This window comes from Pseudomonas lactis (assembly GCF_001439845.1).
GTDB classification, from domain to species: domain Bacteria; phylum Pseudomonadota; class Gammaproteobacteria; order Pseudomonadales; family Pseudomonadaceae; genus Aquipseudomonas; species Aquipseudomonas lactis.
In genome coordinates, this window is the sequence record NZ_JYLO01000006.1 from 114,352 (window position 1) to 345,037 (window position 230,686).

Sequence of the window (230,686 nt, forward strand, 5' to 3'; positions counted from 1 at the left end):
GTCGTCGTCGGGCTTCGGTGATGCGTTGATCAAGCATATGTAAACAGGCAGAGAAAACCGGCCGCACTGATGAATCGGGGCGGCCGGTTTGCTTTGAGTGCTTAATTTCAGTGGCTGGTCAGGCCCGTTGCTTCTCTGATTTTTCTACCTTTGTTTCTTTCACGCCTGCAGTGGCAGGCGCATCAACAATATTTACGGCATGCATGCCTTTTGGCCCTTGAATGATTTCAAAGTTGACACGCTGACCCGCTTTCAACGTTTTGTAGCCTTCCATCTGGATCGCTGAGAAATGCGCAAAAAGGTCCTCAGTCTTGCCGTCTTCAATGACGAAGCCGAAACCTTTGGCATTATTGAACCATTTGACCTTACCACTAGCCATTCCCATATCCCTCTGCACCAGACTCCATCACTGGAGTATCATCCTGTCTATCCGTCCTAACCCGAATAAATAAGGTTGACTGCGCGGACCTTTTTTACCCACTGTGGGTTCTATTGGTTGTAACACCGTTTCGCCGATAGTCAAGGCGACCAGGCGGTCAGAGTTGAAATTCTGACAGGTCGCCCCCACCACTGTAATTGAACCACTGACGAACCTTTCTTTCCCATGCATGCAAACAGCCAGATTCGACTAACATTCAATCAGGATCGCCCGGATCAGGAACATGACGACGGTTCTGCAGGCATTGCTGTTCAAGAGGCGAAGCCTGCTTTACAGGCGCCGCCGATGTACAAGGTGGTTTTGTTTAATGATGACTACACACCGATGGATTTCGTCGTCGAAGTGCTCGAGGTGTTTTTCAACCTGAACCGCGAGTTGGCGACCAAGGTAATGCTGGCCGTTCACACAGAAGGACGGGCAGTATGTGGAGTGTTTACCCGCGACATAGCCGAGACAAAGGCCATGCAGGTCAACCAGTACGCCAGGGAAAGCCAGCATCCGCTACTCTGTGAAATCGAGAAGGACGGTTAACGCCGACCACTTGGGTATGAGGTGAAGCTATGTTAAACCGCGAGCTCGAAGTCACCCTCAATCTTGCCTTCAAGGAGGCTCGTTCGAAGCGTCATGAATTCATGACCGTCGAACACCTTTTGCTGGCACTTTTGGATAACGAAGCTGCCGCCACCGTTCTACGTGCGTGCGGCGCCAACCTTGACAAGCTCAAGCATGACCTGCAGGAGTTTATCGACTCCACCACGCCACTGATCCCCGTGCATGACGAGGACCGCGAAACCCAGCCAACCCTGGGCTTCCAGCGGGTATTGCAGCGTGCTGTGTTCCACGTACAGAGCTCCGGTAAGCGTGAGGTCACAGGCGCGAATGTACTTGTGGCAATTTTCAGCGAACAGGAAAGCCAGGCCGTGTTTCTGCTCAAGCAGCAGAGCGTTGCCCGTATTGATGTGGTCAACTACATCGCCCACGGTATCTCCAAGGTGCCTGGGCACGGCGATCATTCCGAGGGTGAGCAGGACATGCAGGACGAGGAGGGCGGCGAGTCTTCTTCTTCCAGCAACCCGCTGGATGCCTATGCAAGTAACCTCAATGAAATGGCGCGCCAGGGGCGGATCGATCCGCTAGTGGGGCGTGAGCATGAGGTTGAGCGTGTGGCGCAGATCCTGGCGCGTCGTCGCAAGAACAACCCATTGCTGGTGGGCGAGGCGGGCGTGGGTAAAACCGCGATTGCCGAAGGCCTGGCCAAGCGCATTGTCGACAACCAGGTGCCAGACCTGCTGGCCAGCAGTGTCGTCTACTCCCTTGACCTGGGCGCGTTGCTCGCCGGGACCAAGTACCGTGGCGATTTCGAGAAGCGCTTCAAGGCGTTGCTCGGCGAGCTGAAAAAACGCCCGCAGGCCATCCTGTTCATCGATGAGATCCATACCATCATTGGCGCCGGTGCGGCTTCCGGTGGGGTGATGGACGCTTCCAACCTGCTCAAGCCACTGCTGTCCTCGGGTGATATCCGCTGCATTGGTTCAACCACGTTCCAGGAATTTCGCGGCATCTTCGAAAAAGACCGTGCCCTGGCGCGTCGCTTCCAGAAAGTTGACGTGTCCGAGCCTTCGGTTGAAGACACCATCGGCATCCTGCGCGGGCTCAAGGGGCGTTTTGAAGCGCACCATGGCATCGAGTACACCGATGAGGCCCTGCGTGCGGCGGCTGAGCTGGCGTCGCGCTACATCAACGACCGGCACATGCCAGACAAAGCCATCGATGTGATCGACGAGGCGGGTGCCTACCAGCGCCTGCAGCCGGTCGAGAAGCGCGTGAAGCGCATCGACGTGCCTCAGGTCGAGGACATCGTGGCCAAGATCGCGCGGATTCCGCCAAAACACGTCACCAGTTCCGACAAGGAGTTGCTGCGTAACCTGGAGCGCGACCTCAAGCTCACCGTGTTTGGTCAGGATGCGGCCATCGACTCGCTGTCCACGGCGATCAAGTTGTCCCGTGCGGGCCTCAAGTCGCCGGACAAGCCAGTCGGTTCGTTCCTGTTCGCAGGCCCGACCGGCGTCGGCAAGACCGAGGCGGCTCGCCAGTTGGCCAAGGCCATGGGCATCGAGCTGGTGCGTTTCGACATGTCCGAGTACATGGAGCGCCACACGGTGTCGCGTTTGATCGGCGCGCCTCCGGGCTATGTCGGCTTCGATCAGGGCGGCCTGTTGACCGAGGCGATCACCAAGCAGCCACACTGCGTATTGCTGCTCGACGAAATCGAAAAGGCTCACCCGGAAGTCTTCAACCTGCTGTTGCAGGTCATGGACCACGGCACCCTGACCGACAACAACGGGCGCAAGGCAGACTTCCGCAACGTGATCGTGATCATGACCACCAACGCCGGTGCTGAAACCGCGGCGCGTGCTTCGATCGGCTTTACGCATCAGGATCACTCGTCTGATGCCATGGAAGTGATCAAAAAGAGCTTCACGCCGGAGTTCCGCAACCGCCTGGACACCATTATCCAGTTTGGTCGCCTCAGCCATGAGGTCATCAAAAGCGTGGTGGACAAGTTCCTCACCGAGCTTCAAGCGCAGTTGGAAGACAAGCGCGTGCAGCTGGATGTGACGGAAGCGGCCCGCAGTTGGATCGCAGAGGGCGGCTACGATGCGGCAATGGGCGCACGCCCAATGGCGCGTCTGATTCAGGACAAGATCAAACGGCCATTGGCCGAAGAAATCCTGTTCGGCGAACTCTCCGACCATGGCGGCGTGGTGCACATCGATCTGAAGGACGGCGAGCTGACCTTCGAGTTCGAGACCACGGCGGAAATGGCCTGATCGTTAGCTGCAACATTGCAAAAGGCGCCGAAAGGCGCCTTTTTGCTGTGTGCAATACGATTTACGAAGTAATGACGTTCAACTGTGGGAGCTGGCTTGCCTGCGATGGCGGTCCTTCAATAGCGCATCTATATCTGACCCGCCGCTATCGCAGGCAAGCCAGCTCCCACAGAGTCAAGTGGTGACTGTTAAATCCTGCGCACACAAAAACGCCCGGCATAACCGGGCGTTTTGTATTGACTTGCTTAGCGAGCGCGGTAAGTGATGCGCCCTTTGCTCAAGTCATAGGGCGTCAGCTCGACGCGCACTTTGTCACCGGTAAGAATACGAATGTAGTTCTTGCGCATCTTGCCGGAGATATGCGCGGTTACGACGTGCCCATTTTCCAACTCCACACGAAACATGGTGTTGGGCAGGGTGTCGACGACAGTGCCTTCCATTTCGAAGCTGTCTTCTTTCGACATGCAGTAAAGCCCTCGGTATCCAGTGAATGGCCCGGTGCAACTGCGCCAGGCAAAAGCGGCGTGCATTGTGCCCGAAAAAGGGTGTTCAAGCCAAGGGGTTCTAGTTAAGCGTGACCCATCTTTGATTAATCAGCAGCTCAATGGGCCGATATTGAGTCTTATAGTTCATCTTTTTGCAGTTCTTGATCCAGTATCCGAGGTACACCGCTTCCAGCTCCAGGCGCAGCGCTTCGCCTATTTGCCACAGGATGGCGAAACGCCCGAGGCTGCGGCGTTCTTCGGTCGGTTCGTAGAAGGTGTACACCGCCGAGAGGCCATTGGGCAGCAGGTCGGTCACCGCCACGGCCAGCAGGCGGCCGTCGAGGCGGAACTCGTAGAAGCGCGAAAAGGGCAGGTCACGCACCAGGAACGTGGAAAATTGGTCGCGGCTGGGCGGAAACATATCGCCGTCGGCATGACGCTGCTCGATATAGCGTTGGTAGAGATCGAAATATTCTTCGCTGTATTGAGGTTTAGTGGCGTGTACGGCCAAGTCGGCGTTGCGCTTGAGAATACGTTTCTGGTTACGGTCGGGCGAAAATTGAGCCACCGGGATGCGCGCAGGCACACACGCATTGCAATTCTGGCAATGGGGGCGGTACAGGTGATCGCCGCTGCGCCGAAAGCCCATCTCGGACAGGTCGGCATACACATGCACGTCCATGGGCTGGCTGGGATCGAGGAACAGCGTGGTGGCCTGCTCGTCGGGCAGATAGCTGCATGAGTGGGCTTGAGTGGCATAGAACTTCAAGCGCGCCAGCTCGGTCATGATCAACCCTCGGGATAAGCTTTGAAATAAGTGTAAGCCACGTGTGCGAAAGTCGCCTAGGAAACCCACGGGCTAGCGTTGGGTTGGTCCAGATGTTTGTGCAGGAAGTCGGCGAAGACGCTGCGCGGTATGCCGCGGGCACCCAGGCTGTGCAGGTGATCGTTGGGCATCTGGCAGTCGATCAGCACAAACCCCCAGGCTTGCAGTTGCCGGGTCAATGTGGCGAAACCGAATTTGGAGGCGTTGTCGGCGCGGCTGAACATGGACTCGCCAAAAAACAGCTGCCCCATCGCCAGGCCATACAGGCCGCCTACCAGTTCGCCCTGGTCCCAGACCTCGACGGAATGCGCGTAGCCTCGCTGGTGCAGCTCCAGGTAGGCCTGCTGGATGCCTTCGGTGATCCAGGTGCCATCGGCGTAGGCGCGGGGCGCGGCGCAGGCTTGGATGACGGCGGCGAAATCCTGGTCGAAGGTCACGGTATAGCGCTGCTGGCGCAATAATTTGCCCAGGCTGCGGGAAACATGCAGCTCGTCGGGGAATATCACTGTGCGCGGGTCGGGTGACCACCAGAGGATAGGCTGGCCTTCGGAGAACCAGGGGAAGCAGCCATGGCGGTAGGCCTGGATCAATCGTTCGGCCGACAGGTCGCCACCGGCGGCGAGCAGGCCGTTGGGTTCGCGCATGGCCTTGGCCAGGGGAGGGAACGTCAGGGTGTCGCGTTGTAACCAGGTCAGCATGGCATCCAGGCTTACGGTAGGGGAGGGGAGTGGCAGGTCATTCACCTGCGCCGCAAGCGTTGATTATTGACGACCCGGCGCCACGGGGCCAGCCCGAATAGGCTATTGACGTGGATTAGCATGAGCGGGTGTTTCTGCAACTCTATACACAGGGTGTTGTCGTAATCGGGTCTGGCACATGCCGGCCATTTGCCAAGCTTGCCTGGATTGCTAAATACAGCTCATAAGCCTTTGTCAGCAAAGACAATGCGTGCTCAAATTGTCCGCGCAGTCAGGTGAAGGGCAAGTGTGTGGCATCACGCACGCAAACCCGTACAATGCGGCCATTGTGGCGTTATCGCCATTTCACCTATCCGTCACCTGATGTTAAAAGTAGATTCAGCAACATTCGTTCATTTTTCAGCTGCTCCGGATAGAGCAGTCGTGTGTAGTCATTCAACAGATGGACGCGCTAAAGGCGCAGGAATAGACCCGTTTTGAAGAAATCCGCCGCAGCACCTAAAGCAGCAGTCGTACCGGCCTGGCGCCAGCACCTGCATTACCGACTCAAGGAAGGCGCACTGATTGCCATCGGTGCGCTGTGCCTGTTCCTGATGATGGCCTTGCTCACCTATGGCAAGGACGATCCGGGCTGGAGCCATAACAGCAAGATCGATGACGTGCAGAATTTCGGCGGCCCGGTAGGTTCCTACAGCGCCGATATCCTCTTCATGATCCTGGGTTACTTCGCCTACATTTTCCCGCTGTTGCTGGCTATCAAGACCTGGCAGATCTTCCGCCAGCGTCACGAGCCGTGGCAGTGGAGCGGCTGGCTGTTTTCCTGGCGCCTGATCGGCCTGGTGTTCCTGGTGCTGTCGGGCGCGGCGCTGGCGCATATCCACTTCCATGCACCGACCGGCTTGCCGGCGGGCGCAGGCGGGGCTCTGGGCGAAAGCCTTGGCGACCTGGCGCGCAGAACCCTGAATATCCAGGGCAGCACCCTGATGTTCATCGCGCTGTTCCTGTTCGGTCTCACGGTATTCACCGACCTGTCATGGTTCAAAGTGATGGACGTGACCGGCAAGATCACCCTCGACTTGTTCGAATTGTTCCAGGGCGCCGCCAACCGCTGGTGGGCCGCCCGTGTCGAGCGCAAGCAAATGGTGGCGCAGCTGCGTGAGGTTGACACCCGTGTCAACGAGGTGGTGGCTCCAAGCACGCCTGATCGACGCGAGCAAGCCAAGGTCAAGGAGCGCTTGATCGAGCGCGAGCAGGCCCTGAGCAAGCACATGTCGGACCGTGAAAAGCAGGTGCCGCCCGTGATCGCCCCGGCACCGCCCAAGGCGCCGGAGCCCAGCCATCGCGTGCAAAAAGAGAAGCAGGCACCGTTGTTTATCGACAGCGCCGTCGAAGGCACCTTGCCGCCGATCTCGATTCTGGACCCGGCCGAAAAGAAACAACTCAACTATTCCCCGGAATCCCTGGCGGCCGTGGGCCACCTGCTGGAAATCAAGCTCAAGGAATTCGGCGTCGAAGTGTCGGTGGACTCGATCCATCCTGGCCCGGTGATTACCCGTTACGAAATCCAGCCGGCCGCCGGGGTAAAAGTCAGCCGCATTTCCAACCTGGCCAAAGACTTGGCGCGTTCCCTGGCCGTGACCAGCGTGCGTGTGGTGGAAGTGATCCCGGGCAAGACCACCGTGGGTATCGAGATCCCCAACGAAGACCGGCAGATCGTGCGCTTCTCCGAAGTGCTGTCGACCCCTGAATACGACAACTTCAAATCGCCGGTCACCCTGGCACTCGGCCATGACATCGGCGGCAAGCCGGTGATTACCGACCTGGCGAAAATGCCGCACCTGCTGGTAGCCGGTACTACCGGTTCCGGTAAGTCGGTGGGTGTGAACGCCATGATCCTGTCGATCCTGTTCAAGTCCGGGCCGGATGACGCCAAGCTGATCATGATCGACCCGAAGATGTTGGAACTGTCGATCTACGAAGGCATCCCGCACCTGCTATGCCCGGTGGTCACCGACATGAAGGACGCCGCCAACGCTCTGCGCTGGAGCGTTGCCGAGATGGAGCGCCGCTACAAGCTGATGGCGAAGATGGGCGTGCGTAACCTGTCGGGCTTCAACGCCAAGGTCAAGGAAGCCCAGGACGCCGGCACACCGCTGACCGACCCGCTGTACAAGCGCGAAAGCATTCACGATGAAGCACCGCTGCTGACCAAGCTGCCGACTATCGTGGTGGTGGTCGATGAATTTGCCGACATGATGATGATCGTCGGCAAGAAGGTTGAAGAGCTGATCGCCCGTATTGCCCAGAAGGCGCGGGCGGCGGGTATCCACTTGATTCTTGCGACCCAGCGGCCGTCGGTGGACGTGATCACCGGCCTGATCAAGGCCAACATTCCGACGCGCATGGCGTTCCAGGTCTCCAGCAAGATCGACTCGCGCACCATCATCGACCAGGGTGGCGCCGAGCAACTGCTGGGCCACGGTGACATGCTCTACATGCCGCCGGGCACCAGTCTGCCGATTCGCGTTCACGGTGCCTTTGTTTCCGATGACGAAGTCCACCGTGTGGTCGAAGCCTGGAAACTGCGTGGCGCGCCGGAATATAACGACGACATTCTCGCTGGCGTGGAAGAGGCCGGCAGCGGCTTCGACGGTGGCAGCAGCGGTGGCGACGATGATGCTGAAACCGACGCACTCTACGACGAAGCCGTGGCCTTCGTACTGGAAAGCCGCCGCGCCTCGATTTCGGCGGTGCAGCGCAAGCTGAAAATCGGCTACAACCGCGCCGCCCGCATGATCGAAGCCATGGAAATGGCCGGCGTCGTGACCGCAATGAACACCAATGGCTCGCGTGAAGTCATCGCCCCCGGGCAGATGCGCGACTGATTCCGCGCCGCGTGGCAACACGCGGCGTGCCCTGACTACTCAATGAGGACTCCCATGCGCTTTATCCGCATGCTGTTGTTGCCGGCCCTGGCCCTGACCGCTGTTTCGGCTCACGCTGACCCGGCTTCCGTCGCCAGCCTGAAGAACCTGTTGGACAAATCCCAGACCCTCACCGCGCGCTTCTCCCAGCTGACCCTGGATGCCGGCGGCACCCAGTTGCAGGAAACCGCCGGTGAAATGGCCGTGCAGCGCCCAGGGCTGTTCTACTGGCATACCGAAGGCAAGGCGGAGCAGACCATCGTTTCCGACGGCCAGAAAGTCACGCTGTGGGACCCGGACCTGGAACAGGCCACCATCAAGAAGCTCGATCCGCGCCTGAACCAGACCCCGGCGCTGTTGTTGTCGGGTGATGTGTCGAAAATCAACGACAGCTTCGACATCACCTCCAAGCAGACCAGCAACGTCATCGAGTTCACCCTCAAGCCAAAATCCAAGGACACGCTGTTTGACACGCTGTCCCTGTCGTTCGGCAACGGCGTGATCAACAACATGCGCCTGGTCGACAGCGTCGGCCAGCGCACCGATATCCTGTTCTCCGGGGTCAAGGCTAACCAGCCGGTGCCCGCGTCCAAGTTCAAGTTCGACATCCCCAAGGGTGCCGACGTGATCCAGGAATAAACTGCCCAGAGGTTTCAAACGCTGCCCATGGATCTGTTTCGAAGTGACCCGATTGCCCAGCCATTGGCCGCGCGCTTGCGTTCGACCAATCTGGATGAGTACGTCGGTCAGGAACACCTGCTCGCTCGGGGCAAGCCCTTGCGTGAAGCCCTGGAGCAGGGTGCGCTGCATTCGATGATTTTCTGGGGCCCGCCGGGCGTGGGCAAGACCACCCTGGCGCGGTTGCTGGCGAAAGTCTCGGATGCGCACTTTGAAACGGTCTCGGCGGTGCTCGCCGGGGTCAAGGAGATCCGCCAGGCGGTGGAAGTCGCCAAGCAGCAGGCCGGGCAGTACGGCAAGCGCACTATCCTGTTCGTCGACGAAGTGCATCGCTTCAACAAGTCACAGCAGGATGCGTTCCTGCCCTACGTCGAGGACGGTACGCTGATCTTTATCGGCGCCACCACCGAAAACCCGTCCTTTGAATTGAACAACGCCTTGTTATCACGGGCGCGGGTCTATGTGCTCAAGAGCCTGGATGAAGCGGCGATGCGAAAGCTGCTGCACCGTGCCTTGAGCGAAGACAAGGGCCTGGGCAAGCGCCAGCTGAGCCTCAGCGATGAAGGCTTCAAGATTTTACTGACCGCCGCCGATGGTGACGGGCGTCGCTTTCTCAACCTGCTGGAGAACGCCTCCGACCTGGCCGAAGACGGCGGCGAGATTGGCGTCGACCTGTTGCAAAGCCTACTCGGTGACACACGCCGGCGTTTCGACAAGGGCGGCGAAGCCTTCTACGACCAGATTTCCGCGCTGCACAAGTCTGTACGCGGCTCCAACCCTGACGGCGCGCTGTACTGGTTTGCGCGCATGATCGATGGCGGTTGCGACCCGCTGTACCTGGCGCGTCGTGTAGTGCGCATGGCCAGCGAAGACATCGGCAATGCCGACCCACGCGCCCTGAGCCTGTGCCTGGCCGCCTGGGAGGTGCAGGAGCGCCTCGGCAGCCCGGAAGGCGAGCTGGCGGTGGCCCAGGCCATCACCTACCTGGCCTGCGCGCCGAAAAGCAACGCGGTGTACATGGGCTTCAAGTCGGCCCTGCGTGCGGCCGCCGAACATGGCTCCCTCGAAGTGCCGCTGCACCTGCGCAACGCGCCGACCAAGTTGATGAAGCAACTGGGGTATGGCGACGAATACCGTTATGCCCACGATGAGCCGGACGCCTATGCGGCCGGCGAAGACTACTTCCCCGATGAGCTTGAACCGCAGCCGTTCTATCAGCCAGTGCCCCGTGGCCTGGAGCTGAAGATCGGTGAGAAGCTCAATCACCTGGCCGCCCTCGACCGTCTGAGCCCCCGGCAGCGGAGAAAATCATGATTCCTTTGGTGGTCGCCGTCTCGGCCGGAGGTATCGCCGGTACACTGCTGCGCTTTGCTACCGGCAATTGGATCAACGCCAATTGGCCGAAACACTTCTATACGGCGACGCTCGCCGTTAATATCGTGGGCTGCCTGTTGATCGGCGTGTTATACGGCCTGTTTTTGTTACGCCCGGAAGTGCCTGTCGAGGTACGTGCCGGCCTGATGGTTGGCTTTCTTGGCGGCCTGACGACTTTTTCATCCTTTTCACTGGATACCGTGCGCCTGCTGGAAAGCGGGCAAGTGCCGCTGGCGATTGGCTATGCGGCCATCAGCGTATTCGGCGGGCTGCTCGCCACCTGGGCTGGCCTGTCCTTGACCAAACTTTGATAACGAGAGACCGACATGCTCGATTCCAAACTGTTACGTAGCAACCTTCAGGACGTAGCGGACCGCCTGGCATCCCGTGGCTTTGCCTTGGATGTTGCGCGCATCGAAGCGCTGGAAGAACAGCGCAAGACCGTCCAGACCCGCACCGAAGCACTGCAGGCTGAACGTAATGCGCGCTCCAAGTCCATCGGCCAGGCCAAGCAGCGCGGCGAAGACATCGCGCCGTTGATGGCGGATGTCGAGCGCATGGGCACTGAGCTGTCCGACGGCAAAATCGAGCTGGAAGGCATTCAGACCCAATTGGATTCGATCCTGCTGGGCATTCCGAACCTGCCCCACGAATCCGTCCCGGTCGGCGAAGACGAAGACGGCAACGTCGAAGTGCGCCGCTGGGGCACGCCGAAAACCTTCGATTTCGAGATCAAGGACCACGTCGCCCTGGGCGAATTGACTGGTGGCCTGGATTTTGAAACCGCGGCAAAAATGTCCGGCGCACGCTTTGCCTTGCTGCGCGGCCCGATTGCGCGCATGCACCGTGCCCTGGCGCAGTTCATGATCAACCTGCACACCGGCGAACACGGTTACGAGGAAGCCTACACCCCGTACCTGGTTCAGGCGCCGGCGTTGATGGGCACCAGCCAACTGCCGAAATTCGAAGAAGACCTGTTCAAGATCAGCCGCGACGGCGAAGCCGACCTGTACCTGATCCCGACGGCCGAAGTGTCGCTGACCAATATCGTCGCCGGCGAAATCCTCGACGCCAAGCAACTGCCGTTGAAGCTGGTGGCCCACAGCCCGTGCTTCCGTAGCGAAGCCGGCGCGTCGGGGCGCGATACCCGTGGCATGATCCGCCAGCATCAGTTCGACAAGGTTGAGATGGTGCAGGTGGTAGAGCCGTCGACCTCCATGCAAGCCCTGGAAGGCCTGACTGCCAACGCCGAGCGCGTGTTGCAGCTGTTGGAGCTGCCTTACCGTGTACTGGCCCTGTGTACGGGCGACATGGGCTTCAGCGCCGTGAAAACCTACGACCTGGAAGTGTGGGTGCCGAGCCAGGACAAATACCGCGAGATTTCGTCGTGCTCCAACTGCGGTGACTTCCAGGCCCGTCGCATGCAGGCGCGTTTCCGCAACCCGGAAACCGGCAAGCCGGAGCTGGTGCACACCCTCAACGGTTCGGGCCTGGCCGTAGGCCGTACCCTGGTGGCCGTACTGGAAAACTACCAGCAGGCCGACGGTTCGATCCGTGTACCTGAGGTGCTCAAGCCGTACATGGCGGGCGTTGAGGTCATCCGCTAAATGGAATTTCTGCCGCTGTTTCATAACCTGCGCGGCAGTCGTGTGTTGGTCGTCGGTGGTGGGGAGATTGCCTTGCGCAAATCCCGACTGCTGGCCGACGCCGGCGCGGTGTTGCGGGTGGTTGCTCCCCAGATCGAAAGCCAGTTGCGTGAGCTGGTACTGGGCAGTGGCGGGGAATTGATGTTGCGCGGTTATCAGGAGGCCGACTTGGACGGTTGCACCCTGATTATCGCGGCCACCGACGATGAGCCACTGAATGCGCAGGTGTCCAGTGATGCCAAGCGTCGCTGCGTGCCGGTCAATGTGGTGGACGCGCCAGCGTTGTGCAGCGTGATCTTCCCGGCGATTGTCGACCGTTCACCCTTGGTGATTGCTGTCTCCAGCGGCGGTGACGCGCCGGTACTGGCACGCCTGATCCGTGCCAAGCTGGAAACCTGGATACCTTCCACCTACGGCCAACTGGCCGGTTTGGCGGCGCGTTTTCGCGCCCAGGTCAAAGGTTTGTACCCGGATGTGCAGCAGCGTCGCGCGTTCTGGGAAGAAGTGTTCCAGGGCCCGATTGCCGACCGCCAGTTGGCCGGGCAGGGCGAGGAGGCCGAGCGCCTGTTGATCGAAAAGGTCAATGGCGCGCCGCCTTATGCGCCCGGCGAGGTGTACTTGGTGGGCGCGGGCCCAGGTGACCCGGATTTGCTGACCTTCCGTGCACTGCGCCTGATGCAGCAAGCCGATGTGGTGCTGTACGACCGTTTGGTGGCGCCGGCGATTTTGGAACTGTGCCGTCGTGATGCCGAGCGCGTGTACGTCGGTAAGCGTCGCGCCGATCACGCCGTGCCCCAGGACCAGATCAACCAGCAACTGGTCGACCTGGCCAAACAAGGCAAGCGCGTGCTGCGCCTTAAAGGTGGCGATCCGTTCATCTTTGGCCGTGGTGGCGAAGAGATTGAGGAATTAGCGGCCCACGGCATCCCGTTCCAGGTGGTGCCGGGTATCACGGCAGCCAGTGGTTGCGCGGCTTATGCCGGGATTCCGCTGACGCATCGCGACTATGCCCAATCGGTGCGCTTCATCACCGGCCACCTGAAGAACAATACCTCGGATCTGCCCTGGCAGGACCTGGTCGGGCCGTCGCAGACCCTGGTGTTCTACATGGGCCTGATTGGCTTGCCGATTATTTGCGAGCAGTTGATCAAGCACGGGCGTGCAGCCGATACCCCAGCGGCGTTGATCCAGCAGGGCACCACGTCCAACCAGCGCGTGTTCACCGGCACCCTGGCCGACCTGCCGCGCATGGTGGCGGAGCATGAAGTGCACGCGCCGACATTGGTGATCGTGGGTGAGGTGGTGGTACTGCGTGAAAAGCTCAAGTGGTTCGAGGGCGCCCAGTCCCAGGTTTGAACGACTGACCCACTGTAGGAGCGAGCTTGCTCGCGAAAAACTCAAGGACGCCAAGGGCTACCTGATAGCTGCGTTATCGTTGGCGTTCTTCGCGAGCAAGCTCGCTCCTACAGGCGGTTTATGTCAGCTCCATACACCTTTGCCGTGCAATGCATGGCGATCATGCTCGGTATCAAACCCCTGCAACGGCCCCTTCGGCACAATCCCCGTCGGGTTGATCGTGCGATGGCTGGCATAGTAATGCCCCTTGATATGCTCGAAATCCACCGTCTCGGCCACCCCTGGCCACTGATACATCTCCCTTAGCCAGTTCGACAAATTCGCATAGTCGGCAATCCGCCGCAGGTTGCATTTGAAGTGGCTGTAATACACCGCATCAAAACGAATCAGCGTGGTGAACAGCCGCACATCGGCTTCGGTCAGGTACTCGCCGGCCAAATAACGATGGCTGCCCAGGTGCTGTTCCAGATGATCCAATTCGGCAAACACATCATCAAACGCGCTTTCATACGCCTGTTGTGAGGTGGCGAAGCCTGCGCGGTACACGCCGTTGTTGACGGCGGGGTAGATGCGTTCGTTGAGGGCGTCGATGGTCGGGCGTAGGGCTTGGGGGTAGAAATCCAGGGTATTGCCGGTCAGCTCATTGAACGCACTGTTAAACATGCGGATGATCTCCGCCGATTCATTGCTGACGATGCGCTTGAGCTTTTTGTCCCACAGCACCGGCACGGTGACGCGCCCGGTGTAGTCGGCGGTATCGGCGGTGTAGCGTTGGTGCATGAAGTTGAAATCGTCCAGTTTGTCGCCGCTGGAGCCGTGGGCCTGGTCGAAGGTCCAGCCGTTTTCCAGCATCAGCCAACTGACCACCGAGACGTCGATCAGGCTTTCCAGGCCCTTGAGCTTGCGCAGGATCAAGGTGCGGTGCGCCCACGGGCAGGCGAGAGACACATAGAGGTGATAGCGACCGGCCTCGGCCTTGAAGCCGCCTTCGCCGCTCGGGCCTGGCGCGCCATCGGCGGTCACCCAGTTGCGGCGTTGCGCCTGTTCCCGTTGGAAAGCGCCGTCTGCGCTACTTTCGTACCACTGGTCTTTCCATTGTCCTTCGATCAATAAACCCATGACTGGCTCCTTGGCTGATAAGCGTTGGAGCCCAGTCTAAAGAGATGAGTTCGAACTAAAAGCGCAAAGAACCGGCGTGAATGATCGATTAAATCGATTTGTCCCGCGCGTCCCAGTACTGCTGGGCCAATTCGAACGCCTGTTGCCGTGGGTGGCCAAGGCCGCGCAGGGCCAACGCCATGGTGGCGATCAACGCCAGTTGTGGGTAGCTGTCTTCAGCGTCGCCGCGCCACAGCGCTTTGAGGTGCTCGGGCTCAAGCGTTGCTGGCTTGACGTGGCGCTGGTCGGAGAGGGCGGGCCACTCTTCGTCCCAACTCTGGCCGCCAGTGGTGCCGTACAAGTGACTCAGGGTGTCGGGGTTGATCTCGATCTCACCGCCGTCGCCCTTGACCACAATCACGTTGTCACCCAGCAGGCCGCTGGCATCACGATGCACGCCCTGGTAACCGGGGTGGAAAATGCTTTGCAGGCCACAGCGGGCATTCAGTGGGTTGAGCAGGCGCGCCAAGGAATGGATAGGCGAACGCAGGCCCAGGGTGTTACGCAGGTCGATCATGCGTTGCAACTGTGGCGCCCAATCACCCAGCGGGATAAACGCCAGGTTGCCGTGGGCAAAGGCGCTCTCGACCTGTTGCCAATCGCGGCACAGCGGGATGTTCAAGCTGTCCAGCAATTGTTCGGTGTACAAGCGCCCCGCGGTGTGGGCGCCGCCGCCGTGCATCAGGATGCGCACGCCGTTCTGTGCCAGGCATTTGGCTGCCAGCAGGAACCACGGCAGGTGGCGCTTTTTACCGGCGTAGGTCGGCCAGTCGATATCGACGTTCAACGCTGGCGCGTGCAGGCGCTCACGGACCGCTTCGGTGAAACCGGCGAGTTCTTCCGGGCTTTCTTCCTTGTGGCGCAGCAGCATCAGGAAGGCGCCGAGCTGGGTGTCCTCGACCTTTTCATCGAGCAGCATGCCCATGGCTTCCCGCGCTTCCTCGCGGGTGAGGTTGCGCGCGCCACGCTTGCCTTTGCCGAGGATGCGCACGAATTGTGCAAAGGGATGCTCTTGGGGCGTTACGAGAGTCAGGGGGGCAAAGTCGGTCATAAGCAATTCGTCGGCCTGGGCAGGCCCGCCAGCTTGGCGGCGAGTTTGGCGGGAGTGCCGTTGAACAATCTGTTGAGGTGCAGGCTGTTGCCCTTTTCCGGGCCAAGCTTCAAGGCGGTGTACTTGATCAGCGGGCGCGTGGCGGGAGACAACTGGAATTCGGCGTAGAACTGGCGCAGCAGGTCGAGGATTTCCCGGTGATCCGGGGTCAGCTCGATGGCTTCGGCGGTGGCCAGGGCATGCGCCACTTCATCGGACCAGTCGTTGAGGTCGACGAGGTAGCCGTCCTTATCCAGTTCCAGGGTGCGTGCGCCTACGGTCAGGGTGTTCATAGCCAGGTGTTGACCTTGTCGTAGTCGATCGACAGCTGCACGAAGCCTGGGTAATCGACGCTGTCAGCCCAGTCGGGCAGCGGCAGGTTACGCGCCTGCATGTCTTCGGCCAGCACAAACACCTTTACGCCTCTGGTTTGCAGGGCGGGCGTGTGCAGGCCGTAGGCTCCGTCACCACACAAGAGGATTGCGTCTTCGGCGCCACAGAGGCGCAGGCAGCTGTCGAGGCGGCTGTCAGTAAACGGGGAATGAGACACCACATGTAGAGTCGACATCAGAGGGTAATCACCTGGTCGTAACGGTCAATCAACTGGGAAATAGCTTGGCTGTCGAGCGCCTGCGCATTGGCGGGCGGCGGCAGCCCGCGTGCGGACAGGCTGTGGTCGCAGGCGAACACGTCGTCAATGCCGAACAGACCCAGGGCCTGCAGATTGGCACTCAGGTCTTTCTGTTGCACGGATTTGGCAGCTTGGTTCGGCGCCAGTTGGAACACACCGTCATCCAGAAACAGCAGGCCAATGGGCAGATCGAAAGCGCCACCGGCCAGCACGATATCCAGCGCTTCCCGCGCACTCGGCCCGGACCACGGGGCCTGGCGGCTGATCACCAATAAGGATTTGGACATGTCACGGCCCTCCAAAACAGATCAGGCGGTCGGCGTCCTGGATCGCGTCATGCAATTGCCCCAGGCCCGACAACGCCCAGGGGGCTTCCAGGTTGACTGCGCTGCGTTGATAGCGCGCAGCTTCCTCGGCATTCAGCACACCCCGGCGCAGGGCGGCGGCGATGCACACCACGCCGTCGAGTTGGTGCTGGCTGACAAACTCGCGCCATTGGCGCGGAATGTCTTGCTCATCCTGGGGCGCGACGATGTTAGTGGACGCGCTGTACACGCCGTCCTGGTAGAAAAACAGCCGCACAATCTCATGCCCGCCGGCCAGCGCTGCCTGGGCGAACAACAGGGCGCGGCGCGAAGAGGGCGCGTGGGCGGCGCTATACAGTGCAATCGCGAACTTCATGGAAGACTCTGCCAACAAACGTCGGCCAATGATAAAGCCGCCGCCGCGAAAAAGCCCGCCGTGATCAAAACAGTCACTGTGGTTGATCGTTCTGACGATTGCCGGCAGGCGCCCGGCTGCCTAGTCTGTGGGTATTCGCAACCCAACTGGAGTCTCTATGTCAGGTCCCTTGGCGTCCCTCAAAGTGTTGGATTTTTCCACCTTGCTGCCCGGCCCATTTGCCTCCTTGATGCTGGCGGACATGGGCGCCGAGGTGCTGCGCATCGAATCGCCCACGCGGATGGACCTGTTGCGTGTGTTGCCGCCCCATGATCGTGGCACCTCGGCCAGCCACGCCTACCTCAACCGCAACAAACGCAGCCTGGCCCTGGACCTCAAGCAGGCCGAGGCGCTGGAGATCGTGCGTGAGTTGGTCAAGGGCTATGACATCTTGCTCGAACAGTTCCGCCCCGGCGTCATGGAGCGTCTGGGCCTGGGCTATGAGGCGCTGAAGGCGATCAACCCGCGGCTGATCTACGTGTCGATCACCGGCTACGGTCAGACCGGCCCCTATAAGGACCGCGCCGGGCACGATATCAACTACCTGGCGTTGGCCGGCGTGGCCAGCCATACCGGGCGCCAGGACACCGGCCCATTACCGCTGGGCGTACAACTGGCGGATGTGGCGGGCGGTTCGCTGCATGCCGTGGTGGGCTTGCTGGCGGCGGTGATTGCCAGGCAGCAAAGCGGGGTGGGGCAATACCTGGATGTGAGCATGACCGATTGCTCGTTCAGCCTGAACGCCATGGCTGGGGCCGGTTACCTGGCTTGCGGGGTCGAGCCTGGGTGGGAGAACCATGTGCTCAATGGCGGGAGTTTCTACGACTACTACCGCACACGCGATGGGCGTTGGATGTCGGTGGGCAGTCTGGAGCCGGGGTTTATGCAGCAGCTGTGCGAGGCATTGGGGCGGCCGGAACTGGCGGCACACAGCGTGACGCCCGAACGCCAGGCCGTGCTCAAACAGGCGTTGCAGGTGGAGTTCGAGAAGCGCAGTTTTGACCAGTTGTGTGAGTTGTTTGCCGGGGTGGATGCGTGTGTGGAGCCGGTGTTGAGTTTGAGTGAGGCGGTGGAGCATCCACAGTTGAAGGTGCGGGAGCTGGTCAGCCAGGTGCCCCGGGGGGATGGCTCGACACAAGCGCAATTGGCCTGCCCGCTGAAGTTCTCCGAGGGTTTACCAGCGCCCAGGCATATTGGGGTGGCGGTGGGGGCGCACAGTGATGAGGTGTTGGTGGCGTTGGGGTTCGGTGTTGAGCGGATAGAGCAATTGCGCCAGGCCAAGGTTGTGGGTTGACTGAAAGGGCGCTTTCGCAGGCAAGCCAGCTCCCACATTTTGGATTGCGCTCACAGATCCAAATGTGGGAGCTGGCTTGCCTGCGATGAGGCCCTCATTCCACCCGAGTTTCCCCGGTGAACACCAAGGTCTGCCGACACCGCCGACACAAATACCGCCGCCCCTGATTCACCAGCCCATGGCGCTGCGGTGAAAACGGAAAATCACTGTCCGCACACGGGCAGCGGTAAATATAGCGAGTCACCTGTCGGCGCTTGACCTCGTAGGTATGGCAACGGTCGGGCGGCAGTTCGTAAACCCCGCGCATGATCAACTGCCATTCCTCGCCATGAGGCTGGATACGCTCGCCAAACAACTGGTGGGCAATCAGGTGCGCCACTTCGTGGGCCACGGTTTGCTTGAGAAAGTGTTGGCTGTTTTCACGGTACAACTGAGGGTTGAAGCGCAGCAGGTTCTCGTGCAAATGCGCGACACCGGCTTTCTGGCCCCGCAGCTTGAGGCTGACCTGGGGGCGTTTGAAGCTTCGTTTGAAAAAGGATTCGGCTTGCAGGAAACAATCTTCGACGCGGGTATTGAGTTGCTCGGGCATGCTGTACATATCTCCAGAGACGCCCAGTATGCCGCAAAGCTGGGTGTTTCCGAATCTGTCAGGCGCCGAATGGTCATGCATAACGCACAAAGCCACCTTGCGGTGGCCTTGCCTGCGGTTTTTTTCGGTCAACTGGTGTAGATCGGCCCGACGCCCAGGCCCCAGACGATCACGGTAAAGGCCATGATCGCCACTAGCACCACCAGGCCGACGGCCAATACCGAACTGGAGAACAGGAAGCCTTCATCCGGGTCGATACTCATGAAGGTCGGCAGCCCTACATACAACAGGTACACCGTGTAGCAGATCGCCGCCGTGCCCACGACCATGCCCAGCCACATATGCGGGTAGAGCGCCGCCAGCCCGCCGATAAACAACGGTGTGGCAGTGTAAGTGGCAAACGCCACGCAGCGGGCCATGCTTGGGCTGGCGTCGTAGGTGCGGGCCATCCAGTGAATGAATGCGCCCATCACGGCCACGCCGCATAGCATGGCCGCGTAAGACATGAGGGTCATCCACAGCGCGCTTTCCTGGGTCAGCATCACCGGGGCGCGGTTGCCGATGACCCAGCCGACCTGGGTGGTACCAATAAAGGCGGAAATGGCGGGGATCGCCGCGAGAATCAGGGTATGAGTGAGGTACATGTGGCCGATGCTTTCTTCTTTATCGCCACGGATTTCCCGCCATTCCTGGTCGGGATGGGTAAACAGCCCCACGACGTGATGGATCATGCCAGTCACTCCTGTCGTTATTACCATCGCCCCCCATCGGAGCGCCCACGGGCCAAATGGCCTGAAAGGTCTGGATAGATGTGCGACCTCAAGTCGCAGTATAGGAAGGGATGACCGGAATAACCGTAGGGCCTTTAGAGCAAATTGCGCTGTAAACACGGGCGCTAATCGCGGTGCGGTCTGTCAGGGCTCATGCGATCCAGTGTGGGAGCTGGCTTGCCTGCGATGGCGGCCTGTCAGGACCGCAGGTGTTGACTGGCACACCGCTATCGCAGGCAAGCCAGCTTCCACATTGGAACTGCGCCAGTCTTACCGGTAAAATGCTGCGCTTTTCGTCACACACCTTTGCGGATCCAAGCGCCATGGGCACTCTTACAGTCAACCAGAACAAACTGCAAAAACGCCTGCGTCGCCTGGCCGGTGAAGCAGTCGCCGATTTCAACATGATCGAGGACGGCGACAAGGTCATGGTCTGCCTCTCCGGCGGCAAAGACAGCTACACCATGCTCGACGTGTTGCTGCACCTGCAAAAGGTCGCACCGATCAAGTTCGAGATCGTGGCGGTCAACATGGACCAGAAGCAACCCGGTTTCCCCGAGCATGTGCTGCCGGCCTACCTGAAAGAACTGGGCGTCGAGTACCACATCGTCGAGAAAGACACTTACTCGGTGGTCAAGGAACTGATCCCGGAAGGCAAGACCACCTGCTCACTGTGCTCGCGCCTGCGCCGTGGCACGCTCTACACCTTTGCCGATGAGATCGGCGCGACCAAGATGGCCCTGGGTCATCACCGCGATGACATCGTCGAGACCTTCTTCCTCAATATGTTCTTCAACGGCTCACTCAAGGCCATGCCGCCCAAGCTGCGTGCCGATGACGGGCGCAACGTGGTGATCCGCCCGCTGGCGTATTGCAACGAGAAGGACATCCAGGCTTACTCCGACTTCAAGCAATTCCCGATCATTCCGTGCAATCTGTGCGGCTCCCAGGAAAACCTGCAGCGCCAGGTGGTCAAGGAAATGCTGGTGGATTGGGAGCGCAAGACCCCAGGGCGGACCGAAAGTATCTTCCGCAGCCTGCAAAACGTGATCCCGTCACAATTGGCCGACCGCAACCTGTTCGACTTCACCAGCCTGAAAATCGACGAGACCGCCGCATCGCGTTTCGTCAATGTAGTGAACCTCTGAGCCTTCCCAAGGCTCTAGTACACGGCGCTTGCGAGCGCCGTTTTCAATTCGACTGACAGGAGAGGGCATGCGCGATTACAAGTGGCTGCACGAATATTGTCTGAACCGCTTCGGTTCGGCGGCCAAGCTGGAAGCCCATCTGCCGGTGCCCAAGACCCCGGCGCAATTGCGCAAGATCACCGATGACCGTTACCTGTCGACCTTGGCGTTGCGGGTGTTCCGCGCTGGCTTGAAGCACAGCGTGGTCGACGCCAAATGGCCGGCGTTCGAGCAGGTGTTCTTTGGCTTCGATCCGGAAAAAGTCGTGCTGATGGGCGCCGAGCACCTGGAACGGCTGATGCAAGACACGCGCATCATCCGTCACCTGGGCAAGCTCAAGAGTGTGCCGCGCAATGCGCAGATGATCCTGGATATCGAGCAGGAAAAAGGCAGCTTCGGCGCATTTATCGCCGATTGGCCGGTGACTGATATTGTCGGGCTGTGGAAGTACCTGAGCAAGCATGGCCACCAGCTGGGCGGGCTGTCGGCGCCGCGCTTTTTGCGCATGGTCGGCAAGGACACCTTTGTGCCAAGCGATGACGTGGTGGCGGCGCTGAATGCGCAGAAGATCGTCGACAAGGCCCCGACCAGCCTGCGCGATTTGGCGACGGTGCAGGGTGCCTTCAACCAGTGGCACGCCGAGAGTGGGCGGCCGATGTGTCAGCTGTCGATGATGTTGGCCTACACCGCCAACCATTGATACTGATCGTTCCCACGCTCCGCGTGGGAATGCATCCTGTGACGCTCCGCGTCACCCTTGCACTAGCCCCGGGACGCAGAGCGTCCTGGGCAGCATTCCCACGCGGAGCGTGGGAACGATCAGTCAATCGGCCAGTCGCCGGTTCAACTGATGCCGCCAACGCACATACAGCAACGCCGTGCAAAACACCGCCAGGCTAGCGAGCATTTCCAGCACCCCAAACCACTGGCGGTTCGGGTCATACGCGGCCAGCGCGCCCTTGATGAAATACAGGTTCACCACAAAACACATCCACGAATGCCCGCGTGCGCTGCCCATCAGCATGCCTGGGGCGAGTATCAGCAGCGGTACCAGTTCGATCAGCAGGATGACCCACGGGCGCGCCCCATGCAGGTCGGCGACAAACAGGTAATAGCCACACAGCAAGCCCACCAGGCCCAAAAACGCCAGCAGGCTCAGCGCGCGTGCCACCTTGACCCGCGGCTCCAGCCACTCCCGTGGCGGCAGGACCTTAGGCTTCCTGGCCACGGCCGTTCTCCAGCAGCGTGGCGGTCTTGGCCAGGCGCAGGCCCAGGGCCCGGCACAGGGTTATTTCATGTTGGTCGAGCATGCGCTTGCCGTCTGGCCCGGAATGGTGGCTGGCGCCATACGGCGTGCCGCCGCCCTGGGTGTCGAGCAGGGCCTGTTCGCTGTAGGGCAGGCCGGTGATCAGCATGCCGTGGTGCAGCAGCGGTAGCAGCATCGACATCAGCGTGGTTTCCTGGCCGCCATGCAGGCTGGCGGTGGAGGTGAACACGCCGGCCGGCTTGCCGACCAAAGCGCCGGTGAGCCACAGGTTGCTGGTGCCATCGAGGAAGTACTTGAGCGGCGCAGCCATGTTGCCGAACCGGGTCGGGCTGCCCAGGGCCAGGCCCGAGCAGTGCTTCAGGTCGTCCAGGCTGGCATACAGCGCACCCTCGTCGGGAATGCTCGGCGCCACCGCTTCGCACTCGGTGGAAATCGCCGGCACCGTGCGCAACCGTGCTTCCATGCCGCCTTGCTCGATACCCCGGGCAATCTGCCGAGCCATCTCGCTCACCGAGCCGTTGCGGCTGTAATACAACACCAGCACATAGGGCGTACTCACGGCAGGATCTCCAGCACGTTCTCGGGCGGGCGGCCAATGATGGCTTTGTCGGCAGTTTCCAGGATAGGACGCTCCATCAGCTTGGGATGGGCGGCGATAGCGGCGATCAGTTGCGCTTCGCTCAAGCTGGCGTCGGCCAGGTTCAGGGTTTTGTATTCGTCCTCACCGGTGCGCAGCAGTTGGCGCGCGCTAATGCCAAGTTTTTTCAGCAGGGCCTTGATTTGCGCGGCATTCAGCGGGGTTTCCAGGTAGCGCACCACGGTCGGGGTGAGGCCGCGGGCTTCAAGCAGTTCCAGCGCACCGCGCGATTTCGAGCAGCGCGGGTTGTGATAAAGCGTCAGATCGGTCATGTGCGGGTCGCATCTTGCGTAAGGTGGCGGGTATTCTACCTGCGCTGGCGCCTGTCCTTAAACCGTAAGAGGCGATAGGCCGCAGCCAACGTTCATTTTTGCGAAGGAATACCCCATGACAAGGCGACTGATCGGTGCATTGGCGACCATCACAACCCTGCTGCTCAGCGGCTGCGGTAACGATTACGGCGTTGACCAATATGGCCAGAAAGTGGCGGCCGAACGCTTGGACAAACAGTGGCTGGTGGTCAACTACTGGGCCGAATGGTGTGGCCCGTGCCGCACGGAAATCCCTGAGCTCAATGCCCTGGCAGAACAGTTGAAAGGCCAGAATGTCGGGGTGTTCGGCGTCAACTTCGACAATGTACAGGGTGAAGAACTGAAGGCCGCCAGCGACAAGCTGGGGATCAAGTTCACGGTGCTGGCCCAGAACCCGGACGGGATCTTCGAGATTCCGCGCAGCGAGGCCTTGCCGGTGACCTACATCATCGACGACAAGGGCAAGGTGCGTGAGCAGTTGATGGGTGAGCAGACGGCGGAAGGGGTGTTGGCCAAGCTCAAGGCCTTGAAAGGCTAAAACTGTGGGAGCTGGCTTGCCTGCGATGGCCATAGGTATCTACACAGTTTTGGTGCGGCGCTGAACCTGTGGTGAGGGAGCTTGCTCCCGTGACGGCCTGACAGCCGGCGCTGATCTAACTGAGGCACGGTGATCCAAATGTGGGAGCTGGCTTGCCTGCGAAGGCGGCCTGCCAGCCGACCGGGATATTGGATTTGACCGAGTACATATCCATTATTTAGGTAACGGCCACCGATGGTTCCGCTCTGACAGCGGCTCATTTTTGAAGAGCGCAAAAGTAAGCAAAACGCTCTTGCCCCACCACTCGGCACCTCGCTTGGGCTCGGTGTGCCCGTAATCCGCCAGTGATTTGGGGGGCCGCCGCCACGCGCCCTCCATGGCGCGGGGCGGCTAAACCGGCATCCCTGCCGGTTTACCCCCCAAATCCCTGTCGAATTCCGGCCAGCGTGGTTTAACGGGGCGCCTGAGATCAAAAGCAGATCAAGCGCGGCTCGCTTCGCATCGTGGTTACCGTCTGCTGTTACAACCCACAAAGTTGTGTAGATACCGATGCTGCGATGGCATCGCTGCGGTGTACCTGATACACCGCGTCGTCCGCATCGCAGGCAAGCCAGCTCCCACAGAACCAGAGGACACCGCGTTAATACAGGAGCGTGCGTCTAGGTCAGCCTTCTTCGAGCCACAAGCGGATCGGCTTGCCTTCGGCTGGCCAGAACCGCGTCTGCTCGATCGGCGAGATGTCCCAGCGCTGCACGCTTTGCAGGGCCTGGAAGAAGCGATGCTCTTGCTCCATCAGGGCTTCGGCGCACATTTTTCGGGTGCTGCCGACCGGGCCGAAGCTGAGCTTGTTGCCTTCGACGGTGTACGGTGCAAACCAGTGGTTGCAGCCGCCATTGCCATAGGCCCGGCCATCGGCGCCCAGGGTGATGGTCAGGTGCGCGTAGTCCATCAATGGCCGCTCACCAATCCATTCCACTACGTAGCTGTGGTCGCGCTCGAGCTTGGCGCCATCGGCGGCGCAGCCTGCCAGGCCTACTCCGATCGCGGCAAGCAGCAGCGGGGCTTTCATTGCGCGGCCTGCTGGCATTTCGGGCAGCGGTGCTTATCGCCTTCGCTGGCCCAACCCAGTTCTTTGATACGCGCGTTGGCAGCCGGTTGCAGCGGTGCCTTGGTCAGCTTGGTTTCTACCGCGAATTCAAACTCCAGCACGGCGTCGCAGCTGTCGCAGTTGACCTTCCAGGTGTGAATCTCCAATTCGCCGAACTTCGGCCCTTGGGCCATGGCGACCCACTGGCCTGCCGGGCGGATGGAGTAGCGTGCGTCACCTTCGACGGTCAGGCGCATCGACAGGGTTTTACTGCCGCGCAGGCTGACGATCAGGACGTCGCCATGTTTGATCGAACCACCGTTGCCGGTGACCTGGTAACGGCCCGGCACCAGGGCGCGGCATTCGATCAGGGTGTGTTGCGGGCTCAGCAAGCTGAAGCGGAAATCGTGTTCGGCCATGGATCCTCCAAATAGGCGCGGCATCCTATCACGGGTGCCGGCCTATCATGAGCCTGGTATGTGACCGCTGATCATCCCTCGACCAGGTTCTGCGCCCGGCCATCGGCCCACGCGGCAATGTTGGCCAATGTGGTGCCGGCAATCGCCGCCAGGGCTTCACGGGTGAGGAAGGCCTGGTGCGCGGTGATGATCACGTTGGGGAAGGTCAGCAGGCGGGCGAGCACGTCATCTTGCAGGGGCAGGTCCGAGCGGTCCTCGAAAAACAATTGAGCTTCTTCTTCGTAGACGTCCAGCCCCAGGTAGCCCAACTGGCCCAGCTTGAGCGCTTCGATCAGTGCCGGCGTATCGACCAGGCCACCGCGCCCGGTGTTGATCAGCATCGCACCGGGCTGCATCTGCGCCAGTGAGCGGGCATTGATCAGGTGTTTGCTGTCGGCGGTCAGCGGGCAGTGCAGGCTGATGATCTGCGCCTCGGCCAACAGTTCAGGCAGGCTTACGTAGCGGGCGCCAAGTTCATGCACCTGTGGGTTGGGGAAGGGGTCGTAGGCCAGCAGTTGGCAGCCGAAGCCGGCCATGATCTTGGCGAAGGTCGCGCCGATCTGCCCGGTGCCGACCACGCCGACCGTTTTGCCGACCAGATCGAAACCGGTGAGCCCGTGCAGGCTGAAATCACCGTCGCGGGTGCGGTTGTAGGCACGGTGCAGACGGCGGTTGAGCGCCAGAATCAGCGCGACCGCGTGTTCGGCCACCGCGTGGGGCGAATAGGCGGGCACGCGCACGATACTCAGGCCCAGGCGCTGGGCGGCGGGCAAGTCGACATGGTTGTAGCCCGCCGAGCGCAGGGCAATCAGGCGTGTGCCGCCCTTGGCCAGTTGCTCCAGCACGGGGGCGCTGAGGTCGTCGTTGATAAAGGCGCAGACCACTTCGTGGTGTTCGGCCAGGGCCACGGTATCGAGGTTCAGGCGTGCCGGTTGGAACTGCAGTTCGATACTGGCCGGCAGCGGTTCGCCGAGGAAACTCTCGCGGTCGTAGGTTTGGCTGCTGAAGAGAATGACGCGCATTGAAAAGGCTCCCTGCAATGACAGAATAGATGCGTACTTGTAGGAGCGAGCTTGCTCGCGAAAAACGTCAACGATAACGCGTTCATTCTGGTTTAACGCGGTGTTCTCTGGTTTTTCGCGAGCACGCTCGCTCCTACAGTCGGACGGTCAGGCACTTACTCTGGCTTCACTGGCCAACCGTGCAATCGCCATGTCCAGTTCATCCAGCGCAGCCATGGCCTTGGCGTCATCCTGCTTGAGCAGGGTTTCGGCGCGCTGGCAGGCCGCCCGCAATTGCGGCACGCCACAATAGCGCGTGGCGCCGTGCAGGCGGTGCACGCGTTCGATCAAGGCGTGGTTGTCATTGGCTTCGCGGGCGACGGTAATCGCCAGGCGATCAGCCTCCAGGGAGGCCAGCAGCATGGCGAGCATATCGGCGGCCAGGTCGGCCTTGTTGGCGGCCAGGCGCAGGCCTTCTTCGTGGTCGAGTACCAAGAGCTGCACGCCCTGGGCTGCACCCTCATGGGTGCGCTCCGGGCCTTGGTTACGCAGCGCCAGGCCGGTCCATTTCAAGACCACCTGGGCCAATTGCCGCTCGCTGATGGGCTTGGTCAAGTAGTCGTCCATGCCGCTTTGCAGCAGGGCTCGTTTTTCGTTGGCCATGGCATGGGCCGTGAGGGCTACCACCGGCAGCGGCGTGCCGTGGCGTTCGCTTTCCCACTGGCGGATCGCCTCGGTGCTCTGGCGGCCATCCATGCCGGGCATTTGCACGTCCATCAGCACCAAATCGAAAGTTTCTTGCTTCACGGCGTCGACCGCCGCGTAACCGCTTTCCACCGCCTGCACCTTGGCACCCATGTCTTCCAACAGGGTTTGCACCAGCAGCAGGTTGGCCGGGTTGTCGTCCACGCACAGCACCCGTGGCGCACGGCTGGACAACGGCTCACCGGGTTCGCTGCGCGAAGGGCGCGGGCTGATCAGATCGGCCAGCGAGCGGCGCAGCTTGCGCGTACAAGCGGGCTTGGCCTGCAATTGGCTGTTGGGGTTGGGCACCGATTGGTTGAACAGCATCTGCTCGGTGGTCGGGCACAGCACCAGCACCTTGCAGCCCAGGTGTTCAAGGTCCCACAGGTGTTGGTTGAGGCGCTCGGGCGGAATGTCATTGGCCGTGACACCCAGCACCGCCAGGCTGATGGCCTGTTCGGTCTGGTGCGCACTGGTGATGCCATTGGTCAGGCTTTCCAGGGTGTTGAAGGGCGTGACTTCCAGGCCGCAGTCTTCCAACTGATGTTGCAGGGCCTGGCGCGCCAGTTCGTGGTTTTCCAGTACGGCCACACGCCGCCCCAGCAGCGGCGCGGCGGGCAGGTCCTCGACGTCGTCACGGGTTTTGGGCAGGTTCAGGCTGATCCAGAATTCGGAGCCTTCACCCGGCGTGCTGTCGACGCCGATTTCGCCGCCCATCTGCTCGATCAACCGCTTGGAAATCACCAGGCCCAAACCGGTGCCGCCGGGCTGGCGCGACAGCGAGTTGTCGGCCTGGCTGAATGCCTGGAACAGGGCGCGCACATCCTGGTTGGACAGGCCGATGCCGGTGTCTTGCACGCTGATGCGCAATTGCACGCTGTCTTCTTGTTCATCTTCAATCATCGCTCGGGCCACAATGGTGCCTTCGCGGGTGAACTTGATCGCATTGCTGATCAGGTTGGTCAGAATCTGCTTGAGCCGCAGCGGGTCGCCCACCAACGCCAGCGGCGTGTCGCGGTACACCAGGCTCACCAGTTCGAGCTGCTTGGCATGGGCGGCGGGGGCGAGGATGGTCAAGGTGTCTTGCAGCAAGTCGCGCAGGTTGAAAGGCACGCTGTCGAGCACCAGTTTGCCGGCTTCAATCTTCGAGAAATCGAGGATTTCGTTGATGATGCCCAGCAGGTTATCCGCAGATTTTTCGATAGTGCCCAGGTAGTCCAACTGGCGCGGCGACAGCTCGCTTTTTTGCAATAGGTGAGTAAATCCGAGGATGCCGTTGAGCGGCGTGCGGATTTCATGGCTCATGTTGGCCAGGAACTCCGACTTGATACGGCTGGCCTCCAGGGCTTCCTTGCGCGCCAGGTCGAGCTCGATGTTCTGGATCTCGATGGTTTCCAGGTTCTGGCGCACGTCTTCGGTGGCCTGGTCGATGCTGTGTTGCAGCTCTTCCTGGGCATTTTGCAGGGTTTCGGCCATGCGGTTGATGCCCGAGGCGAGCTGGTCCAACTCCTGGCTGCCCAAGGGTGGCAAGCGTGTCTCCAGGTTGCCGTCCTTGAGTTGGGCCACCGCTTGCTTGATCTGGCCAATCGGCGAATTGATGGTGCGGCTGATACGCAGGGCGAGGGCGGCGGTGCACATCAGGCCGATGGCGATCAACAGCAGGCTGGCGAACAGGCTGCGATAGCCACGCAGCAACATGCCATTGTGAGACAGCTCCACTTCGACCCAACCCAGCAGGCGGTCGGCCTCATCCGGAATCAGCTCGCCCGCCAGGTTGCGATGGCGGCCAAACACCGGCAGTAAATAGCGGGTGGCGTCGTTGCCGGTGCGCTGCAACAGGTGCGAACTGTTGCCGGTGGGCGGCTGGTTGAGCATGGTCGGGCCGGCGTGGGCCAGGGAAGAGCGGTCTGGCGCCAGGAACGACACCGCGCGCACATCCGGCTGCTCCAGGGACTGGGTCGCGATGCGCTCCAGCAGGTCGGTGTTCTTATGACCGAGGGCAGGTGCCACCAACGGCGCCAATTGCTCGGCGATCATTTCGCCGCGTTGCAGCATCTGGGTTTGCAACTCCGAGAGCTGCATCCAGGTGAAATAGCCGCCCAACAGCAACGCCATCAGGCTGGTCGGTAATAAGGTCAGCAACAGTACGCGGCCTTTTATCCCCATTCTTCTAAGCACGCCACTCTCCTGCTACCACGTTGTTATCAATCATCCACGCCGGCATCCGGCCCGCGCCACCTGCGCAGTGTAGCCATTTGCACGGCCTGGAATCTTGCAAATTAATGACATACGGCAATCTTCGGGCCATTCGGCGCCGGGTGGCGATTGCCTGTGAACGTTTAATCTTGAATAATCAGTGATTGAGAATGACTTGCAGACGCTAATGACTCCCGCAGCAGTTGGCCTACCCAGTATCCTGACCATCGAAGACGACCCGGTGTTGGGCGCCTATGTGCACGAGCAGCTTGGCCGCAGTGGCTTCCAGGTGACCTGGTGCCGGAACGGTCAGCAGGGCCTGCAACTGGCCCGCGCCGAGGCCTTCGACCTGGTGCTGATGGACATTCTGCTGCCAGGGCTGGACGGTTTGTCGATCCTCACCCATTTGCGCCAGAGCCACGCCATGCCGGTGATCCTGATGTCGGCGCTGGGCGCTGAAGCCGATCGCATCAGCGGCTTTCGCCTGGGCGCGGACGACTATCTGCCCAAGCCGTTCAGCATGGTTGAATTGTGCGTGCGTATTGAAGCGATCCTGCGCCGCGTTGCCCTAGACCGCCGACCCGAGCCGCCGCGTGCCCCGGCACCCGAAGATGCCCGCGTGCTGCACTTTGATGATCAGCGCTGCGATGTGTCCTGCCAGGACCAGTGGGCCGCGCTCACGCGCAGCGAATACCGCCTGCTGGAAACCCTGCACCGCAATACCGAAGAAGTCCTCAGCAAAGCCTTCCTGTATCAGCAGGTGTTGCAGCGCGGTTACGCACCCCATGACCGCAGTCTCGATATGCACGTCAGCCAGATCCGCCGCAAGCTCAAGGCCATCGGTTACATCGAGCGGGAAGTGCGCACCGTGTGGGGCAAGGGCTACGTGCTGAGCGGTCACGATGAAGGGCTTTGAGCGACTGCCTGGCAAACACTCGTTGTTCTGGAAGCTGGCTTGCCTGTTGATCGCCTTCTGTTTGCTGATGATTTGGCTCAGTTGGTCGTGGGGCCGCTACATGGAGCAGCAGAGCGCGTACCTGTCCGAGAAGTCGCGGGAGATTCTCACTGGCTATGCCGCCGGCGCCGAACTGGCGTGGAGCACACAGGGCAGTGCTGGCGTGGACGTTTGGCTGCAGCGAATGGCCGAGCGTGAAAGCACCTGGGTTGGCGTGATCGGTAACGACTTGCAGTCCCTGGGCAGCACCCCCTTGAGTGACAAGGAAAGCCAGCGCCTGACGTTTTTGCGTGGATTGGACTGGCCGGTCAGCCGGCATGTCATCGGTTTGCCCTGGATGAAGGTGCCGTTTCCGGTCGACCCTGGCGCGGGGTCGCTGGTGATCGAACTGCCGCAGCGCTTTATGCCTGGGCGCTATCAGCTGTTCTGGCGAGTGGTCACCAATGGTGTGATTCCCGGTCTATTTACCCTGTTGCTGTGCATCGGCCTCTATCGGCTGCTGATCATGCCCCTCAATCAATTGCGCGAGCAGGCCAACGCCTGGCGTGCCGACCAACTCAATACGCGGATGTCCCGTGATGCCACCAGCCGTCAGGATGAACTGGGCGAGCTGGGCCGCGCCTTTGACCATATGTCCGAACGCCTGCAGGGCACCGTGCGTTTGCAGCAGCAGTTGCTGCGCGATATGTCCCATGAACTGCGCACACCCTTGAGCCGCCTGCGGGTAGCCTGCGACAGCGAGCAAGACCTGGCCAAACTGCGCGAACGCCTGGGCCGGGAAATCGACGCCATGCAGCGCCTGGTGGAAGACAGCCTGCAACTGGCCTGGCTCGACAGCGAAACGACGCCGCTGCCCCAGGAAGATATTCAGCTCCAGGCGTTATGGGACATATTGAGTGAGAACGCGTGTTTTGAAAGCGGTTGGCCCGCATCGCGCTTGCCGTGCCTGTTACCGGCGGACAGTTGGGTGCGCGGCAACCTGAATGCACTGGCCCAGGCCCTGGAAAATATCCTGCGCAACGCCATACGCCACTCGCCCAAGGGCGGCTGCGTGCAACTCGACGGCTGTCGTGAAGGAGACTATTGGCATATCTGGCTGCAGGATCAGGGCCCGGGGATTGCCGAGGGTGACCTGGAGCGCATCTTCGCGCCCTTTACCCGCCTGGACGGCTCGCGGCCCGGTGATGGTGGTTTCGGCCTGGGCCTGAGCATTGCCCGCAACGCAGTGCAGCGCCAGGGCGGTCGCTTATGGGCAGAAAACACCGGGCAGGGTCTGCGGGTGCATTTGCACTTGCTGGCCCGTTAGCGTTCAGCGCCTACGCAGTTTGCGTTTTTTCCACTGGTGCGCCACCCACCAGCGCCAGTACGCCATGGTCAGGCAATAGGCCAAGGCGCCCAATACCACCCCCAATACCACCGAACCCAGCAAGAATGGCTGCCAGAGGGTGCTCAACTGGCCGCTGATCCATTCCCACGTCAGGTTATCGGGCAAGCTGCGTGGCGGTACATTCATCAGCCAGGCGCCGGTCATATAGGTGCAGATGAACACCACCGGCATGGTGATGGGGTTGGTCAACCACACCAGGCTGATGGCGATAGGCATATTGCCGCGCACCCAGATCGCCAGGACTGCGGCGAGCAACATCTGCAACGGAATCGGGATAAACGCCGCAAATAAACCCACCGCCATGGCGCGCGCCACGGAGTGTCGGTTCAAGTGCCAGAGGTTAGGGTCATGCAGCAGCGTGCCAAGAAACTGTAATGACTTGTGTTCCCTGATACTGCTGGGATCGGGCATGTACCGTTTGAATAAGCGCCGGGGCATAAGGGGTCCAGGTCAATTCGAGGGGCAAGTATGCCCGGATTCTATAAACAGAAAATTCAGACTTTGTGACAAAACATCATAGGCGCTGTCGTTCAGCCGGCTAAGACTGAGTGGATCACTGGAAAAGGATGATCCATGAAGACAGGGATGTTGGCGTTGGCGCTGGGGTTGCTGACGTTGCGTTGGTTGCCGGTGTTGCCGCCTGGTGCCGGGTTATTGGCCATGCTGGTGCTGGCCTTGATGCTGTTGCCTTTTCGGTCCTATCCCGTGGCGTTCTTTCTGGTGGGCTTGAGTTGGGCTTGCTTCAGCGCGCAGCGGGCGCTGGATGATCGGCTGCAGCCTGCCATGGACGGGCAAACTCGCTGGGTGGAGGGGCATGTGGTCGGCTTGCCCCAGCAGACGGTTACGGGCGTGCGCTTTGAACTGGCCGACGGCCGGTCGCGCAAGGTCCGGCTGCCCAAACGTATCCGCGTGTCCTGGCACGGCGGGCCAGTGGTGAACAGTGGCGAACGCTGGCGCTTGGCGTTGACACTCAAGCGGCCTGCGGGCCTGCTCAATTTTCATGGAGTTGACCACGAAGCCTGGCTGCTGGCCCAGCGTATCGGTGCCACTGCAACGGTAAAAGACGGTGAGCGTCTCGCACCCGCCCGCAATGCCTGGCGCGATGCTGTTCGCCAGCGCCTGATGGCGGTGGATGCCCAAGGCCGCGAGGCAGGGCTGGCGGCGCTGGTATTGGGCGACAGTTCCGGCCTGGCACCTGAGGATTGGCAGGTGTTGCAGGACACGGGCACGGTGCATCTGCTGGTGATTTCCGGGCAGCACATCGGCTTGCTGGCGGGCTTGATCTACGGCTTGGTCGCGGTATTGGCGCGCTATGGTTGCTGGCCCCGAACCTGGCCGTGGCTGCCGTGGGCGTGCGGCCTGGCTTTTGGCGCAGCGTTGGGTTATGGCCTGCTGGCGGGGTTTGGCGTGCCGGTGCAGCGGGCCTGTGTGATGGTCGGCCTGGTGTTGCTGTGGCGTCTGCGTTTCCGCCATTTGGGGCTGTGGTGGCCGTTGCTGCTGGCGCTGAATGGCGTGCTGGTGCTGGAGCCCTTGGCCAGCCTGCAGGTGGGGTTCTGGCTGTCGTTTGCGGCGGTCGCGGTGTTGCTGCTGGCGTTCGGCGGGCGCTTGGGGCCGTGGAGCGTCTGGCAGGCGTGGACCCGGCCCCAGTGGTTGATTGCCATAGGCTTGTTTCCGGTGTTGCTGGTGCTGGGTCTGCCCATCAGCCTCAGCGCACCGGTGGCCAATCTGTTTGCCGTGCCGTGGATCAGTCTGGTGGTGCTGCCCTTGGCGCTGCTGGGCACGGCGTTGTTGTGGGTGCCGCTGGCGGGGGAAGGTGTGCTGTGGCTGGCTGGCGGCGCGCTGGACGGATTGTTCAAGGGCCTGGCGCTGCTGGCTGCGCAGTTGCCGGCGTGGGTGCCGCCCGAGGTGCCGCTGGGGTATTGGCTGGTCAGCCTGATGGGCGCAGTGGTGTTACTGCTGCCCAAAGGGGTGCCGTTCCGGGTGTTGGGCTGGCCCATGCTGTTGATGGCCGTTTTTCCGCCCCGGGAGTGGGTGCCCCACGGACAGGTAGAGGTGCTGCAACTGGATGTCGGCCAGGGGCAGGCACTGATCCTGCGTACCCGCCACCACACCTTGCTCTACGATGCCGGGCCGCGCTCGGGGCCTGTCGACCTCGGCGCGCGCGTCGTGTTGCCGTCGTTGAAAAAACTCGGGGTAGGGCAGTTGGACATGATGCTGCTCAGCCATGCCGACGCCGATCACGCCGGTGGTGCGGCGGCGGTGGCTCGGGGGCTGCCCGTCAAACGCGTGGTGGGCGGCGAAACCGAGGGCTTGCCATCCTTTCTCGCCACCCAGCCCTGTACCAGCGGCGAGCGCTGGGAGTGGGACGGCGTGTCGTTTGAGCTGTGGCAGTGGGCGGGTGGGCTTGAGGGCAATCCGAGGTCGTGCGTGCTGCAAGTCGAGGCCAATGGCGAACGCCTGCTGCTCACCGGCGATATTGATCGCGCCGCCGAAGAGGCGTTTCTGGCATCCCCGCTGGCGGTTCCGACCGACTGGCTACAAGCTCCGCACCATGGCAGCCGCAGTTCTTCGTCCTGGCCTTTCGTACAACGGTTGGCGCCCACCTCGGTGTTGATTTCCCGCGGGCGCAGCAATACGTTCGGCCATCCTCATCCGCAGGTCCTGGAACGCTACCAAGCGCTGGGCAGCCGGGTGTATGACAGCGCCGAACAGGGCGCCGTGCGCCTGCGCCTGGGGGCGTTTGTGCCTGCGACGGTTGCGCGCAGCCAACGTCGTTTCTGGCGCGAACCGTTACCGTAATCAGGCGTTACCAACGTCTCGAACCGCGACAGACGGACCTGTAGCCGGTGAACCCCTCTGTTGACCCTATATGGTAAAGTGGCGCACTTTTTCGAGGGGACATTCACTGTGTGGGAATTGGTCAAATCCGGCGGCTGGATGATGTTGCCGATCATTCTGAGCTCCATCGTCGCACTCGGCATCGTCGCCGAACGCCTGTGGACCCTGCGCGCCAGTCGCGTCACCCCCGAGCACTTGCTGGGGCAGGTCTGGGGCTGGATCAAGAACAAGCAGCTCGACAAGCAAAAGCTCAAGGAGCTGCGTGCCAATTCGCCACTGGGTGAAATCCTCGCCGCCGGCCTGGCCAATTCCAAGCATGGTCGCGAGATCATGAAGGAGTGCATTGAAGAAGCGGCCGCCCGGGTCATCCATGAGCTGGAGCGCTATATCAACGCCCTTGGCACTATCGCCGCCATGGCGCCGTTGCTGGGTTTGCTTGGCACGGTCCTGGGCATGATCGATATCTTCAGTGCGTTCACGGGCTCGGGTATGACCACCAACGCGTCGGTGCTGGCCGGGGGCATTTCCAAGGCCTTGATCACCACCGCCGCGGGTTTGATGGTGGGTATCCCTTCGGTGTTCTTCCACCGTTTCCTGCAGCGGCGCATTGATGAGCTGGTGGTCGGCATGGAACAGGAAGCTATCAAGCTGGTAGAGGTGGTGCAGGGCGACCGTGATGTAGACCTGGTCGAGGGCAAAGCGTGAAATTTCGCCGCAAGCAACGGGAAAATGTCGATATCAACCTCGCGTCGTTGATCGACGTGGTGTTTATCCTGCTGCTGTTTTTTGTCGTGACCACCACCTTCACCCGCGAAACCCAGCTGCGTGTCGACTTGCCTGAAGCGGTAAGCGGCTCGCCTGCCGAAGACCAGCAGGTCAAGCAACTGGACATCGCCATCAGCGCCGAAGGGGTGTTTTCGGTGAATAACCAGTTGCTCGAGAAAAACGACCTAGCCAGCCTGATGGAGGCCTTGCAGAAGGAGTCCGGCGGCGACACCCAATTGCCGCTGTCCATCAGCGCCGATGGCAAGACTCCGCATCAATCCGTGATCACCGCCATGGACGCTGCCGGCAAGCTCGGTTTCAGCCATTTGCGCATGACCACCGTCGAGGCGGCGAGCCCGCCCTGATGGCCATGTCCGAGCGCTTACTCAAGGCCTGGTACGAGGGCCACCCGGCACTGGCATTGTTGCGGCCGCTGGAATCGCTGTATCGCCGCGTGGTGCAACGTAAGCGTGCGCGCTTTGTGGCAGGCGAGGGCGAGATTTATCAAGCGCCGGTGCCAGTGGTCGTGGTGGGTAATATCACGGTAGGAGGTACCGGCAAGACGCCGTTGATCCTGTGGTTGATCGAGCACTGCCGTCGCAGCGGTTTGCGCGTGGGCGTGGTCAGTCGAGGCTACGGTGCCAAGCCGCCGCAGTTGCCGTGGCGGGTCGAGGCCGGCCACAGTGCCGAGGTGGCCGGTGATGAACCCTTGCTGATCGTGCAGCGCAGTGGCGTCCCTTTGATGATCGACCCCGATCGCAGTCGCGCGGTAAAGGCCCTGCTGTCCAGTGAGCCCCTGGACCTGATCCTCTCCGATGACGGCCTGCAGCACTACCGTCTGGCCCGCGATCTTGAACTGGTGCTGATCGATGCCGCCCGCGGCCTCGGCAACCGCCGCTGCCTGCCTGCCGGGCCGTTGCGCGAACCGGTGGAGCGCCTGCACAGTGTGGATGCGGTGCTCTATAACGGTGCCGCCTCGGACCGTGAAGAGGGTTTTGCCTTCCGCCTACAGCCCACAGCGCTGGTCAACCTGCACAGCGGCGAGCGCCAGCCGGTCACCTATTTCCCGCAGGGCCAGCAGGTGCATGCGGTGGCCGGTATCGGTAACCCGCAACGTTTCTTCAATACCCTTGAAACGCTACACTGGCAGCCGCTACCCCATGCTTTTGCCGACCACGCGCCCTACAGCGCCGAGGTCTTGAGTTTTACCCCGTCATTGCCGCTGGTCATGACCGAAAAGGACGCGGTGAAGTGCCGCGCCTTTGCCCAGCCCGACTGGTGGTACCTTGCGGTGGATGCGGTACCGTCGCCGGCGTTCGTCGCCTGGTTCGACACGCAGCTGATGCGTCTGCTGCCCAACCGTCGCTTGCCTTAAAACGCTTCTTTCCAGGAAACACTCATGGACACCAAACTGCTCGATATCCTCGCTTGCCCGATCTGCAAAGGCCCGCTCAAGCTCAGCGCCGACAAAACCGAGCTGATCAGCAAAGGTGCCGGCCTGGCTTACCCTATCCGTGATGGGATCCCGGTCATGCTCGAAAGCGAAGCCCGTACCCTGACCACCGATGAGCGCCTGGATAAATGACCACCGCCTTTACCGTTGTCATCCCCTCGCGCTATGCCTCGACGCGCCTGCCGGGCAAACCGTTGCAAATGATCGGCGATAAGCCGATGGTTCAGCTGGTGTGGGAGCAAGCCTGCAAAAGCAGCGCCGAGCGCGTGGTAGTGGCCACCGATGACCCGCGAATTATCGAGGCATGCAAAGGTTTTGGTGCCGAAGCGGTACTGACCCGCGAAGACCATAACTCCGGCACTGATCGCCTGGCCGAAGTCGCCACTCAGCTGGGTCTGGCACCCGACGCGATCGTAGTGAACGTGCAGGGTGACGAGCCATTGATACCGCCGGGTGTCATCGATCAGGTCGCTGCCAACCTCGCGGCCCATGGCGAGGCGCGTATGGCGACCCTGGCCGAACCGATCGAAGACATCGAGACGCTGTTCAACCCGAACGTGGTGAAAGTGGTCAGCGACATCAACGGCCTGGCACTGACGTTCAGTCGCTCCACCTTGCCGTGGGCGCGGGATGCCTTTGCCAAGAATCGCGACGTGTTGCCGGAGGGCGTGCCATATCGCCGCCATATCGGCATCTATGCTTACCGCGCCGGTTTCCTGCACGACTTCGTCAGTTGGGGCCCTTGCTGGCTCGAGAATACCGAGTCCCTGGAACAACTGCGTGCCCTCTGGCACGGCGTGCGTATCCACGTGGGCGATGCCTTGGAAGCACCGCCAGCCGGTGTCGACACTCAGGAAGACCTCGAGCGCGTCCGTCGCCTGCTGGGCGCCTGATGGAAGTTCTGTTTGTATGTCTGGGCAATATCTGCCGCTCGCCAACCGCTGAAGGCATCTTGCGCCATAAATTGCGCGAGGCCGGCTTGGCGGGGCAGGTTGAGGTGGCGTCTGCCGGTACCGGCGAATGGCATGTCGGTAACCCACCGGACCAGCGCAGCCAACGTGCGGCGCTGGCGCGAGGTTATGATTTGTCGAGCCAGCGTGCCCAGCAAGTTTCCCGCGCTGACTTTGCCCGCTACGACCTGATCCTGGCCATGGACCACAGTAACCTGCGCAACCTCAAAGCCATGCAGCCAGGGCAGGGCAAGGCCGAGCTGGATTTGTTCCTGCGTCGCTTTGATGGCGAAGTGGACGAGGTGCCAGACCCTTACTATGAAGGTGAGCAAGGTTTCGAACGGGTCCTGGACCTGATCGAACGCGCCTGTGATTTATTGGTGATCGAATTGAAGGGGCGGTTATGACCTTGCAAGTGCTTGCGCAGGTATCGCTCAAGCCATTCAACAGCTTTGGCATCGATGTGAACGCGCAATTGTTCGCCGAGGCCCACAGTGATGCTGACGTGCGCGAGGCCATCGCCTATGCCTCGGCAAACGCGGTGCCGTTGCTGGTGATCGGTGGCGGCAGCAATTTACTGTTGACCCAGGATATTCCGGCGCTGGTGTTGCGTATGGCGACCCAAGGCATTCGTGTGCTGAGCGACGATGGCACGCACGTGGTGGTCGAAGCCGAAGCGGGCGAAGCCTGGCATCCGTTTGTGCTGTGGACCCTTGAACACGGCTTCTGCGGCCTGGAAAACCTCAGTCTGATCCCCGGCACTGTCGGTGCGGCGCCGATGCAGAATATCGGTGCCTATGGCGTAGAGATCAAGGATGTGTTTGCCGGTCTCACCGCCCTGGATCGCCAGACGGGCGAACTGCGGGACTTCAGCCTCGACGAATGCAACTTTGCTTACCGTGACAGCCTGTTCAAGCACGAAGTCGGGCGTTGGCTGATCGTGCGGGTACGCTTTGCCCTCAGCCGCGCCACTCACCTGAAACTCGACTACGGCCCGGTGCAACAGCGCCTGGTCGCGCAGGGCATCACCCACGCCACGCCAAGCGATGTGAGCCGCGCGATTTGCAGCATTCGCCGCGAGAAACTGCCAGACCCGGCGGAGCTGGGCAATGCGGGCAGCTTCTTCAAGAATCCGCTGGTACCCCAAGCCCTGGCTGTGGAGCTGCAAAGCCAATATCCGGACCTGGTGGCCTACCCTCAGGCCGACGGCCAGATGAAACTCGCCGCCGGTTGGCTGATCGACAAGGCCGGTTGGAAGGGCTTCCGGGAGGGCGATGTGGGCGTGCACAAGCTGCAAGCGCTGGTGCTGGTCAATTACGGCACTGCCACCGGGCAGGAGATTGCCCAGCTGGCGCTACGCATCCAGCAAGATATCTTCAAGCGCTTCAAGGTCGAGTTGGAGATGGAACCCAATCAGTACTGAGCTTTATCGGGCCTGAAAATGAAAATGCCCCGTATCTTGCGATACGGGGCATTTTTTTATAGCGCTTGCTGATCAGTCATCGCGGCTCATGATGCCGAAGATCTGCAACAGGCTGATGAACAGGTTGTAGATCGACACATACAGGCTGATGGTCGCCATGATGTAGTTACGCTCACCGCCGTGGATGATGGCGCTGGTCTGGAACAGGATGCACACCGAGGAAAACAGCACAAAACCCGCGCTGATCGCCAGTTGCAGGCCGCTGATCTGGAAGAACATGCTGGCCACCACGGCCGCCAGCAACACGAAGAAACCTGCGGTGATGAAGCCACCCAGGAAGCTCATGTCCTTACGGCTGATCAGCACGTAGGCCGACAGACCACCAAACACCAGGGCCGTCATGGCAAATGCCGAGCTGACCACTTCAGCACCGCCGGCCATGCCCAGGTAGCGGTTGAGGATCGGGCCGAGGATAAAGCCCATGAAACCGGTCAAGGCAAACGCCGACACCAGGCCCCAGGCCGAGTCACGCAGCTTGTTGGTCAGGAAGAACAGACCGTAGAAGCCGATCAACACGACAAAGATATTCGGGTAACCGACGCGCATCTGCTGGGCCACGTAAGCCATCACGCCGCTGAATGCGAGGGTAAGGGCGAGCAAGCCGTAGGTGTTGCGCAACACGCGGCTGACTTCAAGCTGCTCAGCCTGCGCGTTGCCATTCACTGCGTAATTCTGTTCGCGCATGGCGACACTCCTTCAGTTTTGAAACGTTCAGTCGCAAAGATCATAACAGACGCCTTGTAACAAGCGATGCAGAGAGTTTGACAGTGTGTTTCATTCGGGTATTATGGCGCCCGCTGACACGGGATGGGCTACTATAATCCTGTGATGCACAAGGGAAATTGGCAGAGTGGTTGAATGCACCGGTCTTGAAAACCGGCGGACGTTAATAGCGTCTCCAGGGTTCGAATCCCTGGTTTCCCGCCAAGATTTACACGAAAGCCTCGCGAAAGCGGGGCTTTTGCGTTTCTGGGGTTTGAGTGTGCTGATAATTAAACAAATGCTGTTTGTCGCATTCATACCGTTCAAAGACGAACCACCATTCGTCTAACATCCGGCACTCTCCATCCGTTGCTACCTCTCAATCTTAAGCGCGGATATTCCGAGCGATACACGGAGAGCCAGTATGGAAATCAACGAGAAAGCCCCAGGCAACATTTCCCAGCAAGCGGTTACTCGTAACACTGATAACGAGACGGGGCATGACCCGAGGCGCGATGAGGACGATATCCCGCTACCCCCGGATGACGAGGCCCCGATCGAGGAGGACATGTCGGATGTAGACGCGGCGGATTCCGTAGCAAATGAGCACCCCGCTACCTGAAGACCTCCCGATCAATGAACCCGGCCCAGCGCCGGGTTTTTATTGCGGTTTTCGGCGCATTTAATTAACCGTAATCCTTAAGTAGTGGCATCGCATAATTGTGAATGGCTTCACGATGCCTCTATGATCAGCACGCACTGTATTGGATCGCTGAGCCTCAACCCTTTGAAGGACATGAGCATGGACAAGCACTTCGGTAATTCAGGCCTTTTCAAAACCACTTCGTATCAAGGCAACGACGCTCACGACGGCTGCAGCACTGCCGACTGGGAGCTGAAAAACAGTGCGCTGAATACGAAGGAGTTTTTGATATGTCCAAAGAATTACTCGGAGTTTTTGCTCTAGGGTTGATGGTGGTCGGTGAGTTTTGTGCAATCTACAGTGAGGTGGTGACCGCCAAGTTGGCCCAGGCCGGCAGTGGTTCCTGGGAGGCCTTTGTACTTCCCGTGGTCTTGATGTGTTTTGCCGGGCTTTGTCTGTTGGGTGCCTATTGGCTGGGGTATGTGGTTGTCGGTGATATCTGGATTGTCACGGTAGTCTCGGTCACTTCGTTATTGCTGCTGGAGCCTGTGGTGGTCTGGGCGCTGTTTCATGAAGCTCCAGGGCGCGGCGCGTTGATCGGGTTCTGCCTGGGTGCCTTGGGGATGCTTGCGACGGTAGTGCTCTAGCACGCCGGGGAATCAAGTGTCGGGTCAGATCAGCGTCTGTAGTCCGATGCTTATCTGGCCTGCACCGCTGCACTTTTTTCCATTTTGCTGATCTACCCCTGTCCCGGCCACCCGACTCCCGTAGGTGGCCAACAGAATCAGACCCGGTGCCGATGGATCGAACGTCAACTGTTTTTACCTCCCGATGGCCGCTGCTGCTTGCTGCGGTTTTCGCGCTCTGCGCAACAGGTTGCAGCCAACAACAGGGCCGCGATATCGCCAGGCAGTTCAGCGATGGCAAGCCTGATGAGTTCTTCCAGACCAGCGTCGACCGCATGGCCACACTCGGCATGCGCGACAACCTGCAAAGCCTCTACTTGCTGATGAGCAAGCTCTACCTGCGCAACCCCAACCAGTGGCGTCAATCGGGCTACCCGGATGCGGTGACCGCCGCCCGGCAAATCCGCCAGGCCATCGAAAATCGCCAACCCTTGCCCGCACTGGGTGACCGGCGTGACCTGGCTGCCCTGAGTTATTCCTTGAGCCCTGACTTTCGCGGCGACCGCGTCGGCGCGTTTATCTACGCGATTGGCAGTATGCTCGTGACCGCCCACGGTGGGCGCACGCAGTTTTATGTGACTGACTCGATCAACCCGCAGTTTGTCAGCAACGCCGCGCGCAATATCGAAAAGGCCACTTGGTTGCTCAGCCAGCGTCAGGATGCCAATGGTGTGTTGCTGTTGTTTTCCAATGAAATATCGGAGGAGGGCAGTAACCTCAGTTTTGCCGTTGAGTTCGGCAAGATCGTCGCGCGTTTGGACCTGCTTACCCAAATCCTCGATGAGCGCTACCGGCGCATTGGCCTCAATTACGCACAAAGCCTGTTGCTGATGAATTTCCTGCCGGTGCAATAAGGCCCATCGCATCGACCAATCAGTGCGGTGTTTCCCTTTCCGCTGTAGGAAGCGGCCTATCTTGCCTCTCGCGGCTTGAAACGCTTGCCTGCGGGCAATAGCCTCGGATTTTTCTTAAACACGAGGCCCTCCCTTGGGTAAACGAAAAACGGTTTGGCCCACGGATCGCGAAATACGCTTGCGGTTTATCCTCTATGCGGTGATTGACGCCGCGACGGCCCAGGGCGTATCTGCCGAGATATTGCTGCCGGCGCATAAGTTATTGCGTGACTCGCCCACGGAAGCCCAGTTGCGCGACACCTTGGGGGAGATTCTCGCCACTGACGAAATGTATGGCTTTCGCTTTGCGCCGGGGTCGGATGCAGATGATCTGCTGCGGGCATTGTCGGCGCCCGATGGCTGAACCTGCCACCGGGTTCGCCGCTGTTTTTAAATCGTCCTTGTCCTTCATTAAGGAGTGACCTGAGGGGCGTGCCTGCCTTCCCATCACTGTTCGCGTGGTGGGCTTGGCCTGGCACGTTCCCTGATTCCAAGGACCTGCCCCCAATGCTGCTGCGCCACCCCCCGTTTATTTTTGCCGCCTTGACCCTCAGTTCGCTGGTACAGGCCGAAGGCCTGCAATTGGCGCCGGTTGAAGTCACCACGGCCGAGGCCAGCGCCGCAGAAATCGCCCAGGCGCAGCTCAAAAGCGTGCCCGGTGGCACCAATTACATCGATATGGACAGCGTGCAACAGGGGCGGGTCAGCAGTAACGAAGACGTTTTCAAATATCAGGCCGGTGTGTACGCCAAGGCGGCCAATAACGAAGGGGTGAAGGTGTCCATTCGTGGCTCGGGCCTCAACCGCGCCCCCGGTGCCCACGCCTCCGGCCTGTATGAAATGTTCGACGGTCTGCCGCTTACCGGCCCAGGTGGTACGCCTTATGAGCTGAAGGACCCGCTGTGGCAAAGCCGGGTAGAGGTGCTGCGTGGCGCCAACGGGTTCGATCAGGGTGCATTGGCCTTGGGCGGTGCGGTCAATTACGTCACCCGCACCGGCTTGGACGCACCCAAGCTGCAAGTGCGCTATGAGGTCGGCAGTCGCGGCTATGCCCAGCGTGAAGTCAGTTCGGGGCAAGTGCTGGGGGACGCCGACTATTACATCAGCCTCACCGATTCGGAGTCCGACGGTTATCAGCACCAAAGCGCTGGTACCGGCAAGGGCATCGCTGCCAATTTCGGCTACCGCTTTAACCCGGACCTGGAAACGCGCTTCTATTTGCGTTATCGCGAAACCACCAACGATTCTCCCGGCAGGCTCACGCGTGACCAGATCAGCCATGATCCGCGTGCCGCCAACAGCCTCAATGCCGCCCGCGACTCAAAACGCCTGCAACCGGGCTCCACCTGGATCGCCAACAAGACCACCTTGCGCTTGGACGATAATTCACGGGTCGAGGTCGGGCTGGCTTACCACGATTACCCTATGGACCTGCGCGAAGGCACCAACCGCCTCAAAGTTGCCTACACCGATATCAGCGGCACCCTGAATTACATCCGCCAGGACAGCCTGTTCGGCCACGCGAGTACTACCACTCTCGGCCTGCGTACCACCCAGGCGATGCCGAACAATGGGGCGTCGGAATATGTTCGCATTCCTGCGGGCAATACCGCCATTTATGCCCCCGGCACCAAAACCCGCGACTACAGCTACCTGGGCTCCGACACCGTGCTGCATGTAGGCAACGAACTGGAACTGGTTGAGGATCTATGGCTGACCAGCGGCCTTGCCGCGATCTACACGCGCCGCGAAACCCAGGTCACTTACCCCGACGGCCAGGCGCCGCTCAGTCAGCATGACTGGGATTACGCGCCGCGCATTGGCCTGCGTTACGACTTCACCCCGCAGTTGCAGGTCTACGGCAACCTGAGCCGCTCGGTAGAGCCACCGCATGCGTGGTCGATGATCTGGGGTTCCAACAAATACTTCGGGCCGGGCAGTGGGGCGGCCACGGGGTTGCAGCGCGAAGGCGTAAAGCTGCGTAATCAGACCGCCACCACCCTGGAAATCGGCGGGCGCGGTGAAGCCTGGCTCGGCCAATGGGATCTGGCGCTCTATCGCTCGGAGGTTCGCCACGAGCTGCTATCCGTGGAGACCCAGGCGCAGACCGCCACCAGCAACGCCATCATCGCCGAATCCAACGCCAGCCCCACCGTGCACCAGGGTGTGGAACTGAGCCTGCTCAGCCCGCTGTGGGACGGCGGGCGCAGCGGTAAGCTCGATCTGCGCCAGGCCTACACTTTCAGCGACTTCCATTACCGCGACGACGACCGTTTCGGCGACAACACCTTACCCGGCATTCCCAAGCACTATTACCAGGCGCAACTGCGCTACAGCCACCCGACGGGTTTCTACACCAGCCTCAACACCGAGCATGCCTCACGGGTGGCGGTGGACTACGCCAATTCCTACTACGCGGCGGCCTACACCACCTTTGGCGCCACCTTCGGCTACGACGCGCCCAAGCAGGACTGGCAAGCCTGGGTCGACCTGCGCAACCTCACCAACCGCCGTTACGCCAATACCGTCACGCCGGGCTACGACGACAAAGGCATGGACGCCGCACGCTCCACCCCGGCTGATGGGCGTGGTATCTACACCGGCGTTTCCTGGAGCTGGCGTTAAATCAAACTTCGTGTTGGCGCAGGCGCTTGTACAGGGTGTTGCGACTCACCCCCAGCTCTCGCGCCAGGTGGGAAATATTCCCGCCCACGGCTTCCAGGCGCTGGCTCAGGTCAAGGTGTTCATCCAGGTGTTCGGGTTTGGACTGCGGCACCGTCGCCTGCAAATCCACGAAAAAATCATCGGGCAGGTGCTCTGCGCGGATCGGCTGCTCTTCGGCCATTGCCAACGCTACCTGCAACACGCTGCTCACCTGGCGTAAATTCCCCGGCCACGGGTGTTGCTCGAATAGCCTCAGCACCTCGGCGCTCAGCCCGGCCCATTGCGTCGGCTCGCGGTGTTGCTGCCACAGTTGCTGGAACAGCGCCTGCTTGTCGGTACGCTCGCGCAATGGCGGCAATTCCAGGGTCAGGCCGCCGATGCGGTAGTACAAGTCCTCGCGAAAGCGTCCGGCCTGCACCAGCTCGCGCAGTGCGCGGTTGGTCGCCGAGATGATGCGCAAGTCCACCGAGAACACCTCGCTGCTGCCCACCGGCTGCACACAGCGTTCTTGCAGCACCCGTAACAGACGGGCTTGGGTGGGCAGCGGCATATCGCCGATCTCGTCGAGAAACAACGTGCCCTTGTCCGCCTTGCGGATCAGGCCGATGCTGCCTTTTTGGTTAGCGCCGGTGAAGGCGCCTTTTTCGTAGCCGAACAGTTCCGATTCCACCAGCTCTGCGGGAATCGCCGCACAGTTCACCGCGATCAACGCCTGTCGGCTGCGGGAACTTGCCTGGTGCAGAGCTTTGACGAACACCTCTTTGCCTACGCCGGTCTCGCCGTGGATCAACAGCGGAATGTCCTTTTCCAACAGGCGCTCGGCCTGGCGCACGGCTTTTTCCACGCGCACATCGCCAAAATGCAGGGTTTGGAGGTTGATCGACGTCGGTGCTGGCGGCGGCGGTTGGCTGAACACCCGGGCCTGCACCGGCATCTGCTTGGGCCGCTTCAACAGGCACTGGAACCGATTGCGTCCCGCTGCCTGCAAGGCGAAGGGCAGCCCTTCCGGTTGGTTGAGCAACTCCAGTAGCGAGACCTTGAACAGGCTGTCGATCATCACCCGCGACAGGCTGATGCCCAGCAGGTTATCCGCACGCCGATTGGCCGACAGCACCTGGCCGCTTTCATCAAAGATCAGCAGGCCGGCCCATTGGCTGTCGAGGTTGCTCAAGCCGGTGTTGAAGGTCAGTTGGAAATGTTCGCCGCGAAACAGGTTGAGGATCAGCCGGTTTTCCACGGTCTGGCTCATCATCTTGACCATGCCCAGGGTGTGGGAGGGCGGCAGGTAACTGTCGCTGGATACGTCCAGCACCGCGATGATTTCGCGCTGGGCGTCGAAAATCGGCGCCGCGGAGCCGGTCATGAAGCGGTTGGCCTTGAGGAAGTGTTCATCGTGTTCAATATGCACGGCCTGGGCGCAGGCCAGCGCGGTGCCGATGGCATTGGTGCCGCTGGCGCGTTCCATCCAGCTGGCGCCGGGGCTGAAGCCGCGGGCCAGCGTGGGTTCGATAAACCGTTGAGTGCCCCACGAGGTCAGCACCTGGCCCTGATTGTCGGCCAGCATGATCAGGCAATTGGAATTGCTGAGGATGTTCTCGTAGTAGGGCAACACTTCCTGATGGGTGGTCTGCACCAGGGAATGCTGGCTTTCCAGCAGTTGGCGAATGCCTTCGGCGGGCAGTTGGTCAAAGCTGGGAGCACTCTGGTGGTCCAGGCCATAGGCGCGGCAACGGCGCCAGGATTCCTGGATAAGGGTGTCGTGGGTCAAGGGTTCGGCCATCGTGCGACCTTCTTTATTATTGTTGTCGGGTCTTGCGCCATCTAACGTCAGACATCGAACAATGTGGGAGCGGGCTTGCCCGCGATGGCAATGGGTCAGGCACAGCATCTACAAACTGATGCATCGCCATCGCGGGCAAGCCCGCTCCCACATTTGATCTTCGTCGCGCATAAAGTGTTGTTCACAACTGTTCATTGTCAACCCCGGCAGTGTTCAGTTGTTCAGCCGGATTGTTCACTCCTGAACATCATGGTTCACCCATTTCCTTACACATCAAGCGCTTGCGGTTTTGGCACGAAACTCGCTCTGACAACGGACCAGATTCATTCCAATAATAAAAAAGGTCGTGTCATGTCATTGACCCTGGAACATGTCTCCCGCGTTGTCGACGGCCAAACCTGGATCGACGACGCCAACCTGCGGTTCGAAGCCGGTTCTTTCAACGTCCTGCTCGGTCGCACCCTGTCGGGCAAGACCAGCCTGATGCGCCTGATGGCCGGCCTGGACAAACCCGACAGCGGTCGCATCCTGATGAACGGCGTGGACGTCACGCAAAAGCCGGTGCGCCTGCGCAATGTGTCGATGGTTTACCAGCAGTTCATCAACTACCCGACCATGACCGTGTTCGAGAACATCGCCTCGCCGTTGCGCCAGGCCGGTGTGTCCCAGGAGGTGATCCAGAGCAAGGTGTTGGAAACCGCCAAGATGCTGCGCATCGAGAAATTTCTGCAGCGCCACCCCCTGGAATTGTCCGGTGGCCAGCAGCAACGCACCGCCATGGCCCGCGCCCTGGTGAAAGACGCCGAACTGATTCTGTTCGATGAGCCGCTGGTCAACCTGGACTACAAACTGCGCGAAGAGCTGCGCCAGGAAATGCGCGAACTGTTCAAGGCGCGCCACACCATCGCCATTTATGCCACCACCGAGCCCAACGAAGCCCTGGCCTTGGGGGGCACCACCACCATTCTTCACGAAGGCCGGGTGATTCAGAGCGGCAAGGCCGCCGAGGTCTACCACCAGCCGCAAACCGTGCTCGCCGCTGAGCTGTTCTCCGAGCCGCCGATCAACCTGATGCCAGGGCGCATCAGCGGTAACGAAGTGAGCTTCGCCAATTTCGTGCATTTCCCACTCAACGTTGACCTGCGCCCCATCGGCGAAGGCGAATTCCGCTTTGGCGTGCGCCCCAGCCATATCAGCCTGGTACCCAGTAACGATGATGACCTGGAGCTGGCGGTGACCGTGGAAGTCGCCGAAATCAGCGGCTCGGAAACCTTCCTGCATGTGCGCAGTGAGCATTTCCTGCTGGTGCTGCACCTGCCGGGGGTGCATGAGTACGATGTCGATGCGCCGATCCGCGTGTATATCCCCACCCATAAACTGTTTGTGTTCGATGGTCAGGGCCGCTTGGTCCAGGCCCCTGGGCGCCGTGTCGCGAGGGTTGCCTGATGGCCGAGATCCATTTGCGCAACCTGGCCCATAGCTACAACCCTACGCCTACAGGGCCAGAAGACTACGCCATTCGGGAAATGAATCATGTGTGGGAGCAGGGCGGTGCCTACGCCTTGCTCGGGCCGTCAGGCTGCGGCAAGTCCACGCTGCTCAATATCATCTCCGGCCTGCTCAGCCCGTCCGAAGGCCAGGTACTGTTCGATACCCAAGTGGTCAACGACTTGACCCCGGAAAAGCGCAATATCGCCCAGGTGTTCCAGTTCCCGGTGGTGTACGACACCATGACGGTGTTCGACAACCTGGCGTTCCCGCTGCGCAACCAGGGCATGGCCGAAGCGAAAATTCACAGCAAGGTGCAGGAGATCGCCGAAGTCCTCGACTTGCAAAACCTGCTGAGCAAAAAAGCCCGTAACCTCACCGCCGACGAAAAACAGAAAGTCTCCATGGGCCGTGGCCTGGTGCGCGATGACGTGTCGGCCATTCTGTTCGATGAACCGCTGACGGTGATCGATCCGCACCTGAAGTGGAAACTGCGGCGCAAGCTCAAGCAGATTCACGAGCAGTTCAATATCACCATGGTCTACGTCACCCACGATCAACTGGAAGCCTCCACGTTCGCCGACAAGATCGCGGTGATGTACGGCGGGCAGATCGTGCAGTTCGGTACGCCGCGTGAATTGTTCGAGCGGCCCAGCCACACCTTTGTCGGTTATTTCATCGGTAGCCCTGGGATGAATCTGATCGAGGTGCAGGCCAAGTCTGGCGGTGTAGGGTTTGCCAATACCCTGTTGCCGCTGTCCGAAGCGTTGCAGCAACGTCTCAACACCACCGACTACAAAAAGCTCCAGGTCGGCATTCGTCCGGAATTTATCCACGTGTGGGACGAGTACAACCCCGACGCCCTGCAAGCCGACGTCGTCCATGTGGAGGACTTGGGCACCTACAAGATCATGACCCTCAACCTCGACGGTGCAACGCTCAAGGTGCGGCTGGCCGAGGACAAGCCGGTGCCGGAAGGGAAGGCTTGCATCAGCTTCCCCGCGCAATGGCTGATGCTCTACGCCGACGATTACCTGCTGGAGGTGGCACCATGAACAAGGTGCAGAATAACAAGGCCTGGTGGCTGGTGTTGCCGGTGTTCCTGCTGGTGGCGTTCAGTGCGGTGATCCCGATGATGACCGTGGTCAACTATTCGGTGCAGGACATTTTCGACCAGTCCAGCCGCTATTTTGTCGGGGCCGACTGGTACAAGCAGGTGCTGCTCGACCCGCGCCTGCACGATTCGCTGCTGCGCCAGTTCATCTACTCGGCCTGCGTGCTATTGATTGAGATCCCGTTGGGCATCGCCATCGCGCTGACCATGCCCACCAAGGGCCGCTGGTCCTCGCTGGTGCTCATCATCCTCGCCATTCCGTTGCTGATCCCGTGGAACGTGGTCGGCACCATCTGGCAGATTTTTGGCCGTGCCGACATCGGCCTGCTGGGCTCGACCCTCAACGCCCTGGGCATCAGCTACAACTACGCTGCCAACACCATGGACGCCTGGGTCACCGTGCTGGTGATGGATGTGTGGCATTGGACCTCGCTGGTAGCACTGCTGTGCTACTCAGGCTTAAGGGCCATTCCGGACGTGTACTACCAGGCCGCGCGGATTGATCGTGCATCGGCCTGGGCGGTGTTCCGACATATCCAGTTGCCGAAGATGAAAAGCGTGCTGCTGATCGCGGTGATGCTGCGTTTCATGGACAGCTTCATGATCTACACCGAACCCTTCGTGCTGACTGGCGGTGGACCGGGTAACGCCACCACCTTCCTGAGTCAGACGCTTACCCAGATGGCCGTCGGCCAATTCGACCTGGGCCCGGCGGCGGCGTTTTCCCTGGTGTATTTCCTGATCATCCTGTTGGTGTCCTGGCTGTTCTACACCGCCATGACCCATTCCGACGCCAACCGCTGAGGCCGCCAACATGAGCAAGCGCAAGCTTATTCCACTACTCGTTTACATCCTGTTCCTGCTGGTGCCGATCTACTGGCTGCTGAACATGTCCTTCAAGAGCAACACCGAAATCCTCGGCGGCCTGACCCTGTTTCCGCAGGATTTCACCCTGGCCAACTACAAGGTGATCTTCACCGACCCAAGCTGGTACACCGGCTACCTCAACTCGCTGTACTACGTGAGCCTGAATACGGTGATTTCGCTCAGCGTGGCGCTACCGGCAGCCTATGCGTTCTCGCGCTACCGCTTCCTGGGTGACAAGCACCTGTTCTTCTGGCTGCTCACCAACCGTATGGCGCCGCCGGCGGTGTTCCTGCTGCCGTTTTTCCAGCTGTATTCGTCCATTGGCCTGTTCGACACGCACATCGCCGTGGCCTTGGCCCATTGCCTGTTCAACGTGCCGTTGGCGGTATGGATCCTGGAAGGCTTCATGTCCGGTGTACCGAAGGAAATCGACGAAACCGCTTACATCGACGGCTATAGTTTTCCCAAGTTCTTCGTGAAGATTTTTATCCCGCTGATTGGCTCCGGTATCGGTGTCACGGCGTTTTTCTGTTTCATGTTTTCCTGGGTCGAACTGCTGCTGGCGCGCACGCTCACCTCGGTCAACGCCAAGCCCATCGCAGCGGTGATGACCCGCACGGTGTCGGCCTCCGGCATTGATTGGGGCGTGCTGGCAGCGGCGGGGGTGTTGACCATCCTGCCGGGCATGCTGGTGATCTGGTTTGTTCGCAACCATGTGGCCAAGGGCTTTGCCCTGGGCCGGGTCTAGAGGAGTCGATGATGGAATGGATGGCCTGGACCACCCCCACAGCGCTGTTCTTTGGCGGTATTGCCCTGATTCTGGCGGGCATGACCACTTGGGAATTGCGTTCGCCGAGTATCCCGCGGCGCGGTTTGCTGCCGATCAGCACCACCCGTGGCGATCGCTTGTTTATCGGTCTGCTCGGCAGCGCCTACCTGCATTTGCTGGTCATTGGCGTTACCGACTGGAGCATCTGGGTGGCGTCCGCGCTCTCCCTGTTATGGCTGTTGAGTGTGATGCGTTGGGGCTAGGTCTACACGACCCTGTAGGAGCGAGCTTGCTCGCGAAAATCGTCAACGATAACGCAGTGTTCCTGGTAGCCCGCGGTGTCTTTGAGTTCTTCGCGAGCAAGCTCGCTCCTACAAGGGAGGTGGTTGCCGATAGCCCTTTTGAAACTAACCTGGAGGTCTCTATGTTGAATAAAAACAATAAGCTGCGACATAGCATTTCATTGGCCGCCGTACTGGCCCTCAGTGGTTTGAGCGCTTCGGCCTGGGCCGATGCGTATGAAGATGCCGCAAAAAAATGGATCGGCAGCGAGTTCAAACCCTCGACCCTTAATGAAGCTCAACAGTTGGAGGAGTTGAAGTGGTTTATCAAGGCGTCGGAGCCGTTCCGTGGGATGAAGATCAACGTGGTGTCGGAAACCCTCACCACCCACGAGTACGAATCCAAGGTGCTGGCCAAGGCCTTCAGTGAAATCACCGGCATCAAGCTGACCCACGACCTGTTGCAGGAAGGCGACGTGGTGGAGAAGCTGCAAACCCAGATGCAATCCGACAAGAACATCTATGACGGCTGGGTCAACGATTCCGACTTGATCGGTACGCACTTTCGCTATGGCAAGACCGAATCCATCACCGACCTGATGGCCAACGAAGGCAAGGATTTCACCTCGCCCACCCTGGACCTCAAGGACTTTATCGGGCTGTCTTTCACCACCGCGCCGGACGGCAAGATCTACCAGTTGCCCGACCAGCAGTTCGCCAACCTCTACTGGTTTCGCGCCGACTGGTTCGAGCGGCCGGAGCTGAAGGCAAAGTTCAAGGAAAAATACGGCTACGACCTGGGCGTACCGGTGAACTGGTCGGCTTATGAAGACATCGCCAAGTTCTTCAGCGAAGACGTCAAGGAAATCGACGGCAAGCGCATTTATGGGCACATGGATTACGGCAAGAAAGACCCGTCCCTGGGCTGGCGCTTCACCGATGCCTGGTTCTCCATGGCCGGCGGCGGCGACAAGGGCTTGCCCAACGGCCTGCCGGTGGACGAGTGGGGCATTCGTGTGGAGGACTGCCACCCGGTGGGCTCCAGCGTCACCCGTGGCGGCGACACCAACGGCCCGGCAGCCGTATTCGCCACGCAGAAATACGTGGACTGGATGAAAGCCTACGCGCCACCGGAAGCGGCGGGCATGACCTTCTCTGAATCCGGCCCGGTGCCGTCCCAGGGCAACATCGCCCAGCAGATCTTCTGGTACACCGCGTTTACCGCCGACATGGTCAAGCCGGGCCTGCCAGTGGTGAATGCCGACGGTACGCCGAAATGGCGCATGGCGCCGTCGCCGGTCGGGCCGTATTGGGAAAAGGGCATGAAGAAGGGCTATCAGGACGTAGGCTCCTGGACCTTCCTCAAGTCCACGCCCGAGAAGCAGAAGCTCGCGGCCTGGCTCTACGCGCAGTTCGTGACCTCAAAAACCGTATCGCTGAAAAAGACCATCGTTGGCCTGACGCCGATTCGTGAGTCGGATATCAACTCCCAGGCCATGACCGACATGGCGCCCAAACTCGGTGGGCTGGTGGAGTTCTACCGCAGCCCGGCCCGCACCGAGTGGTCGCCGACCGGTACCAACGTGCCCGACTACCCACGCCTGGCGCAACTGTGGTGGAGCAACATCGCCGCCGCAGCCAGCGGCGAGAAAACCCCGCAACAGGCGCTGGACAACCTGGCCAAGGAGCAGGACGCGATCATGACGCGCCTGGAACGCTCCAAGGTGCAACCGGTGTGCGGCCCGAAAATGAACCCCGAGCGTGACGCGCAATACTGGTTCGACCAGCCGGGCGCACCGAAGCCGAAACTGGCCAACGAGAAGCCCAAGGGCGAAACCGTGAATTACAACGACCTGCTCAAGCAGTGGGAGGCTGCACGTAAGTAACAGCGCCATCTCAACCCCTGTAGGAGCGAGCTTGCTCGCGAAAAACGTCAACGATAACGCGTGCTTTCTGAATAAACGCGGCGTCTGCGGCTTCTTCGCGAGCAAGCTCGCTCCTACAGGCATTTTGGTTTTGTGAGCCCTGACAAACGACCGCTTATCCCTCCCAACCCAACCCCGTTTGAATTTTCTGCACACCCCGAGGCTCTGCATTTTAGAAGCGCGTGATGTTGAGCGCTCTTGCGGGGCCACCTTGTGGGAGGCCCGTTGTAACGGACTTTGCGGAAACTGCCATCATGACACTCCTTACAGCGCTGTCTGGCCAGCCGGCTTCTCTCACCCATTCGGCCCAGGGCCGCCATCAACAGGTGTACCAACAGCTGCATGGCGAAACCCAAGACGCCACCGAACTGGCGCGTGAATACCTGCACGATCAATTGGCCCTGGTAGAAGCCACCGACTGCGACTTGCCAGAGGCGCCCGAACAGCTGCTGGCCTGGGTCGAGCAGCGCTGCGCCGAGGTGGCCCAGGCCTATGCCGACTACCTTGAGCAGCGCCGGCAAGGCGGGCCACGGCGGTATTTCCAGAACAAGGCCCATGCGTTGTATTTCCTGCAGTGCGTGGCGCCCACCAAACAGGTCGACGGCGCCTGGCTCTACGGCTTGCTGCGCTATTGGCAAGACCAGCGCTTCGACGGCCTGCTCACCACTTACCTGGAAGAGTTGGGCGACGGTGAAGCCGCGCAGAACCATGTGGTGATCTACCGCAAGTTGCTCAGCGAGCACGATGCCGACAGCGAAGCCGGCCTTGAGGATGATCATTACCTGCAAGGCGCCCTGCAACTGGCGCTTGGCGTGTGCGCCGACGAGTTCCTTCCGGAGGTCATTGGCTTCAACCTGGGTTACGAGCAACTGCCGCTGCACCTGTTGATCACCGCCTATGAACTCAGTGAGCTGGGTATCGACCCTTATTACTTCACGCTGCATGTCACCATCGACAACGCCAGCAGTGGTCACGCGTGCAAAGCTGCACAATCGGTGCTGAACCTGCTGCCGCTGGGCGAGGGCAGGGCAGACTTCTATCGCCGGGTGGCCGCAGGCTACCGCCTGAATGATCTGGGCGCGGGTGCCACGTCTGTGATCAAACAATTCAACCTGCAGGACCAGGTGGTGGCGATGCTCGAACGCAAGCGCGCCTTCGGCCAGCATATGCATTCGGACTACTGCCGCTTCGAAGGCCAGACAGTCAACCAATGGCTGGCCCAGCCTGGGCAGATCGGCGCGTTCCTCAAGGCCCTGGAAGACAAAGGCTGGATCCAGCACAACCAGGACCCTGCCAACAGCCGCTTCTGGCAACTCATCGAGGGTGCTGGCGCCGCGATGTTCGGGGTGTTCAGCGGTTATGAAAAACAACTGATCCATGACTGGATCGCCGGGGAATGGGTGGCCAGCGAACGCGTGCCGCCCGTGCGGCCGGGACGCGGCAGCCGGTTTTCCCGCGAACAGCATCGTCCAGCGGACCCAGATACCCAGGCCCTGGCGGAGTCGTTGTGCAACTTGCCTGATGTGCAACAGCTCAATGCGCTGATCCCGTGGCTGTCGGCACGCCGTCACTGCACGCCTGCCGGGCTGTATGCCACTCGCCGCTTTATCCAACTGCGTGCGCGCTTGCGCTAAGGAATGTGCCTATGTCTGCGCAACAACTGGCTGACCGTGCCTTGTTGAATTTGGGCCGGGGGTTGAAGGAGGGCGGTTATCGCTTTATCACACCGACGCCCTTGACCCACGAGCGTGTTTACCGGCGGCTGGCGACGCCTCTGGCAATGACGCTGCGCGATGTGTTCGGGTGGTCGATGCCGTTCGATCAAGGCCTGTTGCCCGAGGCCCTGCGTGAAGAGTTGCAACAGGCGGATGTGATCGAAAAACACGGCGCGCTATGGCGCAGCGCGGTGCGTTGGTCGAGCCTCGATGAGCTGTTGTTCGCCCATTCACCTTATCCCACCGACCAGGCGGACGCGGTGTTTTTCGGCCCCGACAGCTACCGCTTTGCCCAGGTAATCGAAGCCTACCTGCAACAGCGTTTCGAGCCGCTCAAGCGCGCCGTGGACATCGGCTGTGGCGCCGGTGTCGGCGCGCTGGTGATTGCTAAAGCCAGGCATGACGCCCAGGTGCTAGCAGTGGACATCAACCCCCGCGCGCTGCGCATGACGGCGGTGAATGCCGAGCTGGCCGGGCTGAATAACGTCAGCGTTTACCACAGTGACGTGTTAGCCAGTGTGGAGGGCGAGTTCGACCTGATCGTCGCCAACCCGCCGTACATGAAAGATGACCGTCAGCGCGCCTATCGCCATGGCGGTGGCGCCCTGGGGGAGCAGTTGTCGCTGCGCATCGTCAGTGAATCCATCGGGCGCCTGGCCCTGGGCGGTAGCCTGCTGCTGTATACCGGGGTGGCGATGGTGGCCGGCAGCGATCCCTTCCTGGAGGCGGTCAAGCCGCTGCTGGGCAGCGACGCCTACGGCTGGACCTACCGCGAACTGGACCCGGACGTCTTCGGTGAAGAACTGGAAAAACCAGGCTATGAGCAGGTGGAGCGCATTGCCGTGGTCGCACTGACTGTCACCCGACTGCGCTGAATGTCGATGCTCACCTTTGGCATTGAAGAGGAATACTTCATTACCGACCTGCACAGCCGCCAGATGGTGTGCGAGCCCTCGGCAGCGGTGCTGGCGGCCTGCCGCGAAGCGATTGGCGCAGGCTTCTCCTATGAGATGTTCCAAGGGCAGATCGAGGCGGCCTCACCGGTGTTTACCTCAAGCGCCGAAGCGGCGGATTATTTCTCGACTGTGCGCGGCAACCTGGCGCAATCCCTGGCTGAGTTCGGTCTCGGCGTGGTGTGCGCCGGCAGCCACCCTCTGGCCGATTGGCGTGGGCAACGGCCAACCGAACAGGCGCATTTCCGGCAACTGTTCGACGATATTCAATATGTAGCGCGGCGCAGTGTGTTGTGCGGGCTGCATGTGCATGTGCAGGTGCCGCAGGCGTTGGACCGCATTGCGGTGATGAACCAGGTGTCGCCGTGGCTGCCGTTGTTGTTGCTGCTCAGTTGCTCGTCACCCTTCTGGGACGGCGCGCCCAGCGGCTTCATGAGCTACCGCCAGGCCGCGTGCGACGAGTGGCCCCGCATGGGCGTGCCGGAACACTTCAGCGATTGGGCCGAGTACCAGCGCTACCTGGTCATGTTGCAGCGCATCGGCGCGATCAAGGCCGATGGCAATGGCTGGTGGGGCATCCGCCCCGCGGCGCGTTACCCCACCCTGGAACTGCGCATGACCGACGCCTGCCCACGGCTGGTGGACGCCTTGGCCCTCGCCACGCTGTTTCGGGTAATGGTTACCCATGCCTGCGCGATGCAGCGCCCTGGAGCCAGGTTCAGTGCCGAGGCGCGCTGGCTGCTCAAGGAAAATCGCTGGCAGGCCAAGCGTTATGGGGTCGCTGGCACCTTCGCGTTGGACGACGCAGGCAGCGTGGGCAGCGCTGCACAATGGCTGCAATGCGCCCGACAGACGTTTGCCGCCACCGCAGAGGCCATTGGCGAGCCGCTGTTGTTCGAAACCTTGGATGCCTTGCTGCAACGCGGCAACAGCGCGACCGAGCAGTTGCGCTGGCACGCCCAGGCCCAGGCCACCGGTGCCGATGCGCTTGCCAGCTTGCGCCAGGTAGTCGACCTGCTGTTGGCCCAGACTCGCGGCGACCATTGATCGGGTCTTGATCGAGGTTGATGGAACACTGAGGGGGTTGCTCCGCCCTTAATCAGTAACCCCTCAACGGCAGGAGCGCAGAGCATGCGAGCGATGACTTACCAGGGCGCACACAAGGTGCAGGTGGATACCGTGCCCGATCCGATCATTGAACAACCCGACGACATCATTCTGCGGGTCACCGCCACCGCGATCTGTGGCTCGGACCTGCACCTGTACCGGGGCAAGATCCCGACCGTGGAGCACGGCGATATCTTCGGCCATGAGTTCATGGGCATCGTCGAAGAAACCGGCCCGGCCGTCACCGCGGTGCAACGCGGCGACCGTGTGGTGATTCCGTTCGTGATTGCCTGTGGCGATTGCTTTTTCTGCCAGCTCCAGCAATTCGCCGCCTGCGAAACCACCAATGATGGGCGCGGTGCGATCCTGAATAAAAAAGCCATCCCACCGGGTGCCGCGCTGTTTGGCTACAGCCGCCTGTACGGCGGTATTCCCGGCGGTCAGGCGGAATGGGTGCGGGTGCCCAAGGCCAATACCGGGCCGTTCAAGGTGCCCGGCACCCTGGCGGATGAGAAGGTGCTGTTCCTCTCCGATATTCTGCCCACCGCCTGGCAGGCGGTGACCAACGCTGGCATCGGCAAAGGCTCCAGCGTGGCCATCTATGGCGCCGGGCCCGTGGGTCTTCTCAGTGCGGCATGCGCGCAGATGCTGGGCGCCGAACAGATCTTCATGGTCGACGACCATCCGTATCGTTTGGCCTACGCGCAGAAAACATACGGCGTGATTCCGATCAATTTCGAAGAAGACGATGACCCGGCTGACACCATCATCCGCCAAACTGCCGGCATGCGCGGCGTCGATGGCGTGGTGGACGCGGTGGGTTTCGAGGCCAAGGGCAGCACTACAGAAACCCTGCTCACCGCCCTCAAGATCGAAGGTAGCAGCGGCAAGGCCCTGCGCCAGTGCATCGCCGCCGTGCGTCGCGGTGGCGTGGTCAGTGTCGCCGGGGTGTATGCCGGGTTTATCCATGGCTTCATGTTCGGCGATGCCTTCGACAAGGGCCTGACCTTCAAGATGGGCCAGACCCATGTGCAGCGGTTCTTACCCGAGTTGTTGGAGCATATCGAGCTGGGGCATCTGCACCCGGAGGCGATCATCACTCACCGGCTGCCCCTGGAGCAGGCGGCGCGGGGGTATGAGCTGTTTGATAAAGCCGAGGAGGAGTGCCGCAAGGTGATCCTCCTGCCGGGTGGGAGCGACCGGCCGCTGACCGAACCGCTGGACGAACTGAGCCCTGAGTTGCGCGTACAAGGCGTTCCCGGTTTCTAAATTAATACCCGGAAAAATGTGGGAGCTTCTTTGCTTCGACAGTGGTGTTTCCCACATTAGCCGGTGTCAGGCTGCGGCTTGCGGCTGGATGCGCAGTTCGCCGTCGACATCCTTGACCAGCCCACTGGCGACAAACAGCGGCGCCAGGCGTTTGTGCAGCTGCGGCTCGACGAATTCCTTCACCGTATCCAGCGCCAACACACCACTGAGCGGCAGCTCGGCCTTGGTGTACGACAACCATGCCTTCTTCAACGCCATCAACACATCACTGCCCGCCGTCGAAGCGAAGCGACGGTGCAGGGGCTTGGTGTCGAAGGTGAAGGTGTGTTGGAACTCATAACCGCTTTCATCGCCGCCGTTGGCCGTGCAGCGCACGCAGGTGCAAGGGCCGTCGCCGAAGGCGCTGCGCAGGTAGGCGTTGAAGTCCACCACGGGCTTGAGTGACAGGCGCTTATCAACCTCGAACAGGTCCCCGGTCATTTTTTCGTCAGTGTTCAACGTCCATTTCCTCGCAGTCGGTTGCTGTGTTTCAAAGCGCGGCACAATACCAGCCGAGCGTGGGTTTGGGGATTATTTGCGTCAAGGGAGGGTCAGCGGAAGAATTCACCGGGGGTGGAGTCAAACTGCTGACGAAATGCATTGATAAAGGCTGAGGTCGATTCATAGCCACACCCCAATGCCACATCCGTCACCCGCTCGCCTTGTTCCAGGGCGGGCAGGGTGCTCAACAGGCGCAGGCGCTGGCGCCACGCGCGGAATGTCAGCCCGGTGTCACTCAGGAACACCCTACTGAGGGTTTTTTCGCTGACTCCCAGCTTGCGGCTCCAATCGCCCAACGTGGTTTGCTGCTCGGGATGCAGGTTGAGGCTGCGGTAGATCTGCCGCAGCCGTGGGTCGTGAGGCAGCGGCAACATCAAATCCACCTGGGGCGCGGCAGCGAGTTGGTCGAGCAGTACCTGAGCCAGGCGTCCGTCCGGTCCGTCCTCGGTATATTCGACCGGCAATTGGCTGAAGTTGCGGATCAACTCGCGCAACAAACTGCTCACCTCCAGCACTTGGCAACGCTCGGCGGCCCAGGCGGTGACGCTGCAGTCGAGGTACAAGCTGCGCATTTCCGTATGGGGCGAACTGAACACCCGATGGGGCATGCCGGCCGGAATCCACACCGCGCGCTGCGGTGGCGCGACGAAACGGCCGACGCTGGTCTGGATCTCCAGTACCCCGGAAATCGCGTAGGACAACTGCACCCACGGATGACTGTGCCGTCGCGTCAGCGCCCGATTGGGCAAGGATTCAGTGCGCCCGTACACCGGCCTAGGCAGGCTGGAAAGCCCAGGCACACTGCGGCGAACGGCTTTTTCATGTCCTTTAGGCGGCATTTACTGGCTCATTGGCGTTAGTCGGTAACAGGTGGTTACGTTAGAGTCGTCGCGACGCTCTTGGCAACCCCTGGAAGAATTGCTTATGACCCGGCCCCGGTTTCTGCCCGACAACTTCACCCTCACCCTCATCGCCACCGTGATCCTCGCCTCACTGCTGCCCGCCAGCGGCCAGACTGCCGTGGCGTTCGGCTGGGTCACCAACCTGGCCATCGCGCTGCTGTTTTTCCTGCATGGCGCCAAGCTGTCGCGCAAGGCCATCGTCGCCGGTGCCGGCCACTGGCGCCTGCATCTGCTGGTGTTCAGCCTGACCTTCGTGCTGTTCCCGCTGCTGGGCCTGGCGCTCAAGCCGCTGCTGTCGCCGTTGATCGGCAACGAGCTGTACATGGGCATGCTCTACCTCTGCGCCTTGCCGGCCACCGTGCAATCGGCAATTGCCTTTACCTCCCTGGCCCGCGGCAACATCCCGGCGGCCATCTGCAGCGCGGCGGCGTCCAGCCTGTTCGGCATCTTCCTGACGCCGCTGCTGGTAGCGCTGCTGCTCAACGTACACGGTGATGGCGGCTCCACAGTGGATGCGATTGTCAAAATCAGCGTGCAGTTGTTGTTGCCGTTCATTGCCGGGCAAGTCGCCAGCCGCTGGATTGGGGGCTGGGTCGGGCGTAACAAAGCCTGGCTGAAATTCGTCGACCAGGGCTCGATTCTGCTCGTGGTCTACGGGGCTTTCAGCGAGGCGGTCAACGAAGGCATCTGGCACCAGATCCCGCTGTGGGAGTTGGGCGGGTTGGTGGTGGCTTGCTGCGTGCTGCTGGCCCTGGTATTGGTGGCGTCTACGCTGCTGGGCAAGGCGTTTGGCTTTAACCAGGAGGACCGCATCACCATCTTGTTCTGTGGTTCGAAGAAAAGCCTGGCGACCGGCGTGCCGATGGCACAGGTGCTGTTTGCCGGGGCAAGCATGGGCGTGTTGATCCTACCGTTGATGCTGTTTCACCAGATCCAGTTGATGGTCTGCGCGGCGTTGGCCCAACGCTATGCCCAGCGGCCGGAGAGCATTCCTGAGTTGATGGGGCAGGTGGATCCGTGACGCACCTCTCATTGGCGGGTAAATAAGCTCAAGTTAACCGGCGTGCCGACGACTTACTTCTTAACTAACCCAAGAAGGAGTGTCGGCATGAACGTTCATCGTGTAGCGGTACTGACTGGCCTCCTGGGCCTGTGGGCAAGTACCTGCGGCGCCGCACAAACCGTGGGGCAGGGCACCATCAGGTTCAGCGGCGCGATTGTCGAGTCAGGGTGTGCGACAAATGCGCGCAGCGGTTCGGTGATGGAACTGCGTGGCTGTGCCCAATCCAGTCGTGGCAGCCGCATCGAGGTGCGCAGCGTCGCGCCAGTTGCCAGCGTCGACGCACCCCATGTGCGGCTGGTGGCGGACAGCGGCAAGGGGCGCTATTACGATCAGCGCTATGTGTTGGTAGACAGCGCCGGCAAGCTTATCCAGTCAGGCAACTACATCATTACCATGACTTCGCCGTAGGCCGCCGGGCGACGATCCGCAGCAACAGCGGTGCGAGAAACCTATAGAATGCTCGGCGGCGGCGCTTGTCCTGGGTGGCCGCTTGATCACCGTCAGAGTACCGCGCCCGTCAATGAGCCTTTCAGCCGCAACCCCACAAGCCAATTGGCAACCGGTCATCGCCCTTGCGCTGGCCGCGTTTGTGTTCAATACCACCGAATTTGTCCCCGTCGGGCTGCTCAGCGCCATTGGTGCCAGCTTTGATATGCCCGTGGCCAGCGTCGGCCTGATGCTCACCATCTACGCGTGGATCGTGTCGCTGACCTCGCTGCCGGTGATGCTACTGACCCGCAACGTCGAACGGCGCAAGCTGCTGATCGTATTGTTCGGTCTGTTTATTGCCAGCCATATTCTCTCTAGCGTGGCCACCAGCTTCGGCTTGCTGATGGTCAGTCGTGTCGGCATTGCCCTGGCCCATGCGTTGTTCTGGTCGATCACGGCTTCGCTGGCTGTACGCCTGGCGCCAGAGGGCAAGCAGGTGCAGGCCCTTGGCTTGCTGGCCACCGGCACATCCCTGGCGATGGTGTTGGGCATTCCCTTGGGCCGCCTGTTGGGCGAGGCCATGGGCTGGCGCACTACCTTCCTGGTGATCGCCGCGTTCGCCGCCGCCCTGGTGTTCTGGCTGGGGCGCACCTTGCCGCTGCTGCCCAGCCAGAACTCCGGCTCCCTGCGCAGTCTGCCGCTGCTGTTCAAGCGTCCTGCGCTGGTGGCGCTCTATGTGCTGACCGCAATGACCGTTACCGCGCAATTCACCGCCTACAGCTACATCGAACCCTTCGTCGAAGGCGTCGCCGGCCTGGCCGGCAGTGCCGTGACCCTGATCCTGCTGGTGTTCGGTGGTGCTGGCATCATCGGCTCGTTGTTGTTCAGCCTGGTGCATCGCCTCAACCCCCACCTGTTCGTGATCGGCGCAGTGTCTATCCTCGCCGCGTGCCTGGCGCTGATGCTGCCGTTGAGCGGCGCCGAGTCTTACCTGGTGGGTCTGAGTATTTTCTGGGGCATGGCGATCATGGGCTTTGGCCTGGCCATGCAGTCCAAGGTGCTGGTGCTGGCACCGGACGCCACCGATGTGGCCATGGCGATGTTTTCCGGGATCTACAACATCGGCATCGGCGGTGGTGCGTTGATGGGCAGTTGGGTCGGCAGCCACTTCGGCTTCGCCTGGATCGGCGCGGCGGGCGGTTTGCTGGCGGGGTTGGCGTTGGTGGGGTATTGCCTGGCGATTCGGCGGTTTGGGCAGGGTGGTGCCCCGATGCCAAGCTGATCGCCCCGTATCCACCGGATAACTGCAGACTTAATGTGGGAGCTGGCTTGCCTGCGATGGCGGTGTGTCAGCCACTGCATCTGTTGCTGCGCGACCGCTTTCGCAGGCAAGCCAGCTCCCACATTTGATCTTCACTGCCTTGAGCAATGCGTTCGCTTAACTGACTGTCCTACGCCACCGGAATCAACGGATCCGCCGCCGCCAGTGCCACTGCTCTATCCGCCGCCGGTGGGTAGATCCACACGCTATTGATCTGCTGTTTGAGTTCCTTGGCTTCCTGGCCCACCAGCTTGAGCTGACGGTCCCAGCCTTCGGTGTACACCGTGCCCCAGGCGCCGAGGTCGAGGCAGGTCACGTATTTGGGTTGGCTGTAGGCCATGGGGGCCACGCCGATCAGATCGGCGGCGACGTTGTTGCCGGCGTAGCGGCCCAGGGCGATAGCGTGCTGGCAGGACATGGCAGCGAAGTTGCCCAGCGCGTCTGTGGCGGCGTAGGCCACGTCGCCAGCGGCGAAGATGGCAGCCTGGCCCTTGACCTTGAGGTGGGCGTCCACGTGCAGGCGGCCCTGGGGATCGCGGGTGCCCTCAACCTGTTCGGTCAGCGGGTTGGCGCGAAAGCCGATGGTCCAGATCACGGTGCTTGATTCAATCCGCTGCCCATCCGCCAGGGTCACGCCACCGGCATCCACCGAGGCGACCGAGGTGTTCAGTACCCATTCAATCCCCAGCTCGCGGCTGGCTTCGATGATAGAGGGGCGTATGCCGTCGCCCATCGACGCGGCAATCTGCGGCCCGCGGTCGACCACGATCACACGGATGTTGGCCGTCTCACCCAGTGCCGCACGCAGGCGCGCCGGCATTTCGGTGGCGGTCTCGATACCGGTAAAGCCGCCGCCGGCCACCACCACGGTATTGCGGGCCGGGCTGTCGGGCAGGTTTTTCAGGGCGTTGATATGGGCTTCAAGGTGCGCGGCGTCTTCGATCTGATCCACATCGAACACTTGCTCGATGCCGTCCATGCCGGGGCGGTTCAAGCGGCTGCCGGCGGCCATTACCAGGCGATCGTAGGCGAGGGTGGACGGGATGCCGGCCGCGTTGCGGTAGGTCACTTGCTTATTAGTGGCGTCGATGCTGTCGGCAGCGCCTTGCACAAAGGTCACGCCCACAGCGTCGAACAGCGCATCAAGCGGGGCCAGCATGGTATGCACATCGGGCTCGTAGAACCGCGGGCGGATACGCAGTTCTGCTTGGGGTGCGAGCAGGCTGATACGCACATCGTTGCGGTCGTGTTTATCCAGTAGCCGAGCCGCGCTCAAGGCGCTCCACACGCCACCGAACCCGGCGCCAATGATCAGAATGTGTTGTTTCATGGGGTTGCTCCAGAGACCAGATAAGCCGCAAGGCATTGCCGGATCACTGTAAAAGCAGTAGGGTCTGTCCGAAAGGACAGATAACCCTGGATGACTGCCAGGTCAGTCGGCCTAGCGGGAAAAACGCTCGCGGTAGTCGCGCGGTGAGATGGCCAGGTGGCGGTGGAAGGTGCAGCGCATGCGTTCTTCGTCGCCAAACCCGCACAGCCCGGCGATCTGCTCGATGCTGCGCTGGGAGTCTTCAAGCATGCGGCGCGCCGCTTCCATGCGAAACAGCTCAATGGCCTTGGCCGGGGTGCGACCGGTTTTTTGCTTATAGACCCGGGCAAAATTGCGTGGGCTCATATGGCTCTGCGCGGCCAAGCGTTCGACGCTGAGGTCACTGTCGCGCAGGTTGTCGCTGATCCAGGCATGCAGCGCATCAAAGCCGGCGCTGTCGGCGGTTTGCGCTTGCAGCACCTGGCTGAACTGCGCCTGGCCACCGGGGCGCTTGAGGAACACCACCAGTTCGCGTGCCACTTGCAGCGCCACTTCGCGCCCGCAGTCGGCCTCCACCAACGCGAGCGCCAGGTCGATCCCGGCACTGACGCCCGCCGAGGTCCACACCTGACCCTGCTGCACGAAGATCGCGTCCACGTCCACCTCGATGCTCGGGAAGCGTTGCTTGAGCAGCTCGCACATGGCCCAATGCGTCGCCGCGCGGCGACCCTCCAGCAAGCCCGCCAACGCCAGCAAAAACGTGCCGCTGCACACCGACGCGGTACGTCGCGCCTGACCGGAGGCGTTGCGCAGCCAGTCCACCAGCGCAGTGTTGTCCAGCATGGCTTGCTCAATGGCGGGCGCGCCGGGTACCACCAGGGTGTCGATGGTGGCTGGGTCCAACTGCGCCAAAGCCACAGTGTCGACGCTCAAGCCTTCGGCGGTTGACATCAGCCCGCCCGCCAGGCTGGCATTGTGCAGCACATAACCTTGCAAACCGCGTTCGGCCATGGCCTTGGTGGCGGCCCAGAACACCGTCTGCGCGCCGGTCAGGTCGAGCAAACCCATCTGCGGATACGTCAGGAACACCAAGGTGCGCGGTTGGGCCAATGGGGAGAGTAGGGTCATACGCTGGCCAGTTGCTCGATCTGGCTCAAGGTGCGCAAGTTTGCACCCATGCCCCTGGTAAATGGCTTGAGTTGTTCAAGTTTGGACGTCATGACAGTGGTCTCCGGTAAAGGGGCAGGGCGCTGTTTTACCATGCCCCCCAGACAGTTTAAGCCGTCGCGCAGCGTTTGGTCTTGGTTGAATACTGTTTTGGCCAGGCCCTTCTGCAAACGTCGGTCAGGATTCACCGTTCTGATCGCCTCTGTTTGTTACTATCGCCATCCCGTCACCCGGAGTCGCCGCTCTATGCAACACCAGTGGGATGAAATGCACCGCACCCGCAAGCCCACGTTCGTCCTGTGTGGCGAGCCCCAGGGGGATGTGCTCAATCTCTATGTTCACGGTTACTCGGCGTTCTTCAACCGCCAACAACTGGGCAATTTCAAGCAACAGTTGGCGGCTATCGAAGGCTCGACCAACCTGATGCTGTTCTGGCCGGCGGGGCATTTTCTGGAAAACCTGTTTGCACCGTTCAAGGACGTGCTCGCCTCATTGCTCGGCGGTGGCGGCCTGGGCGCGGCGACAGTGGGCGTGGGCAAGGCCATTGCCTATTTCCTTGATCATTACAAAAGCGTCGAGGCGCGGGTGGATGAAGTGGCCAAGACCTTGTTGCCCGAACTGGCCGGCTACCTGCACGACCAGTCGCTGCCGGTACGGCGCATCAACCTGATCGGCCATTCCCTGGGCGCGCGCATTCTGGTCAAGAGCCTGCTGGCCAGCCCCGAGATCGCTCGCGAACTGCCGTTGAATAACCTGTTGTTGATGGGCGGGGCGATCTGTACCTCGAGCCCCTGGGACGAGGTGTCGGCGCCGCTCAAAGGGCGACTGATCAACTGCCATTCCAGCAAGGACTGGGCGCTGGCCATGAAGCCCGATACCGAGCGTTGCATCGGCCGCTATGCGATTGACGTGACGCCCGCGCTCAAGGCCAAGGTGACCAATGTGCACCTGGCCAGCTTCGATCATGCCGCCTATTGGCCGCAGTTGAAGACGGTGGTGCAGTACACCGATTTGCTGCAGGAGCGGCGCGGCATGATCCGTGTGGACTCGCGCAGCAGTGACGTGCGGTTTGCCGAAGCGGACGGGGACCTGTACCCGGCATTGGTGCAAGCGCGGCCGGAGGAGCTGAAGTTTCTTGCCGAACTGATGGCGCAAAAGCGCAGTGCTGCGATTGATGCCAGTGTGCGCGAACCGTTGAAACTGGCCATTGAGTTGCAGCGCATGGGCGGCGACAGCTTTATGAATCTGGCTCGTGGCCATGGCGTGGGCTATCGCCAGATTGCCGAAGATGTGGCGCAACGCCTGGGTATCAAATTCGATCAACCACTTGAGCACGTGGCGCTTGCCGAGATCGAAGGGCAGGTCGCAGAAACACTGATCGAGCAGTACAAGGACAAACTCAGCCGCGCTGATCGCCAGGCGTTCGAGGCCGAGCTCAAGGCGGCGGCACAAAAAGAGCAGGGGTTGTTCAACCGCTTGGATGTGGGCCGTTCGGCTACCGCAGCCTTGAGCGGCACGGCGTTGGCCGGGCTGACCGGGTTTATCCTGCGGCGCGGTGCGGCTACGGCGATTCCGGTAGTGGGCCAGGCGCTGGCTGCGGCGATGTTGCTGGTCAGCGGGGTGCGGGCGTTTTCCGGCCCGGCGTATTCGATCACCACCTTGGCGGTACTGGTGGTCGGCGTGATCCGCCAACGCATGGAGCGCGAGGCGCTTAACCAGGAGCTGGAGCTGGTGGTGCAAGTGGTGGAAGCGTTTGACCTGCCGCGAGACACGGTGATGCGCACGGTCGCGTCAGACTGATAAGCTGCTGCCCAAGTCTTGTGTATTTGCCTGGAATACCGCGTGAAATTCAGCCTGCCGAAAATCGCTACCGCTCCGTTTTGCCCGCCGGAAGTGGCCGGCTCTGTCGCTGTTGATCCCAAGGCCTCGTTTTTTAAACGGGTGCTGATGTTCGCTGGCCCCGGCCTGTTGATCTCCATCGGCTACATGGACCCCGGCAACTGGGCAACGGCCATTGAGGCCGGTTCACGCTACGGCTATAGCCTGTTGTTTGTGGTGCTGCTGGCCAGCCTGGCGGGGATGGCGGTGCAATGCCTGTGTTCGCGGCTGGGCATCGCCACTGGCAAGGACCTGGCGCAACTGTGCCGTGAGCGCTACAGCCAGCGCTCTGCTCGTACCCAGTGGGTGTTGGCGGAAATCTCCATCATCGCCACAGACCTTGCCGAAGTGCTCGGCTGCGCCCTGGCGTTTCACCTGTTGCTGGGGGTGTCGCTGACCACCGGCATTGTCATCACGGCATTCGATACGCTGTTGATCCTGGCCCTGCAAAATCGTGGTTTTCGCCGCCTGGAAGCGATCATGCTGGCGCTGGTCGCCACCATCGGCGTGTGCTTTTTCATCGAACTGGTGCTGATCAAACCCTACTGGCCCGACGTGCTCAGCGGGTTCACCCCGTCACTGTCGGCCATCAGCGATGCGGCGCCGTTGTACCTGGCCATCGGCATCCTCGGCGCTACGGTCATGCCCCATAACCTCTACCTGCACACCTCTATCGTGCAGACCCGCCTGATCGGCAAGGACCTGGCGAGCAAGCAGGACGCGGTCAAGCTGGCGCGTATCGACACCATTGGCTCCCTGGCCTTGGCGCTGTTGGTCAACGCCGCGATTCTGGTGCTGGCGGCAGCGGCCTTCTACAAGACCGGCCATACCGATGTGGTGGAAATCCAGGACGCCTATCACCTGCTCGACCCCCTGGTCGGCGGTGCTTTCGCCAGCATCCTGTTCGGTATCGCCTTGCTTGCTTCGGGCCAGAGTTCGACCTTTACCGGCACCATTGCCGGCCAAGTGATCATGGAGGGTTACCTCAACCTACGTATACCTTGCTGGCAGCGCCGCCTGATTACCCGTGGGCTGGCGTTGATCCCGGCGTTTCTAGGCGTATGGCTGATGGGTGATGATGCCATCGGCAAGCTGCTGATTCTCAGCCAGGTGGTACTGAGCCTGCAGTTGCCCTTTGCGTTGTACCCGTTGATCCGCATGACCGGTGACAAGCAATTGATGGGGCCGTTCGTCAATCGGCTGCCCACGCGGCTGCTGGCGTGGTTTCTGTTCGCGGTGATCAGTGGGGCGAATGCGTGGTTGATTGGGCAGTGGTTGTTCTGACACTGAGGTGCATTGCCGAGGCAGTGCCTACACCAAGATGGCCAAGGATGTGTATTGGGCAACTTCTGGGTCAGCAGTCAATAGCTTCATCGGCTCAGTCATGGCTGTTGCAATGATCAGCCGATCGAAGGGATCCTTGTGATGATGTTCAAGATCCCTGACGGCAATGGCATGCTCCAGGCTGATGGGTAATTCGACGAAGCCACTTTCCAGGCAGTATTCGCGAATTTTATCTAAGTCCACAGCGAGCTTTCCCAAGCTAACCTTGATTGCCATCTCCCAAAATGTCGCCGCACTGACGTAAATTTCGGCGGCGTTTTCTATCAGCTTGCGGGCTTTACCGGACAGTTTGGAGTCATCGTTGAGTGCCCATAGCAGGATATGGGTATCCAACAATAGCCTCATGAATGACTGCCCTCAAAGGCATCCAAAAGATCGCTGGGGAGTGGGGCGTCGAAGTCTTCAGGAATGGTCAACTCGCCCTTCATTGCGCCAATTCGCCGGCCCTTGGACTTACCAAGCGGGACGAGCTGCGCCATTGCGCGACCATGTTTGGCGATAGTGATGATTTTGCCAGCGGCGGCTTCATCGACCAGTTTGGACAGGTTGTTTTTTGCCTCACCGAGGGCAACGGTAATCATGGGGGCTTCTCCGTGTTTTGGCCAAATATAGCCAAAACTACGACCGCTATCAAAGATGGCACGACCACTGGCGGCCGCTCGTTCAGCGCGGGATGGTGTGTGGTACGTAGTGACCATGAAGTCTCTCCAAGTAAATTTGGCTAAAGTCTGCCCCAGCGCACCGTCCCCAGAAATACTGGCCCTCAAAATCAGAACGGGCCTACGTTTTCTACTAGGAATATTCCTTCACTGGCGCCGTTCAGCAGCGTCAAAATCCGTCACCGATCCCAATACGGCACCGTCCCAAAACACTCCACGAAATAGTCGATCACCGTGCGCACCTTCAACGACAGTCTGCGGCTGCCCGGCCACAACGCGGCGATCTGTTGGGGCTCCAGGGTTGTCGCAACGTCGTATTCGCCGAGCACTGCCTGCAAGGTGCCGGCGCGCAGGCTTTCGCCAATCAGCCAGGACGGGAACACCACCAGGCCCAAGCCTTGTTCGGCGGCGTGGGTGAGGGTGTCGGCGTGGTTGCCGGTGATGGGGCCGCTGACGCTGTAGGGTGTCCAATCGCCTTGGCCGTGGCGGAAGAACCAGCGCTCCTGGCCGGTGATGCCTTTGTAGGCCAGGCAGTGGTGGTGGGCCAGTTCGGCGGGGTGGCGCGGCGTGCCATGTTGGGCCAGGTAAGCAGGGCTGGCGGCGATGCGAAAACGTTGCGGCGCGAAGATGCGCGCCTGCATGCCCGAGTCATTGAGCACGCCGATGCGAAACAGCAGGTCGGTGCCATCTTGCAGCGGGTCGACGAAGGTGTCGGTCTGCTGGATATCCAGTTGCAGCTTCGGGTAGCGCCGGCACAGCCCTCCCAGCCAGGGTGAAAGGTGACGCTGGCCGAACACCATGGGCGCGTTGATGCGCACCAGGCCGCTGGGTTCGTTGTCTTGCTCTTGCAGGGCCTGGTTCGCCGTCTCCAACTGCTCGAGTAGCAAGCGTGCGTGGCGGCCCAGCAGGCGGCCGGCTTCGGTGGGGCTGACGGCACGCGTATGGCGGTAGAGCAATTGCTGGCCGACGGCCTGCTCCATCAGTTGAATCTGCCGCGAGATGGAGGAGGGCGCCAGGCTTTCACGGCGGGCTACTTCGGAAAAGCTGCCCTGGTCCAGCACGGCCACAAACAGGCGTAGCGCCTTGAAACTCAGTTCATTCAAGCCCTGCATCATCTCTCCAGGCTGTGCGTTTTGCGCAAAGGTGTTGTCCGCATAATCCCATTTATCGCACAGCACGGCCACCGGATAATGCGCGCCATGTTTTTCTTTCTTGATACACGGGTGATGTATGCAGGCACGTTCTACCGAGGGGCTGGCGCAGGCCAGGCCGAGCAATAACCTTTTACGGCTGCTGCTGTTGCCGTTGGTGATTCTGGCGGGCATGGGCCTGTCGGTGGAGGCCGGGTTGCTTGGGCCATTGGGCGCGCAGGTCGGGCATTTGTGGGCGACGTTGAGCATCTTTGGCGTTGGCACGGCGATTCTGTTCTTACTGCTGCTGTTCAGCGGCCCGCAAAAGGGCCCGGCCTTCACGCAACTGCCGCGCTGGCAGTTGATCGGCGGGTTTCTGGGGCCAATGTATGTAGTGGTGTTGACCCTGGCCACACCGCACATCGGCATCGCGATGACCATGATCGCGATCCTCTCGGGCCAGGTGGGCAAGAGTGTGTTGATCGACCACTTCGGCTGGTTCGGCACGGCGCGCAAACGCGTCAATGGCGAGCGCTGGATCGCGTTGGCGTTGATTGTGGCGGCTCTGGTTCTGATTGCACGAGGCTAAGGCGATGAATCTGTTTATGTTGTTGGTGGTGGTGATTGCAGCAGGGGCGGTGCTGAGTGTGCAGGCCGCTATTAATGGGCGTCTGGGCCAGACTGTGGGGGTGTTGCGCAGCAGCCTGTTGACCTTCGCCGTGGGCGCGCTGACCACGGCGCTGTTGATATTTTTCTTCGAGCCGGCCCAGGCCGTCAGCCTGCTGGAGGTGCCCAAGTGGCAATTGACGGGTGCCCTGTTTGGCGTGGTGTACATGATGGTGATGGTCGGCGCGGTGCCGGTGGTCGGTACGGCCGTCGCCACGGTGGCCGTGATTGTCGGGCAACTGGGCATGGGCATGCTGATCGACAACTTTGGCTGGCTGGGCAACCCGGCGATCGAGCTGTCGGGCAGTCGTATCCTCGCGATGCTGTTGCTCGCCCTGGCGTTGGTGTTCATGTACCGCAGTAATAGCCGCCGAGCCGACTGACGGCGCTGAACCATGCTTGCTTGCCCAGGGTCACTGCTTAAGGTGCGGCGCTCGCCGCATCGGACGACCATGAACAAGGAGTCTGACCATGCCAGATCAAACCTGTGCTTGCCCTCACTGCAAATGTGTACTGGGCGCTGACGCAATAATCAAAGACGGCAAGGGCTATTGCTGCCAGGGCTGTGCCGAGCACCATGCTCACGGTGAACCCTGCGCCGCCGCAACGGGTTGCGAATGCGCCAAGTCGGCCCACGGTTGACAGCATTGACCTGCGGGCCCGGATACCCGGTGCCTGCAGGGTGAGTAAAAACAGTTCGCTTGCCCGCGGCCAGTCTTTACCATGGCGGCCCATCCTTGATTGATGTGTACCCGCCATGGCCCTGGCCGCGCCTCCCGACCTCACTGATCACGCCGTTCCCGTGCAACCGTTGGCGCGTACCTACCCGCGTGGATTATACGTAGAGCCGCACAGCCACGATTGGGGCCAACTGCTCTACGCCATGAGCGGGGTGATGTGGGTCGAGACGCCACGCGAAGCCCTGGTGGTGCCGCCCCAGCGCGCGGTGTGGTTGCCGCCGGGTGTGGAGCACGGGATCCGCGTGGTCTCCGATTTGCAAATGCGCAATATCTACCTGCGCCCGGCATTGGCGGCGACGCTGGACAGCCAGGTGCAGGTCATCGAAGTGGGTCGCTTGTTGCGGGAGTTGATCGTGACCTTGGTGGAGCAGGGCGATCACGGCGATGCGGCCTACTACGAGGCTGTCGTAGGCCTGGCTCTGCTGGAGTTGCAACGCGCACGTCGCTCGTCTATTCGCATTGCCATGCCGGTGGCGGCTGATCGTCGGCTGATCAATGCGTGCCAGGCGGTCATGGCGTCGCCCTCCCTGGACGTCCCGTTCGAGCAGCACGCCGAGGCGGCGGGTGCCAGCGTGCGCACCCTGGCGCGGCTGTTCCAGCAGCACCTGGGCATGGGGTTTGCCCAGTGGCGTCGTCAGGTGCAGTTGGCTACGGCGGCGGCGGAGTTGATCCAGGGCCAGTCGGTGAGCGGCATTGCGCGCACCCTGGGTTACTCGCCCAGCAGCTTCAGCGATATGTTCCGACGCGAACTGGGCGTGTCGCCGTCCCAGTACCGGGGTTGGCCGAAATCCTGAAGCACTTGGCCGATACCCACGGTAGGCGCGCCCTAGACTGAGCCTATCAATCCACCGGGCGCAGCCTTCATGAGCTATTTGATTTCCTTGGCCATCGGCCTGTTTGTCGGCGTGATCTACGGCGCGCTGGACTTCCGTTCACCGGCACCGCCCGCTATCGCACTGGTCGGCCTGATGGGCATGCTGCTCGGCGAAAAGCTCTGGCCCATGACGCGACAGTTGGTCAGTGGTTGGTTGTCCTGATCCCTTTTCCCTTCGACGGATGCCCTCGATGAACGCACTGCAATTTACCGCCACCGGCGACCTCGCCCACCTGAGCCTGGTGGAGGTGCCCGTGCCGGTGCCGTCTGCCGGCGAAGTGCTGGTGCAGATTAACGCTGCGGGCCTGAACCCCAGCGACGTGAAAAACGTGCTTGGCCGCTTCCCCTACACCACGCTGCCACGCATCCCAGGGCGTGATTTTGCCGGCGTGGTGGTGGAGGGGCCGCAAGCATTGCTCGGCCAGGCAGTCTGGGGCACCGGTCGCGACCTGGGTTTTTTCGCTGACGGTTCCCATGCCCAATACCTGCGCGTATCCGCCAAGGGCGTGGCGCACAAACCCGCGCATTTGAGCTTTGCCCAGGCGGCCAGCCTCGGCGTGCCCTATACCACTGCCTGGGATGCCTTGGAGCGCAGTGGCGTTGGCCAGGGCACGCGCTTGCTGGTGATTGGCGCCAACGGCGCGGTCGGCAGTGCGGCGCTGGCGCTGGCGAAGATACGCGGCGCGCAGGTGCTGGCGGCTGTGCGCAAGGCCGATCAGCTCGAGTTGTTGCAGGCTCAAGGGTTGGACGCGATTGCCTTGGGCAAGCCAGAGGCGCTGGGCGCGCAAGTGCAGGCCGTGTTCAAGGGCGGCGCCGACGTGATCTTTGACACCACCGGTTTCTGGCTGCCTGCCGCGGTGGCGGGGCTGGCACCGTTCGGCCGCATTGCGGTCATCGCCGCCCCGGTTGACGGCCACGTACAGTTACCGGCCCTGGCGCTGTACCGTAAGGGCGGGTCGGTGGTGGGGGTCAACTCGTTGCTGTACAGCTGCGAACAATGCGCGGTGATGCTGGAGGCGTTTGGGCGCTTCTTTGATGAAGGCCTGTTGCCGCTGCCTACGGGGTTGCGTGAAGTGGCGTTGGTGGAGGGTGTTCAGTGCTATGCAGAAGTGAACAACGGCAGCCCAGACAAAATCATTTTCCTGCCGTGATGGGATAGAAATGTGGGAGCGGGCTTGCCCGCGAATGCGGTGTATCAGTCACTTATATATCGACTGACACTCTGCATTCGCGAGCAAGCCCGCTCCCACAGTATTGATCTTCACTCGACCTCGGGAACGCCTTTTTCCCACGCCGACCAGTTCTCAACAATCGCCTGGACCAACGGGTTGCCCGTGCGGTACAGGTTTTCCAGCGCGGGTACAAAACCACCCTGGTCCGCATACTTGAGCAGGTTGTCTACCTCGCTGTAGCCCGGATAAGGCCGGTCAAAGTCGGAGCCGGCGCGCACCACGGCCAGGCGCTGAATATCCACCAAACCTTCGCGGCTGGCGCGCAGCAGCGCTTCGTAGGTGGAGTTGTCCTCTTGTTGGGTGGTGCAGTATTCGCCTTTGTTGTCGGTGAGCAACTGGGTCCAGACCTCGGCACGTTCGCTCAACCGCGTGCCGGAAAACCAAGTGTTGCCCGCCAGGGTGTCGCAGCGCGTGACTTGCGGCGGTTGGTTGGCCGGGGCGGCAGGGTAGTGTTTACGCCAAGCGGCAGACTCTTTGCTTTCTGTCAGTTCCACCTTGTGCGACAAGGCAAACGCTTTGGCTTGCAGCTTTTGGTTGAGCTCGAACACTTCGGTCTTGTAGTCCAGCGGAGGTTTTTCGTTGGGCCCCTTGGTGTTGATCCCGATATAGCCCGTCGGCCAGTCCTTGGGCGCATCCCGTGAATCCAGCTCCCACTGCGTGCCGAACTCCACCAGGTAATGAGCCCAGGCGGCGGTGCCGATGGTGCCGTGCTTGGGGTTGATGCCGGCGATTCCCGCGATCAGGAAGTAACTCTGGCGCAGGTCGAACTTGGGCGACAGTGCCAGGGCCAGCGTGGACGCGGCCGCGTTGGTCTGGCCCATGCCCGTCACCAGCAGGCACACGTCCTGGGCGTTGCAGCGAATTACCGGGTATTCGGCAGACAAGCCCGGTACGCGCACTTCTTGTTTGAGGGCCAGGCGGTCGATCCAGGTTTGCGCCTCGGGGGCGAACATGGTGATCAGCATCACCTTGGGTTTGATCGGCGCCGGGTTATCCGCCAGCACCACGTGGGGCAATAGGGCCAGGCCTGCGGCCAGCGAGATACGGGTCAATGCGTTCATCTACAGCTCCTTGATCAGAATTGATAGCCCACGCCGGCGTAGTAACCCCAGCCGTCTGAGCGTGCGCGGAAGTTGCCTTCGCCGAAATTCAACTCGCTGCCGTCCTCCCAGTTGCCGCCGTTATGAAAGTAACGGCCGACCAGGGTAAAGCGCAGGTGGGTAAACGAGTACAGCAACACGTTGGTGGCCACCAGGGAGTTGGCGGTGCGCGCCGGGTTGTCCTTGTGCAGGTCCGAGCCGAAATCGTAGTTGGTGAAACCGATGTAGGTCAGCGAGGCGCCGTTGTCGAACTTGCCGATGGGCACGATGTACTTCATCTGCGCTCGGTAGCCGTCCCAGGAATACTCATTACTGGCGCCGTAGTTTTCCCACTGGTAGCGCCCATAGAAGTTGGCCGACAGGTTGACCCGCGAGTGGGTGTCGATATCGGTGCCCAGGCCGCTGTACAGAGTGTTGGCGCGGTTTTCCTTGCGGCTGCCGTGGTCGTAGATCCAGTCAAAGGCCACATACCATTCCTTGAATGGGCCAATTGCCAGGCTGCGTCCTGCGAGGTAGTCGATGGAGATCCGCGGTTCATGCTCCATGAACACCGGCGAGCCATGGTCCCACACGCCTTTGTCATTACTGTTGCCGATGGTGAGAATCTTCGGCACATCGATATAGCCGTACAACTCAAAGGGGCCCTTGCGCCCGAAGTACTCGTATTCCAGGTAGACGTCATCCTGGGGCTTGGGGCCGAAACTGATGTCTTTGCTGCCGATCAGCGTAAGGTCCTGGTTGAACCACTCGGACAGATACACGCCTTTTTTCGTCGGCGGGTTGGCTTCAGGGCTGAGGGTTTCGCCCTGTGCTGAGTCATCCATGGGCTTTTCCTGCGCCAAAATGGGTGCACTGAGTACTCCCGTAACGGCGGCCAGTAGCAACGAAACGCCAAGACCAGCACGAGGCTTTGAGGTGGGGTGCATTGAAAGTCCTTATTCTTACGCGGTTTAAACCCGATTCGACGGGGAGGAGTGAACTTGGCGGTCAAGTTCGTTCCGCAAACGTTTGCACAGGCTGTACCAACTTGGGTCAATGGCTTGAACTGTTTAGAAAAAAGTCGAATTTGCCGACGCTTTGGTCAGGAAAACAGTGGGATTTCTGTCATCCTGACGCGCCAACCCTGTGGAGGAACCCGATGTTCGAACACTACCTGCGTGCCTGGAACCTGAGTGTCGATGGAGAGCCTATCGTCACACCGGGCAGCCACCTCTTGCCGGTGCGCTGGCAAGGCGTGCCGGCGATGCTGAAAATTGCCCATACCCCTGAAGAAAAACTCGGCGGCCGCCTGTTGAGCTGGTGGGCAGGTGACGGCGCGGCACGCGTATTCGCCCATGACCACACCGCAGTGTTGATGGAACGCGCCATGGGGCCAGGTTCCTTGATGCGCATGGCCCTCAATGGCCAGGACGACGAAGCCAGCCAGATAGCCTGCGCCACCCTGGCCCGGCTGCATTCGCCTCGTGCGTCGCCGCCCGAAGGGTTGGTGGGGCTGGACGAGTGGTTCAGTTCCTTGTGGCACGCCGCCGAGCAGGAGGGTGGCGCCTTACGCGACTGCGCGGTAATGGCCCGCACATTGCTGGCTGCGCAACAGGAGATGGTGGTACTGCATGGTGATTGCCATCACGACAATATCCTCGACTTTGGCTCTCGGGGCTGGCTGGCGATTGATCCAAAGCGGGTGATGGGCGAGCGCGGTTACGATTACGCTAATTTGATCTGCAACCCGGATTTGCCGACCAGTAGCGACCCGCTGCGTTTCAGCCGCCAGGTCGGGGTTATCGCCTTGGCGGCGGGTCTCTCGCGTCCACGCTTGTTGCAATGGGTGGTGGCTCATGCCGGGTTGTCCGCCGCCTGGTTTCTGGAAGACCAGGAGCGCGACCGTGCCATGAATGAGTTGCAGGTTGCTCGCCTGGCACAACGGGAACTGGCTCAGTTGAATAATTGAAGTGCAGCCTGCCGCCGGTATTCACTCGGCGTCTGGTGCATTTCGATACGAAAGTGGCGGTTGAAATTCGACAGGTTGGCGTAGCCCACCTCAAAGCAGATGTCCGCCACTGACATCTGGCTGTGCAACAGCAAGCGGCAGGCACGCTGCACCCGGAACTTGCGCATCAGGTCGATAAAGCCATGGCCGGTGTTGCGCTTGAAAAACCGCGAAAAGCCCGGTTCGCTCATGCCCAGTTGCCGGGCGATATCCGACAGGCGTACATCGCCGGTCAACTCCCGCATCAGGTAGTCAAACGCCTTGTTGATACGTTCGGCACTGCGCGCATCCAGGGTCGGTGCGTAGCACGGGCTGGCCAGGGTATTGGCCTGTGCAGGCGGTGCGTTCTTCAGGGTGTCGAGCAGTTGCAGGAACAGGGTCAGGCGTTGCAACCCATGGGCGCTGCCGATGGCCTCCATCAGCCCTGCCGCGCTCGTTGCGGTCTCGCCGGTGAATTCTATGCCCCGTCGCGCCCGTGCAAACAGTGACTGTAAATCACCGAGCTCAGGCAGGGTGGTGCGCAGGGCGAGCAGGGCGGCGCCGTCGAATTGCAGTACCACATCGCGTCCGTGCTGGTATTCGCCGGGGGCCAGGTCACCGATCCAGTCGTGGGGCAGGCCAGGGCCGATCAGCGCGACATGCCCGGCGCTGAACGCACCGATATAGTCGCCCGCCACCAGCTTGCCGCTGCCTTGGCGGATCAGGTGGATTTCGAATTCAGGATGATGGTTCCAGCGCGCCAATTCATAGGGATAGTCATGTTCGAACCAGCGAAAGCCGTGTTCCGGTTCGGGCAGGATCACCTCAAGCTCCGCAGGGCGGTGCTCGAACAGGGTGGCGGGGCTGATGGGCATGGTGCTGCCTCTTGTAATGGTGCAATTTTCTCAAAATACCCTCACTGGCAATCGGTGCGCTAGCCACGGTTTCGCCTGAGACTGATACTTTTTTGATCCTGTGCCTCAGGTTAAAAAAGTATCAGCCTCGCATTCGCCAGCCGTTTGTGACGCGGCAGGCCAAGCTGCTGTAATCGAGGCTCAACAACAAGGGGCGGCAAGCTGTTCTCGGCGACGCTCACCGGCTACCGGCAATAACTTTTTCAGGAGACCCCATGAAACGACTCGAAGGTAAAAGCGCGCTGATCACCGGATCGGCGCGTGGCATTGGCCGTGCGTTTGCCCAGGCCTACATCGCTGAAGGCGCCACGGTAGCCATTGCCGACATCAACCTGCAACAGGCCCAAGCCACCGCCGCTGAACTGGGGCCGCAGGCTTACGCCGTGGCGATGGACGTCACCGACCAAGCCTCCATCGACGCGGCCGTCGCCACGGTGGTGAGCCATGCGGGCAAGCTCGATATCCTGATCAACAACGCCGCCCTGTTCGACCTGGCCCCCATCGTCGACATCACCCGCGACAGCTTTGAACGGCTGTTCTCGATCAACGTCGCCGGCACCCTGTTCACCCTGCAGGCCGCAGCCCGGCAGATGATCAGCCAAGGGCATGGCGGCAAGATCATCAACATGGCCAGCCAGGCCGGGCGGCGCGGCGAGCCGTTGGTAGCGGTCTATTGCGCGACCAAGGCGGCGGTGATCAGCCTGACGCAATCGGCGGGGTTGAACCTGATCAAGCAAGGCATCAATGTGAATGCCATCGCCCCCGGTGTGGTGGACGGTGAGCATTGGGATGGGGTGGATGCGCTGTTCGCCAGGCATGAAGGGCTGGCGCCTGGCGAGAAGAAAAAGCGCGTAGGGGATGAGGTGCCGTTTGGGCGGATGGGCACGGCGCAAGACCTGACCGGCATGGCGATCTTCCTGGCGTCGAAGGACGCCGATTATGTGGTGGCCCAGACCTATAACGTTGATGGCGGCAATTGGATGAACTAGTGTTTGACGCTGACCCAACTGTGGGAGCTGGCTTGCCTGCGATAGCGCTGGTGGATTCACTCCAATCATCGCAGGCAAGCCAGCTCCCACCTTTGAACTTCAGCGTTCTTGAGAATAGGTGAGTCAGCAAAGCATCGATCCCCGCAGTAAACTGTCCCATACTTCAAGATTTCTACGCTCGCCCTCAGGCGCTCGTACGTGCAGACCACCCGAGAACGACCATGAGCCTTTCGAAAGCTGCCATCGCTTCATTCGACGTCGACGCCCAGAAGAGCTTCACGCCTTTATGCCCCGACGAGTTGCCAGTGGCCGGTGGCGACCACATTGGTGCCGAACTCAACTACATGGCCAGCCTCGCCGGCCACCGCATCGGCAGCAAGGACGCCCACACCCCCCACGCGCCCTGGGTGGTCGCGCAACACAGCGAGATGCTGCAACCCACCGGCCTGGTCCATGCCGACGTGACCTGGGTCAGCCACTGCGTGCCGGGCACCGAGGGGTTCACCTTGCTCGATGAGTTGCCCACGCCCTATGACTACGACTACTTCATCTGGAAAGGGGTCGAGCCCGACCTGCACCCCTACGGCGCCTGTTACCACGACCTGCACGACAAACTGTCCACCGGCGTCATCGAGTACCTCAAGGCCCACGGCGTGGCCCGCGTGATCGTCGGCGGCCTGGCGCTGGATTACTGCGTCAAGACCACCGCGTTGCAATTGCTCAAGGCCGGCTTGCACGTTGTTCTGCATTTGCCGGCGTGCCGAGGCATCAGCGAGGAGGGCGGTGTACAGGCTGTCGACGAATTGCTCAAGGCCGGTGCACACGTCAGTCGCACCCGCGAAGAACTGGCCCTGATTGCGCAGGGCTAAGCCTCAACGCTCAATCGACCGACTCCACCGCGCATTCCACTGCGGCCGTGCCTGGTTGACCTGGTCCCAATCAATCGAAATGGCGGTCTGCAGATAACCCTGCATGGCCTCCACCCGCGCCCGGGTTTTGTCGGTGGTGGGTGTGGTCGGGTTCGACGGGATCTGGTCACCTTCTTCCAACGCCGGCGCCTGGGCCTCGGCGGTCAGCAAAAACGCTGCGAGCTTCTGCGCCAGTTCCGGCTGGTCATTGCGCGCTATCACGCATTCGGCCACGTTGAGCACCACCGCACCTTCTTTGGGCTGCGCGTACTCCATCGGTATGCCGAGCAGCTTTTGTGTGGCGACCTGGGTCGGGGTCAGGGGGAAGATCGCGGCCTCATCGGTCTGCACCATCTCGGAGATTTTCGCGGAGCTGGCGATGTATTCCAGCACATTGGGGCCAACGGTCTTAGGCCAGGCCTTGAAGCCCGGTTCCACATTGGTTTCGTCGCCACCCTGGATGCGGTTGAACATCAGGAAGCCATGCAGGCCGAAGGTGGAGGAGGCCAGGGACTGGAACACTACTTTGTCCTTGAAGCGCGGGTCGGCCAGGTCCATCCATGAGGTGGGCGCGGCCCAGCCTTTGTCCTTGAACATCTTGGCGTTGTAGCCAAGGCCAGTGACGCCCAGGGTCACGGCCACGGCCTCGTCCTTGATTCGGGCCTTGGCCGGGATCTGTTCCAGCGGCGGGCTCGGCGCGAGCTTGTCGCACAGGCCCATGGAGATGGCGCGGTACATGATGCCGTCGTCGAGGAACATCACATGCATCTGTGGGTTGGCCTTGTTGGCCTGGACCTTGGCGAGGATGTCCGAGGAGGTGCCGGGTACGATCACGACCTTGACGTTATTGGCCTTTTCGAAGGCGGGCAGCACCTTGTCGGCGTACACCCGTTCCATGGTGCCGCCGTTCATGCCCAGGTACAGCGTGGGGGCGGCATGGGCCGTGCCGGTCAGCAAGGCGAGGGACAAGCAGGACAACGCGAGACGTGATTGCATGGAGTTTTTCCTCTCAGGCTTGGAAACGACGGATGGAAAACGCTTCGATGGGTTGGCGGCTGGTGCCGTCGCAGACGATCTCTGCCAAGGCTTCACCGACGGCGGGGCCGAGCTGGAACCCGGCGCCGGCAAAGCCGAAACCGTGGAGCAGGCCGGGTTGGGTACTGCTGGGGCCGATCACCGGTTCGTGGTCGGGCAGGTAACCTTCGGTGCCACTCCAGGTGCGAATGGCCTGGGCACCCTGGAGAAACGGGTAGAGTTCGCCGGCATTACGCAGAATCTCCAGCACCGCTGCCTGGCCCGGCCTGGCCTGCTGCGGGCCCAGGGCAAAGCCGCGCCCGCCACCGAGAATGCAATTGCCGCGGGCGACTTGCCGCGCATAGATGCCGCCACCCTCGACGCCGGTGCTGACGGTCATCACCCCCGGCAGCGGCTCGGTGACCAGCATCGCCGGGTGCGCCGAGATGATCGGCACCGGCTCGCCCAATTGCGCTGCGACCTTGCCGGCCCAGGCGCCCGCGCAGTTGAGCAGCCACGGCGCTTGCAAGTGCAGGCCGTTGGCGCAGTGCACCTGGAATAGCCGGCTGTCGTGCTCGATGCCGATTACCTCGGCTTGCTCGTACACCGCAGCGCCATGGCGCTGGGCGGCACGGGCAAAGGCCGGGGCCACCAGGCGCGGGTTGGCATGCCCGTCATCGGGGCACAACGAGGCGCCCACTGCCACGTCGCCCACCCAGGGGAAACGCCTGCGTAACTCGCTGCGGTCCAGCAGTTGCAGGCCCAGGTCGAAGCCACGGGTCTGCTCGGCGTAGGCTTGCAGTGCGGCAAAATCCCCAAGGCTGCGTGCCAGCTTCAAATGCCCGGAGCGCACGTATTCACCCTCGATACCAATCAACCCGGGCAGGTCGGCCCACAGTTGATGGGCGCGCTGCGACAGCGGCAACTGATGCAAGGGCCGCCCCTGGCGCCGCACGCCGCCGTAATTGACGCCGCTGGAATGCGAGCCACAAAAATCCCGTTCTACCAGTGCCACCCGCTGGCCTTTTTGCGCGAGAATCAAGGCCGCCGAAGCCCCGACGATGCCGCCCCCCAAGACGATTGCGTCGATCATGGCTGCACCCGCACGCCAAACGGCAGCGGCTTGATCGGCGCCTGGCCCCGCAAGCGCCCGATCTGGGGGAGGTCGCGGCCGCTGCGCTCGGCGACGATTTCCGCCGCCGCCAGCCCGCACATCCGCCCCTGGCAGCGGCCCATGCCGACGCGGCAATGGGCTTTGACCCGGTTGATTTCCCAGTGGCCTTCATCCACCACGGCGCGCACCTCGCCGACGCTGACCTCTTCGCAGCGGCACAGGATCAGTTCGTCTGGCGCTTGCGCGGCCCAGTGCTCAGGGAAGGGGAACGCGGTTTCCAGGCCCTGGCGAAAGTGCTGGATACGCGCCAACTGCCGCTCCAGTGTGGCCCGGCGGTGTTGGTCGACCACGACACCGGTATCCTCCAGCAGCGCCAGCGCGGCGCATTCGCCGGCCATGTGCGCGGCATCGGCGCCCATGATGCCGGCGCCGTCGCCCGCCAGGTACACCCCTTCGACACTGCTGCGCCCGGCGCTGTCACGTTGCGGCAGCCAGGCGCGATTGAGCGGGTTCCAGGCAAACTCACAGCCGAGCAGATCGGCCAATTGCGTTTCGCTGCGCAGGGCATGGGCGAAGGCTACCGCATCGCATGGCAGGGTCTGTTCGCCGAAGCGAATGCCACGCACCCGTTGGTCGCCGTCGATCTGCTTGAGCATTGCGCCCTGATGCACGGGAACCCCGTGGGCGGTCAGCCAGGCGCGGTAATACATACCCTTGGCCAGGGTTGCCGGTTGCCTGAGCAGCGCCGGCAAGGCCCGGCACTGGGCACTCAGCGGCGCACTGTCGAGTACAGCGAGCACCTTGGCGCCGGCCTTTGCGTATTGGTAAGCGACCAAATAGAGCAACGGCCCGGAGCCACAAAACACCACGCGTTCGCCAATCGCGCAGCCTTGGTACTTCAAGGCAATTTGCGCCGCGCCCAGGCTGTAGACACCGGGCAATGTCCAGCCCGGCACCGGCAGGATACGGTCGGTGGCGCCGGTGGCGACTATCACCTGCGCGTATTCGAGGCTGCCGGCGCGCCCGTTATTGAGCATGTCCAGGCGACCGTCCTCGGCATTCCACACCAAGGTGTCCGGCCGGTAGTCGATCAGCGCTGCCAGTTCATCCATGGTTTGGTGCACGGCTTGGGCCTTGCGCGCTTCAAACCCGTAGATCTGCCGGGCAGAGCGTTGGAACCCTGGGGGTTGGCGCCGATAAATCTGCCCGCCACCGCGCGGGCTCTCATCCACCAGGCACGGTGTGATGCCATGGTCGAGCAAGGTGCGCGCCGCGCTGATTCCCGCCGGGCCTGCTCCCACTATCACTACCGGCTTCATGGCTGGCGCCCCGGATCACGGCTGATCGCCTGGCCTTCTTCCAGCAGGGTCGAACAGGCGCGCACCCGCCGCCCATCGGCCAGGCGCACCCAACAATCCTGGCACGCGCCCATCAGGCAAAACCCGGCGCGGCGCTCGGCACTGAAATCGCTGCTGCGCAGGTGCTCGGCGCAGGTCAGTATGGCGGTCAGCAGGGTATCGCCGAGCAACCCTGTGGCGGGCTGGCCGTCAAGGGTGAAGGCCAGGGCAGGGCGTTGGGTTTCGCTCAGTCGCTTGAACAAGGCCATCAGTGTTTCCCCACCAGCACGCGGTCCAGGCCGTAGACCCGGTCGAGCACAATCATGGTCGCTGCCGTCAGTGCGATGACCAGCGCCGACACGGCCGCCATCATCGGGTCGATGGACTCGGTGGCGTACACGTACATGCGCACCGGCAGGGTTTGCGTGGCCGGTGAGCTGACGAAAATCGACAGGGTCACTTCATCGAAACTGTTGATGAACGCCAGCAACCACCCACCGGCCACACCGGGCAAAATCATCGGCAGGGTGATCTGCCGGAACAGCGTAAAGCGCCCGGCGCCGAGGGATTCGGCGGCCTGCTCGGCACTGCGATCAATGCCGATGGCCGCCGCCAATACCAGGCGCAACACATAGGGGGTGATGATCACCACGTGTGCGAGCATCAGCCAGGTAAAGCTGCCGTTCACGCCCATCAGCGCAAACAGGCGCAGCATCGCCACCCCCAGCACCAGGTGCGGAATGATGATGGGCGACAGGAACAGCGCACTGAAGAAGTTGCGCCCCGGGAACGAATAGCGACTGATCGCCAGGGCCGCCGGCACCGCGATCAGGGTCGCCAGGGTGGCGGCAGTGAAGGCCAGGATCAGGCTGTTGTAGAACGCCTGGATAAAGTCGGCGCGTTCGAACACCGCGCGAAACCAGCGCAGGGAGAAGCCCGACGTGGGCAGGCTCAAGGTGTTCTCTGGTGTGAATGCCACCAGGCACACCACCACCAGTGGCGCCATCATGAACAGCACCACCACGGCATGGAAACCGAGGGCCAAAGGACCATTTCTGGACATGCGCTTAAACTCCCAGGGACTTTTTGTAGCGGCCTTCGACCATGCGGTTCCAGCTCAGCATGATCAGCAGATTGACCAACAGCAGCGCCACCGCGAGGGTCGCGCCCATGGGCCAGTTGAGTTCCGAGAGGTATTGGTCGTACACCACGGTGGCGACCATCTTCAGGCGTCGCCCACCCAGCAGACCGGGGATCGCAAAGGAGCTGGCAGCCAAACCGAACACGATCAGGGTGCCGGACAGCACACCGGGCATCACTTGGGGCAGCACAATCTTGCGCATCACCGTGGCTTGGCTGGCGCCCAGGGACAACGCCGCCTGTTCGGCCGAGGGGTCGAGTTTTTGCAGCGAGGTCCACACCGGGATAATCATGAACGGCAGCATCACGTGCACCAACGCAATGATCACGGCGAACGGCGTATACAGAAGCTTCATCGGGCGCCCGCCGAGGGCCTGGATCACCTGGTTGACCAGGCCGTCGGCGCCGAGCAACAGGCTCCAGCCAAACGCACGCACCACCACCGAAATCAGCAGCGGCGTGAGGATCACGATCAGGAAGATCGAGCGCCACGGCGTGCCCATGCGGCTGAGAATGTAGGCCTCCGGTACGCCGATCACCACGCACAGCAGCGTTACCAGGGCACTGATCCAGAACGTGCGCCAGAAAATCTCGTAGAAGTAGGCGTCGCTCAACAGCGCCCCGTAATGGGCCAGGGTCCACTCATCGGCCTTCACGCCCACTTGGTAGTCGAACACATTGAACGACAGCACCAGGGTCAGGCCCAGCGGCATGATCAAAAGCCCGGCAAACAGCACCAGTGCAGGCAGCGAGAGCAGGTAACCACGACTCATGGGTGCACCTCATCGGTCGCCAGTACGCGCAGCAAATCGGCCTGCCATTGCAGGCCCACCGCCGCGCCGTTAGCCAAGGGCGCGCTGCCGTCGTTACTGCGCACAACGGTGATTTCGCCAAGGGCGGTGTGGACGCGGTACAGCCATTGGCTGCCGAAAAAGTAGCGGTCCAGCACTGTGCCTGGCATTCGCCCAGTGCCCGCGTCCACCAGTTGGATTTTTTCCGGGCGTAGGCTCAGGGTCAGTTCGCCTTTGCCACCGTCATGGCGCACTTGAGGGATGCCGAGCGCGTCGTAATCGCCGGCCAGCAGATTGGCCTTGCCCACGAAGTCTGAGATAAAACGCGTGCGCGGGTGCTCATAGAGCTTGTAAGGCGCGTCGATCTGGGTCACACGCCCGGCCTGCATCACCACCACACGGTCGCTGATGGACAGGGCTTCGGCCTGGTCATGGGTGACCATCAGGGTGGTAATACCTACCGCGCACTGGATACGTCGGATTTCAAATTGCATCTCTTCGCGCAGGTTGGCGTCGAGGTTGGACAGCGGCTCATCGAGCAACAACACCGGCGGTTCGATCACCAGCGCACGGGCCAGGGCCACGCGCTGACGCTGGCCACCGGACAGCTCACGAGGGTAGCGCTCGGCATGTGGGGCCAGGCGCACCAGCTCCAGCACGCTGTTGACGCGGGTGGCGATGTCGGCCGCTGGCACCTTGCGCATCTTCAGGCCGAAGGCGACGTTGTCGCGCACGCTCATATGCGGGAACAGCGCGTAGCTCTGAAACACCACGCCCAGGCCACGGCTGGCCGGTTTGGCGTGGGTAATGTCGCGACCGTCGAGCAGGATCTGGCCACCGCTGACGTCGACGAAACCGGCGATCATTTGCAGGGTGGTGGTCTTGCCACAGCCTGAAGGGCCAAGCAGGGAAACGAATTCGCCTTGTTCCACCGCCAGATCAGTGGCGACCACCGCGTCGACGGCGCCATAGCGTTTGCTCAAGGCCTTGAGTTGGAGAAATGCCATGTCTGCTTTCCACCTTTATTCAGTCGCGTCAAATACGCGCTTTCTTGTTTTGGGCAGATGCGAAAAGTGCGGTGCCGGTGCGTTGGCGCTCGATCTCAAGTCGGCTGCCGGTTGTTGTTCATTTCGCCCCTGTGGACGCAGATTAGGACGAAGACTAGGATGGGTGGAAGATAGAATTTCACTCAGCGGACTACTATTTTAATATTTATTCATTGAGCAGAATTATTAGCGAAATTAGGTGTTATGGATTCCATTGAGCGGAATAACGGCGGCAAGGATATCGGTGCGGGCAGCGTGTCCCGATTGTTTGCCGTGCTGCGAGCCTTGGGGGAGGTGCCGGAGGGGGGCGAGCGGGTTACCCAGCTCGCCCGACAGGTGGGCTTGTCCCAACCCACCACTCATCGCCTGCTGCGCAGCCTTATGGAGGAAGGCATGGTTGAGCAGGATGTGCGCAGCAAACGCTATCGCCTGAGCCTGGAGTTCTTCGCGTTGGCGGCCAACGCAGGCAAGACCGGTAACCTGCGCGACCTGGTGCGCCCCAGCCTGTTGCGCCTGAGCGCTTCGCTGGGCGACTCGCTCTTCTTGCTGGCGCGCTCAGGCTTCGACGCCATTTGCCTGGACCGCAGCGAGGGCCCGTACCCGATCCGTACCTTCACCGGTGATATCGGCGGGCGCGTGGCCCTGGGCGTGGGGCAGGGCAGCCTGGCGATCCTGGCGTTTTTGCCGGAAGAGGAGCGCGAGACGGTGATCCGCTACAACCTGCCACGGCTCAAGGATTTCCACCTGTATGACGAAGTGCTGCTGCGCTCCGAAGTGGAGAGTGTGCGCAACCTGGGTTATGCGGCACGCAACACCGGTGTGCTGGAAGGCATGGCGGGGCTGGCGGTGCCGATTCTCAACCGAGACGGGTACGCGGTCGCGGCATTGAGCGTGGCGACCATCAGCGACCGTCTGGGACCGAGCCGCTTGCCGATGGTGGTGGAGTTGCTCAAGCGCGAGGCGGCGGCCATCGGGCCGCGGCTCAATCCGTTTGATCCGACATTGCACAGGCCGTCGCAAACCTTTGGTGGTTAAGTCAAGCCCTCACAACAGCATATTGGATCCAGTTACGGTATAACCCTGAGACGCTTTCGTCATTCGAGGCCCCGTTTTTCATGCAAAACCCTTTGCAACGCCCGCTGTGGCAAATCTACCTGTTGTTCCTGGCACCGATGGTGCTGTCCAATTTCCTGCAGAGCTTTTCCGGCACCCTCAACGGCATTTACGTCGGCCAGATGCTGGGCACCCAGGCCTTGGCCGCGGTGTCGGGGATGTTTCCCATCGTGTTTTTCTTTATCGCCCTGGTGATCGGCCTGGGGGCGGGCGCCTCGGTGTTGATCGGCCAGGCATGGGGCGCCCAGGAGACCGGAATGGTCAAGGTGATTACCGGTGCCACCCTGACCTTGGGCGCGTTGGTGGGCCTGGTGGCCGCCGTGCTGGGCAGCCTGTTTGCGCGCCCGGCATTGCAGGCGTTGGGCACGCCGGTCGATGTGCTCGACGATGCGGTGGGCTACGCCCAGATGATGATGTTGATCATGCCGTTGCTGCTGGTGTTTATCCTCTATACCCAACTGCTGCGTGGCGTCAGCGACACGATTTCGCCGTTGCTGGCATTGATGGTCTCGACCCTGGTGGGCTTGCTGCTGACGCCTGCGCTGATTCGCGGCTGGATCGGCCTGCCACCCATGGGCATCCAGAGTGCGGTGTATGCCGGGCTGGTGGGTAACGCCTTGGCGATGCTGTTTCTGATCCTGCGCCTGCGCCACAAAAACCACGTGATGGCGCCAGACCGCGAGCTGCTTGCCGCCTTGCGCCTGGACCGCGTCATCCTCGGCAAAGTCCTGCGTATCGGCCTGCCGACGGGCTTGCAGATGGTGGTGTTGTCGCTGTCGGAACTGGTCATCCTGGCCTTGGTCAACGGCCACGGTTCCCAGGCCACGGCGGCCTATGGCGCGGTGACGCAGATCGTCAACTATGTGCAGTTCCCGGCGCTGTCGATTGCCATTACCGCCTCGATCCTCGGCGCCCAGGCGATTGGCGCCGGGCGCCTGGAGCGTATCGGGCCGATCCTGCGCACGGGGCTGGTGATCAACCTGTGCCTTACCGGTGGCTTGATCGTGCTCGGCTATGGGCTGTCCCACTGGTTGCTGGGCCTGTTCATCACCGACGACAGCGCACGGGTGCGGGCCGAACACCTGCTGCACATCATGCTCTGGAGCATCCTCGTATTTGGCTTCCAGGCGGTGATTGGCGGCATCATGCGCGCCAGCGGCGTGGTGCTGATGCCGGTGGCGATCTCGATCTTCTGCGTGCTCTGCGTGGAACTGCCAATGGCCTATCTGTTCAATGCCCACTTCGGATTGGAAGGGGTGTGGATGGCATTTCCGGTGACCTACCTGGCGATGCTGGTGTTGCAGATCGCCTATTACCGCTTGGTGTGGCGGCATAAGCAGATCAAGCGGTTGGTGTGAGGCTCAGGCCGCGCAAGAGCAACTCCAGGCCTTGCAAGCCTTCCTCCAGCCGTGTACTCGGGTGCTCATCCCGGGCAATCCACAACGCGGTATTAACCAGGCTGCCGTTGATCAACTGCGCCAGTGCGTGGCTGGAGGCCGTAGGCATCAGGCCCGCTTGCATCAGGGCCTCCAGCAATTGGCGCAAGGACTCCACGCAGTGTTGCTGGGAGCCGGTGTCGCCCAGTACCGCCGGGGCATCCTGCAATACAATGCGCTGGATTTCCGGGTCCTGGGCCATGCGCAGATAAGCCCGGCAGCGCTCGCAAAAACCACTCCAAGGCTCTACGGCCTGCTCCGAGATGCGTTGCAAGCGCACGTCCATCTCGCTGTCCAGTTGAGCGACCACCGCTGCCAGCAGCCCTTTTTTGTCACCAAAGTGATGATACAGCGCACCGCGCGTCAGCCCGGCGCTAGCAGTGAAGTCATCCATCGAGGTATTGGCATAGCCTTGGGTGGCGAAGGCCCGGCGCGCGCTCGCTATCAGGCGGGCGCGGGTGTCTTCGATCATTTCAGCTCGGGCTCGGCTCATGGGCGTCTCTTGGCTAAGTGATTGACATACGCTGCGTATGCGAAGCATGATCTGCCACATACGCACCGTATGTATTCTGCCCTGATGGTTTCAGATAGCAAGCCCAGGGCGTCGAGCAAGAGGTCAAGCAGGATGGCAAACCCCTACGCTGAATTATTCCAGGTCCCCGGTGCCAGGGCCTTTGTACTCGCCGGCATGCTGGCACGCATGCCGATATCCATGACCGGCATCGGCCTGATTACCATGCTGTCCCAAGTACATGGCGGCTATGGCCTGGCCGGTTCGGTGGCGGCGGTGTTTGCCCTGGCCACGGCGATTTGCGCGCCGCAAGTGTCACGTTGGGTAGACCGCTACGGCCAGGGCAGGGTGCTGCCGGTTGCGGCGCTGATCGGCGGCGGGGCGCTATTGATGTTGCTGCTGTGTACGCGGTTGCAGGCGCCGAATTGGACGCTGTTTCTGTTCGCCGCGCTGGCGGGCTGCATGCCCAATATGTCCGCTATGGTGCGGGCGCGCTGGACCGAGTTGTACCGTGGCCAGCCCAGGCTGCAAACCGCGTTTGCCCTGGAGTCGGTACTCGATGAGGTGTGCTTCATCATCGGCCCGCCCATTTCGGTGGGGTTGAGCGTGGCGGTGTTCCCAGAAGCCGGGCCCTTGGTGGCGGCGCTGTTGCTGGCGGTGGGCGTCACCACCTTTGTGCTGCAACGGCAAACCGAACCACCGATACACGCGCATCAAGGCGCGCACGGTCGCTGGCTGATTGCTTCGCCATCGGTATTGATCCTGATGATTTTGCTGCTGGCCATGGGCGTGATTGTCGGCGTGGTGGATGTGGTCAGCGTGGCCTTCGCCCAGCATCAGGGCCAGCCGGCGGCGGCGAGTATCGTGCTGTCGGTGTATGCCATTGGTTCGTGCCTGGCCGGGTTGGCCTTCGGTGCCCTCAAGCTCAAGGCACCGTTGCCACGTCAGTTCCTGTACTGCGGCGTAGCCACGGCGTTGACCACCTTGCCGTTGCTGCTGGTGAGCAATATTCCCGGCTTGGCCGCTGCCATCTTTATCTCCGGGTTGTTCTTCGCGCCCACCTTGATTGTGTCGATGGCCATGGTGGAGCAGATCGTCCCGGCCAGCCGCCTGACCGAAGGCATGACCTGGCTGATCACCGGCCTGAGCATCGGCGTGGCCATTGGCGCTGCCAGTTCGGGGTGGATGATCGACCATTTTGGTGCCACCAGCGGGTTCTGGGTGGCGCTGGCGGCGGGGGCGGTGGTAGCGGGCTCGGCGGTATTGGGTTACCGGCGATTAGGATAGTCAGCCAATCGTCGGGCATGGCTCTGGGTAGTGATGCTGCAGAAATTCGTTCAGCGCTTGACGCGTGAGATCATTCAACGTCACTTTCTTACGGGTTGCCGCCAGGGCTGCGGCCAGATGCAAGTCATGCCCGACGCGTACGTTGAATGAACCTTTGCACGGTTTCTCGGGCGTTTGGCCCAGGCTCTGGCAAGTGGCTAGATAATCATCCACGGCTTCACGGAAAGCCGTGTCCAGTTCAGCGACGGTCTTGCCTTCGTAGCTCACCAGCGCCTTGATGAAGAGGATCTTGCCGAACAGGCAGTTGTCTTCGAGGCTGGCTTCGATGGAGCCGATGTAGCCTTTGTGTTTCAGTTGGTTATTCATGGAATCAGTTCTCCTGATTTCAATTGTTCGATGATCTGGCGCCGAATGTAGTGTTTCAGTTCGTTGCCGGGGTGAGGCTTGTGCAGGGTGATCATTGCACTGGGGTCGCCCATGTCGAACTTGACCCGGCTTCCGGCCCCTTCAATCTGTGTGTATCCCAATCGGCGTAATAACGTGACGAGCTCAGACCAGGTAAATGCCATGTGCTCATTGAGCAGTTTGGCGAGCAGCTTTTCATTTTTGGACACGGCGTTCCCTGCGTGTAACTAAATGTAGTTGCAAAAAGTGGTGTTCGTCAATGCTAGCCCAGGTTCGCGTCGCTTCCCGGGGATTGATGTAACCCCCGATGACAGCTCACTCGACGCCCCCATCCCTCCGCTAATTTTTCCCCGCCCGGTTCGTTTTATAGGGACGACGTGCCTTTGTGCTTCCCGCCTATTGCCCCGGATTCCAAGAAATGAATGCTGAAGACTCCTTGAAACTTGCTCGCCGGTTTATCGGGCTGCCCCTGGAAAAACGCCAATTGTTCCTGCAAGCCTTGCAGAAAGAAGGCGTGGATTTTTCAAGGTTTCCGATTCCGGCAGGGGTGGAGGTGGAGGACCGCCAGGCGCTGTCCTACGCACAGCAGCGCATGTGGTTTCTATGGCAGTTGGACCCGGCCAGTGGCGCCTACAATTTGCCCGGCGCGGTGCGTTTAAGTGGCGTGTTGAGCCTGCCAGCGCTGGAGCAAGCGTTCGCCAGCCTGGTGGCGCGTCACGAAACCCTGCGCACAGTGTTCCAGCGTCAGGCCGATGAGCGGCTGGCGCAGGTGGCGGTGGAGCCGTCGGTGGCCGTCGAGCACCTGGACCTCACCGCCTTGGCCTTTGATGCGCGGGAGCAGGCCGTCAACGCCGCCGCCACCCGTCAATCGCTGTTGCCGTTCGACCTGGAACATGGGCCACTGCTGCGCGTGCAACTGCTCAAGCTTGCCGAGCAGGAACACGTGCTGCTGCTGACCCTGCACCACATCGTCTCCGACGGTTGGTCGATGAATGTGCTGATCGACGAATTCATCCGTTGCTATGACGCCCACGAGCGCGACGAAGCGCCCCAACTGCCGGCGCTGCCCATCCAATACAGCGACTACGCCCTGTGGCAGCGCCGCTGGCTGGAAGCGGGCGAGCAGGCGCGCCAATTGGAATATTGGCAGGCCCGCCTGGGTGATGAGCATCCGGTGCTGGAACTGCCCACTGATCACCCACGCCCCGCGATGCCCAGCTACCAGGGCACACGGCATAACTTCGCGATTGATCCGGCACTGGCCGCGCAACTGCGCAGTTGCGCGCAAAAACACAACGTCACCCTGTTCATGCTGCTGCTCGGTGCCTTCAATGTGCTGTTGCACCGCTATACCGGCCAAAGCGACATTCGCGTCGGTGTGCCGATTGCCAATCGCAATCGCACCGAAGTCGAGGGCCTGATCGGTTTCTTCGTCAACACCCAGGTGTTGCGCACCGAACTGACTGGGCAAACGCGGGTTGCCGAGTTGCTGCAAGGTATCAAGGAGCATGCCCTGGGCGCCCAGGCTCATCAGGAATTGCCCTTTGAACGTCTGGTGGAAGCGCTGAAAATCGAGCGCAGCCTGAGTCACACGCCGCTGTTTCAGGTGATGTATAACCATCAGCCGGTAGTCGCCGACATCGCCTCGGTCAGTACCGCATCGGGTCTGGAATTGGCCCTGGTGGAATGGCAAGGCCGTACCACCCAGTTCGACCTGACCCTGGACACCTATGAAAAGTCCGGCACCCTGCATGCCGCGCTGACCTACGCCAATGACTTGTTCGATACGCCCACCATCGAGCGCATGGCCCGGCACTGGACCCGCCTGCTGCAAGCTATGGTGCTCGATGGCGAACAGCGCATTGGCGAATTGCCCATGCTTGACGCGGCTGAACAGCAACGGTTGCTCCACACCTGGAACCAGACCGCCGAGGCGTACCCGACTGAGCGCGGCATTCATCACCTGATCGAAGACCAGGCACGGCGCAGCCCCGATGCTCCGGCACTGGTGTTCGGTACCACCACCTTGACCTACGCCCAACTGGATGCGCGCGCCAACCAATTGGCCCATGCCCTGGGCGAGCAGGGCGTAGGGCCCGACGTATTGGTGGGTATCTGCATCGAGCGCTCCATCGAAATGGTGGTTGGCCTGCTGGCGATTCTCAAGGCCGGTGGCGCCTACGTGCCCCTCGACCCTGAGTACCCCCAGGAACGCCTGGCCTACATGATCGAAGACAGTGGCATTCAGTTGTTACTCAGCCAGCAGAGCCTGCTGGCGTCGCTGCCCGTCGCCGGTATCCAGGTGATTGCCCTGGACCAGCCGGCGCTATGGCTCGACGGATACAGCAGCGAATCGCCGAACGTGGCCCTGCATGCCCTGAACCTGGCCTACGTGATCTACACCTCGGGCTCCACCGGCAAGCCCAAAGGCGCTGGCAACAGCCATCGTGCGTTGGTCAACCGCTTGAGCTGGATGCAACAGGCGTATGGCCTGGGTGCCAATGACGCGGTCTTGCAGAAAACCCCGTTCAGCTTTGATGTGTCGGTGTGGGAGTTCTTCTGGCCGCTGATGAGCGGCGCACGCCTGGTGGTCGCGGCGCCTGGCGAGCACCGTGAACCGGCGCGCCTGATTGACACCATTGGCCGGCACGCCATCACCACCTTGCACTTCGTGCCGTCGATGTTGCAGGCGTTTATCCATGAGCCGGGCGTACAGGCGTGCGCGAGCCTCACGCGTATCGTCTGCAGCGGCGAAGCCTTGCCCCTGGATGCGCAACAGCAAGTGTTCGCCAAGTTGCCCGCTGCGGCGCTGTACAACCTCTATGGCCCGACCGAGGCGGCCATCGACGTCACGCACTGGACCTGCATTGACGAAGGCGTCGACAGCGTGCCCATCGGCCGCCCCATCGCCAACCTCGGCACCTACGTGCTGGACGCACAACTCAACCCGGTGCCGGCTGGCGTCAGCGGCGAACTCTATCTCGGCGGCGTTGGCCTGGCGCGCAGTTACCACCGACGCCCGGCGCTGACCGCCGAACGTTTTGTGCCCAGCCCGTTCGTGATGGGCGAGCGCCTGTATCGCACCGGTGACCGCGTGCGCCAACGTGCCGATGGGGTGATCGAATACCTCGGCCGTCTCGATCATCAGGTCAAGTTGCGCGGCTTGCGTATCGAGCTGGGCGAAATCGAAGCACGCCTGATGCAGCATCCACACGTGCGCGAAGCCGTGGTACTGGTACATGGCGGCAAGCAGTTGGTCGCCTATCTGGTGCACCCAGGCGAGGCGCCAACGGACCTCAAGGCCTGGTTGCTCAGCAGCTTGCCGGAATACATGGTGCCGACGCATTTCATTGCGCTGCCCAAGCTGCCGGTGACCGCCAATGGCAAGCTCGATCGCAAGGCGTTGCCAGTGCCAGACGCGGCACTGCAACAGGCGTTTGTCGCCCCCCAAGGCGACCTGCAAACAGCCCTGGCTGCCATCTGGAGCGACGTACTGGGCGTTGAGGAGGTCGGCCAGGACGATAACTTCTTCGAGCTGGGCGGCGATTCGATCATCTCCATCCAAGTAGTCAGCCGCGCCCGTCAGGCCGGCATTCGCCTGAGCCCGCGTGACCTGTTCCAGTACCAGAGCATCCGCAGCCTGGCCCTGGTGGCGCGCTTTGAGCAGGTCAGCCTGATCGACCAGGGCCCGGTCAGCGGCGAGGTCATGCTGACGCCCGTGCAACACAGCTTTTTCGACCAGCCGATCCCGGCGCGGCATCACTGGAATCAATCCTTGTTGCTGGTGCCCGGCGAGGTGCTTGAGCCTGCACGGTTGGAGGCAGCGCTGGCGCGGTTGATCCAGCATCACGACGCCTTGCGCCTGCGTTTTGTGCAGCAGGCTGACGGCTGGCAGCAGAGCCATGCCGCCTACGTCAGCGAACCGCTGTTGTGGCAATGCCAGGCCAGCACCGACGCCGAACTGGCGGCGCTGTGTGATGAAGCCCAGCGCAGCCTTGACCTTGCCCAAGGCCCGCTGCTGCGCGCCGCGTTGGTGAATTTGGCCGATGGCAGCCAACGTGTGCTGCTGGTGATCCACCACCTGGTGGTGGATGGCGTGTCCTGGCGCATCCTGCTTGAAGACCTGCAACAGGCCTACCGCGACCAGGCGCTGCCGGCGAAAACCAGTGCCTACCAGCGCTGGGCGCAACAGTTGCACCGCCACGCGCAGTCCCTCGACCAGCAACTGCCGTACTGGCAAGCCCAATCCATCGACGCCGAGCTGCCGTGTGATCACCCCGAAGGCGGCCTGCAAAACCGCCTGGGTGCCAAGCTGGAAACACGCCTCGACGTCGAGCACACCCGCCGACTGCTGCAAGACGCGCCAGCGGCCTATCGCACCCAAGTCAACGACCTGCTGTTGACCGCCCTGGCGCGGGTGATCAGCCGTTGGAGCGAGCAACCTGCTGCGCTCATTCAATTGGAAGGTCATGGTCGGGAAGACCTGTTTGACGACATCGACCTGAGCCGCACCGTCGGCTGGTTCACCAGCCTGTACCCGGTGCGCCTGCACGCCGAAGGGGAACTGTCGGCGGCGATCAAGTCGGTGAAGGAGCAACTGCGCGCCGTGCCGAACAAAGGCATTGGCTACGGCCTGTTGCGTTACCTCGGCACGCCTGAAACCCGCGAAGCGTTGTCGACCCTGGCCGCGCCGCGCATCACGTTCAACTACCTGGGCCAGTTCGACCGCCAGTTCAATGACTCGGCACTGTTCGTGCCGGCCCGCCAGGGTAGTGGGCAGGCTCAGGATGCAGAGGCACCGCTGGCCAACTGGTTGACGGTGGAAGGGCAGGTGTATGGCGGTGAGCTGTCGCTTCAATGGGGCTTCAGTCGAGAGATGTTCGAGGCGGCAACTGTGCAGCGTCTGGCGGATGAGTACGCAGCCGAACTCAATGCGCTGATCGAGCATTGCTGTGCCACGCCGGCAGGCCAGGTGAGCCCGTCGGATTTCCCGCTGGCACGCCTCACCCAGCAGCAACTGGATGCGTTGCCCGTGGCCGGGCCGGCGATTGCCGACCTTTATCCGCTGTCGCCGATGCAGCAAGGCATGCTGTTCCACACCCTGTTGGAACCCGAGGCCCAGGCCTACATCAACCAGTTGCGCCTCGACATCGAGGGCCTCGATGTGCTCGCTTTCGGGCGTGCCTGGCAGGCTGCACTGGATCGTCATGACATCCTGCGCAGCAGCTTCTATTGGCTGGGCCTGGACAGTGCTCATCAGCTGATCCAGCGCCAGGTCGACCTGCAACTGCAAGTGATCGAAGACCCAAACGCCGACTTCGACACCCTGGCCCACGCCGAACGCGAACGTGGTTTTGCCCTGAATGCCGCGCCGCTGTTTCGCCTGACGCTGGTGCGTGGTGCCGGTGCGGCCTGGCACTTTATCTTTACCAGCCACCACATCCTCATGGACGGCTGGAGTAACGCGCAGTTGCTCGCCGAGGTCATCGCGCATTATGCGGGGCAGGCAGTACCGGCGCCGCTCGGGCAGTTCCGCGATTACCTCGCCTGGCTGCAACAACAGTCCTCGGGCGAGGCGTTCTGGAAAACCGCCCTGGCGGCATTGCCGGCGCCGACTCTGCTGGCGCAAGCGCTGCGCACGCCGGTCGACGGGGTGGGCATGGCTGACCATCACGTGGCACTGGAGAGCAACTTTACCCGCCGCCTCGGCGAGTTCGCACGCCAGCACAAAGTCACCCTCAATACCCTGTTGCAAGGGGCTTGGAGCCTGTTGCTGCAACGCTACACCGGCCAGGACTGTGTCGCCTTCGGTGCCACGGTGGCCGGGCGTTCCGCGCCGCTGCCGGGGATCGAGCAGCAACTGGGCCTGTTCATCAACACCTTGCCGATCATCAGCGCAGCCTCGCCAGCCCAGTCGGCTGCGACTTGGCTCAGCGAACTGCAAGTGCTCAACCTCAGCCTGCGCGACCATGAACATGTGCCGCTCTACGACATCCAGGGCTGGGCCGGCCAGCAAGGCGCGCTGTTCGACACCTTGCTGGTGTTCGAGAACTTCCCGGTCGCCGAGGCGCTCAAGCAAGGCGCGCCGGCCGGCCTGACCTTCGGTCGCCTGCACAACCATGAGCGCACGCACTATCCATTAACCCTGGGCATCGAACTGGGCGCCAGCCTGCGCCTGGAGTTCAGCTATGACCGTGCCCAGTTCAGCGAGGCGCAAGTGGCGCAGTTGAGCGCCAACCTGCAACACCTGCTGGCGCAATTGCTCGCAGACGCTCACATGCCGCTGGGCAACCTGCGCCTTCTCGACGCCCCTGCGCAACAGCAGATGCTCGCGCTGAGCCGCTCAGCCGCAGCGCCACAGGCCAACGAGCGCGTGCATCAGCGTATAGCCGCCCAGGCCGAGGCGACGCCGGACGCCCTGGCTGTGCAGGCCGGTGACGCCAGCGTGAGCTACGCCCAGTTGAACCAGCGCGCCAACCGCCTGGCCCATCGCCTGTTGGCGCTGGGTGTCGGCCCCGGCCAACGGGTGGGCCTGGCTTCGCGGCGTGGCCCGCAGTTGATCGTCAGCCTGCTGGCAGTGCTCAAAAGCGGGGCGGCCTACGTACCGCTGGACCCTAAATACCCGGCGGAGCGTTTGGCCTACATGCTCGCCGACAGCCGCCTGGACCTGCTGCTCAGCGAAACCGGCTTGCTCGCCGACTTGCCTTTGCCCCGCGGCCTGACCCGCGTGGATTTCAGCGCCTGTGGCGAGGAGCTCACCGGCTACCCGACGACCAATCCGCCTAATCACGCAGCGGCGGCTGACCTGGCCTACGTGATCTACACCTCTGGCTCCACCGGCCAGCCCAAGGGTGTGGCCATCGACCATGCCGCCCTCGGCCAGTTCTGCGACAGCGCCACGCTGTACAGCCGACTGAGCGCCGAGGACCGCGTGTTGCAGTTTGCGACCTTCAGTTTCGATGGTTTTGTCGAACAGTGCTTCCCGCCCCTGTGTGCGGGCGCGGCGTTGATCATGCGTGGCGATGAACTCTGGGACGCCGGGCAACTGGCGCGAGAAATCGTTGAGCAGGGCGTGACTCTGGCCGATTTGCCCGCCGCCTACTGGTACCTGTTGGCGCAGGAATGCGCCGAGCACCGTCGCTCCCTGGGCAAGCTGCGCCAGGTGCATGTGGGTGGTGAAGCCATGTCAGTGGAAGGCGTGCGTGCGTGGTACGCCGCGGGCTTGGGCAATGTGCGCCTGGTCAACACCTACGGGCCCACCGAAGCCACGGTTGTGTCCAGTGTGCATGAGTGCCAATTGGCCGATGCCAACGACGCCTACGGCGTGCCAATCGGGCAGGCGATTGCCGGGCGCGCGCTGTATGTACTCGACAACGGTTTCGAACTGTTGGCCACCGATGGCGTGGGCGAGCTGTGCATTGGCGCCGAGGTTGGCTTGGCGCAACGCTACTTCGACCGCCCGGCGCTGACCGCCGAGCGCTTCTTGCCGGACCCGTTTTCCGCCACGCCCGGTGCGCGGCTTTATCGCAGTGGCGACCTGGCCCGGTACAACCCGGCGGGTGCGCTGGAGTACGTCGGGCGTATCGACCATCAAGTGAAGATTCGTGGCCTGCGTATCGAAATGGGCGAAATCGAAGCCAGCCTGCAAGCCTTGCCCAACGTGCGGGAAGCCGCCGTGCTTGCGCAGCCGAGCGCGACCGGCGTGCAGTTGGTGGCGTACGTGGTGCCAGCCGAAGGCCAAGCGCTGGCGACCCAGGCACTGGCAGCGCGCTTGCGCCAGACATTGCCGGACTACATGGTGCCGGGCCATTGGGTGGCCCTTGATGCCTTGCCGTTGAACCACAACGGCAAGCTCGACCGCCGTGCACTGCCCACACCCGATCTGAACCAGGCCAGCACCACCTACGTGGCGCCGCAGAGTCCATTGCAAATCCAGTTGGCGGCGATCTGGCAAGCAGTGTTGCAGGTCGAGCAGGTTGGCCTGGAAGATCACTTCTTCGAACGCGGCGGCCACTCTTTGTTGGCTACCCAAGTGATCTCCCGGGTGCGCCACGACCTCAAGCTGGAAGTGCCGTTGCGGGCGCTGTTCGAACAGCCGACGCTGGCAGCCTTTGCTGCGGCGTGCGCAGGCGTGCAGGTCGATACGGCGCCCGTGATCCAGGCAGTTGGCCGTGACCAGCCACTGGCGTTGTCATTTGCTCAGGAACGGCAGTGGTTTCTCTGGCAATTGGATCCCACCAGCGCGGCCTATCATGTGCCCACCGCTTTGCACCTGCGCGGTGAACTCGACATCGCGGCGCTGGAGCGCGCCGTCGAGGCCCTGGTGCAGCGCCATGAACCGCTGCGCACCACCTTTGTGGAGTCGGGCGAGCACACTGTGCAAGTCATCCACCCAAGCCTGGCAGTGCCGGTTGAGCAACAAAAGGTCGACGCCGGCACTATCGAGCAGGCTGTCATCGAAGAGATCCAGCGCCCGTTCGACCTGCGCAACGGCCCGCTGATGCGCGTCAAGTTGCTGATCGTCGCGCCTGATCACCATGTGCTGGTCATCACCCAGCACCACATCATCTCTGACGGCTGGTCGATGCAAGTGATGATCGACGAGTGGGTGGCGCTGTACCAAGGCGACGCTGGCTTGCCGGCCTTGCCGATCCAGTACGCCGACTATGCCCAGTGGCAGCGCGACTGGATGGCGGCAGGGGAACAACAACGCCAGCTCGATTACTGGTGCGCTCGTCTGGGTCACGAACATTCGCTGCTGGACCTGCCCCTCGACCATCCGCGCCCCGCAGTGCAGAGCCATCGTGGTGCGCGCCGTAAGATTCATCTGGAGCGTGCGCTGCTGACTGAACTCAAGGCCCTGGCCCAGCGTCAGGACGTGACCCTGTTCATGCTGTTGCTGGCCTCGTTCCAGACCTTGCTGCACCGTTATAGCGGCCAGGCGCAGGTGCGTGTCGGCGTGCCGGTCGCCAACCGTAATCGCTTCGAAACCGAACGACTGCTGGGCTTTTTCGTCAACACCCAGGTGCTGCAAGCTGACGTGCACGGACAGATGCCGTTCGACCAGTTGCTGGCCCAGGTCAAGCTGCGTGCCCTGGAGGCGCAGGCCCATCAGGACCTGCCGTTCGAGCAGCTTGTGCAAGTGTTGCAGCCCGAGCGCAGCCTGAGCCATAACCCGCTGTTCCAAGTGATGTTCAACCATCAGGACAGCCTGCGTTCAGCCCCGGTGCAATTGCCCGGCCTGGCTTTGCAGCCAGTGGATTGGGCCGGTCACAGCACGCAGTTCGACCTGAACCTGGAAACCGAGGAATCGGTGGACGGTCTCTGGGCCTCGCTGACTTACGCCACGGATCTGTTTGACGCGGCGACCGCGGAACGCCTGGCCGAGCATTGGCAAAACCTGCTGCGCGCGGTCCTGCAGGATGCCTCGGTGGCCTTGGACGACCTGGCGATGCTCAGCCCGTCGCAATCGCAGCAAATGGTGCACGACTGGAACCGCAGCGACACTGACTACCCGCGCGAACGCTGCGTACACCAGTTGTTTGAGGCCCAGGCCGCGGCGCAACCCGACGCCATTGCGCTGCACTTCAATGACGAGCGCCTGAGCTACGGCGAACTCAACCGCCGCGCCAATCGGCTGGCCCATCGTCTGATCGACATGGGCGTCGGCCCGGACGTGCTGGTGGCGGTGCACGTGGAGCGTTCCCTGGACATGGTGGTTGGCTTGCTCGCGACCCTCAAGGCCGGTGGCGCCTATGTGCCGCTCGACCCGCAATTCCCGGCAGAGCGCCTGGCCTACATGCTTGAAGACAGCGGCGCCCGGGTATTGCTGACGCAACCGCACCTGCTGGGGCACCTGGCTCAGCCGCACGGCGTGCAGGTGCTGATGGTGGAGGATGCCGGCACAGCGCAGCACGACCCCCAGGTTGCTGTGACACCGGAGCATCTGGCCTACGTGATCTACACCTCTGGCTCCACCGGCAAGCCCAAAGGGGTGATGGTGCGCCACAAGGCGCTGTGCAGCTTCACCAGCGGCATGGCTGGCACGTTGAGTATCGGCCAAGATGCGCGGCTGTTGTCGCTGACCACCTTCTCGTTCGACATCTTCGCCTTGGAGCTGTATGTGCCGCTGAGTGTCGGCGGCACCGTGTTGCTGAGCGCCCAGGCAATGGCCCTCGACCCGGAGGCGATCCTCGATCTGGCCCAGCGCCAGGCGGCGAATGTGCTGCAAGCCACGCCCTCGACCTGGCGCATGTTGCTCGACAGCCCACGGGCTCATGCACTGCGTGGCATCGCCTGCCTGTGCGGTGGCGAAGCGCTGCCCGTCGATTTGGCCCAGCGCATGCTCGATCTGCAAGGCCCGTTGTGGAACCTCTATGGTCCGACGGAAACCACCATCTGGTCGGCGGCTCATCGTTTGCACCGGGCATTGCCGTTCGTGGGGCGGCCCATCGCCAATACCCGCTTGTTCATTCTCAATGCCGGTCTCACGCCATGCCCCCAAGGTGTGTCCGGTGAGCTGCTGATCGGTGGTGTCGGCCTGGCGCGCGGTTACCACGGGCAGCCGGCGCTGACCGCCGAACGCTTCGTGCCCAACCCGTTTGGGGCTCCGGGCGAACGCCTGTACCGTACCGGCGACCTGGCACGCTATCAGGCGGACGGCGTGGTGGAATACATCGGCCGTGTCGACCATCAGGTCAAGGTCCGGGGTTTCCGTATCGAGCTGGGTGAAATCGAAGCCTGCCTGCGTGAGTTCGACGGCGTACGTGAAGCCGTGGTGCTGGCCGATAACGACCGGCTGATCGCTTACCTGGTCAGCACCGAGCCGCAGGCACCGCAGGTGTATAAAGCCGCGCTGCGCGAGCGTCTGCCGGACTACATGGTGCCAGCGCAGTGGCTGTTCCTCGACAGCCTGCCGCTGACCCCCAACGGTAAGCTCGACCGCAAGGCACTGCCCAAACCGGATGCCAGCCTGTCGCTCAAAGGCCATGTAGCGCCCGTCACCCCGCGCGAGCAGCAGGTGGCGGCGATCTGGGCCGAGGTACTGGAATTGCCCCGTGTGGGCCTCGACGATCATTTCTTCGAGTTGGGCGGGCATTCATTGCTGGCCACGCGGGTGGTGTCACGGGTGCGTCAGGCCCTGGCGCTGGAGGTCCCACTCAAGGCCTTGTTCGAACAGCCGCTACTGGGTGATTTCGTGCAGGCCTTGGGCGAGGAGGGCGTCACCGCGCCGGCGCTGATCAAGGCCGATCGCACGCAGCCTCTGCCGCTGTCTTATGCCCAGGAGCGCCAGTGGTTCCTCTGGCAACTGGACCCGGCCGGCGCCGCGTATCACATCCCCAGCGCCTTGCGTTTGCACGGGCCGTTGGACCTGACCGCGCTGCAAGAGAGCTTTGATAGCTTGCTGGCTCGCCATGAAAGCCTGCGCACGTATTTCCGTCAGGACGCCACCGGCGCGGTTCAAGTCGTTGACGCCCAGGGCCGGGTCGATATCGAGCAGGTCGACAGCGACTATGCCGGCCTCAAGGCGCGGGTTGCGCAGGTGGTCGCCCAGCCTTTCGACCTGCTGCGTGGGCCGCTGCTGCGGGTTACCTTGCTGCGCCTGGCCGAGGACGACCATGTGCTGGTGCTGGTGCAGCATCACATCGTCTCTGACGGCTGGTCGATGCAGTTGATGGTCGAGGAACTGGTGCAGGCGTATGCCGCTAACAGCCAAGGCCAGGACGTGCAATTGCCGACGCTGCCGATCCAGTACGCCGATTATGCCGTGTGGCAGCGCGATTGGATGGAGGCCGGAGAGCAGGCGCGTCAATTGGCCTACTGGCGTGAGCAATTGAGCGGCGAGCAACCAGTGCTGGAGTTGCCGTTCGACCACCCGCGCCCGGCACAGCCAAGCCATCGCGGCGCACGCTTGGGTATCGAGTTGCATCCGGAGTTGTTGGGCAGTTTGCGCGCGCTGGCGCAGCACGCTGGCGTCACGCTGCCGATGCTGCTGCTGGCGTCTTACCAGGCATTGCTGCATCGCTACAGCGGCCAGGAAGATGTGCGCGTGGGCGTGCCGATTGCCAACCGTAATCGCCTGGAAACCGAGGGGTTGATCGGCTTCTTCGTCAACACCCAAGTGCTCAAGGCCGATATCCACGGGCAAATGAGCACCGAGCAATTGCTGCACCAGGTGCGTCAGCGTTCCCTCGAGGCCCAGGCTCACCAGGACCTGCCGTTCGAACAGCTTGTGCAGGCATTGCAACCGGAGCGCAGCCTGAGCCTGAGCCCGTTGTTCCAAGTGTTGTTCAACCACCGTGTGAGCGCTGCCGACAGCCACCTGCATCGCCTGGCCGACCTGCACGTCGAAGTCCTGGATTTGGACGAGGGCGTGGCCCAGTTCGACCTGGCGCTGGATGTGGAAGAAAGCCCGACGGCCCTGCGTGCCTCCCTGAGTTATGCCACCGACCTGTTCGCCGTGGCGACCATCGAGCGCATGGCCGGGCATTGGCAGAACCTGTTGCGGGCAATGGTGGTCGACCCACAGCAGCCCATTAGCCAATTGAGCCTGCTGGGCGAGGATGAGCAACAGCAGATTCTTGAATTGTGGAACCAGACCGACGCCGGTTTTTCAGCCGAGCGCCTGGTGCACGAATTGGTCGGTGATCGCGCCCGGGAAACCCCGGACGCGGTGGCGGTGAAATTCGATGCTCAAACCCTGAGTTACGGCGAGCTGGATCGTCAGGCCAACCGCCTGGCCCATGCCTTGATCGCCCGTGGCGTCGGCAGGGAAGTGCGGGTGGCCATCGCCATGCCGCGCAGTGCCGAGAGCATGGTGGCGTTCCTGGCGGTGATGAAAGCCGGCGGTGTGTATGTGCCGCTGGATATCGAATACCCACGTGATCGCCTGCTGTACATGATGCAAGACAGCCGTGCGCAACTGCTGCTGACTCACAGCCGGGCGCTGCAGCAACTGCCAGTCCCCGAGGGCCTGGAGACCCTGGCGATTGATCGCACCGAAGAGTGGGCCGGTTACAGCGATACGGCACCGGATGTGGCGCTGGACGGCGACAACCTTGCCTACGTGATCTATACCTCCGGCTCCACCGGTTTGCCCAAGGGCGTGGCGGTGTCACACGGGCCGCTGGTGGCGCATATCATCGCTACCGGCGAGCGCTATGAAACCTCACCGGCCGATTGCGAACTGCACTTCATGTCCTTCGCCTTCGACGGTTCCCACGAAGGCTGGATGCACCCGCTGATCAACGGCGCCAGCGTGTTGATCCGTGACGACAGCCTGTGGCTGCCGGAATACACCTACGAGCAGATGCACCGCCACAACGTGACCATGGCGGTGTTCCCACCGGTGTACTTGCAACAGTTGGCCGAACATGCCGAGCGCGACGGCAACCCGCCGGCGGTGCGGGTGTATTGCTTCGGCGGTGATGCCGTTGCTCAAGCCAGCTATGACCTGGCCTGGCGCGCGCTGAAACCCAAGTACCTGTTCAACGGCTATGGCCCGACGGAAACCGTGGTTACACCGTTGTTGTGGAAGGCCCGCAAAGGCGATCCCTGCGGCGCTGTCTATGCGCCCATCGGCACCTTGCTGGGCAACCGCAGTGGCTACGTGCTGGATGCGCAACTGAATCTGCAACCCATCGGCGTGGCCGGCGAGTTGTACCTGGGCGGCGAGGGCGTGGCCCGTGGTTATCTAGAGCGTCCGGCGTTAACCGCAGAACGCTTCGTGCCGGACCCGTTCGGCAAGCCCGGCAGTCGCGTGTACCGAAGCGGCGACCTGACCCGTGGGCGTCCGGATGGCGTGGTGGATTACCTGGGGCGTGTCGACCATCAAGTGAAGATCCGCGGTTTTCGTATCGAACTGGGGGAAATCGAAGCGCGTCTGCGTGAGCAAGCCAGTGTCGGTGAAACCGTGGTGGTGGCCCAGGAGGGGCCGACCGGTAAGCAACTGGTGGCCTATGTGGTACCGGCCGACGCCAGCCTGGCCGACCCGGTTGAGTTCCGTGACGCCCTGCGTCGTGCCCTGAAAGCCGACCTGCCGGACTACATGGTGCCCAGCCACTTCGTATTCCTGGCGCAGATGCCGCTGACCCCCAACGGCAAGCTCGACCGCAAGGGCCTGCCGCTGCCGGATGCGAGCCAGATGCAGCAGCAGTACCTGGCTCCGCAAACCGAGCTTGAGCAGCAGATCGCCACGATCTGGGCCGACATCCTGCACCTGCCGCAAGTGGGCCTGAACGACAACTTCTTTGACGTCGGTGGCCACTCCTTGCTGGCGATCCAGATTACCTCGCGGGTGCAGGCCGAGCTCGGCCTGGACGTACCGTTGATGGAACTGTTCCAGACCGAATCGCTGCGCGCCTACGTGCAGGCCGCAGCCACTTTCCGCGCCGGCAGCGTGGAAGATTTTGATGACCTTCGTGACTTTTTGAGCGAACTAGAGGCGATTTGAACCATGCTTTCCAACCCTAATATCGACCTGGTGTCGCGCTTTCTTCGCTTGCCTCTGGAGCAGCGCCAGCAGTTTTACCTGCGCCTGCACAGCCGGGGCATGAGTTTCGCTCAACTGCCGATTGCTCCCACCCGCCACGACAACGACACACCGACGTTGTCTTACGCCCAGGAACGCCAGTGGTTCCTCTGGCAACTGGACAAGGACAGCACCGCCTATCACATCCCTGGCGCCCTGCGTTTGCACGGGCACTTGGACCTGGCCGCGTTGCAACGCAGTTTCGACAGCCTGTTGGCCCGGCATGAAAGCTTGCGCACGCAACTGGTCGAGGACGGTGAACGCCTGTGGCAGGCAGTGATGCCGCAGGCGCGGGTGCAGATCGAGCAGGCGCACGTCGACGAAGCACAGTTGATGGCGCGGGTGGAAGAGGAGGTGGCGCGGCCGTTCGATTTGCACCAGGCGCCGTTGTTGCGTGTGACGCTGCTGCAACTGGCCGAGGATGAGCATGTGCTGGTGATGGTGCAGCACCATATCGTCTCCGATGGCTGGTCGATGCAGGTGATGGTAGAGGAACTGGTGCAGCTCTACGCGGCCCATAGCCAGGGCCATGACCTGCAACTCCCGGAACTGCCGATCCAGTACGCCGACTACGCGCTGTGGCAACGCGGCTGGATGGAAGCCGGGGAACAGGCGCGCCAACTCGCGTATTGGCAGGCCCTGCTGGGCGGCGAGCAACCGGTGCTGGAATTGCCGCTTGACCGCCCGCGCCCGGCGCAGCAAAGCCATCGCGGTGCAAGCCTGCAGGTGCATTTGCAACCGACGCTGGTGGCGGGTCTCAAGCGCCTGGCGCAGCAAGAGGGCGTGACCGCGTTCATGCTACTGCTGGCGTCGTTCCAAGCCCTGTTGTATCGCTACAGCGGGCAGTCGGATATCCGCATTGGCGTGCCGAATGCCAACCGTAACCGCGTCGAAACCGAGCGGCTGATCGGCTTCTTCGTCAACACCCAGGTACTCAAGGCTGACCTTGACGGGCAGATGAGCTTTGCCGAGCTGCTGCAACAAACCAAACGCCGCGCCCTGGAGGCCCAGGCTCATCAGGACCTGCCGTTCGAGCAACTGGTGGTGGCGTTGCAGCCCGAGCGCAGCTTGAGCCACAACCCATTGTTCCAGGTGATGTTCAACCACCAGACCGATGCCCAGGGCGACCGGGAAGGCCAGCAGTTACCGGGCCTGCGTGTGGTGGAACTGGATTGGGACAGCCAGACCACCCATTTTGACCTGAGCCTGGACACCCATGAATCCGCCGACGGGCTTTGGGCTGCGCTGACCTACGCCACCGACCTGTTCGATGCAGCCACCATCGAGCGCTTGGCGCAACACTGGCAAAACCTGCTGCAGGCGGTGGTGAGCGCACCCCGCAGCCGCCTCTGCGAGCTGCCGATGGTGGGTGCCGCTGAGCAACACAGGATGCTTCAGGACTGGAACACCCCGGCTGGTGTCACCCCCTTTGAGGCTGTGCACCGGCTGTTTGAAGCCCAGGCTGATCAGCAGCCGGAACGTCAGGCCCTGGCCCTGAATAAGCAGGCCCTCAGCTATGGGGAACTGAACCGTCAGGCCAACCGCCTGGCGCATTACCTGCTGGCCCAGGGCGTAGGCCCTAAAGCGCTGGTGGGGATCGCCGTGGAACGCTCCTTTGCCATGGTGGTCAGCTTGCTTGCGGTGCTCAAGACGGGAGCGGCCTATGTGCCGCTGGACCCTGAGTACCCCCGCGAACGTCTGGTGCATATGCTTGAGGACAGTGGTGTGGGCCTGGTGTTGACCCAATCCCACCTGCATGGGCGCCTGCCGTTGCCGACCCAGGTGCTGGCGGTGGACATCGACCGGGTCCAGGCGCAGTTGGCGTTGTGTGCCGACGATAATTTACCGGTTGATGTCGAGTCCCAGAGCCTGGCGTATGTGATCTACACCTCCGGCTCCACAGGCAAGCCCAAGGGGGTTGCCATCAGCCATGCTGCACTGAGTGAGTTCGCTGGCATCGCGGCGGATTACTCGCAGCTGGTTGCCCAGGACCGAGTGTTGCAGTTTGCCACCTTGAACTTCGACGGTTTCGTCGAGCAGCTATACCCAGCCCTGACCCTCGGCGCCACCGTGGTACTGCGTGGCCCGCAGTTGTGGGACGGTGCCGAGCTGTACCGACAGATCATCGCCCAGGGCATTACCTTGGCCGACTTGCCCACCGCCTACTGGAAGCTGTTCCTGCAAGATTGCCTGGCAGCAGGCCCAAGGACCTATGGTGCCTTGCGGCAGATCCATATCGGCGGCGAAGCCATGCCGTTGGATGGCCCGCTGTTGTGGCAGCGCGCCGGGCTCGGCCATGTGCGCTTGCTCAACACCTACGGGCCTACCGAGGCCACGGTGGTTTCCAGCGTGCTGGACTGCACTGACCCGAGCGCTGTCAGCGCCGTCGGTGCCAGCCCCATTGGCCGGGCGCTGCCAGGGCGTGGCCTCTATGTGCTGGACCGCGACCTGAACCTGCTGCCGCTGGGCGCCGTGGGTGAACTCTATATCGCCAGCGCCAATGGCTTGGCCCGTGCGTATTTGCAGCGGCCAGGCCTGACCGCCGAGCGCTTTGTCGCTGACCCGTTCAGCCCATCCGGCGAGCGCCTGTACCGCACCGGCGACCTGGCCCGCTACCGAGCCGATGGCGTGGTGGAGTATGTCGGGCGGGTCGATCACCAGGTCAAGGTTCGTGGTTTTCGCATAGAACTGGGTGAGATTGAAACTGTGCTGCTGGCCCAGGACAGCGTGCGTGAAGCGCTGTTGCTGGCTGCCGACAACCAACTGCTGGCCTACCTGGTACCTGCGCAGACGCTGTCTGAAACCGAGTGCGCCGAGGTGGGCGAACAGTTGATGGCCACCTTGCGCGACCACCTACCCGACTACATGGTGCCGGCGCACCTGATCTTTCTCGACCGCATGCCGCTCAACCCCAACGGCAAGCTGGATCGCCAGGCCCTGCCCAAGCCAGATGCCAGCGTGGAACAACAGGATTGGCGGGCGCCGGTCACCCCGTTGCAACAACAGATGGCGGCGATCTGGGCGGCTATTCTTGGAGCCGAACGTGTGGGCTTGAACCAGCACTTCTTCGAGCTGGGAGGGCATTCCCTGTTGGCGATGCAGGTGGTGTCACGCATCCGCCAGACCCTGAGCCTGGAAGTGCCGCTCAAAGCCGTGTTTGAACACCCGCGTCTGGAGGCGTTTGTCGCGGCCTTGCAAGCCCAGGAGAGCCCATTGCCAACGGCGCCGGCCCTGCTTCCGGCCGGGCGCGTGCAGCCGTTGCCATTGTCTTACGCCCAGGAGCGACAGTGGTTTCTCTGGCAACTGGAACCCCACAGCGCGGCGTATCACATTCCCAGCGCGTTGCGCCTGAAAGGGCGGTTGGACCTGGCTGCGTTGCAACGCAGTTTCGATAGCTTGCTGGCGCGCCATGAAAGCCTGCGCACCCATATCCACCAGGATCACGACGGCGCGGTGCAAGTGATTGAGCCGTCAGTTTCCTTGCCGATCACCCAGGCGGAGATCGAAGAGACCGAGCTCAAGGCCCATGTAGAAGCGCTGATCGCCCAGCCGTTCGACCTGCAACGAGGCCCTTTGCTGCGCGTCACTTTGCTGCGCCTGGCCGCCGACGAGCATGTGTTGGTATTGGTGCAGCATCACATCGTCTCCGATGGCTGGTCGATGCAATTGGCTGTCGAAGAACTGGTGCAGCTGTATGCCGGTTATAGCCAAGGCCAGGACGTGCAGTTGCCGGCGCTGCCGATCCAGTATGCCGACTACGCCGTATGGCAGCGCAGCTGGATGGACGCCGGTGAGAAGCAACGTCAACTGGCCTACTGGCAGGAACTGTTGGGCGGTGAGCAGAGCGTGCTGGAGTTGCCGTTCGATCACCAGCGCCCGGCTGTGCAGAGCCACCGCGGCGCACGCCTGGCGTTCGAGCTGGCGCCGGAACTCGCTCAGGGGCTCAAGGCTTTGGCCCAACAGCAGGGCGTGACCCTGTTCATGTTGTTGCTGGCATCGTTCCAGACCTTGTTGCACCGCTACAGCGGCCAGGAAGAAATACGCGTCGGCGTGCCGATTGCCAACCGCAATCGCAGCGAGACCGAGCGCTTGATTGGCTTCTTCGTCAACACCCAGGTGCTCAAGGCGGATGTGCATGGGCAGATGAGTGTCGAGCAGTTGCTGCAGCACGTTCGGCAAAGCGCCCTGCAAGCCCAGGCCCACCAGGATTTGCCGTTCGAACAACTGGTCGAAGCCCTGCAACCTGAGCGTAGCCTGAGCCACAACCCGCTGTTCCAGGTCATGTTCAACCATCAGACTGACGTCGGCCAGGCTCAGGTTCAGCACCAATTGCCAGGGCTGCGGGTAGAAGGCCTGGACTGGGACAGCAAGACCGCACATTTCGACCTGGACCTGGATATTCAGGAGTCCACCGAAGGTATATGGGCCACTTTGGGTTATGCCCAGGACCTGTTCGAAGCCAGCACCGTGCAACGCATGGCGCGCCACTGGCAGAACCTGCTGCAGGGTATGGTCGCCAACCCACGACAGCAGCTCAGCCAGTTAAGCCTGCTGGACGCGACCGAACAACAACAGATCCTGCAACTGTGGAACCGCACGGAGTCTGGCTTTTCGGCCGAGCGCCTGGTGCACGAATTGGTCGGCGATCGCGCCCGCGAAACCCCGGACGCGGTGGCGGTGAAATTCGACGCGCAAACCCTGACTTACGGCGAACTGGATCGCCAGGCCAACCGCCTGGCCCATGCCTTGATCGCCCGTGGCGTCGGCCCGGAAGTGCGGGTGGCCATCGCCATGCCGCGCAGTGCCGAGATCATGGTGGCGTTCCTGGCGGTGATGAAAGCCGGCGGTGTGTATGTGCCGCTGGATATCGAATACCCACGTGATCGCCTGCTGTACATGATGCAAGACAGCCGCTCGAAATTGCTGTTGACCCATTCGGCCGTGCAACACCGGTTGCCGATCCCGGACGGCCTCGACGTCTTGGCGGTGGATCAGGTGCAAGCCTGGTCGGATTACAGCGATACGGCCCCGACTGTGGCGCTGGACGGCGACAACCTTGCCTACGTGATCTACACCTCCGGCTCCACCGGTTTGCCCAAGGGCGTGGCGGTGTCACACGGCCCGCTGGTGGCGCATATCATCGCTACCGGCGAGCGCTATGAAACCTCGCCGGCCGATTGCGAGCTGCACTTCATGTCGTTCGCTTTCGACGGCTCCCACGAAGGCTGGATGCACCCGCTGATCAACGGCGCCAGCGTGTTGATCCGTGACGACAGCCTGTGGCTGCCGGAATACACCTACGAGCAGATGCACCGCCACAACGTGACCATGGCGGTGTTCCCACCGGTGTACCTGCAGCAGTTGGCTGAACATGCCGAGCGCGACGGCAACCCACCGGCGGTGCGGGTGTACTGCTTTGGCGGTGATGCCGTTGCGCAAGCCAGCTATGACCTGGCGTGGCGCGCGCTGAAACCCAAGTACCTGTTCAACGGCTATGGCCCGACGGAAACCGTGGTTACACCGTTGTTGTGGAAGGCTCGTAAAGGCGATCCCTGCGGTGCCGTTTACGCGCCCATCGGCACCTTGTTGGGTAACCGCAGTGGCTACGTGTTGGATGCGCAACTGAATCTGCAACCCATCGGCGTGGCCGGCGAGTTGTACCTGGGCGGCGAGGGCGTGGCCCGGGGTTACCTGGAGCGTCCGGCACTGACTGCCGAGCGTTTCGTACCGGACCCGTTCGGCAAACCGGGCAGCCGCGTGTATCGCAGCGGCGACCTGACCCGTGGGCGTCCGGATGGCGTGGTGGATTACCTGGGGCGTGTGGACCATCAAGTGAAGATCCGCGGTTTTCGTATCGAACTGGGGGAAATCGAAGCGCGTCTGCGTGAGCAAGCCAGTGTCGGTGAAACCGTGGTGGTCGCCCAGGAGGGGCCGACAGGCAAACAACTGGTGGCCTATGTCGTACCACTGGACCGGACGCTCCTGGATGATGCTGTCGCTCAATCCACCGGTCGCGAAACCTTGCGCCGTGCCTTGAAAACCCGCTTGCCGGACTACATGGTGCCGACGCACTTGATGTTCCTTGAGCGTATGCCACTGACCCCTAACGGCAAGCTCGACCGCAAGGGCTTGCCGCTGCCGGATGTGAGTCAGATGCAGCAGGCTTATGTGGCACCTCAGAGCGAGTTGGAGCAGAAGATCGCCGCGATCTGGTCCGATGTGCTACGCCTGCCGCAGGTGGGCTTGCATGATAATTTCTTCGAACTGGGCGGCGATTCGATCATTTCGATTCAGCTGGTCAGCCGCGCCCGCCAGGCCGGTGTGCGTTTCACGCCCAAAGAGTTGTTCCAGCATCAGACCGTGCAGAGCCTGGCGACGGTCGCGAGGGAAGGCGACGGTGTGGTGCAGATGGACCAGTCGCCGCTGACTGGCGATTTGCTGTTGTTGCCGGTGCAACACAGTTTTTTTGCCGATGACATTCCCCAGCGTCATCACTGGAACCAATCTGCGGTGCTGCAACCGCACCAGCCGTTGCAGGTACCGCTTTTGTTGGCCGCACTGCAGGCATTGATCGTGCATCATGATGCCTTGCGCAGCACCTTTATCGAGGGCGCACAGGGCTGGAGCGCGGCCTACCGTGGGCCGGATCAGCACCAGGCTGAACAGGTGCTATGGCAAACCACATTGAACAGCGTCGAAGAACTTGAGGCCTTGGGCGAAGAGGCCCAGCGCAGTCTCGATCTGGGCGCAGGCCCGTTATTGCGTGCGGTGTTGGCGCAGTTGGCCGACGGTTCACAGCGCTTGTTGCTGGTGATCCATCACTTGGTGGTGGACGGTGTGTCGTGGCGCATTCTGCTTGAAGACTTGCAAAGCACGTATCAGCAACTGGCCCAAGGCGCACCTGTGACACTGCCAGCCAAGACCAGCGCCACCCGCGCCTGGGCTGCTCGCCTGCAGACTTACGCCCACAGCCCGGCGTTGCAACAGGAACTGGTTTGGTGGCAGACGCAATTGCAGGGCAGCCCGGTCGGTTTGCCGGGCGCCGATCCACAGGCGAGTCTGAGCAACCAACTGGCGCTGAGTGTGAGCACACACCTGGATGCCACCTATACTCGGCGCTTGCTGCACGATGCGCCGAGTGCCTATCGCACCCAAATCAATGACCTGCTGTTGACTGCTCTGGCGCGAGTTATTACGCGCTGGAGCGGCGAGGCTTCTATGTTGATCCGGCTTGAAGGTCATGGCCGCGAAGATCTGTTCGATGACATCGATCTGACTCGCACTGTCGGTTGGTTCACCAGCCTTTACCCCGTGCAACTGGCCCCGGCCGATTCCCTGGCTGCCTCCCTGAAGCGCATCAAGGAGCAGCTGCGAGCCGTGCCCGACAAGGGCCTGGGGTTCGGTGCCCTGCGTTACCTGGGTAATGCCGCAACGCAACAGGCGTTGGCGGCCTTGCCGCAGCCACGTATCACCTTCAACTATCTGGGGCAGTTCGATGCCAGCTTCGACAGCGGCGAACAGCCAGGACTGTTCACGCCGACCGCTGATGCCAGCGGTGCCGAGCAAAGCCCGCAGGCACCTTTGGGCAACTGGCTGGAAATCAATGGTCAGGTCTATGGTGGCGAGCTGAAGTTGAACTGGAGTTTCAGCCAGGCGATGTTCGGTGAAGCAACCGTCAAGTGCTTGGCCGACGACTATGCCTTGGAACTCAAGGCTCTGATTGATCATTGTTGCGAGTCGGCGCATCAGGGCGTGACGCCGTCGGACTTCCCCTTGGCGCGGTTGTCCCAGGACCAGTTGGATGGCTTGGCACTGAACGTGGCTGAGGTCGAAGACCTGTACCCATTGTCACCCATGCAGCAAGGCATGCTGTTCCAATCGCTGTACGGCGAAGGTTCGGGTGACTACATCAACCAGATGCGCATTGATGTGCAGGGCCTGGATGTGGCGCGCTTCCAGCAGGCCTGGCAGGTGGCGGTGCAACGCCACGAGATCCTGCGCAGCGGTTTTGTCTGGCAGGCGGAGCTTGAACAGCCTTTGCAGGTGGTCTACAAGCAGGTGCGCCTGCCGTTCATGGCGTTGGATTGGCAGACCCGCGAGGACTGCAACCAGGCCCTGGATGAACTGGCCGAGTCGGCACGGGCCCAGGGCTTTGTCCTGGAGCAAGCACCGTTGTTGAGCTTGACGCTGGTACGCACGGGGGCGACAAGCTATCACCTGATCTACACCAATCACCATATTTTGATGGATGGCTGGAGTGGTTCGCAGCTGTTCGGCGAGGTATTGCAACAGTATGCGGGTGAGCCGCTGCCAGCGCCGACCGGGCGGTATCGTGACTACATCGCTTGGCTGCAGGCGCAGGACAAAGCCGTCAGCCAAGCGTTCTGGAAGGCGCAACTGGTCAACTTGCAGGAGCCCACGCGCCTGGCCCGCACCATAGACGCCGAGGTGGATGCGGCCCTGGCGGTCAATGGCGAGCATCGCTTGAGCCTCGATGTCGCGCAAACCGAACACCTCAAAGCCTTCGCCCAACGTCACAAGGTGACCCTCAATACCCTGGTGCAAGGCGCATGGTTGTTGCTGTTGCATCACCACACCGGGCAAGCCACCGTAGCATTCGGCGCCACGGTGGCAGGGCGTCCAACGGAACTGCGTGGGATTGAACAGCAGGTCGGCTTGTTCATTAACACGCTGCCGGTAGTGGCGACGCCGGATGCGCAAATGTCGGTCAGCCAGTGGCTAGAGCAACTCCAGCAACAGAACGTTGGCTTGCGTGAGCATGAACACACGCCACTGTTTGAGATCCAGCGCTGGGCGGGGCTGGGTGGAGAAGCGCTGTTCGACAGTATCCTGGTGTTCGAGAACTACCCGGTGTCCGAGGCGCTGGAGCAGGGCGCACCGTCGGGGCTGCGTTTTGGCGCAGTGCACAGCCTGGAGCAGACCCACTATCCATTGACCGTGTTGTTGGCTATAGGCCAGACACTGGGCTTGGAGTTCAACTACTCCCGCCAGGCTTTCAGCGGCGCGCATATCCAGCGCTTGGCCGAGCACTTCCAGCAGTTGCTGCTGGCCCTGGCCAGCGACGGCAGTCAACGCCTTGGCGCGTTGCCCTCAGTGGCGCAGGCCGAGCGGCAGTGGGTATTGCATGATTGGAATGCCACTGCGGTGGATTACCCGCTGGATCAAGCGGTCCACACGCTGATCGAGGCTCAGGTGCTGCGTACACCGGATGCACTTGCCTTGATTTTCGCGGGGCAAGCCTTGAGTTACAGCGCGTTGAACGCCCGGGCCAATCGCCTGGCACATCGCTTGATGGCGGCCGGGGTTGGCCCGGATGTGCTGGTGGGGCTAGCGGCGGAGCGCTCGGTGGAGATGGTGGTTGGTCTGTTGGCGGTGCTTAAGGCCGGTGGCGCTTATGTGCCGCTGGACCCCGAGTATCCTCGTGATCGCCTGGCCTACATGCTGCAGGACAGTGGTGTGCAACTGCTGTTGACCCAGGCTCATCTACTGGCGCAACTGCCGGTTCCTGCCGGTGTGCAAACCCTGGTGCTGGAACATGGCGATACCTGGCTGGAAACCTTCAGCAGCCACAACCCGAATATCCCAGTGCACGGCGAAAACCTTGCCTATGTGATCTACACCTCCGGCTCCACCGGTCAGCCCAAGGGCGCTGGCAACCGCCATATAGCGCTGACCAACCGCCTGTGCTGGATGCAACAGGCATATGGGCTCAAGCCACACGACAGCGTGTTGCAGAAAACGCCGTTCAGCTTTGACGTGTCGGTGTGGGAGTTTTTCTGGCCGCTGATGACCGGCGCGCGTCTGGTCGTGGCTGCACCGGGCGATCATCGTGATCCAGCCAGGCTGGTACGGCTGATCAACGAGCAACAGGTCACCACGTTGCATTTCGTGCCTTCCATGTTGCAAGCGTTCTTGCAAGACGCGGCGGTTACTTCATGCCAGAGCCTGCAACGCATCGTTTGCAGTGGGGAGGCGTTGCCTGCCGATGCCCAGCAGCAGGTGTTCGCCAAATTGCCCCAAGCCGGGTTGTACAACCTGTATGGCCCTACTGAAGCCGCCATCGACGTGACCCACTGGACCTGCGTGGAGGAAGGCCGCGACGCCGTACCCATTGGCCGACCCATTGCCAACCTGGGTTGCTACGTGCTGGACGACAACCTGGAACCTGCGCCAGTGGGTGTGCTGGGCGAACTGTATTTGGGCGGTATTGGCTTGGCGCGGGGTTATCACCGCCGTGCGGCGCTTACCGCCGAGCGGTTTGTGACCGACCCGTTCGGCAGCGGCACGCGCCTGTATCGCACCGGTGACCTCGCGCGTTATCGCGACGATGGCGTGATTGAATATGCCGGGCGAATCGATCACCAGGTCAAACTGCGTGGCCTGCGCATAGAGTTGGGCGAAATCGAAGCGCGCTTGCTGGAACTCGACAATGTCCGCGAAGCCGCGGTGCTGGCGGTGGACGGTACCCACCTGGTGGGTTACCTGGTGCTGCAACAGCCGCTTGAAGCGTGGAAGGCAGAGGTGGTTGCACACCTGGCCGAGCAGTTGCCCGACTACATGGTCCCGGCGCAATGGGTAGTGCTGGCGCAGATGCCGTTGAGCCCGAACGGCAAACTGGACCGTAAGGCGTTGCCCAAGCCAGAGGCCCACAGTGCCGCGCAATACCAGGCACCCGTTAGCGAGATTGAGCAGCAAATAGCGGCGGTCTGGAGCGAGGTGCTGGAGGTGGAGCGCGTAGGGCTCAACGACAACTTCTTCGAACTCGGTGGCCATTCGTTGCGGGTGCTGATGCTCAAGGAGCGAATTCGCAAGGTCAGCGGCGTGAACCTATCTGTCAGCCAATTGATGCTCAACCCCACCGTGGCGGGGCAGGTCAAATGCCTGCAGGGCAATAGCCGGTCTTCGTTGATCGTCAAGCTCAACCAGCAGATGCAAGGCACGCCGTTGTTCCTGTTCCACCCAAGCTTCGGCTCGGTGCATTGCTACACCGCGATTGCCCTGGCCTTGCGCGAGCAGCGCCCAGTGTTCGGGGTAATGTGCCGTGCCTTGGCCGAAGAGGGCGCCACGGTGCCGCAATGGCAGGTAATGGTCGAGGACTACACCGCGCAATTGTTGGTGGCCCAACCCCAAGGCGCGTTCCGCCTGGGTGGCTGGTCATTGGGTGGCAACCTGGCGATGGAGGTAGCCTACGGCCTGGAGCAAGCCGGCAGAGAGGTGGAGTTTGTCGGCTGGATCGACGCTGCGCCGCCGCAGTGGGTCAAACCTTATTGGGATTCTTTGGAAGTTGAGGACGACCGCGAAGCCTCAGCCAATGAGCGCCGCGCCGCGTTGCTGGGGGTGATGTTCCCTGAGTTTGCCGAGTCCATCCAACTCGCCTGGCAGCAATGCCAACGGGATAGCGAGGATGAAGCGGGACAATGGCAGGAATTTGTGAACTGGGCTGAACAGTGTTTGGGCGAAGCCTTCACGGTGATCAAGGATGAATTACTGCGTGGCAATGAGGCGCAGATTTCCTGGGACGTTGACCGGGCACTCAGTGAGCGTTTGCTGCAAGCTGACTTCAAGCCGATCAAGGCGCCCGTCACTTGTTGGTGGGCGTCCATGAGCCGGGCAGGGCGCTTCAAGGACCTGATCGAACAGCAAATGGCAACGGTGATCAGCCAAGGGCGCATCGAGCGCTCAGTGATGATCGAGACCGATCATGACGGCATTATCGACAGCGCGGTGTTTATCAGCAGTTTGGTAGAGGCGTTGAGGTAAGCCGCCGCTCAACCACAAAAACCCGGATCCAGTGTCCGGGTTTTTTTATGCTCCAATCCCTCTTCGCCAGTATCTCTGCACGCGCAAAAAAAAGCCCGGTGAGCATGGGGTGCTCACCGGGCGTTTGATCGATTGACGCGTGGAATCAGAAGTCCCAGCGCGTGCTGACCATCACATTACGTGGCTCACCGTAGGCGGCCGAGTTATAGAAGCCCACGTTGGTGTAGTAAGACTTGTCGAAGATGTTGTTGAAGTTGACGGTAGCCGACAGGTTCTTGGTGACCTGGTAGCGGGTCATCAAGTCCACCAGCCAGTAGGACTCCTGGGTGATGTCCTGGTTTTTCTCAAGTGGCCCGTTCCAGATCTCGTTCCAACCTTTGGTCTGCCAGCGTACACCGCCACCGATGGTGAACTTGTCCAGGTCGCCCTTGAGTTTGTAGGTGGTGTTCAGGTTGACCTGATGCTCGGGTTCGAAGGTGGAGAGTTTCTTGTCGTCTTCGTCTCGTACGATCTTGTGGGTGTAGCCACCTTGAAGTTGCCAGCCTGGGCTCAACTCACCGGAAATTTCCGCTTCGTAGCCTTTGGTGACGGCCTTGGAGCTCTTGAACGCCCAGTTGTTCGGGGCAGGTGTCTGGTTGTTGTAGGCGTCATCCGAGATGGGGCGATTAGTCTCATGCACTTCGAAGTAAGCGATGCTGGTGTTGAGGCGGCCATCGAAAAACTCGCCCTTCAGGCCCAACTCGTAGTTCTGCCCTTCGTCTGGCTCCAGCAGCTTCTCGTTACGGTCCTTATAGGTGCTTTCCTGGGGTTGGAAAATATCGGTGTAGCTGGCGTATACCGAGAAGTTGTCGTTGAGGTCGTAGATCACTCCGGCGTAAGGAATGAACCGCCCGGTTTCCTTGTAGGAGGGGTTGTTGCCAGTCACGTGATAGTTGGCCACGCGCCCACCCAGGATCACGTTCAGGTCGTCAATCACGTTGAAACGCGCGGTCAGGTAATACCCGGTTTGACGGATAGTGTCGTCGATGTGCTGTTGGGCAGGACCGTAGATAGGCTTGGCGATATGGCCGTTCCAGTTATAGAAATCGACCTTGTTACCGCCAGGCCATTCCGGTGACCAGTAGCCCTTGCCTTGCCAGCGCGAGGTACCGATCGAGCCGCCCACCACCAGTTCATGCTCGCGGCCAAACAGGCTGAAAGGCCCGGTGGCGTAAAGGTCGGCCGAGGTGCTCTTGGTCTCGCCGGTGTATTTCTGCCCGTTGATCTCGGCGGTGCCATCGGCTGCCGGCTGGACGAATTGAATCGAACCCAGGTCGGCATGGTAGCCGTTGATCTTGTGGTCGAGCTGGAATTTGGTCACCCAGCCGTCGCCCAGGTCATGCTCGAGCATGGCAAAGGCGGTACGCGTGTTTTGCTCCCATGAGCTCCAGGTGGTGCCGTTGTTGTAAGAGCGCGGCATTTTGTTGATGCTGCCGTTGGAGTTGACCAGCGGGAAGGAGCCGGACCAGCTGGAACCCTGCGGAATGTTGTCCTGGTAATCGAAGCCCACCGTCAGCATGGTCTCGGGAGACAGGTCGAACTCGGTGATGCCGTAGTAGGTTTCGGTCTTGCGCGAATAGTGGTCCATAAAGGACTTCTTGTCCTGATACGCAGCCACCGCACGGCCGCGGATATTGCCGCTGTCCGTCAAGGGGCCACTGACATCCACTTCGCTGCGGTAGTTGTCCCAGGAGCCCGCGCCCAATTGCACATGGCCCTTGAATTCCGCGGTTGGCTTCTTGCGGATCAAGTTGATGGTCGCACCCAGGGAACCGGCACCGTTGAGCAGGCCGGTGGCGCCCTTGAGGACTTCAACACGGTCGTAGATCGCCATGTCGCTCAGGGTGTTGCCCGCCGAATAGCCGACGTTACGCACAGTCGACGGAATACCGTCGTACTGGAAACTATTGACCGAAAAACCACGGGAATAGTAGTTGGTGCGGTCGGAGTCGTAGGCGGAAACGGTGATGCCCGGCGTATGGCGCATCACGTCATCCATGTTGTTGAGGCCAAAATCCTCGATGTGCTGGCGAGTCACCACGGTGATCGACTGCGGAGTTTGCCGTGGGGTCAACGTCAGACGTGTAGCCGTGGCAATCGTGCCAGGCGTGTAGGAACCAGAACCTTCGGTGACGTTGCCCAGGTAGTTGGCAGTCACCTGCGTCGGGCTCAACTCAAGCCCACCACCGCTGCCAGCAGCTGTGACGGTCAAGGTATTGCCATTGAGGTTATAGGTGGTCTGGCTACCGGCCAGCAATGCAGCTATGGCCTGCTGCGGCTGCATCTTGCCCTTGACGGCGGGGCTGTTCTTGCCCTGCACATCGCCCGGGCTGTAGAGCACTTGCACATTGGTCTGGCGGCCAAATTCCTGCAGTGCGCTCCCCAGCGACTGCGCAGGAATATTCAACTCGATCTCCTGGGCTTGCACATAGCTTGCAATCGGCATCGACACAGCCAACGCCAGGGCACTCGGCAAAAGGTTGATGTTCAGGGCCCGGCGCATGGATAGCGCTTTGCTCAGGGGGCTGAGACCGAGTCGTGCTGGCATGGATGCTTTCTCTTCTATGTTTTAAGTGGGCAATTCTAAGTGTTTATTGAGTTTAGTTCTCATTACCACTAGTGAGACGTTCCTACTTCGCAAAACCGGAAAAATTTTTTTCGGTACCTTATGCAGGCTCCATCTCATGCACCACTTGGCCGGCGCGCAAGCGCACCAGATGATCGGCGATGTCGAAATAACGGTCGTCGTGGCTGATCACGATGATGGTCTTGCCCAGGCGTTTGAGGTCCGGCAGCAGCTCGGTGTAGAAGATGCGGCGAAAGGCCGGGTCCTGGTCGGCGGCCCATTCGTCGAACACCAGCACCGGGCGCTCTTCCAGCCAGGCATTGACCAGGGCCAGGCGCTTGCGTTGGCCGGTGGACAGGTCAGTGGTGCTGAACACGCCGTCCTTGACGCTGACCTTGTGTGCGATTTCCAGGCGCTCAAGGTATTGGGTGGCGCTGTCCAGGGACTGGGTGGCGCTGCCTTGTACCAGGTCATCGAATAGGTAATAGTCGGAAAACACCGTGGTGAACAACTGACGATAATCGTCGCGCTCTGGGTCGGTCACCGCTGTACCGTTGAGCAGGATCTCACCCGACTGAGGCGGATACAGGCCCAGCAGCAATTTGATCAGCGTGGTCTTGCCACTACCATTCTCGCCGACGACAAACACGATATCGCCTTGCTTGATGCTCAGGTTGATCGGCCCCAGGTGGAACGGTTGGCTGCCTTCAACCGCTGGCGGGCTGTAGCTGACGCCGCGCAGTTCAAGGCTGTTGACCAGTGGTTTCGGCGCCTCACTGTCGTCCATCAGCAAGTGGGGCTCGGGCGAAGAAAAACGCTCCGACAGTTCGCTGATGCGCCCAAAGGCAATCTTCGCCTTGCCAACGACGGGCAGGTAACCCAGCAGGTGTTCCAGCGGGCCTTTCATATACAGCAGTACCAGCACGAAGCCGGTAATCACCGTGGGGTCGGGGTTGGGGTTGTAGGCCTGCATCGCCAGGGCCAGTCCGATGACCACAAAGAACAGCATCGAGCCAAAGGTCTTGGCCAGAATATAGATGTTGACTGAACGCACCTGGATATCGCTGATGCGGTCTGCGGTTTCCTGGATGCGATGGGTGTTCATGCGAAACCGCCGCGGACGGTGCATGCGCAGTTCCTTGGCTCCCGAAGCAATCGCATTGTAGTAACGCTGCAATTCATCTTCGTGGCTGCGGGCCAGATCGAAGCCCTGGATGCCTTTGCCGCCCGCGATGAATTGCACGGCGCTGCCGATGATGATTGCGACCACCATCATCAGGAACATCGGCACGGACAGGTAAGCCAGGTAACCCAGGCATCCCAGGGTAACGGTGGCGGCGATGGCCAGGGGCGTGAAGGCAAAGGAAAAGTCGCTGATGGTGTCCACGTCGTGGGTCAGCACCGGGATCAGGCGGTGAGAGCGATATTGCTCGATCTGCCCGATGGGCGCTGACAGCACCTTTTCACCCAGGTCCTTGCGCAGGGCGGCAATGATCCGTTGTCCGACGTAGTTGGTGCCGATGTCGGAAATAATCGAGCTGACCAGCGCCACCACGCACAACGCGGCGAAGGTCAATACCACACCCTGAGTCATCCCCCCCGCCGAATGCAGGGCATTGTTAATCGTCGCCAACAGCAAGGTAATGGCCAGGCCGCCCGCCATGCCAAGGGCGACGGAGACCGTCACGATGGTGCGAAAGGGCCTGAGCAATGCGAGCAAACCTTTGAAGGCGCCGCGCTTGGGGTCGGTCATAAATACTTCCCGGAAAGTGAAAAAGAGGGGGCTGGGCACACAGACCCTTACCCATGACAAACGAAGCTGTGGCGTGACTATTTAGCGCGGCGTGCCGGGCGGTGGCAGTGAGCGATAAATTGCCCGGGGCCTGGTTCGTTCTTGTTCTGTAGGCGCACGTGTATCAATGCCGTGCGTGGCCCTTTGAGCGAGAGCGAAACACATGACGAAAAAGAACCTGGTGTATGTCTGGTCCCTGAGAAATGCCGCCGCCGACAAGGCAGGGCAGCCGGTGGCCTATAAAGACCACGAGCGCTATATGAAATCGGTGCTGGAGTTTCTGGTGGGCTCGCTCAACGACACGCCGCTGGGCGAGGCTTACAACCTGGTGGGCGTGGTGTATGACGACGATGAGCACAACCCGCGCGACCAGCAGTTGGTGGCGGACTATGGCTTTGCTTACCAGCCGGGTCGCCAGTGGTTGTACCCGGCGGATTTGCGTGTGCAAGGCACGTTGGTCAACGACCTGCTGCTCAGCGTGCCGTCGACCTATCGTCGCCTGCCACGGGGCAGCGCCGAACATATCGCCGGCAAGCAGGATTTCGAGCGTCGCCTGCATGACACTCTGGTGGAGTTGAAGGCTGACATCGTGGTGCTGGATGGTTTGCTGGTGATCCTCGATGAACTGGTGCGCCCGGGTGCGCCGTTTGCGCGGCGCATCATGAACATTCATCCGGGCATTACCCGCATCGAATCGCCTTATGAGCGCCGTGGGGCGTACGCCACCTGGAATGCGCTGTACGGCGCGCGTGGGCAGGCGATCACCGACTGGGCGACCAAGGCGACTCAGGCCTGCGAGCCGTTGTATTGGACCGGTGCGTCATTCCACTACGTGGATAACGGCATCGACTCGGGAGAGGTGTTCCACGACGTGCTCAAGACCGAGATTTCGCCCGAGGACACCATCCTTGAGCTGCGCTGGAACAACTTCAACAACAGCCTGTTCCCGGCGCTGCATGAAGGCTTGGCGCTGTTGGCCAGACAAGGCTGAACCCTGTAGGAGCGAGCTTGCTCGCGAAAAACGTCAACGATGACGCGCGCTTCCTGAATAAACGCGGCGTCTATGAGTTTTTCGCGAGCAAGAACTAGGCGTCACCCTCGCTCCTACAAGGTATTAAAGCTCGCGTACTACCCGGAACCCAATCCAATCCCCGCGCGTTTGCGGGTAGATGTTGTTGCGATTGCCCGAGCGTGAAAACACCGGTGCTTCGCCCCAGTCATTGCCGCGAATCTGGTAGGCCTCGCAGTTGGGCTCCACCCAGGCACTGCCATCCTTTGGCGCGCCGACGTAGTTGGGGTGCTCGCAATCAGCCACCCGCTCATACACGTTGCCGTGCATGTCATACATGCCAAAGGCATTCGGTGGGTAGCTGCCCACGGGCGACGAATAGCTGTAGCCGTCCGCCGGGCCGTAGGTGTTGGCGTGCTGGGCGATGCTGTAGCCCTTGCCTTCGTCGAACGGGAAGGGGAACGGGCCGGTGGTGCCGGCTCGGGCAGCGTATTCACGCTGGGCTTCGCTGACCATGTGGTAGGTGTGCCCGGTCTTCTTCGACAGCCAGCTCACGTACTGCTTGATGTCGTCCATGTCCATGCACACCGCCGGCTGACGTGGCCCCTGGGGGTAGCGCGGCTTGCTGGCGATGCATTCGCGGCCGGGGCGGTCGTCGCCATTGGCGATCTTGACTCCGGTCTGGCGCACGTAGCTGTCCCATTCGCCGGCGGTGATGTGGAAGCGGCTCATGGCGAACGGCTTGGCGAAGGTCACCTCATGCATCGGGCCTTCGTCGGGCTCGCGGCCCACTTCGTCTTCCGGGGTACCCATGGTGAAGGTGCCGGCGGGCAGCACCACCATTTCCGGGCAGTCCTTGCAGTCTTTGAAGACCTTGCCCGGTTGTGGGGCGGCGGCATGGGCCAGGCCGGGCGGCAGGGCGCCGCACAGGGCGGTGAGTGCCAGTGCGGTGAGCGGTTTGAGTCGGGATGGCGTCATGGAGGCGTCTCGTTCAAAGGGAAAAGGGGTCATAACCGCTGGCTCAGCAGGGTCATGAAGCGCTGGATCTCATCGGAGTTGTTAAGCAGGCCCGGCGAGGTGCGAATCACCGGGCCAACGTCACGCTCCACCGCGTCCACCACCACGCGGTTTTTCATCAGGTAGGCCGCGACGGCGTCGCTGTCCTGGTTCTTGACCCGGAAGAAGGTGAAACCTGCTGACAGCTCGGGGCTGCGCGGGGTGACCAATTCGATCTGCGAGTGAGCCAGCAGTTGGTCCTTGAGTTCAGTGTTGAGGGCATGGATACGTGCCTGCACCGATGCCTTGCCCAGTTGCAGGTGCAACTTGAAGGCTTCATCGGCGGCCCAGCGATGCTCGAAGGCGTGGTAGCCACCGGGCGTCATGGTCGTGGCGAAGTCCTTGTCTTCGGAGAAGGTCGGAATCATCGGTGTGACGTATTTGTTTTCGGTCTCGCGGGCGCACACCAGGCCGGTGCCGCGCGGGCCGAACATCCACTTGTGGGTGCCAGCGATGAAGAAGTCGCAGTGCATAGCGGGGAAGTCGAGGTCTTCCACGCCGAAGCCGTGCACGCCATCGACGATATAAAGCAGTCGGTCCGGCTCGTCGCGGTTGCGGTTGTGTTCGTCCACCAGCTTGCCGATCTCACCGATGGGCAGTTTTACGCCGCTGCCGGATTGCACCCAGGTCATGCCCAGTACACGGGTGTTGGGGCGAATGTTGCGCTGGATATTGCCCAGCACTTCATCGGCCGAGACCTGATTGGGGTTTTTGAACAGGCGTATCTTGCGAACCTGGGTCTGCTCCTTGCGTACCCGGAAGTCCAGGCTGAACTCGGTAGCGTAATGCTCATGCACCGTGGTGAGGATTTCCTGGTCGGCGCGCACCTTGATCCCGCCATAGATCATCGCCAGCCCTTCGGACGTGCTGCCGGTCAGGGCGATCTGCGCTGGCGTGGCGTTCAGGTAGCGGCCGGCCCACTCGCGTACCTGGCCCTCACGCTTCCAGGTTTCCTGCAGGTCCCAGTCCATGGCCAGGCCAGGGTTGCGGTCGATCTGTTGGCGGTAGCGTTCGATGGCCTCGCGCACGGGCCTGGGGTGCGAGGCCACCAGGAAGTTGGAAAAATGCAGGTAATTGGGGTCCTGGTTGAACAGTTGCTTCAATCCCGTCCATGGGTCGTTCGTGGCGGCGGCGACTGCCTGAGGAAGCAACGCGGTGCCCAGCGGCAGGCTCGCGGCAAAGACGCCGGCCTGCTTGAGAAATGTACGGCGGTCGGTCATGGACTTACTTCGTGGTGGTTAGCGGTTGGCCAAGGGTTTGGCGGCTTTTTGGACCTGGTCCCACACCCGCAGGAAGTTGCCTCCCCACAGCTTGGCGATATCGGCTTCGGAGTAGCCGCGCTGGATCAGTTCGGCGGTGACGTTGCGCACCTCGCCGACGTTCTCCCAGCCCTGGAGGCCGCCGCCGTCGTTGAAGTCCGAGGCAATACCGACATGATCGATGCCGATCTTGCGCACGGTGTAGTCGATGGCGTCGCCCAGGTCCTTGAGGGTGGCCTTGGGTTCTTCCTCGAGGATGCCGTACAGCGCGCTGGCGTACTGGCCGAAGCGTTGCTCGGGCCAGGCGGCAATGATCGCGTCGCCGGGCATCAGAGCCATGGCCAGATTGGGCAGTGGCGGCAGGTCGAAGCGTGCGCGCAGGGCGTTGAGCTTGTCCTGGGTCGGCTGGCTCAAGGGCCGCAGGTAGGCGGGGAAGCCCACCACTTGCACCACGCCGCCGCTGTTCTTGATCAGTTGCAGTTCCTTGTCACTGAGGTTGCGCGGGATGTCCACCGATGCCCGTGGCGCCGAGTGGGACGCCACCATCGGCGTACGGCTCAACTGCGCGACTTGTTCCAGGGCCTTGGTCGACATCTGCGACACGTCGATGATCACCCCCAGGTCATTGAGGCGATGCACCGCTTGCTGGCCGATAGGCGACAGGCCCTCAAGGGCATCAGTGGAGTCATTGAAGAACGGCAGCGGGCGCGACGAGTCGGACCAGGCGTTATTGCCGATGTAGCTGAAGCCGAACATGCGCATGCCACGTGCGGCCCATAAGTCCAGCTGGTTCAGGTCGTTGCCCAGGGGGTAGGCGTTGAGCATGCTGATAAAGATCGCAAACTTGCCTTCGCCGTGCAGGCGTCGCATATCGTCCGGGGTGTAGGCGATGCCCACCTGGTTGGGAAAGTCGCGCACCATGCCGGAGATGATCTTATAGCGCACCTCCTGCTCGTGGCGGGCCTCCTCGACAAAACCGTCGGTGGGCTTGTGCGGGGCGTTGGCGCCGTTCCAGATTTCCGGCCAGCCGAAGATCGTCAGCGCGGCGCCCGACAATCGCCCGCGGGCGGCCTTGGCCAGGTCGAACTGGCCGCTGCCATCCTTGTCGGCCTCGTTGCCCGCCGTGCCGAAATCCAGGGGCAGGGTGATGTGGCTGTCGAATGACAACAGGCGATCCTGCATTTCATTGGCCTGCTTGATCACCTCCAGCGGGTAGCCGGCGTTGCCCTTGAACCACTGATCCCAGACCAGAAAGCCCGCCCCGGCGCCGATAGCCAGGGCCAGCGGCAGGCCGATATACAGCGCCTTTTTCGAACGTGATTTTGTCATTGCCATCTCAGTCAGTTGAGGCCTTTGCTATCAGGGAAGAACGAGCGATGGCGGGGGAAATTTAGGTGGCGGGGGCAGGGCGGTAAATTTCGTCGGGCTGCAAACGTTCTAGCTCTGATCAAGCCGTTTCCTAAGGTAGCCAATGACAATCTCTCGACGTGGGTTCATCGCAGGCCTGGCGCTGACCGGTGCAGCCGTGCCCGCGGCCTTTTATGCCCATCGCGAGTTGACACGGGAAGAAGCGTTTCCCATCACCCCCGGCGAAGCCACGGTCGACCTCGCCGACACCCAGGGCCAGCACCTGGCGAACACACTGCGGGGTGTTTGGAGCCTGCGCCTGGAAGGCCGCGATGCGGGCCTTGCGGGCCTGCCGCAGCAAGGCCTGGAGTTGCTGCTCGACATCGCCCCCCGTGGCCGTGGCCTGCGTGGGTACCTGGACACCGCCGAGCAATTGCGCGCCGACGGCGAGCCGCGCTACCGCGTCTTGGGCGACCTACTGACGGGCGAGGGCGCCGTGCTCTATTGGCGCTTGATCGACCGTGATTCCGACGGCGGCGCGCCGGCCTATGAATTCAAGATGACCCTGGATGAAGTCTGGGCCGATTTCGGCAATGCCGGCAGCGCCACGCTCAGCGGGCACATCCTCGACCTTGAGCGGCCCCTGGCGTTGACCGAACGCGACAACCGTTTTATCGCCCACAAACAACTGTTCCCCGAAGCCCGCCAGCGCATCGGCCTCAACCCGACCTTGCTGGCCTGGCTGATTTCTCCCGAACACCGCCTGTTTCACCAACTCTGGCACGCCACCCGCGACCAGTGGCACAAGCTCTCCGAAGAAAAACGCGAAGCCCTGCGCGGCATCGGCTGGCAGCCCGGGCCCCGCGGCCAGGAGCGCGATGCCCGCGGCAAGCGCAAGGACCGCAATGGTTCGGGCATCGACTTCTTTTTCATGCACCGCCACATGCTCGGCACCGCACGTTCCATGCAGGACTTGCCGTCCTGGCCGCAATTCCCCGAGCCGCAACCGCCGTTGGAGCGCGATCGCCTGGGATTTGTGCGCTACTTCGACAACCACGACGGTTTCGCGCTGCCGCCCTGTTGGTCGGCGCCGGATGACGTCGACTACACCCAGTGGGTCAGCGATATCAAGGCGGCCGAGACCTACCACAGCAACTTTCAGGTGTGGGAATCCCAGTACCGCGATCCGCGCTACCTGGCCAAGTTGAGCCTGGGCCAACTGGGCTCGGAAATGGAACTGGGCCTGCACGATTGGCTGCATATGCGCTGGGCCTCGGTGCCCCGCGACCCGTCCAACGGCGCCCCGGTCCCCTTCGCCCGTGACCCCGCAGACTTTGCCGCACGTTGGTATGCGCCGGAGAACGACTTTCTGGGCGACCCGTTTTCATCCCATGTAAACCCGGTGTTCTGGCATTTCCATGGCTGGATAGATGACCGCATCGAAGACTGGTTTCGCGCCCACGAGCGCTTCAACCCAGGTGAGGTGAGCCGACTGGAAGTCAACGGCGTGGCCTGGTTCGCGCCAGGCCGCTGGGTCGAAGTAGGCGACCCTTGGCTGGGACCGGACACCCACGGCTGCAGCACCACACCGGGGCTGCAGCAGGGGCGCTCGATGGAGATGGACCCGGAGATCATGAAGCTGGCCCTGCGCATTACTTTCGGCGCCGATGAAGAGCTGCTCAAAGGGTTATTCAAGCGCGTGCCACAGCGGCCATGGTATGCACGGCATTTGAAGGTCAAGCGCGAGGCTTAGCGGGCGTTTTTAAACCTGCTCCTCCCCGCGCAATTGCGCACTCATTTCATCGCAACTGTGTGCCCAGTTGCTCAACCATTGCGGCAGCGGCGGCGAGGTGTCGTCCAAGCCCAGCTCGCGGATAAATTCGGCCGGGGGCAGTGTGCCCTTGGCAGAGCGAAACAGCCCGCGCATCACCACCACGCCAACCACCCGCCCATTGCTGACGAAGCGGTGCTCCATCAGGTTCCACTTGTGGTCCCAGCCGAGAATGCGGGTGTGCACGTCGAATGCCTCGAACAGCTTCAATTCCCGACGGAACTTGCCCCAGGTATCGCCGACTATCGGCATGGCCTTGTGACGCAGCGCCACGCGAAAGGCGCCGGTGCGCAGCACAAAATCCATGCGCGCCACATCGGCCAGGGTGAAATACCGGCCATTGGTGACATGCCGGTTCAGGTCCAGGTCCAGCGGCCAGACCCGCATGCGCACCACCGTGGTGGCCAGGCCGTGAACCGGTTTGCGCCAGGGGCGGCGCAACAGCATGAGCAGTAATCGAAACCAGAGATTCATAAAAACGCCAGACAGTTGATCAATGGCCGCACTTTACGGGGGCGGAATCGGCTAAGGTAGATGCGTAAATGACTTATTACATGCGAAAAGTGCAAGCTGGAGTTTTTACATGCATGTCACCTTGCTCCTGGCGGATCAGTGTTCCGCTGCCAGTGCCACCCTGGCCATGGAAATGCTCAGTGCGGCCAATCTGTTCGCTCAAAGCCCACCGTTCGAGGTGACGCTCGCGTCTCTGGACGGCCACCCGGTGACGGTATGGGGTGGGCAATGCCTGCAGGTGCACGGTTCGCTGGCGCAGATCGCGCGCACCGACCTGGTGCTGATTCCCGGTTTTCTCTTTACCCTCAAGCAAGCCCTGCCGACGTTCGCCGCCTACGGCGCCTGGTTGCGTGAGCAGCATGGGCAGGGCGCCGTGTTGGCTTCGATGTGCACGGCGGCGTTCATGCTGGCCGAGACGGGGTTATTGCACGGCTTGCGTGCGACGACTCACTGGGCATTTGCCGGGTTCTTCCGGCGTCGGTATGCCCAGGTCAGCCTGGATGAGGGGCAGATCCTCTGCGAAGACAATCGCCTGATCACCTGCGGGGGCGCTACGGCGGCGATGGACTTGATGCTGCATCTGATCCGCCGTTTCGGCTCGCCGGAGCTGGCTCATACCTGCGGCAAGTACTTGCTGATCGATGCTGGGCGCACTGAGCAGTCGGCCTACGCGATGTGGTCGCTGCCCAAGAGCCACGGTGATGCGCAGATCCTGCGTGTGCAGCATTGGTTGGAGCAGCACTTTGCGCAGTCATTGGTGATCGACGAGGTTGCCCAGCGCTTTGGCTTTGGGGTGCGTAATTTCAAGCGGCGCTTCAAGGAAGCCACGGGGTGTACGCCGATTGGTTATCTGCAGAGCCTGCGTCTGGAGCGTGCCAAGCAGATGCTTGAGTCGACACGGATGACGCTCGATAGCATTACGTATGCGGTGGGTTATGAGGACAGTAATTCGTTTAGGCGGTTGTTTCAGCAGCGGGTGGGGATGCTGCCGGCGGCGTATCGCAAGAAGTTTCTGACTGCCCCTTGATCCAAATGTGGAAGCTGGCTTGCCTGCGAAGACGGCCTGACAGCCAACACATTTGGACAGTGTATATATCCACTCCTTCGGTAACGGCCGCCTAGGGTTCCGCCCTGACGGCGGCTCACTTTCGAAAAGCCGGAATGCCGGCCCAGACAAAAGTAAGCAAAGCGCTCTTGCCCCACCACTCGGCACCTCGCTTAGGCTCGGTGTGCCCGTAATCCGCCAGTGATTTGGGGGCCGCCGCCACGCGCCATCCATGGCGCGGGGCGGCTAAACCGGCATCCCTGCCGGTTTACCCCCCAAATCCCTGTCGAATTCCGGCCAGCGTGGTTTAACGGGGCGCCTGAGATCAAAAGCAGATCAAGATCAAGAGCGGCTCGCTTCGCATCGTGGTTACGGGGGGGCAGTGTGATAGAAATTGAAGACGAAAAAAAACCGGCTGATCAGGCCGGTTTGGGGTGTCCCGCCAACAGTGCGGGGTTATACGTGGGTGCTCAGCAAGCGCTCGGCACCGCCTTCAGCCAGGCCACGTTCTTGCAGGCGATCCGCACCGCCTTCAGCCAGGCCACGTTCTTGCAAGCGATCCGCACCGCCTTCAGCCAGGCCACGTTCTTGCAAGCGATCAGCACCGCCTTCAGCCAGGCCACGTTCTTGCAGGCGATCCGCACCGCCTTCAGCCAGACCGCGTTCTTGCAGGCGATCCGCGCCACCTTCGGCAACGCGGGTTTCTATCAGGCGATCCGCGCCGCCTTCAGCGACAACCGGGTGGGCAAAAGCGTTTGCAGCGAGTACCGAGAAAGCGAGGCTAAGCAAGAGTTGGCGTTTCATGATGGTGTGCTCCGAGTGTTTTAGTTGGGTGCCGTTTGGCATGGGTTTGATGTTACGCGTTGCATTTTTTAAGAGAACTTCATTGCGCTGATGGTGACTATCGATGCCAACGATGGTCCTGCTGGCGGGACCATCACTGCGGCCGTCATGGCATTTGCGGCAGTTCGTTGGGGCGCAGGTCAAACACCAGCACTTCGGCGTCTTCGCCATGGCTCAGGCGGATCTGGCGTTCGTCCCGTACGCGTACACCGTCGCCTTCCTGTAAGCGCTGGCCGTTGAGTTCCACGCTGCCGCGCGCCACATGGACGTAGGCGTAGCGATCCGGCGCCAGTTCCAGGCGGGTACTTTCGTCAGCGTCAAACAGGCCGGCGTACACCCGTGCGTCCTGGCGCACTCTCAGCGAACCGTTGGCGCCCTCCGGCGAGATGATCAACTGCAAGCGCCCACGTTTTTGCGCTTCAGTGAAATGCTCTTGCTGATAGCGCGGTTTGGCGCCGGCTTCGTTGGGCACGATCCAGATTTGCAGGAAGTGCACGCCATGCCGCTGGCTATGGTTGAACTCGCTGTGGGCCACGCCGCTGCCGGCGCTCATCAGTTGCACATCGCCGGGGCGGATCACTGAGCCGGTGCCCAGGGTGTCCTTGTGCTCCAGCGCGCCTTCGAGCACGTAGGAGAAAATTTCCATGTCGCGGTGCGGGTGCTGGCCGAAGCCTTTGCCTGCGGCGACGCGGTCATCGTTGATCACCAGCAGGTCGGAAAAACCCTGCTCCTTGGGGTTCCAGTAGTTGGCAAAAGAGAAGGTGTGGAACGACTTCAACCAACCGTGATTGGCGGCGCCGCGTTCGGAAGCTTTGCGAAGGGTCAGCATGGTCCAGTCCTCAAGTGAGCGCGGGCTGCGAGATGCAGGGCGCTTGCGTTGAGAAGAAGGTTAATGGTTAGCGAGTGATTGATTAAGAAGATGAAAATAGAATAACTGTCGCTCTCAGGTTGACAGTTAAAGTCGTGCCATAATGCCCGCCGCACTCCTTCTCGATGGACATTCCCCGCTTATGAAAACCGTGGCCATGGCGCTGTTCCCGGACTTCCTGCTGCTCGACATGGCCGGGCCGCTGGAAGTGTTTTCGATTGCTAACCGCTACTTGCCGGCGGCCGATCACTACCAGATCCTGACCATCGGCACCGAGCCCGGCCCGTTGCGGGCGTCCAACGGCGTGAGCGTGCAGACCGATCTGCTGTTGGAACAGGCCCAGGCGGCCTATGACCTGCTGCTGGTGCCCGGCGGCCCCGGCGCCTATAACGAATGCCACCCCGCGCTGTTGCCCTGGCTGAGAGTCGCGGCGCCACGGGCTCGGCGTTTTGGCTCGATCTGCACCGGCGCTTTTGTGCTCGGCCACGCAGGCTTGCTCGACGGGCACCGCGTGACCACCCATTGGCACTACACCGAGCGGTTGATCAAGGCGTTTCCCAACGCCATTGTCGAGACCGACCGCATCTATTTGCAGGACGGGCGCCTGATCACCTCTGGCGGCGTCACTGCGGGTATCGACCTGGCCCTGTCGGTCGTCGCCCAGGACCACGGCAAGCAAGTGGCGGTGGACGTGGCCAAGGTGCTGCTGGTGGTGATGAAACGCCAGGGCGGCCAGGCCCAGTTCAGCCCGATGACTGCCGCCGTGGCGCCTCAGGAAACTCCGATCACCCGCGTGCAGAACCACGTGCTGGCGCATCTGGATCAACCCTTTACCATCGAGTCCATGGCCGAGCTGGCCGGCATGAGCGCGCGCCACTTTGCGCGGCTGTTCGCCAAGGACGTGCAGATGACGCCCATGGCGTTCCTGCAAGGCGCGCGCATCGACCGGGCCCGGCACCTGCTGGAAACCACCGACCTGCCGCTCAAGACCGTGGCCTTCCACGCCGGCTTTGGCAGCGTGCGGCATATGCGTTTTCTGTTCAGCGAAAAGCTCGGGCTGAACCCTACCCAATACCGACAACAGTTCAGTTAACGACAGCATGTCCGTCTCAGGCACCCGATTGTCCGTATCGCTCCCCGTGCCAGCATTGTCCTGTCATCGCCAACTGGCAAGATAGCGTCGAGCCCATGGAAAAAGGATGCGCAGGCACTCAAGCACGGGTGTTTCAGCGCTGTGACGGACATGCAAAATGCTACGGCGGTGAGCTTTGGCCCCTACACCTTTCATCGGCAGCAGCGCCTGGTCAGCAAGGCCGGATGGCCGGTACCGCTGGGCGGGCGAGCCTTGGATATTCTTGCGGTACTGCTCGAAGCGCCCGGGCATTTCATCAGCAAGGCGACCTTGATCGAGCGGGTGTGGCCCAACAGCGTCGTCGAAGAGAGCAACCTGCGCGTGCACATTGCCGCATTGCGTCGCGCCCTGGACGGCCAACGCTGGATCCTCAATCACCCCCAGCGCGGTTACTGCTTCGCCGCACCGGCGCAAGATGCGCTGCCGACGCTGCTGCCTCAGCACAACTTGGCTGCGCGGCTGAGCCCGGTGTGGGGGCGCGATGAACTGGTGGGCGTGCTGGCGCGGCGTTTGGCCGCGCAGCGCTTGTTGACCCTCACCGGCGTGGCCGGCATTGGCAAGAGCACACTGGCACTGGCCCTGGCCGAGCGGGCATTGCCGCGTTATCGCGACGGCGTATGGTGGCTCGACATGGCCGTTGTGCAAGCGCCGAGCGAATTGCTCGGTAGCCTGGCCAGGGGGTTGCAGCTGCATTCGACGCCCGACAGTTTCAACGAACTGGGCCGGCGTCTGGCTTCGCGTCAGTTACTGCTGATACTCGACGGCGCCGACCTGCTGCTGGGCGCGTGCCGACAGCTACTGCGTGCGCTGGGCGAGACGGCGCCTGGCGTCAGTGTGCTGATCACCAGCCGCGAAGCCTTGCTGGCCCCTGGCGAGTGGGTGGTGCGCGTGCCTCGGCTGGCGGTGCCGTCGCCGTCGGCCAATGTCGAACAGGCGATGGCCTGTCCTGCGGTGCAACTGTTCGTGGCGCGCGCGCGTGCCAATCAGCAGGGGTTTGATTTGCGGCCCCAGGATTTGGCGCCGCTGCGCGACCTGTGTCGGCGCCTGGACGGCCTGCCGTTGGCTCTGGAATTGGCGGCCGCCCAGGTGGATGCGTTGGGCATCGGCGGTGTGCAGATGCAAGTACGCACGGGTTTGCAAGTGCTGGCCCGGGGGCGGCGCACGGCGGTGGAACGTCACCGATCACTGACCGCGGCCCTGGATTGGAGCTACGAGCGCCTGAGCCTGCCGGAGTGCTGGCTGTTTCTGCAATTGAGCCTGTTCAAGATGGCGGTCACCTTACCTGGCCTGAGTGACATGGTGGCCGGTACGGAGCTTGAACATGCCGACCTGTCTTACCTGCTGGCACGCCTGGTCAACGTCTCGCTGCTGAGCGTCGAGCCCGGCCTGGGCCAGCCGCGCTATCGCCTGCTCAACTGCGTGCGCAGCTACGCCCTGGGGCAACTGCGCGACCCGCGCCAGGTCGAGCGTTTGCAGCAAGGCTACGCGCCTTGCCTGGGGGCGTTCTCAGGCCGGCCGTTTGTCCTGCAACTCGTCGAGCAGGCAGCGCACGCGCAGTAGATCCTGGGTAGCGAAGCCTTCGCTGAAGCGTGCATGGATTGAACCGAGCAAGTCCCTGGCGAGCTGAATGCGCCCCTGCTGTTGCCATAATTGCGCCAGGGATTCGCCGCAGCGCAGCTCCCAGGCCAGGGCACCTTGCTGGTGCGCCAGGCCCAGCGCCTCCAGTAGCAGTGCTTCGACGGCGTGCTCATCCTCTAGCTGCAAGGCGTACACCCGCAGAATCTCCGGGGCGCACCAGCCCGCCGCGCCACTGCGCGCGCGTTCCAGGGTTGGCACATCCACCGCATGGGTGCCGAAGGTGATCAAGGTGTCTTGGATCAGGCCCAGGCCTTGCCAATCCGGGTGGCCAAGAATACCGGCGTAATGCCCGGCCCAGGTCTGGAACAACTGCACCGAATGCTTGTGCGATTGCTCCAGCAGCAGCCGTTGCAGGGCTTGGGCGTCGTCTTCGGCGCCGTTGTAGCGGGCGATCACCACCCCAGCCAGGGCCAGGGTGTAGCAGATCGAGGTGCCGTGGTTGATCTGCAGGGCCAACTCCAGTGCCTGGCTGGCGGTGCGCCAGGCGCGCTCGGGAAAGCCCTGCAACCACAGGATCCGCGCCAGCACGGTCAAGGAGGCGACACCCTGGTCGTATTGCACGCCAACCCCGAGGGCAAAGCGGTTCACGTGACCGCTTTGGGACATGCGCTGCAACACCTGCTCGGCGTGGTGCCGGGCGAGCGGCTGGTTGCCGGTGTAATGCTGGCCCAGCGCACGCAGCCGCTGCGCGCTAAGGCCCAGCAACGGCTCGGTGTGTGGGTCGAGCCGTTCGAACTGCACGCTCAGCTCCTGCGCTGGGCCGTAGCGCCCGGCACACAGGTTCACCGCCATCAACCCGGAGACCGCACGCAACTGGCCGCCAAGGTCCTGGGTTGTCTCGGCCAGGCGTGCGGCACCCTCGAATGCCGCAATGGTCCGAGGTGCGGCGCCCATGGCGTGGTAGGAGAGGCTGCCCAGGGCCAATTGCAGCTGCAGGGTCAATTGCGTGCAGGGCGCGGTAACCTGGCCAATCAGCGCCAGCGCCTGGTCCACATAGCCGCCGTGCTCACGCAGCAACGACAACTCTTGCCACAGTGGCATCGCGCTGACCGTCAGGCGGATAGCCAGCAGCTGCGCACCGTCGTCAGCAAAGCCCCAGTCGAGGGCGGCACGCACGTCTTCGCGCAGCGGTGCATAACGGTCGATCCACGGCTGTGTGGCGATCAGGTCCCAGTCGCCCTGGGCCTGTTCCATCAGCGCCAGGCAGCGTGCAGCGTGGCGCTCTCGTGTGGCATGCAGTTCGCAGGCCTGGCTGAGCTTTTCCAGGGCATAGGTGCGGGTGATGTCCAGCAGGCGATAGACCATTTCGTCATCGCTGGCCTCCACATTCAACAACGACTTGGCCACCAGTTGCGTAATGGAGCCCAGCACTTCGGCGGGGGCCACTTGCTCCCCGGCGATCACCGCCGCTGCGCTGACCAGGCTGAAGCCGCCACGGAAGACCGCCAGGCGGCGCAGGCAGATTTGCTCGCACGCCGTGAGCAGGTCAAAGCTCCAGTCGAGCGTGGCGCGCAGGGTCTGCTGGCGGGGCAGGGCACTGCGTCGGCCGCGGGTCAGCAGGCGAAAGTTGTCTTCCATCTGCACCAGCAGGCCCGGCAAGCCAAACCGTTCAATTTGCGCGGCCACCAGTTCGATCGCCAGGGGAATGCCGTCCAGGCGCTGGCAGATATCAATCGCCAGGGGCAGTTCAGCGTCGCTGAGGGCAAAGCTCTCCTGGTGGGACATGGCGCGCTCGATCAGCAATTGCATGGCCGGGTAACCCAGGGCCTGGGCGCGGTTGCCGGTGGCGGGCGGGCAGGCCAGCGGTTCAAGGCGCTGCACATATTCACCTTCGGCGCGCAGGGCTTCGCGGCTGGTGGTGAGGATGTGCAGGTGCGGTGCATGGCGCAGCAGGGTTTCACTGATCAGGGCGATGTCGTCGAGCAGGTGCTCGCAGTTGTCGATCACCAGCAGCATCTGGCGTGCCTGCAGGCTGCGGGCGAGGCTGGCCAGGGACGCATTCTCGCCCGGTGTCAGGCCGAGCAGGGCGGCCAGGTTGGGCAGGATCATGGACGCGGCACTGAGCGGCGCCAGGTCCAGCAGGTGAATACCGTCGCGGTAATGCCCGATCAGCAATTCCGCGACGCGCAGGGCGACGGTGGTCTTGCCGATGCCACCGGCGCCGGTCAGGGTGATGAAGCGTTGCTGCGGCAGTTGTTGCACCAGAGCGTCGATCAGCGCTTGGCGACCGATCATGCGTGTGCGGCGCAAGGGCAGGTTATGGCTGGGGCGTTGGGGCGCGCCGTCGGTGGGCAGCGTCATGGGTTCAATGCTCAGTGGCGCAACAAAACTGTAGCCGCGCTGGGCGACCGTGACGATATAGCGCTGCCCGGCCTGGCCGTCCCCCAGTGCTTTGCGCAACGCAGCCATGTGCACCCGCAGGTTGCCGTCTTCCACCACACTTTTGGGCCAGACCCGTGCGATCAGCTCCTGCTTGCTCACCACATTGCCGGCGTGCTCCAACAGGATCAGCAGAATGTCCACCGCCCGCCGCCCCAGGCGCAGCGGGCGACCGGCCTCCAGCACCAGGCGCTGGCGCGGGTGGATGCGGTACGGGCCGAAATGCACGGCCTGGTCGCTCAAGTCATTCATGGCTGCCCAGGTTCTGGATGAGGAGAGCGGCCAGCATATTCCAGGTACGCGCAGACCACTAGGCAGCGATCACATCAGGTTTGCTGCGCGAGTGGTGGTTTCGCCAGGTCATCGGGTTGACGCCTTCGCTGCGGGTGAACATATGGCAGAAGTGCGCCTGGTCGCAAAAGCCACATTCGAGGCTGATCTGCGTGAGGCTCAGGGACGAGCCGGTAATCAGTTCCTTGGCCCGCTGGATGCGTTGCTGGCGAATCCATTCCTGGGGCGACAGCCCGGTGGTGCACTTGAAGGCGCGGGAAAAATGGCTGCGCGACAAGGCGCAGGCCTGGGCCAGGTCGGCGATCGCCAGGCTTTCGCCGAGGTTGGCGAGGATCAGTTGCTTGGCGATGCGCTCACGCCGGGGGCACAGGCCACCGGTGGCGGGCAACCGGGGGGCATATTGCTCGAGTCGGGCCATGACAAATATCCGCAGTCGATGGGAACGTTCCCGGTGGATGGGTGCAGTGTAGACGCCCTTAATCTTGTTGCCGGACCGCCTGGCTGACGAGTTAATCGTTGTTAATTTCGCCAGGTGCGGCGCTGGAAAAGACAGCACAGCTATGCAATCCCGGGCGTGCAGTGCATGCTTCCCTGGCCCCCTGGAAAACGTTTGGATAGCGCCCATGAACCGCAACGATCTGCGCCGCGTCGATATGAACCTGCTGGTGATTTTCGAAGCCTTGATGTTCGAGAAAAACCTGACCCGAGTCGCCGAAAAACTGTTTATCGGCCAACCGGCAGTGAGCGCCGCATTGGGCCGTTTGCGCGATTTGTTCGACGACCCGTTGCTGCTGCGTAACGGCCGTGCCATGGAACCCACCGCGCGTGCACTGGCGATACTCAAGGAGCTGCAACCGGCCATGGACACCATCTCGGGCGCCGTCAGCCGTGCCAAGGATTTCGACCCTTCCACCAGCTGCGCGGTGTTCCGCATCGGCCTGTCCGATGATGCGGAGTTCGGGCTGTTTCCGTCCTTACTCAGCCGCCTGCGCGAAGAAGCGCCGGGCATCATCGTGGTGGTGCGCCGCGCCAATTACCTGTTGATGCCTTCGCTGCTGGCCAGCGGTGAAATTTCCGTGGGGGTCAGCTACACCACCGACCTGCCGGCCAATGCCAAGCGCAAGAAGCTGCGGGATATCCCCTGCAAGGTCCTGCGCGGCGATGACGGCGAGGCGCCGCTGACCCTGGATGATTACTGCGCCAGGCCCCACGCAATGGTGTCGTTCTCCGGCGACCTAAGCGGCAATATCGACCTGGACCTGGCCCGCATCGGCCGCTCGCGTCGCGTGGTACTGGCCGTGCCGCAATTCAGCGGGTTACGCGCGTTGCTAGCGGGGACGCAGATTATCGCCACCGTGCCCGATTACGCCGCGTGCGCGTTGACCGAAGGCACACGCCTGCGCGCCGAGGACCCGCCGTTTGCGATTGATGCGGCGGAGCTGTCGATGGTGTGGAGCGGGGTGCATGACAACGACCCGGCGGAGCGATGGCTGAGGGGCAGGATTGCGGAACACATGGCCCGGGCGACGTAGCTTTGCCGGTAATTGTAGGAGCGAGCTTGCTCGCGAAAAACCTGAGGGCGCCACGTTGAACCAGTAAGCCCGCGTTATCGTTGAGGTTCTTCGCGAGCAAGAACTAGACGTCCCCCTCGCTCCTGCAACAAGCCAAACAGCACATACATCCAATTCTCCCCACCGCTCAACGGCCAGACTCTCCCCATCGCTCAATACTCCGGGGAAGCACTCAGCCATGGATTCAACCGTCAACACCAGCCCCGACGAAGTCGTCACCCTGGTCGTCAAGCACCGGGTCAAACCCGGCTTTGAAGTCGAGTACGAAGCCTGGTTGCGCCGCATCGTGCGCATCGCGGGCGAACGCCCTGGGCACCTGGGTGTTGACGTGGTGCGCAGCCAGCAAAACGGCATGGCGCTGTTCACTTGCGTGCTGCGCTATAGCTCCACCAGCGCCCTTGAGCTGTGGCTCGGCTCCCCGCAACGCCAGGCGCTGATCGACGAAGCCGCGCCGATGCTGGCGGACGGCGACCAGACGGAAATCGGCGCGGTCAATGAATTCTGGTTCGCGCCCCAGGCCGAGGGCGGTGCCAAGCCGCCGCGCTGGAAGCAGGCGGTGGTCAGCCTGTTTGTGATCCTGCCGCAAACCTTGCTGCTGCCGTTTATCTGGGGGCCGATCCTGCGGTTGCACCCGTTTTTGTCCAATTACGTGGTCTCCACCTTCCTGGTCACCCTGACCATCGTGTTGCTGGTGGTGTACCTGCTGATGCCGGCGGCCACCCGCCTGTTCGCTCCCTGGCTTGAAGCCTCTGTAAAGGAAACCCTATGAACGCCGATCTGATTCTGTTCAATGGCCAGTTCCACACCGTGGACCGCGAAAACCCACGCGCCACCGCCGTGGCCATCCACCAAGGGCGCTTTGTCTCCGTGGGGACCGACGGCGAAGCCATGGCCCTGCGCGGCAGCGGCACCCAGGTTATCGACCTCAAGGGCCGCACCGTGATTCCCGGCCTCAACGACTCGCACTTGCACCTGATTCGTGGCGGGTTGAACTACAACCTTGAACTGCGTTGGGAAGGCGTGCCGTCCCTGGCCGATGCCTTGCGCATGCTCAAGGACCAGGCCGACCGCACGCCCACGCCGCAATGGGTGCGCGTGGTGGGCGGCTGGAACGAATTCCAGTTCGCTGAAAAGCGCATGCCTACCCTGGAAGAACTCAACCAGGCCGCCCCGGACACCCCGGTGTTCGTGCTGCACCTGTATGACCGCGCCTTGCTCAACCGCGCCGCACTGCGGGTGGCGGGCTACACCAAGGATACGCCGAACCCGCCGGGCGGTGAGATCGTGCGCGACAGCAACGGCAACCCCACCGGCATGCTGGTGGCGCGGCCCAACGCGATGATTTTGTATTCGACCTTGGCCAAGGGCCCGAAACTGCCCCTGGAATACCAGGTCAACTCTACCCGCCAGTTCATGCGTGAACTCAATCGCCTGGGCCTGACCAGCGCCATCGATGCCGGCGGCGGTTTCCAGAACTACCCCGATGACTACGCGGTGATCGAGCAACTGGCCAAGGATCAACAGTTGACGGTGCGCATCGCCTACAACCTGTTCACTCAGAAGCCCAAGGAAGAACTCAGCGACTTCAAGAACTGGACCGGCAGCGTCACCCTGCACCAGGGCGATGACTACCTGCGCCATAACGGGGCCGGCGAGATGCTGGTGTTCTCGGCCGCGGATTTCGAAGACTTCCTCGAACCCCGCCCGGACCTGCCGCTGACCATGGAGCAGGAGCTGGAACCGGTGGTGCGCCACCTGGTGGAACAGCGCTGGCCGTTCCGTCTGCACGCCACTTACGACGAGTCCATCTCGCGCATGCTCGACGTGTTCGAGAAGGTCAACCGCGACATCCCGTTCAATGGCTTGCCGTGGTTCTTCGACCACGCCGAAACCATCACGCCGAAAAACATCGAACGCGTGCGTGCCCTCGGTGGCGGTATTGCGATCCAGGATCGCATGGCGTTCCAGGGCGAATACTTTGTCGAGCGCTACGGCGCCAAGGCTGCCGAAGCCACGCCGCCGATCAAGCGCATGCTGGCCGAAGGCGTGCCGGTAGGGGCGGGCACCGATGCCACCCGCGTGTCGAGCTACAACCCTTGGACCTCGCTGTACTGGATGGTCAGCGGCCGCACCGTCGGTGGCCTGGAGCTGCACGCCGAGGGCTTGCCGCGCCTTACCGCATTGGAGCTGTTCACCCACGGCAGCGCCTGGTTCTCGTCCGAGCAGGGCAAGAAAGGCCAGATCAAGGTCGGTCAACTGGCGGATGTCGCCGCGTTGTCGGCGGACTTTTTCAGTGTCGAAGAAGAAGCCATCAAGTGGATCGAGTCGGTACTGACAGTGGTCGGCGGCAAGGTCGTGTACGGCGCTGGCGACTTCGAAGATTTCGCACCGCCACGGGTACCGGTGCTGCCCGACTGGTCGCCAGTGGTCAAGGTGTCAGGGCACTGGCGCCCGACGTCGCCGATGCAGGCCCAGGTTCACCAGTGCAGCGGACCTTGCGGCGTGCATGCCCACAGCCATGAAAAAGCGCGCCTTTCCAGCGTGCCGGTCAGCGACTTCCAGGGTTTCTGGGGTGCGTTCGGCTGCTCCTGCTTTGCCTTTTGAAGAACACCCCCATCCCCAAAGGAGTTACCCATGACTTACAAGCGCTTGAACAAAGATGATGCTGTTGTGCTGTTGGTTGATCACCAGACCGGCCTGATCTCCCTGGTGCAGGATTTCTCCCCCAACGAGTTCAAGAACAACGTGCTGGCCCTGGCCGACGTGGCGAAGTTCTTCAACCTGCCGACCATCCTGACCACCAGCTTTGAAAGCGGCCCCAACGGCCCGCTGGTGCCTGAGCTCAAAGAACTGTTCCCCGACGCGCCATACATCCCGCGCCCTGGCCAGATCAACGCATGGGACAACGAAGACTTCGTCAAGGCCGTCAAGGCGACCGGCCGCAAGCAGATCATCATTGCCGGTGTAGTGACCGATGTGTGCGTGGCATTCCCGACCCTGTGTGCCCTTGACGAAGGCTTTGAGGTTTTCGTGGTCACCGACGCTTCTGGCACCTTCAACGAAACCGTGCAACAAGCCGCCTGGGCACGCATGACCGCCGCCGGTGCGCAACTGGTCAACTGGTTCTCCGTGGCCTGCGAGCTGCAAGTGGACTGGCGCAACGACATGGAAGGCCTGGCCAACCTGCTCTCGCCGCGCATTCCCAACTACCGCAACCTGATGAACAGCTACTCGGCGTTCGCTGCCAAGTAAGCTGCTCTGTAAAACACCGCAAGACCCTGTGGGAGCTGGCTTGCCTGCGATGGCGGTATACCAGTCAACAGCATTGCTGGCTGATACACCGCCATCGCAGGCAAGCCAGCTCCCACATTTGATTGGGTTCACATTTGGTTTGTGGTGTGATCACTGACAGGCTATAAAACAGCCCATCGTCCCCTGAGAAGCGACAATGAACCCTTTCGAAGACATGCGCCTGTTCTGCCAGGTCATGGAGTCCGGCAGTTTTACCGCCGCCGCCGAGCAATTGGGCTTGTCCAAGCAATTTGTCAGCCGCCGCCTGATCCAACTGGAAGACCGCCTGGGCGTGCGCCTGCTCAACCGCTCCACACGGCGCCTGGACGTCACGCCGCTGGGCCAGAGTTACTACGAGTCGGCCTTGCGCCTGCTCGGTGAGGTGGAGCAGGTGGAGCAGGGCATCGCCGGCCAGAACAGCGAGCCGCGCGGCACCATTCGCCTCAGTGCGCCCTTGTCGTTCGCCATGGCGCACCTGGGTTGCCTGCTGCCGTTGTTTTTGCGTCAGCATCCACAGGTCTGCGTTGAAGTCGACCTGAGCGACAGGCCGGTGGACTTGATCGGCGAAGGCTACGACCTGGTGCTGCGCATCGGCACCCTGGAAGACTCCACCCTGATCGCCCGGCGGATCGCCGCTATCGAGCGGGTGTATTGCGCCAGCCCCGACTATCTGGCGCTACGGGGTACGCCATTGAAACCCGAGGATTTAACCACGCACGACTGCCTGCCCTACGGCCACGGCCGCCAGGTGCAATGGCGCTTCAAAGGCAAGTTGCAAGCCTTGAGCGTCAGCGGACGCATGCGCGTCAATAACGGTGACCTGCTGCGCGATACCGCGATTGCCGGTCTGGGCGTTACCTATCTACCGACGTTCATTGTCAGCGAGGCCTTGAAGGACGGTCGCTTGGTCAAGGTATTGGAAGACTTCGCCCCAGAGGCCTTGACCCTGTCGGCGGTGTACCCGCAGCACCGCCAGAGTTCACGCCCGGTGCAAGCGCTGGTGGAGTTCCTGCGCGAACGCCTGGCTAGCGGCTGCTGAACAGTTGGCGGATCAGGTTGGGCGTGCTGCCCGTCCACCGCTTGAACGAGCGCCGAAAATTCGCCGCATCGTTGAAGTTCAGGTACGCGGCCACTTCCTCGTTACTCAGCCCCTTGGCCTGGTACAGGTGCAACGCCACGTGCTTGCGCACCCGGTCGACCTGTTGCTGAAAACCCGTGTCGTGCCGTTGCAACTTGCGCTTTAGCGTGGCCGGGCTCATGGCGAAGGTGTGCGCGGCTTGTTCCAGGCTCGGTGGCTGGCGCACGTGTTCGCGCAGGTAGCCGTAGAGGCAGTCCAGAAAGCTTGTGGCAAAGCCCAGTTGCTCGATTTGTTCAAGGGCTTGCTGGCGTGCGACCTGGCCCGCGGTGGCCGAAGCACCGGGCCAGTTGTGGGTGAGGTATTCACGGGGGAGGCACATCATGTCCAGCGGACGTTCGAAGCGTGTGTGTTCGCCCAGATGCACCCAGTATTGCTCGACGTACCGGGGTTCGGCATGGCTGAAACTGCACACCCACGGCAAGCGCTGGCCGCTGAGCCATTGGCTCATGGCAACCAGCGAGGTCATGCTGGCTTCGAGCAGAAAGCGCCAGTGTTCGCCGGCGCCGCAACTGTCCAACCAATACAGGTAAGCGTGGTGCTCATCCAGCTCCACTTGCAGCGTGGCCAGCGGGCTGAGCAGCACTTGTTGCTGGATCAGGATCTCCAGCGCCTGATGAAGGTTGTGTGCATGCCCCAGCGCATGACTGGCGGCGCCGTAGTAGCCGGGCAGCAGGCGTTGGCCAAACAGGAAACTGCTGTCATCGGCATCCAGCAGTTTGCGGCTGTTGCCGATCAAGCCCAAGAACTGCTGCGGGCTCAACCGCGCGTTGCCGGCCAGGATGTCTTCGTGGAACAGGCCGGTGCCGCGCAGCAAACGATGGCTGTCGATGTCCCGGGACAAGCCCAGGTCGATCAACGTGGCGGGTTGATAATGACCGGGGATGAAGCGGCTGTCGTTTTCATACCAACTGGTTTTCACAGCCATTTCAGGCGCTTTTCGCAAGAGGGTGTTTGGCGCGGGCCAGGCCCATATTCAGCCGCTTTAGCAACTCGTGGGGTGACTCTTGCAAGGCCATCACCACCGCCGTGGTCGCCGCCAGTTGCAGGCGTTCGCCCTGTTGCCGGGTCTTGTGGGCGAGGCTCTGCACCGCGTGTTGCAACTCCTGCGCCAGGCCCTGGGCCTGGCGCTCGCCGGTGTTGGGCAGCAGCACCACAAAACGATCGCCTGCCAGGCGGCACAACAGGTCCTGGCGGCGCAGGTTGAGCAACAGCACATGGCTGACCGCCTGTAGCACCGCATCACCCTCGGCATGCCCGTAGGCCTGGTTGATGGCGGCGAAGTTGTCCAGGTCCAGGGCCAGCAGCGACAGCGGTTGTTGCTGCTCTTGGCTGTCGCGCAGGCTGTCGGCGAGTTGGCGCTTGAGGTAGTCGGCACCGGCCAGGGGGGTGAGTTTGTCGAATAGCCGATGCTCGCGAAACAACCGCTCGCGTTTTTCCATCTGTGCGCTGATCGCCAGTTGTTCGTGGTGCCAGTGGTAGATACCGATCGTCAGCAGGATCATGCCCACCGGCATTGGCCCTGACTCCAGCCAGTGATCCCAGGAGATGCTGTCAGGCAGGCGGATGAATTCGTCGAGGCTGTCGATCCACCAGGAAAAAAAGATGCACGACAGCCCCAGCGCCAGGTATTGGGTGACCCGTCCGGCGGGGCGGCTTTTCAACACCAGGCCCAGCCAGATCAGCGCGAGCAGCGCCGAACCGCCTTCGCCGATGATATCCAGCCACACCCATTCGCTGACGCTTTTGAGCTCGCCGCAGGCCAGGTGCAGGATCAGTCCGAGGTTGGCGGCGATCAGTAGCAACGCGAGTTTCCAGCGGTGGGGTTTGAGCACGGAAAACATGGCCACGGGTCCTTGGGCAAATAAGCGATGGGCGCCAGCACAGCAGATGGATGTGACGGTTGGATGACGGGGTGGGAGGGTCGAATCAGCTCATGCCCTCGGTGCATTTTTCATGCTGAACATGGACCCCATGTGGGAGCTGGCTTGCCTGCGATGACGTCCTCACAGCCGCCCCATATCTACCTGACACCCCGCAATCAAACTGTGGGAGCTGGCTTGCCTGCGATGACGGCCTCTCAGCCGACACCTATCCACCTGACCCCCCACCATCCAACTGTGGGAGCGGGCTTGCTCGCGAAGGCGGCCTGGCAGTCAACACAGTTGTATTGTGTGCACATCCATTGCTGCGGTAACGGCTACTTAGGGTTCCGCCCTGACGGCGGGTCACTTTTGGAAGGACCCAAAAGTAACCAAAAGGTCCTCGCCCCACCACTCGGCACCTCGCTTAGGCTCGGTGTGCCCGTAATCCGCCAGTGATTTGGGGGGCCGCCGCCACGCGCCATCCATGGCGCGGGGCGGCTAAACCGGCATCCCTGCCGGTTTACCCCCCAAATCCCTGTCGAATTCCGGCCAGCGTGGTTTAACGGGGCGCCTGAGATCAAAAGCAGATCAAGATCAAGAGCGGCTCGCTTCGCATCGTAGTTACCGTCGACCGCCTTCGCAGGCAAGCCAGCTCCCACCTCTGACCGAGGTCATTTCAGCTCATTTGAGCCCTCCACAAGCTTGTAAACCCCGCTTTGACAGGCTCTGCCCGTAACCCTGTCACAGAACCGTCACGCCCCATCCCTAGCTTGCCCTCCCAGTTGCCGGGCCTCTTGCCTGGCGCCAACGGATTCTTGGGGAGGGTTTCATGTACAAGCGCACCGGGCTCGTCAGCTTTACGCTTACCGCCTTGGCCCTGGCGATAGCCTGCGAGCGGGTCAATGCCGCCGAAGCGGCCACCACCGAGCATGTCGATGTGGTCGGCCAAGCCGCTGCAATCGACAGCGCCCTCAAGGAGCAGCGCTCTTCCGATAGCATCAAGAGCGTGGTGCATGCTGACGGCGTCGCGCAGTTGCCGGATGAGAACGTTGCCGAGGCGGTGCAGCGCTTGCCGGGCATCAGTGTTGAACGTGACCAGGGCGAAGGTCGCTTTGTGAGCGTGCGCGGCCTGGGTCCGGACCTCAACAGTGTGACCATCAACGGCACCCTGGTGCCCTCGCCTGAGAGCGAGCGCCGTGCCGTGGCCCTTGATGTTCTGCCTTCGGAATTGGTGCAGTCGTTGTCGGTGATTAAGACGCTCACACCGGACATGGACGCCAACTCCCTGGGCGGCACTGTTGATGTGAAGAGCCTGTCGGCGTTCGATCACAAGGGCCTGTTCTACACCGGCAGCACTGAGGCCAGCTACGACAAGAACACACACCAGACCAGCCCGAAATTCTCCGGCGCCGCCAGTAACCGGTTCAGCCTCGGCGACGGTATCGACAACTTTGGCGTGGCCGCGGCGCTCAGTTGGCAGAAGCGTGATTTTGGCTCGGACAACGTCGAAACTGGCGGCGCCTGGGACTTTACCAACGGTGCCCGGCTCAACGAATTCGAGCAGCGCGACTACGACATCAGCCGTGAACGCGCCGGTGGTGGCCTTAACTTCGATTACACGCCCGATGACTTGAGCAGCTACTACCTGCGCACGCTCTACAGTCGCTACAAGGACACCGAAACCCGTAACGCTGCCAGCCTAGAGTTCGCTGACCCGCAAGCGCCTGGCGAATTGGGCGAAGTCGAGGGCAAGCGTAAGCTCAAGAACCGTGAGGAAACCCAGCAAATCCAGTCCTACGTATTGGGCGGTGAACGCATGCTCGGCCTGTGGACCCTGAGCGGCCAGGCCGGGTACAGCCGTTCCAGCGAAGACAGCCCGGGGCATATTGCCGGTGCGACCTTCGACGGCGGTGACTTTGCCGACAGCGGCTTTTACGACAAGACCAAGCCGCGCCCGATCATCGGCAGTGGTTTCTACGACCCCGCCAATTTCAGCCTCGATAAAGTCGACTGGGAAAAACAGCACACCCAGGACACCGAGAAGAACCTGCGCCTGGATCTGGCCCGCGACTACGACCTTAGCGGTTACGCATCCCAGTTCAAGTTCGGCGGCAAGGTCAGCCGGCGCCACAAGGACAATGACCTGGAGGCCTGGGTCTACAAGGACCTGGATGAACAGGGCTTGAGCGATGAACAACTCAACCTTACGCAGTTCCAGAAGGGCAACGTCGACTACCGTCTCGGCCGCTTTGGCCCGGGCATCAGCGCGGGCAATATTCGCCAACTGATCGGCGGCCTCAATCGCGATGACTTCTATGACCCCACCGAATCCACGGTCAACGACTTCACCATTCGCGAAGACATCAACGCCGGCTACCTGATGAACACCGTTGTTATCGACGACTGGCGCTTCATTGCCGGCATGCGTTACGAAGGTACCGAATTCGAAGCCAAGGGCACCGGCGCCACGGACGGCCAGTTCAGCGCCACCGAGACCAAGCGCCGTTATCACCACTGGCTACCGGGCCTGCATGCGCGCTACCAGATTGACAAGAACACCCAGGTACGCGCCGCCTGGACCAAATCGGTGGTGCGTCCGACCTTTGGCCAATTGGCCCCTGGTTTTGTGATCGACGATGACGAAGCCACCTTCGGCAACCCGGACCTCAAGCCGCTCGAATCAAGCAACCTGGACCTGGGCATCGAACATTTCATGGGCCGCGCCGGTACCGTGTCGGCATTCGTGTTCTACAAAGACATCCAGAACTTCGTCTACAACACCGACGTGGCCGGTACCGGTGCCTGGGCCAACTTCGCCGAGGCGCACACCTTTGCCAACGGCGACAGCGCCAAACTCTATGGCCTGGAACTGGCCTACTCACAGAAGTTCGACTGGCTGCCTGCGCCATGGAACGGCCTGATGATCGGTGCCAACAGCACCTTCAGCCGTTCCAGCGCGGACATCGAGGGCTTCGACAGCGCCAGCGGGCGCACTCGCAAGCGCAACATCAGCCTGCCCAACCAGTCAGACACGGTCGGTAACCTGATGCTGGGATGGGAAGACGACACACTCAGCTTGCGCCTCTCGGCCAATTACAAATCGGCCTATTTGTACGAGCTGGCGTCGATCAATGACAAGGCCCATGACCTGCACGTCGACGCGCAAACCTTTGTTGATTTCAGCGCGCGCTACTCCCTGACCAAAAACCTGCAGGTCAGCTTCGAGGCACAGAACCTCACCGACGAGTCGTATTTCGTCTACACCGGCCACCGTAGCTACAACGGCCAGTACGAAGAGTACGGCCCCACCTACAAGCTGGGCCTGACCTTCACCCATTTCTAACCGTTGCCCCCTGTAGGAGCGAGCTTGCTCGCGAAAAACCTCAGCGATAACGCGGGTCGCCTGAATGAGCGCGGCGCCTGTGCGTTTTTCGCGAGCAAGCTCGCTCCTACAGGGCATCAGGGCAAGCCGTCCCAAACGGGATCTCCATTGTTTTCGAAGGATTGTCTGTTCATGAGAATTTCCAAGCTGTGCCTGCTGGTTGCGTTGGTAATCAGCGGCAATGCGTTCGCCACCGAGCTACCGCTGACCCCTTGGGCACCCAGCCTGAATGCCCAAGCCGTGGCCTTCCTGCCCGGCGGCACCCAGCGCGTGGCCGCCAGTGCCCGCGACGGCCTGTTGTTGCTCGACGATAAAGGCGCCGAACTGGCCCGGTTCAAGGGCCGTTTCAGCAGCCTCGACACCCGCGCTGCGGGCACTCAATCGCTGATCGCCAGCCTCGACAACGACCGCCAGCAGGCCTTGCTGATCGGTCTGGATGGCGTCGGCAAAACCTGGGGTGCGCCGCTGTACCTGCCGACCCGCGACTTTGCGGTAAATAGCCTGTGCCTCTATCGCGATTCGGCGGCCAACCTGTTTGTGTTTCTGGTCGGTGAAGAGGGCAAGGGCGAGCAGTGGCTGGTGGGCAATGGCTCGACCCTGCTGGCCCAGGCGCAGCGTGTTCGCAGCCTGTCACTGCCGCCATCGGCGCAGTACTGCCAAGTGGATGATGCGGCCGAGCGATTGGTGGTGAACGAGCAAAACGTCGGCTGGTGGGCCTACCCGGCGCACCCGGAAGCCGAGGTGAAACGCACGCCCGTGGCGCTGTTCGACGACCCCGCGCGCGAAGCAGGCGCCATGGCGCTGGTGCCGGGCGGGGTGCTCGCGCTGGACCCGAAAACCGCGCAATTGCAGCTGTTCCAGCAAGTCGGGGAACGTTGGGTTGGGCAATCCAGCCTCGCCTTGCCGGGCCTCAAAGAACCGGAGCAACTGGTGATCCAGGGCCGGCAGGTGCTGGTGCGGGATGACGACAGCGGCCAGCTCTATCAGGGCCGTCTCGACTGGCAAGCCACGCCGGTGCCGGTTGCGCCGATACTTGCGCAAGTCGCCGCACTGCGCCAGACCGAACCCGTGGGTCGCCAAGGCGACGCGGCGGATGACCCGGCCATCTGGATTCACCCGGACACGCCGGCCAAAAGTCGTGTGCTGGGGACCAACAAGAAACAGGGCCTGCTGGCCTACGATCTCGACGGCAAGTTGCTGCAGGAACTGGCAGTGGGGCGGCTGAACAATGTAGACCTACGCCCAGGCTTCAAACTGGGTACGCACACCGTCGACCTGGCCGTGGCGAGTAACCGCGACCGCAACAGCCTGAGCCTGTTCAGCATCGACCGTCAGAGCGGCGAGTTGCGTGAAGCCGGTGAGGTCCCCACGCCACTCAAGGACATCTACGGTATCTGCCTGTACCAGCCCGCCAGCGGCGAGCTTTACGCGTTTGCCAATGACAAGGATGGCACCTTCCTGCAATACCGCCTGAGTGCACCGACTGGCCGTGTGCAGGGCGAGTTGGTGCGCCAGTTCAAGGTCGATAGCCAACCCGAGGGCTGTGTGGCCGATGACCAGCGCCAACGCTTGTTCATCGGTGAGGAAGATGTCGGCGTGTGGGCGATGGATGCCCGTGCCGAGCAACCGGCCACGCTCACTTCGGTGATCAAAGTCGGCGCGCAACTGCACGCGGACGTCGAAGGCTTGGCGTTGTATCAAAGCCCCGCGCGGGATTACCTGGTGGTCTCCAGCCAAGGCAATGACAGCTACCTGGTGCTGGACGCCGAGCCGCCATTCGCTGTGCGCGGCGCCTTGCGCGTTGGCCTCAATGCGGCCGCCGGCATTGATGGCGCCTCGGAAACCGATGGCCTGGAGGTCACTGCCGTCAACCTCGGCGGGCCCTGGAGCCAGGGCATGCTGGTGGTGCAGGACGGCCGCAAGCGCATGCCCGAGCAAGCCCAGAACTTCAAGTTCGTGCCCTGGGCCGAGGTGAGCCGCGCGTTGAAATTACCTTGAGCTGTCATCACGCAGTCATCCGTTTTTAATCGAATAGGAGCTTCACCATGCACGCGACGATGGAACATATGACGATCTGGAGCTTGATCAGCGACGCCAGCCTGTTGGTCAAGGCCGTAATGATCACTTTGCTGTTGGCATCCTTGCTCAGCTGGTACCTGATCATTCAGCGCAGCCGTGTGCTGCGTGGGTTGGATCGGCAGCTTAACGGCTTCCTGTCGCGCTTTCGCGTGGCGTCGGACCTGCAGCCCTTGTATCGCGAAACCGTGCAGGCAGGCGAGGGCGGTGTGGCGCCGATCTTTATTGCCGGCATGCAGGAATACCAGCATCTGCGCCACCACGATCCGGCCGTGCTCGAGGGTGTGGAGCGCGCCTTGCAGGTAGCGATCACCGAGCAGGAACTGGAGCTGGAAAAGGGCTTACAGTTTCTGGCGACGGTGGGGTCGGTCAGCCCCTATATCGGCCTGTTCGGGACCGTGTGGGGCATCATGAATTCGTTCCTCGGCTTGTCGCAGGTGCAACAGGCCACGCTATCGACCGTGGCACCGGGTATTGCAGAGGCCTTGATTGCCACCGCCATTGGCCTGTTTGCAGCGATTCCGGCAGTGATCGCCTATAACCGTTTCGCGGCACGCAGCCAGACCTTGCTCACGCGCTACTACGCTTTTGGCAATGAGCTGCAAGTGCACCTGCACCGCACGCTGCGCGGTACCTCGATCAACCTGGCCGTGGCCGCCTGAACAAGGAGCAAAGCGATGTTGATCAGGCCGCAACGCAAGCACGGGCCCAAGGCCGAGATGAATGTGGTGCCCTACATCGACGTGATGCTGGTGCTGCTGGTGATCTTTATGGTCACCGCGCCCATGCTCACCCAGGGTGTGAAGATCGAACTGCCCAAGGTCGCCGCCGAGGCGCTGGCCAGCGATACGCGCCAGCAGATCCTGACGTTATCGGTGAAGGCCGACGGTGGCTACTACTGGAACCTGGGTGACGAACTGGATACCCGCCAGCAGACCGACAGTGCGGTGACCCTGGAAGAAATGAGCGCCAAGGTCATGCAGGTGGTGGCGGCGCGCAGCGATACCCAGGTGTATATCCGTGCTGACGACAATGCCGGTTACGGCCGTGTGGTGGCGGCCATGGCGGTACTGCAGAAGGGCGGTGTCAGCAACCTTGGGCTCGTCACCGAGGCCCCACAATGACAGCGATGAGCATGCGTAGTCCGGCACTGGCCTTGGCGCCCAACGGCGATGGTTTCTGGCGCAAAAGCCTGGCAGCGAGTCTGGCCGTGGCGCTGCATGGTGCGGTGGCAGTGGCGTTGATGCTGGGCTGGTCAACGGAGCGACCAGGGGTGGATGCGCCACGGGTGATGCACACGCAGTTGGTGGTTTTACCTGCGCCGGCACCGGCACCGGCGCCGATACCTGAGCCCGTCGCTGCCGCGCTGCCAGAACCTGTTGTTATCCCGGTACCGACCAAACCGACAGTTGATCCGCAGGTCCAGGCGCAAAAGCTCGAGAAAGCCGCCCTGGCACGCAAGCGGGTTGAAGAAAAGAAACTCGAGCAACAACAGCGCATGGCAACCGAGCAGCGCAATCGTGAGTTGGAACAGCAGCGCCTGAGCCAGGCGCGTGCCGCTTCGGAAAAAGCCAGAGCCCCCGTGCCTGCGCCTACCCCAGCATTCGACAGCCGCCAGTACCAGCCCTTGAGCAAGGCCGCCCCGGACTACCCCGAACGCGCCCTGGACAAGAACATCGAAGGCGACTGTTCAGTGGAGTACACCGTCAACACCCAGGGGCACGTGGAAAACCCCAAGGTGCTGGACGGCTGCCACCCGTTGTTCATTCGGCCCTCATTAGCAGCGGCCAATACTTTTCGCTACCAGCCGAGAATCGTCGATGGCAAGGCTGTTGCCGTACCGGCGGTGCGCAATACCTTCCACTACCGCATCAAATGAATTTCTCCTGGCGGTGGTTCAGTTAAAGATGCAGTGACTGACACACCGCCTTCGCGAGCAAGCCCTCAAGCATTCGCTAGGTTACTTAACTCAAGACCCGCCACATACCGTTCCAGATTAGCCAGGAATGTGTCTGCAACTTCCTCCTTGCTGTTGGTCGAAATAGCTGAAGTATGCGGCGACAGCCGTACCCTCGGATGGCTGTACAGCGGGTGCCCGTCGGGCAATGGCTCTGGCTCGGTGACGTCGAGGGACGCCAGGCCGATCTGGCCGTTATCCAGCGCGTGCAACAGCGCTTGCTGATCGAGCAGGCCTCCGCGGGCAATGTTGATCAGGTGCAGCCCCGGCTTGGCGCTGGCCAGTACATCACGGTCGATGATATGCCGCGTCGCTTCGGTCAGGGGTGCCGCCACCACCAGGTGATCGGCGCGGGCAAACAGGTCGTGGATGTCATTGGCCGCTTCCACGCCATCGAGGCCGAACGGCGTTGTGCTTTGACGCAGTGCCACGACCTTGAGCCCCAGTGCCAGGGCCTTTTGCGCCAGGCTTGCGCCAATCGCGCCAAAGCCCAAAAGGCCCAACGTGGTGCCCTTGAGCGGGCGCAGCGCGGTGAACTGCCATTGGGCATCCTTTACCCAGATATCCGGCAAATGCTTGGACGCGGCAAAGATCGCCGCCAGAGCGAACTCCGCCAGGTTATCGGCAGCACTGCCTCGTGAGGTGGTCACCGGCGGGCCGTTGAACAGCCACCGCGGGTAGAAGTCGATACCCGACGATACCAGGTGCACCCACTGTGCGCCGTAGGGCCAGCCCGGTGGCGGGTTATCGGGGGCGGTGTAGCCACGCACATTGATCGGGCGCAGCAGCAGGATATTGGCGTGGGGCGGCAAGTCACTGGGCACACCGACCGGCACGCCGATTACCTGGGCTTGGGGGTGCAGTGGCGCAAGACGCTCACGGATCACCTGGTTGAAGTCCTCGTCCAGTTGGCTGGCAATAATCACCTGGCTCATGTGCGTTCCTTCTGGCGCTGGTTGAACACCGCTTTGCCGACGCCCTGCAGCACGGCGTCATTTTGCGGAGTGTGGACGCGGCTGCACAGCACATCGCGGTAATGCCGTTGCAGTGGGCTATGGCGTGACAGGCCAGGGTTGCCCGAGGCTTCGATGGCCAGCTCGACCGCACGGATTGCATTGCCGGTGACCAGGTACTTCACCTGTGCGGCATTGGCCGTTGGCGTGTGGCCTGCGGCGGCAGTGTCGAGCAGGCTGCGGTTGGCAAACAGCAGCGTGTCGATATGGCCGACGGTCTCCTGAAAACGCGGCAGGGTGGACAATGCCGCGCCGAGATTTGACGGCTTGCGTTCCTCCAGCCAGTCCACCAGCCAGTCCCGTGCCGCCTGAGCCACGGCGTCGTACACCGACGACAGCAACACCGACATCCACAGGAAGCCTTCGCCATCCAGCTCCGCTTGCGGGGCGCTCCAGGGGCTGACGCTGACCGCATGGTCCAGGGGCACCAGAACGTTGTCGAGTACCACCTCATGGCTGCAGGTGGCGCGCATGCCCAAGTGATCCCAGGTGTCGATGATGCTGACACCGGGGCTGGCCTTGGGCACCAGCCAGGCGCCTACCAGCGGGTCGGCGTCGTCGCTGCGCGCCCACACGCTGAACCAGCTCAGGCCATGGCTGCCGGTGGAGTAGAGCTTGCGTCCACTGATACGCCAGCCCTCGGCGGTGCGCACCGCGGTGGTGGCCGGCAAACCACCACGGGCCGGGGTGCCCAGGTCGGGTTCGACCCGCAGGGCGTTGATCAGTGCACCGTTTTGCACCGCGTCTTGCGCGACTTGCACGCGCAGGTGTGCGGGCCAGGTCTGGCTGTCTTGCAGGCGGCTGTGTTGCAGGTATTGCATCACCAGGATCAGGGCCGTGGACGGTTCGCCCTTGGCGATGGCGCTGATGACCTTGCGCGCCTGGGCCAGGCTGGCGCCACCGCCGCCAAGTTTCTTCGGCACGGTCAGGGCGATGAGGTGGTGTTGGTGCAGGAGCTTGAAATTAGCGTGGGGGAAGGCGCCGCTTTCGTCATAGAGGGGCGCGGTACTGGCCAGCTCGGCGCTGAGGCGTTCAAGCAGTGTATCGAATTGGGCGAGTTCCTGTGGGAGCTGGCTTGCCTGCGATCGCGGTTTATCAGGCGGTAGTGTAGTTGGCTGGCACACCGCTATCGCAGGCAAGCCAGCTCCCACATAGGTCGAGCGACTGCGCGATTGGCTCATACCAGCGCCTCCACCGGCTCTTCAATCACGCTGTAGCGGTTCGCCGGCACCTCCAGGCCGAGGTTGTCGCGCAGGGTATGGCCGCTGTACTCGGTACGGAACAACCCTCGCTGTTGAAGCACCGGCACCACCAGCTCGGTGAAATACTGCAAGCCATCCGGCAGCACCGAATTGATGATGAAACCATCGCTGGCGCCGCTCTCGAACCAGGTCTGGATCGCATCCGCGACCTGTTCCGGGGTGCCGACAAAGTCGCGCTGGGGCCGTGAGAAACGCAGGGCCACTTCGCGCAGGGTCAAGCCTTCGTCCCGGGCCAGTTGCTTGATACGTTCGGAGCCGCCTTTCTGGCTGTTGGCGCCCAGGTCGCCCAGTTCGGGGAAGGGCGCATCCAGCGGGTACTGGCTGAAATCATGGTCGTTGAACGGCCGGCCAAGGGCGACGATGGCGTCTTCTACCGTGACCAGCGCCACGGCTTGCTGGTAGCGGCTTTCCACTTCGGCCGCATCACGCCCGACAATCGGGCGAATACCCGGCAAAATCGACAGGCTGTCCGGGTCGCGGCCAAAGCGCTTGGCGCGCCTTTTCAAGTCGGCACTGTAGGCCTTGCCCTCGTCGACAGTGTCCACATGCACGAAAATCGCATCGGCGTTTTCAGCGGCAAAGTTACGCCCATCCTCCGAAGTGCCCGCCTGGAAAATCGCCGGTTGGCCCTGGCGCGAGCGCGCGATGTTCAGCGGGCCTTTGACCGAGAAGAATTCGCCCTTGTGGTTAAGCGCATGCAACTTGCCCGGGGTGAAGAATTCGCCGCTGTGCTTGTTATAGGCAAAGGCGTCGTCCTCCCAGGAATCCCACAGGCCCTTGACCACATTCAAATGCTCCTTGGCGATGCGATAACGCACGGCGTGGGGCGGGTGCTCGGCCTTACCGAAGTTATCGGCGGTGCCACTCAGCCACGAGGTGACCACGTTCCAGCCGGCGCGGCCGCCGCTGATATGGTCCAGCGAAGCGAACTGGCGTGCCACCTGGTAAGGCTCGGTGTAGCTGACGGTCACGGTGGCGACCAGGCCGATGTGAGTGGTCAGCGCGGCCAGGGCCGAGAGGATCGTCAGCGGCTCGAAGCGGTTGAGGTAATGGGGGCTGGACTTGGGGTGGATATGCAGGCTGTCGGCGATGAACACGAAGTCGAACCGGGCTGCTTCGGCCAGTGCGGTCTGCTGCTTGTAGAAGCCGAAATTGGTGCTGGCGTCGGGTTGTGCCTGCGGGTGGCGCCATTCGCCCCAACCGTGGCCGACGCCGTGCACCATGGCACCGAGTTTCAATTGACGTGGCTTGCTCATGTTCTGCTCCTTAGCGCGAGGCTTGTTCGAGGGGGATACGCTTGGCGTTGAAGCTGGAATCGAAGCCCTGGGAGACGTCGATGTGTTTGCTCAAAAGGCCTTCTTTTACATAGGTGTCGGCGGTGGCTTGCAGGCCGTGGATCACCGTATCGTCAATCGTGACGGGGGACAGATGGGTGTCCTTGGCCACTTCGATATGCACGGCCAGTGGCAGGCCAGTGATCTTGGCCTGGGCAGCGGCGTATTGCTCGGGATGGGTATTGGCCCAGGCATAGGCGCGATCAATGCGGGCGACAAAGTCGTCCAGTTGCACACGTTTGTCGGCAATGGCCTGGCCGGTGGCCGCGAAGTACAGGTGATTGCTCAGCAGGTGCTTGCCGCTGACCAACACCCGAGCATTGCTTTGTGAGGTGACCACGGTGGTGTAAGGGTCCCATGTCGCCCAGGCATCGGCGGTGCCGTTGTCCAGCACCAGTCGCGACTCGGCGGGCAGCAGGAAGATGAACTGTACATCTTGGGTGGTCAGCCCGGCATTGTTCAGGGCCTTGATCGCCAGGTAATGCCCGATGGAGCCGCGCCCGGTGACGATCTTCTTGCCCTTGAGGTCGGCCGCGGTCTTGATCGGTGAATCCTTGGGCACCAGCAGCGCGGTGGTGTTACGGCCTTCGGCATGGATGATGCTGATCACCTTGATCGAGGCACCGGCGCCGAGGGCGAACACATAAGGGGCATCGCCCAGGGCGCCGACATCCACGGCACCGGCATTCAGCGCTTCGCCCAGGGGCGAGGCCGAGGGGAATTCCGACCATTTGATCTCGTAGGGCACGTTCTGGCTTTCGCCCGAGGCTTCCAGCAGCGCCTTGATCGTGGATTTCTGGTTGGCCACGCGCAGCGGTTGCAGGTCGCCAGCCTGGACGGTAGAAAGCAGGCCGAGGGCGAGGGCAGCGCCCAGCAACAGGCGTTTGAATGCAATGGCGTACAGCATGGGAAAAACTCCAGGCGTTAGGTAAAGGAAAGTACCTCCGCCTGGAGAAGGGGTCGGTTGAGCGAAACGGTGCAGCGGTGAATCAGATCACGTAGAAACCATGGGTGCCGTCGCGGGCCAGTTGTTCCACGAGGCCGAACTCCCAATCCAGGTAAGCCTGCATGGCTTCCCGCGGGTTGTCGGTGCCTTCGTAAGGGCGGCGGTAGCGGTCGATACGTGGGGACGCCAAGTGGCTTTCACCTGACTCAAGGGGCAGCTGCGCCTGGATCCAGCCGGCCGTGCCGTCCTGCAGCAAAAAGACTGGCTTGCCGGTAAGCGCCTCGACTTCCGGCACCGCCAGGCGCGCCAGTTGGCTGCTGCCGCAGGTCAACACATAGCGCTGGGCGCTCGGTACCTTGGCCAGAGCCTCTGGCAGTTGCGCGCGCAGCACCCACCAGGCGCCGGGGATATGACGTTTCACGTAGTTGGCGCTGGCGGTGAAGTCCAGCACCAGGGTGTCGCCATGGCCGAGCCAGTCGGCAAGGGTGTGGGGGCTGATCAGTTCGGCCTGGGGCGGCGGCGGTACTGGCGCGACCCATGCGCCGCGCTCGCTGAAGTGCTCTGCTTGCAGGTCATCCAATACGTACACCTGCCAGCCCAACTGGGCCAGCCACGACGCAGACATATTGGCGCGCACGCCGTCGTCGTCCACCAGTACCAGGCGCGCACCGCGCACACTGGCCACGTGGTCGGTTTCCTGCACCAGTTGCCCGCCCGGGGTGGCGCGGGCGCCCGGCAGGTGGCCGGCTTCGAATTCTTCCACGGTGCGCACATCGAACAGGTAAGTGGTGCGTGTCGCGTCCTGTTGCCAGCGCTGCAGATCATTGAGGGTGGCACGTTTTACCGAGGCTTTGTCGGCAACACCACGGGCCTCTTGGGCGGCCAGCTGGCGATGGTTTTCCGAGGTCGGTGCAAACTGGCGCGCCTGCCCATGGGCGAGGGTCTGCCCGGCCAAGGTCCAGCCGATGGTGCCGTTGCGCAGGGCCGCCACCGGGTTGGGGATGCCGGCGTTGATCAACGACTGAGTGCCGATAATGCTGCGGGTGCGCCCGGCGCAATTGACGATAATGCGCGTGGCCGGATCGGGCGCCAGCTCACGGGCGCGTAACACCAACTCAGCCCCCGGCACGCTGATGCCCGTGGGGATGCTCATGGTCTGGTATTCATCGAAACGCCGCGCATCTAGCACCACCACATCGGCCTGGCTGTCGAGCAAGGCCTGGACTTCTTCGGCGGCCAGGGACGGCGTGTGACGCTGGTTCTCCACCAGTTCGCCAAACGCCTTGCTCGGTACATTGACGTCGATAAACAGCTCGCCACCGGCCCGGCGCCAACCGTCCAGCCCACCCTCCAGCAGGCTGACCTGGGTGTAGCCCAGTGCACCCAGGCGTACGGCGGCGCGGTGGGCCAGCCCTTCGCCGTTGTCGTACAGGGTGACCTGGGTATCGCGGCGTGGAATGCGCGCGTACACCTCCAGTTCCAGCTTGGACAAGGGAATATTCGCGGCGAACAGCGGATGGGCCTCGGCAAAGGGGGCTTCCTCACGCACGTCGATCAGCGCGACTTCTTCGCGTGCCAACAGGGCCTGGCGAATCTGCGCAAAGCTGCGGGTCGATACAGTGGTCATAGGGCAGCGCTCTTTTCTTTGGACAGGTCCCAGATGTTCGGGAGGTAGGCATTGGAATAACCGGAGATAAACAGTTTCTCGCTGCCGTCGGGCTGGTACACCGCCCGGCGCACCGCGCCGATATTGGCGCCGTATACGTGGATGCTGATGGACACTTGGTCAGCGTGTGCATTGCTGACCTGGTGGATATCACCGACCTTGGGCGACACCGTTTCGACCTGGCCGGGCAGCAATTGCAAGGGGTCGCCTTGCGCTACCAGGCTGCCGCCCGGCGCCCGGGCAAACCCCTGGGAAAACTCCGCGCCGCGCAACATGCCGATCAACCCCCACACCCTGTGGTCATGAATCGGCGTGCGTTGCCCCGGCCCCCACACAAAGCTGACCACGCTGAAGCGCTGGCGCGAATCGGCATGCAGCAAAAATTGCTGATAGCGCTCGGGGTCGGGTTGGGCGAATTCGTCGGGCAGCCAATCATCGTGGCTGACCAGTTGCGCCAGCAGCTTGCCGCCACGGTGCAGCAGGTCGCCTTCACGCGGGTTGCCGTCGATCAATTCCGCCAGGGCGCCTATGAAGGCTCTGAGTCTCTCGGGGTGTCGGGCCTGGGTCATGACCATTCCATCGGGCTGTTGGTGTGCTTTTATCTAAGCATAATGTTTATTTTTAATATGCTATTTTTTAATGATTAGCTTATAGCCGAAGGTAATTTAGAACCGGTTTGAATAGCGTTAGACGTTATTGATCACTGGGTGGGCTATCCAGACCTGTGTGCGGCCACTATGCTTCACGCACATCTTAATGACTGATCTGTATGTGCGGCCCAAATGAAAATTGACGATATCGATGCCTTTGTCGAAGTGATTCGTTGCCAGTCCATCAGCCATGCCGCCGCGTCGTTGCAGCTGACCCAGCCAGCCATCACCCGCCGCGTGCAGAACTTCGAGCAGGCACTGGGGGTGGAGCTGTTCGACCGCAACACCAAGCCGCTCAAGCCGACGCTGATCGGTACCCGCGTTTATGAGCAATGTCGGTTGATCCTGCGTGAGATGGATGCCCTGCGCGAACTGGTGGCCACCGATGCTCCGCCCACCGGCGTGCTACGCCTGGGTGTACCGCAGACCATCGGCGATGTGGTGCTGCTGGACGCGCTCAAGCACCTGCGCAGCGAATACGCCGACTTGCGCGCCCAGGTTGCCACCGGCTGGGGCAGCCAATTGGTCGGCAAGATCGAACGCGGCGAACTGGATGCGGCGGTGGCGTTGTTCCCTGCGGGCAAGATCTTCCCGGACAACCTAGTGGGTGAGTCCATCGGCAAGATGGAGTTGGTGGTGGTGTGTGCCAAGGCGCAACTGCCGAAGAAGCCGTGCAAGCTGGCTGACGTGTACCAGAGCGGTTGGATTCTTAATCCGGACGGCTGCGGGTTCCGTGCGGGGTTGCAGCGCACCTTGTCTGACCAGGGCCTGGCGCTGCGGGTGAACCTGGAAACCTTTGGCACTGAACTGCAACTGGGCTTGGTGGCCGATGGCCTCGGCCTTGGCCTGGTGCCACGTCCGTTGCTGGAACGCAGTGCTCATCGCGAGCAGCTGGCGGCGATGCCCCTCAAGGACTTCAAGCCGGTGATGGATTTGTGGCTGATCTATCCGCATTTTCTCGGCAACCTGCAAGGGCCGGTGGATGCGTTTGGTCAATGGGTGGCGGATGCTTTGCACAAGATTCGCAGTGCTGCCTGACGCCCTGTAATCCAAATGTGGGAGCTGGCTTGCCTGCGATGACGGCCCGCCAGCCGACACCTATCTCCCTGACACCCCGCAGTCAAAACTGTGGGAGCGGGCTTGCTCGCGAAGGCGGCCTGGCAGTCAACACAGTTGGATTGGGTACATATCCATTGCTGCGGTAACGGCTACTTAGGGTTCCGCCCTGACGGCGGCTCACTTTGCAAAAGCGGCAAAGTAAGCAAAACGCTCTTGCCCCACCACTCGGCACCTCGCTCAGGCTCGGTGTGCCCGTAATCCGCCAGTGATTTGGGGGGGGCCCAAATCCCTGTCGAATTCCGGCCAGCGTGGTTTGACGGGGCGCCTAAGATCAAGAGCGGCTCGCTTCGCATCGTGGTTAGCGTCTCCAGATGGCCGGCTGGCCCTTTTTGTAGGAGCGAGCAAGCTCGCTCCTACACCCTCTGCACCTGCAGCCCTAGCTGTTCATACGCCTGCACATCCGGCGCGTCCCACTCGGTAATCAGCGTATGAATACGGCTGCACGGCGCAACCACAAAGGGTTCCACTGCGCCGAGTTTGTCTGAGGTGGTCACGGCGATGACGTGGGACGCGCTGTCGAGCAAGGCTTGCTTGACGGCCACTTCACCAAAATGCAGCGAGGTGATGCCTACTTGTGGGTGTAATGCGCACACTCCGGTGAACAACAGGTCGGCCTTGACGCTCTGGATCAGGCGCACCGCTTCATGGCCGCCGGTTGAGAGGGTGGCTGGGTTGAGTTGGCCGCCGGCCAGGATGATCTTCACATGCGGATGGTCGGCCAGGGCGATGGCGATCATCGGGGATGGCGTGACCACAGTCAGGTGCAGTGCATGGGGCAAGCACTGCGCAATCTGCAAGGTGGTGGAGCCAGAATCGAACAGCACGATCTGGCCGTCTTCAACCCGCTCCGCCGCCACGCGGGCGAGGTGGCGCTTGACCTCGTTGGTCTCGCCGACACGGGTAAAGAAATCCTTGCCGGTGTCCTTGGGCCGGGGCAGGGCGCCGCCGTGTACGCGTTGCAACAGGCCGGCGGCAGCGAGTTCGCCAAGGTCGCGGCGGATGGTGTCCTGGGACACGGCGAAATGCTCGACCAACTCGGAGGCGGTGACCTTGCCGTCGCGTTCCAGCAATAACAAAATCTTCTGTTTGCGCAGGGAAGGCAGGTCGATGGCTTGATGAGTGTTGTGCATGTTTATGCGCTTTATTGCGGGTTTGTGCGAGATTAATCCCCGCTTCATCTAAACGCAACGGCTGGTTGCCCACGCTCCTGCCGGTTACTCTCTGTGTTCAGTTCAGGGAGAGGTGACCCGATGCCGTTGATCACAACCATCGAAGACTTACGCAAGCTGGCGCAAAAGCGTGTGCCCCGCATGTTCTACGACTACGCCGATTCCGGCTCCTGGACTGAGAGCACCTACCGCGCTAACGAAACGGATTTTGCACGTATCAAGTTCCGCCAACGGGTGGCGCGCAATATCGACGAGCGTTCGATCCGCGCCAGTATGATCGGCCAAAACATGGCCATGCCCGTGGCGCTGGCGCCGACTGGTCTGGCGGGCATGCAGCATGCCGATGGTGAAATCCTCACTGCCCGTGCCGCTGCCGCGTTCGGGCTGCGCTACACCTTGTCGACCATGAGTATCTGTTCGCTGGAAGACATCGCCGAGCATGTCGGCCAGCCGTTCTGGTTCCAGCTGTATGTGATGCGCGACCGCAGTTTTATCGAGCAGTTGATCGAGCGCGCCAAGGCTGCCGGGGTGGATGCATTGGTGCTGACCCTGGATTTGCAGATTCTGGGGCAGCGTCACAAGGACTTGATCAACGGCCTGTCCGCACCCCCCAAGCTGACCCTGCCGAATATCCTCAACATGATGACCAAGCCGCGTTGGGTGATGGGCATGCTGGGTACTCAGCGGCGCGGCTTTGGCAATATCGTCGGGCATGTGAAGGGCGTGGCCGACATGAGTTCGCTGTCGTCGTGGACTGCCCAGCAATTTGACCCGCGCCTGAGTTGGGACGATGTGGCGTGGATCAAAAAGTGTTGGGGCGGCAAGCTGATCATCAAGGGCATTCTTGATGTGGAGGATGCACGCTTGGCGGCCGATTGCGGTGCCGATGCGTTGGTGGTGAGCAACCACGGTGGCCGCCAGCTTGATGGCGCGCCGTCGAGCATCAGCCAATTGCCGGCGATTGTCGAAGCCGTGGGCAACCGCATTGAAGTGTGGCTCGATGGGGGGATTCGTTCCGGCCAGGACGTGCTCAAGGCCATGGCGCTGGGCGCCAAGGGCACCATGATTGGCCGCCCGCACTTGTATGGGTTGGGGGCGATGGGCGAGGCGGGGGTGACCAAGGCGCTTGATATCATCGCCCGCGAACTGGATGTGTCGATGGCGCTCTGTGGCTATAAGGATATACGCGAAGTAAATCGCGAAATCCTGTTGCCCGGTACCTTTCCTGGAAGCACGGCTTGAGCAAAAAAAACGTAAAAATATAAAAAGAGTTGTCCACGAAAACCGTGGGTATCTCTGTGGATAACTTTGCGAAGGCCCGGCAGCGTTGGCGATTTCCGCGAAGATCATTATTTGATCAACTTGCATTTCGGGCCAACATGGCCAGGGTTTGCGCTTGACAGCCAAGCGCGAACCCAGTGCCGAAAAGCGTATTTATGAGGCGTTATCGCGGCCTGTGGAGTGTGTCACCACCTGGGCGGGCATCTTTGTGCGCATCAGGTTTTCCAGCGCCTGGCCATAACTGCGCCCGGCCAGGTTCATGCTGTTGTTGTGGCTGGCGCCTGGCACCAGCAACAGGTGTTTGGGCTGCTGGGCGGCTTCGAACAACTGCTGGCTGAAGCGCGGTGGTACATAGCGGTCGTCGAGGCCGTGGACCACCAGCAGCGGCATGTGGATGTCGGCAATCTTGTCGATGGAATCGAACTTCTGCGACAGCAACCAGCGCACCGGCAATGAGGTGTTGGCAACGGCCGTGGCGACATCCGCCAGGGAGGTGAAGGTGGATTCAATTACCAGCCCACGCACCGGCAGCGGCACCTGCTTGCCCAGCTCTGCGGCGAGGTCGATGGCGACCGCGCCACCCAGGGAGTGCCCGTAGATCAGGCGCTTGCCGGGGTCTGGTTGCAGGGTCTGGAAACGCTCCCAGGCAATGCGCGCGTCCTCGTACACCGTGGCTTCCGAGGGCAGGTCGCCCTGGCTTTGGCCAAAGCCGCGATAGTCGATGGCCAGGACCGAAAAGCCCAGGGCATGCAATTGCTCGATGCGAAACAATTGGCCCGTGAGGTTCCAGCGTACCCCGTGCAGGTACAGGATGGCGGGCGCGTCTTTGTTGGCTGCCGGGTACCACCAGCCATGAATGTTCTGCCCTGCTTTGAAACTGGCGGGCTTGAGTTCGAATTCCTGCACCGCCTTGGGCAGGCCGGTGTACCAGCCGGCGGTTCCCGGCTCGATGCGAAACACCAGTTCGCGCTCCTTGTGTTGCAACACGGCGCAACCGACCGGCAGGCCGACAATCAACACGGCCATGCACAGCCAGACAAACCAGCGCAGGCCCCGGCGGGGCATAGAAGCAGAAGACATGAAGGTTCCAGAACAAAGATGAAGCACGGGTTTTACCAGATGGCCTAGGCGGGTAGGCATTAATGCGACGGCCGTGACGGATGAAAGTGTTACAGCATTGAACAATCCTCGTGCGGGTTGATAGGGTGGATGGCTTGAACCTGCCCCACCTGCAAAGGCCCACACATGAATAACAGCCCCGTGCGCATCACCGCCGAAGAAACCCTCTCGGACAACTGGTACCTGCTGAAGAAATACAGCTTCGACCTGCGCCGTCGCGACGGCAGTTGGCAAGCCCAGACCCGCGAGGTGTATGACCGGGGCAACGGGGCGACCATCCTGTTGTACAACCGCGAACAACGCACGGTGTTGCTGATTCGCCAGTTCCGCATGCCCACGTTCGTCAACGATTACCCCGGCTACCTGATTGAAGCGGCAGCCGGTTTGCTCGACAACGCCAGCGCCGAAGAGCGCATCCGCCTGGAGGCCGAGGAAGAGACCGGCTATCGCGTGGGGCATGTGGAGAAAATCTACGCGGCGTTCATGAGCCCAGGATCGGTAACCGAGCGTATTCACTTTTTTATCGGCGAATATCAGCCAGGTGACCGAGTGGGGGCGGGTGGTGGCCTGGAAGAAGAGGGCGAGGATATCGAGGTGTTGGAGCTGGGCTTCGAGCAGGCGCTGGCGATGGTGCAGAGTGGGGAGATTGTGGATGGCAAGACGATTATGTTGTTGCAGCATCTGGAGGTGCGGATGTTGAAAGAGGGGTGGTGAGGCGCCTACACAACTTTGTGGGCTGTAGCAGCAGACGGTAACCACGATGCGAAGCGAGCCGCTCTTGATCTTGATCTGCTTGTGATCTTGATCTTAGGCGCCCCGTTAAACCACGCTGGCCGGAATTCGACAGGGATTTGGGGGGTAAACCGGCAGGGATGCCGGTTTAGCCGCCCCGCGCCATGGATGGCGCGTGGCGGCGGCCCCCCAAATCACTGGCGGATTACGGGCACACCGAGCCTAAGCGAGGTGCCGAGTGGTGGGGCAAGAGCCCTTTTGGTTACTTTTGGGGCTCTTTTCCAAAAGTGACCCGCTGTCAGAGCGGAACCCTAAGTGGCCGTTACCGCAGGAATGGATATGTACACAATCCAGCTGTGTTGACTGTCAGTCCGCCATCGCAGGCAAGCCAGCTCCCACAGTTGGATCGTTGGGTGTCAGGTAGATAGGCGTCGGCTGTCAGGGCGTCATCGCAGGCAAGCCAGCTCCCACCGGTGTAACACCCAGCGCCGACTGACGGTTATTGTCAGAAATTTCCCACAGGAGTACAAATGTACTCCATGACAAACCTGACCCCCCGCCGCACCGCCATCCTGACCTTCATCCGCGAGCGCATCGCGCAACAAGGCCAGCCTCCCAGCCTCGCCGAGATCGCCGAGGCGTTCGGCTTCGCCTCGCGCAGCGTCGCCCGCAAGCATGTGGTGGCGCTGACCGAAGCCGGCTTTATCGAGGTCAACCCCAACCAGGCCCGTGGCATTCGCTTGCTAAATCAACCGGCGCGTCCCGAGTGGCTGGATGTGCCGGTGCTCGGCCGCGTGGCGGCCGGTCGGCCGATTGGCGCCGATGCCGAGGTGCACAGCCGCTTGCAACTGGACCCCGCTACCTTCGCCAAAACCCCCGACTACCTGCTGCGAGTGCAGGGCGATTCGATGATTGAAGATGGCATTCTCGATGGCGACCTGGTGGGCGTACGCCGCACTGCCGAAGCCTTGAACGGGCAGATTGTGGTGGCGCGCCTGGACGGTGACGTCACCATCAAGCGTTTCGAGCGCCACGGCGACAGGGTTCGCCTGTTGCCGCGCAACCCGGCCTATCAACCCATCGTGGTCGGGCCCGAGCAGGACCTGGCCATCGAAGGCGTGTTCTGCGGCCTGGTGAGGCAAGGCTGATGGGCGCCGTGGTTGCCCTGGACTCGCTGTTCAATGGCGGGCGAGTCTGGAAGGGCCGGCCCGCCGCGCCACCGGCCAGCGTACATCCCACGGGGCTGGCGGCGCTGGATGCGGTGCTGCCCAGTGGCGGCTGGCCGGAATCGGCCTTGAGTGAAATCCTGATGGCCCAGGACGGAGTGGGTGAGTTGCAACTGGTGCTGCCCACACTGGCGCGCCTGTCGGCCCTGGGCGAGCGCATTGTGCTGGTGGCGCCGCCCTATACCCCCTATCCCCATGCGTGGCAGAACGCCGGGGTGGATGTGCGCCAGTTGTCCATTATCCGGGCCGAGGAGCGCGACGCGCTGTGGGCGGTGGAGCAATGCCTGCGGTCGGGCAGTTGCGGGGCGGTGTTGTGCTGGCCGCGCAAGGCCGATGATCGCGCCTTGCGGCGTTTGCAGGTGGCGGCCGAAACCGGGCAGACCCTGGCGTTTGCCTGGCGCTCACTGAGCGAGGCGATCAATGCCTCGCCCGCCGCCCTGCGCCTGGCGGTCGAGGCCAGGCCCGCGCAAGTGCGGGTGCTCAAGTGCCGTGGCGGGCTGGCCCATCCGGCGCCGATTGCCCTGGCGGGGCATTGAGGTTGCCATGCGTTGGGTGTGTATTGTCTTCCCGCAATTGGCGCTGGACGGGGCACAGCGTGTGCACGCCGAACCCGAGCAGCCGCTGGCGCTGCTGGCCGGCACGCCGCAGCGGCGCGTGTTGCAAGCCGTCAACGCCGCCGCCCGCGCCTTGGGCCTGCGCCCCGGGCAATCGTTGACGGCAGCCCATGCCCTGGCCAAGCAGTTTGCCTGTGTCGAATACGACCCGTTGGAGATCGAGCGCCTGCAGCAGTTTCTGGCCGCCTGGGCCTACCGGTTCAGCTCCCAGGTCAGCCTGTATTACCCTCGGGCCTTGTTGTTCGAGATCGAATCGAGCCTGGGCCTGTTCGGGCCCTGGCCGCAACTCGAGGCGCGTTTGCGCAAAGAACTGACCGAGCTTGGCTTTCGTCATCGCATCGTCGCTGCGCCCAACCCGGCGGCGGCGCGGGTATTGGCAAACGGCTACGACGGCCTGGCCGTGGCCGATGACAGCGCCTTGATGCAGGCCCTGGCATCTCTGCCTATCGACCGCGCGGGCCTTGAACCCCTGGCCGCCACCGCCTTGTCGCGCATGGGCCTGCGCAGCCTGGCCCAGGTGCAGGCCTTGCCCCGGCATACCCTGGCGCGACGCTTTGACGCCAGCTTGCTCAAGCACCTCGACGCCCTGAGCGGGCAGCGGCCATTGGCCTTGGATTTCTATCAACCGCCCGACCAGTTCGATGCACGCATCGAGTTGAATTTCGATGTGCAATCCCACCAGGCGCTGCTGTTCCCCTTGCGGCGCTTGACCGGCGACCTGTCGGCCTTTCTGTGCGGCCGCGACAGTGGCGTGCAGCGCTTTGACCTGCACCTGGAACATGCCCAGGCACACGACAGCGTGATCAAGGTGGGCCTGCTCAGCGCCGAGCGCGAGCCTTCGATGTTGTTCGAACTGGCCCGTGGGCGCCTGGAACAGGTACAGGTCACCGCGCCGGTGCGGGGTGTGCGCCTGGTGGCCGAGGACTTGCCGGTGTTCGTGCCGCAACGCCAGGACCTGTTCGACGACCGCCCGCAACAAACCCTGCCGTGGGAACAATTGCGCGAACGCCTGCGGGCGCGCCTGGGGGATGAGGCGGTGCAGGGCCTGCGATTTCAGGCCGACCACCGCCCCGAATGCGCCTGGCAAGCCGCGACCGACAGCCAGCCGTGCCCGAGCTTGAACAAGGTCCGGCGCCCCGGTTGGTTATTACCGCAACCGACCTTGCTGGCCGAACACGGCGTACAGATCCTGATGGGCCCGGAGCGCATCGAATCCGGCTGGTGGGACGGCGCCGATGTGCGTCGCGACTATTACCTGATCCAGACCCGCGCCGGCCAGCAGGGCTGGGCTTATCGCACGGTAGGGCAAGGCGATGGGCTGTGGTTGCAAGGGTGGTTTGCATGAGCCCCCTTGAGCCGCCACCTACTGTAGGAGCGAGCTTGCTCGCGAAGGTCGTCAACGATGACGCTGGGGGCCTGAAGGAACGCGGTGTCTTCACGTTTTTCGCGAGCAAGCTCGCTCCTACAGGGGAGGAGGGAGCATGAATTATGCCGAGCTGCACTGCCTGTCCAACTTCAGCTTCCAGCGCGGCGCCTCCAGTGCGCTGGAACTTTTCGAGCGCGCTAAAGGCCAAGGCTACAGCGCCCTGGCGATCACCGATGAATGCACGCTGTCAGGCATCGTGCGCGCCTGGCAAGCTGCCAAAGCCGTGGACTTGCCGTTGATTATCGGCAGCGAAATGCACATCGAAAACGGCCCGAAACTGGTGCTGCTGGTGGAGAACCTGAGCGGTTATCAGCACCTGTGCCGGCTGATCACCCTGGCCCGGCGGCGGGCTGAAAAGGGCCGCTATCGCCTGCTACAGGAAGATTTCGAGCAACCGTTGCCCGGCCTGTTGGCGTTATGGGTGGCACAAGACAGCGACACCCAGGCCAGCCTCGACTGGTTGCGCCGTACCTTCGACCAGCGCCTGTGGCTGGCGGTGCACCTGCATTGTGGCCAGGACGATGCGCGCCATCTGCAACAGCGCTTGCAACTGGCCCACAGCCTGCAAATCCCTGCCGTGGCCTGCGGCGATGTGCATATGCATGCGCGAGGCCGCCGTGCCCTGCAAGACACCATGACCGCCATCCGCCACCACGTGCCGGTGGCCGAAGCCGGCACGCGCCTGCACCCCAATGGCGAACGCCACCTGCGTAGCCTCGATGCGCTGGCGGCGCTGTATCCCCAGGCCTTACTGGATGAAACCCTCGCCATCGCGCGGCGCTGCACCTTCGACCTCGGCCAGTTGCGCTATTACTATCCACGCGAGCTGGTACCCGCGGGGCATGACGCCCAATCCTGGCTGCGCACCCTCACCGAAGAAGGCATCGCCCAGCGCTGGCCCGAAGGCATCGACGACAAGACCTTGCAGCAAATCCATCGTGAACTGCAGCTGATCAGCGAGCTGGGTTACGAAAGCTATTTTCTTACGGTGCATGACATCGTGCGTTTCGCCCGCAGCCGTTCGATTTTGTGCCAAGGCCGTGGTTCGGCGGCTAACTCGGCGGTGTGTTTTGCCTTGGGCATCACCGAAATCAACCCGAGCCTGACCAACCTGCTGTTCGAGCGCTTCCTGTCCAAGGAGCGCAACGAGCCGCCGGACATCGACGTGGATTTTGAGCACGAACGCCGCGAAGAGGTGCTGCAATACGTGTTCCAGCGCTATGGCCGCACCCGTGCAGCCTTGACGGCGGTGGTCAGCAGTTACCACGCCACGGGCGCGGTACGTGATGTTGCCAAGGCCCTCGGGCTGCCGCCGGACCAGATCAACGCCTTGGCCGATTGCTGCGGGCGCTGGAGCGATGAGGCGCCACCGTTGGAGCGCCTGCGTGAAAGCGGCTTCGACCCGGACAGCCCACTGCTGCGCCGGGTCTTGACGCTCACCCAGCAACTGATCGGTTTTCCCCGACACCTGTCCCAGCACCCTGGCGGCTTTGTGATCAGCGAATACCCGCTGGACACCCTGGTGCCGGTGGAAAATGCGGCCATGGCCGAGCGCACCATTATCCAGTGGGACAAAGACGACCTCGACGCCGTCGGTTTGCTCAAGGTGGATATCCTCGCCCTGGGCATGCTCAGCGCGATCCGCCGCTGTTTCGATTTGCTGCGCCGGCATCGCCACCGGGACTTGAGCCTGGCCACGATTCCCAAGGAAGACCCGGCCACCTACGCCATGATCAGCAAGGCCGACACCATCGGTGTGTTCCAGATCGAGTCGCGGGCGCAGATGTCGATGTTGCCCAGGCTCAAGCCGCAGACGTTTTATGACCTGGTGATCGAGGTCGCCATTGTGCGGCCTGGGCCGATCCAGGGCGGCATGGTGCATCCGTACTTGCGTCGACGGAATAACGAAGAGCCCACGACCTATCCGTCGCCGCAATTGAAAGCGGTGCTGGAACGCACCCTGGGCATCCCGCTGTTCCAGGAACAGGTGATGCAGATTGCCATGGTCGCCGCCGACTACAGCCCCGGCGAGGCCGACCAGTTGCGCCGCTCCATGGCCGCCTGGAAACGCCACGGTGGCCTGGAGCCGCATCAGCAGCGCTTGCGCACCGGCATGCTGAAGAACGGCTACACCGAAGCCTTTGCCGCGCAGATTTTCGAGCAGATCAAGGGCTTTGGCAGCTATGGTTTCCCTGAGTCCCACGCCGCCAGTTTCGCCTTGCTGACCTATGCCAGTTGCTGGCTCAAATGCCATGAGCCAGCGGCCTTCGCCTGCGCCCTGATCAACAGCTGGCCCATGGGCTTCTACAGCCCGGACCAGATCCTGCAGGACGCCCGGCGCCATCGCTTGCAGATCCGCCCGGTGGATGTGCAGGCCAGTGACTGGGAGTGCAGCCTGGAGCCCATCGACGGCCAGCAACCGGCGATTCGCTTGGGCTTGCGCATGATCTCGGGGTTTCGCGAGGAAGACGGGCGGCGTATCGAAGCGGCGAGGCAGCAGCGGCGGTTCAACGACATCGCTGACCTGGACGCGCGCGCCGGCCTGGATACGCGTGCCCAGGCGCTGCTGGCGGATGCCGGGGCCTTGCGCGCCCTGGCCGGCAACCGCCATCAGGCGCGCTGGGACGTGGCCGGTGTGCATCAGCAACTGGGCTTGTTTGCCGGCCTGCCGAGCCCCGATGAAACGCGGGTGGCATTGCCCGAGCCCACGGTAGGCGAAGATTTGCACGCCGATTACGCCACCCTCGGTACCACCCTGGGGCCCCATCCCCTGGCGTTGTTGCGCGCCGAGTTACGCCGGCGCCGCTGCCGCAGTTCCCAGGAGTTGCTGGCGGTGGAACATGGGCGCAACGTGAGCATCGCCGGGCTGGTCACAGGGCGCCAACGCCCAGGCACGGCGAGCGGCGTAACCTTTGTCACCCTGGAAGATGAGTTCGGCAACCTCAATGTGGTGGTCTGGCGCGACCTGGCCGAGCGTCAGCGCCAGGCGCTGGTGGGCTCGCGTTTGCTCAAGGTGGACGGCCGTTGGGAGGCGGTGGGTGAGGTGCGGCATTTGATCGCGGGGCGCCTCACCGATTTGACGCCGCTGCTGGATGGAATGGTGGTGCGCAGCCGGGATTTTCATTGAGTTCCAGGGGTTTATGCATTCCTCTGTGTTCAGGATGAAACCATCCACCGCTGGCGCGCTCCAAAACTTGCGACTGTCTTGTCCCTGCACAGAGCCCAATCATGCAATTTTTATCCAACCCCCATGGCTGTGAAGGCTGGGCCGGCGAAATGGCCCAGCGGATTCGCACGTTTGACTGGTCAAGTACCGACCTTGGCCCCTTGGATCAGTGGTCCACGAGCCTGGCTTGCACCGTGCAAATGATGCTCGCCTCACCCGTGCCGATGGTGATGCTGTGGGGGCGGGCAGGGTACATGATCTACAACGACAGCTATTCGGCATTTGCCGGCGGGCGCCATCCCTACCTCTTGGGCACTCCGGTCGAACTGGGCTGGCCGGAGGTGGCCGAGTTCAATCGGCATGTGGTGGATACGTGCCTGGCGGGCGGCACCTTGTCGTTCAATAACAAGGAACTGGTGCTATCGCGTCACGGCCAACCGGAAAGCGTATGGCTGGACCTCTATTACAGCCCCGTGGCCGGGGACAACCAACAGCCGGCCGGGGTGCTGGCGATTGTGGTGGAAACCACCGAACTGGTGAAGTCCGAGCGGGTGCGCCAGGAGCTCACCCATAATCTGGAGCAACGCGTAGCCGCTGAAGTGCAGGCGCGGTCGGCCGCAGAAGACCAGTTGCGCCAGTCACAGAAGCTGGAAGCGATTGGCGGCCTGACCGGGGGCGTGGCCCATGACTTCAATAACTTGCTGCAAGTGATCGCCGGCAACCTGCATTTGCTCGCCCGGCATGAACCGGACAACCCCCAGGTGCAACGTCGCGTCACCGCGGCCATCGCCGCCGTGGAACGTGGGGCCAAGCTGTCGTCGCAACTGCTGGCCTTTGCCCGTCGCCAGCCCTTGTCGCCGGCGGTGTACAACCCGCAGCGCATCTACGCTGGCCTGGGCGAGTTGTTGCAACGGGCGTTGGGGGAAACCATTCATATCGACGTGCAACTGCCCCAGGACTCCTGGTGCATCAATGTCGACCGCAACCAGCTGGAAAACGCGCTGCTCAACCTGGCGATCAACGCCCGCGATGCCATGCAGGGCGAGGGTGTGATTCGTATCACCGGAGAAAACGTCATCCTCAACCCGGACGATTGCATCGGTAAAAGCATCAAGCCCGGCGAGTACGTGCGCCTGGCAGTGGCCGACACCGGCGTGGGCATGTCCGAGGCGACCCTCAAGCGCGCATTCGAACCCTTTTTTACCACCAAGCGCGAAGGCCACGGCACCGGCCTGGGCCTGAGCATGGTGTTCGGTTTTGTGCGCCAAAGTGGCGGGCACGTGGACATGTGGAGCGAGGAGGGCAAAGGCTCGGTGGTGCAAATGTATTTCCCCCACTGCCTGGAACCCGAATGCCTTGAGGACTACAGCGATGTGGACCTGCAAGCCAGCGGCCAGGAAACTATCCTGGTGGTCGAGGACAATGAAGGCGTACGCCTGACGGTGGTCGAGTTGCTGCAGCAGTCGGGCTATACCGTACTGACCGCTGAGGATGGCGACCGCGCGATGCAAGTGTTGCAGCGCGGCGTGTCGCCGGACCTGATCTTTACCGACGTGGTGATGCCCGGTCGGGTCAAGAGCACCGACCTGGCCACTTGGGCTCGTGCGCAGAACCCGCCAGTGCCGGTGCTGTTTACCTCCGGCCACACCCGCGACATTCTGTCTTCCAATCATCTGCTCAGCGCCGATATCCACCTGCTGAGCAAACCCTACAGCCCCGATGCCCTGACCCAACGCGTGCGCAGGGTGCTAAGCGCAAGACAAGGTTGCCCATGACATCACCGCGCAACATCCCACCGCTCACCGCCCCGCAAACGGGCTTCGTCAGGGTGCGTGGCGCCCGTGAACATAATTTGCGTAATGTCGATGTGGATATTCCCCGGGACGCCCTGGTGGTGTTTACCGGCGTGTCTGGCTCTGGCAAATCGTCCCTGGCGTTTTCCACGGTGTACGCCGAGGCCCAGCGCCGCTATTTCGAATCGGTGGCGCCCTATGCGCGGCGCCTGATCGATCAGGTTGGCGTGCCGGATGTAGACAGCATCGAAGGCTTGCCGCCTGCCGTGGCCCTGCAACAGCAACGCGGTACACCCAGTGCGCGCTCGTCGGTGGGCAGTGTCACCACCTTATCGAGCTTGATCCGCATGCTCTATTCCCGCGCCGGCCGTTATCCGAAAGGGCAGGCCATGTTGTACGCCGAGGACTTCTCGCCGAACCTGCCCCAGGGCGCGTGCCCGCAATGCCACGGCCTGGGCCGCGTGTATGAAGTGACCGAAGCGCTGATGGTGCCCGATCCGTCCTTGACCATCCGCCAGCGCGCAGTGGCGTCCTGGCCGTTGGCGTGGCAGGGCCAGAACCTGCGCGACATCCTCGTGACCCTGGGCTATGACGTGGACATCCCATGGCGCGACTTGCCGAAAAAACAGCGCGACTGGATTCTGTTCACCGAAGAAACCCCCACCGTACCGGTGTACGCCGGCTTCACCCCGCAGCAGACCCGCGAGGCGTTGAAACGCAAGCTCGAACCCAGCTACCAAGGCACCTTCAGCGGCGCTCGGCGCTATATCCTGCACACCTTCGCCCACACCCAAAGCGCGCTGATGAAAAAGCGCGTGTCGCAGTTCATGCAAGGCAATGCCTGCCCGTTGTGCGAGGGCAAGCGCCTGAACCAGGCGGCGCTGTCAGTGAAGTTTGCGGGGGTGGATATCGGCGAGTTGTCGCAACTGTCTCTGGCGCAATTGGCCGACTTGCTGCGGCCGGTGGCGGCGGGGCAGGACAGGATGAAGCTGTCGGTGGAAAAACGCCTGGCAGCCCAACGCATCGCCCAGGACCTGCTCGAACGGGTCAACACCTTGATCGAACTGGGCCTGGGCTATCTGTCCCTGGAGCGCAGCACGCCGACCTTGTCGTCGGGGGAGTTGCAGCGTCTGCGCCTGGCCACCCAATTGGGCTCGCAGTTATTCGGGGTTATTTATGTGCTCGATGAGCCGTCGGCGGGTCTGCACCCGGCGGATGGCGAAGCGTTGTTCACTGCGCTTGATCGTTTGAAAGCCGCAGGCAATTCGCTGTTTGTGGTGGAGCATGACCTGGAAACCATGCGCCGCGCCGACTGGCTGATCGACGTGGGCCCGGCTGCCGGCGAGCATGGCGGGCAAGTGCTGTACAGCGGGCCGCCCGCAGGGTTGGCGGATATCGAAGCCTCGCAGACCCGCGAATACCTGTTTGCCCAACCTCGCCCGACCAATGCGCCAAGCCGCGAACCGGCCGGGTGGCTGAAGCTGGAGGGCGTGACGCGAAACAACCTGAACAATTTGAACGTGGATTTCCCGCTGGGCTGTTTCACCGCGGTGACGGGGGTTTCCGGCTCGGGCAAATCCAGCCTGGTCAGCCAGGCGCTGCTGGAGCTGGTGGGCACGGGTCTGGGGCGTGTGCTGGAAAGCGACGAGGAGCCGAGCCTGGAAGATGCCGCACCGCAAGCCAGTGGCGGGCGTATCAGCGCCGGGCTGGAACACATCCAGCGCCTGGTGCAGGTGGACCAGAAACCCATTGGCCGCACGCCGCGTTCCAACCTGGCGACCTACACCGGGCTGTTCGACAACGTGCGCAAGCTGTTCGCCGCCACGCCAGCGGCCAAGAAGCGCAATTACGATGCCGGGCAGTTCTCCTTCAATGTCGCCAAAGGCCGTTGCCCGAACTGCGAGGGTGAAGGTTTTGTCAGCGTTGAATTGCTGTTCATGCCCAGTGTGTACGCGCCATGCCCGACCTGTCACGGCGCACGCTATAACCCCGACACCCTGGCGATCAAATGGCAGGGTTTGAACATCGCCCAGGTGCTGGGGCTGACGGTGGAGCAGGCGGTGCAGGTGTTCGCCGAGCAACCGGGCATCCTGCGCTCGTTAGTCGTGCTGCGCGATATCGGCCTGGGTTATCTGCGCCTGGGGCAGCCGGCTACCGAGCTGTCCGGCGGCGAAGCCCAACGCATCAAGCTTGCTACCGAGCTGCAACGTAACGCCCGGGGCGCCACCTTGTATGTCTTGGACGAGCCGACCACCGGCTTACACCCCAAGGACGTCGATCGTTTGCTCAGCCAGTTGAATCATTTGGTGGAGGCAGGGCATACGGTGGTTGTGGTGGAGCACGAAATGCGCGTGGTGGCCCAGAGTGATTGGGTGATTGATATCGGCCCGGGGGCAGGGGACTTGGGGGGGAAGGTGGTGGCGTGCGGTACGCCGCAAAAGGTTGCCAAGAGCAAACACAGCCGCACTGCACCTTATCTAGCCCAATCACTGTTCTAATAACCAACTGTAGGAGCGAGCTTGCTCGCGAAAAACGTCAACGATAACGCGTTCGTCCTGAATAAACGCGGCGCCTGCGAGTTCTTCGCGAGCAAGCTCGCTCCTACAAGATCTGTTGCTTGGCCAGCTTCACCACATTCTCCACGGTAAACCCGAACTTCTCCTGCAACTTGGCCAGCGGTGCCGAGGCGCCGAAGCTGTTCATCACCACTTTGGCGCCGGTCTGCCCGACGTAGCGGTCCCAACCTAAGGGCCCTGCCTGTTCCACCACTACGCGGGCTTTCACCGCCGGTGGCAGGACGCTGTCGCGGTAGGCTTGATCCTGGTCTTCAAACAACTCCCAACTGGGCATCGACACCACGCGAGTGCCAATGCCTTGGTCTTTGAGCTGCTCATACGCGGCCACCGCCAGGCTGACTTCGCTGCCGGTGGCGATCAGGATGACCTCAGGTTGATCCGCACCGGCCAACACATAGGCACCTTTGGCCGCACCGGAGGCGGGGGCATAGTGGTTGCGGTCGAGGGTCGGCAGTGCCTGGCGCGATAACACCATACAGCTGGGCCGATGGGTTTGTGCCAGCGCCACCTTCCACAGTTCCAGGGTTTCATTGGCATCGCCTGGGCGCAGGGTCAACAGCCCCGGGGTGGCGCGCAATTGGGTCAGGTGTTCGATAGGTTGGTGTGTCGGCCCATCTTCGCCGACGCCGATGGAGTCATGGGTAAACACGAAGATCACCGGCAACTCCATGATCGCCGCCAGGCGGATCGGCGGTTTCATGTAGTCGCTGAACACCAGGAAGGTCGAGGTGTACGGGCGCAGGTAGGACAGCGCCATGCCGTTGGCAATGGCGCCCATGGCGTGTTCGCGGATACCGAAGTGCAGGTTGCGCCCGCTGTAGTCATCCGCGCTGAAACGCCCGGCACCGTCGAAGGTGAGGTTGGTCTTGGTCGAGGGCGACAAATCCGCCGAACCGCCCAGCAACCATGGAATCTGTTGGGCGAAGGCATTCAATACCTCGCCGCCCGAAGCACGGCTGGCGACGCCTTTGGCATTGGCGGCAAAGTCTGGCAGGTGCGCTTGCCATTGTTCGGGCATTTCCCCGGCGCGCATGCGTTGCAGTTCATCGGCCCGTTGCGGGTCGAGGGCGGCCAGGGTCTGGTTCCACTCGGCGTACAGCGGCTCGGCGCGTTCGTAAAGGGCATCGCGCAACACTGTGCGAGCCTCTTCGGGCACGAGAAAGCTTGAATCCTGTGGCCAGCCATAGGCGGCCTTGGTCAGGCGAATTTCGTCCTCGCCCAGTGGCTCGCCATGGGCCGCAGCGGTGTTGTGTTTGTGCGGTGAGCCGTAGCCGATCACGCTGTCCACCACGATCAAGGTGGGGGCGCCGGTGTTGGCCTTGAACGTTTCCAATGCCACGCTCAAAGCCTGCAAGTCATTGGCATCGGTGACATGCACGGTGTGCCAGCCATAGGCCCGGAAGCGTTGGATCACGTCTTCACTGAACGCCAGCTCAGTGTGGCCCTCGATGCTGATGGTGTTGTTGTCGTAGATCCAGCACAGGTTATCGAGCTTCAAATGCCCGGCCAGGGACGCGGCTTCGCTGCTGATGCCTTCCATCATGTCGCCGTCACCGCACAGGGTGTAGACGTCGTAGTCAAACAGCACCTGGCCGTCGCGGTTGAAGCGTTGGCCCAGCCAGCGCTCGGCCATGGCCATGCCCACGCTGTTGGCGCAGCCCTGGCCCAACGGGCCGGTGGTGGTTTCCACGCCGGTGGTCATGCGGTACTCGGGATGGCCTGGGGTCTTGGAGCCGATCTGCCGGAACTGCTTGATATCGTCCAGGCTGACGGCCGGCTGGCCTGAGCGCTGGCCATGGGCATCGATCTCCACCACACCGGCCAGGTGCAACAGCGAATACAGCAGCATCGAGGCATGCCCCACCGACAATACAAAACGGTCACGGTTGGGCCAGTCGGGATGCTCGGGGTGATAACGCAGGAAGCGACTCCACAACGTATAACCCACCGGCGCCAGGCCCATGGGCGTGCCCGGATGGCCCGAATTGGCCTTCTGCACGGCATCCATGGCCAGGGTTCGTAGGGTGTTGATGCATTGGGTGTCGGCAGCGGTGGCAACGTGATTCATAAAACCGTTCTCCCTGGGGTGGCGATCTACAGTTGAGGGCAGGGTGGGGCAAAGGTTTGATCCCATCGCATGCGCCGCGACGAACGGGATGCTAATGATCTCAAACATGACAAGACCGGTTGGAATGGGCTAGCTTCAAGGGCGTAGACCATCGATCAATCTGTGGAGGTACGCCATGCCAGTGAAACACGACCTGTATCAGGACTTGGGGTTGAGCAAGGAAGTTGTTCACGAACGCAGGGCGCAGGACAAACGGTTGGATTCGTTGCTCACCCAATATGATGCTGCCGACGGGGAGGTGCTGGCGGCGGAAAAAGCCAGTGCCAGCGATGAGGAGGTGGAAAAGCTGAAGAAGAAACGGCTATTGGTCAAAGACGAAATTGTGAGGCGGCTGGGTTAAGCGATCCCTCGCCACATATTTGGAATGTGCATATTTGTTCAGAATTGTCTGGAGGACAAATGCCCTTTCACTCCTTATGATGCGCCCCGTCCACTCGGCTCTGGGGCTTGTTGCGGCGCAAGGATTGCGTTGTTGAGCCGGGTGGGCATCCTCAGAATTCATGCAACACGGGGCTGAATCGGTCGGCTGCAAATGCTGCCTGTGGGAGCTGGCTTGCCTGCGATGGCGGCCTTCCAGCCAACGCCTATCCACCTGACACCCCACAATCCAAATGTGGGAGCTGGCTTGCCTGCGATGACGGCCTGGCAGCCGACACTTATCTACCTGACGCGCCGCAGTCCAAATGTGGGAGCGGGCTTGCTCGCGAAGGCGGCCTGGCAGGCGACACAGTTGGATTGTGTACATATCCATTGCTGCGGTAACGGCCGCTTAGGGTTCCGCCCTGACGGCGTCTTACTTTTGAAAAGCGCAAAAGTAAGCAAAACGCTCTTGCCCCACCACTCGGCACCTCGCCTTGGCTCGGTGTGCCCGAACGCAGGCTTGAATCCGTGGGCCGCCGCCACGCGCCATCCATGGCGCGGGGCGGCTAACCCGGCGTCCTGCCGGGTTACCCACGAATTCAAGCCTGCGTTCGGCCAGCGTGGTTTAACGGGGCGCTTGAGATCAAGATCAAAAGCAGAGCAAGATCAAGAGCGACTCGCTTCGCATCGTGGTTACCATCAAGGCCGTGGCGCCGGGCGTTCAGTCATTTCAACAGCGTTTCAACGCATATATCCATAGAGCGCTGCTGCGTCTGCTCATACAACTGCAACTCATCAATCGTCCTGCGCCCCAGCGCTTGCTCAAAAGCCGCGCGGTTGGAGTTGCCCGCGTAGTGACTCTGCGCTCCATCCCCCAGGTTTGACTGGAAGATCCCCGCCGCACTGACCGGCAGAAAATCCTCGTACACCAGCGGTTCCACCTCCACATGGCCGGCGTTGACCAGCCCCTCCAATGTGCGGGGCTGGTCGGCCTGGCCGCGTGCTGCCAGGCCTTTATCGGTCGCGAAGTAGCGGAAATACGCCAAGCCTTGCTCGCGCATGTGCGGGTAGTTATCGGGGAAGGCTTGAAAGTGCTGCGCCATCAATTGCACATAGCGCTCGGCGTTGGCTTCATTGGGGAAGGTGCCGAGTTCATCGCGGGCGGCGTTCAGCAGTTGGTCGTACAGGGCGCGGCCTTTGGGCGTGAGCGCGACGCCGCGTTGTTCGATTTCGCCGAAGCGCGCGCTGTGGCTGCCGTGGGCATCGGTGAAGGCGATGGGTTCGTCCAAGGCCTTGAAGCTGGTCTGGCGTAGCAGGATCGGGCACTGGCGCCGAGGTGGGCCTTCGATCACGGCTTTGGGGGTGATGCCGTTGCCGGGCATCGCCGCCTGCACCTGGTCGATGTCCAGGGTGCGTGGCGTCAGGTGGTTGATGTGTGGGCCCTTGAACGCGACGACGTCGGCGATCAGGCGGTGCTGGTCGCTGAGTTGCTGATACTGGGCACCCGTGACCGTGGCAGTGTGGTGCCAGCGGAACGTCTCCAGGGCCTGGCGGATAAAGGCCTCTGCATCGCTGGCATTCAAGCCGCCTTGGGTTTGTGCTTGTTCGATCAAGGCCAAGGCTTCGGCGGTGAAGATCGAGCGCTTGGCCAGGGCGTTTTCGGCGAAGGCGCGCAGGTCGGGGTTTTCGATCAGTTCCAGGCGCAGCAATGAGGTGAACACGCGAAACGGGCTGGTTTGCAGCGCGTGTTCATGCACGGCGCGAAAGGCGGTGGAGTGCACGGGCACGCCGGCGGGGGTGAGGTCGTAGTAGCCCACCGGTTGCATGCCCATCACCGCGAATAAGCGGCTGATGGTTGCCAGTTCCGCAGCGGTGCCCAGGCGGATGGCGCCGTGGCGTTCCATGTCCAGGCGCTGGATTTCGCCGGTACGTTGCAGTTGATGCGCCAGGCCTGGTTCGCTGTCGAGCACGCGGGCATTGGTCTGGGCCACCAGCTCCAGCAGCGCGCCATACAAGGGCACTTCATCTCGATACATGTCGGACATGGCCTTGGAAAAGCCCTTGCGGATCTCGTCGGGGCTGACATGGGCGGTGGCGTGCATAGAAAAATTCCTGATGACTGGAGCGATGATCGTGGCCTTTGCCCGATTTTGTTGAGCGGCCGGCCGGCTTGCAAACGAAGATTCCTCTGGACTTCATTCTGCAAATGAATGAGTTGGCCCTGCGTCCAAGTCTTCATGTGCACGCGGAGGTCTTGCGCTCTACACTGCGCCTCACTGTGTAGGTGAAGGAGGACCCGATGACGGCCAAACCCGCAACCAACCTGCTGGGCACCCTCGAAGGCCAGCGCCTGGCAACGCAACACGCCGAACGTTGGCGCGAGTGGGGGCCGTACCTGAGTGAACGCCAGTGGGGCACGGTGCGCGAAGACTACAGCGCCGACGGTGACGCCTGGGCCTACTTCCCTCATGAACACGCTCGCAGCCGCGCCTATCGCTGGGGCGAGGACGGGTTGGCCGGTTTCAGTGACAAGGCCCAACGCTGGTGCCTGGGCCTGGCGCTGTGGAACGAGCGCGATGCAATCCTCAAGGAGCGTCTGTTTGGCCTCAACAACGCCGAAGGCAACCACGGTGAAGACGTCAAGGAGCTGTACTTTTTCGTCGATGGCGTACCGAGCCATGCCTACATGCGCATGCTCTACAAATACCCCCATGCGGCCTTTCCGTACGCCGACCTGATCGCCGAAAACGCCCGTCGTGGGCTGGATGATGCCGAGTATGAAATCCTTGATACCGGTGTGTTTGCAGACAACCACTACTGCGACGTCAGTGTCGAATACGTCAAGCATCAGCCCGACGATATTTTCATGCGCGTCACCGTGCAGAACCGTTCGGACCAACCCACACGCCTGCAGGTGCTGCCCCAGCTCTGGGCGCGCAATGACTGGAGCTGGACCTTCGATGCACCCAAGCCCAGCTTGAGGCTGGACGTTGATCGGGTGCTGGCCCGTCATCATGAACTTGATGACCGCTGCCTCAGTGCCTGGGGCCAGGACGGCGTGCAGTGGCTGTTCTGTGAAAACGAAACCAACCAGCCCAAACTGGACGGGCAACCGGCGCCGGGGCCGTTCAAGGATGGCATTAACGATTATGTGGTGGGCGGGGTCGAGTCGGCGATTCGCCGGGACGCGGGCACTAAAGTGGCCGCGCATTTCACCCTTGAACTGGCGGGCCAGGAAAGCAAAACCCTCTACCTGCGCTTTGCGCCTCTGGACGCGCCAGACGTCAATGCACGCAAGCTATTCGAACAGCGCCGCCAGGAGGCCGATGACTTCTACGCGGTCTTGCAACAGGGCATCGCTGATGAAGATGCGCGCAATGTGCAGCGCCAGGCCCTGGCCGGCCTGCTGTGGTCCAAGCAGTTGTACTATTTTGACGTGAACCAGTGGCTCGACGGTGACCCGGCCCAGCCTGCGCCACCGCCCGAACGCTTGCACATCCGCAATACCCATTGGCGGCATCTGTCCAACTTCGACATCCTGTCCATGCCCGACACCTGGGAATACCCCTGGTACGCCTCCTGGGACCAAGGCTTCCAGGCGGTGGCCATCGCGCTGATCGACCCTGGTTACGCCAAGCAACAGCTGTTGTTGCTGGTAAAGGATCGCTTCATGCACCCCAACGGCCAATTGCCGGCCTACGAATGGCGCTTTGACGACGCCAACCCGCCCGTGCATGCCTGGGCCAGCTGGCGCGTGTATCAGCAGGACAAGGCGCTGACCGGCGTGGGCGACATGGATTTCCTGGAGCGGATCTTTCACAAGCTGCTGTTGAATTTCTCTTGGTGGGTCAACCGCAAGGATGCCGAGGGCCGCAACCTGTTCCAGGGCGGTTTTCTGGGCCTGGACAATATCGCCTTGTTCGACCGCTCGGCCCCGTTGCCGCCGGGCTACCAGTTGGACCAGGCCGACGGCACCGCCTGGGTGGCGGCTTATGCCCTGGACCTGATGCGCATCGGCCTGGAGTTGGCCAAGCGTAATGTGGTGTACGTGGACATTGCCGTGAAGTTTTTCGAGCATTTCCTCTAGATCGCCGGCGCCATCAACCGCGTCGATGACAGCGCCGAAGGTTTGTGGGATGAGCAGGACCAGTTTTTCTACGACGTGCTGCACCGCCCTGATGGCCAGAGCGAACCGGTGCGCCTGCGCTCCATCGTCGGGTTAATGCCGCTGTTCGCGGTGCTGGTGCTGGAACAGCGCGAGCACGAAGGCCTGGAAGGCTTGCGCGAGCGCCTGCTGGGCTTTATGCATCATCGGCCGGACCTGGCCAGGCTGGTTTCGCGCTGGACCGAACCGGGGCAGGGCAACCGCCTGTTGCTGGCGCTGCTGCGCGGTGAACGCACCAAGGATTTGCTGCGGCGCATGCTGGATGATCAGGAGTTCTTGTCGGCCTTTGGCGTGCGCGCCCTGTCCAAGGCGTTCGCCGAGCAGCCCCTGGCGCTGAAGATGAATGGCGACACCTTGTGCGCGCGCTACCAGCCGGGTGAATCCGACTCACGCTTGTACGGCGGCAACTCCAATTGGCGCGGGCCGCTGTGGATGCCGGTGAATTACATGCTGATTGAATCGTTGCGCGAGTTTCATCGCTATTACGCGGAGCATTTTTCCGTGGAGTACCCGACGGGCAGTGGGTATCTGGCGTCATTGGAGGAGGTGGCTGACAGCCTCAGCGGGCGGCTGACGCGGTTGTTTCTCAGGGATGAGAACGGTGTGCGGCCGTCGATGGCGGGGTATGCGCAATTGCAGGAGGACCCGGCCAGTCGTGACCTGGTGTTGTTCCATGAATATTTTCATGGGGAGACAGGGCGAGGGTTGGGGGCTTCACACCAGACAGGCTGGAGCGCGTTGGTGGCGTTACTGTTACAACCAAAACCCTGAGCACCCAAGCGGATTCGCTTTTCTGTGGAAGCTGGCTTGCCTGCGATACAGGCGCCGCGGTGTGTCCGGAAAAGGGAGTGGATGCCATCGCAGGCAAGCCAGCTCCCACAGGGGATCTTCATTCACTGCGAGAATGCAGGCAAAAAAATCCCGCCTGGTGAGGCGGGATCAGCATTCAGGGTTGCCCTTGAATCAGGAAGGGAACAGCTCGCTCAGCTTCATCGCCAGCATCATGTCGCCTTCGGCGCGCAGCTTGCCGCCCATGAACGCCTGCATGCCGTCGGTGGAACCGTCGACGATGCCTTCCAGGGTTTCGCTGTCCATCACCAGAGTGACCTGAGCGTCAGGGTTTTCGCCTTCTTTGAGTTCGCAGGTCTTGTCCTTGACCACCAGCGAGAAATTCTTGCTGTCGTCGATACGGAAACCGAACACCAGGTCCAAGCCTTCGGCAGCGCTTGGGTTGAATTTGGCTTTCATTGCTTCTACGGCTTTAGCTACGTCAGTCATGGTTTCGATCCTTAAGGGTAGAGTCCAGTGACCTTGGGGTCACGGTTGGCCGCAGTTCATCGGAAAGTGATGAGCTGCGGCGCCTTCAACAGTTGCAAGTGGGCGTGACTGTTGAAGGAAGCCAGTGCCACCTCGCGACCACGGAACTTCAGTTGGTTGAGCGAGGTGTTAACAATTTGCCAGTTCATTTCGAAGGCCTGGGCGGCAGGCATTCGGGTAATCAGGTGGAGCAGGGCGGTGATGGTGCCGCCGGAGGTGAATACGGCGATTTTGTCGGTGTGGTTCGCGGCTTCAAGGATGCGCTGCAAGCCACCCTGGACCCGCTCGACAAACCCCAGCCAGCTTTCCAACCCCGGCGGATCATAGGTGCCGGCCAGCCAGCGTTCGATGATCAGGGCGAAAATGCGCTGGAACTCGCTGCGGTTCTGCGGGCCATTGCGCAGGATATGCACGGCATTCGGTTCACTGCTGAGCAGGTCGGGCAACAGGCCCCGAATAATCGCTTCGCCGTCGAACTCGTTGAATGCGCTGTCGGTTTCCAGCGCCGGCACCGGCAAACCCAGGGCGCTGTACTGATCGAACGTGGCGCTGGCGGTGTGCTGCTGGCGACGCAGGTCGCCGGCGATGCAGCGGTCAAACGCAATGCCCAGGTCTGCCAGGTGGCGACCGAGCACTTGCGCTTGTTCCACGCCAATGGGCGAGAGGACGTCGTAGTCGTCTGCACCGAAGGAGGCCTGGCCATGTCGAATCAGATAAATGCTGCCCACGTCCGTTTTCCCGGTACGTTGAAAGTCTGGCGAGGTTATGAGGATGCCTGCGAGCTGTCAATGAAAAAACATACGCTTGTTTTAAAAGCGCGTTGGAGCCCGCCTGCTGGCGGTTTGATCACTGGCTCCTTCGCGGTGGCGTCGGTATGCTGGGGCCATCCGCGCCTGGCGCAGTGCTTTTTTTAAGGAGACATATGGATTTTCTGGCCGAATACGCGAGCTTTCTGGCGAAGACCGTCACCCTGGTGGTCGCTATTCTGGTGGTACTGATCAGCTTTGCAGCCTTGCGCAGTAAAGGTCGTCGTAAATCCGCCGGCCAATTGCAGGTCAGCAAGCTGAATGATTTTTACAAGGCTTTGCGCGAGCGCCTGGAGTCGAGCCTGCTCGACAAAGACCAGCTCAAGGCCCTGCGCAAGTCCGAAAGCAAAGCCGAAAAGAAGAAAGACAAGAAGAAGCCCGAGGCCAAGCCACGGGTATTCGTGCTGGATTTCGACGGTGACATCAAGGCCTCGGCCACCGAAAGCCTGCGCCATGAAATCACCGCGCTGCTGAGCCTGGCCACGCCCAAGGATGAAGTGGTGCTGCGCCTGGAAAGCGGCGGCGGCATGGTGCACAGCTATGGCCTGGCCTCTTCGCAACTGGCGCGTATCCGCCAGGCCGGCGTGCCATTGACTGTGTGCATCGACAAAGTGGCGGCCAGCGGCGGCTACATGATGGCGTGCATCGGCGAGAAGATCATCAGCGCTCCCTTCGCCATTCTCGGTTCCATTGGCGTGGTGGCGCAGTTGCCCAACGTCAATCGCCTGCTGAAAAAGCACAACATCGACTTTGAAGTGCTGACTGCCGGTGAATACAAGCGCACGCTCACAGTGTTCGGCGAAAACACCGAGAAGGGCCGGGAGAAGTTCCAGGAAGACCTGGACATCACCCACCAGCTGTTCAAGAACTTCGTCTCGCGCTACCGCCCACAGTTGGCGATTGACGAGGTGGCTACCGGTGAAGTGTGGCTGGGCGTCGCCGCACTCGACAAGCAACTGGTCGATGAGCTGCAAACCAGCGACGAATACCTGGCCACCAAGGCCAAGACCGCCGAAGTGTTCCACCTGCACTATGCCGAGCGTAAGAGCCTGCAAGAGCGCGTAGGCCTGGCAGCCAGCGGTTCGGTGGACCGGGTGCTGTTGACCTGGTGGAGCCGCTTGACCCAGCAACGGTTCTGGTAACCCAGTACTGAAAACCAGGTAATCCCTTGTCGATCGTTCCCACGCTCCGCGTGGGAATGCCTCCAGTGACGCTCTGCGTCACCCTGGCGTAGGTGGGACGCGGAGCGTCCAAGGCTGCATTCCCACGCGGAGCGTGGGAACGATCATGTCAGGTCAAGCGGGGTTTAATCGAGTCCGCCAACTGCGTAAGGATCAGGCAGCACGACACGGCCCCCGCATCCAGCACCCCAAGCGAACGCTCTCCCAAACGACTGGCCCGGCCAATCTTGGCCACCAGGTCTTTGGTCGAATCCCGCCCTTGAGAAGCAGCGCTTTTCATCGCATCGAGTGCATCGTTGAACGAAGCCCCCGACGCCTGCGCCCGTTCAAAGGCTTCTACCGCCGGAATCAATGTATCCATCAAGCACTTGTCGCCCACGCCCGCTTCGGTGATGTCCTGCAACGAGGTCAAGCCGCCGCGCAGCAGGTGGGCGAAGGTGGCGGCGTCGATGTCTTCACGGCCGCGCACTTCGTCGGCCATGCCGATAAACAGGCTGCCATACAACGGGCCCATGGAGCCGCCGATGCCTTCCATCAGGCTCAAGGTCAGTTCGTCCAGGGCTTCGGCCAGGGTCAGTTGGCGGCCTTCGATCGTGCGGCCGCAATGGGCAAAGCCCTTGGCCATGTTGATGCCATGGTCGCCATCGCCTATGGCGCCGTCGACTTCGCTGAGGTACTCACGGTTGGCCACGATGACGCGGACCAGGTCGGCGACGATGGCGCTGCCATCATGGGTGGAAAAATGCTGGCTCATGGTTCACTCCGCCTGGGTCATGCCGATGGAGCGGCAGGGTTGGTCGATCAGGGTTTTCAGCTCGGCGTCGAGGCCGAGCAGGGTCAAGGTCACGCCCATCATTTCCAGGGAAGTGAAGTAGTTGCCCACGTAGCAACGGTGAATCTTCAAGCCTTTGGCTTTGAGCTGTTTTTCCACCTCGGCGTAGAAAATATACAACTCCATCACCGGGGTGGCGCCGAGGCCTGAGATCAGCACCACCACGCTGTCGTCCTGGCTGAAATCGCGGTCGGCGAGGATCGGTGCCAGCATGCGCTCGGCCATGGCGGCGGCCGGTTCAATCGGGATGACTTCGATGCCCGGTTCGCCATGATGGCCGATGCCCAGCTCCATCTGGCCGTCGGGAATCTGGAAGTTCGGCTTGCCCACCGCGGCGATGGTGCAGGGCGTAAGGCCGATACCAATCGAGCGGCAGTGGTCGACGGTTTTCTGCGCCACCCGAATCACGCCGTCCAGGTCGTAATGCTGGGCAGCGGCGGCACCGCCGATCTTCCACATGAAGATTTCCCCGGCCACGCCGCGACGCTTGGCGATGTCGGCCTTGGGCGCGGACGCCACGTCGTCATTGGCGACCACCGTGCGGATGCGCATGTCTTTGCTGGCGGCCATTTTCATCGCCAGCTTCACGTTCATGTTGTCGCCCGCGTAGTTGCCATACAGGCAGGCAACGCCTGCACCATGGTCGGCGGCGCGGAAGGCGTCGAAAAAGCTTTTGGCGGTGGGCGAGGAAAAAATCTCGCCGACGGCCACCGCATCCACCAGGCCTGGGCCAACATAGCCGAGGAACGCCGGCTCATGCCCGGAGCCGCCGCCGGTGACAATGCCGACGCGGCCTTGGGCGGATGGCCTGGCCTTGACGATGACCCGTGGGTTGCTCTCGTACTGGCGCAGTTCGGGGTGCGCGACCAGGATGCCGCGCAGCATGTCTTCGACCACTTGGTCGGGATCGTTGATGACTCGATTCATAACGCGGGTTCCTGTTGTTTTTATTAACTGTAAGGAGCGAGCTTGCTCGCGAAAAACGCCAACGATGACGCGGGCTGTCTGATTCAGCGTGGCGGCCTTGAGTTCTTCGCGAGCAAGCTCGCTCCTACAGTAAAAGCGGTTGAGTAAACTTTCAGGGTTCGAGCACAACCTTCAGCGATTTATCGCCGCGCTCCATCACTGCAAACGCTTGCTTGAAATCTGCCAGCGCAAACTTGTGGGTCACCACGTCGCGCATATCGATCTTGCGGTTGCCGATAAAGTCGATGGCCCTGGGGTACATATACGGCCCCAGGTGCGAGCCAAGGATATCCAGCTCCTTGCGGTCGCCGATGATCGACCAATCCACCGTGGCCTCGTCATTGAACACGCTGAATTCCACAAAGCGTCCCAGCTTGCGCAGCATCGCCAGGCCCTGGTTGACTGCCTTGTGATGCCCGGTAGCCTCGATATAGATGTCGCAGCCATAGCCGTCGGTGATCTCGCGGATCTTCGCCAACACATCCACCTCGGCCGGGTTCCACACTTCATCGGCGCCCAGGCGCAGGGCGAGGGCGGCGCGTTCGGGTTTCATGTCCAGCACGATGAGCTTTTTCGGGTTGCGCAGCCGCACCGCGCCGATAATACCCAGGCCCAGGGTGCCGGCGCCGGCGACTACCACGATGTCGTCATGGTCGACGTTGGCGCGTTCCGCCGCGTGCAGCGAGCAGGCCAAGGGTTCGATCAGGATCGCTTCATCGGGGGCGATGGATTCCGGCACTTTGTGGATGATGCCTTCCTTGGTGAAGATCATGTACTGGGCCATGGCGCCCTGCACATTGTTCTGAAAGCCATACAGGTCGTGCTTTTGGCACATCCAGTACTGGCCGTGGTTACAGAAGCGGCAGCCCCAGCACGGCACGATCTGCTCGGAGATCACCCGGTCACCCACGGCCACGCCACGCTTCTCGGCGCCTGGTCCAAGGGCGACCACGCGGCACACGAACTCATGCCCGGGGATCATCGGTGGTTTCACGTAGCGCGGTTGCTCGGCATCGCCCCAGAACGACGGCGCGCCGCGATAGGTCTTGATATCGCCCATGCAAATGCCGCACAGCTCGACTTTGGTCAGGATCTCGTCGGGGCCGGGGGTGGGCACGTCGACGGTTTCCAGGCGGTAGTCTTCCGGGCCGTGGCAGACCACAGCCTGCATGGTTTTCGGGATACTCGGGGCGAGTTGTTCAGGTGTGCGTTCGGTGACAGTGGACATGACAAAACCTCACGACATAACGATGAATTACTGAATGCTGTAGCCGCCGTCGATCACCATGTTGGCGCCGGTGATCATCTGCGCGGCATCGCTGAGCAGGTACAGCGCCAGCCCGGCGATTTCTTCCGGCTGGGCAAAGCGACCTGCCGGGATCTGCAATTTGGCCCGCTCACCCACCTCGCCGGCCCAGGCTTTCTTGCCCAGGGCGGTTTCGACGATGGTGGGGGAGATGGCGTTGACGTTTACCTGCGGCGCCCACTCCATGGCCAATACTTTGGTCATGCCGACGATGGCGGCTTTGCTGGCGCAGTAGGCGACGTGACGGTCCAGGCCAATCACGGCGGCCTGGGACGCCAGGTTGACGATGCGCCCGCTGCCCTGGGCGATCATGTGCCTGGCGCAGGCCTGAGCCATGAAAAAGCTGGCCTTGAGGTTGATGTCCAGGGTGGTGTCCCAGGCGCTTTCGCTGACCTCGATGGCCTTGTCCAGCAGCACCACGCCTGCGCTGTTGATCAGGTAATCCAGGCGTTGGAAGTGTGCGAACACCTTGTCGACGGTCGGTTGTATCTGGTCGATCTTTCCGAGGTCGACGGCAATGCCCAGGTGCCCGGCACCCAGGCTAGCGGCCACCTCGACCACGGCCGGGTCACGGTCCAGCAGCGCCACCCGGGCGCCGCGTTCCGCCAGCAAGGTGGCGCAGGCCAGGCCGATGCCGGCGGCGCCACCGGTGATCACCGCGCAACGGCCGCTGAGGTCGAAGGCTTGGTTCCAGAAACCAGACATGAATGACTCCTCGTTCCCACGCTCTGCGTGGGAATGCCGCGTGGAACGCTCTGCGTTCCGATGTTAAGTGACGCGGAGCGTCACGGGATGCGTTCCCACGCGGAGCGTGGGAACGATCAAAAGCCACTGACTACTTACCGCCGCTGACTTGCTTGTACAGCGCATCCGCATTGGCATTGGTCACCGGCACCCAGGGCAGGATGTAGTTCTTGGCCGTGCCGTCGGCCCATTTCAGGTCCTTGGCATAGCGCTTCCAAATCACCGATTGCGGCTTGTAGTCTTCGCCGGCCAGGGCCCGCAGTGCTACGTCCAGCGCGCCTTGGGACTGGGCCTGGGCGTCCTGCAGGAAGGTGGTGACTTCGTCCTTTTTCGCCGCCTGGATCGCATCCGGCATGCCATCGATGGAGGTGACGGGCACGTCCTTGGAGGTGAGGCCATGGGACTTCAGCGCCTGCACGGCGCCCAGGGCCATGTCGTCGTTCTGAGCGATCACACCGTTGATGCCTTTGGGGTGGGCGTTGAGCCAGTCTTCGGTGAGGGTCATGGCCTGGGCGCGGTCCCAGTTGGCGGTTTTCTTCTCAATGATCTTGATGTCCGGGTGTTTGCCCAGCACTTCCAGTTCGCCCTTTTCCCGGTCGATCTGCGCCGACTGGCCAATCGGGCCCTGGATGATCACCACGTTGCCCTTGCCATTGAGCCTGTCGACCATGGCCTGGGCCTGCAGACGGCCGCCTTCCACGTCGTCGTTACCCACATACGGCACGCTGGCATCGGCTACTTTCGTATTGGAGGCGATGACCACCACGTCGTTGCTCATGGCGGCCTTGACGGTGCCGACGCCGGCCTTGGTATCAATCGGCACGAACAGAATCGCGTCGTAGCGTTGGGTCACCATGTTTTCGATCTGGTTGTTCTGGGTCAGGGCGTCGTAGTTGCCGTCGAACACGGTCAACTGCACGGTGCCATCCTTGACCGCCGGGTGTTCTTTGAGCTCGCGGACCCAGTTCTGCATGAACTGGCCCTTGAGGCCATAGACGGCTGCGCCGATCTTGTAGGTCTTGCCATCGGCTGCCAGGGCAATGCTGCTGGCGAGCAGGGAGAGGGCCGCCGCGGCGGCCAGGGTGGTACCCAGTTTCATAAGTAGAACTCCGGTTATTGTTATGGGTCGTTCTTCAGCGTTTCTTCTTGCGCCATACGTCGATCAGGACTGCGAACACGATGATCAGGCCCTTGGCGACTTGCTGGTAATAGGAGGACACACCGAGCAGGTTGAGGCCGTTGTTGATCACGCCGATCAACAGTGCCCCGAACAAAGTGCCGACAATGCTGCCGGTGCCGCCAGACAAGCTGGTGCCGCCGATCACCACCGCGGCAATCGCGTCCAGCTCATAGGAAACCCCGGCCTGGGGCAGGGCAGAGGTGGTGCGTGCCGACAGCACCACGCCGGCCAACCCGGCGAGCAGGCCCGAGACCACGTACACCGAGAACATCACTTTGCGCACGCCAATGCCGGAGGTGCGCGCGCTTTTTTCATTGCCGCCCACCGCATACACATAACGGCCGTAGGTTGTGTAGCGCAGCACCATCCAGAAAATCAGCGCGACCACGGCGAAGATGATGATCGGCACGCCCACCGGGCCGACCTTGCCGATGCCCAGGGCCAGGTAGGTGTCGGGCAGGTCGGTGATCGGGCTGCCGTCGTTGAGAATAAAGGTCATGCCCCGGGCGATGCTGAGCATGCCGAGGGTGGCCACAAACGGCGGGATCGACAGGTTGGCGATCATAAAACCATTGACCACCCCGAGCATCGCGCCGGCAAACATCCCCGCGCTGACCGCCGCCAACAGACCGTAACCCTGGGTGGCGACCATGGCGCTGCACAAACCGGCGAACGCCAGGATCGACCCCACCGACAGGTCGATGCCCTTGGTCAGGATCACGTAGGTCATGCCCACGGCGAGAATGCCGTTGATGGAGGTCTGGCGCAGGATGTCCATCCAGTTGCGCCAGGTCATAAAGTATTCGCTGGAAAACGCCATTACCACGCACAGCAGGATAAACACCAGCGGCAGGCCAAAGCGGTCGAGGGACAGGCGCAGGCGGTTGCGCGGCGCGGCAGTAACGGGAGCAACGATGGTTTTGGCATTCATGAGGCAAGACTCAACAAGGCTTCCTGGGAAAGAGCGGTGTCGGTGCTGATAGTGACCAGCCGGCCGCCTTTGAAGACGGCAATGCGATCACTCAAATGCAGCAGCTCCGGGGCTTCCGACGACACCACAATGGCTGCACCGCCAGCGCGCACGAACTGGTCGAGCAGGTGGTAGATCTCCTGTTTCGCGCCTTCGTCGATACCGCGGGTGGGTTCATCGCAGAGCAGACACACCGGCTCGGTGGACAGGCATTTGGCGAGCACCACCTTTTGCTGGTTGCCGCCGCTCATGGACGCCACCGGCAGTTCCAGGGAGCTGGTCTTGATCTGCAGGCGCTTGACCATGTCTTCGGCCAGTTGCGCTTCCTTGCGTGCGTTGATCAGCGACCAACTCGACAGGCGCTTATAGGCCGACAGTGCAATGTTGGACAGGATGCTGCCGGTCAGTACCAGGCCGCTGTCCTTGCGGTCTTCGGTGACCAGCGACATGCCGGCGTCGATGGTTGCCTTGGGCTGGCCGATGGGCATGGGTTTGCCTTGCAAGGTAACGCTGCCGGAATCCGCCACGGTCAGGCCGTAGATGCAATTGAGGAATTCACTGCGCCCGGAACCCATCAGCCCGTAAATGCCGAGGATCTCGCCACGGCGCAGTTGCAGGCTGATGTCGTGGAATTCACCGTTGCGGCTCAGGTGGTCGACTTGCAGGCAGGTGCTGGCCGCACATTCGCGGCCGACCTTGTGGTCGATGCGCGTCAGTTCCTGGCCGACAATGCCGCGCACCAGGTGGTCGCGGTCGATATCGGCCATGCGCCCGCTTTCCACAAAGGCGCCATCACGGAAGATGCTGTAGTCATCGGCGATCTGCGCCAGTTCGCTTAGTCGATGGGACACGTACACGATGCCGGCACCGCGTGCGGTAAGGCGGCGAATGGCCTTGAACAGGGTTTCGGCCTCGCGCTCGCCGATGGCCGAGGTGGGCTCGTCCATGATCATCACCTGGCAGTCATGGCTGAACGCCTTGGCGATTTCCACCAGTTGCATCTGCGCCACGCTCAGGCGGTGCATGGGGCTGGTGGCGTCGACGTCGAACTCCAGGCTTTCGAGCAGTTCGCGGGTGCGGCGGTTGAGGGCCTTGCTGTCGACGATACAACCGGCGCGGCGCGGTTCGCGGCCCAGCCAGATGTTTTCGGCGACGGTCATGTAGGGGATGGGTTCCAGCTCCTGGGTGATCATCGCGATTCCGGCGGCCAAGGCGTCACTCGGGCGATTGAACTGCACCGGTGCGCCGTTGAGCAGGATGCTGCCAGCGTCACGCTGGGTGATGCCCATCAGGATGCTCAGGAAAGTCGACTTGCCGGCGCCATTGCCGCCGCACAGGGCGTGGACGCTGCCGGCGTGCAGAGCAAGGCGCCCGTCACGCAGGGCGGGCACCCCGGCATAAGCCTTGGCGACATGTTCAGCCTGGAGCAGTAATGGCGTGGCCATCGGCGTGTCCTCGTGCTGTGAATTCTTATTAGGTCGCACAGTCATGTTTCGCTGTGATCATATGTGTATCAAATGAAATTCTGATCAGTCAATCTCTTTCACTTAAAAGGTGTGGTTCTCATCTGCGAGCCGTTGATTGCCTCTGTATAGGGCTTTGACTGGCGGGTCAGCTAAATCTCGCTTGACAGGAAGGGGTGAATGCTTGCGAAATGCGTGAGAGATATTTCACTAAGTGATCATTTGATCAGTGGAGCCAGGCGCCATGAACACACCTTTCCCGGTGGCTATCGGATGTGATGAAGCGGGTTTTGAGCTCAAAGAGCTGTTGAAGCGCCATATCGAGGGGTTGGGGTACCCGGTGACCGACTTCGGTACTCATTCCATGGCGCCGGTGCTGTACCCGGACATCGCCCTGGCCGTGGCCACGGCCATCAATGCCGGGCAACAGCGCCTTGGTGTGCTGGTGTGCGGCACCGGGATTGGCATGGCCATCTCGGCCAACAAGGTGCTGGGCATTCGTGCGGCCCAGGCCCATGACACCTATTCGGCGGAGCGGGCGCGCAAGAGCAACGATGCGCAAATCCTCTCCATCGGTGCGCGGGTCATCGGCGCGGAGTTGGCCAAAAGTATCGTCAGTGCGTTTTTGGCCTCGGAGTTCGAAGCGGCGCGGTCCGGGGCCAAGGTCGCGCGCATCAATGCGATCGAGCGCGATGGGCATCAGTAGTGGACGGCGCGGGGCAAGAGTCGGGAGAATGCGCCTTTGACGCCGAAACGGAAGCCCGTCCCCATGAGTGACAGTACCCAGCGCATGGCCAGTGATATCGATCAGATGACCGAAGTGGCGATGCTCTATTACCTTGAGAACGTCACTCAGGAGGCCATCGCCAAGCGCTTTGACCTGTCGCGGGCCAAAGTCAGCCGCCTGCTCAAGCGTGCGCGCGATGAAGGGATTGTCGAGGTGCGCGTGTTGCAGCACCCGGCGATGAACAACGAGCTGGAGCGGGCGTTGGTAGAGCGTTTCAAGCTTGACCGCGCCTTGATCGCGGTCGATCACAGTGACCCCGACACCCAGCGCTCCGCGGTCGCCAGCCTGGTGGCCAACTACCTCAACAAGACCCTGGGCGACGGCATGATCGTTGCCGTGGGCATGGGGCGTAACGTCGGCGCGGTGGCCGACAACGTGTTTCTGCCGGTAACCCGCAACTGCACCTTCGTGTGTGCCATCGGCGGTTCGCTCAAGGCCGGTGAATACATGAACCCTGACCACATCTGCCGACGCCTGGCCCTGCGCTTTGGTGGCGAGAGTGAAAGCCTCTACGCTCCGGCGCTGGTGGCCAACCCGGAGCTGCGTGGGGTGCTGATCAACAACGATACGGTGCGTTCGACCCTTGACCGCGCCCGCCGTGCCGATATTGCCCTGATCGGCATCGGCGACATGAGCGAAAACAGCAACATGGTGCGCATGGGCTGGTTCTCGCCCCAGGAAATCGCCCAGGCGCGCCTGTCTGGCACCGTGGGCGACATGATGGGCTATGACTTTATCGACATTCACGGCCAGCCGGCGGTCAACGCCATTCAAGGGCGAGTAATCGGGTTGACGGTGCAGGAGCTGTTTCGCATCCCGGATGTGGTGGCGATTGCCAGTGAGAACACCAAGGCGGCGGCGACCTTGGGGGCGTTGCGCTCGGGAGTGATCAATACGCTGGCGACCACCGTCACCAATGCGCACACCATCCTGGCGCTGGACGATGCCACTCGTAAAACCTGATACAGATCGTTCCCACGCTCCAGCGTGGGAACGCATCCTGTGACGCTCCGCGTCACCCTTGCGCGGGTGGGACGCGGAGCGTCAAAGGCGGCATTCCCACGCGGAGCGTGGGAACGATCAACACCGAGGTGCCTGCATCGCAGGCAAGCCAGCTCCCACAAGTATTGGTGTGCTTCTGATAGGGGGCTACAGGTTTTGTAATAGTTTTGCGCTGTAGGAATTTTGTATTTCAAATGTAGGATTCAAGTCCTTTTGTCATTTCAGGACTTGCATGAACACCCTCTCGGAGCCTCCCAGTCGTCTTTCCCCAAGACCACCGCTGTCGCTGTTTCCGCTCAAACACCCCGTATTCCGTCAACTAACCTTGTCCCGGTCGTACGACCGCACTTTGCCGTGCCTGGCGTTCTTAACACTTTAAAGACAGAGAATTTATAAATGGAATGGTTAGCGGATCCCACGGCCTGGCTCGGCCTTGCGACCTTGATTGTGCTGGAACTGGTGCTGGGTATCGACAACCTGGTGTTTATCGCGATCCTGGCGGACAAGTTGCCGCCGGAGCAGCGTGACCGTGCGCGGTTGATCGGCTTGTCCCTGGCGCTGTTGATGCGCCTGGGCCTGTTGGCGAGTATTTCCTGGTTGGTGACCCTGACCCAGCCGCTGTTCGAGGTGTTCGACAAGAGCTTCTCGGGCCGTGACCTGATCATGCTGTTCGGCGGTATATTCCTGCTGTTCAAGGCCACCATGGAATTGCATGAGCGCCTTGAAGGCCATGTGGCGCAGCACAAGGGCAACGTGGCTTACGCAATGTTCTGGCCGATCGTCGCGCAGATCGTGGTACTGGATGCGGTGTTCTCCCTCGACGCGGTGATTACCGCCGTGGGCATGGTCGACGAGCTGGCGGTGATGATGATCGCGGTGATCGTGTCCATCGGCCTGATGATCGTGGCGAGCAAGCCGCTGACCCGTTTCGTCAATGCGCACCCGACCGTGATCATGCTGTGCCTGGGCTTCTTGATGATGATCGGTTTCGCCCTGACCGCTGAAGGCTTGGGCTTCCATATTCCCAAGGGCTACCTGTACGCGGCCATTGGTTTCTCGATTCTGATCGAGGTGTTCAACCAGATCGCCCGCGCCCGTCGCAAGAAATCGGCACAGGGTGTGTTGCCGGTGCGTGAGCGCACTGCCCATGCGGTGATGCGCTTGTTGGGCGGTCGCAGCCTGGCGGTGGAAGAGGTGGGTGAAGAGGTCGCCGACCTGCTGGGTGAGCCGGATGCTGCGCAGGGCCCGCTGTTTGACCGACGTGAACGGGTGATGATCAGTGGTGTGCTGCAACTGGCCGAGCGGCCGATTCGCACCCTGATGACGCCAAGGGCCAAGGTTGACTGCATTGACCTGGCGGACGACGCCGAGACGATCCGTCTGAAACTGATGCACTCGTCCTACTCGCGCCTGCCGTTGATCCGTAACGGTGCGGTGGATGAGCCCCTGGGTTTTGTGCACAAGAAGGAGTTGCTCAAGGAGTACCTGGCCGGTAACGAGCCGAACCTGGAACACCTGGCGCGTCGGGCGATCAACCTGCTGGAGAGCTTTTCGATCCTCAATGCCCTGGAGCAGATGCGTCAGGAGTCCACCCACATCGCCTTCGTGATCAACGAATTCGGGGACTTCATGGGCGTGTTGAGCATGACGGACATTCTAGAGTCCATCGCCGGTGAATTGCCCGATGCCAGCGAAATCGAAGGGCCGGACATTGTCGAGGACGGCGATGGTTTCCGTGCCAATGGTGCCTTGAACCTTAACCTGGTGCGTCAGCGCACGGGCTTCAAGGCGGTGGCGACTGGCGATTATCAGACCTTGGCGGGTTTGGTGATGAGCCTGCTCGATCGCCTGCCGGTGGTGGGCGATAGCCTGGAGCATGAAGGCTGGCGTTTGACGGTGGCTGAAGTGGAGGAGCGTCGAGTGACACAGGTGCATTTGCGCCCTGGCGCGGGTCATAACGACTGAAGATGTCCTGCACAAACGGCGCTTGCTCTTCCAGAGGGCCGAAGCCTTTGAATTTTTCTACCAGGGCGCCATTCAGGTAGATCAGCAGCGTCGGGGTGCCTGTTACGTCAGGGTGCCTCGGCGTGTGCGCGCAATCGACTACCAAGCTCACGACTCTGGGATGCTTCCAGGCGTGCAGTTCGAACAAGGGCCCTGCCTGCACGCAGGCAGGGCAGTGTTCGGAAACAAACAGAATGAATACCGGGCGTGGTGTGTTCAGTAACCGTTCGAACGCCTTGGCGCTGGAAATTCTGCTCGTTGCAACGCCCATGATGATCCCCCCTTCAAGACGCAGTCGTTTTTCCCAACGCTAAGCCCGCAGATGTGTAGCGTCTACTGTCAACCTTCACAGGTCTGCCGTACCGCTGCGACCCATGAGAGTGCGCAGTAACAGCGCTGTGGGGCCTTGAGTAGCAAGCCGTGGCAAAGATGCTGTCACGGCGTGGAATTATTCCAATCGTTATCTTGCTGATCTCTAACGACTTTCACCCCAGCATATTTTTCCTTCAGGACCTGTGGCACACTTTCTGCTGTCTATTCCGTTGTTACATACCAAGTTCCGGTATAGCGGAATACACAATCCCTGGAGTGCTTGTCATGCATCACCGACCTTCCGTATTCAAAGCGTGTGTTTTTCTCGTCGTTGCATCGGCTTCCCTCGCCAGCGTGGTGCAGGCGGCGGACAGCAAGCTTGATGATGTGCTCAAGCGTGGGCACTTGATCGTAGGTACAGGCAGTACCAATGCGCCGTGGCACTTCCAGGGAGCGGATGGCAAGTTGCAGGGATTTGATATCGACATCGGCCGCATCGTGGCCAAAGGCTTGTTCAATGACCCGAGCAAGGTGGAGTTTGTGGTGCAGTCGTCTGACGCACGTATTCCCAACCTGCTCACCGACAAGGTCGACATGAGCTGCCAGTTCATTACTGTTACCGCCAGCCGTGCGCAGCAGGTGGCTTTTACCCTGCCGTACTACCGCGAAGGCGTCGGCCTGCTGCTGCCCAACAACAGCAAGTACAAGGAAATCGAAGACCTTCAAGCCGCAGGCGATGACGTTACTGTGGCCGTGCTGCAGAACGTGTATGCCGAAGAGCTGGTGCATCAGGCGCTGCCCAAGGCCAAGGTCGACCAGTACGACAGCGTTGACCTGATGTACCAGGCCGTGAACTCAGGCCGCGCCGATGCCGCCGCCACCGACCAGTCTTCGGTCAAATACCTGATGGTGCAAAACCCCGGTCGTTATCGCAGCCCGACTTATGCCTGGAGCCCGCAAACCTACGCCTGCGCGGTCAAACGCGGCGACCAGGACTGGCTGAACTTCGTCAACACCGCTTTGCACGAAGCCATGACCGGTGTGGAGTTCCCCACCTACAAAGCCTCGTTCAAGCAGTGGTTCGGCGTGGACCTGCCAGAACCGGCGATTGGTTTTCCCGTGGAATTCAAGTGACCCGCAACAATAGGGGCGTGCCTGAACACGCCCCCTTCAGGTGCTGCTGACCATGAACTATCAGTTGAACTTTGCCGCCGTCTGGCGTGATTTCGACACCTTGCTGGCAGGACTGGGCCTGGGCCTGCAGTTGGCGTTGCTGTCGATCGCCATCGGCTGCGTGATCGGCCTGTTGATGGCGTTTGCCATGCTCTCCAGGCACCGCGCGTTGCGTATTTTTGCCTCGGTGTATGTGACGGTGGTGCGCAATACCCCGATCCTGGTGTTGATCCTGTTGATCTACTTCGCCTTGCCCTCCCTGGGCATTCGGCTGGACAAGATTCCCTCGTTCATCATCACCCTGTCGCTGTATGCCGGTGCCTACCTCACCGAAGTGTTCCGCGCAGGCCTGGTGAATATTCCCAAGGGCTTGCGTGAAGCCGGCCTGGCCATCGGCCTGGGCGAATGGCGGATCCGCGCTTACATCACCGTGCCGGTGATGCTGCGCAACGTGCTGCCGGCGCTGTCGAACAACTTTATCTCGCTGTTCAAGGACACCTCCCTGGCCGCTGCGATCGCGGTGCCGGAGCTGACCTATTACGCCCGCAAGATCAACGTCGAAAGCTACCGGGTGATTGAAACCTGGCTGGTCACGACCGCGCTCTACGTGGCTGCCTGTTACCTGATTGCCATGCTGCTCCGTTACCTGGAACAGCGTTTGGCGATCCGTCGTTAAGGAAGGGGTTGCATGTACGAATCCCCCAGTTGGCTGCATGAATTGTGGATCGCCCGCGAAACGCTTTGGGCTGGCTTCCAGGCCAGTGTGGCGGTCTCGGCGCTGGCGATTATCTTTGGCACCCTGATCGGCATCGTCGCCGGGTTGATCCTCACCTACGGCAAATTCTGGATGCGCGCGCCGTTCCGTCTGTACGTCGATTTGATCCGTGGCACGCCGGTGTTTGTGCTGGTGTTGGCGTGTTTCTACATGCTGCCGGCCCTTGGCTGGCAAATCAGTGCGTTTCAGGCCGGTGCGGTTGGGCTGACCTTGTTCTGTGGCTCCCATGTGTCGGAAATCGTGCGCGGCGCGCTGCAAGCCATTCCCCGTGGGCAACTTGAAGCGGGCAAGGCGATTGGCCTGACGTTTTATCAGTCCCTGGGCTATGTGCTGTTGCCCCAGGCGCTGCGGCAGATCCTGCCGACCTGGGTCAACTCCTCCACGGAAATCGTCAAGGCTTCCACCTTGCTGTCGGTGATCGGCGTGGCGGAATTGCTGCTCAGTACCCAGCAGGTGATCGCGCGCACCTTCATGACCCTGGAGTTCTACCTGTTCGCCGGGTTTCTGTTCTTTGTCATCAACTACGCCATCGAATTATTCGGGCGCTACATTGAAAAGCGGGTGGCCTTGCCATGAATCAAGCTCAAACCAACCCAGCGCTGCTGGACATTCGTGGCCTGCGTAAACAATACGGCCAGGTGGAAGTGCTCAAGGGCGTCGACCTGTCCATGCAGCGCGGCAATGTGGTGACGTTGATCGGATCCAGCGGTTCGGGCAAGACCACTTTGCTGCGCTGCGTGAACCTGCTGGAGGAGTTCCAGGGCGGGCAGATCACCCTGGACGGCGAGTCCATCGGCTACAGCGATGTTGGCGGCAAGCGCGTACGCCACCCGGAGCGGGTGATCGCCCAGCACCGCGCAATGACCGGCATGGCGTTCCAGCAATTCAACCTGTTCCCGCACCTGACCGCGCTGCAGAACGTTACCCTCGGCTTGCTCAAGGTCAAGAAAATGGGCAAGGATGAAGCGGTAGCCCTGGCCGAAAAATGGCTGGACCGCGTCGGCCTGCTGGAGCGCCGCAATCACTTTCCCGGTCAATTGTCCGGCGGCCAGCAACAGCGCGTGGCCATTGCCCGCGCCATCGCCATGAACCCCAGCCTGATGTTGTTCGACGAAGTCACCTCAGCCCTCGACCCCGAGTTGGTGGGCGAAGTGCTCAGCGTGATCAAGGGGCTGGCGGAGGAGGGCATGACCATGTTGTTGGTCACCCACGAAATGCGCTTTGCTTATGAAGTCTCGGACCAGATCGTGTTCATGAACCAGGGCCGCATTGAAGAGCAGGGCAGCGCGAAGGACATCTTCGAACGGCCGCAGTCGCCGCGACTGGCGGAATTTCTCAAGAACATTCGTTTTTAACAAGGAGCAACTTTTATGAGCATTACTCGTTACGGCACCGGCAGCACCGCAGGTGGCGGCCAGCCACGCCCGTTCGCCCGCGCCGTGGAAGCCGATGGCTGGCTGTATGTGTCGGGCCAGGTGCCTGCGGTGGACGGTGAAATCATCAATGGTGGCATCATTGAGCAAACCCGCCAGACGATGCGCAACGTGGTGGCGATCCTCGAAGAAGCCGGCTACGAGCTCAAGGATGTGGTGCGGGTGGGTGTATGGCTGGAAGACCCACGGGACTTCTGGAGTTTCAACAAGGTGTTCGGTGAATACTTCACCCCGGAACACGCCCCGGCGCGCGCCTGCGTGCAGGCCAACATGATGGTCGATTGCAAGGTCGAGATCGATTGCGTGGCCTACAAGAAAAAGGCCTAACTGATCATTCCCACGCTCTGCGTGGGAATACCGCCTTGGACGCTCTGCGTCCGCGCTTGTGACGCAGAGCGTCACCGCATGCATTCCCACGCAGAGCGTGGGAACGATCATCTGGAACGGGACCGAGTACTGCCATGACCGAAGACACCATCAAACGCCGCGCCAAAGGCCTGGACCGTGCGTTCGATATCCTCGATTTTCTCAAGGAAATCGGCCAGCCCCTGCGCCCGAATGATATTGCCAGCGGCATTGGCAGCCCCAAATCCACGGTCTACGAACTGGTGGCGTCGTTGCTGGAGCGGCGCATCCTGGAGACCGTGGGCAAGGACGGCCACGTGTACCTGGGCCGGCAGCTGTATTTCCTCGGCCAGGCACACTTGCGTCACTTCGACCTGACCCGCGAGGCCGACCACGCCTTGCAGGAGATCGTCAGCCAGACCCACGAAACCGCGCAGATGTGCCTGCTCAACGGGCGCAAATACACGGTGGCGCTGATGCGCGAGGGCCAGCGGCATTTCCGTATTTCTTCGGATATCGGCGAAAACGCGCCCATTCCGTGGACCGCCTCGGGGCGCTTGTTGCTGGGGCATTTGAGCGACCGGCAGATCGTCGACCTGATCGACCCCGACGATTTCATCCTGCCGGACGGCCTGCGCCTGCCGCTGGACACGTTCCTGGCGCAGATCCGCCAGGCCAGCCTCGATGGGTTCTTCTCCTTCGACAGTGTGGCCGACACCTTCACCCATTGCTTTGCCGCCCCGGTGCGCGATGCCCAGGGCATCAGCATCGCGACCCTGTGCATCGTCGCCCCCCGGGCCGATGCCAGCAAAAACTACCACGACTATCGCCGGGTACTGATCGACAGCGCCAACAGCCTGGCCCGGCGCATCAACGAATAGGAGTTTTCCATGTCTGCCCTCAACGCCGTTGAAAAAGGTGCCGCCGCCGTCGGTGCTCATTTGGTTCGCGATGTCAGCCTGCCGGCCCTGGTGCTGCACCGTGACGCCCTGGAACATAACATCCGCTGGATGCAGGACTTTGTCCGCAGCAGCGGCGCCGAGCTGGCGCCCCACGGCAAGACCAGCATGATGCCCGCGCTGTTCCAGCGCCAGATCGCCGCCGGTGCCTGGGGCATCACCCTGGCTACCGCCGTGCAGACCCGTGCCGCCTACGCCAGCGGCGTGCGTCGTGTGCTGATGGCCAACCAGTTGGTGGGCGCGCCGAACATGGCCTTGATCGCCGACCTGCTGGCCGATAAGGATTTTGACTTCCATTGCATGGTCGATCACCCGGACAACGTTGCCGACCTGGGCCTGTTCTTCGCCGCCCGTGGCCAGCGCCTCAATGTGATGATCGAGTACGGCGTGGTCGGTGGCCGCTGCGGTTGCCGCAGCGAGCAAGAGGTGCGTGAGCTGGCCAAGGCGATCAAAGCCCAACCGGCATTGGCCCTCACCGGTATCGAGGGTTACGAAGGGGTGATTCACGGCGAGCACGCCATCAGTGGCATTCGCGCCTTCGCCGCCAGCCTGGTGAGCCTGGCGGTCGAGCTGCAAGACAGCGGCCTGTTCGACCTGCCCAAGCCGATCATCACCGCATCGGGCTCGGCCTGGTACGACCTGATCGCCGAGTCGTTCGAGACGCAGAACGCCGCCGGCCGCTTCCTCAGCGTGTTACGCCCTGGCAGTTACGTGGCCCACGACCATGGCATCTACAAAGAAGCGCAGTGCTGCGTACTCGAACGCCGCAGCGACCTCAACGAGGGCCTGCGCCCGGCAATGGAAGTCTGGGCGCACGTGCAGTCGCTGCCGGAGCCTGGTTTTGCGGTGGTTGCCCTGGGCAAGCGTGATGTGGCCTACGACGCCGGTTTGCCGGTGCCGCTCAAGCGCTACAAGGCCGGGATCGTGCCTGCGCAAGGGGATGATGTGAGCGGGTGCAAGGTCACGGCGGTGATGGACCAGCATGCGTTCATGACCGTGGCGCCGGGAGTGGAATTGCGCATTGGCGACATTATTTCGTTTGGTACGTCCCACCCTTGCCTGACCTTTGACAAGTGGCAGGTGGGCTGCCTGGTGGATGAGCAGTTGCAGGTGGTTGAGTCTCTGCGTACCTGCTTCTAGACCGCGTCGCGGCTATCGCAGGCAAGCCAGCTCCCACATTCGACTGCATTCCTCCAGTTGGAATAGGGTCAACTGTGGGAGCGGGCTTGCCCGCGATGGGGCCCTCCAGCACACCTGAGAACTTTGCCATGAACACCCACCCCCACATCGCCCTCATCGGCGAATGCATGATCGAACTGCAACACCGCGCCGACGGCAGCCTGCACCAGAGCTTCGGCGGCGATACCCTGAACACCGCGGTGTACCTGCGCCGCGAACTGGGCGAGGTCGGCAGCGTTGACTACGTCACCGCCCTGGGCGATGACAGCTTCAGCGATGCCATGTGTGAGCATTGGCACGCCGAAGGCCTTGGCCTGGGGATGGTCCAGCGCCTGCCAGGGCGCCTGCCGGGCTTGTACTGCATCCAGACTGATGCCCAGGGCGAACGTAAATTCCTCTACTGGCGCAACGAAGCGGCCGTGCGCGACTGCTTTACCACACCGGCCGCCGAGCCGGTCCTGGCGGCCTTGCCGGGCTATGACGTGGTGTATTTGAGCGGCATTACCCTGGCGGTGCTGGGAGATATCGGACGTGAGCGCTTGCTGCAGGCGCTGATCGAAGTCCGCCAGCGCGGCGCCAAGGTGGTGTTCGATAACAACTACCGGCCACGGCTGTGGGCCGATGTGCAAGCGGCCCGCGAGGCGTATCGCCGGGTGTTGGCTGAAGTGGACATTGCCTTGCTCACCGAGGATGACGAACGCGCGTTGTTTGGTTATGAGGATAGCGAGCAGGTGTTTGCGGCGTACCCGTCGATTGCAGAAGTGGTGCTCAAGCGGGGAGCGGATGCGTGCCTGATTCGTTGCGCGGGCGAGCGCTTTGCGGTGCCGGCGTTGAAGGTGGAGAAGGTGGTGGACACCACGGCGGCGGGGGATTCGTTCAGTGCGGCGTATTTGGCCAGTCGGCTCAAGGGTGGCTCGCCGCAAGAGGCTGCATTGGCGGGGCATCGGTTGGCGAGCCGGGTGATTCAGGTGCCGGGGGCTCTGATACCGAGATGATCACTGATCGTTCCCACGCTCTGCGTGGGAGCGCAGCCCGGGACGCTCCGCGTCCCAGAAACGGACGCAGAGCGTCCAGTGAGGCATTCCCACGCAGAGCGTAGGAACGATCGGACTGAAGCCATCCACTCAATCGCGGTAAAACACCTGCACCAAGTGATAGCCAAACTTGCTCTTGATCGGCCCGTGCACCACCTTCACCGGCTTCTTGAAGATCACCGCATCAATCGCCCCCACCATCTGCCCGGGCCGCACTTCGCCCAGGTCACCGCCACGTTTGCCCGACGGGCAGGTGGAGTACTTCTTGGCCAGCACATCAAAGGCTTCGCCCTTGGCAATGCGCTGCTTGAGTTGTTCGGCTTCTTCGCTGGTTTTCACCAGGATATGACGGGCTTGGGCTTTCATGGGGCTCTACCAGCTGTGCGACGGCGCGCGATTATGCCTGAACTCAGGCCTCGCCGCCGATCATGCTACGGATTTTGTTGGCCAACAGGTCAATGGAAAAAGGCTTGGCGACCATGTCCATGCCGTCTTCCAGGAACCCCTGGCGCTCGGCGGCTTTCTCGGCATAACCGGTCATGAACAGCACGCGCAGGCCGGGGCGATGCTGGCGGGCGATTTCCGCCAGTTGCCGGCCATTCATGCCGGGCAGGCCAACGTCGGTCACCAGCAAGTCCACGCGCAAATCCGACTCCAGCAACGGCAGCGCCGCACGCGCATCCGCCGCCTGGTGCGCGGTATAGCCCAGTTCGTCGAGTACATTGACCACCAGCATACGCACCGCCGGGTCGTCCTCGACCACCACCACCGCTTCACCGGCCAGGGCCACGGGGGCTTCGGTCAGGCTGGTAGGCAGGCTGCTTTCCAGTGCGGTGCCATACAAGCGCGGCAGGTACAGGCGCACGCAGGTGCCCTGGCCGGGTTCGCTCTGGATAGTTACGTGGCCGCCGGACTGCTGGGCAAAGCCGTAGATCATCGACAACCCAAGGCCCGTGCCTTGGCCGATGGGCTTGGTGGTGAAGAACGGGTCGAAGGCCTTGGCGAGGATTTTCGGTGCCATGCCGCTGCCGTTGTCGCTCACGCCAAGCATCACATAGTCGCCGGCCTTGACCGGTTCCAGGGTGGTGATGTCGGTGCCGTCCAGGTAACTGTTGGCGGTTTCGATCAGCAACTCGCCGCCGTCGGGCATGGCGTCGCGGGCGTTGATCACCAGGTTGAGCAGGGCGTTTTCCAACTGGCTGGCGTCGGTGTTCACCGGCCAGATGTCCTTGCCCAGTTGGACCTTGAGTTCGATGTGCGCGCCCTTGGTGCGCCGGAACAGGTCTTCCAGGGACGCCACCAGTTGGTTGGGGTCGGTGGGGCGACGGTCCAGCGACTGGCGCCGCGAGAACGCCAGCAGCCGGTGGGTGAGGGCAGCGGCACGGTGGGCGGAGGACACGGCCGCATCGGCAAACCGGCCGATATCGTCGCTGCGTCCGGCGGCAATATAGCGCTGCATCAGGTCCAGGCTGCCGATAATGCCGGTGAGCATATTGTTGAAGTCATGGGCGATACCGCCGGTGAGTTGGCCGACCGCTTCCATCTTCTGCGCATGGCGCAGGGCATCTTCGGCACGTTCGCGCTCGAACATCTCGTTTTGCAGGCGCTGGTTGGCTTCGGCCAGCGCCTGGGTGCGCTGGGCCACGCGTTCTTCAAGGTTCTCGTTGAGGTGGCGCAGGGCCTCTTCGGTGAGCTTGCGTTCGGTCTCGTCGATCACAAAGATATAGAAACCATTCACCGAGCCGTCACTGCTAAAGCGCGGCAAGTACTTCATCAGCGCATGGCGCGGGCGGCCATCGCGATGAGGCGTCACTGTCATGAAGCTGCACGCCTTGCCCTTGAGCGCGGCGGCGATCTTGTCTGCGCGCCCTGCGTACACCTCGTCGCCGATGACTTCGCGGATGGTTCTGCCGTACAGCTCCTGGGGCGTCTTGCCGTACCACTCGAGGTAGGCGCTGTTGTTGAGGCGAAAGCGCTGGTCGTGGTCAACGTAGCCGATCAACACCGGCATGGCGTTGATGATCAATTGCAGCTCGGTCTGGCTCTGGCGCAAGGCCTGCTCGGTGTTTTTGCGCTCGGTGAGGTCCAGCGCGGCGCCGAGGAACCGTGCCGGCCGGCCGTGATGATCCTTGTAGCAGCGGCCACGGGCGAATACCCAGCGCACCTGGCCATCGGCTTGCTGCAGGCGGTACTCTTCGGCGTATTCGGTGCCGTGGGTGATGCAATGCTTGATGCTGCGCGTCACCGTGCCCCGGTCTTCGGGATGCACGCCGTGCAGGTAGGCGCTGATGGGCAGCAGGCTTGAGTCGTTGGGGTCGACGCCATGCAGGTAGGCGAAATGGGCGTCGGCAATGAAGCGGTCTTCACCGATATCCCAATCCCAGGTGCCCACCGCGTCGGTGGCCGCCAGCGCCAGTTGCAGGCGCTGCTCGGTGTTGTGCTGGGCCTTGAGGCTCGCTTCGGAACGCTGTTGCAGTTCGAGGGTTTTGCTGCGCCGTTCATTGGTTTCAATGGCCGTGACCAGAATGCCGGCCACCCGGCAGCTTTCGTCGCGCACCGGGCTGTAGGTCAGGTCGAGCCATATCTCGGTGTCGCGGCCCTCGCGTTGCAGCACAAAGCGTTGCTCGCTGAAGGTGCGCACCTGGCCGCCGAGCACGGCGTCGTAGACCGGCGCGGCGAAGCTTTCCAGTTCGGGCCAAGTGTGGTGCGCCGGCTGGCCCAGAGCGCCGGGGTGCTTGCCGCCTATCAGGTGGGCAAAGCCATCGTTATAAAGTTGTATGAGGTGTGGGCCCCACAGCAGCACCATTGGCATGGGTGAATGCACGACGATATCGACAGCAGTGCGCAGGCTTTGCGGCCACTCACTGGCCTCACCGAGTGGGCTTTGCGCCCAGTCCAGCCGCTTGATCAGCGCAGCGGCTTCGCTACCGGTGGATGTTCCATTCATAAAAAAACCTGAGCCTGACGCTTTGAAAAATGACAACCCCCATTGTCCCAAGGAACGACAGCGGGTGACTACCCCCGAAAAATAGCATGCCTTGAGGGTTTTTCTTCAAAACGCTGCGTCAGCGCTGAAACCTTTCATCTACTCGGCCAGTTCAGCTCTGTGGCGAAATTGCTCCAGTGCCTGGGGGTTGGCCAGGGCATCAGTGTTTTTCACCGGCTCGCCATGCACCACATTGCGCACCGCCAATTCGACGATTTTGCCGCTGATGGTGCGGGGGATATCCGTGACAGCGAGGATCTTCGCCGGGACGTGGCGTGGTGTGGTGTTGGCGCGAATCACCTGACGGATTTGCTGTTGCAGCGCTTCGTCCAGTTCGACCCCGTCATCCAGGCGCACAAACAGCACCACGCGCACGTCGTCCTGCCAACGCTGACCGATGGCGAGGCTTTCCAGCACCTGCGGGACTTTTTCCACCTGGCGATAAATCTCGGCGGTGCCAATGCGCACGCCGCCGGGGTTGAGCACCGCGTCGGAGCGCCCGTGGATCAACAGGCTGCCGTTGGCGCGTTGCTCGGCATAGTCGCCCTGGGCCCACACGCCGTGGAACTGGCTGAAATACGAAGCGCGCAGCTTTTGCTGCTGCGGGTCGTTCCACAACCCGATTGGCATGGCAGGGAAATGCCGGGTGCACACCAGTTCGCCTTTCTCTCCGATCAGGGGCCGGCCCTGGTCGTCCCACACTTCGATGGCCATGGCCAGGCTCTTGCACTGCATCTCACCGCGCCGCACGGGCAGCACCGGGTTGCCGATCACAAAGCAGGAGACAATGTCGGTGCCACCGGACATCGAGGACAGGCACAGCTCGGCTTTGATCTCGCGGTACACGTAGTCGTAACTCTGGGGCGACAGCGGCGAGCCGGTCGAAATCAGGCCCTTGAGGCTGCCCAGATCGTGGCTCTGGCGCGGCTGCAACCCTGACTTTTCCAGGGTGGCGAGGAATTTGGGGCTGGTGCCGAACACGCTGATTTTTTCCGCATCGATCAGGTCGATCAAGCGTTCGGGGCCGGGGTGGAACGGCGAGCCGTCATACAGCACCGCGGTGGCGCCGATCGCCAGCACCGACACCAGCCAGTTCCACATCATCCAGCCGCAGGTGGTGTAGTAGAACAGGCAGTCCTCGCGATTCAGGTCGGCATGCAGGCCGTGTTCCTTGAGGTGCGTGAGCAGTACGCCGCCAGTGCCATGGATGATGCACTTGGGGATGCCGGTGGTGCCGCTGGAATAAAGGATATACAGCGGGTGATCGAACGGCACCGCGACAAATTCCGGTTCGCCGCAGGCTTTGTAGAAGTCGTCCCACAGCGCGACGTGGGCGTGGGTGGCGTAGTCCCCAGCCTGCACCTCGGGCTTGGCGTAAGGCACGATGATCAGCTGTTGCAGGGAGGGCAGGCGTTCAAGGATCTCATTGAGCTTGGCGCTCTGGTCGATGCGCTTGCCGGCATAGCGGTAGCCTGCGCAGGTGATCAGCACCTTGGGCTCGATCTGGCCGAAGCGGTCGATGACGCCCTGGGTGCCGAAATCTGGCGAGGAGCACGACCAGATCGCACCGAGGCTGGTGGTCGCGAGCATGCCCACCAGGGTTTGCCAGGTGTTGGGCATGCACGCGGCCACGCGGTCACCTATACCGACCCCGGCCGCGCGCAGGCTTTTTTGCAGGCCGGCCACGTGTTCCGCTAGCTGCGCATAGCTCAATTGTTCACGTTGGCCGTCTTCGCTGACAGCCACCACCGCAGGATGATCGTCACGGCGGCGTAACAGGTGTTCGGCGAAGTTCAGGGTGGCGCCGGGAAACCAATGGGCGCTGGGCATCTCCACGTCTTCGATCAGGGTGACGCTGGGCGGGCTGCGAAACTGCACGTCAAAGAACGCGACAATCGCCTGCCAGAAGTCCGGGCGCTGGTCGATGCTCCATTGGTGCAGGGCGGGGTAGTCGTGGAGCTGCACGCCGTGCCGTTGGTTGATGAAGCGGCGGAACTGATCCATGCGCGTGTTGGCGATGCGTTCCGGGGACGGTTGCCAGAGGATGTCGGACATAAGCTGCCTCTTCTCGTTCCCACGCTTCGCGTGGGAATGCCTGACTGGACGCTCTGCGTCCACTTTTGGGGCGCGGAGCGCCCCGGTCTGCGTGCCCACGCAGAGCGTGGGAACGATCATCACGGGTTTACTGGGCCAGCCAGCCACCATCGATGTTCCAGGCCGCGCCGCGCACCTGGGCACCGGCTTCACTGCACAAAAACAACACCAGCTCGCCCAACTGCGACGGCGTCACAAACTCCAGCGACGGCTGTTTCTCTGCCAGTAGATCCTGCTGCGCCTGCTGGGGGTCTACCCCAGTAGCCACGCGATCATCAATCTGTTTCTGCACCAGCGGCGTCAGCACCCAGCCCGGGCAGATGGCGTTGCAGGTCACATTACTGGTGGCGGTTTCCAGGCCCACCACCTTGGTGAGGCCGATCACCCCATGCTTGGCCGCCACGTACGCCGCCTTGCCCACTGAGCCGACTTGGCCGTGCACCGAGGCGATATTGACGATGCGCCCCCAGCCCTTGGCCTTCATGCCCGGCAGGCTCAAACGTGTACTGTGGAACACCGAGGACAGGTTGATCGCGATAATCGAATCCCAGCGTTCCACCGGAAAGTCTTCCACCGCTGCCACATGCTGGATGCCGGCATTGTTGACCAGGATGTCCACGCCACCGAACTCGCGCTCGGCGTAAGCGAGCATGTCGGCGATCTGCGCGGGGTCGCTGACGTCGGCCGGGTGATGCCCGACCTTGCCGCCAAACGCCTGCACCTGGGCGATCACCGCGCTGGCGTCGCCAAAGCCGTTGAGAATCAGGTTGGCGCCGGCCTTGGCCAGGCTCAGGGCAATGCCTAAGCCGATGCCGCTGGTGGAGCCGGTGACCAAGGCGGTCTTGCCATTCAAAGTCGTCATGAAAACCTCACACAATGCCGGTGGCGTAGAAAGTACCGATCACCACGAACACCGCAAGGGTCTTGATGATCGTGATGCCAAAAATGTCCTTGTAGGCTTCGCGGTGGGTCAACCCGGTGACGGCCAGCAGGGTGATCACCGCGCCGTTGTGGGGCAGGGTGTCCATGCCGCCGCTGGCCATGGCCGCGACCCGGTGGAGCACCTCAAGGGGGATATTGGCCGCGTGGGCGGCTGCAATAAAGCTCTCGGACATCGCCGCCAGGGCGATGCTCATGCCGCCGGAAGCGGAGCCGGTGATACCGGCCAGCAAGGTCACGGTGATCGCTTCGTTGACCAGCGGGTTGGGGATGCCCTTGAGCCAGTCCGCCAGTACCAGAAAGCCCGGCAGCGAGGCGATCACGGCGCCAAACCCATATTCCGAGGCGGTGTTCATCGCCGCAAGCAATGCACCGCTTACCGCGCTTTTACTGCCTTCGGCCAGCTTGCTCTTAATTGCCGAGAAGCCGAACACCAGTACTACGATAATCCCCACCAGCAACGCCGCCTGCACCGCCCAGATCGCGGTGAGCTTGGCGATTTCGGTGGTCACCGGCGCGCTCATGCCCGGCAGGCTGAGGCTGTGGGTCTTGCCGTACCACTGCGGGATCCAGTGGGTGAACAACAGGTTCATCACCCCCACCAGGATCAGCGGCGACAGCGCGAGCCACGGGTTGGGCAGGCTCAGGTTGTCGGCGGTTTCCGGCTCATTGCGCAACTCGGTGCCATAACCTTCACCTGCGCGCTGGGCCTTGTTGCGCTGGTGTGCGAGGTAGAGCATGCCGGCGCAAAACACGAAGATCGTGCCGATCAGCCCCAGCCACGGCGCCGCCCAGGCGGTGGTGTTAAAGAAGGTGCTGGGGATGATGTTCTGGATCTGCGGGGTGCCGGGCAGGGCGTCCATGGTGAACGAAAACGCGCCGAGGGCGATGGTCGCCGGGATCAGGCGCTTGGGGATATTGCTCTGGCGGAACATCTCGGCGGCGAACGGGTACACCGCAAACACCACCACGAACAGCGACACGCCGCCATAGGTGAGCAGGGCGCACACCAGCACAATCACCAGCATCGCCTGGCGGGTGCCGAGCAAGCGGATCGCAGCGGCCACAATCGAACGCGAAAAGCCTGACAGCTCAATGAGCTTGCCGAACACCGCACCGAGCAGGAATACCGGGAAATACAGCTTGATAAAACCGACCATCTTTTCCATGAACACCCCGGTAAAGGCAGGGGCGACGGCGGACGGGTCGGTGAGCAGCACCGCGCCAAGGGCGGCGATGGGGGCAAACAGGATAACGCTATAGCCACGGTAGGCGGCCAGCATCAGCAGCGCGAGCGCAGCCAGGGCAATGATCACACTCATGGTGTGTCTCCATCGGATTGTTATTGTTGTGGGGTGAGGCTGTGGGAGGGAGCTATAGCGAGATGTGTGCCAAATTTTTAACTTGTTGATATATATAGCTTTATTTACTTTTGACGACGGTTTTCCAGAAGATAGTCTCAATCGAGAGACGAGTGGAGATCCCTTGTGGGAGCTGGCTTGCCTGCGATAGCGGTGTAACAGTGCCATATTCCCTGGCTGAACCAACGCTATCGCAGGCAAGCCAGCTCCCACACAGGGTTGTCTTGATAGTGGGAATATTGTCTCTTTTATGAGACTAGGTTATTCCAAGCGCCAGCATTTTTTTATACAGCGTCGACCGCCCCAGCCCTAGCCGCTTGGCTGCCTCCACCACATTCCCCTCACACGCCGTGAGCGCGGCGGCGATAATCTGCCGGTCAAACCGTTCCCGTGCCGCACTGAATGTCTCTCCCTCCATCGACACCAGCGCACGGCGTTCAACCGGCGTAAAAGTGCCAATGGCCGTGCGTATCTCCTCGGCATTCAACACCACGTCATCACTCAACAGCGCCGCCCGCTCCAGCACATTGCGCAGCTCGCGGATATTGCCCGGCCAGGCATGTTGGGCCAACAGCGCCAGCGCATCGCGGTCCAGTTCGTGCTGGCTGCGCAACTCCTCAAGGATCGCCTCGCTCAACGCCGGAATATCCTCCAGGCGTTCACGCAACGGCGGCACCTGGATCGGCAGCACGTTCAGTCGGTAATACAAATCCGCACGAAACTCGCCACGTTTGATCGCCGCCTCCAGGTCCATGGACGTTGCGGCAATCACCCGCACATCGCTGTGCAGCATCTCGTTGGAGCCCACCGGTTCGAATTCCTTTTCCTGCAACACCCGCAGCAATTTGCTTTGCAGTGGCAGCGGCATGTCGCCGATCTCATCGAGAAACAACGTGCCGCCCTGGGCGATCTGGAACTTGCCGGGGCGGCCCTTGCGGTCGGCACCGGTAAAGGCGCCGGGTGCGGTGCCGAAGAATTCGGCTTCAAGCAGGTCATGGGGAATCGCCGCGCTGTTGATGCTCACAAAGGCTTTGTGCGCCCGGGGCGATGCGCCGTGGATGGCCTGGGCGAGCAGCTCCTTGCCGGTGCCGGTTTCCCCGAGCAGCAATACCGGCGATTCGGCGCTCGCACTGCGCCGCGCCCGGCGCTTGACCTCAAGGCTGGCGGCGCTGGTGCCGATAAAGTGCGCGAAGTTGTATTTGCTTTGCCGCGAGCGCAGCAGTGAGCGCGTGGAGGCCAGCTCCTGCTGCATGCTCAGGTAGCGCTCGATCAACGGCGACAGTTTGCGCAGTTCATCGAACAGTGCAAACCCAATCGCGCCGATCACCGCCCCGGCCTCGTCGTGGATCGGCAGGCGCATCACCACCAGCGGGCCCTTGGGAGTGTCCTGGATATCCAGCAGGATCGGCCGGTCATTGCGCACCACCTGGCGCAGCAGACTGTTGGAAATCACCTGCTCGCAAGGCTGGCCGATGGCTTGGTCGGCGCTCTTGAGGCCAAAACGCTTGGCGTAACGCTCGTTCATCCACACGATATTTGCATCGCGGTCGACGATGACCGTGCCTTCGCTAGACTGCTCGATGATCTCGAACAGCGACTGGATGGCCAGGCCGCGAACCTGTTGGTAGTCCTTGAGGCTAGTGCTCATGGAGGCAGAATCCTGTTAATCATCACAAGGGGATGTGCGCTGCTGCCAGCAGTTCTTTGGTGTACGGGTGTTGGGGCGACTCGAACACATCATGGCTGGCGCCACGCTCCACCACCTTGCCATCCTTGACCACGATCATGTCATGAGCCATGGCGCGCACCACCGCCAGGTCATGGCTGATAAACAGGTAGGTCAGGCCGTATTTGTCCTGCAGTTCGCGCAGTAGCGCCACTACTTGTTTTTGCACCGTGCGGTCCAGCGCCGAGGTGGGTTCGTCGAGCAGCATCAGCGCTGGCTTGAGCACCAGGGCGCGGGCAATGGCGATGCGTTGGCGCTGGCCACCGGAAAACTCATGGGGGTAGCGATGCCGGCTGGCAGGGTCGAGGCCCACGTCCTTGAGCACCTGGATGACTTGCGCTTCGCGGTCGGCCAGGCTGCACGGTGCGTGTACTTCCAGGCCCTCGCTGATGATCTGCTGCACCGACATGCGCGGGCTGAGGCTGCCATAGGGGTCCTGGAACACCACCTGCATCTGCTTGCGCCACGGGCGCATCTGCTGATGGTTGAGCGGGTCCAGGGCCTCACCCTGGAAGCGGATGCTGCCGCTGGAGTCGAGCAAGCGCAGGATCGCCTGGCCCAGGGTGGACTTGCCGGAACCGGACTCACCGACAATCCCCAGGGTTTTGCCGCGCTGCACGCTGAGGCTGATACCGTCCACCGCGCGCAGGTAGGTCTTGGCCCGGAACAGCCCGCCGCCAAGGGGGAATTGCACGCTCAGGTCATCCACTTCCAGTACCGTCTCACGCGGCTCGCTGCACAGCACATCGCCCGAGGGCTCGGCGTCCAGCAGCAGGCGGCTGTAGGGATGCTGCGGTGCGGTGAACAGGGCCTGGCAGTCGGCCTGCTCGACGATTTCCCCGGCGCGCATCACGCAGACCCGCTGGGCGATACTGCGCACCAGGTTCAGATCGTGGCTGATCAACAGCAGCGACATGCCCAAACGTTGCTGCAAAGATTTGAGCAGCAACAGGATCTTGCGCTGCACCGTCACGTCGAGCGCCGTGGTGGGCTCGTCGGCAATCAGCAGTTCGGGCTCGCAGGCCAGGGCCATGGCGATCATCACCCGCTGGCGCTGGCCGCCGGACAGTTGATGGGGATAGGCCTTGAGCCGTTCCTGGGGTTTCTGGATGCCCACCAGTTCCAGCAGTTCGAGGATGCGCGCCTGCGCCGCCTTGCCGCCCAGGCCCTTGTGCAGCAGCAGGGTTTCGCCGATCTGCTTTTCGATGCTGTGCAGCGGGTTCAGGGAGGTCATCGGCTCCTGGAAGATCATGGCAATGCGGTTGCCGCGCAATTTTTGCAGAGTGCTTGGTGAGGCGCCGATCAGTTCCTGGCCGCGATACTTGATCGAACCCAGGGTTTGGGTGCCGGCTTGCGGCAGCAGTTGCAGGATCGAATGGGCCGTCACTGACTTGCCCGAGCCCGACTCACCCACCAGCGCCAGGCACTCGCCGGGGCGCACGTCCAGGCTCAGGTTGCGCACGACGGTCTGGCCGTTGAAGGCGACGCATAGGTCGCGGATTTCGATCAGGTTCATACGCACTTACTCATGAGCGAGGGTCGAAGGCGTCACGCAACGCCTCGCCGATAAACACCAGCAACGACAGAATCAGTGCCAGGGTGAAAAATGCCGTCAGCCCCAGCCACGGCGCTTGCAGGTTCTGCTTGCCCTGGCCGATCAGCTCACCCAGGGACGCGCTGCCGGCGGGCATGCCGAAGCCAAGGAAGTCCAGGGCGCTCAAGGTGGAGATCGCTCCGGTCAAGATAAACGGCAAATAGCTGAGGGTCGCGGTCATGGCGTTGGGCAGGATGTGCCGACGAATGATCTTGGCATCGCCCAGGCCCAGGGCGCGCGCGGCCTTGACGTACTCCAGGTTGCGCCCGCGCAGGAACTCGGCGCGCACCACGTCCACCAGGGCCAACCAGGAAAACAGCGCCATGATCCCCAGCAACCACCAGAAATTCGGCTCGACAAACCCCGACAGGATAATCAGCAGGTACAGCACCGGCAGGCCAGACCACACCTCGAGGATGCGTTGCCCGAGCAAGTCCACCCAGCCGCCGTAGTACCCCTGCAGCGCGCCGGCGGCAATCCCGATGACGGCGCTGATGGCAGTCAGGGCCAGGGCAAACAGGATTGACACCCGTGCGCCAAAGATCACCCGCGCCAACACATCGCGGGACTGGTCATCGGTGCCCAGCCAGTTCACCGCCGACGGCGGGCTCGGGGCAGGGCGGGTGAGTTCGTAGTTGGGGGTGTCATCGCTGAACGGAATCGGTGGGAACAGCATCCAACCGCCCTCCTGCTTGATCAGCTTTTGCACGTAGTCACTGCGGTAATCCGCCTGGAACGGCAATTGCCCGCCGAACTGCTGCTCGGTGTAGCGCTTGAACACCGGGAAATACAGCTCATTCTTGAAACTGAGCACCAGCGGTTTGTCATTGGCGATCAACTCGCCGCCCAGGGTCAGTATGAACAGGCCGATAAACAGCCACAGCGACCACCAGCCACGCCTGTTTTTCTTGAAGCGCTCGAAACGCCGACGGGCCACGGGAGACAGGTTGAGCATCAGGCGTTCCTCGCGGCGAAGTCGATACGCGGGTCCACCAGGGTGTAGCAGAGGTCGCCGATGAGTTTTATCAGGAGGCCGAACAGGGTGAAGATAAACAGCGAGCCAAACACCACCGGGTAGTCGCGGGACACCGCCGCCTCGTAGCTCATGCGGCCCAGGCCATCGAGGGAGAAGATCACCTCGATCAGCAGCGAACCGGCAAAGAACACACTGATAAACGCCTGGGGGATCCCCGAGATCACCAGTAACATCGCATTGCGGAACACGTGACCGTACAGCACCCGGCGTTCGCTCAAGCCCTTGGCACGGGCGGTAACCACGTACTGGCGGGTGATTTCATTGAGGAACGAGTTCTTGGTGAGGATGGTCAAGGTGGCGAACCCGCCGATCACCAGTGCCGTGACCGGTAGCACCAGGTGCCAGAAATAGTCGGCCACCTTGCCCACGGTACTCAGTTCGGCAAAGTTTTCCGAGACCAGCCCGCGTACCGGGAACCAGTTCAGCGAGGTGCCGCCGGCGAACACCACGATCAGGAACATCGCAAACAGGAACGCCGGCATCGCGTAACCGATGACGATGGCTGTGCTGCTCCACATATCAAAGCTGCTGCCATGGCGCACGGCCTTGCGTATGCCCAGCGGGATCGACACCAAGTAGGTGATCAGCGTGGCCCACAGGCCAAGGGAAATGGTGACGGGCATCTTTTCCAAAATCAGATCGGTCACCGTCGCGCCGCGAAAGAAGCTGTTGCCGAAGTCCAGTTGGGCGTAGTTCTTGAGCATCAACCACAGGCGTTCCGGCGCGGATTTGTCGAAGCCGTATTGTTTTTCGATGTCCTTGATCAGCTTCGGGTCCAGACCACGGCTGGCCCGCGAGCCGCTGATGCCTTCGCCGGATGCGCTCGCCACACCACCGCCACCAATGCCTTGCAAGTGAGCGATGGCTTGCTCCACCGGCCCGCCGGGCGCGGCCTGCACGATCACGAAGTTCACCAACAGGATGATCACCAGCGTCGGGATGATCAGCAGCAGGCGCCGTACGATATAGGCAAGCATCAGTGGGCCTCTCCGCGTTTTTTCAACTCAGCCTGCATTTGTTCGTTCGTCAGCGGGGTGGGGCTGACTTCCCACCAGGTTTCCAGGGCTTCGTCGTTCTTCGCCTCGATGGCCGGGCGTCCGAAACGGTTCCACCATGCGGCGGAGGTGCCCGGTGGGTAATAGTTGGGGATCCACAGGTAATTCCATTGCAGTACGCGGTCCAGAGCGTGGGCATAGGTGAGCATCTTCGCCTGGGTGTCGGCCTTGACCAGGCCATGGATAAGGGTGTCGACGGCCGGGTCCTTGAGCACGATGTAGTTGTTGGCGCCCGAATCGAACGCGGCGGCAGAGCCGAAATAGTTGTACAGCTCCATGCCGGGCGAGGTGGTGACCGGGAAACCCGTGACGATCATGTCGTAGTCGCGGGCCATCAGCCGGTTGACGTACTGCGAAGAGTCAATGCGGCGGATATTCAGGGTGATGCCGATCTGCGCCAGGTTGCGTTTGTAGGGCAGCAACAGGCGCTCAAGGCCGTTCTGGACATTCAGAAAGGTGAATTCCAGCGGCTCGCCCTGGGCATTGACGAGTTTGTCGCCCACAGGTTTCCAGCCGGCGTCTTCCAGTAGGGCCAAGGCTTGCAGCTGTTTATCGCGGATCATGCCACTGCCATCGGTGACCGGGGCCTTGAACACCTGAGTAAACACCTCATCGGGAACCTGCCCGCGCAGAGGTTCGAGGATCGCCAGTTCTTCCGGAGTGGGTAACTGGCTGGCGGCCAATGGGCTATTGGAGAAATAGCTCTGCTGGCGGATGTACAGGTTGCGCATCATCTGGCGGTTGGCCCATTCGAAATCCCACAGCATCGCCAGGGCCTGGCGCACGCGCCGGTCCTTGAACATCGGTTTTTGCACATTGAACACATAGCCCTGGGCCGGCTGCGGCATCTCCTTGGCCAGGTGCGCGCGCTGCAGGCGGCCATCGTCCAGGGCCGGGCCGTTGTAGCCGATGGAGTAACCAGTGGCAGAGAATTCTCGGTTGAAGTCGTAGGCACCGCCGCGCAGCACCTGGCGCGCCACTTCGGTGTCGCCGAAGTATTCCAGGCTCAGGTGATCGAAGTTGTACAGGCCACGGCTGACCGGCAAGTCCTTGCCCCACCAGTCGGGGTCGCGTGTGAAGGTGATGGGGCTGCCGGAATCGATCTTGCTGACCTTGTAGGGGCCGCTGCCCAGCGGGGCTTCGTAACCGCCGCCGTTGGCAAAGTCGCGGGTCTTCCACCAGTGCTCGGGGAACACCGGCAAGGTGGCGATATCCAGGGGCAGGGTGCGGTTTTCGTTGCTGGAAAAGTCAAAGCGCACCTGTCGTTCGCCTTCGATTTCGACGTGTTTGACGTCTGCAAATAACGTGCGATAGCGCAGGCTGCCTTGGGTCATCAACACGTCAAAGCTGTAGCGCACGTCTTGCGCGGTAATGGGCGTGCCATCGGCAAAGCGCGCCTTGGGGTTCAGGTAGAAGCGCAGCGACAGGCCGTCGTCGGCCCGTTCCATCTTTTGCGCCACCAGGCCATAGACGGTGTAAGGCTCATCCAGCGAGCGCAACGCCAAGGGTGCATACACCCAGCCGTCGACCTGGGACACGCCGATCCCTTTGTCGATATAGGGCAGCACATGGTCAAACCGCCCCACCTCCAGCGCTGAGCGCCGCAGGCTGCCGCCCTTGGGGGCGTTGGGGTTGGCATAGTCGAAATGGCTGAAACCTTCGGCGTACTTGGCGGGCTCGCCGTACACCGTCAGGTAGGTTTGCGGGGCTGCGATCACCGCAGTGCTGGCCATTAGAAAGGCCAGGGTGGAGCAGAGCAGAGATGAAAAAGCCAATCGCATTATCAGCCTTGAGCGCCGGGTAAAGAATAATAAGGATTTGTACGCTAACGGCCTGGGCATCGCCAGTCATCAGATGCACAACGGCCCACCAAAGGGCGGGCCGTTGTTTATAGCATCAGCGCAGATTGAATCAATCCTGGCGGCTGGTGACTTCCAGCAGGTGGTAGCCGAACTGAGTCTTCACCGGGCCTTGCACGGTGTTGACCGGGGCACTGAAGACCACGGTGTCGAATTCCTTGACCATCTGGCCTGGGCCGAACGAACCGAGGTCACCGCCCTGACGGCTGGATGGGCAGCTGGAGTTGGCTTTAGCGACTTCTGCGAAATCAGCGCCGCCTTCGATTTGGGCTTTGAGGTCGTTGCATTTGTCTTCAGTGGCAACGAGGATGTGACGGGCGGTGGCTTTGGCCATGGTGAGTAACTCCTAAAGTAAAAACGGTGAGCGTACCGGATTCAGGCGGTTATTTCTCGGCAAAGTTCCACTGGGTTTTAAGTCGCCACTGTTTAGGCCATAAGGATTCAAGGCAGCACAAGGTAGTCGTTGCGCTGCACGATCGGTCGGTGCGCCGCTTGCACCAGGTGGATATAGCGGCCGTCCACCAGGTCGATGGGCAGGCAGTCGTCGATATCCAGCACCGCGTCGGTGTGGGCCTGGGACCAGTGGGCCAGCATCTGTTGCTTGCCTTTGCGCATGGCCTCCTGTTTGTGATGGGCGACCACCAGCAGGTAGTGATGGGCTTCGCCGAAGCTATTGGCCTCGTAGCCGCCGAGGTTGATGAAGTACAGGCGCGGCGCGTCGGCGTGGGGGGCCAGGTGGCTCAGTTCAACCTTCCAGCCGTCGACGCCATCGACGGCCATCCATGAATCGATGTGTACGCCTTTGGGGCTGCCAAACCAGGCGTCGCGTAATTGCGGGTAGGTGGCTTGCAGGGTGTCGGCCACTGCGAATACCACATCGTGTACTTCGATCCTGGCCCGCGGGTGTTTGCCCCCGAGCATGACGACAAACAGCATTACCGGTGTTTCCTGGGGAGTGGTGAGAGGGCAACCATACTGCGATTGAGCTGGTTTGTCCGGTTGGGATGGGGCCTTTGTGTCGCGACGCTGAACCTGTGGGAGCTGGCTTGCCTGCGATGACGACCTGTCAGCCGACGCCTATCGACCTGACACCCCGCGATCCAATTGTGTGAGCTGGCTTGCCTGCGATAGCGGCCTGCCAGCCGCCATCTATCTACCTGGCACCCCACGATCAACCTGTGGGGGCGGGCTTGCTCGCGAAGGCGGCCTGGCAGGCGACATAGTTGGATTGGGTGCATATCCATTGCTGCGGTAACGGCTACTTAGGGTTCCGCCCTGACGGCGGCTCACTTTTGAAAAAAGCGCAAAAGTAAGCAAAACGCTCTTGCCCCACCACTCGGCACCTCGCTTAGGCTCGGTGTGCCCGAACGCAGGCTTGAATCCGTGGGCCGCCGCCACGCGCCATCCATGGCGCGGGGCGGCTAACCCGGCGTCCTGCCGGGTTACCCACGAATTCAAGCCTGCGTTCGGCCAGCGTGGTTTAACGGGGCGCCTGAGATCAAGATCACAAGCAGATCAAGAGCAAGAGCAAGAGCGGCTCGCTTCGCATCGTGGTTACCGTCTTTACTGCTCGCGTTAACCCGTCACTGGGCTCCGCCAGTCATCCGAGCCGGACGTACCGGCGACTTCGTGAGTCCAGATGATCTTGCGATAGGTGAAGTGCACATCCTCCAGATGGGTGAAGTGGGCGTTGTCTGGGGCCTGGCAGTTGGGCATGCGCGATTGGATGTCGACGATGGTGGCGCCTTCCAATTCAATCGTGAAGTAATGCTCCTGGGTTCCGGCCGAGGAGGTGCGTAGCCATTCGAGGCGGCAGGACACTTCTTCGCCGGTGGTCAGGGCGCTGAACAGCAAGGGTGAGGATTTATCGAAAACCTTGCTGATCATCAGCGGTTTATGCACGCGCTGACCGGTCGGCTGGCCCGACTGCGGGTCGCGGGGAATGATTACCTGATGAGCAAACGCCTGCACCAGAATCTGGTCCTCATGGCCTTCCTGATAAATGTTGCCTACCGAGTCCTGGGTAAATGTGCCTGCCGTAATCAAACCTTGTTTGACACCGGTGATGGAGAGGTACGCGGGTGTGGGCATGACGGGTTTCCTTGCCTGTTTGAGTAGGTATTGCCGGGCAGCGAGAGCGCTGACCGGGCAGGTTCCTATAACAAGAAGCGTGCCTGAAAGTGTGAGGCTCAATGAAATAAGGGCGAAAAATACTCAGCATCCTTTATTGAGCATTTGCTGTAGTGCTGTGGGTGGTTTTTAGTGTCATTAGTTGCACAGATATGCGCATTTAGTTGCTCATGTCATATGTTTGGCAAATGCATGGTTTTAGGCTGTGGATGATGGGTGTCGCTTGGGTTGGCTGCGCAAATAGCTGCGCAGGCCGTTATTTTCAAGTGGTGTAGGATGTTTCTTAAGTTTCGTTCTGTTGCTTGCTGATTGTTTTTTTCGTGACTAAGGTTCGCTCACTTCAATGTGTTTTGAGCGGAAGTTCAAGGGCGGTTTAACAATGATGTTAATTTTGCCTACTTTGCCTTGGATGGTTGTGTGCAGCCCAAAATCGTTTATTCAGAACAGCAATATGCCTATTACTTAGAACTTGCACGGACAGCGTGCTCGCCAAGCAGTTTTGTTGGCAGTGATATGCGCTATTCAAGTGAGTTTGAAGTGCTGGAAACCGAGCTGGGCAAGGCGCACTCCATTCATGGTGCGGGCCTGCCGGATTGGCAGAAGATCAGCGAAATCAGCGAGTGCATTCTGCGTGAGCATTCCAAGGATCTGCGCGTCCTCGTTTGGTTGATTTGGGCCCTGTACCAGCGTGATTCATTTGCTGGGTTGCTGGCGGGGCTCGGTGTGTTGCGTGAACTCTGCGAGCATCATTGGGCGCAGGTCTATCCCGTTAAGCTGCGTACCCGCATTGCGGCGTTTGGCTGGTTGGTGTCGCGCCTTGAACAAGCGTGTGCGCACAACGTCCCGCTGGAGGATCAACGACCTTTATGCCAAGCGCTGCTGGAACACCTGGAATGTCTTGATCGGCTATGGGGCGAACAGCTTGGTAGCGAGGCGCCGTTGCTATTGCCGGTTCGCCGGCAGCTGTCGGCGCGTTTGGCCCAGGCTACAGCCGAACCTGGCGGCGTCGCGGGCGTCATTGCCCAGGTCAAGCCAGCGCCAACTCCGCGGCTAGAGCCCGAGCAACCGCTCAATAACGAAAAAGATGCGCACAAACGGCTGCGCGCATTGCAGGAGCAGGCTCGGCCTTTGTGTGCCTGGTGGTTGCGTGAGGATGCCACCGACCCGCGTGCCTTGCGCCTGGGCCGAACCCTGGCCTGGCTGATGCTCGTCAATTATCCCGACGCCAATAGTGAGCGGGTGACGGCGCTGCGCCCATTGGCTGGCGACAAGCGCAAGCGCTATCAAGACCGCTTCAGCCAAGGCCATTACGCCGATCTGTTGCTTGAACTTGAGGTCAGCCTGGCCGGTGCGATGTTCTGGTTCGACGGGTTGCGCATGGTCTGGGAGTGCCTGGAGGCCTTGCACGCAGAGCTGGCCATGACCGAACTGGAAATGCAATTCGCTCTGCTGCTGCATCGCCTGCCGAACCTGCCTGAGTATAGGTTCGAGGACGGCACGCCCTTTGCCGACCCCGCGACAGGTGAGTGGATCGCGCTTCATGTGATGCGTCACGTACACAAGCCCGAGCCCTCCAGGGTTGTCGTCGACAGCCTCGCCCAGCCTTGGGAAGCGGCGTTGCAAGCGGTGATGCCCTGCCTGCGCAAGGACGGCCTCAAGGCTGCGGTGGGTGTGTTCAAGCAAGGGCTGCGGGCGGCGTGCGGTGATCGAGCGCGCTTTCATTGGCACCTGGCGCTGGCCAGGTTGTGTGTGGCGGCCGGCAAGCATGACCTGGCCAGGATCCAGTTGGAACAACTCGACCTGCAGTTACAGCGCACGGGCCTGGAAAATTGGGAGCCGGAGTTGGCCGTGCAAGTCGGCCAGCTCCTGTATCGCTGCTACGACCTGGTGCCACAAAGCCAAACCGTACAAGACGCAAAAGACACCCTGCATCGCCGGTTGTGCCATTTCGACCTGGAAGCAGTACTTGAATAGTGCCTCATCAAAAAGGAAAAGCACCATGGCCAAAGACGGTTCGGTAGCCCCAAAGGAACGTATCAACATTACCTTCAAACCCGCCGTCGGTAGCGCTCAGGAAGACGTCGAACTGCCGTTGAAGCTGCTGGTGCTGGGAGATTTTTCCCTGCGCACGGACCCGCGCAAACTTGAGGATCGCAAGCCCATCGGCATCGACAAGCACACCTTTGACGAGGTGTTGGCAAAGCAAGCATTGAGCCTGACGCTGAGCGTGCCCAACCGCCTCCAGGAGGCAGCCGACGTGGAAGAGTTGCCGGTCCAGGTGCGGATCAACACGATGAAGGACTTCAACCCCGCGAACCTGGTGGAGCAGATCCCGCAATTGCAAAAGCTGATGGCTTTGCGTGAGGCGTTGGTGGCGCTCAAGGGCCCGCTGGGTAATACGCCCAGCTTTCGCAACGCTATCGAGCGGACGCTGGCCAATGGCGACTCGCGCGCACGAGTGCTCGCCGAATTGGGGCTGGATAGGCCCCAAGCCTGACATTTTCAGTAAAAGGACACTGACACCATGACCACCATTCAACACGGCACGCAACCCATACAGGTTATCGAAGGCGGTAGCATCCTCGATAACATCATTTCCCAGACATTGCTCAGCGCCGACGACGAGGCTTATGGCATCGCCAAGCGCGGGGTGTCGGCGTTTATCGCAGAGCTGGTCAAGCCACATAATTGTGACGAACCGGTAAAAAAACGCCTGGTCGACCGGATGATCGCCGAGATCGATACCAAGCTCAGCGAGCAAATGGATGAGATTCTTCACCACCCGGAGTTCCAGGCACTGGAGGCTTCGTGGCGAGGCTTGCAGTTGCTGGTTGATCGCACCGATTTTCGCGAGAACATCAAGATCGAGCTGTTGAATGTCTCGCGCCAGGACCTGCTGGATGATTTTGAAGACTCCTCGGAAATTACCCAGTCCGGGTTGTACAAACACGTCTATAGCGCCGAATACGGCCAGTTTGGCGGCCAGCCGGTGGGCGCGATCATTGCCAACTACTTTCTTTCGCCCAGTGCACCCGATGTGAAACTGATGCAATACGCATCCAGCGTCGCCGGCATGGCCCACGCACCCTTTATCGCTGCGGCGGGGCCGAGTTTCTTCGGCTTGGAAAGCTTCACCGGGTTGCCCGACCTGAAGGATCTGCGGGACCATTTCGAAGGCCCGCAGTTTGCCAAATGGCAAAGTTTCCGGCAGAGCGAAGACGCCCGATATATTGGCCTTACCGTACCGCGCTTTCTGCTGCGCACCCCGTATGACCCCCTTGAGTGCCCGGTCAAGACCTTCGCCTACCAGGAGAATGTGGTTAACAGCCACGAGCATTACTTGTGGGGCAATACCGCCTACGCCTTCGCCACTCGCCTGACCGATAGCTTTGCGCGCTTTCGCTGGTGCCCCAACATCATTGGCCCGCAAAGCGGCGGGGCGGTCGAAGACCTTCCGCTGCATCACTTCCAGAGCATGGGCGAGATCGAAACCAAGATTCCTACGGAGGTGCTGATTTCGGACCGGCGTGAGTACGAGCTGGCACAAGAAGGTTTCATCGCCTTGACCATGCGCAAGGGCAGCGACAACGCAGCGTTTTTTTCCGCCAGCTCCGTGCAGAAGCCCAAATCCTTTGGCATCAGTGAGGAGGGCCGGGCGGCAGAGCTCAATTACCGCTTGGGCACTCAATTGCCCTACATGATGGTGGTCAACCGCCTGGCTCATTACCTCAAGGTGCTGCAACGGGAGCAGTTGGGCGCATGGAAAGAGCGCACGGACCTGGAGTTGGAACTCAACAAATGGGTTCGCCAATACGTCGCGGACCAGGAAAACCCCAGCGCCGAGGTGCGTGGGCGTCGCCCCTTGCGTGCCGCGCGCATTGTGGTCAGCGATGTCGAGGGAGAGCCTGGCTGGTATCGGGTCAACGTCACGGTACGCCCGCATTTCAAATACATGGGGGCAGACTTCACGTTGTCCCTGGTCGGCAAGCTCGATAAAGAATGAGCAGAGGCCAGGGCATGCTTGAGCACAACAGCCTTTTCGAACGCCTTGAGCGTGGTGCGTCTAACCCGGGCGCCGCCGTGGCGTCCATCGCCGCACATTTGGGGAAAATGCTCAGCACTCGTGCGGGCAGTGTCCGGACGCTGCCTGATTATGGCTTGCCTGACCTCAATGACATGCGGCTCAGCTTGCATGAATCCTTGAGTCAGTCGCGCCTGCATATCGAACGGTTTATCCAGGCCTATGAGCCGCGGCTGACGAATGTACGTGTCAGGCTGCTGCCGGTTGTGCGTGACTCCTTGTCCCTGGCATTCGCCATTGAGGCTGAGCGGATGATTGAGGGTGCCCTGCATCCTGTGGTGTTCCACGCGCGCCTTATCGATACCGGGCGGGTTGAGGTCTGTGCCGATGACGCTTAACCGTTATTTTCAAAGTGAACTCAGCGCGCTGCGCCAACTGGGGCGGCGTTTTTCCGAACGTAATCCCGCCCTGGCGCCGTTTCTTGGCGAAGCCGGCCAGGACCCGGATGTCGAGCGCTTGCTGGAGGGCTTCGCATTCCTGACCGGGCGCCTGCGCCAGAAGCTGGATGACGAACTGCCGGAGTTGACGCACTCATTGATGCACCTGCTCTGGCCCCATTACATGCGGCCGATACCGGCCTTCAGCATCCTGCAATTCGACCCGTTGAAACGTGCCGGCCCCAGCGTTCGGGTGGCTCGGGACACTGCTGTGCAAAGCGCCCCCATCCAAGGAGAGCGTTGCCGGTTCCGCACCTGCTATGCCACCGACGTCATGCCGTTGCAGCTCAACGGCCTGGAATACAGATGCCAGGGCGAAGGGGCCTGGTTGGACTTGCGCCTGCGCATGAGTGTCGACGGCAGCTTCAGTGAGTTGATATTCGATTCGCTGCGACTGCACCTGGCCGGTGACCATTACATCAGTCAGGGACTGTATCTGAGCCTATTGCGGCACCTGGAGGGCATCAGCCTGCAGCTCGTGGATCACGATGGTCTGCCGATCAACGCCGGCGATGGTCAACCCGTGACGCTGCGGCTCAATGCCAACCACGTCCGGCCGGTGGGGTTTGCCCCGGAGCAGGCGTTGATTCCTTATCCGCAGAACACCCTGGAGGGTTATCGGCACCTGCAGGAGTACTTCGCGTTTCCCGAGAAGTACCTGTTTGTCGATGTCGAAGGCCTGGACGTGTTGCACACGTTGTCTCACGAGTTGCTCCGGCAGGCGCACGGCCTGGTGATGCGTTTCGAACTTCGCACCCAGGGCCGTGAGCCCCTGCGTCCTACCCTGGATAACGTGAAGCTGTATTGCACGCCCATCGTCAACCTGTTTACCCAGGATGCCGTTCCCATTCGCCTGGACGGTAAACAGGACGAGTACCTCCTGGTGCCTGGGGAATACACGCCGGGCAATGCCAGCGTGTTTTCCGTGGATAAGGTCACCGGCTGGCGCCCCGGTGGTTTGGGCTATCAAACCTACGTGCCGTTCGAGTCGTTTGAACATGATTGCAACACTGAGCCTTTGGCGGCACCGCCCAGCTACAGCATTCGCCAACGTTCGTCGGTCCAACATGCCGGGCTCGACACCTGGATGGGGTTCGGCAATCGCCGCGAACAGGGCCAGGAAACCCTGTCGGTTGAACTGACCTGCACCAATTGCAATCTGCCACGGCAATTACGTGCAGGCGACATCAACCAGCCCGGCGAACAGACACCGGAGTCGTTGACGTTCCGCAATATCACCGCGCCAACGGCGAGCTACGCGCCGCCCCTGGACCAGAATTTTCTGTGGAAGCTCATCAGCAACATGTCGCTCAACTATTTGTCGTTGACCGATATCAACGCCTTGAGAGTGATTCTCGAAACCTACGACCTGCCGCGTTATTACGATCGCCAGGCGCTGAAGGTCAGCCAGAAAAGACTGGGGGCGTTGCGCGCTATCTGTCATGAGGCGATTGATCGCCTGCATCGTGGGTTGCCCGTGCGAGGTGTGCGGGTCGATCTGACCGTCGATTCCCAGGGCTTTGTCGGTCAGGGCGACTTGTTTGTATTCGCTTCGGTCCTCAATCAGTTCTTTGCGCTTTATGCCAGCCTCAATTCCCATCACGAGTTGCGTGTCATCAGCACACAAGGAGACGTGTATCTATGGCCATCCCGGATCGGGCAGCAACCCCTGCTCTGAATCAACTTTGCCGGGGTATCCGTGAATACACGCTGTTCCAGGCGGTTTTGCAGGTCACCGAGCGATTGCGTGAGGCTCATCCGCTGCTGGATGAGGACGCGCTGTACGACCAGTTGGAGTTCCAGGCCAACCCTGGCTTGGGGTTTGCCGCGCACGATATTGACCGAGTGGAGTTCTTTATGGAACACGGGCATTTGCGCGCACGCCTGCGTCTCAATGTGCTGGGGTTATTTGGCGCCGGGTCCCCACTGCCTGCGTTTTATGGTGAGCAGGCATTTGCCGAACAGCCGGGTGGCAACCCGACTCGAGACTTCCTCGATCTGTTCCATCATCGCCTGCACCGGCTGATGCTCCCGATCTGGCGCAAATACCGCTATCGGGCGTGTTTCCGGGCAGGCGCCAATGACGGTTTTTCCGAGCAGATGTTTGCCCTGACGGGGCTCGGTGGTGCCGCGATCCGTGGCGCTTGCCAGCTCGATTGCAAGCGCTTGCTGCCCTACCTGGGCCTGCTGAGTGTGCGTGTGCACTCGGCGGCGTTGATCGAGTCGGTCCTGCGTTACTACTTCAAGCACGACGCGTTGTTTATCGAGCAGTGGGTTGAACGCCAGGTCGAGGTCAGCCAGGTACAGCGCAATGACCTGGGACGGGCCAACAGTGTGCTTGGCGAGGACCTGGTGCTGGGGCGCCGCGTCGCTGACCGCAGTGGCAAGTTCACGGTGCATGTCCGCGCGTTGGGGTGGCAGCGTTTTCACGACTTCCTGCCCACGGGAAAGGCCTGTCAGCCGCTGCGCTCGCTGGTGCGCCTGACCCTGCGCGATCCATTGGAATACGACCTGCGTCTGGTAATGGCACAGGGTCAGATCAGAGCCCTGCACATTGGCGAAAACACGATTTGCCGCTTGGGCTGGACCACCTGGTTGGGGCGCGAGCGGGCCGATGGCGTCGTCACGCTAACCGGCAATTTTCATTAGGGATGAATGGACATGATGAACAGGGATTTGCAACACATGATCGACGCACTGTCTGCCTGTTTCGCACGCTTGGGGTTCGAGCGTGATGAACACGCGTTGCTTGACGTATGTGTCAGCGCGGCGGCCCGGATGAGCCAGTGCGACGTCAGCCAGTTGTACCTGCTCGATGAAGTGACCGGCGGGCTTGAACTGATCGCCCAACATCTTGCCCAGGTGCCGTCGCTCGCCGTAGTGCCTTCACGGCCTGGTCAGCATTCCCAACAGTTGCTGCACGACACCTTGACCCAGGGCACAGCGTTGAGCCTGGAGGATGTGCAAGGCAGCGGCCATGACACGTGTTTCCTGCCAGCATTGGCGACACCTTGGCGGGCACTCTTAAGCGTGCCGCTGTTCAACCGGTGCGAACGCATGACTGGTGTGCTGGTGTGCGCCCGCCAACACCCGGCCCAGCTGCAAGGCTACGCTCCCTCCTTGGGGCATTTGGGCAGCTTCGCCGTCAACCAGTTGCGCATACTGCGCGATGGCCAGCCCAACGTTGGCACACAGCCCGAATGCAACACACCCTTGGCTGGTGCATACGGCTTGATTGGCACCAGCGTGGCGATGGAGCAGGCGTGCCGGCTGATCAGTAAAGTCTTGAACACCCCTTACACCGTGCTACTGCAGGGCGAGACCGGCACGGGCAAGGAAGTGGTGGCCCGGGCCATTCACGCGGCCGGGCCGCGTAAGGCGAAGGCGTTTGTGGTGCAAAACTGCGCGGCGTTCCCGGAAGGGTTGCTTGAAAGCGAGCTGTTCGGTTACCGCAAAGGCGCGTTCACGGGTGCCGAACGCAATCACGCGGGGCTGTTCGACACCGCACATGGCGGTACGTTGCTGTTGGATGAGATCGGCGATATGCCGCTGCCCTTGCAAGCCAAATTGCTACGGGTATTGCAGGAGGGTGAGGTTCGCCCGCTGGGCGCCAGTGCGGCACACAAGGTCGACGTGCGCATCATTGCCGCGACCCACCGCGACCTCGCGGCGATGGTCGCCGAAGGGCGCTTTCGTGAAGACCTCTATTACCGACTGGCTCAGTTCCCCATCACCTTGCCGGCCCTGCGCGAGCGAGACGGCGATGTGCTGCAACTGGCGCGCCATTTCACGGCCAAGGTGTGCGCAGCGTTGGGCAGGCCACCTGTCGAGTGGTCGAATACGGCCCTCGATCAACTCTCCAGCCACGGTTTTCCCGGCAACGTGCGCGAGCTCAAATGCCTGGTGGAGCGTGCCGTGTTGCTGTGTGACGACCGCGTAATTCGGCCCGAACACCTGGCGCTGCCCCTGGCACCAAAGCCGGCCACTCCCGATGACGTGACGCTGCGCCAACGTATGGAGCGAGTGGAGCGCACGTTCCTGCTCGACTGCCTGCACAAGAACCACGGCAATCGCACCCGTACCGCGCGGGAGCTTGGGGTCGCCCGGCGTACCCTGCTTTACCGTCTGGCCCGTTTGAACATTCCCTTTGGTGATGCCCGGGAGGAACGCTGAATGACGCACTCGATTTTTACTGGGGGAGAAGCCTGATGCCTGATCGTGCGTGGCACGTCGTCGTGCTGGTGATGTGTTTGTTGGGAGGCTGTAACGCCAACTATGTGTTCGATGATGCCGAGTACCACCCCTTGGGTGATCCGCAGGCGATCATTCGTGGCCGCTGAAAGGAGAGGGCATGAAGCTGCAGCTTGTGTTTGAGGTCTGCGCGTGCGAAAGCGACAAGAGCCTACTTTTGGCCCGCAAAGTATTTGACGGTGCAGGCGGCGTGATCGGGCGCGGCCCTGGATGTGACTGGGTGATCCCTGACGCCAGCCGCGTACTCTCCAGCCATCATGGGTTGATCGGTTACCGTGAAGGCCGTTATTTCCTCACGGATATCAGCCGCAACGGTATAGGGCTGGCCAGCAGTCCTGAGCGCCTGCGCAAGGGGCAGGCGCGATTGATCAGTGACGGTGACGTCTTCGAGCTGGGGGTATTGACGATACGTGCGCGCCTGCTGGAATCGACGCGACCTTCCGACGAGTTGCTGACGCCCGCGGCAGTACCGATCCCCGATGACGCTTTCCTGTCGCTGGACCCGCTGCACGGCTTGGAGCTTGATCGCCAGCTGCAGGCCACCTCGGATGATCTGGAGGCCTTGAACAAGAGCGCCGATGAGCAAGCGATATGGGCAGATCACTTTGGGGCCGATAGCGAGCACGTGGCATTGCCGCGTCGGCAAGCCCCTTCGATAGGGGTTGCCGCCGTACCCGCTGTTGCGATGACGCCGTCGACCAACGAGGTGTTCTGGTCACAATTTGCAGCGGTCCTGGGTGTCGACCTTACGGCCCTCGACACGCTGGCCCGGGAGGCACTGGCGATCAAGGTGGCACGCTTGTTTCGGTTGACGATCGAAGGGCTGCAACACGGTTTGCGCACTCGGGAAGAACTGAATAACGAATTGGGTACGGCGGCGTTCGCCAGTCAGGGCACGGGCCAGAACCCCTTGAAAGTGTATCGCGACACCGATGCTGCGTTGGCCGCGATGCTCGATACCCGGGAGTTGGGGCAACTGCCTGCCGTGCGCGCCATTGCCCAGGTGCACCGAGAACTGCAGGTGCATCAGATTGCGCTGCTGGCCGCTTGTCGAAGCGCCATACGTAACGCCCGCGCGGCCTTTGAGCCCAGCCACCTGTTGGGGTGCTTTGAGTCCCAGGGCAAATCGGCCGGGTTTTTCTCCGATGGCGGGCATTGGCGGGCCTACCAGCGTCACTACCAGCGTGTGGTGGCGCAAGAACAGCAGAATGATCGCCCGTTGGGCGGCGACTTCGCCAAAGCCTACGAGGAGCAGTTGCGCCTGCTCTCCAGCCTGCACATTGATTTTCCAGGATGATAGTCATGTATCGAGCCACCCTTGTTTCGCTGTTGCTCTTGTGCGGGCTATTGGCGGGCTGCAGCGCCGTCTCACCATTCTCCACGCTGACCAAGCTGGATGTGGCGCTGACCGCCAGCGAGCTCGTCAACCCGGACCTGCACGGTCGTCCTTCTCCCGTGGTGGTGCAGTTGATCGAACTGCGCCATGGCGTCGCCTTTGAACATGCCGACTTCTTCAGCCTGTATGGCAATGCGCAGCAGGCGCTGCCCAAGGACTGGGTCGGCAGCGAGGAGGTTGAACTGCGCCCGGGTGACCGGCTGGCGCTCAAACTGCGCATCGCTCCTGAGAGCCGTTTTGTGGGAGTGCTGGCCGCTTATCGAGATTTGCCCCATGTCCAGTGGCGGCTGTTGGTGCCCTTGACGGTGCAGCAACGCAACCGTGCCGAGCTGGTGCTGGACCAGGGCGGTATACGTGTTGCTGACCCGCTCGCTGCTGTGGAGACGCAATAACATGCAGGTTCATAAAGTTATCTGGCAGGAAGGCATGTTGTTGCGGCCACAGCACTTGCAGCACAACGACCGTTATTACCAGCAGCAGCTCAATCAGACCCGCCTGCTGGGCAGTGACACCTGGGGTTTGCTCACGCTCGAACTCAATACACAGTACCTCAAGCTGGGCAAGCTGGTGGTCAACCAGGCCAGTGGCGTGTTACCGGACGGCAGCCTGTTTGAATTGAATGCCGCCATGGAGCCGCTGGTGCTGCAGGTGCCAAAGGATGCAGGCACGCAAGGGGTTTACCTGGCGCTGCCGCTGGCCAGCGGCAGTCACCTTGAGGTCCGCCAGCCTGCGCAAAGCGAGGTGTTGGCGCGCTACCTCAGCTGTGAAGTGGAAGTGGGAGACTCCAACGTGGGCGTGGATACGCGTTGCCGAATCCACTGCGCGCGCCCGGATTTACGTCTTGTGCTGGGTGAACAGCCGGGTGACCAGCACTTCGTCAAGCTCAAGGTGGCCCAGGTACTGAACGCCAGCAATGAGGGCGGCGTGAATCTGGATACGGCGTTCATCCCGACGTTTATCTTCGTGCAGGAGCACGGGTACGTGGCGTCGTGCCTCAAGGAGGTAATTGGCCTGCTTGCCAGCCGGGGCGATGCCATCGCGGCGCGCATTCGTGGCGAGAGCACAGCCGCAGGCACGCACATCGT

192 protein-coding genes, 1 tRNA gene and 2 pseudogenes (2 of these 195 running past the window's edge) are annotated in these 230,686 nt (G+C 61.7%); 109 read left to right on the top strand and 86 right to left on the bottom strand.

What is annotated here, in order from left to right:
* A protein-coding gene (gene icd / locus TX24_RS11375) for an NADP-dependent isocitrate dehydrogenase (protein ID WP_034134539.1) crosses the window boundary here: on the top strand, nt 1–43 show its end. It extends 1,214 nt beyond the left edge of the window; only the last 43 of its 1,257 coding nucleotides appear in the window; its start codon lies off the left edge, out of view; the stop codon is at nt 41–43.
* A gap of 75 nt (nt 44–118) precedes the next feature.
* Here icd and cspD read toward each other — a convergent pair whose 3' ends face one another.
* Nucleotides 119–379 (bottom strand): cold shock domain-containing protein CspD, encoded by a 261-nt coding sequence (gene cspD, locus TX24_RS11380; RefSeq protein WP_003192094.1) that lies wholly within the window; start codon nt 377–379, stop codon nt 119–121.
* A 225-nt stretch (nt 380–604) separates the two neighbouring features.
* Between cspD and clpS the strand changes: the two genes are divergently transcribed.
* Both clpS and clpA read left to right on the top strand, forming a co-directional pair.
* The gene (gene clpS, locus TX24_RS11385; RefSeq protein WP_003192092.1) at nt 605–970 is read left to right on the top strand and encodes an ATP-dependent Clp protease adapter ClpS; all 366 of its coding nucleotides are present in this window, start codon (nt 605–607) and stop codon (nt 968–970) included.
* A 29-nt stretch (nt 971–999) separates the two neighbouring features.
* Entirely contained in the window at nt 1,000–3,270 is a 2,271-nt protein-coding gene (gene clpA, locus TX24_RS11390; protein ID WP_003192090.1) for an ATP-dependent Clp protease ATP-binding subunit ClpA, read from the top strand.
* Nucleotides 3,271–3,515: 245 nt separating this feature from the next.
* Here clpA and infA read toward each other — a convergent pair whose 3' ends face one another.
* The 3 genes from infA to aat all read right to left on the bottom strand — a co-directional run bounded on the left by infA (nt 3,516) and on the right by aat (nt 5,279).
* Nucleotides 3,516–3,734 carry a translation initiation factor IF-1 gene (gene infA, locus TX24_RS11395; RefSeq protein ID WP_002553999.1) on the bottom strand — a complete coding sequence of 73 codons (219 nt, stop codon included), beginning with the start codon at nt 3,732–3,734 and terminating at the stop codon, nt 3,516–3,518.
* Between the two features lie 100 nt (nt 3,735–3,834).
* The gene (locus TX24_RS11400; protein ID WP_057710357.1) at nt 3,835–4,542 is read right to left on the bottom strand and encodes an arginyltransferase; all 708 of its coding nucleotides are present in this window, start codon (nt 4,540–4,542) and stop codon (nt 3,835–3,837) included.
* A gap of 56 nt (nt 4,543–4,598) precedes the next feature.
* Entirely contained in the window at nt 4,599–5,279 is a 681-nt protein-coding gene (aat, locus tag TX24_RS11405) for a leucyl/phenylalanyl-tRNA--protein transferase (protein WP_057710358.1), read from the bottom strand.
* Nucleotides 5,280–5,755: 476 nt separating this feature from the next.
* Here aat and ftsK point away from each other — a divergent pair, with 476 nt between their 5' ends.
* From ftsK to cysG, 6 genes are read left to right on the top strand one after another with little or no spacing between them, the layout of a single operon-like run.
* A complete protein-coding gene (gene ftsK / locus TX24_RS11410) occupies nt 5,756–8,164 on the top strand; it encodes a DNA translocase FtsK (RefSeq protein ID WP_003192084.1) in 2,409 nt (802 codons plus the stop codon).
* A gap of 54 nt (nt 8,165–8,218) precedes the next feature.
* A complete protein-coding gene (gene lolA, locus TX24_RS11415; RefSeq protein ID WP_003174700.1) occupies nt 8,219–8,842 on the top strand; it encodes an outer membrane lipoprotein periplasmic chaperone LolA in 624 nt (207 codons plus the stop codon).
* 27 nt (nt 8,843–8,869) lie between these two features.
* Nucleotides 8,870–10,195, top strand: a complete 1,326-nt coding sequence (locus TX24_RS11420) for a replication-associated recombination protein A (protein ID WP_003192082.1) — start codon at nt 8,870–8,872, stop codon at nt 10,193–10,195.
* A complete protein-coding gene (gene crcB, locus TX24_RS11425) occupies nt 10,192–10,566 on the top strand; it encodes a fluoride efflux transporter CrcB (RefSeq protein WP_003192080.1) in 375 nt (124 codons plus the stop codon). The genes TX24_RS11420 and crcB overlap by 4 nt, the downstream gene beginning before the upstream one ends.
* 15 nt (nt 10,567–10,581) lie before the next feature.
* Nucleotides 10,582–11,862 (top strand): serine--tRNA ligase, encoded by a 1,281-nt coding sequence (serS, locus tag TX24_RS11430; protein ID WP_003192079.1) that lies wholly within the window; start codon nt 10,582–10,584, stop codon nt 11,860–11,862.
* Complete coding sequence (cysG, locus tag TX24_RS11435) at nt 11,863–13,257, top strand: siroheme synthase CysG (RefSeq protein WP_003192077.1); 1,395 nt, start codon at nt 11,863–11,865, stop codon at nt 13,255–13,257.
* Nucleotides 13,258–13,380: 123 nt separating this feature from the next.
* Here cysG and TX24_RS11440 read toward each other — a convergent pair whose 3' ends face one another.
* From TX24_RS11440 to tusD, 6 genes are all read right to left on the bottom strand, one after another.
* Entirely contained in the window at nt 13,381–14,376 is a 996-nt protein-coding gene (locus tag TX24_RS11440; RefSeq protein WP_034134537.1) for a glutathione S-transferase family protein, read from the bottom strand.
* An 88-nt stretch (nt 14,377–14,464) separates the two neighbouring features.
* Nucleotides 14,465–15,466 (bottom strand): glycosyl transferase family protein, encoded by a 1,002-nt coding sequence (locus tag TX24_RS11445; protein ID WP_003192074.1) that lies wholly within the window; start codon nt 15,464–15,466, stop codon nt 14,465–14,467.
* Entirely contained in the window at nt 15,463–15,798 is a 336-nt protein-coding gene (locus TX24_RS11450) for a TusE/DsrC/DsvC family sulfur relay protein (RefSeq protein WP_003192072.1), read from the bottom strand. The genes TX24_RS11445 and TX24_RS11450 overlap by 4 nt, the downstream gene beginning before the upstream one ends.
* Complete coding sequence (gene tusB, locus TX24_RS11455; protein ID WP_003192071.1) at nt 15,795–16,073, bottom strand: sulfurtransferase complex subunit TusB; 279 nt, start codon at nt 16,071–16,073, stop codon at nt 15,795–15,797. The genes TX24_RS11450 and tusB overlap by 4 nt, the downstream gene beginning before the upstream one ends.
* Nucleotides 16,073–16,423, bottom strand: coding sequence for a sulfurtransferase complex subunit TusC (tusC, locus tag TX24_RS11460; protein ID WP_034134536.1), 351 nt, complete (start codon nt 16,421–16,423; stop codon nt 16,073–16,075). Before tusC ends, tusB begins: the two co-directional genes overlap by 1 nt.
* A 1-nt stretch (nt 16,424) precedes the next feature.
* Entirely contained in the window at nt 16,425–16,817 is a 393-nt protein-coding gene (gene tusD / locus TX24_RS11465; RefSeq protein WP_057710359.1) for a sulfurtransferase complex subunit TusD, read from the bottom strand.
* A 157-nt stretch (nt 16,818–16,974) separates the two neighbouring features.
* Between tusD and TX24_RS11470 the strand changes: the two genes are divergently transcribed.
* Nucleotides 16,975–18,150: a CaiB/BaiF CoA transferase family protein gene (locus TX24_RS11470; protein WP_057710360.1), complete on the top strand. Its 1,176-nt coding sequence runs from the start codon at nt 16,975–16,977 to the stop codon at nt 18,148–18,150.
* Nucleotides 18,151–18,244: 94 nt separating this feature from the next.
* Here the strand turns inward: TX24_RS11470 and TX24_RS11475 are convergent, their stop codons facing one another.
* Together TX24_RS11475 and TX24_RS11480 are read right to left on the bottom strand one after the other, a co-directional pair.
* Nucleotides 18,245–18,739 carry a SprT family zinc-dependent metalloprotease gene (locus TX24_RS11475; RefSeq protein WP_003192067.1) on the bottom strand — a complete coding sequence of 165 codons (495 nt, stop codon included), beginning with the start codon at nt 18,737–18,739 and terminating at the stop codon, nt 18,245–18,247.
* Between the two features lie 128 nt (nt 18,740–18,867).
* A complete protein-coding gene (locus TX24_RS11480) occupies nt 18,868–19,470 on the bottom strand; it encodes a Yip1 family protein (RefSeq protein WP_003192065.1) in 603 nt (200 codons plus the stop codon).
* 362 nt (nt 19,471–19,832) lie between these two features.
* On the opposite strand from TX24_RS11480, the gene ttcA reads away from it, so the two are divergent.
* Together ttcA and TX24_RS11490 are read left to right on the top strand one after the other, a co-directional pair.
* Nucleotides 19,833–20,657, top strand: coding sequence for a tRNA 2-thiocytidine(32) synthetase TtcA (gene ttcA, locus TX24_RS11485; protein ID WP_014718888.1), 825 nt, complete (start codon nt 19,833–19,835; stop codon nt 20,655–20,657).
* Between the two features lie 67 nt (nt 20,658–20,724).
* Nucleotides 20,725–21,396, top strand: coding sequence for a DNA-3-methyladenine glycosylase I (locus TX24_RS11490; protein WP_003192062.1), 672 nt, complete (start codon nt 20,725–20,727; stop codon nt 21,394–21,396).
* A gap of 123 nt (nt 21,397–21,519) precedes the next feature.
* Here TX24_RS11490 and TX24_RS11495 read toward each other — a convergent pair whose 3' ends face one another.
* The 3 genes from TX24_RS11495 to arsC are packed head-to-tail and all read right to left on the bottom strand — an operon-like array spanning nt 21,520 to nt 22,872.
* Nucleotides 21,520–21,924, bottom strand: coding sequence for a DUF2069 domain-containing protein (locus TX24_RS11495; protein ID WP_003192061.1), 405 nt, complete (start codon nt 21,922–21,924; stop codon nt 21,520–21,522).
* Entirely contained in the window at nt 21,908–22,522 is a 615-nt protein-coding gene (wrbA, locus tag TX24_RS11500) for an NAD(P)H:quinone oxidoreductase (protein WP_003192060.1), read from the bottom strand. Before wrbA ends, TX24_RS11495 begins: the two co-directional genes overlap by 17 nt.
* A complete protein-coding gene (gene arsC / locus TX24_RS11505) occupies nt 22,519–22,872 on the bottom strand; it encodes an arsenate reductase (glutaredoxin) (RefSeq protein ID WP_003192059.1) in 354 nt (117 codons plus the stop codon). Before arsC ends, wrbA begins: the two co-directional genes overlap by 4 nt.
* Nucleotides 22,873–22,987: 115 nt before the next feature.
* Here arsC and TX24_RS11510 point away from each other — a divergent pair, with 115 nt between their 5' ends.
* The gene (locus TX24_RS11510; RefSeq protein WP_057710361.1) at nt 22,988–23,449 is read left to right on the top strand and encodes a TlpA family protein disulfide reductase; all 462 of its coding nucleotides are present in this window, start codon (nt 22,988–22,990) and stop codon (nt 23,447–23,449) included.
* 664 nt (nt 23,450–24,113) lie between these two features.
* On the opposite strand, the gene TX24_RS11515 is transcribed toward TX24_RS11510, so the two are convergent.
* The 4 genes from TX24_RS11515 to TX24_RS11530 form a co-directional block, all read right to left on the bottom strand.
* Nucleotides 24,114–24,518, bottom strand: a complete 405-nt coding sequence (locus tag TX24_RS11515) for an META domain-containing protein (RefSeq protein ID WP_057710362.1) — start codon at nt 24,516–24,518, stop codon at nt 24,114–24,116.
* Nucleotides 24,515–24,955 carry a hypothetical protein gene (locus TX24_RS11520; protein WP_003192054.1) on the bottom strand — a complete coding sequence of 147 codons (441 nt, stop codon included), beginning with the start codon at nt 24,953–24,955 and terminating at the stop codon, nt 24,515–24,517. The genes TX24_RS11515 and TX24_RS11520 overlap by 4 nt, the downstream gene beginning before the upstream one ends.
* Before the next feature lie 71 nt (nt 24,956–25,026).
* On the bottom strand, nt 25,027–26,016 hold the full coding sequence (locus TX24_RS11525) for a 2-hydroxyacid dehydrogenase (RefSeq protein ID WP_003192052.1): 990 nt from the start codon (nt 26,014–26,016) through the stop codon (nt 25,027–25,029).
* A gap of 147 nt (nt 26,017–26,163) precedes the next feature.
* On the bottom strand, nt 26,164–28,917 hold the full coding sequence (locus tag TX24_RS11530) for a response regulator (RefSeq protein WP_003192050.1): 2,754 nt from the start codon (nt 28,915–28,917) through the stop codon (nt 26,164–26,166).
* A gap of 205 nt (nt 28,918–29,122) precedes the next feature.
* Here TX24_RS11530 and TX24_RS11535 point away from each other — a divergent pair, with 205 nt between their 5' ends.
* Entirely contained in the window at nt 29,123–29,851 is a 729-nt protein-coding gene (locus tag TX24_RS11535; RefSeq protein WP_057710363.1) for a response regulator transcription factor, read from the top strand.
* Nucleotides 29,838–31,196, top strand: a complete 1,359-nt coding sequence (locus tag TX24_RS11540; protein ID WP_057710364.1) for a sensor histidine kinase — start codon at nt 29,838–29,840, stop codon at nt 31,194–31,196. The genes TX24_RS11535 and TX24_RS11540 overlap by 14 nt, the downstream gene beginning before the upstream one ends.
* 3 nt (nt 31,197–31,199) lie before the next feature.
* Here TX24_RS11540 and TX24_RS11545 read toward each other — a convergent pair whose 3' ends face one another.
* Nucleotides 31,200–31,715, bottom strand: a complete 516-nt coding sequence (locus tag TX24_RS11545) for a DUF2062 domain-containing protein (protein ID WP_056783719.1) — start codon at nt 31,713–31,715, stop codon at nt 31,200–31,202.
* 135 nt (nt 31,716–31,850) lie between these two features.
* On the opposite strand from TX24_RS11545, the gene TX24_RS11550 reads away from it, so the two are divergent.
* The 8 genes from TX24_RS11550 (at nt 31,851) to murB (ending at nt 38,706) form a co-directional block, all read left to right on the top strand.
* Nucleotides 31,851–34,076 carry a DNA internalization-related competence protein ComEC/Rec2 gene (locus tag TX24_RS11550; RefSeq protein WP_244175858.1) on the top strand — a complete coding sequence of 742 codons (2,226 nt, stop codon included), beginning with the start codon at nt 31,851–31,853 and terminating at the stop codon, nt 34,074–34,076.
* Between the two features lie 108 nt (nt 34,077–34,184).
* Nucleotides 34,185–34,820 carry a MotA/TolQ/ExbB proton channel family protein gene (locus tag TX24_RS11555; protein ID WP_003192043.1) on the top strand — a complete coding sequence of 212 codons (636 nt, stop codon included), beginning with the start codon at nt 34,185–34,187 and terminating at the stop codon, nt 34,818–34,820.
* The gene (locus tag TX24_RS11560; protein ID WP_003192041.1) at nt 34,817–35,245 is read left to right on the top strand and encodes an ExbD/TolR family protein; all 429 of its coding nucleotides are present in this window, start codon (nt 34,817–34,819) and stop codon (nt 35,243–35,245) included. The genes TX24_RS11555 and TX24_RS11560 overlap by 4 nt, the downstream gene beginning before the upstream one ends.
* The gene (gene lpxK / locus TX24_RS11565) at nt 35,245–36,255 is read left to right on the top strand and encodes a tetraacyldisaccharide 4'-kinase (protein WP_057710366.1); all 1,011 of its coding nucleotides are present in this window, start codon (nt 35,245–35,247) and stop codon (nt 36,253–36,255) included. Before TX24_RS11560 ends, lpxK begins: the two co-directional genes overlap by 1 nt.
* A 24-nt stretch (nt 36,256–36,279) precedes the next feature.
* Nucleotides 36,280–36,465, top strand: a complete 186-nt coding sequence (locus tag TX24_RS11570; protein WP_003174668.1) for a Trm112 family protein — start codon at nt 36,280–36,282, stop codon at nt 36,463–36,465.
* Nucleotides 36,462–37,226: a 3-deoxy-manno-octulosonate cytidylyltransferase gene (gene kdsB / locus TX24_RS11575; protein WP_003192037.1), complete on the top strand. Its 765-nt coding sequence runs from the start codon at nt 36,462–36,464 to the stop codon at nt 37,224–37,226. The genes TX24_RS11570 and kdsB overlap by 4 nt, the downstream gene beginning before the upstream one ends.
* A complete protein-coding gene (locus TX24_RS11580; RefSeq protein WP_057710367.1) occupies nt 37,226–37,690 on the top strand; it encodes a low molecular weight protein-tyrosine-phosphatase in 465 nt (154 codons plus the stop codon). The genes kdsB and TX24_RS11580 overlap by 1 nt, the downstream gene beginning before the upstream one ends.
* Nucleotides 37,687–38,706, top strand: a complete 1,020-nt coding sequence (gene murB / locus TX24_RS11585) for a UDP-N-acetylmuramate dehydrogenase (protein ID WP_057710368.1) — start codon at nt 37,687–37,689, stop codon at nt 38,704–38,706. The genes TX24_RS11580 and murB overlap by 4 nt, the downstream gene beginning before the upstream one ends.
* A gap of 72 nt (nt 38,707–38,778) precedes the next feature.
* Here murB and TX24_RS11590 read toward each other — a convergent pair whose 3' ends face one another.
* A complete protein-coding gene (locus tag TX24_RS11590) occupies nt 38,779–39,450 on the bottom strand; it encodes a Bax inhibitor-1/YccA family protein (protein ID WP_003192030.1) in 672 nt (223 codons plus the stop codon).
* 152 nt (nt 39,451–39,602) lie between these two features.
* Between TX24_RS11590 and TX24_RS11595 the strand changes: the two genes are divergently transcribed.
* The 6 genes from TX24_RS11595 (at nt 39,603) to TX24_RS11625 (ending at nt 44,315) form a co-directional block, all read left to right on the top strand.
* Nucleotides 39,603–39,693, top strand: a tRNA-Ser gene (locus tag TX24_RS11595).
* Between the two features lie 199 nt (nt 39,694–39,892).
* On the top strand, nt 39,893–40,090 hold the full coding sequence (locus TX24_RS11600; protein ID WP_057710369.1) for a hypothetical protein: 198 nt from the start codon (nt 39,893–39,895) through the stop codon (nt 40,088–40,090).
* Between the two features lie 350 nt (nt 40,091–40,440).
* Nucleotides 40,441–40,758 (top strand): hypothetical protein, encoded by a 318-nt coding sequence (locus TX24_RS11610; protein ID WP_003192026.1) that lies wholly within the window; start codon nt 40,441–40,443, stop codon nt 40,756–40,758.
* 152 nt (nt 40,759–40,910) lie between these two features.
* Nucleotides 40,911–41,651, top strand: coding sequence for a hypothetical protein (locus TX24_RS11615; RefSeq protein ID WP_003192025.1), 741 nt, complete (start codon nt 40,911–40,913; stop codon nt 41,649–41,651).
* A 133-nt stretch (nt 41,652–41,784) separates the two neighbouring features.
* A complete protein-coding gene (locus TX24_RS11620) occupies nt 41,785–42,054 on the top strand; it encodes a hypothetical protein (RefSeq protein ID WP_057710370.1) in 270 nt (89 codons plus the stop codon).
* Nucleotides 42,055–42,197: 143 nt separating this feature from the next.
* Entirely contained in the window at nt 42,198–44,315 is a 2,118-nt protein-coding gene (locus tag TX24_RS11625; protein ID WP_057710371.1) for a TonB-dependent receptor family protein, read from the top strand.
* A 1-nt stretch (nt 44,316) separates the two neighbouring features.
* On the opposite strand, the gene TX24_RS11630 is transcribed toward TX24_RS11625, so the two are convergent.
* Nucleotides 44,317–46,134, bottom strand: coding sequence for a sigma-54-dependent Fis family transcriptional regulator (locus tag TX24_RS11630; RefSeq protein WP_057710372.1), 1,818 nt, complete (start codon nt 46,132–46,134; stop codon nt 44,317–44,319).
* Between the two features lie 351 nt (nt 46,135–46,485).
* On the opposite strand from TX24_RS11630, the gene TX24_RS11635 reads away from it, so the two are divergent.
* The 10 genes from TX24_RS11635 (at nt 46,486) to TX24_RS11680 (ending at nt 57,622) form a co-directional block, all read left to right on the top strand.
* Nucleotides 46,486–47,580, top strand: a complete 1,095-nt coding sequence (locus TX24_RS11635) for an ABC transporter ATP-binding protein (protein WP_014718865.1) — start codon at nt 46,486–46,488, stop codon at nt 47,578–47,580.
* On the top strand, nt 47,580–48,677 hold the full coding sequence (locus TX24_RS11640; RefSeq protein ID WP_034134524.1) for an ABC transporter ATP-binding protein: 1,098 nt from the start codon (nt 47,580–47,582) through the stop codon (nt 48,675–48,677). The genes TX24_RS11635 and TX24_RS11640 overlap by 1 nt, the downstream gene beginning before the upstream one ends.
* Nucleotides 48,674–49,540: a carbohydrate ABC transporter permease gene (locus tag TX24_RS11645; protein ID WP_003192014.1), complete on the top strand. Its 867-nt coding sequence runs from the start codon at nt 48,674–48,676 to the stop codon at nt 49,538–49,540. Before TX24_RS11640 ends, TX24_RS11645 begins: the two co-directional genes overlap by 4 nt.
* Nucleotides 49,541–49,550: 10 nt before the next feature.
* A complete protein-coding gene (locus tag TX24_RS11650; protein WP_003192012.1) occupies nt 49,551–50,351 on the top strand; it encodes a carbohydrate ABC transporter permease in 801 nt (266 codons plus the stop codon).
* Nucleotides 50,352–50,362: 11 nt separating this feature from the next.
* Complete coding sequence (locus TX24_RS11655) at nt 50,363–50,635, top strand: DUF2160 domain-containing protein (protein ID WP_003192011.1); 273 nt, start codon at nt 50,363–50,365, stop codon at nt 50,633–50,635.
* Nucleotides 50,636–50,796: 161 nt separating this feature from the next.
* The gene (locus tag TX24_RS11660) at nt 50,797–52,539 is read left to right on the top strand and encodes an ABC transporter substrate-binding protein (protein WP_057710373.1); all 1,743 of its coding nucleotides are present in this window, start codon (nt 50,797–50,799) and stop codon (nt 52,537–52,539) included.
* A 293-nt stretch (nt 52,540–52,832) separates the two neighbouring features.
* On the top strand, nt 52,833–54,212 hold the full coding sequence (locus TX24_RS11665; protein WP_057710374.1) for an iron-containing redox enzyme family protein: 1,380 nt from the start codon (nt 52,833–52,835) through the stop codon (nt 54,210–54,212).
* A gap of 11 nt (nt 54,213–54,223) precedes the next feature.
* On the top strand, nt 54,224–55,168 hold the full coding sequence (locus TX24_RS11670) for a N5-glutamine methyltransferase family protein (protein WP_003192004.1): 945 nt from the start codon (nt 54,224–54,226) through the stop codon (nt 55,166–55,168).
* Nucleotides 55,169–55,174: 6 nt separating this feature from the next.
* Nucleotides 55,175–56,293: a carboxylate-amine ligase gene (locus TX24_RS11675; RefSeq protein WP_057710453.1), complete on the top strand. Its 1,119-nt coding sequence runs from the start codon at nt 55,175–55,177 to the stop codon at nt 56,291–56,293.
* Nucleotides 56,294–56,377: 84 nt separating this feature from the next.
* Nucleotides 56,378–57,622 carry a zinc-dependent alcohol dehydrogenase gene (locus TX24_RS11680; protein WP_003192000.1) on the top strand — a complete coding sequence of 415 codons (1,245 nt, stop codon included), beginning with the start codon at nt 56,378–56,380 and terminating at the stop codon, nt 57,620–57,622.
* Between the two features lie 66 nt (nt 57,623–57,688).
* Here the strand turns inward: TX24_RS11680 and TX24_RS11685 are convergent, their stop codons facing one another.
* A complete protein-coding gene (locus TX24_RS11685; RefSeq protein WP_057710375.1) occupies nt 57,689–58,120 on the bottom strand; it encodes a hypothetical protein in 432 nt (143 codons plus the stop codon).
* A 92-nt stretch (nt 58,121–58,212) separates the two neighbouring features.
* A complete protein-coding gene (locus TX24_RS11690; RefSeq protein ID WP_057710376.1) occupies nt 58,213–59,001 on the bottom strand; it encodes an AraC family transcriptional regulator in 789 nt (262 codons plus the stop codon).
* Nucleotides 59,002–59,086: 85 nt separating this feature from the next.
* On the opposite strand from TX24_RS11690, the gene TX24_RS11695 reads away from it, so the two are divergent.
* The 3 genes from TX24_RS11695 (at nt 59,087) to TX24_RS11705 (ending at nt 61,838) form a co-directional block, all read left to right on the top strand.
* Nucleotides 59,087–60,085: a bile acid:sodium symporter family protein gene (locus TX24_RS11695; RefSeq protein ID WP_034134518.1), complete on the top strand. Its 999-nt coding sequence runs from the start codon at nt 59,087–59,089 to the stop codon at nt 60,083–60,085.
* Nucleotides 60,086–60,172: 87 nt separating this feature from the next.
* Nucleotides 60,173–60,535 (top strand): hypothetical protein, encoded by a 363-nt coding sequence (locus tag TX24_RS11700; RefSeq protein WP_003191993.1) that lies wholly within the window; start codon nt 60,173–60,175, stop codon nt 60,533–60,535.
* Nucleotides 60,536–60,647: 112 nt separating this feature from the next.
* Nucleotides 60,648–61,838: a sugar transporter gene (locus TX24_RS11705; protein WP_057710377.1), complete on the top strand. Its 1,191-nt coding sequence runs from the start codon at nt 60,648–60,650 to the stop codon at nt 61,836–61,838.
* A gap of 169 nt (nt 61,839–62,007) precedes the next feature.
* On the opposite strand, the gene TX24_RS11710 is transcribed toward TX24_RS11705, so the two are convergent.
* Both TX24_RS11710 and TX24_RS11715 read right to left on the bottom strand, forming a co-directional pair.
* Nucleotides 62,008–63,207 carry an NAD(P)/FAD-dependent oxidoreductase gene (locus tag TX24_RS11710; RefSeq protein WP_057710378.1) on the bottom strand — a complete coding sequence of 400 codons (1,200 nt, stop codon included), beginning with the start codon at nt 63,205–63,207 and terminating at the stop codon, nt 62,008–62,010.
* 111 nt (nt 63,208–63,318) lie between these two features.
* A complete protein-coding gene (locus TX24_RS11715) occupies nt 63,319–64,314 on the bottom strand; it encodes a GlxA family transcriptional regulator (RefSeq protein ID WP_003191989.1) in 996 nt (331 codons plus the stop codon).
* Nucleotides 64,315–64,599: 285 nt separating this feature from the next.
* On the opposite strand from TX24_RS11715, the gene TX24_RS11725 reads away from it, so the two are divergent.
* Nucleotides 64,600–66,153 (top strand): DUF726 domain-containing protein, encoded by a 1,554-nt coding sequence (locus tag TX24_RS11725; RefSeq protein ID WP_057710379.1) that lies wholly within the window; start codon nt 64,600–64,602, stop codon nt 66,151–66,153.
* Between the two features lie 42 nt (nt 66,154–66,195).
* Entirely contained in the window at nt 66,196–67,515 is a 1,320-nt protein-coding gene (locus TX24_RS11730; protein WP_003191984.1) for an Nramp family divalent metal transporter, read from the top strand.
* A gap of 27 nt (nt 67,516–67,542) precedes the next feature.
* On the opposite strand, the gene TX24_RS11735 is transcribed toward TX24_RS11730, so the two are convergent.
* From TX24_RS11735 to TX24_RS11745, 3 genes are all read right to left on the bottom strand, one after another.
* Complete coding sequence (locus TX24_RS11735) at nt 67,543–67,920, bottom strand: type II toxin-antitoxin system VapC family toxin (protein ID WP_003191983.1); 378 nt, start codon at nt 67,918–67,920, stop codon at nt 67,543–67,545.
* Nucleotides 67,917–68,273 (bottom strand): type II toxin-antitoxin system Phd/YefM family antitoxin, encoded by a 357-nt coding sequence (locus TX24_RS11740; RefSeq protein ID WP_232964649.1) that lies wholly within the window; start codon nt 68,271–68,273, stop codon nt 67,917–67,919. Before TX24_RS11740 ends, TX24_RS11735 begins: the two co-directional genes overlap by 4 nt.
* Nucleotides 68,274–68,413: 140 nt before the next feature.
* On the bottom strand, nt 68,414–69,346 hold the full coding sequence (locus tag TX24_RS11745) for a LysR family transcriptional regulator (protein ID WP_057710454.1): 933 nt from the start codon (nt 69,344–69,346) through the stop codon (nt 68,414–68,416).
* A gap of 118 nt (nt 69,347–69,464) precedes the next feature.
* Here TX24_RS11745 and TX24_RS11750 point away from each other — a divergent pair, with 118 nt between their 5' ends.
* From TX24_RS11750 to TX24_RS11765, 6 genes are all read left to right on the top strand, one after another.
* On the top strand, nt 69,465–69,953 hold the full coding sequence (locus TX24_RS11750; protein ID WP_014718846.1) for a DMT family transporter: 489 nt from the start codon (nt 69,465–69,467) through the stop codon (nt 69,951–69,953).
* A gap of 4 nt (nt 69,954–69,957) precedes the next feature.
* Complete coding sequence (locus tag TX24_RS11755) at nt 69,958–70,413, top strand: DMT family transporter (RefSeq protein WP_003191976.1); 456 nt, start codon at nt 69,958–69,960, stop codon at nt 70,411–70,413.
* A gap of 88 nt (nt 70,414–70,501) precedes the next feature.
* Nucleotides 70,502–70,672 carry a metallothionein gene (locus tag TX24_RS30715; RefSeq protein WP_080643490.1) on the top strand — a complete coding sequence of 57 codons (171 nt, stop codon included), beginning with the start codon at nt 70,502–70,504 and terminating at the stop codon, nt 70,670–70,672.
* 115 nt (nt 70,673–70,787) lie between these two features.
* On the top strand, nt 70,788–71,564 hold the full coding sequence (locus TX24_RS11760; RefSeq protein ID WP_057710380.1) for an AraC family transcriptional regulator: 777 nt from the start codon (nt 70,788–70,790) through the stop codon (nt 71,562–71,564).
* Nucleotides 71,565–71,633: 69 nt separating this feature from the next.
* Nucleotides 71,634–71,807, top strand: a complete 174-nt coding sequence (locus TX24_RS30720) for a DUF1427 family protein (protein ID WP_003191972.1) — start codon at nt 71,634–71,636, stop codon at nt 71,805–71,807.
* A gap of 28 nt (nt 71,808–71,835) precedes the next feature.
* On the top strand, nt 71,836–72,795 hold the full coding sequence (locus tag TX24_RS11765) for a quinone oxidoreductase family protein (protein ID WP_057710381.1): 960 nt from the start codon (nt 71,836–71,838) through the stop codon (nt 72,793–72,795).
* Nucleotides 72,796–72,905: 110 nt separating this feature from the next.
* On the opposite strand, the gene TX24_RS11770 is transcribed toward TX24_RS11765, so the two are convergent.
* Together TX24_RS11770 and TX24_RS11775 are read right to left on the bottom strand one after the other, a co-directional pair.
* Nucleotides 72,906–73,937: a purine-nucleoside phosphorylase gene (locus tag TX24_RS11770; protein WP_034134510.1), complete on the bottom strand. Its 1,032-nt coding sequence runs from the start codon at nt 73,935–73,937 to the stop codon at nt 72,906–72,908.
* Nucleotides 73,938–73,951: 14 nt separating this feature from the next.
* Entirely contained in the window at nt 73,952–74,902 is a 951-nt protein-coding gene (locus tag TX24_RS11775; protein ID WP_057710382.1) for a nucleoside-specific channel-forming protein Tsx, read from the bottom strand.
* 212 nt (nt 74,903–75,114) lie between these two features.
* On the opposite strand from TX24_RS11775, the gene TX24_RS11780 reads away from it, so the two are divergent.
* Complete coding sequence (locus TX24_RS11780; RefSeq protein WP_057710383.1) at nt 75,115–75,924, top strand: aminoglycoside phosphotransferase family protein; 810 nt, start codon at nt 75,115–75,117, stop codon at nt 75,922–75,924.
* Here TX24_RS11780 and TX24_RS11785 read toward each other — a convergent pair.
* The gene (locus TX24_RS11785) at nt 75,909–76,817 is read right to left on the bottom strand and encodes an AraC family transcriptional regulator (protein ID WP_057710384.1); all 909 of its coding nucleotides are present in this window, start codon (nt 76,815–76,817) and stop codon (nt 75,909–75,911) included. The two genes, TX24_RS11780 and TX24_RS11785, sit on opposite strands and share 16 nt — an antisense overlap.
* Nucleotides 76,818–77,071: 254 nt before the next feature.
* On the opposite strand from TX24_RS11785, the gene TX24_RS11790 reads away from it, so the two are divergent.
* Both TX24_RS11790 and TX24_RS11795 read left to right on the top strand, forming a co-directional pair.
* Nucleotides 77,072–77,845, top strand: a complete 774-nt coding sequence (locus tag TX24_RS11790) for an L-iditol 2-dehydrogenase (RefSeq protein WP_034134507.1) — start codon at nt 77,072–77,074, stop codon at nt 77,843–77,845.
* A gap of 221 nt (nt 77,846–78,066) precedes the next feature.
* Entirely contained in the window at nt 78,067–78,714 is a 648-nt protein-coding gene (locus TX24_RS11795; protein ID WP_003191960.1) for an isochorismatase family protein, read from the top strand.
* Between the two features lie 3 nt (nt 78,715–78,717).
* Here the strand turns inward: TX24_RS11795 and TX24_RS11800 are convergent, their stop codons facing one another.
* The 7 genes from TX24_RS11800 to TX24_RS11830 are packed head-to-tail and all read right to left on the bottom strand — an operon-like array spanning nt 78,718 to nt 85,156.
* A complete protein-coding gene (locus tag TX24_RS11800) occupies nt 78,718–79,749 on the bottom strand; it encodes an ABC transporter substrate-binding protein (protein WP_057710385.1) in 1,032 nt (343 codons plus the stop codon).
* Nucleotides 79,750–79,762: 13 nt separating this feature from the next.
* A complete protein-coding gene (locus tag TX24_RS11805) occupies nt 79,763–80,860 on the bottom strand; it encodes an NAD(P)/FAD-dependent oxidoreductase (protein ID WP_003191958.1) in 1,098 nt (365 codons plus the stop codon).
* On the bottom strand, nt 80,857–82,200 hold the full coding sequence (locus tag TX24_RS11810; protein WP_057710386.1) for an FAD-dependent oxidoreductase: 1,344 nt from the start codon (nt 82,198–82,200) through the stop codon (nt 80,857–80,859). Before TX24_RS11810 ends, TX24_RS11805 begins: the two co-directional genes overlap by 4 nt.
* Complete coding sequence (locus TX24_RS11815) at nt 82,197–82,487, bottom strand: (2Fe-2S)-binding protein (RefSeq protein WP_003191955.1); 291 nt, start codon at nt 82,485–82,487, stop codon at nt 82,197–82,199. The genes TX24_RS11810 and TX24_RS11815 overlap by 4 nt, the downstream gene beginning before the upstream one ends.
* The gene (locus tag TX24_RS11820) at nt 82,487–83,281 is read right to left on the bottom strand and encodes an ABC transporter permease (protein ID WP_003191953.1); all 795 of its coding nucleotides are present in this window, start codon (nt 83,279–83,281) and stop codon (nt 82,487–82,489) included. The genes TX24_RS11815 and TX24_RS11820 overlap by 1 nt, the downstream gene beginning before the upstream one ends.
* Before the next feature lie 4 nt (nt 83,282–83,285).
* The gene (locus tag TX24_RS11825; protein ID WP_003191951.1) at nt 83,286–84,131 is read right to left on the bottom strand and encodes an ABC transporter permease; all 846 of its coding nucleotides are present in this window, start codon (nt 84,129–84,131) and stop codon (nt 83,286–83,288) included.
* Complete coding sequence (locus TX24_RS11830; RefSeq protein WP_057710387.1) at nt 84,128–85,156, bottom strand: ABC transporter ATP-binding protein; 1,029 nt, start codon at nt 85,154–85,156, stop codon at nt 84,128–84,130. The genes TX24_RS11825 and TX24_RS11830 overlap by 4 nt, the downstream gene beginning before the upstream one ends.
* Nucleotides 85,157–85,399: 243 nt before the next feature.
* On the opposite strand from TX24_RS11830, the gene TX24_RS11835 reads away from it, so the two are divergent.
* Together TX24_RS11835 and TX24_RS11840 are read left to right on the top strand one after the other, a co-directional pair.
* On the top strand, nt 85,400–86,230 hold the full coding sequence (locus tag TX24_RS11835) for an IclR family transcriptional regulator (protein WP_057710388.1): 831 nt from the start codon (nt 85,400–85,402) through the stop codon (nt 86,228–86,230).
* An 80-nt stretch (nt 86,231–86,310) separates the two neighbouring features.
* Nucleotides 86,311–87,666, top strand: coding sequence for an MATE family efflux transporter (locus TX24_RS11840; protein WP_014718827.1), 1,356 nt, complete (start codon nt 86,311–86,313; stop codon nt 87,664–87,666).
* Here the strand turns inward: TX24_RS11840 and TX24_RS11845 are convergent.
* Nucleotides 87,650–88,237, bottom strand: a complete 588-nt coding sequence (locus TX24_RS11845; protein ID WP_057710389.1) for a TetR/AcrR family transcriptional regulator — start codon at nt 88,235–88,237, stop codon at nt 87,650–87,652. The two genes, TX24_RS11840 and TX24_RS11845, sit on opposite strands and share 17 nt — an antisense overlap.
* A gap of 132 nt (nt 88,238–88,369) precedes the next feature.
* Here TX24_RS11845 and TX24_RS11850 point away from each other — a divergent pair, with 132 nt between their 5' ends.
* Nucleotides 88,370–89,542 (top strand): MFS transporter, encoded by a 1,173-nt coding sequence (locus TX24_RS11850; protein WP_003191943.1) that lies wholly within the window; start codon nt 88,370–88,372, stop codon nt 89,540–89,542.
* Here the strand turns inward: TX24_RS11850 and TX24_RS11855 are convergent, their stop codons facing one another.
* Nucleotides 89,543–89,908, bottom strand: a complete 366-nt coding sequence (locus TX24_RS11855; protein ID WP_003191942.1) for a type II toxin-antitoxin system HicB family antitoxin — start codon at nt 89,906–89,908, stop codon at nt 89,543–89,545.
* Complete coding sequence (locus tag TX24_RS11860) at nt 89,905–90,156, bottom strand: type II toxin-antitoxin system HicA family toxin (protein ID WP_003191939.1); 252 nt, start codon at nt 90,154–90,156, stop codon at nt 89,905–89,907. The genes TX24_RS11855 and TX24_RS11860 overlap by 4 nt, the downstream gene beginning before the upstream one ends.
* 209 nt (nt 90,157–90,365) lie before the next feature.
* Here TX24_RS11860 and TX24_RS11865 point away from each other — a divergent pair, with 209 nt between their 5' ends.
* Both TX24_RS11865 and TX24_RS11870 read left to right on the top strand, forming a co-directional pair.
* Nucleotides 90,366–104,399, top strand: coding sequence for a non-ribosomal peptide synthase/polyketide synthase (locus TX24_RS11865; protein ID WP_057710390.1), 14,034 nt, complete (start codon nt 90,366–90,368; stop codon nt 104,397–104,399).
* Between the two features lie 3 nt (nt 104,400–104,402).
* Nucleotides 104,403–116,258 carry a non-ribosomal peptide synthetase gene (locus TX24_RS11870; protein WP_057710391.1) on the top strand — a complete coding sequence of 3,952 codons (11,856 nt, stop codon included), beginning with the start codon at nt 104,403–104,405 and terminating at the stop codon, nt 116,256–116,258.
* Between the two features lie 145 nt (nt 116,259–116,403).
* Here the strand turns inward: TX24_RS11870 and TX24_RS11875 are convergent, their stop codons facing one another.
* Both TX24_RS11875 and TX24_RS11880 read right to left on the bottom strand, forming a co-directional pair.
* Nucleotides 116,404–118,845: a TonB-dependent siderophore receptor gene (locus TX24_RS11875; RefSeq protein WP_082628798.1), complete on the bottom strand. Its 2,442-nt coding sequence runs from the start codon at nt 118,843–118,845 to the stop codon at nt 116,404–116,406.
* A gap of 118 nt (nt 118,846–118,963) precedes the next feature.
* Nucleotides 118,964–120,616 (bottom strand): cyclic peptide export ABC transporter, encoded by a 1,653-nt coding sequence (locus TX24_RS11880; RefSeq protein ID WP_034134498.1) that lies wholly within the window; start codon nt 120,614–120,616, stop codon nt 118,964–118,966.
* A gap of 202 nt (nt 120,617–120,818) precedes the next feature.
* Here TX24_RS11880 and TX24_RS11885 point away from each other — a divergent pair, with 202 nt between their 5' ends.
* Nucleotides 120,819–121,646 (top strand): formyl transferase, encoded by an 828-nt coding sequence (locus TX24_RS11885; RefSeq protein ID WP_057710393.1) that lies wholly within the window; start codon nt 120,819–120,821, stop codon nt 121,644–121,646.
* A 123-nt stretch (nt 121,647–121,769) separates the two neighbouring features.
* Here the strand turns inward: TX24_RS11885 and pvdO are convergent, their stop codons facing one another.
* From pvdO to pvdM, 3 genes are read right to left on the bottom strand one after another with little or no spacing between them, the layout of a single operon-like run.
* Nucleotides 121,770–122,642 carry a dihydropyoverdine dehydrogenase gene (gene pvdO, locus TX24_RS11890; RefSeq protein WP_057710394.1) on the bottom strand — a complete coding sequence of 291 codons (873 nt, stop codon included), beginning with the start codon at nt 122,640–122,642 and terminating at the stop codon, nt 121,770–121,772.
* A gap of 29 nt (nt 122,643–122,671) precedes the next feature.
* The gene (gene pvdN / locus TX24_RS11895) at nt 122,672–123,940 is read right to left on the bottom strand and encodes a pyoverdine-tailoring periplasmic protein PvdN (protein ID WP_057710395.1); all 1,269 of its coding nucleotides are present in this window, start codon (nt 123,938–123,940) and stop codon (nt 122,672–122,674) included.
* 18 nt (nt 123,941–123,958) lie between these two features.
* Nucleotides 123,959–125,308, bottom strand: coding sequence for a pyoverdine-tailoring dipeptidase-like protein PvdM (gene pvdM, locus TX24_RS11900; protein ID WP_057710396.1), 1,350 nt, complete (start codon nt 125,306–125,308; stop codon nt 123,959–123,961).
* A 142-nt stretch (nt 125,309–125,450) separates the two neighbouring features.
* On the opposite strand from pvdM, the gene pvdP reads away from it, so the two are divergent.
* On the top strand, nt 125,451–127,079 hold the full coding sequence (gene pvdP, locus TX24_RS11905) for a pyoverdine maturation tyrosinase PvdP (protein ID WP_057710397.1): 1,629 nt from the start codon (nt 125,451–125,453) through the stop codon (nt 127,077–127,079).
* A gap of 9 nt (nt 127,080–127,088) precedes the next feature.
* On the opposite strand, the gene TX24_RS11910 is transcribed toward pvdP, so the two are convergent.
* A complete protein-coding gene (locus TX24_RS11910) occupies nt 127,089–127,631 on the bottom strand; it encodes a thioesterase family protein (protein WP_057710398.1) in 543 nt (180 codons plus the stop codon).
* Nucleotides 127,632–127,740: 109 nt separating this feature from the next.
* Between TX24_RS11910 and TX24_RS11915 the strand changes: the two genes are divergently transcribed.
* Both TX24_RS11915 and TX24_RS32305 read left to right on the top strand, forming a co-directional pair.
* Nucleotides 127,741–128,697, top strand: coding sequence for a GlxA family transcriptional regulator (locus TX24_RS11915; RefSeq protein ID WP_057710399.1), 957 nt, complete (start codon nt 127,741–127,743; stop codon nt 128,695–128,697).
* A 480-nt stretch (nt 128,698–129,177) separates the two neighbouring features.
* Nucleotides 129,178–129,543 (top strand): hypothetical protein, encoded by a 366-nt coding sequence (locus tag TX24_RS32305; RefSeq protein WP_157255547.1) that lies wholly within the window; start codon nt 129,178–129,180, stop codon nt 129,541–129,543.
* Between the two features lie 121 nt (nt 129,544–129,664).
* Here the strand turns inward: TX24_RS32305 and TX24_RS11925 are convergent, their stop codons facing one another.
* Nucleotides 129,665–130,387 carry a pirin family protein gene (locus TX24_RS11925; RefSeq protein WP_003191918.1) on the bottom strand — a complete coding sequence of 241 codons (723 nt, stop codon included), beginning with the start codon at nt 130,385–130,387 and terminating at the stop codon, nt 129,665–129,667.
* 181 nt (nt 130,388–130,568) lie between these two features.
* Between TX24_RS11925 and TX24_RS11930 the strand changes: the two genes are divergently transcribed.
* A complete protein-coding gene (locus TX24_RS11930) occupies nt 130,569–131,519 on the top strand; it encodes a GlxA family transcriptional regulator (protein ID WP_003191916.1) in 951 nt (316 codons plus the stop codon).
* Between the two features lie 150 nt (nt 131,520–131,669).
* Entirely contained in the window at nt 131,670–133,118 is a 1,449-nt protein-coding gene (locus tag TX24_RS11935; RefSeq protein WP_050547346.1) for an ATP-binding protein, read from the top strand.
* Here TX24_RS11935 and TX24_RS11940 read toward each other — a convergent pair.
* Both TX24_RS11940 and TX24_RS11945 read right to left on the bottom strand, forming a co-directional pair.
* Nucleotides 133,065–135,827, bottom strand: coding sequence for an ATP-binding protein (locus TX24_RS11940; RefSeq protein WP_057710400.1), 2,763 nt, complete (start codon nt 135,825–135,827; stop codon nt 133,065–133,067). The two genes, TX24_RS11935 and TX24_RS11940, sit on opposite strands and share 54 nt — an antisense overlap.
* Nucleotides 135,828–135,885: 58 nt before the next feature.
* Nucleotides 135,886–136,284 carry a helix-turn-helix domain-containing protein gene (locus TX24_RS11945; RefSeq protein ID WP_003191911.1) on the bottom strand — a complete coding sequence of 133 codons (399 nt, stop codon included), beginning with the start codon at nt 136,282–136,284 and terminating at the stop codon, nt 135,886–135,888.
* Between the two features lie 205 nt (nt 136,285–136,489).
* On the opposite strand from TX24_RS11945, the gene TX24_RS11950 reads away from it, so the two are divergent.
* The 5 genes from TX24_RS11950 to TX24_RS11970 all read left to right on the top strand — a co-directional run bounded on the left by TX24_RS11950 (nt 136,490) and on the right by TX24_RS11970 (nt 141,767).
* Complete coding sequence (locus tag TX24_RS11950) at nt 136,490–137,398, top strand: LysR family transcriptional regulator (protein WP_003191909.1); 909 nt, start codon at nt 136,490–136,492, stop codon at nt 137,396–137,398.
* A gap of 217 nt (nt 137,399–137,615) precedes the next feature.
* Nucleotides 137,616–138,206, top strand: a complete 591-nt coding sequence (locus TX24_RS11955; RefSeq protein WP_057710401.1) for an antibiotic biosynthesis monooxygenase — start codon at nt 137,616–137,618, stop codon at nt 138,204–138,206.
* Complete coding sequence (locus TX24_RS11960) at nt 138,203–140,041, top strand: amidohydrolase (protein WP_057710402.1); 1,839 nt, start codon at nt 138,203–138,205, stop codon at nt 140,039–140,041. The genes TX24_RS11955 and TX24_RS11960 overlap by 4 nt, the downstream gene beginning before the upstream one ends.
* 30 nt (nt 140,042–140,071) lie before the next feature.
* Entirely contained in the window at nt 140,072–140,689 is a 618-nt protein-coding gene (ycaC, locus tag TX24_RS11965; protein WP_003191905.1) for an isochorismate family cysteine hydrolase YcaC, read from the top strand.
* Nucleotides 140,690–140,885: 196 nt separating this feature from the next.
* Nucleotides 140,886–141,767 (top strand): LysR family transcriptional regulator, encoded by an 882-nt coding sequence (locus tag TX24_RS11970; protein WP_003191903.1) that lies wholly within the window; start codon nt 140,886–140,888, stop codon nt 141,765–141,767.
* Here the strand turns inward: TX24_RS11970 and TX24_RS11975 are convergent.
* The gene (locus TX24_RS11975) at nt 141,754–142,791 is read right to left on the bottom strand and encodes an AraC family transcriptional regulator (RefSeq protein ID WP_034134485.1); all 1,038 of its coding nucleotides are present in this window, start codon (nt 142,789–142,791) and stop codon (nt 141,754–141,756) included. The genes TX24_RS11970 and TX24_RS11975 overlap by 14 nt on opposite strands.
* A 1-nt stretch (nt 142,792) precedes the next feature.
* Nucleotides 142,793–143,707, bottom strand: coding sequence for a GGDEF domain-containing protein (locus TX24_RS11980; RefSeq protein ID WP_034134484.1), 915 nt, complete (start codon nt 143,705–143,707; stop codon nt 142,793–142,795).
* A gap of 850 nt (nt 143,708–144,557) precedes the next feature.
* On the opposite strand from TX24_RS11980, the gene TX24_RS11985 reads away from it, so the two are divergent.
* From TX24_RS11985 to TX24_RS12005, 5 genes are all read left to right on the top strand, one after another.
* Nucleotides 144,558–147,071: a TonB-dependent receptor gene (locus TX24_RS11985; protein WP_003191900.1), complete on the top strand. Its 2,514-nt coding sequence runs from the start codon at nt 144,558–144,560 to the stop codon at nt 147,069–147,071.
* Between the two features lie 171 nt (nt 147,072–147,242).
* Nucleotides 147,243–149,108, top strand: coding sequence for a phytase (locus TX24_RS11990; RefSeq protein WP_057710403.1), 1,866 nt, complete (start codon nt 147,243–147,245; stop codon nt 149,106–149,108).
* Nucleotides 149,109–149,155: 47 nt separating this feature from the next.
* The gene (gene tolQ, locus TX24_RS11995; RefSeq protein ID WP_003191895.1) at nt 149,156–149,848 is read left to right on the top strand and encodes a protein TolQ; all 693 of its coding nucleotides are present in this window, start codon (nt 149,156–149,158) and stop codon (nt 149,846–149,848) included.
* A 15-nt stretch (nt 149,849–149,863) separates the two neighbouring features.
* On the top strand, nt 149,864–150,310 hold the full coding sequence (tolR, locus tag TX24_RS12000; RefSeq protein WP_057710404.1) for a protein TolR: 447 nt from the start codon (nt 149,864–149,866) through the stop codon (nt 150,308–150,310).
* Nucleotides 150,307–151,065, top strand: a complete 759-nt coding sequence (locus TX24_RS12005; protein ID WP_057710405.1) for an energy transducer TonB — start codon at nt 150,307–150,309, stop codon at nt 151,063–151,065. Before tolR ends, TX24_RS12005 begins: the two co-directional genes overlap by 4 nt.
* 65 nt (nt 151,066–151,130) lie before the next feature.
* Here the strand turns inward: TX24_RS12005 and TX24_RS12010 are convergent, their stop codons facing one another.
* The 6 genes from TX24_RS12010 to TX24_RS12035 form a co-directional block, all read right to left on the bottom strand.
* The gene (locus tag TX24_RS12010; RefSeq protein ID WP_057710406.1) at nt 151,131–152,078 is read right to left on the bottom strand and encodes a D-isomer specific 2-hydroxyacid dehydrogenase family protein; all 948 of its coding nucleotides are present in this window, start codon (nt 152,076–152,078) and stop codon (nt 151,131–151,133) included.
* On the bottom strand, nt 152,075–153,337 hold the full coding sequence (locus TX24_RS12015; RefSeq protein WP_034135863.1) for an acyl-CoA dehydrogenase family protein: 1,263 nt from the start codon (nt 153,335–153,337) through the stop codon (nt 152,075–152,077). The genes TX24_RS12010 and TX24_RS12015 overlap by 4 nt, the downstream gene beginning before the upstream one ends.
* Nucleotides 153,334–154,674, bottom strand: a complete 1,341-nt coding sequence (locus TX24_RS12020) for an LLM class flavin-dependent oxidoreductase (protein WP_003191888.1) — start codon at nt 154,672–154,674, stop codon at nt 153,334–153,336. Before TX24_RS12020 ends, TX24_RS12015 begins: the two co-directional genes overlap by 4 nt.
* 10 nt (nt 154,675–154,684) lie before the next feature.
* Entirely contained in the window at nt 154,685–155,659 is a 975-nt protein-coding gene (locus tag TX24_RS12025) for an ABC transporter substrate-binding protein (RefSeq protein WP_034135862.1), read from the bottom strand.
* An 82-nt stretch (nt 155,660–155,741) separates the two neighbouring features.
* Nucleotides 155,742–157,325 carry a rhodanese-related sulfurtransferase gene (locus TX24_RS12030; RefSeq protein WP_057710407.1) on the bottom strand — a complete coding sequence of 528 codons (1,584 nt, stop codon included), beginning with the start codon at nt 157,323–157,325 and terminating at the stop codon, nt 155,742–155,744.
* Nucleotides 157,322–157,933: a cysteine dioxygenase family protein gene (locus tag TX24_RS12035; protein WP_057710408.1), complete on the bottom strand. Its 612-nt coding sequence runs from the start codon at nt 157,931–157,933 to the stop codon at nt 157,322–157,324. The genes TX24_RS12030 and TX24_RS12035 overlap by 4 nt, the downstream gene beginning before the upstream one ends.
* Before the next feature lie 213 nt (nt 157,934–158,146).
* On the opposite strand from TX24_RS12035, the gene TX24_RS12040 reads away from it, so the two are divergent.
* Nucleotides 158,147–159,052, top strand: a complete 906-nt coding sequence (locus TX24_RS12040; protein WP_003191880.1) for a LysR family transcriptional regulator — start codon at nt 158,147–158,149, stop codon at nt 159,050–159,052.
* Nucleotides 159,053–159,486: 434 nt separating this feature from the next.
* On the opposite strand, the gene TX24_RS12045 is transcribed toward TX24_RS12040, so the two are convergent.
* The gene (locus tag TX24_RS12045) at nt 159,487–160,263 is read right to left on the bottom strand and encodes a DeoR/GlpR family DNA-binding transcription regulator (RefSeq protein WP_057710409.1); all 777 of its coding nucleotides are present in this window, start codon (nt 160,261–160,263) and stop codon (nt 159,487–159,489) included.
* A 120-nt stretch (nt 160,264–160,383) separates the two neighbouring features.
* On the opposite strand from TX24_RS12045, the gene TX24_RS12050 reads away from it, so the two are divergent.
* On the top strand, nt 160,384–161,544 hold the full coding sequence (locus TX24_RS12050; protein ID WP_003191878.1) for an alpha-hydroxy acid oxidase: 1,161 nt from the start codon (nt 160,384–160,386) through the stop codon (nt 161,542–161,544).
* A 192-nt stretch (nt 161,545–161,736) separates the two neighbouring features.
* On the opposite strand, the gene TX24_RS12055 is transcribed toward TX24_RS12050, so the two are convergent.
* The gene (locus tag TX24_RS12055; RefSeq protein ID WP_032903886.1) at nt 161,737–162,663 is read right to left on the bottom strand and encodes an alpha/beta hydrolase; all 927 of its coding nucleotides are present in this window, start codon (nt 162,661–162,663) and stop codon (nt 161,737–161,739) included.
* A gap of 165 nt (nt 162,664–162,828) precedes the next feature.
* Here TX24_RS12055 and TX24_RS12060 point away from each other — a divergent pair, with 165 nt between their 5' ends.
* The 7 genes from TX24_RS12060 (at nt 162,829) to uvrA (ending at nt 174,157) form a co-directional block, all read left to right on the top strand.
* A complete protein-coding gene (locus TX24_RS12060; RefSeq protein WP_034135859.1) occupies nt 162,829–163,416 on the top strand; it encodes an NUDIX domain-containing protein in 588 nt (195 codons plus the stop codon).
* 548 nt (nt 163,417–163,964) lie between these two features.
* Nucleotides 163,965–164,582 (top strand): transcriptional repressor LexA, encoded by a 618-nt coding sequence (gene lexA / locus TX24_RS12065; RefSeq protein WP_020301598.1) that lies wholly within the window; start codon nt 163,965–163,967, stop codon nt 164,580–164,582.
* Entirely contained in the window at nt 164,582–165,196 is a 615-nt protein-coding gene (gene imuA / locus TX24_RS12070) for a translesion DNA synthesis-associated protein ImuA (protein WP_003191873.1), read from the top strand. Before lexA ends, imuA begins: the two co-directional genes overlap by 1 nt.
* 7 nt (nt 165,197–165,203) lie before the next feature.
* A complete protein-coding gene (locus TX24_RS12075) occupies nt 165,204–166,619 on the top strand; it encodes a Y-family DNA polymerase (RefSeq protein WP_057710410.1) in 1,416 nt (471 codons plus the stop codon).
* 136 nt (nt 166,620–166,755) lie between these two features.
* Nucleotides 166,756–169,827: an error-prone DNA polymerase gene (locus tag TX24_RS12080; RefSeq protein ID WP_057710411.1), complete on the top strand. Its 3,072-nt coding sequence runs from the start codon at nt 166,756–166,758 to the stop codon at nt 169,825–169,827.
* Between the two features lie 101 nt (nt 169,828–169,928).
* Complete coding sequence (locus TX24_RS12085; protein WP_057710412.1) at nt 169,929–171,641, top strand: ATP-binding protein; 1,713 nt, start codon at nt 169,929–169,931, stop codon at nt 171,639–171,641.
* Nucleotides 171,638–174,157 (top strand): excinuclease ABC subunit UvrA, encoded by a 2,520-nt coding sequence (gene uvrA / locus TX24_RS12090; protein WP_057710413.1) that lies wholly within the window; start codon nt 171,638–171,640, stop codon nt 174,155–174,157. Before TX24_RS12085 ends, uvrA begins: the two co-directional genes overlap by 4 nt.
* 103 nt (nt 174,158–174,260) lie before the next feature.
* On the opposite strand, the gene tkt is transcribed toward uvrA, so the two are convergent.
* Nucleotides 174,261–176,303 carry a transketolase gene (gene tkt / locus TX24_RS12095; RefSeq protein WP_057710414.1) on the bottom strand — a complete coding sequence of 681 codons (2,043 nt, stop codon included), beginning with the start codon at nt 176,301–176,303 and terminating at the stop codon, nt 174,261–174,263.
* A 175-nt stretch (nt 176,304–176,478) separates the two neighbouring features.
* On the opposite strand from tkt, the gene TX24_RS12100 reads away from it, so the two are divergent.
* Nucleotides 176,479–176,703: a DUF465 domain-containing protein gene (locus TX24_RS12100; RefSeq protein WP_057710415.1), complete on the top strand. Its 225-nt coding sequence runs from the start codon at nt 176,479–176,481 to the stop codon at nt 176,701–176,703.
* Nucleotides 176,704–177,448: 745 nt separating this feature from the next.
* Here the strand turns inward: TX24_RS12100 and hglS are convergent.
* Nucleotides 177,449–178,825, bottom strand: a complete 1,377-nt coding sequence (gene hglS, locus TX24_RS12105; RefSeq protein WP_057710416.1) for a 2-oxoadipate dioxygenase/decarboxylase HglS — start codon at nt 178,823–178,825, stop codon at nt 177,449–177,451.
* Nucleotides 178,826–179,022: 197 nt separating this feature from the next.
* Here hglS and TX24_RS12110 point away from each other — a divergent pair.
* A pseudogene (locus TX24_RS12110) lies at nt 179,023–181,659 on the top strand (MGH1-like glycoside hydrolase domain-containing protein).
* Nucleotides 181,660–181,851: 192 nt separating this feature from the next.
* Here the strand turns inward: TX24_RS12110 and TX24_RS12115 are convergent.
* Both TX24_RS12115 and TX24_RS12120 read right to left on the bottom strand, forming a co-directional pair.
* Nucleotides 181,852–182,166: an SCP2 sterol-binding domain-containing protein gene (locus tag TX24_RS12115; protein WP_003191854.1), complete on the bottom strand. Its 315-nt coding sequence runs from the start codon at nt 182,164–182,166 to the stop codon at nt 181,852–181,854.
* Nucleotides 182,167–182,222: 56 nt separating this feature from the next.
* Nucleotides 182,223–182,933 carry a histidine phosphatase family protein gene (locus tag TX24_RS12120; RefSeq protein WP_003191853.1) on the bottom strand — a complete coding sequence of 237 codons (711 nt, stop codon included), beginning with the start codon at nt 182,931–182,933 and terminating at the stop codon, nt 182,223–182,225.
* On the opposite strand from TX24_RS12120, the gene TX24_RS31845 reads away from it, so the two are divergent.
* Nucleotides 182,907–183,119 (top strand): hypothetical protein, encoded by a 213-nt coding sequence (locus TX24_RS31845; protein WP_138183563.1) that lies wholly within the window; start codon nt 182,907–182,909, stop codon nt 183,117–183,119. The genes TX24_RS12120 and TX24_RS31845 overlap by 27 nt on opposite strands.
* Before the next feature lie 8 nt (nt 183,120–183,127).
* Nucleotides 183,128–184,153, top strand: coding sequence for a protease SohB (sohB, locus tag TX24_RS12125; protein ID WP_057710417.1), 1,026 nt, complete (start codon nt 183,128–183,130; stop codon nt 184,151–184,153).
* A gap of 148 nt (nt 184,154–184,301) precedes the next feature.
* On the opposite strand, the gene dhaL is transcribed toward sohB, so the two are convergent.
* The 7 genes from dhaL to TX24_RS12160 all read right to left on the bottom strand — a co-directional run bounded on the left by dhaL (nt 184,302) and on the right by TX24_RS12160 (nt 191,635).
* Nucleotides 184,302–184,946, bottom strand: a complete 645-nt coding sequence (gene dhaL, locus TX24_RS12130) for a dihydroxyacetone kinase subunit DhaL (RefSeq protein WP_057710418.1) — start codon at nt 184,944–184,946, stop codon at nt 184,302–184,304.
* A 3-nt stretch (nt 184,947–184,949) separates the two neighbouring features.
* Nucleotides 184,950–185,951, bottom strand: a complete 1,002-nt coding sequence (locus TX24_RS12135; RefSeq protein ID WP_034135849.1) for a dihydroxyacetone kinase subunit DhaK — start codon at nt 185,949–185,951, stop codon at nt 184,950–184,952.
* Nucleotides 185,952–186,102: 151 nt separating this feature from the next.
* On the bottom strand, nt 186,103–187,218 hold the full coding sequence (locus tag TX24_RS12140) for an MDR/zinc-dependent alcohol dehydrogenase-like family protein (protein WP_032900715.1): 1,116 nt from the start codon (nt 187,216–187,218) through the stop codon (nt 186,103–186,105).
* A 27-nt stretch (nt 187,219–187,245) separates the two neighbouring features.
* Nucleotides 187,246–188,001 carry an SDR family oxidoreductase gene (locus TX24_RS12145; protein WP_003191843.1) on the bottom strand — a complete coding sequence of 252 codons (756 nt, stop codon included), beginning with the start codon at nt 187,999–188,001 and terminating at the stop codon, nt 187,246–187,248.
* 130 nt (nt 188,002–188,131) lie between these two features.
* Nucleotides 188,132–189,139: a substrate-binding domain-containing protein gene (locus TX24_RS12150; RefSeq protein ID WP_057710419.1), complete on the bottom strand. Its 1,008-nt coding sequence runs from the start codon at nt 189,137–189,139 to the stop codon at nt 188,132–188,134.
* Nucleotides 189,140–189,173: 34 nt separating this feature from the next.
* Nucleotides 189,174–190,151, bottom strand: a complete 978-nt coding sequence (locus TX24_RS12155; protein WP_003191840.1) for an ABC transporter permease — start codon at nt 190,149–190,151, stop codon at nt 189,174–189,176.
* Nucleotides 190,148–191,635 (bottom strand): sugar ABC transporter ATP-binding protein, encoded by a 1,488-nt coding sequence (locus TX24_RS12160; RefSeq protein ID WP_057710420.1) that lies wholly within the window; start codon nt 191,633–191,635, stop codon nt 190,148–190,150. Before TX24_RS12160 ends, TX24_RS12155 begins: the two co-directional genes overlap by 4 nt.
* Before the next feature lie 262 nt (nt 191,636–191,897).
* Here TX24_RS12160 and rpiB point away from each other — a divergent pair, with 262 nt between their 5' ends.
* The 3 genes from rpiB to TX24_RS12175 all read left to right on the top strand — a co-directional run bounded on the left by rpiB (nt 191,898) and on the right by TX24_RS12175 (nt 195,407).
* Nucleotides 191,898–192,359, top strand: coding sequence for a ribose 5-phosphate isomerase B (gene rpiB, locus TX24_RS12165; RefSeq protein ID WP_003191837.1), 462 nt, complete (start codon nt 191,898–191,900; stop codon nt 192,357–192,359).
* 63 nt (nt 192,360–192,422) lie between these two features.
* The gene (locus tag TX24_RS12170; RefSeq protein ID WP_003191835.1) at nt 192,423–193,403 is read left to right on the top strand and encodes a sugar-binding transcriptional regulator; all 981 of its coding nucleotides are present in this window, start codon (nt 192,423–192,425) and stop codon (nt 193,401–193,403) included.
* Between the two features lie 435 nt (nt 193,404–193,838).
* Complete coding sequence (locus tag TX24_RS12175; RefSeq protein ID WP_057710421.1) at nt 193,839–195,407, top strand: TerC family protein; 1,569 nt, start codon at nt 193,839–193,841, stop codon at nt 195,405–195,407.
* A 37-nt stretch (nt 195,408–195,444) separates the two neighbouring features.
* Here TX24_RS12175 and TX24_RS30755 read toward each other — a convergent pair.
* Nucleotides 195,445–195,717 (bottom strand): annotated as a pseudogene (locus TX24_RS30755) (thioredoxin family protein); the annotation flags it as partial.
* Between the two features lie 326 nt (nt 195,718–196,043).
* Between TX24_RS30755 and TX24_RS12180 the strand changes: the two are divergent.
* The 8 genes from TX24_RS12180 (at nt 196,044) to TX24_RS12215 (ending at nt 202,617) form a co-directional block, all read left to right on the top strand.
* Nucleotides 196,044–196,892 (top strand): transporter substrate-binding domain-containing protein, encoded by an 849-nt coding sequence (locus TX24_RS12180; protein WP_003191830.1) that lies wholly within the window; start codon nt 196,044–196,046, stop codon nt 196,890–196,892.
* Nucleotides 196,893–196,944: 52 nt separating this feature from the next.
* Nucleotides 196,945–197,607, top strand: a complete 663-nt coding sequence (locus tag TX24_RS12185; protein WP_003191828.1) for an amino acid ABC transporter permease — start codon at nt 196,945–196,947, stop codon at nt 197,605–197,607.
* 12 nt (nt 197,608–197,619) lie between these two features.
* Nucleotides 197,620–198,282 carry an amino acid ABC transporter permease gene (locus TX24_RS12190; protein WP_003191826.1) on the top strand — a complete coding sequence of 221 codons (663 nt, stop codon included), beginning with the start codon at nt 197,620–197,622 and terminating at the stop codon, nt 198,280–198,282.
* Nucleotides 198,279–199,061, top strand: coding sequence for an amino acid ABC transporter ATP-binding protein (locus TX24_RS12195; RefSeq protein WP_020301585.1), 783 nt, complete (start codon nt 198,279–198,281; stop codon nt 199,059–199,061). Before TX24_RS12190 ends, TX24_RS12195 begins: the two co-directional genes overlap by 4 nt.
* A 15-nt stretch (nt 199,062–199,076) precedes the next feature.
* The gene (locus TX24_RS12200) at nt 199,077–199,466 is read left to right on the top strand and encodes a RidA family protein (RefSeq protein WP_003191822.1); all 390 of its coding nucleotides are present in this window, start codon (nt 199,077–199,079) and stop codon (nt 199,464–199,466) included.
* A 134-nt stretch (nt 199,467–199,600) separates the two neighbouring features.
* Nucleotides 199,601–200,365: an IclR family transcriptional regulator gene (locus TX24_RS12205; protein WP_057710422.1), complete on the top strand. Its 765-nt coding sequence runs from the start codon at nt 199,601–199,603 to the stop codon at nt 200,363–200,365.
* A 9-nt stretch (nt 200,366–200,374) separates the two neighbouring features.
* Nucleotides 200,375–201,583, top strand: coding sequence for an amino acid deaminase (locus TX24_RS12210; protein ID WP_034135842.1), 1,209 nt, complete (start codon nt 200,375–200,377; stop codon nt 201,581–201,583).
* A gap of 128 nt (nt 201,584–201,711) precedes the next feature.
* A complete protein-coding gene (locus tag TX24_RS12215) occupies nt 201,712–202,617 on the top strand; it encodes a sugar kinase (protein ID WP_057710423.1) in 906 nt (301 codons plus the stop codon).
* A 129-nt stretch (nt 202,618–202,746) separates the two neighbouring features.
* On the opposite strand, the gene TX24_RS12220 is transcribed toward TX24_RS12215, so the two are convergent.
* The 13 genes from TX24_RS12220 to TX24_RS12280 form a co-directional block, all read right to left on the bottom strand.
* Nucleotides 202,747–203,022 (bottom strand): peptidylprolyl isomerase, encoded by a 276-nt coding sequence (locus TX24_RS12220; RefSeq protein WP_003174397.1) that lies wholly within the window; start codon nt 203,020–203,022, stop codon nt 202,747–202,749.
* 43 nt (nt 203,023–203,065) lie between these two features.
* A complete protein-coding gene (locus tag TX24_RS12225) occupies nt 203,066–205,603 on the bottom strand; it encodes a PAS domain-containing hybrid sensor histidine kinase/response regulator (protein ID WP_003191814.1) in 2,538 nt (845 codons plus the stop codon).
* Between the two features lie 138 nt (nt 205,604–205,741).
* Nucleotides 205,742–207,697, bottom strand: coding sequence for an acetoacetate--CoA ligase (locus TX24_RS12230; RefSeq protein ID WP_057710424.1), 1,956 nt, complete (start codon nt 207,695–207,697; stop codon nt 205,742–205,744).
* A gap of 127 nt (nt 207,698–207,824) precedes the next feature.
* Entirely contained in the window at nt 207,825–208,598 is a 774-nt protein-coding gene (locus TX24_RS12235; RefSeq protein ID WP_003191811.1) for a 3-hydroxybutyrate dehydrogenase, read from the bottom strand.
* A gap of 7 nt (nt 208,599–208,605) precedes the next feature.
* Complete coding sequence (locus tag TX24_RS12240; RefSeq protein ID WP_057710425.1) at nt 208,606–209,997, bottom strand: GntP family permease; 1,392 nt, start codon at nt 209,995–209,997, stop codon at nt 208,606–208,608.
* A gap of 295 nt (nt 209,998–210,292) precedes the next feature.
* The gene (locus tag TX24_RS12245) at nt 210,293–211,684 is read right to left on the bottom strand and encodes a sigma-54 interaction domain-containing protein (RefSeq protein ID WP_057710426.1); all 1,392 of its coding nucleotides are present in this window, start codon (nt 211,682–211,684) and stop codon (nt 210,293–210,295) included.
* 22 nt (nt 211,685–211,706) lie between these two features.
* Nucleotides 211,707–213,278 (bottom strand): ABC transporter ATP-binding protein, encoded by a 1,572-nt coding sequence (locus TX24_RS12250; protein WP_034135838.1) that lies wholly within the window; start codon nt 213,276–213,278, stop codon nt 211,707–211,709.
* A gap of 10 nt (nt 213,279–213,288) precedes the next feature.
* Nucleotides 213,289–214,311, bottom strand: a complete 1,023-nt coding sequence (locus TX24_RS12255; protein WP_003191804.1) for an ABC transporter permease — start codon at nt 214,309–214,311, stop codon at nt 213,289–213,291.
* Nucleotides 214,311–215,369 carry a microcin C ABC transporter permease YejB gene (locus TX24_RS12260; RefSeq protein WP_057710427.1) on the bottom strand — a complete coding sequence of 353 codons (1,059 nt, stop codon included), beginning with the start codon at nt 215,367–215,369 and terminating at the stop codon, nt 214,311–214,313. Before TX24_RS12260 ends, TX24_RS12255 begins: the two co-directional genes overlap by 1 nt.
* Complete coding sequence (locus TX24_RS12265; protein WP_057710428.1) at nt 215,369–217,228, bottom strand: extracellular solute-binding protein; 1,860 nt, start codon at nt 217,226–217,228, stop codon at nt 215,369–215,371. The genes TX24_RS12260 and TX24_RS12265 overlap by 1 nt, the downstream gene beginning before the upstream one ends.
* A 130-nt stretch (nt 217,229–217,358) precedes the next feature.
* A complete protein-coding gene (locus tag TX24_RS12270) occupies nt 217,359–217,640 on the bottom strand; it encodes a peptidylprolyl isomerase (protein ID WP_057710429.1) in 282 nt (93 codons plus the stop codon).
* Nucleotides 217,641–217,747: 107 nt separating this feature from the next.
* Entirely contained in the window at nt 217,748–218,242 is a 495-nt protein-coding gene (locus tag TX24_RS12275; RefSeq protein WP_003191799.1) for a DUF1543 domain-containing protein, read from the bottom strand.
* Between the two features lie 639 nt (nt 218,243–218,881).
* Complete coding sequence (locus TX24_RS12280) at nt 218,882–219,397, bottom strand: Hcp family type VI secretion system effector (protein WP_003191797.1); 516 nt, start codon at nt 219,395–219,397, stop codon at nt 218,882–218,884.
* A 468-nt stretch (nt 219,398–219,865) separates the two neighbouring features.
* Between TX24_RS12280 and tssA the strand changes: the two genes are divergently transcribed.
* The 11 genes in view from tssA to tssK are tightly spaced (at most 35 nt apart) and all read left to right on the top strand, a layout consistent with a single transcriptional unit that may run on beyond the window.
* Nucleotides 219,866–221,410 (top strand): type VI secretion system protein TssA, encoded by a 1,545-nt coding sequence (gene tssA / locus TX24_RS12285; RefSeq protein WP_167348422.1) that lies wholly within the window; start codon nt 219,866–219,868, stop codon nt 221,408–221,410.
* 25 nt (nt 221,411–221,435) lie between these two features.
* Complete coding sequence (gene tssB, locus TX24_RS12290) at nt 221,436–221,933, top strand: type VI secretion system contractile sheath small subunit (RefSeq protein WP_003191794.1); 498 nt, start codon at nt 221,436–221,438, stop codon at nt 221,931–221,933.
* Between the two features lie 27 nt (nt 221,934–221,960).
* On the top strand, nt 221,961–223,439 hold the full coding sequence (tssC, locus tag TX24_RS12295) for a type VI secretion system contractile sheath large subunit (protein ID WP_003191792.1): 1,479 nt from the start codon (nt 221,961–221,963) through the stop codon (nt 223,437–223,439).
* Nucleotides 223,440–223,453: 14 nt separating this feature from the next.
* A complete protein-coding gene (tssE, locus tag TX24_RS12300; protein ID WP_003191790.1) occupies nt 223,454–223,855 on the top strand; it encodes a type VI secretion system baseplate subunit TssE in 402 nt (133 codons plus the stop codon).
* Entirely contained in the window at nt 223,845–225,632 is a 1,788-nt protein-coding gene (tssF, locus tag TX24_RS12305) for a type VI secretion system baseplate subunit TssF (protein WP_003191789.1), read from the top strand. Before tssE ends, tssF begins: the two co-directional genes overlap by 11 nt.
* Complete coding sequence (tssG, locus tag TX24_RS12310; RefSeq protein WP_057710431.1) at nt 225,596–226,603, top strand: type VI secretion system baseplate subunit TssG; 1,008 nt, start codon at nt 225,596–225,598, stop codon at nt 226,601–226,603. Before tssF ends, tssG begins: the two co-directional genes overlap by 37 nt.
* 12 nt (nt 226,604–226,615) lie before the next feature.
* A complete protein-coding gene (locus TX24_RS12315; RefSeq protein ID WP_057710432.1) occupies nt 226,616–228,127 on the top strand; it encodes a sigma-54-dependent Fis family transcriptional regulator in 1,512 nt (503 codons plus the stop codon).
* A 35-nt stretch (nt 228,128–228,162) separates the two neighbouring features.
* Nucleotides 228,163–228,294: a hypothetical protein gene (locus TX24_RS12320; protein WP_003191783.1), complete on the top strand. Its 132-nt coding sequence runs from the start codon at nt 228,163–228,165 to the stop codon at nt 228,292–228,294.
* A gap of 11 nt (nt 228,295–228,305) precedes the next feature.
* The gene (gene tagH, locus TX24_RS12325; protein WP_034135773.1) at nt 228,306–229,502 is read left to right on the top strand and encodes a type VI secretion system-associated FHA domain protein TagH; all 1,197 of its coding nucleotides are present in this window, start codon (nt 228,306–228,308) and stop codon (nt 229,500–229,502) included.
* A gap of 5 nt (nt 229,503–229,507) precedes the next feature.
* A complete protein-coding gene (gene tssJ / locus TX24_RS12330; RefSeq protein WP_003191781.1) occupies nt 229,508–229,993 on the top strand; it encodes a type VI secretion system lipoprotein TssJ in 486 nt (161 codons plus the stop codon).
* Nucleotide 229,994: 1 nt separating this feature from the next.
* Nucleotides 229,995–230,686: the 5' portion of a type VI secretion system baseplate subunit TssK gene (gene tssK, locus TX24_RS12335; protein ID WP_057710433.1), read on the top strand. The gene runs 637 nt beyond the window's last position; 692 of the gene's 1,329 nt are visible here — the first part of the coding sequence; the start codon lies at nt 229,995–229,997; its stop codon lies off the right edge, out of view.

Bases quoted from the DNA above. Each gene is read 5' to 3' on its own strand.
- imuA (WP_003191873.1), top strand. From the start codon at position 164,582: ATGGGCGCCGTGGTTGCCCTGGACTCGCTGTTCAATGGCGGGCGAGTC.
- TX24_RS12030 (WP_057710407.1), bottom strand. From the start codon at position 157,325: ATGACCACTGTATCGACCCGCAGCTTTGCGCAGATTCGCCAGGCCCTG.
- aat (WP_057710358.1), bottom strand. From the start codon at position 5,279: ATGCTGACCTGGTTACAACGCGACACCCTGACGTTCCCTCCCCTGGCC.
- TX24_RS11930 (WP_003191916.1), top strand. From the start codon at position 130,569: ATGAAAACCGTGGCCATGGCGCTGTTCCCGGACTTCCTGCTGCTCGAC.
- cysG (WP_003192077.1), top strand. From the start codon at position 11,863: ATGGAATTTCTGCCGCTGTTTCATAACCTGCGCGGCAGTCGTGTGTTG.
- pvdO (WP_057710394.1), bottom strand. From the start codon at position 122,642: ATGACGCCATCCCGACTCAAACCGCTCACCGCACTGGCACTCACCGCC.
- TX24_RS11635 (WP_014718865.1), top strand. From the start codon at position 46,486: ATGTCATTGACCCTGGAACATGTCTCCCGCGTTGTCGACGGCCAAACC.
- TX24_RS11550 (WP_244175858.1), top strand. From the start codon at position 31,851: ATGAAGACAGGGATGTTGGCGTTGGCGCTGGGGTTGCTGACGTTGCGT.
- TX24_RS11700 (WP_003191993.1), top strand. From the start codon at position 60,173: ATGAACGTTCATCGTGTAGCGGTACTGACTGGCCTCCTGGGCCTGTGG.
- TX24_RS11735 (WP_003191983.1), bottom strand. From the start codon at position 67,920: ATGAGGCTATTGTTGGATACCCATATCCTGCTATGGGCACTCAACGAT.
- TX24_RS11475 (WP_003192067.1), bottom strand. From the start codon at position 18,739: ATGCCCGAGCAACTCAATACCCGCGTCGAAGATTGTTTCCTGCAAGCC.
- rpiB (WP_003191837.1), top strand. From the start codon at position 191,898: ATGAACACACCTTTCCCGGTGGCTATCGGATGTGATGAAGCGGGTTTT.
- TX24_RS11805 (WP_003191958.1), bottom strand. From the start codon at position 80,860: ATGATCGACGCAATCGTCTTGGGGGGCGGCATCGTCGGGGCTTCGGCG.
- TX24_RS11865 (WP_057710390.1), top strand. From the start codon at position 90,366: ATGAATGCTGAAGACTCCTTGAAACTTGCTCGCCGGTTTATCGGGCTG.
- TX24_RS11870 (WP_057710391.1), top strand. From the start codon at position 104,403: ATGCTTTCCAACCCTAATATCGACCTGGTGTCGCGCTTTCTTCGCTTG.
- TX24_RS11975 (WP_034134485.1), bottom strand. From the start codon at position 142,791: ATGGCTGTGAAAACCAGTTGGTATGAAAACGACAGCCGCTTCATCCCC.
- TX24_RS11645 (WP_003192014.1), top strand. From the start codon at position 48,674: ATGAACAAGGTGCAGAATAACAAGGCCTGGTGGCTGGTGTTGCCGGTG.
- TX24_RS11630 (WP_057710372.1), bottom strand. From the start codon at position 46,134: ATGGCCGAACCCTTGACCCACGACACCCTTATCCAGGAATCCTGGCGC.
- cspD (WP_003192094.1), bottom strand. From the start codon at position 379: ATGGCTAGTGGTAAGGTCAAATGGTTCAATAATGCCAAAGGTTTCGGC.
- tssJ (WP_003191781.1), top strand. From the start codon at position 229,508: ATGTATCGAGCCACCCTTGTTTCGCTGTTGCTCTTGTGCGGGCTATTG.
- TX24_RS11885 (WP_057710393.1), top strand. From the start codon at position 120,819: ATGACGAAAAAGAACCTGGTGTATGTCTGGTCCCTGAGAAATGCCGCC.
- TX24_RS12245 (WP_057710426.1), bottom strand. From the start codon at position 211,684: ATGAGCACTAGCCTCAAGGACTACCAACAGGTTCGCGGCCTGGCCATC.
- TX24_RS11755 (WP_003191976.1), top strand. From the start codon at position 69,958: ATGAATCTGTTTATGTTGTTGGTGGTGGTGATTGCAGCAGGGGCGGTG.
- serS (WP_003192079.1), top strand. From the start codon at position 10,582: ATGCTCGATTCCAAACTGTTACGTAGCAACCTTCAGGACGTAGCGGAC.
- TX24_RS11480 (WP_003192065.1), bottom strand. From the start codon at position 19,470: ATGATCCATCACGTCGTGGGGCTGTTTACCCATCCCGACCAGGAATGG.
- TX24_RS11980 (WP_034134484.1), bottom strand. From the start codon at position 143,707: ATGTTTTCCGTGCTCAAACCCCACCGCTGGAAACTCGCGTTGCTACTG.
- TX24_RS11760 (WP_057710380.1), top strand. From the start codon at position 70,788: ATGGCCCTGGCCGCGCCTCCCGACCTCACTGATCACGCCGTTCCCGTG.
- TX24_RS11835 (WP_057710388.1), top strand. From the start codon at position 85,400: ATGGATTCCATTGAGCGGAATAACGGCGGCAAGGATATCGGTGCGGGC.
- TX24_RS11655 (WP_003192011.1), top strand. From the start codon at position 50,363: ATGGAATGGATGGCCTGGACCACCCCCACAGCGCTGTTCTTTGGCGGT.
- TX24_RS12255 (WP_003191804.1), bottom strand. From the start codon at position 214,311: ATGCTCAACCTGTCTCCCGTGGCCCGTCGGCGTTTCGAGCGCTTCAAG.
- TX24_RS12215 (WP_057710423.1), top strand. From the start codon at position 201,712: ATGAACACCCACCCCCACATCGCCCTCATCGGCGAATGCATGATCGAA.
- TX24_RS12240 (WP_057710425.1), bottom strand. From the start codon at position 209,997: ATGAGTGTGATCATTGCCCTGGCTGCGCTCGCGCTGCTGATGCTGGCC.
- TX24_RS11970 (WP_003191903.1), top strand. From the start codon at position 140,886: ATGAACCCTTTCGAAGACATGCGCCTGTTCTGCCAGGTCATGGAGTCC.
- TX24_RS12045 (WP_057710409.1), bottom strand. From the start codon at position 160,263: ATGCACAACACTCATCAAGCCATCGACCTGCCTTCCCTGCGCAAACAG.
- lexA (WP_020301598.1), top strand. From the start codon at position 163,965: ATGTACTCCATGACAAACCTGACCCCCCGCCGCACCGCCATCCTGACC.
- TX24_RS11790 (WP_034134507.1), top strand. From the start codon at position 77,072: ATGAAACGACTCGAAGGTAAAAGCGCGCTGATCACCGGATCGGCGCGT.
- TX24_RS12160 (WP_057710420.1), bottom strand. From the start codon at position 191,635: ATGGCCACGCCATTACTGCTCCAGGCTGAACATGTCGCCAAGGCTTAT.
- TX24_RS11950 (WP_003191909.1), top strand. From the start codon at position 136,490: ATGAACCGCAACGATCTGCGCCGCGTCGATATGAACCTGCTGGTGATT.
- TX24_RS11925 (WP_003191918.1), bottom strand. From the start codon at position 130,387: ATGCTGACCCTTCGCAAAGCTTCCGAACGCGGCGCCGCCAATCACGGT.
- TX24_RS12190 (WP_003191826.1), top strand. From the start codon at position 197,620: ATGTACGAATCCCCCAGTTGGCTGCATGAATTGTGGATCGCCCGCGAA.
- TX24_RS31845 (WP_138183563.1), top strand. From the start codon at position 182,907: ATGTCGAATCAGATAAATGCTGCCCACGTCCGTTTTCCCGGTACGTTG.
- tssB (WP_003191794.1), top strand. From the start codon at position 221,436: ATGGCCAAAGACGGTTCGGTAGCCCCAAAGGAACGTATCAACATTACC.
- TX24_RS12185 (WP_003191828.1), top strand. From the start codon at position 196,945: ATGAACTATCAGTTGAACTTTGCCGCCGTCTGGCGTGATTTCGACACC.
- TX24_RS12180 (WP_003191830.1), top strand. From the start codon at position 196,044: ATGCATCACCGACCTTCCGTATTCAAAGCGTGTGTTTTTCTCGTCGTT.
- TX24_RS12210 (WP_034135842.1), top strand. From the start codon at position 200,375: ATGTCTGCCCTCAACGCCGTTGAAAAAGGTGCCGCCGCCGTCGGTGCT.
- infA (WP_002553999.1), bottom strand. From the start codon at position 3,734: ATGTCGAAAGAAGACAGCTTCGAAATGGAAGGCACTGTCGTCGACACC.
- TX24_RS11450 (WP_003192072.1), bottom strand. From the start codon at position 15,798: ATGAACACCCTGACCGTAGGCGCACGCACCCTGGAACTGGATAAGGAC.
- TX24_RS11600 (WP_057710369.1), top strand. From the start codon at position 39,893: ATGGAAATCAACGAGAAAGCCCCAGGCAACATTTCCCAGCAAGCGGTT.
- pvdP (WP_057710397.1), top strand. From the start codon at position 125,451: ATGACAATCTCTCGACGTGGGTTCATCGCAGGCCTGGCGCTGACCGGT.
- TX24_RS11625 (WP_057710371.1), top strand. From the start codon at position 42,198: ATGCTGCTGCGCCACCCCCCGTTTATTTTTGCCGCCTTGACCCTCAGT.
- TX24_RS12080 (WP_057710411.1), top strand. From the start codon at position 166,756: ATGAATTATGCCGAGCTGCACTGCCTGTCCAACTTCAGCTTCCAGCGC.
- TX24_RS12015 (WP_034135863.1), bottom strand. From the start codon at position 153,337: ATGAGCCAATCGCGCAGTCGCTCGACCTATGTGGGAGCTGGCTTGCCT.
- TX24_RS12200 (WP_003191822.1), top strand. From the start codon at position 199,077: ATGAGCATTACTCGTTACGGCACCGGCAGCACCGCAGGTGGCGGCCAG.
- pvdN (WP_057710395.1), bottom strand. From the start codon at position 123,940: ATGACCGACCGCCGTACATTTCTCAAGCAGGCCGGCGTCTTTGCCGCG.
- TX24_RS12020 (WP_003191888.1), bottom strand. From the start codon at position 154,674: ATGAGCAAGCCACGTCAATTGAAACTCGGTGCCATGGTGCACGGCGTC.
- ttcA (WP_014718888.1), top strand. From the start codon at position 19,833: ATGGGCACTCTTACAGTCAACCAGAACAAACTGCAAAAACGCCTGCGT.
- TX24_RS11810 (WP_057710386.1), bottom strand. From the start codon at position 82,200: ATGAAGCCGGTAGTGATAGTGGGAGCAGGCCCGGCGGGAATCAGCGCG.
- TX24_RS30715 (WP_080643490.1), top strand. From the start codon at position 70,502: ATGCCAGATCAAACCTGTGCTTGCCCTCACTGCAAATGTGTACTGGGC.
- TX24_RS11875 (WP_082628798.1), bottom strand. From the start codon at position 118,845: ATGCCAGCACGACTCGGTCTCAGCCCCCTGAGCAAAGCGCTATCCATG.
- TX24_RS12320 (WP_003191783.1), top strand. From the start codon at position 228,163: ATGCCTGATCGTGCGTGGCACGTCGTCGTGCTGGTGATGTGTTTGTTG.
- TX24_RS12315 (WP_057710432.1), top strand. From the start codon at position 226,616: ATGATGAACAGGGATTTGCAACACATGATCGACGCACTGTCTGCCTGT.
- tolR (WP_057710404.1), top strand. From the start codon at position 149,864: ATGTTGATCAGGCCGCAACGCAAGCACGGGCCCAAGGCCGAGATGAAT.
- TX24_RS11695 (WP_034134518.1), top strand. From the start codon at position 59,087: ATGACCCGGCCCCGGTTTCTGCCCGACAACTTCACCCTCACCCTCATC.
- TX24_RS11440 (WP_034134537.1), bottom strand. From the start codon at position 14,376: ATGGGTTTATTGATCGAAGGACAATGGAAAGACCAGTGGTACGAAAGT.
- TX24_RS11935 (WP_050547346.1), top strand. From the start codon at position 131,670: ATGCAAAATGCTACGGCGGTGAGCTTTGGCCCCTACACCTTTCATCGG.
- TX24_RS12025 (WP_034135862.1), bottom strand. From the start codon at position 155,659: ATGCTGTACGCCATTGCATTCAAACGCCTGTTGCTGGGCGCTGCCCTC.
- clpS (WP_003192092.1), top strand. From the start codon at position 605: ATGCATGCAAACAGCCAGATTCGACTAACATTCAATCAGGATCGCCCG.
- clpA (WP_003192090.1), top strand. From the start codon at position 1,000: ATGTTAAACCGCGAGCTCGAAGTCACCCTCAATCTTGCCTTCAAGGAG.
- TX24_RS12205 (WP_057710422.1), top strand. From the start codon at position 199,601: ATGACCGAAGACACCATCAAACGCCGCGCCAAAGGCCTGGACCGTGCG.
- TX24_RS12235 (WP_003191811.1), bottom strand. From the start codon at position 208,598: ATGACGACTTTGAATGGCAAGACCGCCTTGGTCACCGGCTCCACCAGC.
- tolQ (WP_003191895.1), top strand. From the start codon at position 149,156: ATGCACGCGACGATGGAACATATGACGATCTGGAGCTTGATCAGCGAC.
- TX24_RS11745 (WP_057710454.1), bottom strand. From the start codon at position 69,346: ATGCAGGGCTTGAATGAACTGAGTTTCAAGGCGCTACGCCTGTTTGTG.
- hglS (WP_057710416.1), bottom strand. From the start codon at position 178,825: ATGCACGCCACCGCCCATGTCAGCCCCGACGAGATCCGCAAGGGCTTT.
- TX24_RS11515 (WP_057710362.1), bottom strand. From the start codon at position 24,518: ATGAAAGCCCCGCTGCTGCTTGCCGCGATCGGAGTAGGCCTGGCAGGC.
- TX24_RS11675 (WP_057710453.1), top strand. From the start codon at position 55,175: ATGCTCACCTTTGGCATTGAAGAGGAATACTTCATTACCGACCTGCAC.
- tkt (WP_057710414.1), bottom strand. From the start codon at position 176,303: ATGAATCACGTTGCCACCGCTGCCGACACCCAATGCATCAACACCCTA.
- lpxK (WP_057710366.1), top strand. From the start codon at position 35,245: ATGGCCATGTCCGAGCGCTTACTCAAGGCCTGGTACGAGGGCCACCCG.
- TX24_RS11800 (WP_057710385.1), bottom strand. From the start codon at position 79,749: ATGCAATCACGTCTCGCGTTGTCCTGCTTGTCCCTCGCCTTGCTGACC.
- TX24_RS12010 (WP_057710406.1), bottom strand. From the start codon at position 152,078: ATGAGCCAGGTGATTATTGCCAGCCAACTGGACGAGGACTTCAACCAG.
- TX24_RS30720 (WP_003191972.1), top strand. From the start codon at position 71,634: ATGAGCTATTTGATTTCCTTGGCCATCGGCCTGTTTGTCGGCGTGATC.
- TX24_RS11820 (WP_003191953.1), bottom strand. From the start codon at position 83,281: ATGTCCAGAAATGGTCCTTTGGCCCTCGGTTTCCATGCCGTGGTGGTG.
- tssC (WP_003191792.1), top strand. From the start codon at position 221,961: ATGACCACCATTCAACACGGCACGCAACCCATACAGGTTATCGAAGGC.
- lolA (WP_003174700.1), top strand. From the start codon at position 8,219: ATGCGCTTTATCCGCATGCTGTTGTTGCCGGCCCTGGCCCTGACCGCT.
- TX24_RS11445 (WP_003192074.1), bottom strand. From the start codon at position 15,466: ATGACCGACTTTGCCCCCCTGACTCTCGTAACGCCCCAAGAGCATCCC.
- TX24_RS11525 (WP_003192052.1), bottom strand. From the start codon at position 26,016: ATGCGCGTCATTCTCTTCAGCAGCCAAACCTACGACCGCGAGAGTTTC.
- TX24_RS11815 (WP_003191955.1), bottom strand. From the start codon at position 82,487: ATGGCCTTGTTCAAGCGACTGAGCGAAACCCAACGCCCTGCCCTGGCC.
- TX24_RS11670 (WP_003192004.1), top strand. From the start codon at position 54,224: ATGTCTGCGCAACAACTGGCTGACCGTGCCTTGTTGAATTTGGGCCGG.
- TX24_RS11825 (WP_003191951.1), bottom strand. From the start codon at position 84,131: ATGAGTCGTGGTTACCTGCTCTCGCTGCCTGCACTGGTGCTGTTTGCC.
- TX24_RS11765 (WP_057710381.1), top strand. From the start codon at position 71,836: ATGAACGCACTGCAATTTACCGCCACCGGCGACCTCGCCCACCTGAGC.
- TX24_RS11750 (WP_014718846.1), top strand. From the start codon at position 69,465: ATGCAGGCACGTTCTACCGAGGGGCTGGCGCAGGCCAGGCCGAGCAAT.
- TX24_RS11785 (WP_057710384.1), bottom strand. From the start codon at position 76,817: ATGCCCATCAGCCCCGCCACCCTGTTCGAGCACCGCCCTGCGGAGCTT.
- TX24_RS12060 (WP_034135859.1), top strand. From the start codon at position 162,829: ATGAATAACAGCCCCGTGCGCATCACCGCCGAAGAAACCCTCTCGGAC.
- TX24_RS12050 (WP_003191878.1), top strand. From the start codon at position 160,384: ATGCCGTTGATCACAACCATCGAAGACTTACGCAAGCTGGCGCAAAAG.
- TX24_RS11845 (WP_057710389.1), bottom strand. From the start codon at position 88,237: ATGAGCCGAGCCCGAGCTGAAATGATCGAAGACACCCGCGCCCGCCTG.
- TX24_RS11470 (WP_057710360.1), top strand. From the start codon at position 16,975: ATGTCAGGTCCCTTGGCGTCCCTCAAAGTGTTGGATTTTTCCACCTTG.
- TX24_RS11590 (WP_003192030.1), bottom strand. From the start codon at position 39,450: ATGCGCGAACAGAATTACGCAGTGAATGGCAACGCGCAGGCTGAGCAG.
- TX24_RS11990 (WP_057710403.1), top strand. From the start codon at position 147,243: ATGAGAATTTCCAAGCTGTGCCTGCTGGTTGCGTTGGTAATCAGCGGC.
- kdsB (WP_003192037.1), top strand. From the start codon at position 36,462: ATGACCACCGCCTTTACCGTTGTCATCCCCTCGCGCTATGCCTCGACG.
- TX24_RS11725 (WP_057710379.1), top strand. From the start codon at position 64,600: ATGCAACACCAGTGGGATGAAATGCACCGCACCCGCAAGCCCACGTTC.
- TX24_RS12270 (WP_057710429.1), bottom strand. From the start codon at position 217,640: ATGGCCAAAGCCACCGCCCGTCACATCCTCGTTGCCACTGAAGACAAA.
- TX24_RS12005 (WP_057710405.1), top strand. From the start codon at position 150,307: ATGACAGCGATGAGCATGCGTAGTCCGGCACTGGCCTTGGCGCCCAAC.
- TX24_RS11715 (WP_003191989.1), bottom strand. From the start codon at position 64,314: ATGACCCTACTCTCCCCATTGGCCCAACCGCGCACCTTGGTGTTCCTG.
- TX24_RS11840 (WP_014718827.1), top strand. From the start codon at position 86,311: ATGCAAAACCCTTTGCAACGCCCGCTGTGGCAAATCTACCTGTTGTTC.
- TX24_RS11610 (WP_003192026.1), top strand. From the start codon at position 40,441: ATGGTGGTCGGTGAGTTTTGTGCAATCTACAGTGAGGTGGTGACCGCC.
- TX24_RS11940 (WP_057710400.1), bottom strand. From the start codon at position 135,827: ATGAATGACTTGAGCGACCAGGCCGTGCATTTCGGCCCGTACCGCATC.
- dhaL (WP_057710418.1), bottom strand. From the start codon at position 184,946: ATGAGCCAGCATTTTTCCACCCATGATGGCAGCGCCATCGTCGCCGAC.
- TX24_RS11915 (WP_057710399.1), top strand. From the start codon at position 127,741: ATGCATGTCACCTTGCTCCTGGCGGATCAGTGTTCCGCTGCCAGTGCC.
- TX24_RS12195 (WP_020301585.1), top strand. From the start codon at position 198,279: ATGAATCAAGCTCAAACCAACCCAGCGCTGCTGGACATTCGTGGCCTG.
- TX24_RS11660 (WP_057710373.1), top strand. From the start codon at position 50,797: ATGTTGAATAAAAACAATAAGCTGCGACATAGCATTTCATTGGCCGCC.
- ycaC (WP_003191905.1), top strand. From the start codon at position 140,072: ATGACTTACAAGCGCTTGAACAAAGATGATGCTGTTGTGCTGTTGGTT.
- TX24_RS12260 (WP_057710427.1), bottom strand. From the start codon at position 215,369: ATGCTTGCCTATATCGTACGGCGCCTGCTGCTGATCATCCCGACGCTG.
- TX24_RS12115 (WP_003191854.1), bottom strand. From the start codon at position 182,166: ATGACTGACGTAGCTAAAGCCGTAGAAGCAATGAAAGCCAAATTCAAC.
- tssE (WP_003191790.1), top strand. From the start codon at position 223,454: ATGCTTGAGCACAACAGCCTTTTCGAACGCCTTGAGCGTGGTGCGTCT.
- TX24_RS11490 (WP_003192062.1), top strand. From the start codon at position 20,725: ATGCGCGATTACAAGTGGCTGCACGAATATTGTCTGAACCGCTTCGGT.
- TX24_RS11780 (WP_057710383.1), top strand. From the start codon at position 75,115: ATGTTCGAACACTACCTGCGTGCCTGGAACCTGAGTGTCGATGGAGAG.
- TX24_RS12250 (WP_034135838.1), bottom strand. From the start codon at position 213,278: ATGAACCTGATCGAAATCCGCGACCTATGCGTCGCCTTCAACGGCCAG.
- tusB (WP_003192071.1), bottom strand. From the start codon at position 16,073: ATGTCGACTCTACATGTGGTGTCTCATTCCCCGTTTACTGACAGCCGC.
- TX24_RS11520 (WP_003192054.1), bottom strand. From the start codon at position 24,955: ATGGCCGAACACGATTTCCGCTTCAGCTTGCTGAGCCCGCAACACACC.
- TX24_RS11740 (WP_232964649.1), bottom strand. From the start codon at position 68,273: ATGGTCACTACGTACCACACACCATCCCGCGCTGAACGAGCGGCCGCC.
- TX24_RS12075 (WP_057710410.1), top strand. From the start codon at position 165,204: ATGCGTTGGGTGTGTATTGTCTTCCCGCAATTGGCGCTGGACGGGGCA.
- TX24_RS11955 (WP_057710401.1), top strand. From the start codon at position 137,616: ATGGATTCAACCGTCAACACCAGCCCCGACGAAGTCGTCACCCTGGTC.
- TX24_RS12035 (WP_057710408.1), bottom strand. From the start codon at position 157,933: ATGACCCAGGCCCGACACCCCGAGAGACTCAGAGCCTTCATAGGCGCC.
- tagH (WP_034135773.1), top strand. From the start codon at position 228,306: ATGAAGCTGCAGCTTGTGTTTGAGGTCTGCGCGTGCGAAAGCGACAAG.
- TX24_RS12055 (WP_032903886.1), bottom strand. From the start codon at position 162,663: ATGTCTTCTGCTTCTATGCCCCGCCGGGGCCTGCGCTGGTTTGTCTGG.
- murB (WP_057710368.1), top strand. From the start codon at position 37,687: ATGACCTTGCAAGTGCTTGCGCAGGTATCGCTCAAGCCATTCAACAGC.
- TX24_RS11420 (WP_003192082.1), top strand. From the start codon at position 8,870: ATGGATCTGTTTCGAAGTGACCCGATTGCCCAGCCATTGGCCGCGCGC.
- TX24_RS11540 (WP_057710364.1), top strand. From the start codon at position 29,838: ATGAAGGGCTTTGAGCGACTGCCTGGCAAACACTCGTTGTTCTGGAAG.
- TX24_RS12145 (WP_003191843.1), bottom strand. From the start codon at position 188,001: ATGTCTGGTTTCTGGAACCAAGCCTTCGACCTCAGCGGCCGTTGCGCG.
- TX24_RS12265 (WP_057710428.1), bottom strand. From the start codon at position 217,228: ATGCGATTGGCTTTTTCATCTCTGCTCTGCTCCACCCTGGCCTTTCTA.
- TX24_RS12175 (WP_057710421.1), top strand. From the start codon at position 193,839: ATGGAATGGTTAGCGGATCCCACGGCCTGGCTCGGCCTTGCGACCTTG.
- TX24_RS11510 (WP_057710361.1), top strand. From the start codon at position 22,988: ATGACAAGGCGACTGATCGGTGCATTGGCGACCATCACAACCCTGCTG.
- TX24_RS12275 (WP_003191799.1), bottom strand. From the start codon at position 218,242: ATGCTGTTTGTCGTCATGCTCGGGGGCAAACACCCGCGGGCCAGGATC.
- TX24_RS12230 (WP_057710424.1), bottom strand. From the start codon at position 207,697: ATGTCCGACATCCTCTGGCAACCGTCCCCGGAACGCATCGCCAACACG.
- TX24_RS11570 (WP_003174668.1), top strand. From the start codon at position 36,280: ATGGACACCAAACTGCTCGATATCCTCGCTTGCCCGATCTGCAAAGGC.
- TX24_RS11795 (WP_003191960.1), top strand. From the start codon at position 78,067: ATGAGCCTTTCGAAAGCTGCCATCGCTTCATTCGACGTCGACGCCCAG.
- TX24_RS11690 (WP_057710376.1), bottom strand. From the start codon at position 59,001: ATGCCGCCTAAAGGACATGAAAAAGCCGTTCGCCGCAGTGTGCCTGGG.
- TX24_RS11650 (WP_003192012.1), top strand. From the start codon at position 49,551: ATGAGCAAGCGCAAGCTTATTCCACTACTCGTTTACATCCTGTTCCTG.
- uvrA (WP_057710413.1), top strand. From the start codon at position 171,638: ATGACATCACCGCGCAACATCCCACCGCTCACCGCCCCGCAAACGGGC.
- tssF (WP_003191789.1), top strand. From the start codon at position 223,845: ATGACGCTTAACCGTTATTTTCAAAGTGAACTCAGCGCGCTGCGCCAA.
- TX24_RS11855 (WP_003191942.1), bottom strand. From the start codon at position 89,908: ATGAATAACCAACTGAAACACAAAGGCTACATCGGCTCCATCGAAGCC.
- TX24_RS11775 (WP_057710382.1), bottom strand. From the start codon at position 74,902: ATGCACCCCACCTCAAAGCCTCGTGCTGGTCTTGGCGTTTCGTTGCTA.
- arsC (WP_003192059.1), bottom strand. From the start codon at position 22,872: ATGACCGATCTGACGCTTTATCACAACCCGCGCTGCTCGAAATCGCGC.
- TX24_RS11880 (WP_034134498.1), bottom strand. From the start codon at position 120,616: ATGACCGACCCCAAGCGCGGCGCCTTCAAAGGTTTGCTCGCATTGCTC.
- TX24_RS12085 (WP_057710412.1), top strand. From the start codon at position 169,929: ATGCAATTTTTATCCAACCCCCATGGCTGTGAAGGCTGGGCCGGCGAA.
- TX24_RS11850 (WP_003191943.1), top strand. From the start codon at position 88,370: ATGGCAAACCCCTACGCTGAATTATTCCAGGTCCCCGGTGCCAGGGCC.
- pvdM (WP_057710396.1), bottom strand. From the start codon at position 125,308: ATGACAAAATCACGTTCGAAAAAGGCGCTGTATATCGGCCTGCCGCTG.
- TX24_RS12170 (WP_003191835.1), top strand. From the start codon at position 192,423: ATGAGTGACAGTACCCAGCGCATGGCCAGTGATATCGATCAGATGACC.
- TX24_RS11770 (WP_034134510.1), bottom strand. From the start codon at position 73,937: ATGAACGCATTGACCCGTATCTCGCTGGCCGCAGGCCTGGCCCTATTG.
- tusD (WP_057710359.1), bottom strand. From the start codon at position 16,817: ATGAAGTTCGCGATTGCACTGTATAGCGCCGCCCACGCGCCCTCTTCG.
- TX24_RS12100 (WP_057710415.1), top strand. From the start codon at position 176,479: ATGCCAGTGAAACACGACCTGTATCAGGACTTGGGGTTGAGCAAGGAA.
- TX24_RS12155 (WP_003191840.1), bottom strand. From the start codon at position 190,151: ATGAATGCCAAAACCATCGTTGCTCCCGTTACTGCCGCGCCGCGCAAC.
- TX24_RS11640 (WP_034134524.1), top strand. From the start codon at position 47,580: ATGGCCGAGATCCATTTGCGCAACCTGGCCCATAGCTACAACCCTACG.
- TX24_RS11910 (WP_057710398.1), bottom strand. From the start codon at position 127,631: ATGAATCTCTGGTTTCGATTACTGCTCATGCTGTTGCGCCGCCCCTGG.
- TX24_RS11710 (WP_057710378.1), bottom strand. From the start codon at position 63,207: ATGAAACAACACATTCTGATCATTGGCGCCGGGTTCGGTGGCGTGTGG.
- TX24_RS11535 (WP_057710363.1), top strand. From the start codon at position 29,123: ATGACTCCCGCAGCAGTTGGCCTACCCAGTATCCTGACCATCGAAGAC.
- TX24_RS11945 (WP_003191911.1), bottom strand. From the start codon at position 136,284: ATGGCCCGACTCGAGCAATATGCCCCCCGGTTGCCCGCCACCGGTGGC.
- TX24_RS11830 (WP_057710387.1), bottom strand. From the start codon at position 85,156: ATGGCATTTCTCCAACTCAAGGCCTTGAGCAAACGCTATGGCGCCGTC.
- sohB (WP_057710417.1), top strand. From the start codon at position 183,128: ATGGATTTTCTGGCCGAATACGCGAGCTTTCTGGCGAAGACCGTCACC.
- TX24_RS12135 (WP_034135849.1), bottom strand. From the start codon at position 185,951: ATGAATCGAGTCATCAACGATCCCGACCAAGTGGTCGAAGACATGCTG.
- tssG (WP_057710431.1), top strand. From the start codon at position 225,596: ATGGCCATCCCGGATCGGGCAGCAACCCCTGCTCTGAATCAACTTTGC.
- TX24_RS11615 (WP_003192025.1), top strand. From the start codon at position 40,911: ATGGATCGAACGTCAACTGTTTTTACCTCCCGATGGCCGCTGCTGCTT.
- TX24_RS11580 (WP_057710367.1), top strand. From the start codon at position 37,226: ATGGAAGTTCTGTTTGTATGTCTGGGCAATATCTGCCGCTCGCCAACC.
- TX24_RS12280 (WP_003191797.1), bottom strand. From the start codon at position 219,397: ATGCCCACACCCGCGTACCTCTCCATCACCGGTGTCAAACAAGGTTTG.
- TX24_RS11665 (WP_057710374.1), top strand. From the start codon at position 52,833: ATGACACTCCTTACAGCGCTGTCTGGCCAGCCGGCTTCTCTCACCCAT.
- TX24_RS12150 (WP_057710419.1), bottom strand. From the start codon at position 189,139: ATGAAACTGGGTACCACCCTGGCCGCCGCGGCGGCCCTCTCCCTGCTC.
- TX24_RS11705 (WP_057710377.1), top strand. From the start codon at position 60,648: ATGAGCCTTTCAGCCGCAACCCCACAAGCCAATTGGCAACCGGTCATC.
- tusC (WP_034134536.1), bottom strand. From the start codon at position 16,423: ATGTCCAAATCCTTATTGGTGATCAGCCGCCAGGCCCCGTGGTCCGGG.
- TX24_RS11960 (WP_057710402.1), top strand. From the start codon at position 138,203: ATGAACGCCGATCTGATTCTGTTCAATGGCCAGTTCCACACCGTGGAC.
- TX24_RS11680 (WP_003192000.1), top strand. From the start codon at position 56,378: ATGCGAGCGATGACTTACCAGGGCGCACACAAGGTGCAGGTGGATACC.
- TX24_RS12140 (WP_032900715.1), bottom strand. From the start codon at position 187,218: ATGTCCACTGTCACCGAACGCACACCTGAACAACTCGCCCCGAGTATC.
- TX24_RS11545 (WP_056783719.1), bottom strand. From the start codon at position 31,715: ATGCCCCGGCGCTTATTCAAACGGTACATGCCCGATCCCAGCAGTATC.
- TX24_RS11400 (WP_057710357.1), bottom strand. From the start codon at position 4,542: ATGACCGAGCTGGCGCGCTTGAAGTTCTATGCCACTCAAGCCCACTCA.
- TX24_RS12225 (WP_003191814.1), bottom strand. From the start codon at position 205,603: ATGAATGGAACATCCACCGGTAGCGAAGCCGCTGCGCTGATCAAGCGG.
- TX24_RS12040 (WP_003191880.1), top strand. From the start codon at position 158,147: ATGAAAATTGACGATATCGATGCCTTTGTCGAAGTGATTCGTTGCCAG.
- TX24_RS11985 (WP_003191900.1), top strand. From the start codon at position 144,558: ATGTACAAGCGCACCGGGCTCGTCAGCTTTACGCTTACCGCCTTGGCC.
- TX24_RS12220 (WP_003174397.1), bottom strand. From the start codon at position 203,022: ATGAAAGCCCAAGCCCGTCATATCCTGGTGAAAACCAGCGAAGAAGCC.
- crcB (WP_003192080.1), top strand. From the start codon at position 10,192: ATGATTCCTTTGGTGGTCGCCGTCTCGGCCGGAGGTATCGCCGGTACA.